This window comes from Rhodanobacter lycopersici, assembly GCF_040812335.1.
Classification (GTDB): Bacteria; Pseudomonadota; Gammaproteobacteria; order Xanthomonadales; family Rhodanobacteraceae; genus Rhodanobacter_A; species Rhodanobacter_A lycopersici.
Genome location: NZ_JBFOHK010000001.1, coordinates 1,056,527 through 1,281,662, shown reverse-complemented (window position 1 = coordinate 1,281,662; position 225,136 = coordinate 1,056,527). Strand labels below are relative to the sequence as shown.

Annotated in this window: 201 protein-coding genes and 2 riboswitches (2 of these 203 cut by a window edge); of the genes, 116 read left to right on the top strand and 85 right to left on the bottom strand. The window is 66.8% G+C overall.

All coding sequences use genetic code 11. From position 1 onward, the window contains the following. Positions 1-3,493, top strand: partial view of a YhdP family protein gene (locus tag ABQJ54_RS05785; RefSeq protein ID WP_367853317.1) — the 3' portion only. The gene continues 491 nt to the left of window position 1, outside the view; 3,493 of the gene's 3,984 nt are visible here — the last part of the coding sequence; the start codon falls outside the window, past its left edge; its stop codon occupies positions 3,491-3,493. 69 nt (positions 3,494-3,562) lie between these two features. Beyond that, the gene (tldD, locus tag ABQJ54_RS05780) at positions 3,563-5,002 is read left to right on the top strand and encodes a metalloprotease TldD (RefSeq protein WP_367853316.1); all 1,440 of its coding nucleotides are present in this window, start codon (positions 3,563-3,565) and stop codon (positions 5,000-5,002) included. Positions 5,003-5,106: 104 nt separating this feature from the next. On the opposite strand, the gene ABQJ54_RS05775 is transcribed toward tldD, so the two are convergent. From ABQJ54_RS05775 to ABQJ54_RS05765, 3 genes are all read right to left on the bottom strand, one after another. Further along, positions 5,107-5,301 carry a hypothetical protein gene (locus ABQJ54_RS05775; RefSeq protein ID WP_367853315.1) on the bottom strand — a complete coding sequence of 65 codons (195 nt, stop codon included), beginning with the start codon at positions 5,299-5,301 and terminating at the stop codon, positions 5,107-5,109. Positions 5,302-5,394: 93 nt separating this feature from the next. Continuing rightward, a complete protein-coding gene (locus ABQJ54_RS05770; protein WP_367853314.1) occupies positions 5,395-5,823 on the bottom strand; it encodes a hypothetical protein in 429 nt (142 codons plus the stop codon). Positions 5,824-5,935: 112 nt separating this feature from the next. Further along, positions 5,936-6,520 (bottom strand): HNH endonuclease, encoded by a 585-nt coding sequence (locus ABQJ54_RS05765; RefSeq protein WP_367853313.1) that lies wholly within the window; start codon positions 6,518-6,520, stop codon positions 5,936-5,938. A 1,210-nt stretch (positions 6,521-7,730) separates the two neighbouring features. Between ABQJ54_RS05765 and ribH the strand changes: the two genes are divergently transcribed. Genes ribH through ABQJ54_RS05750 form a run of 3 tightly spaced genes read left to right on the top strand, consistent with a single transcriptional unit; the run spans position 7,731 to position 9,177 of the window. Further along, positions 7,731-8,192: a 6,7-dimethyl-8-ribityllumazine synthase gene (gene ribH / locus ABQJ54_RS05760; RefSeq protein ID WP_367853312.1), complete on the top strand. Its 462-nt coding sequence runs from the start codon at positions 7,731-7,733 to the stop codon at positions 8,190-8,192. Beyond that, a complete protein-coding gene (gene nusB / locus ABQJ54_RS05755; RefSeq protein WP_367853311.1) occupies positions 8,192-8,638 on the top strand; it encodes a transcription antitermination factor NusB in 447 nt (148 codons plus the stop codon). The genes ribH and nusB overlap by 1 nt, the downstream gene beginning before the upstream one ends. Beyond that, positions 8,638-9,177: a GNAT family N-acetyltransferase gene (locus ABQJ54_RS05750; RefSeq protein WP_367853310.1), complete on the top strand. Its 540-nt coding sequence runs from the start codon at positions 8,638-8,640 to the stop codon at positions 9,175-9,177. The genes nusB and ABQJ54_RS05750 overlap by 1 nt, the downstream gene beginning before the upstream one ends. Position 9,178: 1 nt before the next feature. Here the strand turns inward: ABQJ54_RS05750 and ABQJ54_RS05745 are convergent, their stop codons facing one another. After that, positions 9,179-9,640, bottom strand: a complete 462-nt coding sequence (locus ABQJ54_RS05745; protein WP_367853309.1) for a nuclear transport factor 2 family protein — start codon at positions 9,638-9,640, stop codon at positions 9,179-9,181. Between the two features lie 134 nt (positions 9,641-9,774). Here ABQJ54_RS05745 and thiL point away from each other — a divergent pair, with 134 nt between their 5' ends. Together thiL and ABQJ54_RS05735 are read left to right on the top strand one after the other, a co-directional pair. Further along, positions 9,775-10,743 (top strand): thiamine-phosphate kinase, encoded by a 969-nt coding sequence (gene thiL, locus ABQJ54_RS05740; RefSeq protein ID WP_367853308.1) that lies wholly within the window; start codon positions 9,775-9,777, stop codon positions 10,741-10,743. Further along, positions 10,740-11,249: a phosphatidylglycerophosphatase A family protein gene (locus tag ABQJ54_RS05735; protein ID WP_367853307.1), complete on the top strand. Its 510-nt coding sequence runs from the start codon at positions 10,740-10,742 to the stop codon at positions 11,247-11,249. The genes thiL and ABQJ54_RS05735 overlap by 4 nt, the downstream gene beginning before the upstream one ends. Before the next feature lie 6 nt (positions 11,250-11,255). Here the strand turns inward: ABQJ54_RS05735 and ABQJ54_RS05730 are convergent, their stop codons facing one another. Then, positions 11,256-12,200, bottom strand: a complete 945-nt coding sequence (locus ABQJ54_RS05730) for an NAD(P)H-binding protein (RefSeq protein ID WP_367853306.1) — start codon at positions 12,198-12,200, stop codon at positions 11,256-11,258. A 104-nt stretch (positions 12,201-12,304) separates the two neighbouring features. Here ABQJ54_RS05730 and ABQJ54_RS05725 point away from each other — a divergent pair, with 104 nt between their 5' ends. Next, entirely contained in the window at positions 12,305-13,213 is a 909-nt protein-coding gene (locus ABQJ54_RS05725) for a LysR family transcriptional regulator (RefSeq protein WP_367853305.1), read from the top strand. Between the two features lie 7 nt (positions 13,214-13,220). Here ABQJ54_RS05725 and ABQJ54_RS05720 read toward each other — a convergent pair whose 3' ends face one another. Next, complete coding sequence (locus ABQJ54_RS05720) at positions 13,221-14,711, bottom strand: alpha-L-fucosidase (protein ID WP_367853304.1); 1,491 nt, start codon at positions 14,709-14,711, stop codon at positions 13,221-13,223. 203 nt (positions 14,712-14,914) lie between these two features. Between ABQJ54_RS05720 and ABQJ54_RS05715 the strand changes: the two genes are divergently transcribed. The 3 genes from ABQJ54_RS05715 (at position 14,915) to ABQJ54_RS05705 (ending at position 16,908) form a co-directional block, all read left to right on the top strand. Then, positions 14,915-15,883: a potassium channel beta subunit family protein gene (locus ABQJ54_RS05715; RefSeq protein WP_367853303.1), complete on the top strand. Its 969-nt coding sequence runs from the start codon at positions 14,915-14,917 to the stop codon at positions 15,881-15,883. 92 nt (positions 15,884-15,975) lie between these two features. Continuing rightward, positions 15,976-16,197: a hemin uptake protein HemP gene (gene hemP / locus ABQJ54_RS05710; RefSeq protein WP_367853302.1), complete on the top strand. Its 222-nt coding sequence runs from the start codon at positions 15,976-15,978 to the stop codon at positions 16,195-16,197. A 150-nt stretch (positions 16,198-16,347) separates the two neighbouring features. Then, a complete protein-coding gene (locus ABQJ54_RS05705) occupies positions 16,348-16,908 on the top strand; it encodes a hypothetical protein (RefSeq protein WP_367853301.1) in 561 nt (186 codons plus the stop codon). On the opposite strand, the gene ABQJ54_RS05700 is transcribed toward ABQJ54_RS05705, so the two are convergent. From ABQJ54_RS05700 to ABQJ54_RS05690, 3 genes are read right to left on the bottom strand one after another with little or no spacing between them, the layout of a single operon-like run. Beyond that, entirely contained in the window at positions 16,905-18,989 is a 2,085-nt protein-coding gene (locus ABQJ54_RS05700; protein WP_367853300.1) for an oxidoreductase, read from the bottom strand. The genes ABQJ54_RS05705 and ABQJ54_RS05700 overlap by 4 nt on opposite strands. Next, positions 18,986-20,326: an amino acid permease gene (locus tag ABQJ54_RS05695; protein ID WP_367853299.1), complete on the bottom strand. Its 1,341-nt coding sequence runs from the start codon at positions 20,324-20,326 to the stop codon at positions 18,986-18,988. The genes ABQJ54_RS05700 and ABQJ54_RS05695 overlap by 4 nt, the downstream gene beginning before the upstream one ends. Further along, on the bottom strand, positions 20,323-21,393 hold the full coding sequence (locus ABQJ54_RS05690; RefSeq protein ID WP_367853298.1) for an aromatic ring-hydroxylating oxygenase subunit alpha: 1,071 nt from the start codon (positions 21,391-21,393) through the stop codon (positions 20,323-20,325). The genes ABQJ54_RS05695 and ABQJ54_RS05690 overlap by 4 nt, the downstream gene beginning before the upstream one ends. A 271-nt stretch (positions 21,394-21,664) precedes the next feature. On the opposite strand from ABQJ54_RS05690, the gene ABQJ54_RS05685 reads away from it, so the two are divergent. The 34 genes from ABQJ54_RS05685 to ABQJ54_RS05520 all read left to right on the top strand — a co-directional run bounded on the left by ABQJ54_RS05685 (position 21,665) and on the right by ABQJ54_RS05520 (position 66,378). Continuing rightward, positions 21,665-22,936 (top strand): efflux RND transporter periplasmic adaptor subunit, encoded by a 1,272-nt coding sequence (locus ABQJ54_RS05685; RefSeq protein ID WP_367853297.1) that lies wholly within the window; start codon positions 21,665-21,667, stop codon positions 22,934-22,936. 230 nt (positions 22,937-23,166) lie between these two features. After that, positions 23,167-23,892 (top strand): ABC transporter ATP-binding protein, encoded by a 726-nt coding sequence (locus ABQJ54_RS05680; protein WP_367853296.1) that lies wholly within the window; start codon positions 23,167-23,169, stop codon positions 23,890-23,892. A 38-nt stretch (positions 23,893-23,930) separates the two neighbouring features. Next, on the top strand, positions 23,931-25,277 hold the full coding sequence (locus ABQJ54_RS05675) for a TolC family outer membrane protein (protein WP_367853295.1): 1,347 nt from the start codon (positions 23,931-23,933) through the stop codon (positions 25,275-25,277). Positions 25,278-25,443: 166 nt separating this feature from the next. Beyond that, a complete protein-coding gene (locus ABQJ54_RS05670; RefSeq protein ID WP_367853294.1) occupies positions 25,444-26,757 on the top strand; it encodes an ABC transporter permease in 1,314 nt (437 codons plus the stop codon). Between the two features lie 10 nt (positions 26,758-26,767). Beyond that, entirely contained in the window at positions 26,768-28,006 is a 1,239-nt protein-coding gene (locus tag ABQJ54_RS05665) for an ABC transporter permease (protein ID WP_367853293.1), read from the top strand. A gap of 206 nt (positions 28,007-28,212) precedes the next feature. Further along, a complete protein-coding gene (locus ABQJ54_RS05660) occupies positions 28,213-29,529 on the top strand; it encodes an ABC transporter permease (RefSeq protein ID WP_367853292.1) in 1,317 nt (438 codons plus the stop codon). Positions 29,530-29,539: 10 nt separating this feature from the next. Then, positions 29,540-30,799 (top strand): ABC transporter permease, encoded by a 1,260-nt coding sequence (locus tag ABQJ54_RS05655; RefSeq protein ID WP_367853291.1) that lies wholly within the window; start codon positions 29,540-29,542, stop codon positions 30,797-30,799. Between the two features lie 166 nt (positions 30,800-30,965). Then, positions 30,966-32,294, top strand: a complete 1,329-nt coding sequence (locus tag ABQJ54_RS05650) for an ABC transporter permease (RefSeq protein WP_367853290.1) — start codon at positions 30,966-30,968, stop codon at positions 32,292-32,294. An 11-nt stretch (positions 32,295-32,305) separates the two neighbouring features. Further along, positions 32,306-33,514: an ABC transporter permease gene (locus ABQJ54_RS05645; protein ID WP_367853289.1), complete on the top strand. Its 1,209-nt coding sequence runs from the start codon at positions 32,306-32,308 to the stop codon at positions 33,512-33,514. Positions 33,515-33,719: 205 nt separating this feature from the next. After that, positions 33,720-35,030 (top strand): ABC transporter permease, encoded by a 1,311-nt coding sequence (locus ABQJ54_RS05640; RefSeq protein ID WP_367853288.1) that lies wholly within the window; start codon positions 33,720-33,722, stop codon positions 35,028-35,030. Continuing rightward, the gene (locus tag ABQJ54_RS05635; RefSeq protein ID WP_367853287.1) at positions 35,027-36,241 is read left to right on the top strand and encodes an ABC transporter permease; all 1,215 of its coding nucleotides are present in this window, start codon (positions 35,027-35,029) and stop codon (positions 36,239-36,241) included. The genes ABQJ54_RS05640 and ABQJ54_RS05635 overlap by 4 nt, the downstream gene beginning before the upstream one ends. Before the next feature lie 89 nt (positions 36,242-36,330). After that, positions 36,331-37,623: an ABC transporter permease gene (locus ABQJ54_RS05630; RefSeq protein ID WP_367853286.1), complete on the top strand. Its 1,293-nt coding sequence runs from the start codon at positions 36,331-36,333 to the stop codon at positions 37,621-37,623. Between the two features lie 10 nt (positions 37,624-37,633). Beyond that, the gene (locus ABQJ54_RS05625; RefSeq protein ID WP_367853285.1) at positions 37,634-38,857 is read left to right on the top strand and encodes an ABC transporter permease; all 1,224 of its coding nucleotides are present in this window, start codon (positions 37,634-37,636) and stop codon (positions 38,855-38,857) included. Positions 38,858-38,920: 63 nt separating this feature from the next. Beyond that, complete coding sequence (locus tag ABQJ54_RS05620) at positions 38,921-40,228, top strand: ABC transporter permease (protein WP_367853284.1); 1,308 nt, start codon at positions 38,921-38,923, stop codon at positions 40,226-40,228. 1 nt (position 40,229) lies between these two features. Beyond that, positions 40,230-41,462 carry an ABC transporter permease gene (locus ABQJ54_RS05615; RefSeq protein WP_367853283.1) on the top strand — a complete coding sequence of 411 codons (1,233 nt, stop codon included), beginning with the start codon at positions 40,230-40,232 and terminating at the stop codon, positions 41,460-41,462. Positions 41,463-41,583: 121 nt separating this feature from the next. Continuing rightward, positions 41,584-42,891, top strand: coding sequence for an ABC transporter permease (locus tag ABQJ54_RS05610; protein ID WP_367853282.1), 1,308 nt, complete (start codon positions 41,584-41,586; stop codon positions 42,889-42,891). 10 nt (positions 42,892-42,901) lie between these two features. Then, positions 42,902-44,107 (top strand): ABC transporter permease, encoded by a 1,206-nt coding sequence (locus tag ABQJ54_RS05605; RefSeq protein ID WP_367853281.1) that lies wholly within the window; start codon positions 42,902-42,904, stop codon positions 44,105-44,107. 143 nt (positions 44,108-44,250) lie between these two features. Further along, positions 44,251-45,561 carry an ABC transporter permease gene (locus tag ABQJ54_RS05600; RefSeq protein ID WP_367853280.1) on the top strand — a complete coding sequence of 437 codons (1,311 nt, stop codon included), beginning with the start codon at positions 44,251-44,253 and terminating at the stop codon, positions 45,559-45,561. Positions 45,562-45,703: 142 nt separating this feature from the next. Then, positions 45,704-46,936 (top strand): ABC transporter permease, encoded by a 1,233-nt coding sequence (locus ABQJ54_RS05595; RefSeq protein WP_367853279.1) that lies wholly within the window; start codon positions 45,704-45,706, stop codon positions 46,934-46,936. A gap of 99 nt (positions 46,937-47,035) precedes the next feature. Beyond that, positions 47,036-48,346 (top strand): ABC transporter permease, encoded by a 1,311-nt coding sequence (locus tag ABQJ54_RS05590; RefSeq protein WP_367853278.1) that lies wholly within the window; start codon positions 47,036-47,038, stop codon positions 48,344-48,346. A 63-nt stretch (positions 48,347-48,409) separates the two neighbouring features. Beyond that, on the top strand, positions 48,410-49,594 hold the full coding sequence (locus ABQJ54_RS05585; protein ID WP_367853277.1) for an ABC transporter permease: 1,185 nt from the start codon (positions 48,410-48,412) through the stop codon (positions 49,592-49,594). An 89-nt stretch (positions 49,595-49,683) separates the two neighbouring features. After that, complete coding sequence (locus ABQJ54_RS05580; RefSeq protein WP_367853276.1) at positions 49,684-51,012, top strand: ABC transporter permease; 1,329 nt, start codon at positions 49,684-49,686, stop codon at positions 51,010-51,012. A gap of 10 nt (positions 51,013-51,022) precedes the next feature. After that, positions 51,023-52,225: an ABC transporter permease gene (locus tag ABQJ54_RS05575; protein ID WP_367853275.1), complete on the top strand. Its 1,203-nt coding sequence runs from the start codon at positions 51,023-51,025 to the stop codon at positions 52,223-52,225. Positions 52,226-52,436: 211 nt separating this feature from the next. Continuing rightward, the gene (locus tag ABQJ54_RS05570) at positions 52,437-53,756 is read left to right on the top strand and encodes an ABC transporter permease (protein ID WP_367853274.1); all 1,320 of its coding nucleotides are present in this window, start codon (positions 52,437-52,439) and stop codon (positions 53,754-53,756) included. Positions 53,757-53,766: 10 nt separating this feature from the next. Beyond that, complete coding sequence (locus ABQJ54_RS05565) at positions 53,767-55,005, top strand: ABC transporter permease (protein ID WP_367853273.1); 1,239 nt, start codon at positions 53,767-53,769, stop codon at positions 55,003-55,005. Positions 55,006-55,137: 132 nt separating this feature from the next. Then, a complete protein-coding gene (locus ABQJ54_RS05560; protein WP_367853272.1) occupies positions 55,138-56,445 on the top strand; it encodes an ABC transporter permease in 1,308 nt (435 codons plus the stop codon). 11 nt (positions 56,446-56,456) lie between these two features. After that, positions 56,457-57,683 (top strand): FtsX-like permease family protein, encoded by a 1,227-nt coding sequence (locus ABQJ54_RS05555; protein WP_367853271.1) that lies wholly within the window; start codon positions 56,457-56,459, stop codon positions 57,681-57,683. A 185-nt stretch (positions 57,684-57,868) separates the two neighbouring features. Further along, positions 57,869-59,191 (top strand): ABC transporter permease, encoded by a 1,323-nt coding sequence (locus ABQJ54_RS05550; protein WP_367853270.1) that lies wholly within the window; start codon positions 57,869-57,871, stop codon positions 59,189-59,191. A 10-nt stretch (positions 59,192-59,201) separates the two neighbouring features. Continuing rightward, positions 59,202-60,446, top strand: coding sequence for an ABC transporter permease (locus ABQJ54_RS05545; RefSeq protein ID WP_367853269.1), 1,245 nt, complete (start codon positions 59,202-59,204; stop codon positions 60,444-60,446). A 104-nt stretch (positions 60,447-60,550) separates the two neighbouring features. Next, positions 60,551-61,894, top strand: coding sequence for an ABC transporter permease (locus tag ABQJ54_RS05540; RefSeq protein WP_367853268.1), 1,344 nt, complete (start codon positions 60,551-60,553; stop codon positions 61,892-61,894). A 10-nt stretch (positions 61,895-61,904) separates the two neighbouring features. After that, complete coding sequence (locus ABQJ54_RS05535) at positions 61,905-63,137, top strand: ABC transporter permease (RefSeq protein ID WP_367853267.1); 1,233 nt, start codon at positions 61,905-61,907, stop codon at positions 63,135-63,137. A gap of 88 nt (positions 63,138-63,225) precedes the next feature. Further along, positions 63,226-64,566, top strand: coding sequence for a sigma-54-dependent transcriptional regulator (locus ABQJ54_RS05530; protein ID WP_367853266.1), 1,341 nt, complete (start codon positions 63,226-63,228; stop codon positions 64,564-64,566). A gap of 75 nt (positions 64,567-64,641) precedes the next feature. Next, positions 64,642-64,974, top strand: coding sequence for a hypothetical protein (locus ABQJ54_RS05525; RefSeq protein WP_367853265.1), 333 nt, complete (start codon positions 64,642-64,644; stop codon positions 64,972-64,974). Between the two features lie 18 nt (positions 64,975-64,992). After that, positions 64,993-66,378, top strand: a complete 1,386-nt coding sequence (locus ABQJ54_RS05520; protein ID WP_367853264.1) for a sensor histidine kinase — start codon at positions 64,993-64,995, stop codon at positions 66,376-66,378. Between the two features lie 174 nt (positions 66,379-66,552). Here ABQJ54_RS05520 and ABQJ54_RS05515 read toward each other — a convergent pair whose 3' ends face one another. Further along, positions 66,553-67,941: an alkaline phosphatase family protein gene (locus tag ABQJ54_RS05515; protein ID WP_367853263.1), complete on the bottom strand. Its 1,389-nt coding sequence runs from the start codon at positions 67,939-67,941 to the stop codon at positions 66,553-66,555. Between the two features lie 92 nt (positions 67,942-68,033). Continuing rightward, a complete protein-coding gene (locus tag ABQJ54_RS05510; RefSeq protein WP_367853262.1) occupies positions 68,034-69,560 on the bottom strand; it encodes a glycoside hydrolase family 30 protein in 1,527 nt (508 codons plus the stop codon). A 483-nt stretch (positions 69,561-70,043) separates the two neighbouring features. Between ABQJ54_RS05510 and ABQJ54_RS05505 the strand changes: the two genes are divergently transcribed. The 4 genes from ABQJ54_RS05505 (at position 70,044) to ABQJ54_RS05490 (ending at position 73,218) form a co-directional block, all read left to right on the top strand. Further along, the gene (locus ABQJ54_RS05505; protein ID WP_367853261.1) at positions 70,044-70,988 is read left to right on the top strand and encodes an SPFH domain-containing protein; all 945 of its coding nucleotides are present in this window, start codon (positions 70,044-70,046) and stop codon (positions 70,986-70,988) included. Between the two features lie 112 nt (positions 70,989-71,100). After that, positions 71,101-71,481 carry an endonuclease domain-containing protein gene (locus tag ABQJ54_RS05500; RefSeq protein ID WP_367853260.1) on the top strand — a complete coding sequence of 127 codons (381 nt, stop codon included), beginning with the start codon at positions 71,101-71,103 and terminating at the stop codon, positions 71,479-71,481. Between the two features lie 13 nt (positions 71,482-71,494). Next, positions 71,495-71,944 carry an NfeD family protein gene (locus ABQJ54_RS05495; protein WP_367853259.1) on the top strand — a complete coding sequence of 150 codons (450 nt, stop codon included), beginning with the start codon at positions 71,495-71,497 and terminating at the stop codon, positions 71,942-71,944. Next, a complete protein-coding gene (locus ABQJ54_RS05490) occupies positions 71,941-73,218 on the top strand; it encodes a threonine/serine exporter family protein (RefSeq protein ID WP_367853258.1) in 1,278 nt (425 codons plus the stop codon). The genes ABQJ54_RS05495 and ABQJ54_RS05490 overlap by 4 nt, the downstream gene beginning before the upstream one ends. A gap of 150 nt (positions 73,219-73,368) precedes the next feature. Here the strand turns inward: ABQJ54_RS05490 and ABQJ54_RS05485 are convergent, their stop codons facing one another. The 3 genes from ABQJ54_RS05485 to ABQJ54_RS05475 all read right to left on the bottom strand — a co-directional run bounded on the left by ABQJ54_RS05485 (position 73,369) and on the right by ABQJ54_RS05475 (position 76,216). Further along, a complete protein-coding gene (locus tag ABQJ54_RS05485) occupies positions 73,369-73,689 on the bottom strand; it encodes an H-NS histone family protein (protein ID WP_367853257.1) in 321 nt (106 codons plus the stop codon). A 253-nt stretch (positions 73,690-73,942) separates the two neighbouring features. Further along, positions 73,943-75,640, bottom strand: a complete 1,698-nt coding sequence (locus ABQJ54_RS05480) for a proline--tRNA ligase (RefSeq protein ID WP_367853256.1) — start codon at positions 75,638-75,640, stop codon at positions 73,943-73,945. 147 nt (positions 75,641-75,787) lie between these two features. Further along, entirely contained in the window at positions 75,788-76,216 is a 429-nt protein-coding gene (locus ABQJ54_RS05475) for a DUF4124 domain-containing protein (protein ID WP_367853255.1), read from the bottom strand. A 128-nt stretch (positions 76,217-76,344) separates the two neighbouring features. On the opposite strand from ABQJ54_RS05475, the gene ABQJ54_RS05470 reads away from it, so the two are divergent. The 3 genes from ABQJ54_RS05470 to rimI are packed head-to-tail and all read left to right on the top strand — an operon-like array spanning position 76,345 to position 78,106. After that, positions 76,345-77,130 (top strand): CDP-alcohol phosphatidyltransferase family protein, encoded by a 786-nt coding sequence (locus ABQJ54_RS05470; protein ID WP_367853254.1) that lies wholly within the window; start codon positions 76,345-76,347, stop codon positions 77,128-77,130. Then, complete coding sequence (locus tag ABQJ54_RS05465) at positions 77,127-77,618, top strand: hypothetical protein (RefSeq protein WP_367853253.1); 492 nt, start codon at positions 77,127-77,129, stop codon at positions 77,616-77,618. The genes ABQJ54_RS05470 and ABQJ54_RS05465 overlap by 4 nt, the downstream gene beginning before the upstream one ends. 5 nt (positions 77,619-77,623) lie before the next feature. Next, positions 77,624-78,106, top strand: coding sequence for a ribosomal protein S18-alanine N-acetyltransferase (rimI, locus tag ABQJ54_RS05460; RefSeq protein WP_367853252.1), 483 nt, complete (start codon positions 77,624-77,626; stop codon positions 78,104-78,106). A gap of 90 nt (positions 78,107-78,196) precedes the next feature. Here the strand turns inward: rimI and ABQJ54_RS05455 are convergent, their stop codons facing one another. The 4 genes from ABQJ54_RS05455 to pyrF all read right to left on the bottom strand — a co-directional run bounded on the left by ABQJ54_RS05455 (position 78,197) and on the right by pyrF (position 83,128). Then, a complete protein-coding gene (locus tag ABQJ54_RS05455) occupies positions 78,197-81,118 on the bottom strand; it encodes a valine--tRNA ligase (protein WP_367853251.1) in 2,922 nt (973 codons plus the stop codon). Between the two features lie 132 nt (positions 81,119-81,250). Beyond that, positions 81,251-81,667, bottom strand: a complete 417-nt coding sequence (locus ABQJ54_RS05450) for a VOC family protein (RefSeq protein ID WP_367853250.1) — start codon at positions 81,665-81,667, stop codon at positions 81,251-81,253. Between the two features lie 50 nt (positions 81,668-81,717). Further along, the gene (locus ABQJ54_RS05445) at positions 81,718-82,230 is read right to left on the bottom strand and encodes a TrmH family RNA methyltransferase (RefSeq protein WP_367853249.1); all 513 of its coding nucleotides are present in this window, start codon (positions 82,228-82,230) and stop codon (positions 81,718-81,720) included. An 82-nt stretch (positions 82,231-82,312) separates the two neighbouring features. Then, on the bottom strand, positions 82,313-83,128 hold the full coding sequence (pyrF, locus tag ABQJ54_RS05440) for an orotidine-5'-phosphate decarboxylase (RefSeq protein WP_367853248.1): 816 nt from the start codon (positions 83,126-83,128) through the stop codon (positions 82,313-82,315). A gap of 215 nt (positions 83,129-83,343) precedes the next feature. Here pyrF and ABQJ54_RS05435 point away from each other — a divergent pair, with 215 nt between their 5' ends. The 4 genes from ABQJ54_RS05435 (at position 83,344) to ABQJ54_RS05420 (ending at position 93,009) form a co-directional block, all read left to right on the top strand. Beyond that, a complete protein-coding gene (locus tag ABQJ54_RS05435; RefSeq protein WP_367853247.1) occupies positions 83,344-85,593 on the top strand; it encodes a glutaminase family protein in 2,250 nt (749 codons plus the stop codon). 647 nt (positions 85,594-86,240) lie between these two features. After that, positions 86,241-89,438: a TonB-dependent receptor gene (locus ABQJ54_RS05430; protein ID WP_367853246.1), complete on the top strand. Its 3,198-nt coding sequence runs from the start codon at positions 86,241-86,243 to the stop codon at positions 89,436-89,438. A gap of 166 nt (positions 89,439-89,604) precedes the next feature. Continuing rightward, a complete protein-coding gene (locus ABQJ54_RS05425; RefSeq protein ID WP_367853245.1) occupies positions 89,605-91,944 on the top strand; it encodes a GH92 family glycosyl hydrolase in 2,340 nt (779 codons plus the stop codon). 186 nt (positions 91,945-92,130) lie between these two features. Next, positions 92,131-93,009 carry an endonuclease/exonuclease/phosphatase family protein gene (locus ABQJ54_RS05420; RefSeq protein ID WP_367853244.1) on the top strand — a complete coding sequence of 293 codons (879 nt, stop codon included), beginning with the start codon at positions 92,131-92,133 and terminating at the stop codon, positions 93,007-93,009. 175 nt (positions 93,010-93,184) lie between these two features. On the opposite strand, the gene ettA is transcribed toward ABQJ54_RS05420, so the two are convergent. Then, complete coding sequence (ettA, locus tag ABQJ54_RS05415; RefSeq protein WP_367853243.1) at positions 93,185-94,846, bottom strand: energy-dependent translational throttle protein EttA; 1,662 nt, start codon at positions 94,844-94,846, stop codon at positions 93,185-93,187. A 168-nt stretch (positions 94,847-95,014) separates the two neighbouring features. Here ettA and ABQJ54_RS05410 point away from each other — a divergent pair, with 168 nt between their 5' ends. From ABQJ54_RS05410 to ldcA, 8 genes are all read left to right on the top strand, one after another. Beyond that, positions 95,015-96,034: a DUF817 domain-containing protein gene (locus ABQJ54_RS05410; RefSeq protein ID WP_367853242.1), complete on the top strand. Its 1,020-nt coding sequence runs from the start codon at positions 95,015-95,017 to the stop codon at positions 96,032-96,034. After that, the gene (glyA, locus tag ABQJ54_RS05405) at positions 95,938-97,206 is read left to right on the top strand and encodes a serine hydroxymethyltransferase (RefSeq protein ID WP_367853241.1); all 1,269 of its coding nucleotides are present in this window, start codon (positions 95,938-95,940) and stop codon (positions 97,204-97,206) included. Before ABQJ54_RS05410 ends, glyA begins: the two co-directional genes overlap by 97 nt. 9 nt (positions 97,207-97,215) lie before the next feature. Beyond that, entirely contained in the window at positions 97,216-97,746 is a 531-nt protein-coding gene (gene nrdR / locus ABQJ54_RS05400) for a transcriptional regulator NrdR (protein WP_367853240.1), read from the top strand. Positions 97,747-97,940: 194 nt separating this feature from the next. Next, entirely contained in the window at positions 97,941-99,074 is a 1,134-nt protein-coding gene (ribD, locus tag ABQJ54_RS05395) for a bifunctional diaminohydroxyphosphoribosylaminopyrimidine deaminase/5-amino-6-(5-phosphoribosylamino)uracil reductase RibD (RefSeq protein WP_367853239.1), read from the top strand. 98 nt (positions 99,075-99,172) lie between these two features. Further along, a riboswitch (FMN riboswitch) is annotated at positions 99,173-99,352 on the top strand. A 73-nt stretch (positions 99,353-99,425) separates the two neighbouring features. Then, entirely contained in the window at positions 99,426-99,644 is a 219-nt protein-coding gene (locus tag ABQJ54_RS05390) for a hypothetical protein (RefSeq protein ID WP_367853238.1), read from the top strand. Next, on the top strand, positions 99,644-100,285 hold the full coding sequence (locus tag ABQJ54_RS05385) for a riboflavin synthase (RefSeq protein ID WP_367853237.1): 642 nt from the start codon (positions 99,644-99,646) through the stop codon (positions 100,283-100,285). Before ABQJ54_RS05390 ends, ABQJ54_RS05385 begins: the two co-directional genes overlap by 1 nt. Before the next feature lie 184 nt (positions 100,286-100,469). Further along, positions 100,470-101,564, top strand: a complete 1,095-nt coding sequence (ribBA, locus tag ABQJ54_RS05380) for a bifunctional 3,4-dihydroxy-2-butanone-4-phosphate synthase/GTP cyclohydrolase II (protein ID WP_367853572.1) — start codon at positions 100,470-100,472, stop codon at positions 101,562-101,564. Positions 101,565-101,735: 171 nt separating this feature from the next. Then, on the top strand, positions 101,736-102,671 hold the full coding sequence (gene ldcA, locus ABQJ54_RS05375) for a muramoyltetrapeptide carboxypeptidase (RefSeq protein WP_367853236.1): 936 nt from the start codon (positions 101,736-101,738) through the stop codon (positions 102,669-102,671). Positions 102,672-102,744: 73 nt separating this feature from the next. Here ldcA and coaE read toward each other — a convergent pair whose 3' ends face one another. The 4 genes from coaE to pilB form a co-directional block, all read right to left on the bottom strand. After that, the gene (gene coaE, locus ABQJ54_RS05370; RefSeq protein ID WP_367853235.1) at positions 102,745-103,365 is read right to left on the bottom strand and encodes a dephospho-CoA kinase; all 621 of its coding nucleotides are present in this window, start codon (positions 103,363-103,365) and stop codon (positions 102,745-102,747) included. Continuing rightward, positions 103,362-104,219 carry a prepilin peptidase gene (locus tag ABQJ54_RS05365; protein WP_367853234.1) on the bottom strand — a complete coding sequence of 286 codons (858 nt, stop codon included), beginning with the start codon at positions 104,217-104,219 and terminating at the stop codon, positions 103,362-103,364. Before ABQJ54_RS05365 ends, coaE begins: the two co-directional genes overlap by 4 nt. A gap of 159 nt (positions 104,220-104,378) precedes the next feature. Then, positions 104,379-105,650 (bottom strand): type II secretion system F family protein, encoded by a 1,272-nt coding sequence (locus ABQJ54_RS05360; protein WP_367853233.1) that lies wholly within the window; start codon positions 105,648-105,650, stop codon positions 104,379-104,381. A gap of 206 nt (positions 105,651-105,856) precedes the next feature. Continuing rightward, positions 105,857-107,578, bottom strand: a complete 1,722-nt coding sequence (gene pilB, locus ABQJ54_RS05355; protein WP_367853232.1) for a type IV-A pilus assembly ATPase PilB — start codon at positions 107,576-107,578, stop codon at positions 105,857-105,859. Positions 107,579-107,715: 137 nt separating this feature from the next. Here pilB and ABQJ54_RS05350 point away from each other — a divergent pair, with 137 nt between their 5' ends. The 4 genes from ABQJ54_RS05350 to galE are packed head-to-tail and all read left to right on the top strand — an operon-like array spanning position 107,716 to position 111,537. Continuing rightward, positions 107,716-108,570 (top strand): glycosyltransferase family 2 protein, encoded by an 855-nt coding sequence (locus tag ABQJ54_RS05350; RefSeq protein WP_367853231.1) that lies wholly within the window; start codon positions 107,716-107,718, stop codon positions 108,568-108,570. Then, complete coding sequence (locus ABQJ54_RS05345) at positions 108,563-109,798, top strand: glycosyltransferase family 4 protein (protein ID WP_367853230.1); 1,236 nt, start codon at positions 108,563-108,565, stop codon at positions 109,796-109,798. The genes ABQJ54_RS05350 and ABQJ54_RS05345 overlap by 8 nt, the downstream gene beginning before the upstream one ends. Continuing rightward, positions 109,786-110,538, top strand: a complete 753-nt coding sequence (locus tag ABQJ54_RS05340; RefSeq protein ID WP_367853229.1) for a class I SAM-dependent methyltransferase — start codon at positions 109,786-109,788, stop codon at positions 110,536-110,538. The genes ABQJ54_RS05345 and ABQJ54_RS05340 overlap by 13 nt, the downstream gene beginning before the upstream one ends. Before the next feature lie 9 nt (positions 110,539-110,547). Continuing rightward, on the top strand, positions 110,548-111,537 hold the full coding sequence (gene galE / locus ABQJ54_RS05335) for a UDP-glucose 4-epimerase GalE (RefSeq protein ID WP_367853228.1): 990 nt from the start codon (positions 110,548-110,550) through the stop codon (positions 111,535-111,537). Positions 111,538-111,545: 8 nt separating this feature from the next. Here the strand turns inward: galE and ABQJ54_RS05330 are convergent, their stop codons facing one another. The 13 genes from ABQJ54_RS05330 to ABQJ54_RS05270 form a co-directional block, all read right to left on the bottom strand. After that, on the bottom strand, positions 111,546-112,667 hold the full coding sequence (locus tag ABQJ54_RS05330; protein ID WP_367853227.1) for a glycosyltransferase family 4 protein: 1,122 nt from the start codon (positions 112,665-112,667) through the stop codon (positions 111,546-111,548). 34 nt (positions 112,668-112,701) lie between these two features. Then, positions 112,702-113,856: a UDP-galactopyranose mutase gene (gene glf / locus ABQJ54_RS05325; protein WP_437343322.1), complete on the bottom strand. Its 1,155-nt coding sequence runs from the start codon at positions 113,854-113,856 to the stop codon at positions 112,702-112,704. Further along, positions 113,856-114,890: a glycosyltransferase family 2 protein gene (locus ABQJ54_RS05320; protein WP_367853225.1), complete on the bottom strand. Its 1,035-nt coding sequence runs from the start codon at positions 114,888-114,890 to the stop codon at positions 113,856-113,858. Before ABQJ54_RS05320 ends, glf begins: the two co-directional genes overlap by 1 nt. 12 nt (positions 114,891-114,902) lie before the next feature. Continuing rightward, positions 114,903-115,676: an FkbM family methyltransferase gene (locus ABQJ54_RS05315; protein WP_367853224.1), complete on the bottom strand. Its 774-nt coding sequence runs from the start codon at positions 115,674-115,676 to the stop codon at positions 114,903-114,905. A gap of 72 nt (positions 115,677-115,748) precedes the next feature. After that, positions 115,749-116,708 carry a glycosyltransferase family 2 protein gene (locus ABQJ54_RS05310; RefSeq protein ID WP_367853223.1) on the bottom strand — a complete coding sequence of 320 codons (960 nt, stop codon included), beginning with the start codon at positions 116,706-116,708 and terminating at the stop codon, positions 115,749-115,751. Further along, positions 116,708-117,982, bottom strand: coding sequence for a CDP-glycerol glycerophosphotransferase family protein (locus ABQJ54_RS05305; protein ID WP_367853222.1), 1,275 nt, complete (start codon positions 117,980-117,982; stop codon positions 116,708-116,710). Before ABQJ54_RS05305 ends, ABQJ54_RS05310 begins: the two co-directional genes overlap by 1 nt. Then, positions 117,969-119,360 carry a 2-C-methyl-D-erythritol 4-phosphate cytidylyltransferase gene (gene ispD, locus ABQJ54_RS05300; protein ID WP_367853221.1) on the bottom strand — a complete coding sequence of 464 codons (1,392 nt, stop codon included), beginning with the start codon at positions 119,358-119,360 and terminating at the stop codon, positions 117,969-117,971. The genes ABQJ54_RS05305 and ispD overlap by 14 nt, the downstream gene beginning before the upstream one ends. Further along, entirely contained in the window at positions 119,357-120,097 is a 741-nt protein-coding gene (locus ABQJ54_RS05295) for an FkbM family methyltransferase (RefSeq protein ID WP_367853220.1), read from the bottom strand. The genes ispD and ABQJ54_RS05295 overlap by 4 nt, the downstream gene beginning before the upstream one ends. Before the next feature lie 58 nt (positions 120,098-120,155). Next, positions 120,156-121,904 (bottom strand): ABC transporter ATP-binding protein, encoded by a 1,749-nt coding sequence (locus ABQJ54_RS05290; protein ID WP_367853219.1) that lies wholly within the window; start codon positions 121,902-121,904, stop codon positions 120,156-120,158. A gap of 122 nt (positions 121,905-122,026) precedes the next feature. Beyond that, entirely contained in the window at positions 122,027-124,069 is a 2,043-nt protein-coding gene (locus tag ABQJ54_RS05285; protein ID WP_367853218.1) for a tetratricopeptide repeat protein, read from the bottom strand. Next, on the bottom strand, positions 124,045-126,087 hold the full coding sequence (locus ABQJ54_RS05280; protein ID WP_367853217.1) for a tetratricopeptide repeat protein: 2,043 nt from the start codon (positions 126,085-126,087) through the stop codon (positions 124,045-124,047). Before ABQJ54_RS05280 ends, ABQJ54_RS05285 begins: the two co-directional genes overlap by 25 nt. Before the next feature lie 245 nt (positions 126,088-126,332). Then, a complete protein-coding gene (locus ABQJ54_RS05275; RefSeq protein ID WP_367853216.1) occupies positions 126,333-126,800 on the bottom strand; it encodes a pilin in 468 nt (155 codons plus the stop codon). Between the two features lie 328 nt (positions 126,801-127,128). After that, positions 127,129-127,569: a pilin gene (locus tag ABQJ54_RS05270; RefSeq protein ID WP_367853215.1), complete on the bottom strand. Its 441-nt coding sequence runs from the start codon at positions 127,567-127,569 to the stop codon at positions 127,129-127,131. 149 nt (positions 127,570-127,718) lie between these two features. Here ABQJ54_RS05270 and ABQJ54_RS05265 point away from each other — a divergent pair, with 149 nt between their 5' ends. Beyond that, positions 127,719-129,863, top strand: a complete 2,145-nt coding sequence (locus tag ABQJ54_RS05265; RefSeq protein ID WP_367853214.1) for a dipeptidyl-peptidase 5 — start codon at positions 127,719-127,721, stop codon at positions 129,861-129,863. Between the two features lie 220 nt (positions 129,864-130,083). Continuing rightward, the gene (locus ABQJ54_RS05260) at positions 130,084-130,575 is read left to right on the top strand and encodes an REP-associated tyrosine transposase (protein WP_367853213.1); all 492 of its coding nucleotides are present in this window, start codon (positions 130,084-130,086) and stop codon (positions 130,573-130,575) included. 64 nt (positions 130,576-130,639) lie between these two features. Here ABQJ54_RS05260 and ABQJ54_RS05255 read toward each other — a convergent pair whose 3' ends face one another. Next, positions 130,640-131,608 carry a magnesium and cobalt transport protein CorA gene (locus ABQJ54_RS05255; protein ID WP_367853212.1) on the bottom strand — a complete coding sequence of 323 codons (969 nt, stop codon included), beginning with the start codon at positions 131,606-131,608 and terminating at the stop codon, positions 130,640-130,642. 202 nt (positions 131,609-131,810) lie between these two features. Here ABQJ54_RS05255 and ABQJ54_RS05250 point away from each other — a divergent pair, with 202 nt between their 5' ends. Beyond that, on the top strand, positions 131,811-133,844 hold the full coding sequence (locus tag ABQJ54_RS05250) for an acyltransferase family protein (RefSeq protein WP_367853211.1): 2,034 nt from the start codon (positions 131,811-131,813) through the stop codon (positions 133,842-133,844). Positions 133,845-133,855: 11 nt separating this feature from the next. Here the strand turns inward: ABQJ54_RS05250 and ABQJ54_RS05245 are convergent, their stop codons facing one another. The 5 genes from ABQJ54_RS05245 to miaB form a co-directional block, all read right to left on the bottom strand. Beyond that, positions 133,856-135,067, bottom strand: a complete 1,212-nt coding sequence (locus ABQJ54_RS05245; protein ID WP_367853210.1) for a lipoprotein N-acyltransferase Lnb domain-containing protein — start codon at positions 135,065-135,067, stop codon at positions 133,856-133,858. A 95-nt stretch (positions 135,068-135,162) separates the two neighbouring features. Further along, entirely contained in the window at positions 135,163-136,011 is an 849-nt protein-coding gene (locus ABQJ54_RS05240; protein ID WP_367853209.1) for a CorC family transporter, read from the bottom strand. Positions 136,012-136,191: 180 nt separating this feature from the next. Then, positions 136,192-136,713 carry an rRNA maturation RNase YbeY gene (gene ybeY, locus ABQJ54_RS05235; RefSeq protein ID WP_367853208.1) on the bottom strand — a complete coding sequence of 174 codons (522 nt, stop codon included), beginning with the start codon at positions 136,711-136,713 and terminating at the stop codon, positions 136,192-136,194. Continuing rightward, positions 136,710-137,693, bottom strand: a complete 984-nt coding sequence (locus tag ABQJ54_RS05230) for a PhoH family protein (protein ID WP_367853207.1) — start codon at positions 137,691-137,693, stop codon at positions 136,710-136,712. Before ABQJ54_RS05230 ends, ybeY begins: the two co-directional genes overlap by 4 nt. A gap of 132 nt (positions 137,694-137,825) precedes the next feature. Then, positions 137,826-139,184: a tRNA (N6-isopentenyl adenosine(37)-C2)-methylthiotransferase MiaB gene (gene miaB / locus ABQJ54_RS05225; protein WP_367853206.1), complete on the bottom strand. Its 1,359-nt coding sequence runs from the start codon at positions 139,182-139,184 to the stop codon at positions 137,826-137,828. Between the two features lie 191 nt (positions 139,185-139,375). Between miaB and ABQJ54_RS05220 the strand changes: the two genes are divergently transcribed. Further along, positions 139,376-140,482 carry a lytic transglycosylase domain-containing protein gene (locus ABQJ54_RS05220; RefSeq protein ID WP_367853205.1) on the top strand — a complete coding sequence of 369 codons (1,107 nt, stop codon included), beginning with the start codon at positions 139,376-139,378 and terminating at the stop codon, positions 140,480-140,482. Positions 140,483-140,553: 71 nt separating this feature from the next. Here the strand turns inward: ABQJ54_RS05220 and ABQJ54_RS05215 are convergent, their stop codons facing one another. After that, on the bottom strand, positions 140,554-141,723 hold the full coding sequence (locus ABQJ54_RS05215) for a S1C family serine protease (RefSeq protein WP_367853204.1): 1,170 nt from the start codon (positions 141,721-141,723) through the stop codon (positions 140,554-140,556). Positions 141,724-141,911: 188 nt separating this feature from the next. Here ABQJ54_RS05215 and petA point away from each other — a divergent pair, with 188 nt between their 5' ends. The 5 genes from petA to ABQJ54_RS05190 all read left to right on the top strand — a co-directional run bounded on the left by petA (position 141,912) and on the right by ABQJ54_RS05190 (position 145,696). Further along, positions 141,912-142,517 carry a ubiquinol-cytochrome c reductase iron-sulfur subunit gene (gene petA / locus ABQJ54_RS05210; protein ID WP_367853203.1) on the top strand — a complete coding sequence of 202 codons (606 nt, stop codon included), beginning with the start codon at positions 141,912-141,914 and terminating at the stop codon, positions 142,515-142,517. Next, on the top strand, positions 142,517-143,809 hold the full coding sequence (locus tag ABQJ54_RS05205; protein ID WP_367853202.1) for a cytochrome b: 1,293 nt from the start codon (positions 142,517-142,519) through the stop codon (positions 143,807-143,809). The genes petA and ABQJ54_RS05205 overlap by 1 nt, the downstream gene beginning before the upstream one ends. Positions 143,810-143,822: 13 nt before the next feature. Next, positions 143,823-144,554, top strand: a complete 732-nt coding sequence (locus ABQJ54_RS05200; RefSeq protein WP_367853201.1) for a cytochrome c1 — start codon at positions 143,823-143,825, stop codon at positions 144,552-144,554. A gap of 75 nt (positions 144,555-144,629) precedes the next feature. After that, positions 144,630-145,253, top strand: coding sequence for a glutathione S-transferase N-terminal domain-containing protein (locus tag ABQJ54_RS05195; protein WP_367853200.1), 624 nt, complete (start codon positions 144,630-144,632; stop codon positions 145,251-145,253). Then, the gene (locus ABQJ54_RS05190; protein ID WP_367853199.1) at positions 145,253-145,696 is read left to right on the top strand and encodes a ClpXP protease specificity-enhancing factor; all 444 of its coding nucleotides are present in this window, start codon (positions 145,253-145,255) and stop codon (positions 145,694-145,696) included. Before ABQJ54_RS05195 ends, ABQJ54_RS05190 begins: the two co-directional genes overlap by 1 nt. Before the next feature lie 36 nt (positions 145,697-145,732). Here ABQJ54_RS05190 and ABQJ54_RS05185 read toward each other — a convergent pair whose 3' ends face one another. From ABQJ54_RS05185 to ABQJ54_RS05170, 4 genes are all read right to left on the bottom strand, one after another. Continuing rightward, positions 145,733-146,200 (bottom strand): DUF3301 domain-containing protein, encoded by a 468-nt coding sequence (locus tag ABQJ54_RS05185; protein ID WP_367853198.1) that lies wholly within the window; start codon positions 146,198-146,200, stop codon positions 145,733-145,735. A 103-nt stretch (positions 146,201-146,303) separates the two neighbouring features. Then, entirely contained in the window at positions 146,304-147,173 is an 870-nt protein-coding gene (gene nadC, locus ABQJ54_RS05180; protein ID WP_367853197.1) for a carboxylating nicotinate-nucleotide diphosphorylase, read from the bottom strand. Next, complete coding sequence (locus ABQJ54_RS05175) at positions 147,170-149,449, bottom strand: DUF1631 domain-containing protein (RefSeq protein ID WP_367853196.1); 2,280 nt, start codon at positions 149,447-149,449, stop codon at positions 147,170-147,172. Before ABQJ54_RS05175 ends, nadC begins: the two co-directional genes overlap by 4 nt. Positions 149,450-149,532: 83 nt before the next feature. Beyond that, positions 149,533-149,805: a Trm112 family protein gene (locus ABQJ54_RS05170; protein ID WP_367853195.1), complete on the bottom strand. Its 273-nt coding sequence runs from the start codon at positions 149,803-149,805 to the stop codon at positions 149,533-149,535. A gap of 61 nt (positions 149,806-149,866) precedes the next feature. Between ABQJ54_RS05170 and purE the strand changes: the two genes are divergently transcribed. Continuing rightward, a complete protein-coding gene (gene purE / locus ABQJ54_RS05165) occupies positions 149,867-150,370 on the top strand; it encodes a 5-(carboxyamino)imidazole ribonucleotide mutase (protein WP_367853194.1) in 504 nt (167 codons plus the stop codon). Beyond that, positions 150,367-151,527, top strand: a complete 1,161-nt coding sequence (locus ABQJ54_RS05160) for a 5-(carboxyamino)imidazole ribonucleotide synthase (RefSeq protein WP_367853193.1) — start codon at positions 150,367-150,369, stop codon at positions 151,525-151,527. The genes purE and ABQJ54_RS05160 overlap by 4 nt, the downstream gene beginning before the upstream one ends. A 339-nt stretch (positions 151,528-151,866) precedes the next feature. On the opposite strand, the gene tsf is transcribed toward ABQJ54_RS05160, so the two are convergent. The 3 genes from tsf to ABQJ54_RS05145 all read right to left on the bottom strand — a co-directional run bounded on the left by tsf (position 151,867) and on the right by ABQJ54_RS05145 (position 154,026). Then, positions 151,867-152,745: a translation elongation factor Ts gene (gene tsf / locus ABQJ54_RS05155; protein WP_367853192.1), complete on the bottom strand. Its 879-nt coding sequence runs from the start codon at positions 152,743-152,745 to the stop codon at positions 151,867-151,869. A gap of 96 nt (positions 152,746-152,841) precedes the next feature. Continuing rightward, positions 152,842-153,714: a 30S ribosomal protein S2 gene (gene rpsB / locus ABQJ54_RS05150; RefSeq protein WP_367853191.1), complete on the bottom strand. Its 873-nt coding sequence runs from the start codon at positions 153,712-153,714 to the stop codon at positions 152,842-152,844. Between the two features lie 168 nt (positions 153,715-153,882). Continuing rightward, positions 153,883-154,026, bottom strand: coding sequence for a hypothetical protein (locus ABQJ54_RS05145; RefSeq protein WP_367853190.1), 144 nt, complete (start codon positions 154,024-154,026; stop codon positions 153,883-153,885). 13 nt (positions 154,027-154,039) lie between these two features. Between ABQJ54_RS05145 and map the strand changes: the two genes are divergently transcribed. Both map and glnD read left to right on the top strand, forming a co-directional pair. Then, complete coding sequence (gene map / locus ABQJ54_RS05140; RefSeq protein ID WP_367853189.1) at positions 154,040-154,804, top strand: type I methionyl aminopeptidase; 765 nt, start codon at positions 154,040-154,042, stop codon at positions 154,802-154,804. Positions 154,805-154,939: 135 nt separating this feature from the next. After that, positions 154,940-157,570 carry a [protein-PII] uridylyltransferase gene (glnD, locus tag ABQJ54_RS05135; RefSeq protein ID WP_367853188.1) on the top strand — a complete coding sequence of 877 codons (2,631 nt, stop codon included), beginning with the start codon at positions 154,940-154,942 and terminating at the stop codon, positions 157,568-157,570. A 39-nt stretch (positions 157,571-157,609) separates the two neighbouring features. Here the strand turns inward: glnD and ABQJ54_RS05130 are convergent, their stop codons facing one another. Both ABQJ54_RS05130 and ABQJ54_RS05125 read right to left on the bottom strand, forming a co-directional pair. Then, a complete protein-coding gene (locus ABQJ54_RS05130; protein ID WP_367853187.1) occupies positions 157,610-158,737 on the bottom strand; it encodes an HD-GYP domain-containing protein in 1,128 nt (375 codons plus the stop codon). 116 nt (positions 158,738-158,853) lie between these two features. Then, positions 158,854-162,021 (bottom strand): ligand-binding sensor domain-containing diguanylate cyclase, encoded by a 3,168-nt coding sequence (locus ABQJ54_RS05125; protein ID WP_367853186.1) that lies wholly within the window; start codon positions 162,019-162,021, stop codon positions 158,854-158,856. A 338-nt stretch (positions 162,022-162,359) separates the two neighbouring features. Here ABQJ54_RS05125 and ABQJ54_RS05120 point away from each other — a divergent pair, with 338 nt between their 5' ends. From ABQJ54_RS05120 to ABQJ54_RS05085, 8 genes are all read left to right on the top strand, one after another. Next, a complete protein-coding gene (locus ABQJ54_RS05120) occupies positions 162,360-162,842 on the top strand; it encodes a PepSY domain-containing protein (protein WP_367853185.1) in 483 nt (160 codons plus the stop codon). A gap of 139 nt (positions 162,843-162,981) precedes the next feature. Beyond that, positions 162,982-163,806 carry a 2,3,4,5-tetrahydropyridine-2,6-dicarboxylate N-succinyltransferase gene (dapD, locus tag ABQJ54_RS05115; protein WP_367853184.1) on the top strand — a complete coding sequence of 275 codons (825 nt, stop codon included), beginning with the start codon at positions 162,982-162,984 and terminating at the stop codon, positions 163,804-163,806. Positions 163,807-163,885: 79 nt separating this feature from the next. After that, positions 163,886-164,239, top strand: coding sequence for a Spx/MgsR family RNA polymerase-binding regulatory protein (locus tag ABQJ54_RS05110; RefSeq protein ID WP_367853571.1), 354 nt, complete (start codon positions 163,886-163,888; stop codon positions 164,237-164,239). Positions 164,240-164,242: 3 nt separating this feature from the next. Then, positions 164,243-164,740, top strand: a complete 498-nt coding sequence (locus tag ABQJ54_RS05105; protein ID WP_367853183.1) for a DUF2165 family protein — start codon at positions 164,243-164,245, stop codon at positions 164,738-164,740. Between the two features lie 4 nt (positions 164,741-164,744). Then, positions 164,745-165,809 (top strand): VIT1/CCC1 transporter family protein, encoded by a 1,065-nt coding sequence (locus ABQJ54_RS05100; RefSeq protein ID WP_367853182.1) that lies wholly within the window; start codon positions 164,745-164,747, stop codon positions 165,807-165,809. 51 nt (positions 165,810-165,860) lie between these two features. Continuing rightward, complete coding sequence (gene dapE / locus ABQJ54_RS05095; RefSeq protein ID WP_367853181.1) at positions 165,861-167,048, top strand: succinyl-diaminopimelate desuccinylase; 1,188 nt, start codon at positions 165,861-165,863, stop codon at positions 167,046-167,048. A 17-nt stretch (positions 167,049-167,065) separates the two neighbouring features. Beyond that, positions 167,066-167,698, top strand: coding sequence for an MAPEG family protein (locus tag ABQJ54_RS05090; RefSeq protein WP_367853180.1), 633 nt, complete (start codon positions 167,066-167,068; stop codon positions 167,696-167,698). A 62-nt stretch (positions 167,699-167,760) separates the two neighbouring features. Next, positions 167,761-169,137, top strand: coding sequence for an MBL fold metallo-hydrolase (locus ABQJ54_RS05085; RefSeq protein WP_367853179.1), 1,377 nt, complete (start codon positions 167,761-167,763; stop codon positions 169,135-169,137). A gap of 5 nt (positions 169,138-169,142) precedes the next feature. Here ABQJ54_RS05085 and ABQJ54_RS05080 read toward each other — a convergent pair whose 3' ends face one another. Then, on the bottom strand, positions 169,143-169,973 hold the full coding sequence (locus tag ABQJ54_RS05080) for an AraC family transcriptional regulator (protein ID WP_367853178.1): 831 nt from the start codon (positions 169,971-169,973) through the stop codon (positions 169,143-169,145). Between the two features lie 92 nt (positions 169,974-170,065). Between ABQJ54_RS05080 and ABQJ54_RS05075 the strand changes: the two genes are divergently transcribed. After that, positions 170,066-170,452 carry a DUF3224 domain-containing protein gene (locus tag ABQJ54_RS05075; RefSeq protein ID WP_367853177.1) on the top strand — a complete coding sequence of 129 codons (387 nt, stop codon included), beginning with the start codon at positions 170,066-170,068 and terminating at the stop codon, positions 170,450-170,452. Between the two features lie 105 nt (positions 170,453-170,557). Continuing rightward, a complete protein-coding gene (locus tag ABQJ54_RS05070) occupies positions 170,558-171,238 on the top strand; it encodes a hypothetical protein (RefSeq protein ID WP_367853176.1) in 681 nt (226 codons plus the stop codon). Between the two features lie 24 nt (positions 171,239-171,262). Here ABQJ54_RS05070 and ABQJ54_RS05065 read toward each other — a convergent pair whose 3' ends face one another. Continuing rightward, positions 171,263-173,674, bottom strand: coding sequence for a penicillin acylase family protein (locus tag ABQJ54_RS05065; protein ID WP_367853174.1), 2,412 nt, complete (start codon positions 173,672-173,674; stop codon positions 171,263-171,265). Next, positions 173,671-174,474: a phosphodiester glycosidase family protein gene (locus ABQJ54_RS05060; protein ID WP_367853570.1), complete on the bottom strand. Its 804-nt coding sequence runs from the start codon at positions 174,472-174,474 to the stop codon at positions 173,671-173,673. Before ABQJ54_RS05060 ends, ABQJ54_RS05065 begins: the two co-directional genes overlap by 4 nt. Before the next feature lie 115 nt (positions 174,475-174,589). Between ABQJ54_RS05060 and ABQJ54_RS05055 the strand changes: the two genes are divergently transcribed. Further along, on the top strand, positions 174,590-175,078 hold the full coding sequence (locus ABQJ54_RS05055) for an NUDIX hydrolase (RefSeq protein ID WP_367853173.1): 489 nt from the start codon (positions 174,590-174,592) through the stop codon (positions 175,076-175,078). Between the two features lie 23 nt (positions 175,079-175,101). Next, on the top strand, positions 175,102-175,494 hold the full coding sequence (locus ABQJ54_RS05050; RefSeq protein ID WP_437343317.1) for an NUDIX hydrolase: 393 nt from the start codon (positions 175,102-175,104) through the stop codon (positions 175,492-175,494). Here ABQJ54_RS05050 and ABQJ54_RS05045 read toward each other — a convergent pair. After that, the gene (locus ABQJ54_RS05045) at positions 175,491-175,721 is read right to left on the bottom strand and encodes a helix-turn-helix domain-containing protein (RefSeq protein ID WP_367853171.1); all 231 of its coding nucleotides are present in this window, start codon (positions 175,719-175,721) and stop codon (positions 175,491-175,493) included. The two genes, ABQJ54_RS05050 and ABQJ54_RS05045, sit on opposite strands and share 4 nt — an antisense overlap. Before the next feature lie 7 nt (positions 175,722-175,728). Continuing rightward, positions 175,729-176,244, bottom strand: coding sequence for a DUF2975 domain-containing protein (locus tag ABQJ54_RS05040; protein WP_367853170.1), 516 nt, complete (start codon positions 176,242-176,244; stop codon positions 175,729-175,731). Positions 176,245-176,296: 52 nt separating this feature from the next. Between ABQJ54_RS05040 and ABQJ54_RS05035 the strand changes: the two genes are divergently transcribed. Beyond that, the gene (locus ABQJ54_RS05035) at positions 176,297-177,670 is read left to right on the top strand and encodes an aspartyl protease family protein (protein WP_367853169.1); all 1,374 of its coding nucleotides are present in this window, start codon (positions 176,297-176,299) and stop codon (positions 177,668-177,670) included. 84 nt (positions 177,671-177,754) lie between these two features. Here ABQJ54_RS05035 and ABQJ54_RS05030 read toward each other — a convergent pair whose 3' ends face one another. The 4 genes from ABQJ54_RS05030 to parC all read right to left on the bottom strand — a co-directional run bounded on the left by ABQJ54_RS05030 (position 177,755) and on the right by parC (position 181,671). After that, on the bottom strand, positions 177,755-178,531 hold the full coding sequence (locus ABQJ54_RS05030) for a lipoate--protein ligase family protein (RefSeq protein WP_367853168.1): 777 nt from the start codon (positions 178,529-178,531) through the stop codon (positions 177,755-177,757). After that, positions 178,528-178,818, bottom strand: a complete 291-nt coding sequence (gene lplB / locus ABQJ54_RS05025) for a lipoate-protein ligase small subunit (protein WP_367853167.1) — start codon at positions 178,816-178,818, stop codon at positions 178,528-178,530. Before lplB ends, ABQJ54_RS05030 begins: the two co-directional genes overlap by 4 nt. A 67-nt stretch (positions 178,819-178,885) precedes the next feature. Then, complete coding sequence (locus ABQJ54_RS05020) at positions 178,886-179,326, bottom strand: hypothetical protein (protein WP_367853166.1); 441 nt, start codon at positions 179,324-179,326, stop codon at positions 178,886-178,888. A 107-nt stretch (positions 179,327-179,433) separates the two neighbouring features. Continuing rightward, positions 179,434-181,671: a DNA topoisomerase IV subunit A gene (gene parC, locus ABQJ54_RS05015; RefSeq protein WP_367853165.1), complete on the bottom strand. Its 2,238-nt coding sequence runs from the start codon at positions 181,669-181,671 to the stop codon at positions 179,434-179,436. 119 nt (positions 181,672-181,790) lie between these two features. On the opposite strand from parC, the gene ABQJ54_RS05010 reads away from it, so the two are divergent. After that, complete coding sequence (locus tag ABQJ54_RS05010) at positions 181,791-182,303, top strand: hypothetical protein (RefSeq protein ID WP_367853164.1); 513 nt, start codon at positions 181,791-181,793, stop codon at positions 182,301-182,303. 115 nt (positions 182,304-182,418) lie between these two features. On the opposite strand, the gene cfa is transcribed toward ABQJ54_RS05010, so the two are convergent. The 12 genes from cfa to ABQJ54_RS04950 all read right to left on the bottom strand — a co-directional run bounded on the left by cfa (position 182,419) and on the right by ABQJ54_RS04950 (position 192,553). Then, positions 182,419-183,537 (bottom strand): cyclopropane fatty acyl phospholipid synthase, encoded by a 1,119-nt coding sequence (cfa, locus tag ABQJ54_RS05005; RefSeq protein WP_367853163.1) that lies wholly within the window; start codon positions 183,535-183,537, stop codon positions 182,419-182,421. Next, positions 183,534-183,881, bottom strand: coding sequence for a DUF190 domain-containing protein (locus ABQJ54_RS05000; protein ID WP_367853162.1), 348 nt, complete (start codon positions 183,879-183,881; stop codon positions 183,534-183,536). The genes cfa and ABQJ54_RS05000 overlap by 4 nt, the downstream gene beginning before the upstream one ends. A 16-nt stretch (positions 183,882-183,897) precedes the next feature. Continuing rightward, a complete protein-coding gene (gene crcB, locus ABQJ54_RS04995; protein ID WP_367853161.1) occupies positions 183,898-184,299 on the bottom strand; it encodes a fluoride efflux transporter CrcB in 402 nt (133 codons plus the stop codon). Positions 184,300-184,353: 54 nt separating this feature from the next. Further along, complete coding sequence (gene crcB / locus ABQJ54_RS04990; protein ID WP_437343316.1) at positions 184,354-184,746, bottom strand: fluoride efflux transporter CrcB; 393 nt, start codon at positions 184,744-184,746, stop codon at positions 184,354-184,356. Positions 184,747-184,803: 57 nt separating this feature from the next. After that, positions 184,804-184,894, bottom strand: a riboswitch (Fluoride riboswitch). Between the two features lie 31 nt (positions 184,895-184,925). Next, the gene (locus ABQJ54_RS04985) at positions 184,926-186,032 is read right to left on the bottom strand and encodes a T6SS phospholipase effector Tle1-like catalytic domain-containing protein (RefSeq protein ID WP_367853159.1); all 1,107 of its coding nucleotides are present in this window, start codon (positions 186,030-186,032) and stop codon (positions 184,926-184,928) included. Between the two features lie 257 nt (positions 186,033-186,289). Beyond that, positions 186,290-188,071, bottom strand: a complete 1,782-nt coding sequence (locus tag ABQJ54_RS04980) for a DUF885 domain-containing protein (RefSeq protein WP_367853158.1) — start codon at positions 188,069-188,071, stop codon at positions 186,290-186,292. Positions 188,072-188,227: 156 nt separating this feature from the next. Beyond that, positions 188,228-189,307, bottom strand: a complete 1,080-nt coding sequence (locus tag ABQJ54_RS04975; RefSeq protein WP_367853157.1) for a glycosyltransferase family 9 protein — start codon at positions 189,305-189,307, stop codon at positions 188,228-188,230. Between the two features lie 31 nt (positions 189,308-189,338). After that, positions 189,339-189,851, bottom strand: coding sequence for a hypothetical protein (locus tag ABQJ54_RS04970; RefSeq protein WP_367853156.1), 513 nt, complete (start codon positions 189,849-189,851; stop codon positions 189,339-189,341). A gap of 170 nt (positions 189,852-190,021) precedes the next feature. After that, positions 190,022-190,297, bottom strand: coding sequence for a cell division topological specificity factor MinE (gene minE, locus ABQJ54_RS04965; RefSeq protein WP_367853155.1), 276 nt, complete (start codon positions 190,295-190,297; stop codon positions 190,022-190,024). A 4-nt stretch (positions 190,298-190,301) separates the two neighbouring features. Then, positions 190,302-191,117, bottom strand: coding sequence for a septum site-determining protein MinD (minD, locus tag ABQJ54_RS04960; RefSeq protein ID WP_367853154.1), 816 nt, complete (start codon positions 191,115-191,117; stop codon positions 190,302-190,304). Between the two features lie 54 nt (positions 191,118-191,171). After that, a complete protein-coding gene (gene minC / locus ABQJ54_RS04955; protein ID WP_367853153.1) occupies positions 191,172-191,936 on the bottom strand; it encodes a septum site-determining protein MinC in 765 nt (254 codons plus the stop codon). Beyond that, positions 191,933-192,553, bottom strand: a complete 621-nt coding sequence (locus tag ABQJ54_RS04950; RefSeq protein WP_367853152.1) for a GNAT family N-acetyltransferase — start codon at positions 192,551-192,553, stop codon at positions 191,933-191,935. Before ABQJ54_RS04950 ends, minC begins: the two co-directional genes overlap by 4 nt. Positions 192,554-192,746: 193 nt before the next feature. On the opposite strand from ABQJ54_RS04950, the gene ABQJ54_RS04945 reads away from it, so the two are divergent. The 7 genes from ABQJ54_RS04945 to ABQJ54_RS04915 all read left to right on the top strand — a co-directional run bounded on the left by ABQJ54_RS04945 (position 192,747) and on the right by ABQJ54_RS04915 (position 201,040). After that, positions 192,747-193,967 (top strand): sensor histidine kinase, encoded by a 1,221-nt coding sequence (locus tag ABQJ54_RS04945; RefSeq protein ID WP_367853151.1) that lies wholly within the window; start codon positions 192,747-192,749, stop codon positions 193,965-193,967. Positions 193,968-194,088: 121 nt separating this feature from the next. Then, a complete protein-coding gene (locus ABQJ54_RS04940) occupies positions 194,089-194,730 on the top strand; it encodes a response regulator (RefSeq protein ID WP_367853150.1) in 642 nt (213 codons plus the stop codon). A 298-nt stretch (positions 194,731-195,028) separates the two neighbouring features. Beyond that, positions 195,029-196,384 (top strand): SRPBCC family protein, encoded by a 1,356-nt coding sequence (locus ABQJ54_RS04935; RefSeq protein WP_367853149.1) that lies wholly within the window; start codon positions 195,029-195,031, stop codon positions 196,382-196,384. Positions 196,385-196,510: 126 nt separating this feature from the next. After that, the gene (locus tag ABQJ54_RS04930; RefSeq protein ID WP_367853148.1) at positions 196,511-197,446 is read left to right on the top strand and encodes an ABC transporter ATP-binding protein; all 936 of its coding nucleotides are present in this window, start codon (positions 196,511-196,513) and stop codon (positions 197,444-197,446) included. Then, a complete protein-coding gene (locus tag ABQJ54_RS04925) occupies positions 197,443-198,177 on the top strand; it encodes an ABC transporter permease subunit (protein ID WP_367853147.1) in 735 nt (244 codons plus the stop codon). Before ABQJ54_RS04930 ends, ABQJ54_RS04925 begins: the two co-directional genes overlap by 4 nt. A gap of 3 nt (positions 198,178-198,180) precedes the next feature. Continuing rightward, the gene (locus tag ABQJ54_RS04920; RefSeq protein WP_367853146.1) at positions 198,181-200,100 is read left to right on the top strand and encodes a GldG family protein; all 1,920 of its coding nucleotides are present in this window, start codon (positions 198,181-198,183) and stop codon (positions 200,098-200,100) included. Between the two features lie 82 nt (positions 200,101-200,182). Then, positions 200,183-201,040, top strand: coding sequence for a cytochrome c oxidase assembly protein (locus ABQJ54_RS04915; RefSeq protein ID WP_367853569.1), 858 nt, complete (start codon positions 200,183-200,185; stop codon positions 201,038-201,040). Between the two features lie 128 nt (positions 201,041-201,168). On the opposite strand, the gene ABQJ54_RS04910 is transcribed toward ABQJ54_RS04915, so the two are convergent. Together ABQJ54_RS04910 and ABQJ54_RS04905 are read right to left on the bottom strand one after the other, a co-directional pair. Continuing rightward, positions 201,169-201,621, bottom strand: a complete 453-nt coding sequence (locus tag ABQJ54_RS04910; RefSeq protein WP_367853145.1) for a copper chaperone PCu(A)C — start codon at positions 201,619-201,621, stop codon at positions 201,169-201,171. Next, positions 201,618-202,232 carry an SCO family protein gene (locus ABQJ54_RS04905; protein ID WP_367853144.1) on the bottom strand — a complete coding sequence of 205 codons (615 nt, stop codon included), beginning with the start codon at positions 202,230-202,232 and terminating at the stop codon, positions 201,618-201,620. The genes ABQJ54_RS04910 and ABQJ54_RS04905 overlap by 4 nt, the downstream gene beginning before the upstream one ends. Positions 202,233-202,311: 79 nt before the next feature. Here ABQJ54_RS04905 and ABQJ54_RS04900 point away from each other — a divergent pair, with 79 nt between their 5' ends. The 4 genes from ABQJ54_RS04900 to ABQJ54_RS04885 all read left to right on the top strand — a co-directional run bounded on the left by ABQJ54_RS04900 (position 202,312) and on the right by ABQJ54_RS04885 (position 206,017). Continuing rightward, complete coding sequence (locus ABQJ54_RS04900) at positions 202,312-202,683, top strand: DUF423 domain-containing protein (protein WP_367853143.1); 372 nt, start codon at positions 202,312-202,314, stop codon at positions 202,681-202,683. 42 nt (positions 202,684-202,725) lie between these two features. Next, positions 202,726-203,001: a hypothetical protein gene (locus ABQJ54_RS04895; protein ID WP_367853142.1), complete on the top strand. Its 276-nt coding sequence runs from the start codon at positions 202,726-202,728 to the stop codon at positions 202,999-203,001. A 99-nt stretch (positions 203,002-203,100) separates the two neighbouring features. Beyond that, complete coding sequence (purT, locus tag ABQJ54_RS04890; RefSeq protein ID WP_367853141.1) at positions 203,101-204,282, top strand: formate-dependent phosphoribosylglycinamide formyltransferase; 1,182 nt, start codon at positions 203,101-203,103, stop codon at positions 204,280-204,282. Between the two features lie 226 nt (positions 204,283-204,508). Beyond that, positions 204,509-206,017, top strand: coding sequence for an FMN-binding glutamate synthase family protein (locus ABQJ54_RS04885; RefSeq protein ID WP_367853140.1), 1,509 nt, complete (start codon positions 204,509-204,511; stop codon positions 206,015-206,017). Positions 206,018-206,099: 82 nt separating this feature from the next. Here ABQJ54_RS04885 and ABQJ54_RS04880 read toward each other — a convergent pair whose 3' ends face one another. The 8 genes from ABQJ54_RS04880 to ABQJ54_RS04845 form a co-directional block, all read right to left on the bottom strand. Then, the gene (locus ABQJ54_RS04880; RefSeq protein WP_367853139.1) at positions 206,100-206,804 is read right to left on the bottom strand and encodes an arginyltransferase; all 705 of its coding nucleotides are present in this window, start codon (positions 206,802-206,804) and stop codon (positions 206,100-206,102) included. A gap of 76 nt (positions 206,805-206,880) precedes the next feature. Beyond that, positions 206,881-207,273 (bottom strand): hypothetical protein, encoded by a 393-nt coding sequence (locus ABQJ54_RS04875; RefSeq protein WP_367853138.1) that lies wholly within the window; start codon positions 207,271-207,273, stop codon positions 206,881-206,883. 12 nt (positions 207,274-207,285) lie between these two features. After that, positions 207,286-208,152, bottom strand: coding sequence for an acyl-CoA thioesterase (locus ABQJ54_RS04870; RefSeq protein ID WP_367853137.1), 867 nt, complete (start codon positions 208,150-208,152; stop codon positions 207,286-207,288). Between the two features lie 54 nt (positions 208,153-208,206). Next, positions 208,207-209,247: a saccharopine dehydrogenase NADP-binding domain-containing protein gene (locus tag ABQJ54_RS04865; protein WP_367853136.1), complete on the bottom strand. Its 1,041-nt coding sequence runs from the start codon at positions 209,245-209,247 to the stop codon at positions 208,207-208,209. Beyond that, positions 209,244-210,281: an alpha/beta fold hydrolase gene (locus tag ABQJ54_RS04860; RefSeq protein WP_367853135.1), complete on the bottom strand. Its 1,038-nt coding sequence runs from the start codon at positions 210,279-210,281 to the stop codon at positions 209,244-209,246. Before ABQJ54_RS04860 ends, ABQJ54_RS04865 begins: the two co-directional genes overlap by 4 nt. Further along, positions 210,278-210,415 carry a hypothetical protein gene (locus ABQJ54_RS04855; RefSeq protein ID WP_367853134.1) on the bottom strand — a complete coding sequence of 46 codons (138 nt, stop codon included), beginning with the start codon at positions 210,413-210,415 and terminating at the stop codon, positions 210,278-210,280. Before ABQJ54_RS04855 ends, ABQJ54_RS04860 begins: the two co-directional genes overlap by 4 nt. 84 nt (positions 210,416-210,499) lie before the next feature. Then, on the bottom strand, positions 210,500-211,336 hold the full coding sequence (locus ABQJ54_RS04850) for a helix-turn-helix transcriptional regulator (protein ID WP_367853133.1): 837 nt from the start codon (positions 211,334-211,336) through the stop codon (positions 210,500-210,502). 29 nt (positions 211,337-211,365) lie between these two features. Beyond that, positions 211,366-211,923 carry an N-acetylmuramoyl-L-alanine amidase gene (locus tag ABQJ54_RS04845; protein WP_367853132.1) on the bottom strand — a complete coding sequence of 186 codons (558 nt, stop codon included), beginning with the start codon at positions 211,921-211,923 and terminating at the stop codon, positions 211,366-211,368. A 63-nt stretch (positions 211,924-211,986) separates the two neighbouring features. Here ABQJ54_RS04845 and ABQJ54_RS04840 point away from each other — a divergent pair, with 63 nt between their 5' ends. The 3 genes from ABQJ54_RS04840 to ABQJ54_RS04830 all read left to right on the top strand — a co-directional run bounded on the left by ABQJ54_RS04840 (position 211,987) and on the right by ABQJ54_RS04830 (position 215,128). Then, positions 211,987-212,505 (top strand): alpha/beta fold hydrolase, encoded by a 519-nt coding sequence (locus tag ABQJ54_RS04840; protein ID WP_367853131.1) that lies wholly within the window; start codon positions 211,987-211,989, stop codon positions 212,503-212,505. Next, complete coding sequence (rlmKL, locus tag ABQJ54_RS04835) at positions 212,502-214,688, top strand: bifunctional 23S rRNA (guanine(2069)-N(7))-methyltransferase RlmK/23S rRNA (guanine(2445)-N(2))-methyltransferase RlmL (protein WP_367853130.1); 2,187 nt, start codon at positions 212,502-212,504, stop codon at positions 214,686-214,688. The genes ABQJ54_RS04840 and rlmKL overlap by 4 nt, the downstream gene beginning before the upstream one ends. A gap of 65 nt (positions 214,689-214,753) precedes the next feature. Beyond that, positions 214,754-215,128, top strand: a complete 375-nt coding sequence (locus ABQJ54_RS04830; protein ID WP_367853129.1) for a hypothetical protein — start codon at positions 214,754-214,756, stop codon at positions 215,126-215,128. A gap of 123 nt (positions 215,129-215,251) precedes the next feature. Here ABQJ54_RS04830 and ABQJ54_RS04825 read toward each other — a convergent pair whose 3' ends face one another. Then, complete coding sequence (locus ABQJ54_RS04825; protein WP_367853128.1) at positions 215,252-215,701, bottom strand: DUF6491 family protein; 450 nt, start codon at positions 215,699-215,701, stop codon at positions 215,252-215,254. 197 nt (positions 215,702-215,898) lie between these two features. Further along, positions 215,899-217,392, bottom strand: a complete 1,494-nt coding sequence (locus ABQJ54_RS04820) for a S10 family peptidase (protein WP_437343321.1) — start codon at positions 217,390-217,392, stop codon at positions 215,899-215,901. A 332-nt stretch (positions 217,393-217,724) separates the two neighbouring features. Between ABQJ54_RS04820 and ABQJ54_RS04815 the strand changes: the two genes are divergently transcribed. From ABQJ54_RS04815 to ABQJ54_RS04785, 7 genes are all read left to right on the top strand, one after another. Next, positions 217,725-219,383: a tetratricopeptide repeat-containing diguanylate cyclase gene (locus ABQJ54_RS04815; RefSeq protein ID WP_367853126.1), complete on the top strand. Its 1,659-nt coding sequence runs from the start codon at positions 217,725-217,727 to the stop codon at positions 219,381-219,383. A gap of 65 nt (positions 219,384-219,448) precedes the next feature. After that, entirely contained in the window at positions 219,449-220,300 is an 852-nt protein-coding gene (locus ABQJ54_RS04810; protein WP_367853125.1) for an SAM-dependent methyltransferase, read from the top strand. A 132-nt stretch (positions 220,301-220,432) separates the two neighbouring features. Further along, on the top strand, positions 220,433-220,726 hold the full coding sequence (locus ABQJ54_RS04805; protein WP_367853124.1) for a hypothetical protein: 294 nt from the start codon (positions 220,433-220,435) through the stop codon (positions 220,724-220,726). 11 nt (positions 220,727-220,737) lie between these two features. Then, a complete protein-coding gene (locus ABQJ54_RS04800) occupies positions 220,738-222,510 on the top strand; it encodes a tetratricopeptide repeat-containing diguanylate cyclase (protein WP_367853123.1) in 1,773 nt (590 codons plus the stop codon). A gap of 171 nt (positions 222,511-222,681) precedes the next feature. Further along, positions 222,682-223,518 (top strand): SAM-dependent methyltransferase, encoded by an 837-nt coding sequence (locus ABQJ54_RS04795; RefSeq protein WP_367853122.1) that lies wholly within the window; start codon positions 222,682-222,684, stop codon positions 223,516-223,518. A gap of 56 nt (positions 223,519-223,574) precedes the next feature. Continuing rightward, positions 223,575-223,886: a hypothetical protein gene (locus ABQJ54_RS04790; RefSeq protein WP_367853121.1), complete on the top strand. Its 312-nt coding sequence runs from the start codon at positions 223,575-223,577 to the stop codon at positions 223,884-223,886. 113 nt (positions 223,887-223,999) lie between these two features. Next, a protein-coding gene (locus tag ABQJ54_RS04785; RefSeq protein WP_367853120.1) for a diguanylate cyclase crosses the window boundary here: on the top strand, positions 224,000-225,136 show its 5' portion. The gene runs 528 nt beyond the window's last position; the window shows 1,137 of its 1,665 coding nt (coding positions 1-1,137); its start codon is at positions 224,000-224,002; its stop codon lies off the right edge, out of view.

The window sequence follows — 225,136 nt, the reverse complement described above, 5'->3', positions numbered from 1 at the left end:
GCTGAACATCACCGACGCGGCCAGCGGCAAGCACTACAGCCTGATCGCCGACCAGCTGCGGCTGAGCCGGCAGGGCAGCCATATCCGGGTGGGCGCGCTGCTGCGCCGCGAAGGGGTGTCGGGCGTGGTGCGCGGCGCGGGACGCTTTCGCGACGATGGCAGCAGCGGGCGGCTGTGGCTGTCCGGCCAGCAGGTCGATCTGGCGGCACTGCTGGCTGGCGTGGACCTGGGCGGCTATGCCGTGCAGGGAGGGCGTGGCGACGTGGCCGCGTGGCTGGACTGGAAGCAGGGCAGGGTGGTGCGCAATTTCACCCGCCTCGACCTCGATGGCCTGCGCATCGCCGGGGCGAACGGCCAGGTCGAGGTGCCCGCGCTGCGTGGCGAGGCCGAGCTCAGCCGCAGTGCCGACGGTTACGAGCTGCGCTGGGCCGGCGACGACCAGGGTGCGCTCGCGGTCTGGCTGCACCATCCCGGTACGCCGCAGTTCGCCGTGCAGGCGGCGGCGCGCGACCTGCAACTGGCGCCGCTGTTGCCGTGGCTTGGCCTGGTGCCGAAGCTGCCGCCCGCGCTGGCGACGTGGCTGGGTGAGGGGCGCCCGCACGGCAAGCTGGATAACGTGGCGCTGGCCTGGGCGCAGGCCGGCGGCCTCGAGCGGATGGCCGCCACGTTCAGTGACCTGGGCATCGATCCGGCCGGCAAGCTGCCCGGCGTGGACGGCCTCGCCGGCACCTTGCGCGGCGACGGCGAGGCGGTGTCGCTGGACCTGCCCGCGCAGGCCGCCACGGTGCGCGCGCCGCATACCTTCCGCCAGCCGTTCGTGATGTCGAAGCTGGCCGGTACGCTGGCGTTCTGGCACGCGGACGGCGACTGGCATCTGGGCATCGATCCGCTGGACTTCGAGGGCCAGGGCTATGGTGGCCAGCTGCGCGGCGAGATCGACCTGCACGACGCCGGCGGCCCGCCATTCCTCGATCTGTATGCCGACCTGGCCCATGGCGAGGTCACCGCCGCCAAGCTGTTCTGGCCGGTCAGCGTGATGCCGCCGTCTGCGGTGGAATGGCTGGATCGCGCACTGGTGAGCGGCGACATCAACCATGGCGAGGTGCTGGTGCGCGGCGACCTCAAGGACTGGCCGTTCCACCACAATGAGGGTCGCTTCGAGGCGCGCGCCGAGATCAGCAACCTGGCCTTCCGCTACGCGTCGGACTGGCCTGAGGCCACCGGCATCCATGCCATCGCCAGCTTCATCAACAGCGGCATGCTGGTGCAGGCCGACGGCGGGTCTTCGCTGGGCGTGAAGGCGGACAAGGTGGTGGCACTGATCCCCGAGTTCTCCAATGGCACGCTCGACCTCAACGTCGACGGCACCGGCAGTGGCGCCAACCTGCTCGGCTTCGTGCTGAAGAGCCCGATCGCCAGCCGGCAGGCCGACCAGCTGTCCAGGCTGAAGCTGGGCGGCAACGGCAGCTTCGATTTCCATCTCTCGCTGCCGCTGGGTGCACCGGAAAACTTCATCCTCGCCGGCAATGCCCAGTTGCAGGGCGTGGATGTGAGCGAGGCGGACTGGAACCTCAAGCTGGACCAGCTCAGCGGCCCGGCCACCTTCGACGGCCGCGGCTTCCACGCCGGTCCGTTGAGCGGCACCGCCCATGGCCAGCCGTCCACCCTGGACCTGGCGATCGCCGGCGCCACCGGCGACCCTGCCACGGTGCTGGCGGCCACGCTCAGCGGCAACTACAGCCTCGCCGACCTCACCGAGGGTTACCCCGCGCTGGACTGGCTCGATCCGCTGGGCAGCGGGCGCAGCCCCTTCAACATCGGCTTCAGCCTCACCGAGCCGGCAGGCGGCGGGGCGCTGGTGCAGACCCTGACCATGGACTCCACCCTGGTCGGCATGACGCTGGACGTGCCGGTGCCGCTGAAGAAGCCCGCCGACGCCAGCCTCCCGTTGCACCTCGTGCTGACCCTGCCGCTGCAAGGTGCCGACCTCAAGGTGGCGCTCGGCGAGGAGGCACGCGGTCACCTGCGTCTGGCCGCCGCCGACAAGCCGCTGGCCGGCACGCTGGCGTTCGGTGCGCAGATGCCGACGGAGCTGCCGGCGCAGGGGCTGCGCATCCGTGGCCACGCGGCGAAGCTGGATGTCACCGGCTGGGTGCAGCAGGCGATCGCGCTGGCCGCGGGCGGCAATGGCGCTGCGGGCAATCCGGGCGGCACGGGCAGCACAGGCAACGCGAACAACACGGACAACACGGACAACGGCCCCACGCTGGAAAGCGTGGACGTGGGCACCGATCACGCCGAATGGTTCGGTCGTCCGCTCGGTGCGATGACCCTGCAGGCCACGCCCGCAGTCGACAACCTGCAGGTGGACGTCAACGGTCCGGCGATGGCAGGGCGCTTCAACGTGCCCACCAGGGAGCTGGACAAGCGCGGCATCACCGTGCGCCTCACCCACCTGCACTGGCCGGGCAACCCGCCTGCGCCTGCCGGCAAGGCGGCCGCCAGCCAGCCGGAGGAGAATCCCGCGAACACCGGCATCAACCCTGCCGCGCTGCCGCCGTTCCACCTGTGGGTGGGCGAGCTGAGTTTCGGTGACGCGAAGCTGGGCGAGGCGCGGTTGGAGACCTGGCCCACCGCGCAGGGCATGCACATCGACCAGTTGCGCGCGCTGTCGCCCAGCGTGCAGATCACCGGCAACGGTGACTGGAACGGCACGCCCACCGACAGCCACACCCGCATGCGCATCAACTTCGCCGCCGACGACCTTGGCAGGATGCTCACCGCGTTCGGCTACACCGGCCTCGTCAACGGCGGCAAGACGGAAGACCGGCTGGACGCCAGCTGGCCCGGCGCGCCTTCCGCCTTCAGCCTCGCCAACGCCACCGGCACGCTGGCCATCGACGTCAGCGATGGCCGCATTCCCGAGGTGGCGCCGGGCGTGGGGCGGTTGTTCGGCCTCATCTCGCTGGCCGAACTGCCGCGCCGCCTGACGCTGGACTTCGGCGACGTGTTCGGCAAGGGCCTGGGCTTCGATTCGATCAAGGGCGATTTCCAGCTCGCCGACGGCAACGCCACCACCAGCAACCTGGCCATCAAGGGGCCGGCGGTGCAGATCAGCATCAGCGGCCGCACCGGCCTGCGCGCCAAGGACTACGACCAGTACGTGCAGGCGACCCCGCACATCGGCAACAGCCTGCCGGTGATCGGGGCCGTGGTGGGCGGCCCGGTGGGCGCTGCCGCCGGCCTCGCCGTGCAGGGCCTGCTGGGCAAAGGCCTGAACAAGCTCGTCAGCACGCGTTATCGCTACCACGTCACTGGCAGTTGGGACAAACCGGTGATGACCCTGGTGGAGAAGAACGAAGTGCCGGCGGCTTCCGCCACGATCACCAAGCCGCCCTTGCTGCCCGCCACGTCGTCGTCCAGCCCGGTCATCACAATGCCGCTGCGCGAGCTGCCGGTACTGCCTGCCTCGGCTTCCTCGACGGAGCATTGAGCGCGCCGGCTTTGATTTCGAGGGGTTCGCCCCCATCCTTTCCCGTCCAGACCCCAAGAACGACGACGCATGGATTCCCCGATTGCCCAGGCCCAGAACCGGTTGCTGACCCCCGGCGGACTCGCCACCGGCGACCTCGAGCGCGTGTTTTCGCAGCTGATGGGGCCGTCCATCGACGCGGCCGACCTCTACTTCCAGCATTCGCGCAGCGAGTCGTGGACGCTGGAGGAGGGCATCGTCAAGGACGGCAGCCACTCGATCGAGCAGGGCGTGGGCGTGCGCGCGATCTCCGGCGAGAAGACCGGCTTCGCCTATTCCGACGAGATCGTGCTGCCGCAGTTGCTGGAAGCCTCGAAAGCCGCGCGCGCGATCGCGCAGGATGGCCGCGGCGCCGGCCAGCCGCTGGCGCTGGGCAACACGCGGCAGCTGTATCCCGCGATCGACCCGGTGGAAAGCCTGCCCAACCCCGACAAGATCGCCCTGCTGCGCGAGGTGGATGCCTACGCGCGCTCGCGCGACCCGCGCATCACCCAGGTCATCGTGAGCATCGCCGCCACCATCGACACCGTGCTGATCGCCGCCTCCGACGGCACGCTGGCCGCCGACGTACGCCCGCTGGTGCGCCTCAACGTGCAGGTGATCGCCGAGGCCAATGGCCGCCGCGAGCAGGGCTATGCCGGCGGCGGCGGCCGTTACGGCTATCGCGAGCTGATCGAGAACGGCCGCGCGCTGGCCTTCGCCGACGAGGCGGTGCGCCAGGCGCTGGTAAACCTCGATTCCGTCGACGCGCCTGCGGGCCAGATGACGGTGGTGCTCGGCCCCGGCTGGCCCGGCGTGCTGCTGCACGAGGCGATCGGCCACGGCCTGGAAGGCGACTTCAACCGCAAGGGCAGCTCCGCCTTCGCCGGCCGGCTGGGCCAGCGCGTGGCCGCGCCCGGCGTCACCGTGGTCGACGACGGCACGCTGCCCGGCCGCCGCGGTTCGCTCAGCGTGGACGACGAAGGCACGCCGACGAACTGCACCGTGCTGATCGAGGACGGCATCCTCAAGGGCTACATGCAGGACAAGCTCAACGCGCGCCTGATGGGCATGGCGCCCACCGGCAACGGCCGCCGCGAATCCTTCACCGCGTTGCCGATGCCGCGCATGACCAACACCTACATGCGCAGCGGCAGCCATGATCCGGAGGAAATCATCCGCTCGGTGAAGAAGGGCCTCTACGCGCCCAACTTCGGCGGCGGCCAGGTCGACATCACCAACGGCAAGTTCGTGTTCTCCGCCAGCGAGGCCTACCTGATCGAGGACGGCAAGATCACCGCCCCGGTGAAAGGCGCCACCCTGATCGGCAGCGGCCCCGACGTGCTCACCCGCGTCTCCATGATCGGCAACGACATGAAGCTGGACGAGGGCGTAGGCGTCTGCGGCAAGGACGGCCAGAGCGTGCCGGTAGGGGTAGGTCAGCCCACGCTGAAGATCGACGCGATGACGGTGGGCGGGACCGCGGCGTAACGCTTGAAGCAAGTGGCCGCTGCCGCAGTGAGTGGCAGCTTGCCGCGGCGTGCCGAGCGGTCCGCTTGACCGGACAGTCAGGCTGCGAATACCTCCGAAACAGCCTACGGCAGATGCTGTTTTGCCGCGTCGCGCGTACTTCTGGCTGTTCTCACCTGGGTTTGAAACGTCGCTACTGCAGTTTGCTGTTCTGCAGGATCCTTTGCGCTTCCGTAAGACTGGGCAAAAACCAGATAGATTTTGCCGAACATCTCCTCGAACCCATCGTCGACAAGCTGAAGTTCTGTTTTCGCAGTCATGGGTTGTTCCTCGTTGGTGACGCAAGAATCGAGGTCCGGCGCTGGAGTCGGGCGGTGCCGGGGTGCGCCGGGCTGCGCGCCTTGGACGAATTGCTAGGCGCTTGTCTGTTCAATCCCGTATCGCATTGCCTCCACAAGGACATCGACATCTATATTTCTTAGTGTCCTGAACTTGATGCAATACCCTGTCACGCTTGCCTGGCCGATTTTTTTTCCATATTTCTCGGCCAGGTACTTCTTGTCTTTTATTCCCATGATGTAGACGGAGATTCCTGCCGTGTTTGCGCTGGTGCCGATCTGATAGAACTCCCTGGTTTTCCCATCGGCATAGCTTAAAGTCTGCACTCCATAACCTATATTGGGGTTGGACACCACCCGGCCGCTCTCGTCCCTGCCATCAAGGAACCACAATTTGCAGCCCGGCATCATTCCCAGAATGATGTCGTGAAGCGCTTGCATGTCACTTCGCTTTGGCTCTGGCTGAGCAGCGATATGGTCTTTGATTTGGTTGTGCACGTTCATATGAAGGTCTGCTGCTTGATCACTTGCCTGCAGAATCCGAGCGCTTGACGCCAGAAATCAGCGGCGCGACCCGCGTAGCGGGTTGACGTCCACTGGATTGAGTTGTTAGCCATCATTTGCTTGGATACGCGGCTGGAATAAAGAGTCCGCAGGCGTTGCACGCCACGCCACACTGACTTTCGTCAATATCCATTATTCCAATATCACAACCTGGGCACGGCTGACCGGACATTTGACACGGAGAACCCGACACGAACGGCGGCTTCTCAACATTTACAACCGCCGATGCGATGGCATGAACGTTTGTACTGTTAATCTGGCCAATAAGTATGGAAAAGTACGATTGCAAAATATCCTTAATGTGCTCCAGTTCAGACGACCTTTCGGTTTGCCTTGCAAGTAGCGCGTCAAGCTTTTCCTCCAACACGCTAAATTGTGGATCTACATCGCGAGACTGAACTGAGACTTGTCCGTACCACCAGTCACGCATTTCGCGAATTTCTTTTTGCTTTATGGGGTTATCACCAAAATCAGAATGACACTTTGCGCACAAAGGAGCAGCATTGTCCAATGTATCTGATCCGCCGCTAGCTTGAGGAGCTATATGATGAATCTCGACTCCGATTGCTTGGCACCGGCAACACCGAAAGGCGGCCATGTGCTTCACCTTGAGCTTCAGATGTTCAGAAAATGGCATGAGTAAACTCAGATAGCTAACGTTGGAGTTAAGCACCGGCGAAGCCGTCCGCCTTGAACGAAATGTTAGGAGCCTGCCTGTTGCCCGACCGATAGCGAGGGTGGAACAACGGTGAGTGCACCATTGCCGTGTGACTAGATAAAGAGAGCAAGAAGCTGGCAAAGAAAGCTGATAGCAATGAGGGCCATGCCAGCGGTTTTAATACGATCGCGCCTTGTCCCTTTGGCTGCAATTTCTGCGAGGATTTTTCCGCCGGCGTCTGGATAGAAAGGGAGGCCTGGGCCTGCTTGCCTACCCACATACCAAAAAATGGTGGCCCCGGCGAACCCCGCAGCTAGCCCAGAAGCATTAAGTAAACCGGAGCAGGTCATAGCGGTCTCCTAGCGCTGGAGTTAAGCGGCGCGCGGTACACGCATCCGCTTGGACGAGATGTTAGGTCTGCTTAGTTCACGCATTGAGTGACCGTCCCGTGTCCGGTTGGCTCGAAACAACCGCTGAACGCGCTGGCGCATTGGTTGCCCTTGGAGGACTCTACACACTCGCTCTGACAGTCGCGTGAGCTTTTACAAGTTTTGCCACCGTCGGTGGTTTGGAGCAAGCAATACTTTGTGACGTTTTGTGGCCCGGCGAAGATCCATTCACCACCCCGAGCCACGCACGCGGCCTCCGTCTTCGGCAAGGGGAGTTTTTTGACCGATACTTCGCCTGCAGAAACGCAAGCACAGAGCATGCAACTGAGCAGAAGGAGCAGCTTGCCAAATCTCATGTCTCCACACCTAACTCAAATTCGGTTGTTGAATGAAGCCTAATCCCGCAGCCTAACCCGACAAATCGTGCTGGGGCTGCTGGGAACTTCCCATGCAAATCAACGAATTCTCCTGGTCGCGCCGTCCATGCCTGCAGTCTGATCCTGCAACCTTTCCCGGAGGTGGTGCCCTTGCGGCGATCGTCTCACCCGGGGCTGGCCCCGGCAAGCAGAGACATATGTGCGAGCGCGTTGATGGTCTTGGCACGGTGTAGTGGATTGTGGCGACCCACCCATGGCTTGCACGGGGGGCGCTCCCCGGGCTCTCGCCCTGCGCACTCTGGTAGTGGCGGTTGTGGATGCGGCGATGCCGCTGGTTTCCCGCAGGCCTCAAGCGGGTAGAGCGCCAAGCCTGTAAAATGCTCGCCTCGCATGGGCGCCGGCCCGTCAAGGATTGTTGCTGACATGAAGACCATCGAAGGCGATTTCGCCACGCCCAAGGGCCGTTTTGCCATCGTCGCGGGCCGTTTCAACGGTTTCGTCGTGGAACCGCTGGTGGCCGGTGCGCGTGATGCGCTGCTGCGCCATGGCGTGAAGGACGACGCGGTCGACCTGGTCCGCGTGCCGGGCGCGTGGGAGATCGCGCTGGCCGCGCACAAGCTGGCGACCTCGGGCAAGTACGCGGCGGTGATCGCGCTGGGTGCGGTGATCCGCGGTTCCACGCCGCACTTCGACTACGTGGCCGGCGAATGCGCCAAGGGCCTGGCCAGGGCCGCGCTGGATTCGGGCGTGCCGGTGGCGTTCGGCGTGCTGACCACCGACAGCATCGAGCAGGCGATCGAGCGCTCCGGCACCAAGGCCGGCAACAAGGGCGCCGACGCGGCCATCGCCGCGCTGGAGATGGTCAACCTGTACGGCCAGCTGTGATGCACGCGCGTCCCGAAGGGATTGATTTGGCTGCGCGCTCGCGCGCCCGCCGCCGTGCGTTGCAGGCGCTGTACGCCTGGCAGCTTTCCGGCAGCCACATGAACGCGGTGATCGAGCAGTTTCGCCACGAGCAGGACATGGAAGTGGCCGACCTCGACTACTTCGAGGACCTGCTGCACGGCGTGGAGCAGCATGTCGCCGAACTCGACGCTTCGCTGCGCCCGTACCTCGACCGCGAGGTGGCCGAGGTCGATCCGATCGAGCGCGCCGCGCTGCGCCTCGCCGCCTACGAACTGAAGCACCGTCCCGACGTGCCGTACCGCGTGGTGATCAACGAGGCGATCGAAGTCACCAAGCGCTTCGGCGCCGACCACGGCCACAGTTACGTCAACGGTGTGCTGGACAAGCTGGCCGCCGAACTGCGCGCGGTCGAAAAGCGCGGCTGATGGACGCCGGCGCCCGGGCGGAAGAACGGGTGCCGGTGCTGGAAACCGCGCGCTTGCGCCTGCGCGCCCACCGTCCCGAAGACCATGCCGGCTGCACCGCGCTGTGGGCCGATCCGGCGGTGGTGCGCTATATCGGCGGCCGCCCGTTCACTGCCGAGGAAACCTGGCGCCGCATGCTGGCCTCGCGCGGGCTGTGGGGCATGCTCGGCTACGGTTATTGGGCCGTCGAGGAAAAGGCCAGCGGGCGCTACGTCGGCGATATCGGCTTTGGCGACTTCCGCCGCGAGATCGAGCCCTCGTTGGTGGACATGCTGGAGTTCGGCTGGGTGCTGTCGCCCGAAGTGCATGGCCGCGGCTATGCGAGCGAGGCGGTCGCCGCGGCCACCGTCTGGGCCGACGTACACCTGCCTGGCATGCGGGCGGTGTGCCTGATCAACGAGGACAACGCCGCCTCCATCCGCGTGGCCGCGAAGGCCGGTTTCCGCGAATGGCAACGCACCACCTACCACGGCGAACCGGCGCTGGTGTTCACGCGCTGATTCACTGCGCCGGGCAGTCGCGGCTGTTGTCGGCGATGCCGCTGATCAGCCAGCGTCCATCCACCCGCGCCAGGTTGAACACGTCGGTGCCGCAGTGGTGCGGCTTGCCGTCGAGCAGGAAGACGTAGGGCGCCCACACCACGGCGAGGTCGTCGTCGACGCGCACCTGCGGGTCGTGGATGCGTTCCTCGATGCGTGCCTTGCCCGGCTTCACGTGGTCGATGAAGTCGCCCAGCGCGAGCTGTTCCGGCTTGCCGTGGCGCATCAGCGTGGCCATGCCCGCGGGCAGCACCTGCGCGCGCATGCCGGCCTGGTCGTAGCGCGACATCGCCGTGAAGAAGGACTGGACTGGCGCCAGCACGGCCGCGTCGCCGGTTGCGGATGGCATTGGCGCAGCCAGCGCAGGCGCGGCGGCGAGGAGGGCGAGCGAAAGGACGGCGGGGCGGAAACGGGTGCAGCGCATGGCAGCAAGCTCCGGCAGGGAAACGGCGCCAGCCTCGCACGCATCCGGCTCCGGCGCATGCGCCGCAGGTCATAGGCTTGCGTCGCGCGCGCGCGGATGCTCTGCTCTGTGGCCGTCCCTGCCGCAGGACCGCCATGGAATTCCGCCTGATCGACCGCATCCGCGAGCGCACCGCGCAGGAGCGCGAGGACGTGCGCCTGGGCATCGGCGACGACGCCGCACTGTTGGCCGTGCCCACGGGGCAGGAGCTGGCAGTGGCGATCGACACCCTGGTCGAGGGCGTGCATTTCCCGGCAGGCACCGCGCCGGCCGACATCGGCTGGAAGGCGCTGGCGGTGAATCTGTCCGATCTTGCCGCGATGGGCGCCACACCGGCATGGGCGCTGCTGGCGCTGACCCTGCCACAGCCCGATGCGGCTTTCGTCGACGGCCTGGCCGACGGCTTCGCGCAACTGGCGGGGCAGCACCGGCTGGCCCTGGTGGGTGGCGACACCACGCGTGGCCCGCTCACGCTCAGCGTGGCCGTGCACGGCTTCGTGCCGCCAGGGCAGGCACTGACGCGCGCCGGCGCACGCGTGGGCGACGCGGTGCTGGTCACCGGCACGCTGGGCGATGCGGCGGCGGGTCTGCGCTGCCTGCAGGCGCCGATGCAGATGGACGTCCGGACGTCCATGCGCGACGTGCTGGTCGGTCGCCTGAATCGCCCCGTGCCGCGCCTGTCGGCGGGACTGGCGCTGCGCGGGCGCGCCAGCGCCTGCCTCGACGTGTCCGACGGCCTGCTCGCCGACCTCGGCCATCTGTGTGCGGCCAGCGGCGTGGGTGCGGAGATCGACGCCGCCCTGTTGCCGCGTTCGCCTGCGCTGCTGGGCCTGTTCGACGAAGTGGCCGCGCGCGACTTCGCGCTGGCCGGCGGCGACGACTACGAGCTGTGCTTTACCGTGTCCGCCGCGCGCGTGGCCGGGGTGCAGGCCGACCTGGCGCGGCTGGGCTGCGGCGCCACGCGCATCGGCCGCATCGTGGCGGGCGAGGGCGTGCGCGTGCGCGACGCGGGCGGCGGCTGGCTGGAACCCGGGCGCGCGGGCTGGGATCATTTCGCCGCATGAACGCTCCCGTTGAACGCAAGACGCTCACCGCCGCGCAACGCCGCGCGCTGCTCGCCACACCCGCGGGCTGGATCGCCTGCGGCCTCGGCTCCGGCCTCGCGCCGGTGGCGCAGGGCACGTTCGGTTCGCTGGCGGCGATCCTGCCGTGGCTGCTGCTGCGCGAGCTGTCGCTGCCGCTCAACCTGCTGGCCATCGTGCTGGGCTTCGTGCTGGGCGTGTGGGCCTGCGAGATGGCCGGCCGCGCGCTGGGCGTGGACGATCACCGCGCGCTGGTGTGGGACGAGTTCGTTGGCCAGTGGATCGCGCTGCTGCCCGCGCTGCTCGCGCCGTGGTGGGCGATCGTTCTCGGCTTCGCGCTGTTCCGCCTGTTCGACGTGTGGAAGCCGTGGCCGATCCGCGAGTTCGACCGCCGCCTCAAGGGAGGGCTGGGCGTAATGGTGGACGACGTGATCGCCGGCGTGTTCGCCGCGGTGGTGCTGGCAATCGCACTGCCCTTCCTCCACTGAGATGTTTCACGCCACGCAGCCGAAGCTGCGCAGGGTGGCTTCGACAGCCTGGTCCAGCGGGGTGTGCGGCTCCTCGCCCAGCCACACCAGCAGCCGGCGATTGTCGAGCTGCAGCGGCTCGCTCCACAGGTAGCGCATCTCGCGCAGTTCGCGCAGCATCACCACGAACGGTGCAGCCAGCCATGTCAGCCACCACGGGAAGGCGCGCAGCGGCAGCGTGGCGTTGCCGGTAGTGCGACGCACCGCGGCGAGCAGGGCAGTGTCGTCCATCAGATGGCCGGCGAAATGGAAGCGGGCGAAGCGCTCCAGTTCGCCCTCGCGTTCCAGCAGTCGCGCCACCGTTTCGCCCACGTCGGGCAGATAGGCCCAGGCGTGGGGCAGGTCGTGGCGCCCCGGGTACAGCAAGGTGCGTGCAGGGCGACCCGGCCTGATCATCGCCGCGAACCAGTTGTTGCCCGCGCGCGGCCCGAAGAAGTCGCCGCAGCGCAGGACCAGGCTGCGCACGTCGGTAGCTTCGGCCAGTTGTTGTTCCATCGCCACGCGGATCGCGCCCTTGCGGGTCAGCGGTCGCTGAGGATCGTCCTCGGCAAGCAGGGGAAAGGCATCGGGACCGTAGTTGTAGACCGTGCCGGGCAGCACCAGCCGCGCCGCGTTGGCGCGGGCTGCGGCAAGGCTGTGGTCCAGCATCGGCAGCACCAGCTTGTCCCAGTCGCGGTAGCCCGGCGGGTTCACTGCGTGGACGAGCACGTCCACGCCTTCGGCGGCCTGCGCCACGTCGGCGGCGTGCATCGCGTCGCCTTCGCGCCAGTCGATGCGCGGGTCGAGACCGGGGCGGGCGGCGTTGCGCACCAGCGCGCGCACCGTCCAGCCGCGCCGCAGCAGGGCCGCGGCGATCTCGCCGCCCGCGCCGCCGGTGGCGCCGAGGATCAGGGCTGTCTTCGATGTGTTCATGGCCGTACTCCAGACTAGGTCGGAATCGATGGGTGGAGCCAGCTTGGCGCGGGGCGCCATATTTGAAAATTGCCTGGCTTCGAACATCTGCTATAAATAAATGCATGGATAGCGACGAGCCCGGCTGGGATCTCTATCGTTCCTTCCTCGCGGTGGCGGACGCAGGCAGCCTGTCCGCGGCGGCGCGCATGCTGGGCATGACCCAGCCCAGCCTGGGGCGGCACGTGCGGCAGCTGGAAACGACGCTGGGCGTGGCCCTGTTCACGCGTTCGCCGCAGGGACTGCGGTTGACCGAGCTGGGCGCCGAACTGGCCGAACATGCGCGCGGCATGGCTGCCGCGTCGTCCGCGCTGCGGCGCGCGGCGTCGGGCAGCCGGCAGGAGGTGCGCGGCGTGGTGCGCATCACCTGCAGCGAGGTGATCGGCGGTGAGGTGTTGCCCGCCATGCTGGCCGGATTGCGCCGGCAGCAGCCGGGTATCGTGGTCGAGCTTTCGCTGTCCGACGCGACCGAGGACCTGCTGCGCAAGGACGCCGACATTGCCGTGCGCATGCTGCGGCCGAGCCAGGCTGCGCTGGTGGCGCGGCGCGTGGGCGGCATCGGGCTGGGGCTGTACGCACACCGGCGTTACCTGAAGGAGCGCGGCACGCCGCGCACACTGGCCGATCTGCACCAGCACGCGCTGATCGGTTTCGATCGCGAGACGCCCGCCTTGCGTGCGATGCGCGGCCGCGTGCCGGGCGGCGAGGTGTATGCGCGCGAGCATTTCGCATTGCGCACCGACAGCGGCCTGGCGCAGCTGGCTGCACTGCGCGCCGGTTACGGCATCGGCGCATGCCAGCGCGCGCTTGCCCGGCGCGCGCGCCAGCTGGTGCCGGTGTTGCCCGGGGCGTTCGGGCTGGACCTGGACACCTGGCTGGTGATGCACGAGGACCAGCGTGCAAACCGCCGCGTGCGGCTGGTCTACGACTATCTGTTCGAGGCGCTGGCGGCCTACGTGGCGGAAGGCGCCTGAGGCAGGATCACTTCTCGTTGTGCCCCGGCCCGTAGCGGCGATCCGGGCCGCGGTACGCCGCGACGTAGTCGAGCTTCGGCGCGTCGTAGCCGAATTCCAGCGTCAGCCGCAGCTTGCTGGCGCGCACCGGGTCCGTGCGTACGAGCTTCTTGTGGCCGATCGTGGTGCCCCAGGTGAGCGGCCGCCACGCGCCGCCGTCCCAGCGTTCCACACGATAGTTGGCGATGTTCTGGCCGAGGGCGATCGCTTCGCCAAGTTCCAGCGTGTCGAACTCGATCTCGCGAGGCAGTTCGAATTCCAGCCAGCCGTCGCGGGCGGCGGGTGCGGCGCTCCAGTAGGTATCCGGATCGGTGTCGAGCACCTTGGCCGGGAGATGCGATGCATCGCTGCCGCTGGCGTGCACATTGGCGCCCTGCAGCAGGTTGGTGGCGAACAGTGCCGTGCGCTTTGCGGTGAAACCCTGCAGCGAGGCGATGTCCTCGGGGTCGAACAGGCCATCGCGGTTCGGCGGCACGTTGAGCAGCAGCTTGCTGTTGCGGCCCACCGAGCTGAAGTACAGATCCATCAGTCCGTCCGGCGTGCGCACCTGGTCGTTCTGCTCGGGGTGCCAGAACCAGCCGGGCCGGATCGACACGTCCGATTCGCCGGGGCGCCACACGCTGCCGTGCGGGTCGCCGTGGCCGAGCAGGTCGCCCGCCCACGGGCGGTCGTAGCCGGGGTAGGGCACGCTGGCCGGGTCGATGCTGGACCAGCAGGTTTCGCCGGCCACGCCTTTCTCGTCGCCGATCCAGCGCACGTCGGGGCCGGCGTCGGAGAACATCACCGCATCGGGTTGCAGCCTGCGCACGGTGGCGTGGATGCGCGGCCAGTCGTAGGCCTGCTTGCGGCCGTTCGGGCCTTCGCCGTTGGCGCCGTCGAACCACACTTCCACGATCTTGCCGTAGTTGCTGAGCAGCTCGGTGAGCTGGGCGATGTAGTAGTCGTTGTAGGCCTCGCCGCTGCCGTAGACCTTGGCGTTGCGGTCCCATGGCGACAGGTACAGGCCGGCGCCCAGGCCTGCGGCGCGGCAGGCATCGGTGAATTCGCGCACCACATCGCCGTGGCCGTTCTTCCACGGGCTGCTTTTCACCGAGTGCTGCGTGGTGGCGGTGGGCCACAGGCAGAAGCCGTCGTGGTGCTTGGCGGTGAGGATCATGCTGCGGAAACCGGCCTGCTTCGCCGTGCGCGCCCATTGCCGCGCGTCCAGCTTGCGCGGGTTGAAGATCGCCGGCGACTCGGTGCCGTCGCCCCATTCCTTGCCGGTGAAGGTGTTCACCGTGAGGTGCACGAACATCGCCAGTTCGTCGCGTTGCCAGCGCAATTGCTGCGGCGTGGGGCGTGGTCGCGGCCCGGTGGCGACAGGCGTGGGCGCGGCGTCGGCATGGCCGACGCGGGTCAGGCCGAGCGCGCCCAGCGAGGCGGCAGCGGAGCCGGCGAGCAGGAAACGGCGACGATCCATAGGACGAGCCTCTGCGGGTGGATGCCGTGACGTCAGGCCAGGCCACTATATTCAAATATGATGCAGTTGTTCAAATATGATTCATGGCGTGGCCATGGATCGCGCAACGCGGACGCGCAAGGCTTGCATAGGCCCGATGCGTCGACGCAGCATGCAGAAGGATCGGTCCACACCGATCGTCCCGCCTGCTGATGGAGCTACCCATGCAATACCGCCGCCTCGGCCGTTCCGGCCTGCCGCTTTCCGTCCTTTCCTTCGGCGCCTGGGCCACGTTCGGCAAGAGCGTGGGGCGCTCGCTGGCGCGCGACATGCTGGCGCTGGCCTGGGACCATGGGGTGAATTTCTTCGACAATGCCGAGACCTATGGCAGCGGCGTGGCCGAGTCGCTGATGGGTGACGTGCTGGCCGACCTGCGCCTTCCGCGCGACGGCTGGTGCGTGTCCAGCAAGGTGTTCTTCGGCGCCTGCGATCATCCGAAGCCGACCCAGCGCGGGCTGTCGCGCAAGCATGTGATCGAGGCCTGCCACCAGGCGTTGCAGCGTCTGCGCGTGGATTACCTGGATCTCTATTTCTGCCATCGCCCCGATCCGGACACGCCGATCGCGGAGACCGTGGCGGCGATGGATCTGCTGGTGCGCCAGGGCAAGGTGCTGTACTGGGGCACCAGCGAGTGGTCCGCCGAGGCGATCCGCGAAGCGCACCGCGTGGCGGAGGCAAACCATCTGACGGCGCCGGCGATGGAACAACCGCAGTACAACCTGCTGCACCGCGAGCGGGTCGAGGTGGAATATGCGCCGCTCTACAAGGACTTTGGCATGGGCACCACGATCTGGTCGCCGCTGGCCTCGGGCCTGCTCAGCGGCAAGTACGACGACGGCGTGCCTGCCGATTCGCGGCTGGCGCATCCCGACTATGCGTGGCTGCACGACAAGGTGCTCGGCGAGCATGGCGAGCGCGTGGCGAAGGTGCGCCAGCTGCGGCCGCTCGCCGATGAGCTGGGTTGCAGCACCGCCCAGTTGGCGATCGCCTGGTGCCTGGCCAATCCGCACGTGTCCACGGTGATGCTGGGCGCGAGCCGGCTGGAACAGCTGGAACACAACCTCGGCGCGCTGGAGGTGCTGCCGAAGCTGGACGAGGCGACGTGCCGGCGCATCGCGCAGGCGGTGGCCTAGAACCTGTTCATGGGTGGCGCCTGTCGCGGCGATTGACAGATTAATGAGAATCATTATCATCAAGTCCGCCTGAACCCATCGCGGAGTCGTCCATGTCGATCGCCACCCCCATGAGTCTGCCGGCCGCCGCCAACCGGCTTGCCCGCCCGTTGCCGCATCTCCCGCTGCGCTCCGCCGCCGCGGTGACGGAGCCCGTGCGCCGCATCAGCAGCCAGTCGCTGCTGGAGGGCGAGCGCGAACTGGTGATCCAGCACCAGGGCAACGAATACCATCTGCGGCTTACCCGCAACGACAAGTTGATTCTTACCAAGTAAGGCTTGGAGCAACGCTCCGTGCGGGGCGACTCAACGCAAGCCCTATACCCTCTCCCCCAGCCCTCTCCCGCGAGCGGGAGAGGGGAGCCAGATCATCGCCAGCACAGCGCATCGTCGCGCCCGCGCCAGCCAGCCACGACGGAGACCGCAATGTTCGGTTGGCTGGCTACCCATCTTGCCCATGTCTGTCCACGTGCCGTCGGCGTCGAAGTGGAGCGCCGCTGGCTGCGGATCACGCCGCGGTTGCTTGCGCATCGTTTGCCGGCCGCGGGGCCCGTGCTGTACCTGCCGTGCGCGGTGCCGGCACCGGCGGATGCGGTCACCGGCCTGCTGGCGGGATGCCGCGAGCTGGCGCCTTTGCTGTGCGTGCGCTGGCTGGTCGCCGCCTGCGCGATCGGCAGCGATGGCCCGTACGAATGGCTGGAGTGCCGCGCCCGCGATGGTCGCCTGTGCGCCCGCCTGCATCTGCTGCCGGACAGCGACTACCTCGGCTGGGATGCTTTGCTCGCGGCAGGCATGCCGGTGCATGCCGCGTGCAGGCAACGCCGCGGCGACGAACGCGTCGCGGCGGCGCAGCTGCTGGATTTCCGCTGCCGCCGGCTGGCCGGGCTGGAGGTGCTGGAGGCGTTGCCTGCGGTGGGAGTCTCCGCGCTGGGCGGCGGGATCGCACGCGGCATCGCGCGGGCCGAAGGGCTGGCCCTGGGCTGCTAACCGCGCGGGCGGCGCAGGTCGTCGGCGTCGGCGGTGTGGAAATGCCGTTTGAACGCGACCTCGCCGCTGGCCGGTTCCTGCAGTTCGCGCGCGTAGCGGTGGCCGGCGTAGACCGCGTGCGCGATCAGGCCCGGCGCCTCGGCGTCGCCGATGCAGCGCAGCGTGCGGATGCCGGCATCGGTCCACTCCGCCTCGCGTTGCCGCAGCTGCTGGTACAGCGCATCGTCGGGCAGGCGGGCGGTGACGGTGACCACGGCGTCGCAGGCCAGCTCGTGCTGCCGATGGGTCCAGACGTCCTCGACGGTGAGTGTGGTGCCGGCGTAGCCGACGATGTCGTGCGACACCATTGCCTCGATGCCGAGTTCGGCCATGCGCTTGCGCACATGCCGGTAGTCCAGCGTATTCAGCGTCCACGGCGCGAGGCTGTCCTCGGGCGTGAGGTGGATCACTTCGCAGCCATGCTGGTGCAGCAGTTCGGCGGCGACGCTGGCGTGGTAATAGCCGTCGTCGTCGTACACCACCACGCGGCCTTGCGGCAGGCGGCCGTCCATCAGGTCATCTGGTGTGTAGATCCGAGCGCCGTCGACGAAGCCGGGGATCGCGAAGCCATGGCTGCGGCCATAGCCGTCGCGGTGCCAGTGGCAGCCGGTGGCCAGCACCACGTGCTCGGCGCCGAAGTCGAGCACGTCCTGCGCACTCAAGGCCGAATCGAGATAGACGGCTATATTCGCAAGCTTGTTGATCTGGCCCACGCGCCAGTCGCGCACGCGCGCCCATTCGGCCAGTCCGGGCAAGCGCGACTCGCGGCTGACGCGGCCGCCGAGTTCGCGGCGCGCCTCGGCCACGCTGACGTCGAAGCCGCGCTGGCCCAGCGCGCGTGCGGCTTCCAGTCCGGCGGGACCGGCGCCGATCACCAGCACACGCGCCGGCGTGCGCGCCGGGGCGATGCGTTCCGGGTGCCAGCCCTTGCGCCATTCCTCGCCCATGGTCGGGTTCTGCGTGCAGCGGATCGGCGAGATGGTCATGTCGCCGGAGACGCAGACGTTGCAGCCGATGCATTCGCGGATGTCGTCGACGCGGCCTTCTTCGATCTTGCGCGGCAGGAACGGGTCGGCGATCGACGGGCGCGCGCAGCCGATCAGGTCCAGCACGCCGCGCCTGAGCTGCGACACCATGGTGTCGGGCGAGGTGAAGCGACCCACGCCCACCACCGGCTTGCTGGTGGTCTTCTTGACGAAATCGATGAAGGGCTCCTGCGCACCCTCGGCGGCGAAGCGCGAAGGCACCGAGTCGTTGTACCAGGCGGCGAGGTTCACGTCCCAGAGGTCGGGCAGCTCGGCCAGCATGCCGACGATGTCCTGCGCCTCGGCCAGCTCCACGCCGCCCGGCCCGAGCCCTTCCTCGACGGCGAAGCGCAGCGCCACCGCGCAGCGGTCGCCCACTGCCTCCTTCGTGTCCTGCAGCACCTCGCGCAGCAGGCGCACGCGGTTCTCCAGTGGGCCGCCGTATTCGTCGCCGCGCTGGTTGCGCCGGCGCTGCAGGAAGTGCATTGCCAACGACAAGTCATGCGCCGCGTAGACGTAGATGATGTCCATGCCCGCGCGCTTGCCGCGGATTGCCGCCTCGCGATGCCAGCGCCGGTATTCGCGGATGTCGTGCAGGGTCATCGCGCGCGCCTGGTGCGGATAGCCGTACTTGGTCGGCTGCGGCGAAGGCGCGATCAGCACCTCGCGCGAATACAGGTTCGATGCAGTGGGGCCGTTGTGGGTCAGCTCCAGCGCGGCCAGCGCGCCGTGCGCGTGCACCTTGTCGCACATCAGCGCCAGCGCGGGGATGTCGCGGTCGTCCCACAGCCGCGCCTCGACGTAGGGCGTGAGGTCGCCGCTGGGATGGATCTCGCATTCCTCGGTGGAGACCACCGCCCAGCCGCCCTCGGCCTTCACCTCGCGCATCGCCGCGTGCGCCAGCGGCATCGCATGGCCCATGCCGTTGCAGTGCGGCACCTGGAAGAAACGGTTCTTCGCCGTGACCGGGCCGATCCGCACCGGTTCGAACAGGATGTCGTAGCGCGGATCCCTCATTCCGACATGGCCCCGACGGCGCTGCGGCGACGCAGGCGCGACAGCGCATACAGTGGCACGCCCACCGCGAGCAGTCCCAGCGCGCACAGGAACGGTTCGCGGCCCGCGCCGACGAAGGCGAACACCACGAACAGCACGCAGGCGGTCGCGACCACCAGTGTCCGGCGCGTGGCGCAGGCGGCGTGGCGTCGGCGCCACAGCATGCCCAGCGCCAGCGCACAGCCGAGATACAGCGGCAGGGTGGCGGCCGTCCCCAGCAGGGTGAGGAAGGTGAACGCCGCGACCAGCGTCTTGCTGTAGCTCATGGCGACCAGGGTCGTGGCCAGCAGGCCGGTGACCAGCAGCGCCAGCACCGGCGTGCCGTGGCGGTTGGTGCGCGCCAGCACCGCGGGCAGCACGCCGTTGCCGGCCATCGTGCAGGTCAGCTCACCCACCAGCAGGGTCCAGCCGTTGAGCGCGCCCAGTCCGCTGATCGCCACGAACAGCGCCAGCCAGCGCCCGGAGCCGGCGACGGCGTAGCGGTCCATCACCAGTGCGAACGGCGCGCTGGCCTCCGCCAGTTCGTGCTGGCGGATCAGCAGCAGCGGTATCGCCGAGACGACGATGTAGATCGCCGCGGTGAGGATGGTGCCGGCCATGGTGGAACGCGGGATGGTGCGCGCCGGGTCGTCCACGCGCGCCGCCGGCACGCTGGCCGACTCGATGCCGATCATCGCGAACAGGGCGATCGTCGAGGCAGCGGTCACGCCACCCAGGGTGAGCGGGGTGGTGGGCAGTTGCGCGGTGTACGTGGCGGGCGCGGTCAGCAGCAGCCAGCCGCCCAGCAGCGCGATCGCCAGCATCGGCAGCAGCTTCAGCGCCGTGGTGAGGATCTGCATGCCGCCGCCGGTGCGCACGCCGCACAGGTTGATCGCCACGAACGCCCACAGCAGGCCCTGCGCGAACCACATCGGCGGCAGCGCGCCCAGCGGCGGGAACACCACCACCAGGTAACCGACCACGCCCGTCGCCAGCGCGGAGTTGGTGATCCACACCGACACCCAGTACGTCCACAGTGCCAGGTACGCCGGCAGTTCCCCCAAAGTGCGGTGGATGTAGCCGTAAGGGCCGCCGGCATCGGGGAGGGCCCGGGCCAGTTGCGCGAACACGCGGGCCAGCATCAGGCAGCCGGCCAGCACGATGACCCAGCCGATCAGCGCGTTGAAGCCGTAAGGCGCCAGCGAGGCGGGCAGCACGAAGATGCCCATGCCGATCACGTTGCCGATCACCAGCGCGGTGCAGGTCCAGAAGCCAATCTTGCGTCCGCCGTGCACAGGTGCCGCTACGTCGCCGCTCATGCGGATTCCCCGGCGGCGCCGGCGTAGGCTGCGCGCAGCAGGTTCTGGAAATGCCAGACGCCGCTCTCGCGTTTCGGGTTCAAGCGGCCGGGTACGTAATGGCCGGAGGCCAGGCCCTGCTGCACCGCCTCGCAGATCGCGATGTCCTCGTGCTGCACCTCGTCGCTGAAACCCTGGTCGGCGGCGATGCGCGCCTGCGCGCCCTCGTCCTGCGCGTAGTAATAGTCGAACACCACGCGGCAGCGGCCCGGCCCCAGCGGCAGGATGCGGTTGGTCTGCATGCGCCCCGGCATGATGTTGAGCATCACGTTGGGGTAGACGAAGTAGTAATACGCCTGGCCGTCACCATAGATTCCGCTGCTGTCGCGCAGCGGCGAGGACTGCAGCGAATGCCACGCGAACAGCTCGGTGTCGTAGGCGCGGTAGTCCAGCACCCGCGACAGGCCCGGGTGCACGTGCGGCAGGTGGTAGCCCTCGAGGAAGTTGTCGACGTAGACCTTCCAGTTGCAATCGACGTCGTAGGTGTCGCGGCGCAGGTAGCGCATCGCCGCCAGTTCGATCGGCGCGATGCGCTCGGCGATGCCGCCGTAGACCTCGTCGAACGCCGGCACCTCGTCGCTCAAGGCGACGAACACCAGGCCCTGCCATTCGTGCACGCGCAGCGGCGGCAGGCGGATGTCCGCGATCTTGAAATCGCAGGCGTCCTGCATCTCCGGTGCGCTGCGCAGCTGTCCTTCCAACGTGTAGGTCCAGCCGTGGTACTTGCAGTGCAGGGCGCGGATGCCTTTGCCGTCGCACAGCGCCAGCGGTCCGGCGCGGTGGCGGCAGACGTTGGGAAAGGCGCGCAGCACACCGTCCTGCCCGCGCACCAGCAGCACAGGCACTCCGGCGACCTGCTCCACCGCGTGGTCACCCGGCTCGGCGAGCTGTCCCTGCTGGGCCACCAGCTGCCAGCTGCGTGCGAACACCGCGCGCTGCTCCATCGCCAGCATCGCATCGCCGAAGTAGTAGCGGGCTGCCAGGGCATGCGCGCGGTTGAGTTCCTCGACCATGGTGTCGTTGGGCATAAGTCAGTCTTGCGGCTCCCCGGGCGGACGGTTGCGGCATGCGGCCAGGTTGGCGCATGGCGTCGCGGCAGTGTATGCCACGATGTCGTGGCGGTGTCCGCGCTTGCCGTGGCCTTGTCCGGTGTCCGCCCAGTGTCCGCGGACACCGGTCTTCCAAAACGTGGCGGCTGCAAATCACGGAAATTACACGTCTTTTTCCGGGGTGTCGCGTTGGCACGCAGATTGCTGAGCAGAGAGCGGGGCCGCACTGTCCGCGGTCAGGGAACGCACGATGATTCGCGATACTTCCGCTCAAGACCGCATCGTCGAGGTCAAGCCCAACCGCAAGCGCCGCATGATGTACATCGGCGGCGGCGTGGCCTTGCTGGTGGTGCTGGGGCTCCTCATGCCGGGCATCCTCCGCCTGTTTTCCGCCGACGCCTCGGTGAGCGCGTCGCGGCTGGCCTTCGCCACCGTCGAGCGCGGGCTGTTCGTGCGCGACATCGCCGCCGAGGGCAAGGTGGTGGCGGCGAACAGCCCCACGCTCTATGCCACCTACGGTGGCGCGGCGGTGCTGAAGGTGCGCGCCGGCGACGCGGTCAAGAAGGGCCAGGTGCTGGCCGTGATCGACAGTCCCGAGCTGCACAACAAGCTGGCGCAGGAGCAGTCCAAGGCCGACGCGATGCAGGTGGACTACCTGCAGGCGCAGGTGGATGCGCGTACCAAGCGCGGCGCCTTGCAGAAGGACTACGACAACGCGCAGATCGACGCGAAGAGCGCCGCCAACAACCTTGACCGCGAGCAGAAGGCCTACGCCGCCGGCGCCTCCACCGGAGTCGCGGTCGACAAGGCCAAGGACGACCTGGAGAAGGCGCAGATCGCCCTGGCGCACGCCAAGGCCGATCTCGGCATGAGCAACGACAGCCTGAACTTCAACATCCAGGCGAAGAAGCTGGCGCACGACAACCAGATGCTGGTGGTGCAGGACCTGCAGCGCCAGGTGGACGACCTCAACGTGAAGTCGCCGGTGGACGGCCAGGTCGGCCAGCTGTTCATCGCGCCGGTGGCCACCGTGGCCAAGGACGCCCAGCTGCTCAGCGTGATCGACCTTACCGCGCTGGAAGTGGAGGTGAAGGTGCCCGAGAGCTTCGCCCGCGACCTGGCGATCGGCATGACCGGCGAGATCAGCGGCAACGGCAACACCTGGAAGGGCCTGGTCAGCGCGATCTCGCCCGAAGTGGTGAACGGTGAAGTGGCCGCCCGCGTGCGCTTCGAGGGCACCACACCCAAGCAGCTGCGCCAGAACCAGCGCCTGTCCGTGCGCATCCTGCTCGACAAGCGCGACAACGTGCTCACCGTGCAGCGCGGCTCCTTCGTCGACGAATCCGGCGGCAGCTACGCCTACGTGGTCAGGGATGGCATTGCCACCAAGACGCCGATCCGCGTGGGCACCAGCAGCATCGACAAGGTGGAGATCCTGCAGGGCCTGAAGGAAGGCGACCGCATCGTGATCTCCGGCACCGACAGCTTCAAGGGCGCGCAGCGCGTCGCGATTAGCAGGTAAGGGGTTTCCCTCTCCCATTGGGAGAGGGTGCCCGACCTGCAGGCGCAGGATGCGCCTGCGGAACAGCGAGGCTGGCCCCGTAGGGGCGAGCGACAGGGATGTCGCGAGTAAGGGCGGGAGAGGGTACGGGGCTTGCGTGGATCGTTTCGCAAGCATCGCACCCTCACCCCAACCCCTCTCCCGACGGGAGAGGGACTTCAAAGATCCACCACCACCGAGGAACGTGAACCATGCTCAAGATGACCCACCTGTCCAAGGTCTACCGCACCGAAGTGGTGGAGACCTACGCGCTGCGCGACTTCAACATCGACGTGAAGGAAGGCGAGTTCGTCGCCGTCACCGGTCCGTCCGGTTCGGGCAAGACCACCTTCCTCACCATCGCGGGTCTGCTGGAAACCTTCACCGGCGGCGAGTACCACCTCGACGGCATCGAGGTGAGCCAGTTGAACGACAACGCGCGCTCGAAGATCCGCAACGAGAAGATCGGCTTCATCTTCCAAGCGTTCAACCTGATCCCCGACCTCAACGTGTTCGACAACGTCGAAGTGCCGCTGCGCTACCGCGGCATGAAGGCGCCCGAGCGCAAGCAGCGCATCATGGACGCGCTGGAACGCGTGGGCCTGGCCTCGCGCTTCAAGCACTACCCGGCCGAGCTCTCCGGCGGCCAGCAGCAGCGTGTGGCGATCGCCCGCGCGCTGGCCGGTTCGCCGCGCCTGCTGCTCGCCGACGAACCCACCGGCAACCTGGATACGCAGATGGCCCGCGGCGTGCTGGAGCTGCTGGAGGAGATCCACCGCGACGGCGCCACCATCGTGATGGTGACCCACGATCCCGAGCTGGCCGCGCGCGCGCAGCGCAACGTGCACATCATCGACGGCCAGGTGGTCGACCTGTCGGTGGACCCGCGCTTCCATGCCAGCGTGTCCGCCGCACGCGGCAACGCCAATCCGGCCTGAAGCGCCCGTAGACCATCAGCCTGCTGCGAGTCCAGTCCATGCGTTTGAAGCTGCTGCCCGTGCTGCTCCTGCTCGCCGTCGCCCCCGTCGTGGGGCACGGCGAAGACCTGATGGATGCCTATCGGCAGTCCATCGCCAACGATCCGGTGCTGGCCACCGCCGACGCGCAGCGGCTGATGGTGGCCGAAGGCGTGCCGATAGCCCGTTCGGCGCTGCTGCCGCAGTTGTCCGCCGGATTGGAGCTGGACCAGATCCACAGCGGTGGCAGCACCCAGACCACCGACAGCAACGGCAACATCGTCGACACCGGAGGCGGCGGCCACGTGCGTGACCGCAACCTCGTCGGCAACCTCAGCCAGCCGATCCTCGACCTGTCCGCCATCGCCAACCTGCGCGCGGCGCATGCGTCCGACGATGCACAGGAGCAGACCTACCAGGCCGCGTTGCAGAACCTCTACGTGCGCGTGGCCAGTGCCTACTTCGGCGTGTTGCAGGCGCAGGACATGCTGGACATCGACCGTTCCTACGAGGAAGCCTACAAGTCGGAGTACGACCAGACCTCCGCGCGTTTCAAGAACGGCCTGTCGATGGAGGCGGACGTCAATCAGTCCAAGGCGCTTTATCTGTACATCAAGGGAATACGCATCAGCGCGGAGGACAACCTCAAGGATGCGCGCCGTGCGTTGCAACAGATCACCGGCAAGCCGGTCGGCACGCTGAAGAAGCTGCGCGACGACCTGCCCATGCAGGGGCCGCAGCCGGACGACGAGCAGGCCTGGGTGGACGCAGCGCTGAAGACCAATCCCACCGTGCTCGCCGCGCGCTACGCCGTGAGCAGCGACGAGCACAAGGTGACGGCGGCGCGCGCCGGCCACCTGCCCACGCTCACCGCCGGTGTGGGCTACAACAAGTTCGGCCAGTGGTCGAACGCGATGCCGGGTACGGCCGCCTACGGACCGGCCACTACCACGGTGGGCCTCACGCTCAACATCCCGCTGTTCAGCGGCGGCCTCACCCATGCGCAAGTGAAGCAGGCGCTCTATCAGCGCGATGCCGACCAGGGCGTGCTGGAAAGCCAGCGCCGCCAGGCTGCGCGTGACGCCGCCAACTATTTCAACCTGGTGAAGGACGGCATCGAGCAGGTGAACAGCGGGCGCGAGTCGGTGGACGCGGCGCAGAAATCGCTGGCCTCGATGCGCGCGGGCTACACCATCGGCACGCAATCGATGACCAGCGTGGTGATCGCCATCCAGTACCTGGCCGATTCGCAGAGCCAGTACGCCGCGGCCAAGTACCAGTTCATCCTCGACAAGCTGCTGCTCAAGCAGGCCGCCGGCACCATCGACATGCACGACCTGGAAGCGGTCAACGGGCTGCTGCAATGAGCGCTCTCATCTCCGGGACGGCGCGTGCTTTTTCCCCTCTCCCTGCGGGGGAGGGTGCCCAACGGGCGGGAGAGGGTACGGGCGGAGCGCGGTGCCGCGCTTTGGTCGAACCCTCGCCCCAACCCCTCTCCCGAAGGGAGAGGGGCCCGAGTGTGGAGGGCTGAAGATGCTCACCTACTACTTCCAGCTCGGCCTGCGCAGCCTTCGCCGCAATCCCGCGCTCACTGCGCTGATGGTGATGGCGATCGGCTTCGGCGTGGCCGCGTCGATGACCACGTACTCCGTGTTCCGCGCGGTGTCGGGCAACCCGATCCCGGACAAGTCGGCGCAGCTGTTCACGCCGCAGGTGGATGCCTGGGGCCCGCAACAAAACCTGAAGGGCGGCGAGCCGGCGGAGGCACTGGATTACATCGACGCGATGGCGCTGATGCGGGCGCACGAGGCGAAGCGCCAGACATTGCTGTATCCGGTGAAAGTATCGGTGATGCCAGAAGGCGATCACGATATGCCCCTCGCCGCGAATGGCTATGCCGTCTACAGCGACTTTTTTCCAATGTTCGATGTGCCGTTCGAGTACGGCGATGGCTGGGGCGCACAGGACGACCAGACGCACAGTGCCGAGGTGGTGATCAGCGAGCGGCTCAACCAGAAATTGTTTGGTGGTGCCAACAGCGTGGGACGAACGATCAATTTCGGCGGCCATGACTATCGTGTCGTTGGCATCGCCAGTCACTGGAACCCGCACCCGCGCTTCTACGACTTGTTCGATACCGACTATTTCGCCGACGAACCGGATTTCTACATGCCGTTCACTCGTGCGCTTGACCTGCAGATGCGCACCGCCGGGCGAAACAGTTGTCGGGGCAAGCTCACTTTCACGACTTGGCAGGACTATTTGCAGAGCAACTGCGTGTGGATCATGCCTTGGGTTGAATTGGGCAGTGCAACCGAGGCCGCGCGTTACCGTCGCTTCCTTGAGAACTACGCAGCCGACCAGCAGCGGGCTGGCCGCTTCGATTGGGCACCCAATGTTCGCCTGCGCGATGTGATGCAGTGGCTCGACCACGAGCAAGTGGTTCCGCCGGAGAGCCGCATCTCGCTCGCGGTGGCTCTTGGTTTCTTCCTGATCTGCCTGGTCAACACCATCGGCCTGCTGCTGGCGAAATTCATGCGGCGTGCTGGCGAGATCGGCGTACGCCGCGCCCTGGGCGCGACGCGCGGCGAGATCTATGCGCAATACCTGGTCGAGGCCGGCACGGTGGGTTTGGCCGGCGGCGTGCTGGGACTGCTGTTCACCGCGCTGGGCGTGTCTGGTGTGGGCGTGCTGTTCCCGCCGGAAATCGCGAAGCTGGCCAGACTCGACCCGTCGCTGGTGGCGCTCACGTTTGCCGTGGCCATCGCCGCCACCGTGATGGCGGCGTTCTATCCGGCATGGCGCGCGGCGCACGTGCAGCCGGCCTGGCAGTTGAAATCGAGCTGAGGAGCAAGCCATGAACATCCAGATCAGGCCCATCCTCGTCGCGTTGCGCCGGCACAAGGCGGGCACCCTGCTGATCGCGCTGCAGATCGCGTTGACGCTGGCCATCGTGTGCAACGCGCTGTTCATCATTCATCAACGCTTGGCACATTTGTCCGAATCCAGTGGCGTTGATGAAGCCGACGTGTTCGTGATCTATAACCAGTGGGCCGGGAACATGTCCCCGCAGCAGATCGACGCACAGATGCAGGCGGACATGGTTGCGTTGCGACAACTGCCTGGGGTGAGCGATGCCTCGCCCAGCAATGGCTATCCGCTCCAGGGAAGCGGCTGGGACAATTACGTCATGATGACGCCCGAGCAGGTCAAGATGACCACCGACTCGGCGGTATACCTGGGCGATGAGCACCTGCTCGATACCTTGGGTACGCGGCTGATCGCGGGGCGCAATTTTCGCCCGGACGAAGTCGCCGCCATGGGCCCCCAGGAGATGATCACTCCGCCGGTGGTCATTGTGACCAAGACGCTGGCCGACCGGCTGTTCCCTGATGGCTCGGCGCTGGGCAAGTCCTTTTATTCGATGGGCACGGTTCCGACCACGATCATTGGTATCGTCGACGAACTGCATCGACAGGGCACGGATCTGTGGAACAAGCCTTATGCCGGCCAGTCGTTGATCTGGCCAATGCGTTTGGACAATCCATACGGCATCAATTACATCGTGCGCGCCAAGCCGGGCCAGCTTGCCGCGGCGATGCGCGAGGCACCCAAGGCGCTGTTCGCACTGAACAGAATGCGCATCATCGATCCCAAGGACGGCATCCAGGACTACGCCACCATCCGTCACAAGGCCTACGAGAGTGACCGTGGCATGGCCATCCTGATGGGCATCATCTGCGTGGTGCTTTTGGCGATCACCGCCGCCGGCATCGTGGGCCTCACCAGCTTCTGGGTAGGCCAGCGCCGCAAGCAGATCGGCGTGCGCCGCGCGCTGGGTGCCAAGCAGCGCGACATCCTCGCGTACTTTCTTACCGAAAACTTCCTGATCAGCGCTGCCGGCGTGGCGTTGGGCACCGTGCTGGCCATGGTTTTCAACTTGTGGACGATGACCCGTTTCGCGATGGATCACATGTCGATGGCCTACATAGGCACCGGTGTGCTCGCGTTGCTGCTGCTGGGGCAGGGCGCCGTGCTGGCGCCGGCGCTGCGCGCCTCGCGCGTGTCGCCGGTGGAGGCGACGCGCAGCGTGTGAGTTTCCCTTCTCCCTTTGGGAGACAAATCGGCAGGAGTGCCGATTTGCACGGCGAAAGCCGGCCGAGGGCGAGGCACATGGATGTGCCGAATGAAGGAGCCCGAAGGGCGGATGAGGATTCGGGCGGAGCGGGGCATTCCGCTCCGCCCGAGCCCTCATCCCAACCCCCTCCCGACGGGAGAGGGGCATGACAACGGAGAGACGAAATGTTCGCCTATTACCTGGATCTGGCACTGCGCAGCCTGAAACGCAGCCCGGGCCTCACTATGCTGATGGTGCTGGCCATCGGTTTCGGCGTGGCCGCATCAATGACCTCGTGGTCGGTGTTCCGTGCCGTGTCGGGCGATCCGATCCCGTGGAAATCCTCGCAACTGTTCGTGCCGCAGATCGACAACTGGGGGCCGAACGGGCGCAACGCCAACGGCGATCCGCCGAACGCGATGGATTACACCGACGCGACGGCACTGATGCGCGACCATCGCGCCAAGCTGCAGTCCGCGATGTACCAGATCTCGCCCTCCGTCGTGCCCGCGGAGGCCACCAAGCATCCGATCAACGTCAGCGGCCATGCGGTATACGGCGAGTTCTTCCCGATGCTGGACGTGCCGTTCCTGTACGGCAGTGGCTGGAGCGCCAACGACGACACCAACCGCGCCCAGGTGGTGGTGATCAGCAGCAAGCTCAACCAGAAGCTGTTCGGCGGCGCCAACAGCGTGGGCAAGAGCGTCAACATCGAGAGCCGCGACTATCGCGTGGTCGGCGTGCTGGACAACTGGAACCCCCAGCCGCGTTTCTACGACGTGGTCAACTCGGGCGGTTTCGACAGCGGCACGGAGGATGTGTTCCTGCCGTTCCAGACCGCCATCCAGGCCAATATCCCGAACGACGGCAACACCAATTGCAACGCGACGCCCAAGGAATCCGGCTTTGTCGGCCTGCAGCATTCCGAGTGCATATGGATCGCCTACATGGCCGAGCTGGACGACGCGGCGGCGGTGACCACCTACCGCGACTACCTGCAGGGCTATGCACACGAACAGCAGCAGGCCGGCCGCTTCGGCTGGGCGCCGAACAACCGCCTGCGCAACCTGCCGGCATGGCTGGACAACCAGCAGGTGGTGCCCAGCGACACCAAGGTCTCGCTGCTGGTGGCGCTGGGCCTGCTGCTGGTGTGCCTGGTCAACACCGTCGGCTTGCTGCTGGCGAAGTTCCTGCGCCGCAGCGCCGAGATCGGCGTGCGCCGCGCGCTCGGTGCGCCGCGCAAGGCGATCTACCTGCAGTTTCTCACCGAGGCCGGCATGGTCGGCGTGGCCGGCGGCGTGCTGGGGCTGCTGCTCACCTGCGCGGGCGTGGCCAGCGTGGGCTGGGTGATGCCCAAGGACATCGCCACGTTGGCGCGGCTGGACGTCTCGCTGCTGGTGCTCACCCTGCTCGTGGCCGTGGCCGCCACGATGCTGGCCGGGCTGTACCCCACTTACCGTGCCTCGCGCGTGCAGCCCGCGTGGCAGCTGAAGAGCAATTGAGGAGCGCGCCATGAAACTGCATCCCATGATCTCGGCATTGCGCAAGCACAAGGCCGGCGTGGTGCTGATCGCGCTGCAGATCGCGCTGACCCTGGCGATCGTCTGCAATGCGATCTTCATCATCGGCCAGCGCATCGACCGGGTGAACCGCCCGACCGGGCTGGACGAGGGCAACCTGTTCCTGGTCACCCAGCAATGGGTGGGCGCGCCCAGTGCAGACACGCCCGACGGCGTGGCCAAGCTCGACGCCATGCAGAAGGAGGACCTCGCCGCACTGCGCAACCTGCCTGGCGTGGCCTCGGTGACGCCGACCAACTCGATCCCGTTGCTCAATTCCTCCTGGAACGGGGCCGTTTCGACCAAGCCGAACACCAACTTCACCGACAAAGGCAGCAACGTCCGTACCACGTACTACTTCACCGACGAGAACGCGCTGTCCACCTTCGGCCTGCGCCTGGTGGCGGGCCGGAACTTCACTACGACCGACGTGCAGAATCACGGTTTCCGCGACCAGTTCACGGACCCGGTCGTGATCGTCACCCAGGCGCTGGCGGACAAGCTGTTCCCGCAGGGCGGAGCCGTGGGCAAGGCCATCTACGTGGACGGCAGCGGCTCGCCCACCACCATCGTGGGCGTGGTGGCGCGCCTGCAGGTACCCGGCAGCGGCACCTGGACCAACAACTTCGCCTGGAACTCCACCATGGTGCCGGTGCGGCTGGACGCGAATTTTTCGCGCTACGCGGTGCGCACCAGGCCGGGCCAGCTGGATGCGACGATGCGCGCGGCGGCGCCCACGTTGTACAAGGTGAATCCGTTGCGCGTGCTCGACGACGACAGCGTGACGTCGTTCGGCGACATCCGCGCCAAGGCCTATCGCGCCGACGTGGGCATGGCGATCCTGATGGGCGTGATCTGCCTCGTCCTGCTCAGCGTCACTGCCGCGGGCATCGTGGGCCTCACCAGCTTCTGGGTCGGCCAGCGCCACCGCCAGATCGGCGTGCGCCGCGCGCTGGGCGCGCGCAAGGTCGACATCCTGCACTACTTCCAGGTGGAGAACCTGTTGATCGCCGGCAGCGGTGCGGTGATCGGCATCGCCATGGCCGTGTGCCTCAACCTGGCGTTGATGCGTTACTACGAGATGGACCGCCTGCCGGTGGTCTACACCCTGATCGGCGTGGTGGCGGTGCTGGTGCTGGGCCAGTGCGCGGTGTTCGTACCCGCGCGGCGCGCCTCCAACGTGCCGCCGGTGACGGCCACGCGCGCGGCGTGAGGGTTTTCCCTCCCCTTCGGGGGAGGGTTTCGCTTTGCTCCCCTCTCCCGCTTGCGGGAGAGGGGCCGGGGGAGAGGGTACGGGCTGGCCGTGATGCCAAGGCGCCCTCTCCCCCAACCCCTCCCCCGCAAGCGGGAAAGGGGAGTGATAAACAAGGAGTCTCGGGATGTTCGGCTATTACCTCGACCTCGCACTGCGCAGCCTGAAGCGCAACCGCGTGCTTACCGCGCTGATGGTGCTGGCGATCGCGGTGGGCATTGGCGCCAGCATGACCACGCTGACGGTGATGCACGTCCTGTCCGGCGATCCGTTGCCGGGCAGGAGCGCGCATCTCTACTACCCGCAGGTGGATCCGACACCCGACAATTCCTATTACGGGCATCACAAATACCCGCTGCCGATGATGGACGACCGCTCGGCGGTGGACCTGTGGAACGCGCATCCCGCCGACCGTCAGGCGCTGGTGGTGGACAGCGCGGTGAAGGTGCGTTCTCCCGACTCCACCCTGCCGCCGTTGATGCTTGGGATGACTTCAACCACGGCGGATTTCTTCCCGATGTTCGGCGTGCCTTTTGAATATGGTGGTGCGTGGACGCCTGCCGACGATGTGGGCCGTGCGCGTGTGGCGGTGATTTCGTCCGACCTCAACGCCAAGCTGTTCGGCGGCAGGGACAGCGTGGGCAAGACCTTGCGCCTGAAGGACAGCGATGTGCGCATCGTCGGCGTGTTGAAGCCGTGGCGGCCCACGCCGCGCTTCTACAGTGTCGCGGGCGGCATCGGTGCAAACGGGCAAGGGGCTGATCCCTACGCCAAGCCGGAGGACGTGTTCACGCCGTACTTCTCCGGGCTTGAAATCAACAATGGCAATTTCCAGCAATACACCTGCTGGGGCAATCCACCTGCGCCCGGTCATCTGGAAAATTCGCCCTGCGTGTGGGTATCGCTGTGGGTGGAGCTGGACAGCGCGGCGAAGGTGGCGGCCTATCGCGACTTCATCGCCAATTACGCGCAGCAGCAGAAGGCGCTGGGTCGCTTCCAGCAGACCGACACGCGCATGCTGGATCTGATGGGCTGGCTGGATGCCGAGCATGTGATCCCCAGCGATGCGCAATTGCAAATGTGGCTGGCGTTCGCCTTCCTCGCCATCTGTCTGTTCAACACGGTGGGCCTGCTGCTGGCGAAGTTCCTGCGTCGCGGCGGTGAGATCGGCGTGCGCCGTGCGCTGGGCGCTTCGCATCGCGCGGTGTTTGCGCAATGCCTAACCGAAGCGGGGTTGATCGGTTTCATTGGCGGCGTCGGCGGCTGGCTGCTGACGCTGGTGGGCCTGTGGCTGGTGCGCCGGCAACAGACGCCGTATTCCGATCTGGTGCACATGGACACGGCGATGTTCGTCACGACCTTTGTGCTGGCGATTGCGGTGAGTTTGCTCGCGGGCACGTTGCCCGCGCTGCGCGCCAGCCGCATTGCCCCGGCTTTGCAACTCAAGACGCTGTGAGGACGCCTGCCATGCACATCCGCCCCATCCTCGTGGCGCTGCGCAAGCACAAGCTCGCCACTTTCCTCATCGCCATGGAAATCGCGCTGGCCTGCGCGGTGCTGTGCAACGCGGTGTTCATCATCGCGAACCGCCTCTCCGCCATGCATATCGTCACTGGCGTGGACGAAGCCTCGCTCGGCGAAATCGTCGTCACGGGCTTCGACCCGAAAGAGGCGAGTGACTTGAACGCGCGCATGATCGCCGGCCTCGCTGCGATCCCGGGCGTCGAATCCGTCCACGCGATCTCTTCCGTGCCATTTGGCCCGCAGGCGGGTACGGCTGGCGTCACGCTGGATCACAAGAACTACGGCACCGTGATCGATTACTACATGGGCGATCCGGGCACGATCAAGGCGCTGGGCCTGCAACTGGTTGCCGGTTCCATGCCCGATACCGATGACTATCAGGCCATACCCGACAAGGCCTGGCTGCCGCCTTCCGCACGCGTGCTGGTGAGTCGTGCCCTGGCGGATCAGCTGTGGCCGGGCGAGAGTCCGCTGGGCAAGATGTTCTGGACGGGGCCATACCAGTACCGCGTGATCGGTGTGGTGGCGAACTTCATGGGTGCGGGTGCGAACGGCGGCGGCAGGGCGGAATGGTCGGCGTTCGTACCTGCGCTACCCGGTGGGACGTTGGCCGGTACCTACCTGATCCGCGCGAACCCGCAGGATCTGGAGCGCGTGATGACCGAAGCACGCAATGCGGTGGCGACCATCGCGCCGCACGTGGTGCTGGATCGCGAGAACAGCCAATCGATACCCGTCTTGCGTTCGGCAAACTTCGCCACCGATCGCGCGATGGCCGGCATGCTCATCGGCGTGATCGTGGCGCTGCTGGGCGTCACCGCGCTGGGCATCGTGGGCCTGGCCAGCTTCTGGGTGGCGCAGCGGCGCAAGCAGATCGGCATCCGCCGTGCGATCGGTGCCACGCGTGGCGACATCCTGCGCTATTTCCAGACCGAGAACTTCCTGATCGTCACGCTGGGCATTGCCATCGGCATGCTGCTGGCCTTCGTGCTGAATGCGGCGCTGATGAAGTTCTACGAATTGCCGCACCTGCCGCTGTACTACCTGCCGGTGGGGGCCCTGGCGCTGTGGGGACTGGGGCAACTCGCCGTGCTCGGCCCCGCGCTGCGCGCGGCGGCGGTGCCGCCGGTGGTGGCCACGCGAAGCGTGTGACAGCGGGTCTCCCCTCTCCCATTCATGGGAGAGGGGCGGGGGAGAGGGTACGCGGTGTTGCCGTGACGCCAAGACACCCTCGCCCCCCAACCCCTCTCCCGCAAGCGGGCGAGGGGGAGCAAGGCATGGCCTCTCCCGCAGGCGGGAGAGGGGAGTGGTGGTTGGCCTCTCCCGCGTGGGGGAGGAGACGGTCAAGGGAGAGGAAATGTTCGGTTACTACCTGGAACTCGCATTGCGCAGCCTCAGGCGCCACAAGGTGCTGGCGGCGCTGATGATGCTGGCGATCGCGCTGGGCATCGGCGCCTCGGTCACCATGCTGGCGGTGCTGCACAACCTGTCGGGCAATCCGCTGCCGGGGCGCAGCGACGTGCTGTTCCACCCGCAGGTGGACCCGCGGCCGGCCGACTTGCCGGGCGCGAAGGACGAGCCGCCGGACGACCTGACCTACATCGATGCTGCGAATCTCTACCAGCTCGGCATCGCGCCGCGCCGCGCGGTGATGAGCAGCAACTGGCTGCCGGTGGGCAAGGATGCGCCGGACAGTCCGCTGGCGATGTACACCGACCGCGCCACCACCGCCGACTTTTTCGCGATGTTCGGCGTGCCCTTCCTCTACGGCTCCGCCTGGTCGGCGCAGGACGACGCGAACCATACGCAGGTTGTGGTGCTGTCGCGGGCGATGAACCAGAAGCTGTTCGGCGGCGAGAACAGCGTGGGCAAGACCCTGCTGATCGCCACCAAGACCTTCCGCGTGGCAGGCGTGGTCGACGACTGGAACCCGCAACCGCGTTTCTACGATTTGAACGGCGGGGCCTTCGGCAAGAGCGAGCAGATGTACCTGCCATTCTTCACCTGGCTGGACCTGCCGCAGGATTACGGCTACGGCCCGATGGACTGCTGGGGCAACGACCCGAACGCGGGTACGCACGATCCCAAGGCGCCGCAATGCACCTGGGCGCAGTTCTGGGTACAACTGGATACGACGGCGCAGGTGGCGGATTACCGCGCTGCGCTCACGCAATACAGCGCGCAGCAGCATCAACTGGGCCGCTTCCAGCGTGCGCCGAACGTGCGCCTGCGCGGCCTGCTCGACTGGCTGGACTACAAGCACGTGATCCCGGTGACGGTGCGCATGCAGACCTGGATCGCCTTCGGCGTGCTGCTGATCTGCATGGTCAACACCGTGGGCCTGATGGTGGCGAAGTTCCTGCGCAAGTCGGGCGAGATCGGCGTGCGCCGCGCGCTGGGCGCCTCGCGCCGCGACGTGTTCACGCAATGCCTGGTGGAGGCCGGCGTGGTGGGCGTGGCCGGCGGGTTACTCGGCCTGCCGCTGGCCTGGCTGGGCCTGTGGATGGTGCGGCAGCAGCCGGTGAGTTTTGCCGCGTCCGCGCATTTCGATCCCTCCATGCTGGGCGTGGCACTGGCGCTGGCGGTGCTGTCGGCGCTGGCTGCCGGGATATGGCCCGCCCTGCGCGCGTCGCGCGTGGCTCCCGCCCTGCAGGTGAAGTCGCTATGAGAATCCACCGGCAGATACGCCCCATCCTCGCCGCGCTGCGCAGCCACAAGACCGCGGTGATCCTGCTGGTGCTGGAGATCGCGCTGACCATGGCCGTGCTCGGCAACCTGGTCTTTATCGTCTACGGCACCATCCGGCGTTCGCACGTGCCCACCGGCGTGGCGGAGAGCCAGATCGGGCTGATCCAGAGTATCGGCGTCATTGGCCAGGACAGCCGCGGGTCGCTTGCCGGCGACCTCGCCGCGTTGCGCGGCACGCCGGGCGTGGCGACAGCGGCCTACGGCGGTCCGCCGCTGTGGTACGCGAGCACCTCGCCGGTATTCCTCGACCCGGACCGTTCGCACGCGGTTGCCCAGGCCTACGAGTTCGAGGGCAGCCAGGGGTTGAGCGATACGCTGGGCGTGCGCATCGTCGAGGGGCGGAATTTCACGTCCGAGGAACTGCCCGATGCCAGCCAGTGGGGGCAGATCAAGGAGCTGCCCGTGCTGATCACGCAAGCCCTGGCATCGAAGCTTTTCCCGGACGGCCATGCGCTGGGAAAGATGCTCTACGACGGCACCACCGCCGAGCGCGTGGTAGGCGTCATCGATCATCTGCGCGGCGAGCTCACCGGGCGAAGCTCCGACGACTATTCGGTGGTGATCGAGTACCAGGTGGGGCCGCAGGACATGGGCGGCGGCTTCATGATCCGCGCACGCGACTCCAGACAGTTGCCACGGGTGCTGCAGGCCGCCGCCGCCGCCTTGCAAAAAGCCAACCCAGGCCACGTGCAAAGCAAGCTGTACACCATGGCCGAGCTGCGCGAAAACTACTTCAAGAGCGACCTCGCAGCCGGCCGCATGCTGGTGGCGATCATGCTGATCCTGCTGGTGGTCACCGCGCTGGGCGTGAGCGGGCTGGCCAGCTTCTGGGTGCAGCAGCGCAGGAGGCAGATCGGCATGCGGCGCGCGCTGGGGGCCACCCGCGGCGACATCCTGCACTACTTCCAGGCTGAGAACTTCCTGATCGTCAGTGGTGGCGTGTTGCTGGGCATGCTGTTCGCCTATGCGCTGAACCTGTTCCTGATGCACCGCTTCGAGCTGGCCCACCTGCCGGGGCATTACCTGCTGATCGGTGCGGTCGCGTTGTGGGTACTCGGCCAGCTTGCCGTGCTTGGGCCTGCATTGCGTGCGGCGGCGGTGCCGCCGGTGGTGGCGACGCGCAGCGTGTGAATGCTCAGCTCCCCTCTCCTGCTTGCGGGAGAGGGGAGTGATGTGAGGCCTCTCCGCAAGGAGGGGGAAGATCAATGAAGGAGTGCGGCATGTTTGGCTATTACTTCGATCTCGCCCTGCGCAGCCTCAAGCGCAACAAGGTGCTCACGGCGCTGATGGTGTTGACCATCGCGCTGGGCATCGGCACCAGCATGACCACGTTGACGGTGATGCACGTGCTGTCGGGCGACCCGATCCCGCAGAAGAGCGCGCAGTTGTTCCGCGTGCGCATGAACGTGGTTCCCGACGACCATTTCCAGGTTCGCCACGACGTGCCCGACAATCTCACCCGGCGTGATGCCGAGGCCCTGCTGCGCGATGCGCGAGGTGCCCGTCAAGCAGCCATGTCCGCTGGCGGAGTGGTGGTTACGCCGGCGCAGGGTGATCCGTTGAGAGTGCCGGCGCGCTACACCGGCGCCGACTTCTTTCCCATGTTCGGCGTACCGCTGCGTTACGGTCACGCATGGAGCCGCAGCGACGATGCCAGCCGCGCACGCATCGCCGTGATTTCCAGCGAGTTGAACGAGCAACTGTTCGGTGGCAAGGACAGCGTCGGCCAGACTTTGCTGGTGGGCAACCAGTCGCTGCAGATCGTCGGTGTGCTGGGCGAATGGGACATGAACCCGCGCTTCTACGACATGAGCAATGGCACCTTCGGCGACAGCGAGCAGGTATTCATGCCGCTGTCCACCGCGCTGGACATGAAGCTTTCCACCAGCGGCAGCATAAGCTGCTGGAGCAACGCCCCCGACTCGCTTGCCGCGGACGCGCCTTGTCTGTGGCTTCAGTACTGGGTGGAGCTGGACACGCCCGCCGAGGTGTCGGCCTACCGCCAATACCTCGGCAACTACATCGCCCTGCAACAGCAGGCGGGTCGCTTCCATCACTCCGGCTCCCCCCAGTTGCAGGACGTGATGCAATGGCTGGACTTCAAGGGCGTGGTGCCCTCCGACGTGCGCCTGCAGATGTGGCTGGCGCTGGGCTTCCTCGGCATCTGCCTGCTCAACACCGTGGGCCTGCTGCTGGCGAAGTTCCTGCGTCGCAGCAGCGAGCTTGGCGTGCGCCGCGCGCTGGGCGCATCGCGGCGCGCGATTTTCCTGCAATGCCTGATCGAGGCCGGCGTGGTGGGCCTGGTCGGCGGCATGTTCGGGCTGGCGCTGGCCGGCCTTGGCATGCTGCTGGTGCGCCACCAGCCCACCGACTACGCGGCGTTCATCCACATGGATCTGCGCATGCTGCTGAGCACGTTCGTGCTGGCCCTGGCGAGCAGCCTGCTGGCCGGCCTGCTGCCTGCATGGCGGGCAATGCAGGTGGCGCCCGCCGTCGCAATCAAGTCGAATTAGGGGAGCGCCCATGCACTTTCGCCATATCCTCAGCGCGCTTGGCCGCCACCGCATCGCGGTGTGCCTGCTGGTGCTGGAAATCGCCTTCTCCTGCGCGGTGGTCTGCAACGCGCTGTTCCTGATCGGCACGCGGCTGGAGCGCATGCACCGGCCCAGCGGCGCCGATGAAGCGCATATTGTGCAAGTGCGCGTGGGCAGCATCGCGTCCGGCTTGGCCGAGGCGACCATGGCGCAGACGCGCACCGACCTCGCCGCGCTGCGTGCCATCCCCGGTGTGGCCGATGTGTCCATCGTCAATCAGACCCTGTTCGGCAACTCGTTCAACGGCACTGGCGTCGGTCTCACCGATGCACCCAATGCGCCGACCACCACGGTGACTCAATACCTCGGCAACGCGCAACTGGCCGGCACGCTGGGCCTGAAGCTGGTCGATGGGCGCTGGTTCAAGCCGGACGAATTCGTCAGCGACGAACAACTGGAAGGCGAGGGTGCCACCGTGCCGGTCATCATCACCCGCGCAATGGCCGAGCATTTCTTTCCGGGGCAATCGGCGGCAGGCAAGGTGATCTATGCCTTCGGCACCAACCGCGTCGTGGGCGTGGTGGATCGGCTGGTGCAACCGCGGGATTACGGGCCAGCGGAGTCCTACGAATACGCCATGCTGTTCCCGGTGAACTTGTCGTACGCGCAAGGCACCTATCTGTTGCGCGTGAAGGACGCGTCGCAACGCGATGCGGTAATCCGAGCTGCTCTGCAGGCGTTGAAAACCGACGGCCCGCTGCGACTGATCTCGTCCAAGTACGCCAACACGCTGGAAGCCGCGCGCGACGAGTACTACCGCAACGACCGCGCAATGGCGTGGATGCTGGTGGGCGTGTGCCTGCTGCTGCTGATCGTCACCGCGGTCGGCATCGGTGGCCTGGCCAGTTTCTGGGTGGCGCAGCGTCGCCGGCAGATCGGCATCCGTCGCGCCATCGGGGCGATGCGCAGCGACATCCTGCGCTACTTCCAGACCGAGAACTTCCTGATTGCCACGCTCGGCATCGTGCTGGGCATGGTGCTGGCCTATGGCCTCAATCTGCTGCTGATGCTGCATTACGAACTGGGGCGCCTGCCGGGCTGGTACTTCCCGGTGGGTGCCGTGACGCTGTGGATCATCGGCCAGCTTGCCGTGCTTGGCCCCGCGCTGCGCGCGTCGAACGTGCCACCGGTGGTGGCGACGCGCAGCGTGTGAGCTTTCGTTTTATTCCCTCTCCCGCCAGCGGGAGAGGGGAGTGCAAAACCTGGGAGCGACGACATGTTCGGCTATTACCTCGATCTGGCCCTGCGCAGCCTCAGGCGCAACAAGGCGCTCACCGCGCTGATGGTGCTGGCGATCGCGCTGGGCATCGGCGCGTCGATGACCACGCTCACCGTGCTGCACGTGCTGTCGGGCGATCCGTTGCCGGGGCGCAGCGACACGCTGTACTACCCGCAGATCGACCCGCGCGACGGCCTGGGTTACCTGCCCGGCAAGACGGAGCCGATGGACCAGGTGACCTGGGTCGACGGCATGAACCTGCTGCAGGCGAAGCGCGCGGACCGGCAGGCGCTGATGACCGGCGGCAGCGTGGCGGTGCAGCCGGACAACTCCACACTCGATCCGTTCTACGAGGTTGCGCGCTACACCACGAACGGTTTCTTCCCGATGTTCGGCGTGCCGTTCGAGTACGGCCATGCCTGGGATGCGGCGGACGACGAGGCGCATGCCCGCGTCGCCGTGATCAGCAGCCGGTTCAACACCCGGCTGTTCGGCGGTGGCGACAGCACCGGCAAGACGCTGCGGCTGGATGGCGTGGCCTTCCGCATCGTCGGCGTGGTCGGCGACTGGAACCCCAACCCGAATTTCTACGATCTGAACCGCAAGAGCTACGACGAGAACGAGGGTGTGTTCGTGCCGCTGTCGACCTCGCAGGACCTGGGCATGTCCCATGACGGCAGCGTCAACTGCTGGGGCAACGGCGGCGGCGGGAACACCCCCGACCACAACTCGCCCTGCGTGTGGCTGCAGTTCTGGGTCCAACTGGACAGTCCGGCGAAGGCGGCCGCGTACAAGGACTTCCTCGTCCATTACTCGCAGGAGCAGAAGGCGCTGGGACGCTTCCAGCGACCGCCGAACGTGCAACTGCGCAACGTGATGCAGTGGCTGGACTACAACCAGGTCGTGCCCGACGACGTGCGCCTGCAGGCCGGGTTGGCGTTCGGCTTCCTGCTGGTGTGCCTGGTGAACACCGTGGGCCTGATGCTGGCGAAATTCCTGCGCCGCGCGGGCGAGCTGAGCGTGCGCCGTGCGCTTGGCGCCTCGCGGCGCGCCCTGTTCGCGCAACTGCTGGTGGAGTCCGGTGTGGTCGGCCTGGTCGGTGGCATCGGCGGCCTGCTGCTCGCGCTGGCCGGCTTGTGGCTGGTGCGTCGGCAGCCGGCGGAATACGCGGCACTGGCGCACATCGACCCCGCGATGCTGCTCGACACCTTCGTGCTGGCGCTGGCCGCAAGTCTGCTGGCCGGCCTGCTGCCTGCGTGGCGCGCCTGCCAGGTGGCGCCTGCCCTCCAATTGAAGAGCAATTGACATGGAACTGCGACCGATACTCTCGACGTTGCGCCGGCACAAGACCACCGCGTGGCTGCTGGTCCTGGAGATCGCGTTGACCTGCGCCATCGTGTGCAACGCGGTGTTCCTGATCGGCCAGCGGCTTGAGCGCATGAACCTGCCCAGCGGCATCGCCGAACACGAGCTGGTGCAGATCAAGCTTGGCCATATCGGCAAGAGCCCGGATGCCATGGCGCAGTCGCTGACCGACCTGGCCGCGCTGCGGCAGATCCCCGGCGCGAAGCAGGTGGCGGTGATCAACCAGCTGCCCTTCAGCGACGGCGGATCGTCGAACAGCGGCATCAGGTTGAGCCAGGAACAGCAGCAGGACACGCTCGAGGCCACGACGTATTACGGCGAAGGCGTACTGTCCACGCTGGGGGTGCGCTTGCTGGAAGGGCGCGACTTCCAGCACGACGAATACGCCGATTTCGAGACCGTCATCGCCGATCTGCACAATGGCGACCTGAAGGACCTGCCTTCGACCATCATCGTCACCCAGGCGTTGGCCAAGCGGTTGTGGCCGGGCAAGGACGCGCTTGGCCAGACGATCTACGTCGGCAAGGGCCTGCCGTTCCGGGTCATTGGCGTGGTGGCCGGTCTGGCGCGGCCGAACAACCTGGGCCAGGGCGTGGAATACAGCACGGTGTGGCCGATACGCATGACCGTGGCTGATGGCTCCGGCTATGTCATTCGCACCGCGCCGCAGGATCGCGACGCCGTGCTCAAGGCTGCCGTGGCCACGCTCAAGCAGCTCGACCCCAACCGCGTGGTGCTGGTGAAGCGCACCTACGACGAGGCGCGCCATGCGTTCTTCGCGAACGACCGCGCGATGGCCGGCATCCTGGTCGGTGTGATCGTGGCCCTGCTCACGGTCACCGTGCTGGGCATCGTCGGCCTGGCCAGCTTCTGGGTGGGGCAGCGCCGCCGCACCATCGGCGTGCGCCGCGCGCTTGGCGCCACCCGCGGCGACATCCTGCGCTACTTCCAGACCGAGAACTTCCTGCTCGCCACGTTCGGCATCGTGCTGGGCATGGCGCTGGCCTACGGCATCAACCTGTTCCTGATGATGCATTACGAACTGCCGCGGCTGCCGGGCATCTATTTCCCGGTCGGCGCGCTGGTGCTGTGGATCATCGGCCAGCTCGCCGTGCTCGGCCCCGCGCTGCGCGCCGCGGCGGTGCCGCCGGTGGTGGCGACGCGCTCGGTGTGACGAACGGGGAATCTGTAGGAGCGGCTTCAGCCGCGATGCTCTTGTACGGCATTACGAAAGGGCAAGAAGCATCGCGGCTGAAGCCGCTCCTACAAAACGGCGGCATTGGGGAGGGGACGTGATGTTTGGTTACTATCTCGATCTGGCGATACGCAGCCTGCGGCGGCACAAGGTGCTCACCACGCTGATGGTGCTGGCGCTGGCGCTGGGCATTGGCGCCACGATCACCACGCTGACGGTGCTGCGGCTGCTGTCCGGCGATCCGCTGCCTGAGAAGAGCGCGCAGCTGTTCTATCCGCAGGTGGATCCCTATCCCGCGGATCAGCCCTTTTCGCGCAGCGGCAAGCGGCTGCCGTTCCTGATGAGCTATGTCGATGCGATGAACCTGCTGCATGCCGGCAAGGCACGGCGGCAGACCGCGGTGGCGTTGTCGCAGGTCAAGGTGGCGCCGAAGACGCAGGAGGGCAAGCCGTTCTATGCGGACGGCGTGATGACCACGGCGGACTTCTTCCCGATGTTCGACGCGCCGTTCCAGTACGGCGCGGGCTGGAGCGCGGCCGACGACGACAGCCGTGCGCAGGTCGTGGTGATCGCCAGCTTCCTCAACGACAAGCTGTTCGGCGGCACGGACAGCGTGGGCCGGATGATCCGCATCGAGGACCACGACTTCCGCATCATCGGCGTGCTCAAGCCCTGGGCGCCGCAGCCGCGTTTCTACGCCCTGCACCTGGGCAGCCGCGATTACGGCAAGGGCGAGGGGGTGTTCATGCCGCTGCTGGGCGCGCGCGCCGACTGTATCGGGCCGAGCACGATGATGTCCTATGGCCCCGGTTCCAGCATGGAGCATCTGGAAACCTCGCCGGCGATCTGGCTGGGCGTGTGGGTGGAGCTGCCCGATGCTTCCGCGGTTTCGGCCTACCGGCTGTTCCTCGCCAACTACGCGCGGCAGCAAGTGGCGCTGGGGCGTTTCCAGAAATCCCGCACGGCCCTGTCGGGGTTGATGCAGTGGCTGCGCAGCGAGCACGTGGTGCCGGACGATGCGCGCCTGCAGACCGGGCTGGCGTTCGGCTTCCTGCTGATCTGCGTGGTGAACACGGTGGGCCTGCTGCTGGCGAAATGCCTGCGCCGTTCGCGCGAGATCGGCGTGCGCCGCGCGCTGGGCGCCTCGCGCGGCGCGATCTTCGCCCAGTTCATGGTCGAGGCCGCCATCGTGGGCGTGGCCGGTGGCGTGCTGGGGCTGGTCTTTGCCGAGCTGGGGCTATGGGGCATCCGCCACCAGCCGGCACAGTACGCCGGCCTCGCCCACCTGGACCTGCCGATGTTCCTGTTCACCTTCGTGGTGGCGCTGGTGGCCAGCCTGGTCGCCGGCTTGCTGCCCGCCTGGCGCGCCTGCGTGGTGGCGCCCGCCCCGCAGCTCAAGGCCAGTTGAGGAGATGAATATGGAAGTCCGTCCGATACTCGCCAGCCTGCGCAAGCACCGCATCCCGGCCACGCTGATCGTGCTGGAGATCGCGCTGGCCTGCGCCGTGCTGTGCAACGCGGTGTTCATGATCGGCCAGCGCATGGCCGATATCCACTGGCCGAACGCGATCGACGAGCAGGGTCTCACCGTGATCACCGTGAACGGTGCCGATCCCAAGCTTGCCGCCAGCGACATCCCGCGCGACCTCGCCGCCCTGCGCGGCGTCGCCGGGGTAACGGCTGTGGCCGCCGCGACCAGCATGCCGCTGGACCAGAACCCCGCGCTGTCGGACTTCACCACGACGCCGGACGGCAAGACCACGGTGAACACCTCGATCTATTTCCTCGGCAGCGGCGGCGAGCAGGCGATGGGCCTGCGCCTGCTGCAAGGGCGTTTCTTCAACGCCGACGAGTACGCCGACAGCGGCTTCAAGGACTTCAACTCCACCGGCCACGTCATGCTGGTCACGCAGAGCGACGCGCAGCGCTTGTGGCCGGGGCAGAGCGCCCTGGGCAAGACCCTCTACACCAATGACCTGAGCTGGACGGTGGTCGGCGTGGTGGCGGACGTGCTGGCGCAGGACCCGAAGTTCAGCGGGCCGGGCGGCCGCTATTCCAGCGTGTTCTTCCCGCTGCACCCGGACGGAGCGATGGGCGATTACCTGCTGCGCAGTGCGCCGCAGGACCGCACGCGCGTCCTGCGCGAGGCGATGCAGATACTGGGTCGGCTGGAACCGGGCGCGGTGGTGCAGGGCGCGACCTACGCCGGCATGCGCGGCGACTATTTCGCCAACACCCGCAGCATGGCGTGGATGCTGCTGCTGGTGTGCGTGGTGATGCTGGCGGTGACCGCGTTCGGCATCGTCGGCCTCACCAGCTTCTGGGTCGGCCAGCGACGCCGGCAGATCGGCATCCGCCGCGCGGTGGGCGCCACCCGCAGCCACATCCTGCAGTACTTCCAGACCGAGAACTTCCTGCTCGGTACAGCCGGCGTGGTACTGGGCATGGTGCTGGCCTTCGGCATCAACCTGTACCTGATGCAGCGTTACGAGATCGCGCGCATGCCCTGGTATTACCTGCCGGTCAGCGCGATCGCGCTGTGGGTGCTGGGCCAGCTCGCCGTGCTCGGCCCCGCGCTGCGCGCGGCGGCGGTGCCGCCGGTGGTGGCGACGCGCTCGGTGTGATTTCCCCCTCCCCCTCCGGGGGAGGGGGCCCGCGAGGGCGGGAGAGGGTACGGGCGGAGCGAGGCGTCGCGCGCTGGCCGAACCCTCTCCCCCAACCCCTCTCCCGCAAGCGGGAGAGGGGAGTTCAATCAAGGAGGGACGGAATGTTCGGCTACTACCTCGACCTGGCCCTGCGCAGCTTGAAACGCACGCCCATCCTCACCGGCCTGATGGTGCTGGCGATCGGCCTGGGCATCGGCGCATCGATGACCATGCTCACGGTGCTGCATGTGATGACCGACGATCCGCTGCCGGGGCGCAGCGCGCAGCTGTACACGCCGCACCTCGATCCCTTGCCGCTGGACCACAAGCGGCGCGGCGACAGCCCCGACCCCACCGACGACATGACCTGGCCCGATGCGATGGCGCTGCTAAAAGCGCATCGCGCCGTGCGGCAGGCGGCGATGGCGGGCGGCTCACTGCTGCTGCGTCCGGCGCGCGCGGACTTGCGGCCGTTCTACGTAGCGGGGCGCTATGCGACGGCGGATTTCTTCGCGCTGTTCGGCGTGCCGTTCGAGCGCGGCAGCGGCTGGAGTGCGGCGGACGACGTGGCCGGCGCGCAAGTGGTGGTGCTGAGCGACACGTTGGCGCGCAAGTTGTTCGGCGCGGCCGATGCGGTGGGCCAGACGGTGCACCTGGGCGAACACGACTTCCGCGTGGTTGGCGTTACTGCCGACTGGGCGCCGAAGCCGCTGTTCTATGCCGACCAGACCGGCACCCAATACAGCGACGCCGACTTGTTCTTCCTGCCTTTGTCGGTGGCGGTAGCCCAGGACTTGCAGACCAGCGGCAATCGATCCGGCTGGGTCCATGGTGACGATAACTCGCTGACCAGCGCCAACATGACCTGGCTGCAGTACTGGGCGCAACTGGACACGCCGGCGCAAGTCGCGGCGTATCGCCAATACCTGGTGGATTACTCCGCGCAGCAGAAGGCGCTGGGTCGCTACCAGCGGCCGCCCACCAACGCGAAGCTGTACGGCCTGATGGGCTGGCTGGCGCACGAAAACCTGGTGCCCGACGACGTGGACCTGCAACTGTGGCTGGCGCTGGGTTTCCTGTTCGTGTGCATGGTCAACATCGTGGCGCTGCTGCTGGCGAAGTTCCTGCGTCGCACTGGCGAGATCAGCGTGCGCCGTGCGCTGGGTGCCAGGCGGCGCGACATCTTCGTGCAGCTCGGTATCGAGTCGGCGCTGATCGGCGTGGCCGGCGGCGCGCTGGGCCTGGCGATCGCGCAACTCGGCCTGTGGAGCATCCGCCAGCGCCCGGACGACTACGCGAAGCTGGCGCAGATGGACGTGCCGATGCTGTTGGGCACACTGGCGCTGGCCGTCGCCGCCAGCGTGCTGGCCGGCCTGCTGCCGGCATGGCGTGCTTGCCGGGTGGCGCCGGCGTTGCAGCTGAAGACGACGTGATGGCGCGGCGCATTCCGACTCCTCATGTCCGTCATCCCGGCGCAGGCCGGGATCCAGTGACGCCCACGCCTGCCCAGGCCATGCCGTCACCGGGTTCCGGCCTGCGCCGGAACGACGGCTCAAGCGCACCACGAGGTTGACCATGCAGATCCGACCGATCCTTTCCACCCTGCATCACCACAAGCTCACCGCCGTGCTGTTGACCCTGCAGGTGGCCTTCACCTGCGCCATCGTCTGCAACGTGGCCTTCATGGTGGCCCAGCGCGTGCAACGCATCAGCGTGCCCACCGGCATCGCCGAGAACGAGCTGTCGGCGATCCACAGCAGAGGCATCGAAAAAGGCGAAAATGTGCAGGCGCGGCATGTGGCCGATCTGACGGCCCTGCGCGCGATTCCCGGGGTGCGTTCCGCGGTGGCGGTCAGTTATTCGCTGCCGCTGAACCAGAGCGAGTCGTCGAGCGGCATCTGCCCCAGCAAGCAGGCGCTGGACCGGGCGATGCAGCGCAATTCGATCGATGGCAGCGGCTGCGTGCAACCTGCCTCGTACGACGGTACGCCGGGCCTGATCGCCACGCTGGGCCTGCATCTCGTGGCGGGGCGCGATTTCCTGCCGGACGAGTACGTGAGCAAGGGCAAGCCCGCAGTGGCGATCGTCACGCGCGCGTTGGCGGAGAAACTGTATCCGGGGCAACCGGCGCTGGGGCAGAGCATGTACGACGGCGACAACTTCATCCGCATCGTCGGCATCGTGGATACCCTGCTGCGGCCGGCCTTGGACAAGCCCGGCGTGGACGGCGACAGCATGATCTGGCCGCAGCGCCCCGACGACTCCAGTGTCACCTATGTGCTGCGCAGCGCGCCGCAGGATCGCCAGCGTGTGCTCAAGGCCGCGGAGGCCGCGCTGCTCCAGGCCAGCCCCAACCGCATCATCGATCCCAAGCAGATGCAGACCTACACGCAGATCCGCCGCACCTATTTCCAGCGCGACACCACCATGATCGGTTTGCTCATCGCCTCGGCGCTTGGCCTGCTGTTCGTCACCGCGCTGGGCATTGCGGGCCTGGCGAATTTCTGGGTGCAGCAGCGCACGCGCAGCATCGGCATCCGCCGCGCCATCGGCGCCACCCGCGCCGACGTGCTGCGCTACTTCCAGACCGAGAACTTCCTGATCGTCAGCGCCGGCATCGTGCTGGGGGTACTTCTGGCAGTGACGCTGAACCTGCTGTTGATGACGCACTACGAACTGCCGCGCCTGCCGCTGTGGTACCTGCCGATCGGTGCACTGGTGCTGTGGGTGCTGGGCCAGTTGTCGGTGCTGTCGCCGGCGCTTCGCGCTTCGCGCGTGCCGCCGGTGGTGGCTACTCGGTCGGTGTAGGAGCGCACCCTGTGCGCGATTGCTTTTGGTTTCGATCAAGCGCCAGAGCATTCGCGCACAGGGTGCACTCCTACAGGACACGAAATGAAGGAGTGACGGATGTTCGGTTATTACCTCGACCTGGCCCTGCGCAGCCTCAGGCGCACGCCGATCCTCACCGGCCTGATGGTGCTGGCAATCGGCCTGGGCATCGGTGCGTCGATGACCATGCTCACGGTACTGCATGTGATGACGGACGATCCGATGCCGGAGCGCAGCGCGCAGCTGTATGTGCCGCATCTCAATCCGTTGCCGCTCAAGGGCAACTTTTTCGCCAATGGTCATGACCCCTCCGACCACCTCACCTGGCCGGATGCGATGGCCTTGCTCAAGGCGCATCGTGCCCGGCGGCAGGCGGCGATGGCGGCAGGTTACTTGCTGGTACGCCCGGTGGCTGCGGGTTTGCGAACGTTCTATGTGAGTGGTCGCTACGCCACGGCGGATTTCTTCGCCATGTTCGGCGTGCCATTTGAGCGCGGCAGCAGCTGGAGCGCGGCTGACGACGCGGCCAGTGCGCACGTGGTGGTACTGGCCGATTCGCTCGCGCGCAGGCTATTCGGCAGCGCCGATGCCATCGGCAAGATGGTCAGGCTTGGCGAGAACGATTTTCGCGTGATCGGTGTCACCACCGACTGGCAACCGTCACCGCTGTTCTATGCCGACAGCAGGGCCAAGAGGTACAGCGATCGCGACCTGTTCTTTCTGCCGCTTTCCACGGCAGTGGATTTGAATTTGAACACCGACGGCAGCGCGGACAGTTGGGGAAAAACGCCCAATGGCGACATGCGCAGCGCAACCACTGCATGGTTGCAGTTCTGGGTGCAACTCGACACGCCCATGCAGGCGGCTGCGTACAAGCAGTTCCTGGTCGACTACTCCGCGCAGCAGAAATCGCTGGGCCGATTCCAGCGGCCGGCAACCAACGCCAAGTTGTACAGCCTGATGGGCTGGCTGGCGCACGAAAACCTCGTGCCTGGCGACGTGCGCCTGCAAATGTGGCTGGCGCTGGGTTTCCTGCTCGTGTGCATAGTGAATGTCGTGGCCTTGCTGCTGGCGAAGTTCCTGCGCCGCAGCGGCGAGATCAGCGTGCGCCGCGCCTTGGGTGCGCGGCGGCGTGACATCTTCGTGCAGTTCGGCATCGAGTCGGCAGTCATTGGCGTGGCCGGCGGCGTGCTTGGCGTGCTGATCGCGGAACTCGGACTGTGGAGTGTGCGGCATCGACCCGATGACTACGCCCACATTGCGCACATGGATGCCTCGATGCTGCTGGTGACGTTGGCGTTTGCGGTTTTCGCCAGCACGATGGCTGGCCTGCTTCCCGCGTGGCGGGCCTGCCGCTTGGCGCCCGTGCTGCAACTCAAGACGCTTTGAAAGGAGGCCGCCATGCAGCTCCGACCGATTCTTTCCACCCTGCGCCACCACAAACTCACGGCCATGCTGCTGACGCTGCAGGTGGCGCTTACCTGCGCCATCGTTTGCAACGTGGCTTTCATGATCGCCAACCGCATCGCGGATGTTTCGATGCCTACAGGCATTGCTGAAAGCGGGCTGTCAACGATCCAGAGCATCGGCACCGACACCAAGCAGAACGCGCAGGCATTGCACGAAACCGACCTCGCGGCATTGCGTGCGATTCCCGGCGTGGAATCCGCCGTGGCGGTGAGCAGTGCGTTGCCGTTGAACCGTAACGACTCGTTTGGCCCCGCGTGCCCCAGTCAGCAGGTGTTCGATCAGGCGATGCGCACGTCGTCGTTGTTCAAGGGGGGCGATTGCCCGTTGTCCAGTTTTTACGATGGTACGCCCGGCCTGCTCCGCACGCTGGGGCTGCAACTGGTGGCGGGGCGTGATTTCCTTCCGGGGGAATACACGGCAAAAAGCAATCCGTCCGTCGCGATCATCAGTCGCGAGCTGGCCGACAGGCTTTATCCGGAACAGGATGCACTCGGCAAGGTGATGATCCTGGGCGGCAATGCCTTGCAGGTGGTTGGTGTTGTCGCCACCTTGGCGCGTCCGGAGTTGCATGGCATGGGGGATGGCTACATGAGCGTTATCACGCCGCAGTTGCCAGACAGCACCAGCGAAATCTATGTGCTACGCAGCGCACCGGGTGATCGCGATCGCATCTTGAAGGCAGCGGAGGCAGCGCTGTTCAGGGTTGATCCCACACGCGTCATCGACCCGGATCAAGTGCAAACCTACTCACAGATTCGCGACGCCTATTTCCAGCGCGACACCACCATGATCGGCCTGCTGATCGCCTCGGCGCTGGGCCTGCTGTTCGTCACCGCGCTGGGCATCGCGGGGCTGGCGAACTTCTGGGTGCAGCAGCGCACGCGCTCCATCGGCATACGTCGTGCGATAGGAGCGACGCGCGGCGACATCCTGCACTACTTCCAGGCCGAGAACTTCCTGATCGTCACGGCCGGTGTCGTGCTGGGCGTCCTGCTGGCGATCGGCCTGAACCTGCTGCTGATGACGCACTACGAATTGCGGCGCCTGCCGCTGTGGTACCTGCCGATCGGCGCGGCGGTGCTATGGGCGCTGGGCCAGCTGTCCGTGCTGTCGCCGGCGCTGCGCGCCACACAGGTGCCGCCGGTGGTGGCGACGCGCAGCGTGTGAGCTTTTGCTCCCCTCTCCACAAGTGAGAGAAGGGAGTGATGTGGCCTCTCCCGCTTGCGGGAGGGGAGAGTCCAACAAGGAGGCATGGAATGTTCGGCTACTACCTTGATCTCGCGCTGCGCAGCCTCAGGCGGAGCAAGGCGCTTGCCGCCATGATGGTGATGGCGTTGGCTGTGGGCATCGGTGCCAGCATGACCACGCTGACGGTGGCGCATCTGCTGTCGGGCGATCCGGTGCCGGAACACAGCGCGACGCTCTATCACCCGCAGTTGAATCCCACGATGCCGCCGCGACTGGTTCACGAGCCGACCAGTGCGATGGATTACCGCTCCGCGATGGACCTGTGGAGCGCGCATCGTGCCGACCGCCAGACGCTGGTCGCGGGCAGCCCGGTGAAGGTGCAGGTGGAAGGTTCGGGCGAGCCGCCGTTGCCGCGGCAGATGTTGCTCACCACCAGCGACTTTTTCCCGATGTTCGATGTGCCGTTCCGTTATGGCGGCCCGTGGGCATCGACGGACGAGGAGTCGCATGCACGGGTGGCGGTGATCTCGTCCGCGCTCAACGATCGGCTGTTCGGCGGAGCGGACAGCGTGGGCCGGAGCCTTCGCCTGCGCGACAGCGACGTGCGCATCGTGGGCGTACTGGCGCCGTGGCGGCCCGCGCCGCGCTTCTACGACATCTGGAATGGACGCTACCGGCACGGCGACACCGAGAGTTTCTACAACGATCCGGAAGACATCTACGCGCCTCTTGCCACCGGCCTGGACATCTTCGCGGGGCAGACGCCCGTCATGCCCGTGCATTTCTGCTGGGACATGGGCGCGGACGGGAAGTCCATGCAAACCGACCCATGCGCATGGCTTTCCCTCTGGGTGCAGCTTTCCAGCCCGGCCAAGGTCCGGAACTACGCCGGGTTCCTGAAGGGATATGCACAGCAGCAGAAACGGCAGGGCCGCTACACCAGCGACCAGACGCGCCTGCAAAGCCTGATGCAGTGGCTGGAATGGAACCGGGTGGTTCCCGGCACCGTGCGCATGCAAGCCTGGATGGCGCAGGCCTTCCTGCTGATCTGTCTGGTCAACACGGTGGGACTGCTGCTGACTAGGTTTCTGCGCCGCTCCGGCGAGATCGGCGTGCGGCGCGCGATGGGTGCCAGCCGCTGCGCCGTGTTCACGCAGTGTCTGGTGGAGGCGGCCCTGATCGGCCTGCTCGGCGGCGTGGGCGGCTGGCTGCTGACCCTGCTGGGGCTGTGGATGGTGCGCCAGCAGCCGGTGGCCTATGCCGACCTGGCGCATCTGGACCTGCCCATGTTCTTCGGCACCTTCGCGATGTCGGTCGCCGCCAGCCTGCTGGCGGGCGTGCTGCCGGCCCTGCGCGCCAGCCGCGTGCCGATCGGTTTCCAGTTGAAGACGCTTTGAGGAGATGGCCATGCCCATTCGCCCCATCCTTCGCGCACTGCGCCATCACCGCTTCACGACCGCATTGATCGTGCTGGAGATCGCGCTGGCCTGCGCCGTGCTGTGCAACGCCTGCTTCATCGTGGCCGGGAAATGGAGCCTGATGCATATCCGCAGCGGCATCGACGAACCTGCGCTTGCGGTGGTCACCCTCGACAATTTCGATCGCCAGCGCGCGGACGACCTCAATGCGCGCGTGGTGGACGGCTTGCGCAGGATCGACGGTGTGCAGTCGGTCGACCTGATCAGCGGACTGCCTTTCCTGGGTGCCGGAGGGGAAAGCACCTCGCCGGATCGCGAGGGGAAGCTCGGTTCGTACTCCACCAGCTTCTATTTCGGCGACGCGGGTACCTTGGCCACGCTCGGCGTCGAATTGACGGCCGGGCGATTGCCGCGGGACAGCGACGTCGTACCGGACGACGCCACCATCGTGCAGTCGGTGATCACCCGGTCGCTGGCGGATCGCCTGTGGCCGCACGCCGACCCGCTGGGCAAGGTTCTCTGGTGTTGCCACGGAAGCGGCGGCTTCCGGGTGATCGGCGTGGCGCGGGAGCTGATCCAGGACATGCCACGCGACGACGCCTCGGTGGGCAATGCGATCTTCACCCCGCAACGCTCCGGCCCCATGCTGGCCGGCCAGTACCTGCTGCGCGCCGATCCGGCACGGGTGAGCGAGGTGCTGCGCAAGGCACGCGCCGCGATGGCCACGCTGGCGCCGGATGCCACGGTGGACGACGAGCACACCGGCACTCTCGGCGACTTGCGCCATCGCCATTTTCGGTCGGACCGGGCCACGGCCGACATGCTGATGGGCACGATGGCGGCGCTGCTGGCGATCACCGCATTGGGCATCGTCGGACTCACCGGCTACTGGGTGCAGCAACGGCGCAAGCAGATCGGCATCCGGCGCGCCATCGGCGCCACGCGACGCGACATCCTTCGTCACTTCCAGATCGAGAACTTCCTCATCGTCGGCATGGGCATCGCACTGGGCGTGCTGCTCGCCTACGCGTTCGACGTGGCGCTGATGAAGTTCTACGAGCTGCCGCACCTGCCTCCGGCGTACCTTCTCGTGGGTGCCGTGGTGTTGTGGCTGCTCGGCCAGCTCGCCGTGCTCGGTCCCGCGCTGCGCGCGGCGGCGGTGCCGCCGGTGGTGGCAACGAGGTCGGTCTGATTTTCCCCTCCCCCTTCCGGGGAGGGTGCCTGAGAGGGCGGGAGAGGGTACGGGCGGAGCGAGGCGTCGCGCGCTGGCTGTGGACCCTCTTCCCCAACTCCTCTCCCGCAAGCGGGAGAGGGGAGCGAGACGTGGCCTTTTCCGCAATCGGGAGAGGAGAGCAAGGCATGGCCTCTCCCGCTTGCGGGGAGTTCAATCTGGGAGGGATGGAATGTTCGATTACTACCTGCGCCTGGCCCTGCGCCGCTGCCGGCAGAGCGTGCCGATGGTGTTGCTGCTGGTGCTGACCATGGCCATCGGCATCGCTGCGTGCATGACGGCGACGACCATTTTCCGTGCGCTGTCCGGCGCGCCGGTGCCGGGCGTCAGCCCGTACCTTTACGTGGCGACGATGGACGCACGCGAGGCGGTGGACAAGGACAATCCCGACTACAAGCGGCCGGACAGCCTGCTCAAGCTGGCCGATGCCAAGGCCCTGGTGGACGCGCATCGCGCCGTGCAGCAGGTGGCGGTCGCGCAGAGCCTCACGCCATTGAGCGACCCGGACGGCAAGAAGTCCGAACAGGCGTATGGCCTGATGGCTTATGGGCCGGTGGTGCAGACTCTTGGAGTGTCGCTGCGCCATGGGCGCCCGTGGACCGAGGCCGAACAGGCCGCGAACGCGCCGGTGCTGGTGATCGACGCACACATGGCGCAGAAGCTGTTCGGCACCGAGGACGCCGTCGGCCGCAGCATCATGCTGGGGCAGCGCAGTTTCCGCGTGATCGGGGTATCTGCGCCGTGGAAGCCGCGCGTGCAGATCTTCAATCTGGCCCAGAACGGCGGCAGCGTGATGGGCCAGGACGAGAACTTCTTCGTGCCGGCGCAGGCCGCGCTGGACGCGGGCGTGGGGCCCTTCATCGCGGGCGAGTGCGGCAAGGATGCGCCGGTGGTCAGCTTCCAGTCGGCGGCGGTGGCGCAGTGCCGCTGGATGGAAACCTGGGTGCGGCTGGACACGCCGGCGCAGGTGGGCGACTACGGCCGGTTCCTCGCCGGCTATGCGGATGCCCAGCACGACGCGGGACGTTTCGTCTATCCGCCGCAGGCGAAGCTGTATGGCACGCAGGCGTGGATGACCTTGAACCATGTGGTGCCGGACGACGTGCACCTCAACCTGATGCTGGCGGGCGGGTTTCTGCTGCTGTGCCTGGTCAATGTGGCTGGCCTGCTGGCCGCGCGCTTCCTGCGCCGGCAGGGCGACGTGGCGATCCGCCGCGCGCTGGGCGCGTCGAAGCGCGACGTGTTCGTGCAGCACCTGGTGGAAACCGGGTTGCTGGGCCTGATCGGTGGCGTGCTGGCGCTGCCGCTGACCTGGCTGGGCCTGTGGATCGTGCGCATGCAGCCGGTGAGTTACGCGGACGCCGCCCGTTTCAGCCCCGGCGTGTTCGCGATCCTGTTCGCGCTCTCGGTGGGCGTGGGCCTGCTGGTCGGTATCCTGCCGGCGTGGCGCGTGTGCCGACAGCCGCCGGCGTTGCAGATCAAGATCGCGTAAGGGGGCTGCCATGCGACACATCATCAAGCCACTGTTCCGCCACCGCATGATGCCGCTGCTGGTTGTGCTGCAGGTGGCGCTGGCCTGCGCCATCGCGTGCAACGCGCTGTTCCTGCTGCAGCAGAAACTGGTGCCCATCGTGACGCCGGATGGCGTGGGGAATCCGGATCGCCTGGTCGTGGCATGGAACATCGCGCCGCGCGGCCAGCCCTGGCCGAGCAGCCGGCTCAACCAGGTCGTGTCGGAGCTGCGCGCCATCCCCGGCGTGACCTCGGCCAGCGTGGCCGGCAGCTTCCCGATGGAAACCATGGCGCAGATGAACGGCAACGTCTTGGGGGAGGGCGCCCATCCGGCCAGGGCCAGCGCCGCGGTCTACATCGGTACCCATCTGCGCGACACGCTGGGCCTGAAGCTGGTGGCGGGGCGCGATTTCAGTGCCACCGAGGAAGCCGTGGCTTACAAAAACATCGGTCTCGACGCGAGCGGGCCGGTGATCATCACGCGCGCGCTGGCGGATCGCCTGTTCCCCGGTGGCGATGCCCTGGGCCACGTGGTGCGCATCGGCGACCAGCCCGATGCGGGACAGCGCACGGTGATCGGCGTGGTCGAGCACCTGATGCGCAACAAGTTCGGCCAGGACGACCGCGAGGACATCGACTACAGCCTGCTGTTCCCCGGCATCCCGTCGAACTGGCCGGTGCCGATATTCGCGGTGCGGTCGCGTTCGGCCGCGGAAGCGGACAGCGTGCTCAAGGCGGTCAAGGCCACGATCACGCGCGAACTCGGTCCCGACATGATCCAGGGCATGGATCCCACCTACGAGTCGTACGGCAGCCTGCGTGACCACATGCTGGCGCAATCGAAGGCTGCGGTATGGCTGCTGTCCGGCGTCAGCCTGATCGTGCTGCTGGTGACCGTGGTCGGCATCATGGGCCTGACCAGCTACTGGGTGCAGCAGCGCACACGGCAGATCGGCATCCGCCGCGCACTGGGCGCACGGCGTGCCAACATCCTGCGCGACGTGCAACTGGAGAACCTGCTCGTGGTGGGGGCCGGCATCCTGCTCGGCATGGTGCTGGCCTACGCGATCAACCTGTGGCTGATGCATCACTATGAACTGACGCGGCTGCCGTGGACCTACCTGCCGTATGGCGCGGCGCTGATGTTGCTGCTCGGCCAGTTCGCCGTGCTGTCGCCCGCGCTGCGTGCATCGCGGGTGCCGCCGGTGGTGGCGACGCGCAGCGTGTGAGGGTTCCTTGGGGCAACGGGCGAAGGTGTTGAAAGGGTGGGCGGGGATCCGGATGGAACGGGACGTTCCTCTTGGGCCGGATCCCCGCCCGACCCCCTTCCGCGGAAGGGATTGCAACAGGGGAGCGTTTGAATGTTCGGCTATTACCTGGATCTGGCCCTGCGCAGCCTGAAGCGCAACAAGATGCTCACCGCGCTGATGGTGCTGGCCATTGCGCTGGGCATCGGTGCGAGCATGACGATGATCACGGTGCTGCACGTGATGACGGCGGATCCGATACCGGGGCGCAGCGGGCAGTTGTTCTATCCGCAGGTCGATCCGCGCCCCATGGACAGCGACAACACGACACCCGATCCGCCGGATCAACTGACGTGGATCGATGCGATGAATCTGTTGCATGCGGGCAACGGCGTGCATCAGGCGGCGATGACGGGTGGGCGGGTGACCGTGGTGCCGCCGCAGGGCGCATCGCATGCCTTTTTCGTCCCGGCGCGTTCCACCACGGCCGATTTCTTCACCATGTTCGACGTGCCGTTCGTGGATGGTGGTGGATGGACCGCGAACGACGACGAGCGGCGTTCACATGTGGCAGTGATTTCGCGCGACCTCGCCGACAAGCTCTACGGCACGCCGCATGCGGTGGGCCGGACCTTGCAACTGGGCAAGTACGACTTCCGCATCGTTGGGGTGATCGATCCCTGGAACCCGTCGCCGCATTTCTACGATCTCGGGATGGGCAATTACACCAGCGAGCCGGAACAGGTGTTCCTGTCGCTGCAGACGGGGCTGGATCTGAAGCTGAGCGGGGCCAACAGCATGAGTTGCTGGGGAAAATTTCCGATCGACGGCGATTTGCGCAAGGCGAGCAGTTGCGTCTGGATGGACTTCTGGGTGCAGCTGGACACGCCGCAGCAAGTGGTGGCTTATCGCGAGTTCCTCGTCAATTATTCGGAACAGCAGAAAGCCCTGGGGCGCTTTGTGCGGCCGCCGAACACGCGCTTGCGCGACGTGATGGCGTGGTTGGACTACAACCACGTGGTGCCGGGCAGCGTGCAACTGCAAACCCTGCTGGCGCTGGGCTTCCTGCTGGTATGCCTGGTCAATACGGTGGCGATGCTGCTGGTGAAGTTCCTGCGCCGGGGCGGCGAACTCTCCGTGCGCCGTGCCATGGGTGCATCGAAGCGCTCGGTATTCGCACAACTGCTGGTGGAAGCGGCGCTGGTGGGCGTGGCCGGCGGTGCGCTGGGCCTGTTGCTGGCCATCTTCGGCCTGTGGATCGTGCGTCAGCAGCCGGTGCCGTATGCCGCGCTGGCGCACATGGATGGTGCGATGCTCGGCGCCACCTTCGTGCTGGCGGTGTGCGCCACCTTGCTGGCGGCCTTGTTCCCGGCGTGGCGCGCCTGCCGCATCGTGCCGGCCCGTTTGCTGAAGACGCAATAAGGATATCGCGCATGCATCCCATCGTTTCCGCACTGAAGCATCACAAGACCACCGTCGTGCTGGTGGCGCTGGAGATCGCGCTGACCTGCGCCATCGTCACCAACGCGCTGTTCCTGATCGGCGACCGCCTGGCGGCCATGCGCATGCCTACCGGCGTCGCCGACAACGAACTGGTATGGGCGCGAGTCAGTGGCCTCGACCTGGGCGGAGCCGCAGCCAGCCGCGATCCGGCCGACCTGGCCACCGCCGACCTGGCCGCCTTGCGTGGCTTGCCCGGCGTCGAATCGGCGGCGATGGCCAACACGCTGCCGCTTACCAACAACTACTGGAGCATGGGTGTCTTTCGCCGCCCCGGCGACGAGAAGAGCGGACTCGACAACGTGGTCGAATACCTGGGCTCGCCCGGCATGCTGCGCACGCTGGGCATCAGGCTTTCGGCGGGGCGCGATTTCCTGCCGCAGGAGTATGCCGACTACAACCCGTTCAAGGACCAGCCGCCGCCGACGGTCGCCATTGTCACGCGCACCTTGGCCGGGCAGTTGTGGCCGGGCGAGAACCCATTGGGGAAAACCTTCTGGCTGGACAGCGACGGCAAGCATGCCGTACAGGTGGTTGGCGTGGTGGGCCACCTGCTCAACCCGAGCATCAACAAAGACCAGGGGGTGGATCGCAGCCTGATCCTGCCGGTGACACGGGTGCCGGGTGGCGTGTACGTGCTGCGCGTGCGACCGGACGCGCGGGGTACAGTCAAGCGTGACCTGCCCGGCGTGCTCACCCGCATCGATCCCGCACGCATTGTCACCGACGACCACATCTACGCCGACACGGTTTCGGACTACTACCATGGTGACCGCGCCATGATCTGGGTATTGGTGGTGGTCACCGGCTGCCTGCTGGCACTGACCGCGCTGGGCGTGGTGGGCCTGTCCAGCTTCTGGGTGCAGCAGCGCACGCGCAGCATCGGCATCCGCCGCGCGATCGGCGCCACGCGGCACGACATCCTGCGCTACTTCCAGGTGGAGAACCTGCTGATCGTCGGCGCGGGCATCGTGCTCGGCTCGCTCGGTGCGGTGGGGCTCAACCTGTGGCTGATGAAGCATTACGAACTGGCGCACATGCCGCTGACGTGGCTCGGCTCGGGCGCCGTCGTGCTGTGGCTGCTCGGCCAGCTCGCCGTGCTTGGTCCCGCGCTGCGCGCGGCGGCGGTGCCGCCGGTGGTGGCGACACGATCGGTGTGAGCTTTCCCTCTCCCTTTGGACGCGGAGCAGGGCCATGGATGGCCCTGCTTTGAGGAGCAAGGAAGAGAGGGGCTCGTGAGGGCGGGAGAGGGTTCGCCAGCGCGCATCATCACGCTCTGCCCGTACCCTCTCCCCCGGCCCCTCTCCCGCAAGCGGGAGAGGGGAGTTCAGGCAAGGGGAAGTGGATGTTCGGCTACTACCTGGAAATCGCCGTGCGCAGCCTGCGCCGCAGCGCGGGGCTCACCCTGCTGATGGTGCTTGCCGTCGGCTTTGGCGTGGGGGCGTCGATGACGACTTATGCGGTATTCCGCGCGGTATCGGGAGACCCGATCCCATGGAAGTCGTCCAGCCTGTTCGTGCCGCAGATCGACGCATGGGGGCTGGCCGGACGCACCGGGGATGGCGAGCCGCAGGATGCCCTGGCCTACACCGATGCGGTGGCCTTGATGCGCGATCATCGCGCCACGCGACAATCGGCGATCTATGCCGTGGCACCCTCGGTACTGCCCACGGACGCCAGCCGTACGCCGATTCCGTTGGACGGCTTCGCGGTGTATGGCGAGTTTTTCCCGATGCTGGATGTCCCGTTTGAATACGGTAGCGGCTGGGGCGCGGGGGACGATGCGCGCGGCACGCCCGTGGTCGTGATTGGCGATGCGATCAACCGCAGGCTGTTCGGCGGGGTGGACAGCGTGGGCAGCACGGTAAGCATCGGCGGCAGGGACTACCGCGTGGTCGGCGTGATGAGGCCCTGGAACCCGCAGCCGGTGTTCTTCGACGTGGTGGATACCGGCGGGTTCGGTGGCGATGGCCCCGACCTGTTTCTGCCTTTCCAGGCGGCCATCGCGGCAGGCATGGAGAACGCCGGAAGCACCAACTGCCCGAAGGGCAGGATGCCGGGTGCGCCGGGTTTTGCCGGCCTGCAGTCGTCCGCCTGCACCTGGATCGCCTACATGGCCGAACTGGACGATCCGGCGGCGGTGCGGCGTTACCGGCAGTACCTCGACGGCTATGCGCGCGAACAGCAGCGGCTGGGTCGCTTCGGCTGGGCGCCCAACAACCGGCTGCGTGACCTGCGGGCGTGGCTGGATCACGAACACGTCGTGCCTGACGACGCGAAGGTGTCGATGCTGGTGGCCCTGGGCCTGCTGCTGGTGTGCCTGCTCAACACGGTGGGGCTGTTGCTGACGAAGTTCCTGCGGCGCAGCGGCGAGATCGGCGTGCGCCGCGCATTGGGGGCGTCGCGCAGCGCGATCTGCATGCAGTTCCTTGCCGAGGCCGCAGTGATAGGCGTGGCCGGTGGAATGCTCGGCCTGCTGCTGACGGGAGTGGGCGTGCTTGCTACCGGCCAGGTGCTGCCCATGTACCTGGCCGGCCTGGCGCATGTGGACGCGAGCCTGCTGTTGCTCACCGTGCTGGTGGCAGTGCTGGCGACCGTGCTGGCCGGCTTGTATCCGGCGATGCGGGCATCGCGCGTGCAGCCCGCATGGCAGCTGAAAACGCAATGAGGGGAGCACGATGAGACTCCACCCGATCCTCGCCGCCCTGCGGCGGCACAAGACCGGCGTCGCGCTGATCGCGTTGCAGATCGCGCTCACCCTGGCGATCGTCTGCAACGCGATCTTCATCATCGGCCAGCGCATCGCGCGGATGGATCGCCCGACCGGCGTGGCGGAGGAAGGCCTGATCCGCATTTCGCAGCAATGGCTGGACGCACCGGCAGGCGATGATGCTGCCGCCGTCGAACAACTGGACGCCATGCAGCGCACCGATCTCGCCGTGCTGCGCGACCTGCCGGATGTGCAGGAGGTTGCCGCCTCCACCAGCATGCCGCTGCAGGGCATGATCTGGAGCGGCTATCTCACGCTTGCACCGCAGTCGACGGGGCCGGACGTGCAGGCGGCCTACTACTACGGCGACGAGCACCTGCGCAGCACGCTGGGTCTGCGGCTGGTCGCGGGGCGCGACTTCACGGCCGACGAGATCCGGCACCACGCCATCCGCAGCACGGCCGTCTCGCCCGTGGTCATCGTGAGCCAGCCGGTGGCCGATGCGCTGTTTCCACGTGGCGATGCACTGGGCAAGACGATCTACCAGGACGGCAAGCCGGCGGCCATCGTGGGCATCGTGCAACGATTGCAGACGCCGACGCTGTCGAAGTGGGGCGGTGGCTGGTCCTACAACTCGGTGCTGGAACCGGTGCGCCTGGACGACGCCACGGCCAGCTATGCGGTGCGCGCAAAACCGGGCCGCGGGCAGGCGGCGATGCGCGAGGCGCGCAAGGCTCTGCTCGCGGTCGATCCGATGCGCCTGATGCCGGACAGCTGGGGCATCCAGCCGTTCTCCGAGATCCGTGCCAAGGTCTATCGCGCCGACCGCGGCATGGCGATGCTGATGGGGGCGATCAGCCTGATCCTGCTCTGCGTCACCGCCGCCGGCATCGTGGGTCTCACCAGTTTCTGGGTGGGGCAGCGGCGCAAGCAGATTGGCGTGCGTCGTGCACTGGGAGCGCGCAAGCTCGACGTCCTGCGCCATTTCCTGCTCGAGAACCTGTTCATCGCGGGCATCGGGGCGACGCTGGGACTGCTGCTGGCGGTCGGCCTCAACATCTGGCTGATGCGCCATTACGCATTGGATCGACTGCCCATGGCTTATGTGCTGGTTGGCATGGCTGCGATGCTGCTGCTGGGGCAGGCCGCGGCCTATGTGCCGGCGCGGCGGGCATCCCGCGTACCGCCGGTGGTGGCGACGCGCAGCGTGTGAGCTTTGCCTGTTCCCCTTTGGCAGGGGGGAGGGTGGTCGAAAAATTACATGTGTAATATGTTTGCCTGGCGCGTGGGTGGAGGCGCCTCGCAAACGGAGGGGACATGCTTCGCTACAGCTTCGAACTGGCCGTGCATGGCTTGCGGCGCTTTCCGAAAAGCACCGTGCTGGTGGTGCTGACGGCTGCGCTGGGCCTGGCGGCGTGCATGACCACGCTGACGCTGCTGCACGTGCTGTCGGCCGATCCATTGCCTGGGCGCAGCCAGAACCTGTACCTGGCATGGGTGGATACGGTGCTGGCGAAGCCGTCGAATGCCGGCGCCGATGCCATGGCCTTGAATGGAATCAAGACCCACAACTACCACGACATCAAGCTGGCCGATGCGCAGGCCTTGCTGTCGGCGCATCGCGCGGTGCGGCAGGCCGTGGTGGCCGACATGATCGCGGACGAAGTGTCGGACGACGGCCGGCATGCGCAGAGCCAGCAAGTCATCCTGGCGACGACCTCCGACTTCATTCCGATGTTCGGCGTGGCGTTGCGCTACGGTCGTGATTGGACGGGCGCCGAGGACATCGCCCGCACGCCAGTGGCGGTGATCGACACCGACCTGGCGCAAAAGCTGTTCGGCACGCCCGATGTGGTGGGGCGCAGCGTCAGGCTGGAGCACACGCTGTTCCGTGTGGTGGGCGTGATCCAGCCCTATGCCCCGCAGCCGCATTTCTACGCCTTGAGCGGTGGCGCCTACAGCAGCGATGACGGAGAAAAGCTCTACGTGCCTTATACCGCCGCGCTGGATGCGGGATTGGCTCCCTTTGCGTCGGATGGATGCGATGCTTCGTTCAAGTGGGACATCAACACCGACATTGATCCCGCGCATTGCGCCGCGCTGGGTCTGTGGGTGCAGCTCGACACGCCACAACAGGTGTCGGCCTACCGCACGTATCTGCAGAACTATGTGGAGCAGCAGAAGGAACTGGGTGGTTTCGGCAAGCCGCCGCGCGCGCAGCTGACCGGCGTGGCCGACTGGCTGCAGCAGAACGACGTGGTGCCCGACAGCGCGCGCCTGAACGTGTGGCTGGCCGGTTCGTTTCTGCTGTTGTGCATGGTCAACGTGGCCGGGTTGCTGTCGGCACGCTTCCTGCGCCGCAGCGGCGATGTCGGCATCCGCCGGGCGCTGGGTGCGCCGCGCCGCGCGGTGTTCCTGCAACACGTGCTGGAGTCGGGCCTGGCATGTCTGGTGGGCGGCGCGCTGGCCTTGCCGCTGACGTTGCTGGGCCTGTGGATACTGCGTCAGCAGAGCAACGATTTCTCCGGACTGGCGCATCTCGACCCGACGATGTTCGGGGCGCTGTTCGCGCTGGCGCTGGCCGTGGGCGTGCTGGTGGGGCTGTTGCCGGCATGGCGGATGTCGCGGGTCGAGCCGGGCCTGCAGGTCAAGGGCGAATAAGGGGTTTGCCATGTCCATCCGGATTCACTTTTCCAGCCTACGCCGGCACAGCCTGATGCCTTTGCTGGTGCTGCTGCAGGTGGCACTGGCCTGCGCCATCCTGTGCAACGTGCTGTTCCTCGCCTGGCAGCAGATGGAGCCCATGCTGGCGCCCAGCGGCGTGGACGGGGCCAACCTGATCCTGGTCGACGGGCTGGACGCATCCGACCGTGCCTGGACGGCGGCGGAAGTGCAGGCCGGTACCGAGGCGTTGCGGGAGGTTCCGGGCGTGCGCGCGGTCAGTGCGTCCAACAGCCTGCCGATGATCCGTGGCCTGATGTTCGCGTGGGCGTATCAGGGGCCAACCGGTGCCAAGGTGGGCATGAACGCTTATGTGGGGTACGACCTGTTCGATACCCTCGGGCTTCAGTTGGTGAGTGGCCGGAACTTCCTGTCCGACGAGTATCGGGACTTCGGCAGCAACCAGGGCAACGGTGTGTTGGAACCGGTGATCATCACGCAATCACTTGCGCGGCAACTGTTCGGCGATGCCCAGCCGTTGGGGAAAGTGCTGCACATACCTGGCGACACGAAGGACCCGGGGGCCGTGGTGGTGGGCGTGGTCCGGCATCTGCTGCGCAACCAGATCGGCATGGCCACGAACGGGCGGGCGGACAACACCGTCTTGCTACCGATTCGTGTTGCCGCGTCATCGTGGCTGTGCTACGCGGTGCGGGTCGATCCGGCGCTGCGCGAAGTGGCGCTGCGCGGTGTGCGCAAGGCCATCAGGAACCAGTTCGGCGCCCTGTTGCCGGTGGACTCGACGCCGAAGGCGGAGTTCTATGCCACACGGCGTACCGAGGTATTCAAGAGCCGCCGCGCCACGCTGGGGTTGTTCGCCGGCGTGGCGCTGACCGTGGTGGTGGTCACCGTGATCGGCATCATGGGCCTCACCGGCTTCTGGGTGCAGAAGCGCACGCGGCAGATCGGCATCCGCCGTGCCCTGGGCGCGCGGCGCATCGACATCCTGCGCTACTTCCTCGCCGAGAACGCATTGATCGTGAGTGTTGGCGTGGCGCTGGGCATGGCCCTGGCCTACTTTGGCAACGCCTGGCTGATGCGCTATTACGAGCTGCCGCACCTGCCGTGGACCTGGCTGCCGCTGGGCGCCGTGCTGATGCTGCTGCTCGGCCAGCTTGCCGTGCTGTCGCCCGCGCTGCGCGCGGCGCAGGTGCCGCCGGTGGTGGCGACGCGGTCGGTGTGATCCGGACAACTTTTCCTATGCATAGGTCGATCGTCATGGCAACCTTTTCCGCGGGAGCGGCATCCATGTCCGCATGTGCAGAAGACGAATGCGTACCGTACTGATCATCGACGACAACCCGTCCGTGGGCGAGGCGCTGTCGCTGCTGCTGTCGCTGCACGACATCCGCCCGCTGGTGGCGCTGAACCAGGCCGAGGGACTGGCCGCGCTGGAGCGTGAACGGGTGGATGTGGTGATCCAGGACATGAACTTCACCGCCGACACCACCTCGGGCGAAGAGGGCGTGGAGCTGTTCCGCGCGGTCCGCGAGCAGCACCCCGACCTGCCGGTGATCCTGCTCACCGCGTGGACGCACCTGGAGACCGCGGTGGAGCTGGTGAAGGCCGGCGCCGCCGACTATCTCGCCAAGCCCTGGGACGACAACAAGCTGCTGGCCACGGTGGAGAACCTGCTGGAACTCTCCGAATCCACCCGCGAGGTGAGCCGCGCCCGGCGCGAACGCCGCCGTCGCCGCGAGGTGCTGGAGAGCACCTACGAGCTGGATGGCCTGGTGTTCGCTTCCGAGGCGATGGCGCGCACGCTGGATCTGGCCTGCCAGGTGGCGCGCGCCGAGGTGCCCATCCTGATCACCGGGCCGAACGGCGCGGGCAAGGAGCGCATCGCGGCGATCGTGCACGCGAACTCGCTGGTGAAGAAAGGCCCGTTCGTGGCGGTGAATTGCGGTGCGCTGCCGGGCGAACTGATCGAGGCCGAGCTGTTCGGCGCCGATGCCGGCGCCTATACCGGCGCGAACAAGGCGCGCGAGGGCCGCTTCGAGCTGGCCGACGGCGGCACGCTGTTCCTCGACGAGATCGGCAACCTGCCGCTGCCGGGCCAGATGAAGCTGCTGCGCGTGCTGGAAACCGGCCAGTTCGAGCGGCTGGGCTCGGGCAAGACGCGGCAGGCCAAGGTGCGCGTATTGAGCGCGACCAACGCCGACCTCAAGGCGATGATCCGCGCCGGCACGTTTCGCGAGGATCTGTACTACCGCCTCAACGTGATCGAGGTGAACCTGCCGCCACTGTCCGAGCGCACGGACGACGTGCTGCCGCTGGCCGAGCACTTCCTCGCCGACCGCGCCACGCTGGGCGATGCGGCGCGCGAGGCGCTGCTGGCCTATCCGTGGCCGGGCAACGTGCGCGAGCTGAAGAACGCGATCGAGCGCGCCGCGCTGTTGGCTGGCGGCAAGCCGATCACGCCGGAGCTCCTGAACCTGCCGCAGGTCGCCCCGGTGGCCGCGCGCAATCTCGACGAACCCAGCCGCGAGGCGGTGGAGGGCGCGCTGCACCAGGCCGAGGGCGTGGTGAGCCGCGCCGCGCAAGCGCTGGGCCTGTCGCGTCAGGCCCTGTACCGTCGCATGGAGCGTTATGGACTGACGGCATCGGCGTGACTGATGTCGCTTGCGGGCGTCGTGGCGGCATGGAAAGCTGCCGCAACATTCGCGCTTCTTCGCCCGGAGACTCCCATGCGCATCCGAAACCTGGTTTCCCTGCCGCTGTGCCTGCTGGCCGTCGCGGCCGTGGCGCAGACGGCCCCGCCTGCCACCCGGCAGGATGACCAGTGGAGCAGGCCCGCGGCCGCCGCCACCACCGGGCACGGCTACGCCTTGCCGGGCAACGACGCGACGACGAAACCCTCGCCATTCAAGTTCAAGAGCGAGCGCAAGACATGGGAACCGGAGCCGCCGCCTCCGCGCGCCAATGACCAGGACGCGGTGATGGGCACCGAACGCCCCTGGCAGAACGGCCAGCCACCGGTGAGTTGCGCGCAGACGCCGCACGACCCCTCATGCCGTTGAGACATTGAGCAGGCTCTTATGTGGCGCCGCCTGAATTCGCTGCAATTCCGATTGACCCTGCTGCTTGCGGTGGCCGCGGTGGCTGGTGCGCTGGTCTACGTGGGCATGACCCAGTGGCCGTTGCCACAGCTGCTCGACTGGCTGCACAAGGATCTGTCGGTGTCGATCCGCAAACCGGCGCAGCTGGGCATCTACGGCGGTCTCGTGGTCAGCGCACTGGTGCTGTTGCCGCTGGCGTGGTGGCTGGCGTACCTGGTGATGGCGCCGGTGAGCCGTCTGCTGCGCGCGCTGGAAGGCGCGGTGGCGAGCTACCGCGACGGCGATTTCAGCTTCTCCATCGCCGCCAACCGGCGCGATGAGCTGGGTGAGCTGATCCGCATGCACAATGCGCTGGGCCAGACCCTGCGCGAGCAGCGCCAGCACCTGGTGCAGCGCGAGCTGCTGCTGGAGACGGTGGTGCAGAACACGCCAGTGGCGCTGGTGCTCACCGACGGCAACGGCCGCGTGGCCTATTCCAACATCGCCTCGCGCCACCTGTTCAACGAGGGCAAGAGCCTCAACGGATTGGACTTCGCCACGCTGCTGGCGGAAGCGCCCGAAGCGTTGTCACGCGCGGTGGAAAGTGGCGAGGACGCGTTGCTCAGCGTGGAGATGGATGGCAGCGAGGAGACCTTCCACCTGTCGCAACGCGCATTCCGCCTGCAGGGCCGCCCGCACCGGCTGCACCTGTTCCGGCGCATGACGCGCGAGCTGTCGCGGCAGGAGGTGGCGACCTGGAAGCGGGTGATCCGGGTGATCAGCCACGAGCTCAACAACTCGCTGGCGCCGATTTCCTCGCTGGCGCATTCCGGCGCCGAGCTGGCGCGCCGCGGCGACCTGGAGCGCCTGCCCGGGGTGTTCGCCACCATCAGCGGGCGGGCCAAGCACCTGCACGGCTTCATCGCCGGCTATGCCAGCTTCGCCAAGCTGCCGGCGCCGCAGCCGCAAGCAGTGGAGTGGGAGCCGTTCCTGGCTTCGTTGGCGCTGCATTGCCATTACCGGCTCGCTGCGCCGGCGCCCGCGCATCCCGGCCGTTTCGATCCGGTGCAGATCGAGCAGGTGCTGATCAACCTGATCAAGAACGCGCACGAGTCCGGCAGCGCGGAGGACGAGGTCAGCCTGGTCATCCTCGACGCCGGCAGCGAGCTGCGCATCGAGGTGGCCGACCGCGGCCCCGGCATGAGCGAAACGGTATTGGCGCAGGCGTTGCTGCCGTTCTATTCCACCAAGCGCTCCGGCACCGGCCTCGGCCTGGCGCTGGCCCGCGAGATCGCCGAGGCTCACGGCGGACGGGTGCTGCTCGCCAACCGCGAGGGCGGCGGCCTGCGCGTGAGCTTGCGACTGCCGCAGTCCGGTGCGCGATAGCGCTCTTGCAGAGTCTGTTCAATATCTCCAATCCCGTCTCTCCCATTGGCGGGAGAGGGGCTGTTCCATCGCAAGGTGCAAGCGGTTTCGGACACCTGCCGGCGCCTGGAACCGCTCTGTCGGCACCCATGTCCTCCAATGGGGGCACGCAGACGAGGGCTCGCGAACAGACGCTCAGTGCTTCGCGTCGGCGTCGCGGTCGGCGGCCAGGATATTCGTCAGCGGCCTGCCCTGGATGTCGCCCATCGACAGGTGCAGCAGCCGCGCGATGGTGGGCGCGATGTCGACGTTGGGGAAGGACGGGATCTCGCCCACGGGCCGGATGCCGCGGCCCGCGGCGACGAAGATGGCCTGCATCAGCGGATCGGTATTCGGATAGCCGTGTGCGCCGCGCTCGGGCGTGGCGGTGATGAAGTCGTTGCCGCCGCCCTTGTTGTCGTCGAAAGCGTAGTCGGCGGCGGCGTAAAGCAGCAGGTCGGGCGCCTGGTCGGTCTGCGCCGGCGTGGGCCAGCCCTGTTGCGCGGCTTCCGCCGGAGTGAGTGCGGCAGCGATGCCGGGTTGGCCGGTGAAGAGGCCTTTCAATTGCCGGATCGACGCCGCGTCGGCGTGTTTCTGGTAGACCAGCGCGTAGCCGCCTTCGGGAATGCTGTAGCTGGGATGTCTGGCCGCGGCGTCTTGCAGCCCGGCCTGCCTCAGCAGTACGTCGGCGTGCAGCCAGTGGTGCAGGCTGCGCTGGCCGTGGTCGGAGACGACCAGGAAGGTGGTGCGGTCCAGATCGCCGGCGGCGCGCACGGCGTCGATGACTTCCTGCACGCGGTCGTCGAGGAAGGCGATGGTGTTGCGGCCGGCGTCGTTGCCGTAGCCGGCCTCGTGCTCGATGCTGTCCAGCGACAGCAGGTGCAGCAACAGCAGGTCGGGATGATGCTTGCGGATGATGTCGACGGCGGCGCGGGTGTAGACCAGGTCGCGCCACGCCTGGGAGGAGGCATCGTGGAAATGCGCGACCTCGTCGCGGCTCACCACGCCCTGGTCGATCAGGTCCCTGGCGATGGGGCCGTCCGGATCGGGGTTCTCGAAGAACGACCAGTCGATGCCGCGCGCATCCTTGATCGCCACCCAGTCCACCTCGGCCGTGACGAGGCCGGCCTTGTGCGCCACGTCGTAGATCGTGGGCACCGCGACCAGTCGCGACTTGGGCACCCACATCTCGATGTGCGGCGGCGTGCTGCCGCGCTGGCCCACGACCAGTCCGTTGACCAGCACGTGATGCCGGCTGGCGTCGACGCCGGTGACCATCGCGGTGTGGTTGGGCCAGGTGATGGTGGGATTGATCGGCGTCATGGAGGCGGCATACGCGCCGCGCCGCATCAGCGCCTTGAGCGTGAATGCGGGCAGCAGCGGGTCATGCAGGCTCTTCGCGCCGAACGCGTCCAGGCTGATCACGACGACCTTGGGGCGCGATGCGTCCGCGGGCGTCTGCGCGTGCAAGGGCAGCGTGCCGGTGCCGGCCAGCAGCGCCGCTGCAAGCATGGCGTGGCGAAGCAGGGCGGAAACCTGGCGCATCGTTCATCCCCTCGGGAAGCGTGACGCGGGTACGGAAGCTATGCCCGCTGCGCCCATCGTGGGCACAGCGGGGCGCCATCGCAAGCCGCGATTCATTGATCGTCCGTGTCCGTTGCATCCTCGTCGCCGTGTCCGGGCTGCCACACGAAGGTGGCCACGCTCTGTGCCGGCAGCGCGTACTGGAAATGCACGTCGCCCTGGTCCACCGCGATGTGATGCGCGTCTGCGCCGCTGTTCACCACCACCAGCACCACCGAGCCGTCGTCGGCATTCTGGAAGGCCACGTTGGCGATGTCCTTGGTGTTGGCGCTGGACCACACCCGCGTCGCGCCGGGCAGGGCGAAACGGCTGTAATGCGCGAACGCGTAGTACTCGTCGTTGCGCGTTATCGCGCCGGTGCGCGAATCGATGATGACCATGCCCTTGCAGTTGTCGCAGCCGCCGGCGTGCGGGCCGTGGTCCTGGTCGAGCGCGAGGTTCCAGTACACCACGCCACGCGCCCAGTTGCGCAGCCCGCCCAGCAGCAGATCGCGCGCGAACCAGAGCAGTTCGCCGTTCCTGGCGGACTCCCAGTCGCCGCCGGAGCATTCGGTGATGTAGGTGTCCTTGTGCGGGTGGGCCCGGTGTACCTGGCTCTGCGCTGCGGGATCGCCGCGATAGCAGTGCCAGGCGATGCCGGCGATGTACGGGGCGGCCGTCGGATCGGCGAGCACGGCCAGCGGTTGCTCCGGCTCGTCCCAGTTGTGGTCCCAGCCGAGGATGATGGGTCTCGTCCGGCGCCGTGCCAGCGCGGGGCCGAGGTACTGGCCGATGATGCGTGCACGTGCGTCGGCGGGCATTTCCATGCCCGGATAGGTCTGCGGCAAGAAGCCCGGTTCGTTCTGCACGGTCAGCGCGAAGATCGGGATGCCGTAGCGGCGGTAGGTATCCACGTACCTGACGAGGTAATCCGCATACGTACTTTCGTACTGTCCGAGCAGGGCGCCGCCGATCAGGTTGGCGCTGCTCTTCATCCATGCCGGTGCGCTCCACGGCGTGGCGACGACAAGCAGGTCCGGGTTGATCGACAGCACTTCCTGCATCACCGGAATCACGTCCTGCTGATTGGCGGCGACGTTGAAGTGTTCCAGTTGCGGGTCGGTCTGGCCTGCGGGCATGTCGTCGAGCGTGTAGTGCTGCGGCGAGAAATCCGAGGCGCCGATGGTCAGCCGCGTCATGTTGAGGTTCAGCCCCGGCGGCGGCCCGAACATCTCGCGCAGCAGGGATTCGCGTTGCGCGGCATTGAGCGTGTTCTCGATCAGCGATGCCGACGAGTCGGTCAGCGCGGCGCCGAAGCCCGTCAGCGTCTGGTAGCGCTTGCCGAGGTCGACAGTGATATCGGCAGGGGTGGACGGCGTCGTGTCCAGCGGGATGTCGGGCTGTCGCGCCAGCTGAAGGCGGCGGTCGGCGGTGGAAAGCCACAGCCGCACCGTGGGCGGCGGTGGCTGGATCAGGGATACCAATGCAGCTTCCACCGGCTCGTGGCGGCGCGATGCCCACTGGGCGACCAGGACGAACAGGCTGAGCAAGGCGACGGCGGTGGCTGCCGCCCAACCGGGGATGCCCCGAGGCTCAGCCACGGCACGCGCCGTGCCGGGCGCGGGTACCGCGGTGGGGTGGCAGTGGCTCCATGCTCATGGCGTACCTGGGCCCGGGCAGGCGGCGGCTTGCGTCGCGCCGAACGGCGCGTCCATGCGCACGGGGTTCGTATCGTGGCCGGCCCGGGCGCCTGTCGCCCGCGGATGGCTCCCCGCCGTGGCCGTGGCGGCGATGTCCCCATCACCGGCCGTGGCCGGTGCCATGCAAACGAACCCCAACCATCGTGTACGAGCCATCGGGTGCCTCGATTTCCTGCAGAACGCGTGCAGCTTCGCACACGTCATACCTGCTCCGCTGTGCGCTTTTCGTCGACGTCGACGATCCGTGTTGGCGGACTCGGCGCATGGGCAGGATTGTACGTTGCGCATCCGGTGACCTGCCGGGCAACGATCCGCCGGAGACCGGGTCGTTGCCTGTGTGCTCGCCTATACTGCGGCTCTCAACGGGGAAATGGAGGGTGGGTCATGGGACAGCTTCTTGCCTTGGTCATCGTGGTGCTGGTGGTCGTCACGCTGCTCAAGATGGTGCGCATCGTGCCGCAGGGTTACGAGTGGACGGTGGAGACCTTCGGCAAATACACGCGCACGCTCACCCCCGGCTTGCACCTGCTGATCCCGGTCTACCAGTCGGTCGGGCGCAAGATGAACATGATGGAGCAGGTGCTGGACGTGCCCTCGCAGGACGTCATCACCAAGGACAACGCGGTGGTGCGCGTGGACGGCGTGGTGTTCTACCAGGTGCTGGACGCGGCCAAGGCGGCCTACGAGGTGGCCCAGCTGGAACAGGCCACGCTGGCGCTGATCATGACCAACATCCGCACCGTGCTCGGTTCGCTGGACCTCGACGAGAGCCTGAGCCAGCGCGATGCGATCAACGCCAAGCTGCTGCGCGTGGTGGACGAGGCCACCCACCCGTGGGGCGTCAAGGTCAACCGCATCGAGATCAAGGACATCGCACCGCCGCGTGACCTGGTGGACGCGATGGCGCGGCAGATGAAGGCCGAGCGCGAGAAGCGCGCCAACATCCTCGACGCCGAGGGCTTCCGCCAGGCGGCGATCCTCAAGGCCGAGGGCGAGAAGCAGTCGGTGATCCTCGCCGCCGAAGGCGAGAAGGAAGCCGCGTTCCGCGCCGCCGAGGCGCGCGAGCGCACTGCCGCGGCCGAGGCCAAGGCCACCACCATGGTGTCGGAGGCGATCGCCAGCGGCAACGTCAACGCGCTGAACTACTTCGTGGCCAACAACTACGTCGATGCATTGAAGGCGATGGCCGCCTCGCCGAACCAGAAGATGCTGCTCTTGCCCATCGAGGCCACCGGCGTGATCGGTGCCATGGCCGGCATTGCCGAGCTGGCCAAGGAATCGCTGGGCCAGCAGCAGGCGGCTGCCAAGGCCGTGCCGCCGCCGCGCTGACGCTTTGCTCCCCTCTCCCGCTTGCGGACGCGGGGAAGGGCCATGGATGGCCCTGCTCTGAGGAGCGAGGAAGAGGGGTTGGGGGAGAGGGGGCTTTTCACGGAGGATGAGGATGACCAACCTGGATCACGCCAAGTCCATGCGCTCGGCCCTGACACCCGCCGAGCAGCATCTCTGGTACCACCTGCGTGCCCATCGCTTCCGCGGCCTCAAGTTCAAGCGCCAGAGACCGCTCGGCCCATATATCGTCGATTTCGTCTGCATGGAGCATGGGTTGGTGATCGAACTCGACGGCAGCCAGCATGGCGATCAAGTCGCCTATGATCGCGGTCGTGATGCATGGCTGGCGGAGCAGTGGCTGACCGTGCTGCGCTTCTGGAATCACGACGTGATGGATCGGACGGAAAGCGTGCTGGAGCGGATCAGGCAGTTCGTGGAGGCCGCGCCCTCTCCCCCAACCCCTCTCCCGCAAGCGGGAGAGGGGAGCCAATAGCCAGGATTTTCAAATGCTCGGACAGATCGCAACGCATTACCTGTGGTGGATCCTCGCCCTGCTGCTGATCGCGGGCGAGGTGATGGTGCCCGGCTATTTCCTGCTGTGGATCGGCATCGCCGCCGCGGCGATGGGCGTGCTGCTGTGGGCGCTTCCCGGCATGGGACTGCTGCTGCAGGCGGTGCTGTTCGCCGTGCTGGCGCTGGCTGCCTGCCTGGCCTATGCGCGTTGGCTGCGACCGCGGATCGAGCGCCGGGCGCCGGGCGGCGAACGGCTGAACCGCCGCGCCGAACAGATGATCGGCCAGCGCTACGAACTGGTCGAGGCCATCGTCAACGGTCGCGGCAAGGTACGCGTGGGCGACGGCCAGTGGCTGGTCAGTGGGCCGGACTTGCCGCTGGGCAGCACGGTGGAGGTGGTGGCGGTGGACGGCACCACGCTCAAGGTGCGCGCCGCCACATGAGCACGCCGGTCGCGGGCGTGCAGCCCCTCGTCACCACGGCGTTGAACACGCGCATCGCCTTCCTGCTGGAGCTGGCGCGGCGACTGCACCAGTACGGCACCTCGGCGCCGCGGCTGGAGATGGCGGTCGATCTTTCGGCGCGCCGGCTGGGCCTGCAGGCCGACGTGTGGTCCAGCCCCACCGCGATCATCATCTCCTTCTCCGACCTGGGCCAGGGCGACGAGGGCGTGGCGCAGACCACCCAGGTGATGCGGCTGGCCCCCGGCGACGTGAACCTGGCGCGCCTGTGCGAGGCGGACGAGATCGCCGATCGGGTAATCGCGGGCGAGCTGGAGCTGCGCGAGGGGTTCCGGCTGCTGCGTGCGCTGGGCGCGCCGGATACGCGCAGGGCGAAGATCAATACCGTCGCCAGCTACGGCTTGTCCGCAGCCAGCATCGCGGCATTGTTCCTGCACAGCTCCTGGGTGGATCTGGTGGTGGCGGGCGTAGTCGGCGTGTTGATCGGCGGCATCACCATCCTCTCCGCCACGCGGCCGCGCCTGGCGGTGGCCAGCGACGCGATCAGCGCGATCGTGGCGACCGCGGTGGCGATCCTGGTCAGCGCGTTCGTGGTGCCGCTGGCGATCAAGTCGGTGGTGCTGGCGGCGCTGATCATCCTGGTGCCGGGCATGTCGCTCACCACCGCGGTGCGCGAGGTGTCCAGCGGGCACCTGGTGTCCGGCATGGCGCGCCTGGGGGGCGCCACGGCGACCTTGCTCAAGCTCGTCTTCGGCACGGTGGCGGCCACCGAGGTCTGCGCCGCGTTCGGCATCCATGCGCGCGATTTCGCGCTGCCGCCGTTGCCGGGCTGGACCGACTGGCCGGCTCTGCTGGTGGCGGCAGTGGCGTTCGCGATGCTGTTCCGTGCGGCGCGGCGTGACTGGCCGGCGGTGATCGTGGCGGTGATCGCCGGCTACCTCGCCACGCGCTGGGGCGGCGAGTTCTCCGGGCGACTGCCCAGCGCGCCGTTCGGCGTGTTTGTCGGTGGCTTCCTGGTCAGCGCGCTGGCCAATCTCTACGCACGGGTGCGGCAGCGGCCCGGCGCGGTGATCCGCGAGCCGGGCATCCTGCTGCTGGTGCCGGGCAGCGTGGGTTTCCGCAGCGTGTCCTTTCTGCTGGAGCGCGATACCAGCCTGGGCATGGACACGGCCCTGCTGCTGCTCACCCTGCTGGTGTCGCTGGTGGCGGGCCTGCTGTTCGGCGAATTGCTGGTATCGCCGCGCCGTTCCCTGTGATCAGTCGCTTGTCGAATTCCGGACGGGCTTGAACAAAAAACGCCGACCAAAGGCCGGCGTTTTTTATGGGCATGCACTTGTGAGAAGTGCGGCCAAGGATGGCCGCCCGTTTGACCCTCGCGATCATGGATGATCGCAAGGTAAAGCAAATCAGATCAGCAGATCCTTTTCCTTCTTGCCAGCCTTCAGGGCTTCATTGAACCAGCGCGGACGCTTGCCGCGGCCGGACCAGGTCTGCTCGGCATTCGCCGGATTGCGGTACTTCGGGGCCACCGTGCCGCCGCTGCGGCGCTTGCCGCGGGTGCCGCCGAAAATGTCGTCGAAGCTGTAGCCCTCGGCCTTGATCAGCGCATGGATCTTTTCGCGCAGTTTGACCACTTTTTCCTTGCGCAATTCGTGCTGGCGCGACTGCGCCTTGTTGATCAGGTCATTGAGCTGGTTGTGGTTGAGGTTCTTGATATCGATGGCCATCGGGAGCTCCCGTAACGATGAGAATTATGTACGGCCCGGATGCGTGCATGGCTGGCGGCATTACCGGTGCGGTCGCCATTCTTACCCAAATGGCTTGCGCTTGCAAAGCGCCGGGTTTCACCAAAACCATTATCAGTGACCGGCATTCGCATTTGCATTGCGCAAAATAATGGCGCGACATGACGTTTTGCTCATGAAATGAAAACAAACGGCCGCGCATGGCGGCCGTTTGTCGTTGCATTTGAAACCGATTTCAGCCGAGCATGGCCAATAGCTCGTCGCGCGTCACGGCCCGGCTTTCCGCCTCGTGGCGGGCGCGATATTCCAGCGTGCCGGCGGCGAGGCCGCGCTCGCTGACCACCACCCGGTGCGGGATGCCGATCAGTTCCATGTCGGCGAACATCGCGCCGGGACGCAGGCCGCGGTCGTCGAGCACGGTCTCGATGCCGCGCGCCGAGAGCTCCTCGTACAGCGACCCGGCGGCGGCGGCAATCTCGGGGTTGCCCTTGGGATTGATCACGCACACCGCCATGCGCCACGGCGCCATCGTCTCTGGCCACACGATGCCGGCCTGGTCGTGGCATTGCTCGATGGCGGCCGCCACGATGCGGCTGATGCCGACGCCGTAGCAGCCCATCAGCATCACCTGGGCCTTGCCCTGGTCGTCCAGCACGGTGGCGCCCAGCGCCTCGGCATACTTGGGACCGAGCTGGAACACATGGCCCACCTCGATGCCGCGGGCCAGGTGCAGCGTGCCCTTGCCGTCAGGCGAGGGGTCGCCCTCGACCACCTGGCGGATGTCCTCGACGCGGGTGATGCGTGCGTCACGCTCCCAGTTGGCGCCGGTGTGGTGGGTGCCGTCCTGGTTGCCGCCGCAGACGAAATCGGCCAGCACCGCTGCACTGCGATCCACGATCACCGGGATCGAGTCGGGCAGGCCTGCCGGCCCGATGAAGCCGGGGTGGGTGCCGGTGGCGGCGAGGATTTCCTCCTCGCCGGCGAGTGTGAATTCATCGGGCAATTCCGCCAGCTTGCCGGCCTTGATTTCGTTGAGTTCATGGTCGCCGCGCAGACACAGCGCCACCAGGCCATCACGGCCTTTCACGAGCAGGGTTTTCATGCATTGCGCCGGCGACACCTTGAGGAAGGCGCTGACTTCCTCGATGGTTTTCTGGCTGGGCGTGTCCACGCGCCTCAATTCGGCGGCGGGGGCGGGGCGTTGCGCATTCGGCGCGATGGCCTCGGCCTTTTCGATATTCGCCGCGTAATCGGAACCATCGGAAAACGCGATGGCATCCTCGCCTGAATCGGCCAGCACCTGGAATTCGTGGCTGGCATTGCCGCCGATCGCGCCGGTGTCGGCCTGCACCGCGCGGAATTTCAGGCCGAGCCGGGTGAAAATACGTGCGTAGGCGTCATACATCGCCTGATAGGTGGCGGCCAGCGAATCCTGCGTGAGATGGAAGGAATAGGCGTCCTTCATCAGGAATTCGCGCGCGCGCATCACGCCGAAACGGGGGCGGATCTCGTCGCGGAACTTGGTCTGGATCTGGTAGAAATTGACCGGCAGCTGCTTGTAGCTGTTGAGTTCGTTGCGGGCGTAATCGGTGATTACTTCCTCGGCGGTGGGCGCGTAGCAGAATTCCTGCTCCTTGCGATCCTTGATCTTCAGCAGCTGCGGGCCGAATTTCGCCCAGCGGGCGGTTTCTTCCCACAGCTCTTTCGGCTGGATCGTGGGCATCAGCATTTCGATGGCGCCGGTGCGGTTCATTTCCTCGCGCACCACGTTTTCCACCTTGCGCAGCACGCGCAGGCCCAGCGGCGACCAGGTGTAGAGGCCGGAGGCGAGCTTGCGGATCATGCCGGCACGCAGCATCAGCTGGTGGCTGACGATCTCGGCGTCGGCGGGCACTTCCTTGACGGTGGCCAGATGGAATTGGCTGAGGCGCATGCAGGCGGGTTCCGGCGTTGAAAGAGCCGGATTATAGCGGCGCGGAACCGTCTTGACGGTTCCGTCAATAGGCACTGCTTGCAGGAATGGCAGGCGATCCGTGCGCCGGCTGAAACCGTGCGCCGCAAAAAAACCAGCCCGGCGTATTCACTGCCCTGCGCAGTACTGCTGGTACTGCGCGTTGGCGGTATCCACCTGCTGTTTGCGCTGGGAGGCATCAAGCAGCACGGGCTTGCCGCCCTGCTGCATCACCACCGGGCCGCCGCCCTGCAGGGCGGTGAGGTTGGATTTCAGCGTGGCGCACAGCTTGGTGCGATTGGCCGGGGTGTCGGTCATCGGCATCGGGGCCGGGTTGTCGGCTGGCGCGGGGGTGTCGTCGGTGGCTGGCTGCGGCGCCGGCGCATCGCCGGATTCCACGCCGCTGGCCAGCTTCACCTGCTGGTAGCGGGTGCCCTCGGGGGGCGCGGACTGCGAGTAATGCACCGTGCCCTTGGCATCTGTCCACTTGTAGATCTGCTGGGCGACAGCCAGCGGGGCAACCAGCAGCAGCGCCACGACGATCAGCGAACGGGACATGGAATTCTCCGGAAGCTTGGTTGGCGGGGCTCCCCACCCCGTTACAGGTGCACTAGTAGAACTCCCGCGCCGCCCGGACTCAAGCAGATGATGGTTTACACTGCGCGCATCCTGTCACGGATTGATCCATGAGCGACTCCCTGCCCGTACGCCCGCCCCGGCATCGCGGCATCTACCTGCTGCCGAACCTGTTCACCACCGGGGCCATGTTCGCCGGCTTCTACGCGATCATCGCCAGTATCGACGGCCGTTTCGGCGACGCGGCGGTGGCGGTGTTCATCGCTGCGCTGCTGGACGGCATGGACGGCCGGGTGGCACGGCTCACCGGCACGCAGAGCGAGTTCGGCGTGCAGTACGACTCGCTGTCGGACCTGGTGAGCTTCGGGCTGGCGCCGGCGCTGGTGATGTACACGTGGTCGCTGTCCACGCTGCGCGATCTGGGCCCGCTGTGGGGCAAGCTGGGTTGGGCCGCCGCCTTCATCTACGCCGCCTGCGCCGCGCTGCGGCTGGCGCGCTTCAACACCCAGGTGGGCGTGGCCGACAAGCGCTACTTCCAGGGCCTGGCCAGTCCGGCTGCGGCAGCGGTATGCATGTCCTTCGTGTGGAGCATGGACAAGTGGGAGATTCCGGGCGCCGAGCTGTGCTTCATCACGCCCTGGATCGCGGTGGTCGCCGGCCTGCTGATGGTCAGCCGCTTCCGCTATTTCAGCTTCAAGTCGCTGCCGCTGGGCGATCGCCAGCACGTGCCTTTCGTGTGGATCGTGGCGGCACTGCTGATCCTTGTGCTGCTCTACCTCGATCCGCCGCGCGTGCTGCTGGCCGGCTTCACGGTCTATCTGCTCTCCGGGCCGGTGTTGACCCTGTGGGGGCTGGCTGCGCACCGTCGTCGTGGACGGCGCGGGGGCGTGGCGTGAACGCGCAGGCTGCCGCGCCCGCGGGCGCTTCGCATCGTGCCCGCGTGCTGCAGGCATTGGGCCTGACGTCGTGGCGGTGCCGGCAGGCGGCGACAGGCGGCACGCTGCAGCCGACAGATGATGAACCGTTGCCGGCCACCGCCAACGCTGACTGCGTGGTGCTGCTGCCGATGGCGTGCGGCACGCGCGAACTGGATCTGCTGGGCCGCGCGCTGAACTGCGCCGGAGCCGCGCTGGCGCGAGCCGGGCGCGTGCGGGTGCAGCCCGGTGCGGCGGAGATCGCGGTGCCGCAGGCGCGCGCCTACCTGGCTTGCGGCGAGGCGCAGGCGCATGCGTTGGGACGCAGCTTGCCGATGCAGGTCACCGCGCAGGCGCAGATCGTGCTGGTGGACGAACCGCTCCGCCTGCTGGGCGACGCCGCCGCCAAGCGGCGGCTGTGGATCGCCCTGCGCACCTTGCGCCGCAGCCTGGCCGCGGCGGGGCACTGAACGCCATGGTCGCGGTGGCCCGACCGGCCAGCCACATGCGCCTGATGCGCATGGACGACCTGGATGCGGTCGTGGCGATGGAGCAGGCTTCCTACGACTTCCCGTGGACGCGCGGCATATTCGCCGACTGCATCAAGGCGGGGCATCCGTGCTGGGTGCTGTGCATCGACGAGGAAGTGGCCGGCTACGGCATCCTGTCGGTGGGCGCGGGCGAGGCACACGTGCTCAATATCTGCATCGCCGATGCGTACCGTGGCCGGGGGCTGGGCCGACACCTGCTGGGCCGCCTGCTGGACGTATCGCGCTGGAGCGGCGCGCAGCGCGTGTTCCTGGAGGTACGGCCCTCGAATCCGTTGGCGAAGGCGTTGTATGAATCGGTGGGCTTTCGCGAGATCGGCCGCAGGCCGCGCTACTACCCGGCGAAGGACGGGCGTGAGGACGCGATCGTGATGGCGCTCGATATGGCCGCAGGCAATATCGAGAAATAGGCGAGGGCGCTTTTGCTTGCTGCATTGAGGGCAAAAGCGCCCTCTCCCCCCGACCCCTCTCCCGCAAGCGGGAGAGGGGAGAAAAGCCGCTCAGCTTCCTAGCTTCGCCGCTTGCTCGCGCATTGCCGCGAGCTGGGTGTTCCAGTCGACGATGCGCTGGCGCTCCTGCGCCACCACCTCGGCCGGTGCATTGGCCACGAAGTTCGCGTTGCCCAGCTTGCCCTCGCACTTCTTGATCTCGCCTTCGACCCGGGCGATTTCCTTGGCGAGGCGCGCCTGCTCGGCGCCGAGATCGATCAGCCCGGCCAGCGGGATCAGCACGCGCAGCGAACCGACCACGGCGGCCGCGGCTGCCGGCTCCGCGGTGCCTGGCTCGATCCATTGCGGCGCCTCGGTGCGGGCGAGGAAGGCGATCTGCGCGGCGAATTTCGTGGCGCGCGTGCGATCCGTGGTCTCGCCGCCGGCAAGCAGCAGCGGGATGGTCTTGCCCGGCGCGATGTTCATTTCCGAGCGGATCCTGCGGATGCCTGAGAGTACGGCCTTGAACCACTCGATCTCGGCGGTCGCCGCGTCGTCGCCGGGGAAGTCCGCGGCGTGCGGATACGGTCGCGCGTACACGCTGGATTCGGCGCGGCCCAGGCGCGGCGCCACCTCCTGGTAGATCTCTTCGGTGATGAACGGAATCACCGGGTGCAGTGCGCGCAGCACGGCTTCCAGCACCATCAGCAGCGTGTGGCGCGTGGACGCCGCCGCGGCCGCGTCGTCGCCGTTGAGTGCCGGCTTCGACAACTCCAGGAACCAGTCGCAATACTCGTTCCACACGAATTCGTACAGCGCCTGCGCCAGATGGTCGAAGCGGTACGAGGTGAAGTGCTGTTCCACTTCCGCCAGCGTCTGCCCGAGGCGGGTGAGGATCCAGCGTTCTGCTTCGGTTGCGGGAACCGAGCCCCTCTCCCCCCGGGAGAGGGGTTGGGGTGAGGGTTCGGTCGTGCCGGAAGATTGTGCTCCACCCGAACCCTCTCCCGGCGCATCCGCGCCACCCTCTCCCGGAGGGAGAGGGGAGACGTTCATCAGTACGAAGCGCGCGGCATTCCACAGCTTGTTGCAGAACGCCTTGTAGCCCTCGGCGCGCTTCAGGTCGAAGTTGATGGTGCGGCTGTAGCTGGCCAGCGCGGCGAAGGTGAAGCGCAGCGCGTCGGTGCCGATCGCCTTGATGCCTTCGGGGTATTCCTTGCGGATGCGCTTTTCCACCTTCTCGCGCACCTGCGGGATCAGCAGCGACCTGGTGGACTTCGCCACCAGCGGCTCCAGCTCGATGCCGTCGATCAGGTCCAGCGGGTCCAGCGTGTTGCCCTTGGACTTGGACATCTTCTGGCCTTCGGCGTCGCGCACGATGGCGTTGATGTACACCTCGCGGAACGGCACCTGGCCGGTGAAGTACCTGGTCGCCATCACCATGCGCGCGACCCAGAAGAAGATGATGTCGAAGCCGGTGACCAGCACCGCGCTGGGTAGGTAGATGCGGTCGTGCGACCAGTCGGCGACGACGTTGCCGTCCGCGTCCTTCACCGGGCCGTCCAGCGGCCAGCCCAGGGTGGAGAACGGCCACAGCGCGGAGGAGAACCACGTGTCGAGCACGTCCTCGTCCTGCTTCAGCGCGCCCACCGGCACGACGGTGGCATGCGTGCGCGCGTCCGCTTCGTCCTCGCCCACGAAGATGTGGCCGGCCTCGTCGTACCACGCCGGGATGCGATGCCCCCACCAGAGCTGGCGGCTGATGCACCAGTCCTGGATGTTGTCCAGCCACTGCGTGTAGGTGGTGCTCCAGTTCTCCGGCACGAACCTGATCTCGCCCGAGCGCACGGCGTCGAGCGCCGGCTCGGTGATCGCCTTGCGGCCACCCGGGCGGCCATCCTCCTGCACATCCGAGGTGAGATCGACGAACCACTGGTCGGTGAGCATAGGCTCGATCACCGCGTCCGAGCGCTGGCTCACCGGCACCTGCAGTTTGTGCGCCTTGGTCTCGACCAGCAGGCCGGCGGCTTCGAGGTCGGCGAGCACGCGTTTGCGCGCGTCGTAGCGGTCGAGGCCGCGATAGGTTTCCGGCGCGTTGTCGTTGACCTTGGCGTCCAGCGTGAAGATGGTGATCGGCGCAAGCTTGTGGCGCTGGCCGATGGCGTAGTCGTTGAAGTCGTGTGCCGGCGTGATCTTCACGCAGCCGGTGCCGAATTCGCGGTCCACGTAGTCGTCGGCGATCACCGGGATCTCGCGGCCGCTCAGCGGCAGCTTCAGCGTCTTGCCGACCAGGTGCGCGTAGCGCTCGTCCTCCGGATGCACGGCCACGGCGACGTCGCCCAGCATCGTTTCCGGTCGCGTGGTGGCGACCACCAGCGACTCGCCGCTGCCGGCGACCGGATAGCGGATGGACCACATGTGGCCGTCGCGCTCCACGTTGTTCACCTCGAGGTCGGAGACGGCGGTGCCCAGCACCGGGTCCCAGTTCACCAGCCGGTTGCCGCGGTAGATCAGGCCGGCGCGGTACCACTCCACGAACACCTTGCGCACGGCGGCGGAGAGCCCTTCGTCCATGGTGAAGCGCTCGCGCGACCAGTCGGCGGCGGCACCGATGCGGCGCATCTGGTTGGTGATGGTGGAGCCGGATTCCTCCTTCCACTGCCACACGCGCTCCACGAACGGCTCGCGGCCGAGGTCATGGCGCGTCTTGCCTTCGGCGGCGAGCTGGTTCTCCACGATCTTCTGGGTGGCGATGCCCGCGTGGTCGGTGCCCACCTGCCACAGCACGTTCATGCCGCGCATGCGCTGGTAGCGCACCAGCATGTCCATCACGGTCTGCTGGAAGGCATGGCCCATGTGCAGGGTGCCGGTGACGTTCGGCGGCGGCAGCAGGATGCAGTAGGGCTCGCCCTGGCCCGACGGCTTGAACGCGCCGCTGGCTTCCCAGCGTGCGTACCACGTCGACTCGATCTGGGCGGGTTCGAAGCTCTTTTCCATGGGGGCTCGCGATGGCGCGCACCGGTCGGGTGCGTAATCTGGCGTCAAAGCCTTGAATTGTACGGGGCAGGGGCAGGGCTGACAAAACGCCGATGCCGCCGGCAGCCCTGCCGCCAGGCGGCCACGGGTGGCTCAGGGTTCGACCAGTTCGCCGCCCCAGCTGGCGGGATCCGCATCGGCGACGGTCTGCGTGAACGTCCACAGGTGGCCGCCGGGGTCCAGCGCCGAATACTGGCGCTCGCCATAGGGCCAGCTGGCCGGTTCGCGGACGATGCGTGCTCCCGCGGCAGCGGCTTGCACGTGGTGCGCATCGGCATCCCCCACCCGCACCATCACGGATTGCCGCGGCAGCTGTTCGCCGCTTTCCGGGCCGGCATCGGTGACCACCATAGCGCCATCGCCGTAGACGAGCTGGATGCGGTGATCGCCGATGCGCAGCCTGGGGCGGAACCCGAACGCCCGGCACAGCCAGTCGGCGGCCTCGTGCACGTCGGCGTAGCCGAGCACGGGGATGATGGTGGCGTCCGGGATGGAACGATTGATGCGCATGAACGGAACTCCATGCAGCCGGCGGGTCTGGCGCTCTTGCCCTCCGGGGATCATCCCAGCTTGCGCGTGATGACGTAAGTGGCAATGGCACAGGCGTTGGCCACGTTCATCGACGAGTTGTTGCCCAGCATCGGGATGTGCACGGTGGCGTCCGAGGCGTCCAGCAGCGGCTGGCAGACGCCGGTGCTCTCGTTGCCGAGGACCAGGCAGATACGGTCGCCGGGTGCGACGGGGAGCTCGGCGAGGTCGATGCTGGTTGAGCTGATTTCGAGGCTGACGATGCGGTAGCCGGCTTGCTTCAACGCCGCCACGACCGGCAGCGGATCGCCGGCATGGACGAAGGGCACGCGCTGCTCGGTGGTGCGTGCGGCTTTGCGCGCCTTCGGGTGTGCCGGCGTGCAGGAGCGTCCGGTGAGGTAGATCTTCTCCATACCCAGCGCATCGGCGAGACGGAACAGGCTGCCTACGTTCGCGGGCCGTTGGACATCGTGCGCGAGCAGGCAGAGCGCGTGCTTCGCGGGCGCGGGCTGGTGTGCGTGGTGGTCGAGCTGGGTGTTGGGCATGACATGGGGGCGGGTCGCGGCTGAAGCCGCTCCTACGGGCATGGCGTCGTAGGAGCGGCTTCAGCCGCGACCCGCACGGCGATCAGGGGCGATGGCGGTTGACGGTGTCGCGCAGTTCCTGCGCGGCCATCCGCGCGGCCTGGGCGAAATCCTCGCCGCTGCCGGCATAGAGGATGGCGCGCGAGGAGCTGATCATCAGGCCCGCGCCGTCAGCGGCGAGGCCGTGCTGCAGCACGGCCTCCACGTCGCCGCCCTGGGCGCCGATGCCGGGCACCAGCAGGGGCATGTTACCCACCACGTCGCGCACCTGGCCCAGTTCCTCCGGCCAGGTGGCACCGGTGACCAGGGCACAGTTGCCGTTGGCGTTCCAGTTGCGTGAGATGGTCTCGGCCACGCGCAGGTAGAGCGGCACGCCGCCGCAGTCCAGCGCCTGGAAGTCGGCGCCGCCGGGGTTGGAGGTGCGGCAGAGCAGGATCACGCCCTTGTCGGTACGGTCGAGGAAGGGTTGTGCCGAGTCGCGGCCGAGGTAGGGGTTGAGCGTCACTGCGTCGGCGCGGTAGCGCTCGAAGGCCTCGCTGGCGTAGTGCTGCGCGGTGCTGCCGATGTCGCCGCGCTTGGCGTCGAGGATTACCGGCACGCCGGGGTGCTTGTCGTGGATGTGCGCGATCAGCCGCTCCAGCGCATCCTCGGCGCGCAGCGCGGCGAAGTGGGCGATCTGTGGCTTGAACGCGCAGGCGAGATCCGCGGTGGCGTCGACGATGGCGGCGCAGAACGCGAACACCGCATCGGCTGTACCGCGCAGGTGTGCCGGGAATCTCGCCGGTTCCGGATCGAGGCCCACGCAGACCAGCGTGCCGTGCTCGTGCCAGCGCTGCTGCAAGGTGTCGTGGAAGCGCATGGCGCGTGCCTCGGGCAAGGAAGTGGCTGCGTAGTTTAAGCGAAGCGCAGCGGGCACGCGGTATGGCGAACGGGTTGGCAGGATCGTGCCGATGGACATGTTTGGCCTTCCATTTGTGCCTGATCGGACCTAAGGTCCCAAGGGATATGCCGGATCCATCGGGACATTCCCCGCATCTTTCGTCGATCGCGACGTACCTGATCAAGGGTTTCACCATGTCGAAAAAATGCACGCCTTCCGCCGACGCTGTCACCGTCGTCGACCCTTCGCGCCGCAACGTCCTGCGGCTCTCGGGCATCGCCGGCCTGGCACTCGCCGGTTCGGCATTGCTGCCCGCCGAGGCAAAGGCCGAGACAGGTGCGGCATCCGTCGAACCGGTGGCGGCCGGGGCCGGCGTTGCTGCGCAGGCCGCCATGGCGACGCCGATCCGTCCGCCGGCCGTGCCCCTGGCGGTGCGCCAGCCCTATCTGAGCACCTGGTTGCCGGCAAGCTTGCTGCCCGGCAACGCGCCGCAGTTCTGGCAGGGCAGTTCCACGGGGATGGTGGGCCTGGTCCGCATCGACGGCGAGGCCTGGCTGTTCATGGGCGACGGCAAGATCGTCCAGGCCATTCCCGACGGCAACCACGGCAAGCAGGGCACGGTCGAGGACTTCCCGCGCGCCATGCGGCAGACCGCGCTGCGAGTCACGGCGACGCGGTCGTGCTTCACCCTGCAGGGTGGCGGGATCGAGCTGTCGGTGGATTTTCTTTCGCCGGTGGAGCCGGGCGACAGCCGCCGCCAGTCCATTCCGATGAGCTACGTCCGCGTGTCGGCGCGAAGCATGGATGGCGCATCGCATGCCGTGCAGGTCTACATGGAGATCACCGGCGACTGGGCCAGTGGCGATGCCGCGCAGGAGGTGGTGGTCGCGTGCGGCGATTCGCCGGCCGCCCGCACCTGGACGCTGGCGCTCGCCAAGCCGCAGCCGCTGGCGGAGCTGCACGAGTTCGCGGCCTGGGGCCGGGTACTGTGGTCGACGCCGGCGCGCGACGGTGTCAGCCTGCAGGCGGGCGACCGGCTGAAGCTGCGTGCGCAGTTCGTCGAACACGGTTCGCTCGACGGCGGCAACGAGGCGACGCGCAGCACGGTCAAGGCGCTGCCGGCATTGGCGCTGGCGGTCGATCTCGGCCATTGCGGTGCTTCCGCGATTGCTGCGGATTTCGTGGTCGGCCAGGTGCGCGAGCAGTGCATCAATTACCTGGGTCGGCCACTGCGTGCGCTGTGGACGAAGCATTTCGGCGACTGGAAGGCGATGCTGGATTTTTTCCACGGCGATGCCGCGGCGGCGCGCCAGCGGGCCGATGCGCTGGATGCTCGCGTCAGCCGCGACGCGCGTGCCGCCGGCGGGGAACGCTACGAGGGCCTGTGCGTACTGTCGTTGCGGCAGGCCTACGCCGGCACCGAGCTGGTGCTGGGGCCGGACGGTGCGCCGTGGGCGTTCCTGAAGGAGATTTCCAGCGACGGCAACGTGTCCACCGTGGACGTGCTTTACCCGGCCTCGCCCGTCTGGATGTACCTCGATCCCGATTACCTGCGCATGCTGCTGCTGCCCCTGCTCGACTATGCCGGGCAGGGCGGATGGCCGAAGCCCTATGCCGAGCACGACCTCGGCTCCGCCTATCCGCAGGCGACCGGTCACAACGATGGCAAGGAAGAGGACATGCCGGTGGAGGAGAGCGGCGATATGCTGATCATGATCGCCGCCTGGCTGCGCTGCGCGCCGCGTGCCGATGCGCAGGCCTTCGCCAGCCGCCATTACCCGCTGCTGAAAAAGTGGGCGCAATACCTGGAACAGAACCTGCCCGATCCGGGCTTCCAGAACCAGACTGACGACTTCGCCGGCTCGATCGCGCACAGCGTCAACCTGGCGCTGAAAGGCATCGTGGCCTTGGCCGCGATGGGACAGGTGGCCGGGCTCGCCGGCCATGCCGACGATGCAGCGCACTACCGCGACCGGGCACGCAAGGACATGACGCACTGGGTTGCGCGTGCGAAGGATCCGCAAGCCCCGCACCTGGACCTGACCTATCACGATGCCGGCGGGCAGGGCACGTGGGGGACGCTCTACAACGGCTTTGCGGACACCGTGCTGGGCACGGGCCTGATTCCGGCGGAAATCCGTGCCATGCAGGCGGCCTGGTACCGGCAGCAGTGCAATGCCTTCGGGCTTCCGCTGCAGGTGCCGCACAGCTATGCCAAGTCGGACTGGGCGCTGTTCACGGCGGCCTGGCTGGCCGACCAGCCGGTGGCGCAGGAGTTGATCGATCGCGTCTATGCCTACGCCGACGGCACGCCCGACCGCGTACCGTTCTGCGATCTCTACAGCACCGTCACCGGTGCTCGTGTCGCTTTCCAGGCACGCCCCGTGCAGGGCGGCATCTTCGCGCCCCTGGCCGTCCGGAGCATGCAGGAGCCTGTTCGTTAGCCCGACCCGACGGTCATGACTAGGCAGGCCGAAGAGCCAGGTCTGCCTGCGCATATTCCTGCTTCATCACCCCGTCGTGGGGCTGCGGGTCGCAGGACCTGTCGACCGGCCGCGACACTTTTTTGCGTCGCAGCGTGACATATCGGATCCGGGGTGTAGTTTGCAGCTGGGGTCTTAAGATCGATCCAAGTAAAATGTGATCCAAATCGCATTTGTTGTACGGGGGTTGGAACGGCTTCGGCCGCGTGGCGATCGGGTAGGGGGCTGCCCAAGACGCCATGGTCCTCTGACTGACGGGTTGATGGGGCTTGAGGGATGCAACCACTGGAAGCCATCGGCATTTCCGCGATGACATGCCTGCCTGCAGCAGGCGTGCGCTGGCTGGTGAGCGGTATTCCTGTCCTGGCAGTTTCCGTGGCGACTTGCCGTTTCGGCGGCATTCGATCCGGGCAATCGCGCTAACGCATTCGGGGTTTTGAGATGTCGGTCGATGACGAACGACAGACCCACTGGTTGGCGAGAATTTGGATCGATTTAATTCGATGGAGGGAGCAACAACCACATCAATCAAGCATCCGGATTCATGCGATCGAACGGGGTGTCCTGCACCGATTCCAGAAGAACGCACTTCAACGGAGATACTGAAGATGACCTACTTGCCACATGTCTTTGCCCGCAAGCCGCTGTATGCCGCGCTCGCCGCGGCAAGCCTGTCGTTTGGTGGCCTCGGAATGCCCGCAGTTGCCTCTGCCGCGCAGACGGCGACGCTTGCCGCGACCGCGACGTCACCGCCGGCGCAGACATCCGACAGCACAACGGCAAAGACGGCAGGCAAGAAAAAGAACGACAAGAACGAAAAGCCCGTCGTCCTGCAGGGCATGGTCGTCACGGGTTACCGCCAGTCGATCGACGAGAACCTGCAGGAGAAGCGCAACGCCAACGAGATCGTTGAAGTCGTCAACGCGCAGAACATCGCGCAGTTCCCCGCGCAGAACATCGCCGATGCCCTGCAGTTCGTCCCCGGCGTGGTGATCAGCCGCAGCGACGGCGAAGGCAAGAACATCAGCATCCGCGGCCTGGCGCCGGAGCTCACGCTGACCGAGCTCAACGGCAACTACGTCGCCTCCGCCGATACCTCGAGCGGGCTGGACCGTTCGTTCAACTATCAGCTGCTGCCGGCCAACATGTTCTCCAGCGTCAAGCTCTACAAGAGCCAGATGGCCTCGCTGGACGAGGGCGGCATCGGCGGCGTGGTGGAGACCCACACACGCAAGCCGCTGGACATGAAGTCCAACGACGGCTTCATTTCCGTCAACGGCACCGGTGCGGACAACAACGCCAAGCTCAACCAACAGGTTTCCGGTCTGTATTCCTGGCACAACAGCGACAGCACCTTCGGCGTGCTGGTGGGCGGCGCGTACAACAAGCGGCAGGAAACCGAATACACCTCCACCGCCTCGAACTGGTACTGGTGGGCCAACAACTACGGCACCCAGCCGCCGGTGAGCGTCGGCGGCAACCAGTTCGGCAGCTTCGTGGAGCCCAACATTCCCGAATGGGGCAACGTCCCGCCGGGCGGCATCGTCGACCAGGGCGGCCGCGCCTATTCGGGGTACTGGATGCCGCAGCAGTTCAGCACCAGCCAGACGCAGCTGAACCTGAAGAACAAGGCCGCCCAGCTCACCTTGCAGTTCAAGCCCAGCGACCGTTTCCAGATGACGGCCAACTACTTCCGTTTCCAGCTGGACCGCAACCAGATCACCAACACGCTGGAAATTCCCGAGTGGAACCTGCCCACCGACACCTATGCGAACCAGCAGGGCAACCTGCTGGCGCCCAACGGGCTTAGGTTCGACCCGTCCGGCACGATCGTCACCGGCGCCAATTACCGTTTGCCGGCGGCGGGCACGGGATGCAACTCGTTGACCAATCCGGTCACCGGCGCGCAGCGCCAGCCGGTGGATGTCTGCTCCACGCAGACGCCGTGGCTCAATGGCAACTACTCCGTCGAAAAGGCGACGTCGCAGACCGCCAACATCGAGGGTGAATGGAATACCGGTGGCATCCTCAGCGGTACCTTCAACCTCGGCCGCACCTGGGCAACCGGTGGCCCGTCGGTGGAGTTCGGCGTGGCGGCCAAGCCGCGCAACTTCGTCAACGGGCAGTGGGTGGACGGTGCCCAGTACAGCCAGTGGACGCTGAGCGGCACGCCGGGCATCTCGGCTTCGACGGACACGCTGCAGAACATGCTGGCCGGCGAAGGGCAGGTGGATCTGGGTTCCACCGGTTCCGGCTTCATCAACACCGCGACGTCGCAGAACGTCGCCCAGGCCGATTTCACGCTGGATTTCGACAAGGGCTGGCTGTCGTCGGTGCAGTTCGGCGCCAAGTACCGCTACAACACCGCCTACCAGCAGAGTGGCCAGTTGCGCTGGTACTGCCCTGGCACGGATCAGCAGTTCCAGAGCTGCGACCCCAATGCCGGCGACCTGCAACCGAGCCTGCTGCTGCCGTATGAGCTGACCACCAACACGCTGGCATACCACGACAACATCTTCCCGGGGATCAACTTCCCGGCGTACTACAACTACCTCAACCAGACCTACAATCCCGCCACGTACATGGATCCCGACAATCAGGCGAAGGTGCGCGAGTCGATTTCGGCGGCCTACGTGCAGGTGAATTTCGACACCGACACCCTGCACGGCAACTTCGGCATGCGCTACGTGGACACCCTGCAGGACGTGACCACCGCCGACCAGGTCACCACGTACTACGCGGACTACTACCACGGCCCGGATGGTTCCATCCTGATCTGTCCGGCCAGCGGTGTGAACTCCGCTGGCGGGCCGTGCGCTCCCGGCGATTTCGAATATCTCCCTCAGCAGTGCGCATCGGCTGCGGACGGAGCGGCCGGGAAGTGCTCGTACTACGAGGCCTACACCCTCAACACTCAGCGCCGGCGCTACCGGAACTTCCTGCCCAGCTTCAACCTGGTGTGGAACTTCGCCGACAGCTTCGATTTGCGCGTCGCCGCCAACCGCGCCATGGCGCGCGCCAACTATGGCGATCTGGCCCAGCTGGGCAGCCTCAACGACTACCTCCCGACCTATTACAGTGATCGCAGCCAGTTCGGCTCGCCGCTGCCCGGCTGGTATGGCAGCGGCGCCGACAACAACCTGCAGCCTTTCATCGCCACCCAGTACGACGCGGCGGTGGAGTGGTACTACGCGCCGGAGTCGGTGCTGGGCTTCGACCTGTTCTACAAGACGGTGAAGAACTTCGTGGTGCCGGTCCAGGTGAACAACTTCACGGTGGACGTGGGCGGCACGCCGACGCTGTTCGCGCAGTACAGCACCAATGCCAACGGGCAGTCCGGTGTTTCCAAGGGCATCGAGCTGTACACGCAGCACACCTGGTCGTCGGGCTTCGGCGTCATTGCGAACTACACGCTCAACAAGACCAACTCGACGGCGGTTTCCATCGGCGACACGCGCATCGGCAGCGCCTCGCTGATCGGCAGCGCCAAATACGCGGGGAACCTCTCGCTGTTCTATCAAAAGAACGGCCTGCTGCTGCGTGCGTCGTCCAACTGGACGGGCCGCGTGATGGATGGGTTGGCCGCGGGCCTTCCCGAGTACACGGCGCCGTACAACGAGGTCGACCTGAACGGCCAGTACCAGATCGACAAACACCTGATGGTCACGGCGTCGATCCTCAACCTGACACGGTCCACGACGCGCTCCTACCTGGGCAGCGACACGGCCGACCGGTTGAACACCCTCGAATACGACGGACGCCAGTATTACCTGGGCCTCACCTACAAGTTCGGGGTAGGCGACTGAGACTAGGAGCAAGGCCGGCCCGGGGATGCATTGGATCGACCAGTGCATCTCCGGTCGCCTGGCCTCGCAGGGTACGCAATTCCAACTCCGCGCCGGAGCAACCATGCCCATGTCCAGTGCACGTCCAGACAGCCGTGTTTCGCCGATCCGGCGTCGTTCCGGAGCCATGACGGTCGCCTTGGCGATCGTCGTGCTGGGAGGCGGAACAGGCTACGCCCGCGACGGCGGCGTGCCGCAGCGGGCGATGCAGGCCGTGGATGAAGCCAATCCGCTGGTAGGCACCGCGCCGCTGGACCGGCAGTCGCTGATAGGCAATGCGCCGCCGCCTGGCGAGCCGCTGTATTCGGGCATGACGTCGCCGGGTGCGAGTCTGCCGCAAAGCTCGACCGAGGCGACGCCGGTCAACCTCAATGTGGATCTCAGCTATCCCTCCGGCGTCGGCATGTCCTACTACTACCCCAATCCGACGATGATCGGTTTCACCGGCGGCGGCTCGACCTATGGGGGGCAGGCATCGCCGATGATCATGCCGGTGGTGGGCGACTGGACCGTGCCACCCGACTATGCGCAGTCGTACTACGACAAGGCGAGCGAGAAGGCGTCGCCGGGCTACTACGCGGTCGATCTCGCCACGTTCCACACCCGGGTCGAGCTCACGGCGACGCAGCGCACCAGCCTGATGCGCTTTACCTTTCCGGCGAGCCATCGGTCGAACGTCATCATCAACCTGCGCCGCCCCGGCGGCGACGTGGAGGTGGTCGGCGACCACACCATTCGCGGCGTCATAACGGGCGGGCACCCGGAACGCGATTCGGACGGTCCCTGGTTCGTCGCCGAGTTTTCGCGGCCGTTCGCCGGATTCGGCACCTTCCGCGCGAACCATGACCACGAGGGCTACGGTATCGGCGACGCGGACGTGCAGCAGGACCGGCGCACGGTGTCCGGCAGTTACGCCGGCGCTTACGTCACCTTCGACACCAGCGCCGGCGAGCAGGTGCTGGTGAAGATCGCCCACGGCCACAGTGCCGAGGAAGCCGAGCAGCGGCTGCGCGACGAGGAACCAGACTGGAATTTCGAGCGCGTGCACGCCAAGGCGCGCGCGGCGTGGGCGCAATTGCTCGATCGCGTCGAAGTCACCGGCGGTACGCCAAAGCAGCGCATGCTGTTCTACTCGACGCTGTACCACTCCTTCGCCAGCCCGCGGCTGCTTGCGCGCAAGGGCGAGCGCTTCACGGATGCCCGTGGCCAGGTGCAGGTCGCCGACTACGACCACTACGGGCCGGTGCCGTTCTGGGATACCGGTCGCAACCAGATCGTGCTGCTGATGCTGCTCGAACCGAAGGTGGTGCAGGACATCATGCGCTCGGAGCTCGACCGGGCGCGCGAACGCGGCTACATGGACACCTCGTTCCACGGCGACCACGCCGTGTTCCTCTACGACGGCGCATGGCAGCGCGGGATTCCGTTCGACTATGCCGCCGCCTATGCGTATCTGCGCAAGAACGCGACCGATCCCAATGGACCGCGCGGTTACCTCGCCGAATACGTGCAGAACGGCTGGATCTCCGACATCGTGCCGCCGGGCAATCCCAGCCCGCCCTATGCCGGCGGCAAGGCGGGCGTCGCCACCACGCTCGAATACGCCTGGGACGATCATGCATTGGCCGACGTCGCGCGCCGGCTCGGCAAGAAGGACGACGCGCAGGTGTTCCTGCGCCGCGCAGCGAACTACCGCAACGTGTTCGACCCGTCGGTCGGCTTCATGCGCGGCAAGACCGCGGACGGCAAGTGGATCGCGCCGTTCGACCCGGGCGAGCCCTACTACAACTTCATGATGAAGGAGGCCTCGGGCTGGTCCACGCTGTGGCTGGTGCCGCACGACGTTCAAGGCCTGATCGACCTGCTCGGCGGACGCGCCGCGTTCAACGCCAAGCTCGACGCGTTCTTCTCCACGCCCTACACGGCCAAGGGCGTCTGCCGCGACTGCACCGGGCTGATCGGCGAGTACGTGCAGGGCAACCAGCCCGACCAGCAGGCAGCCTACCTGTACGCCTGGAGCGGCCAGCCCTGGAAAACGCAGGCCCTGGTGCGCCGCATCCTCGCCGAGATGTACGGCAGCGACGCCAGCGGCTATGCCTTCCCCGGCATGGACGACCAGGGATCGACCTCGTCGTGGTACGTGCTCAGCGCGATGGGCTTCTACCCGGTCGATCCCTCCAGCCCCGACTACATCCTGGGCAGCCCGATCTTCGACCGGGTGCGCCTGCACATGGGCAACGGCAAGGTGCTCGAGATCGTCGCACGCAACAACTCGGCGCAGAACAAGTACATCCAGTCCGCGACGCTCAACGGCAAGCCATGGCACAAACCCTGGTTCAGCCATGCGGACATCGCCAACGGCGCCACGCTGGTGTTGACGATGGGGCCCGAGCCGAACAAGGCCTGGGGTGCCGATCCGGCCGATGCGCCGCCGTCGATGTCGGCGCACGAGCGTGATCGCCAGTGAGCGGCCGAAGGATCGGGAACAAGGATGAGCGGCGCCGGTCCCTGACGGGCGCGCACCATTTCACCCCATGACCGCAGGCACGCAGCGAAACGTTGATCGGGTTACGGCATGCCTGGCCACACATGCCGCGATATCCGGCACGGCCCCTGGTTTCCATGTCATCCGTTTCTCCGGAGGAGTTGCACCATGCGTCTGCTGCCACGCCTTTTCCTGATTTCCGTGCTTGCGCTCGTCGCCGGTATGGCCAGCGCCACCGGCGCACACGACCTTCGCGTCATGACCTTCAACGTGCGCTACGGCGAGGCGGACGACGGCATCAACGCCTGGCCGCATCGCCGCGACCTGATGGTCCAGGTCATCCAGAAGGAACACCCCGACATCCTGGGTACGCAGGAACTGCTCTCGCCACAGGGCGACTACCTGCAGCAGCACCTGCCCGGCTACACCTGGTTCGGCATGGGCCGCAACGGCAACGAGATCAACGAGAACGACAACGAGCACATGGGCGTCTTCTACGACAAGGCACGCCTGAAAGTGCTCGAGTCCGGCAACTTCTGGTTCTCGGATACGCCGGACAAGCCGGGCAGCAGGAGCTTCGGCCAGCCGCTGCCGCGCATGGTCACCTGGGCGAAATTCCAGGACCGGCGCAGCGGCAGGCAGTTCTACTACTACGACACGCACTTCCCCTACCAGGACGGCAAGAAGGCCGAGGCGATCCGCGAGCGCTGCGCCGCGGAAATCAGGCAGCGCCTGGCGCGGCTGCCCGCGGCGCTGCCCTTCGTCCTGACCGGCGACTTCAACACCACCCCGGACAGCAAGACGCATGCCTCACTGACCCAGGTCCTGCACGATGCACGTGAGTCGGCGCCGCGGCATGAGGGGCCGGAAGGCACCTTCCACGGATTCACCGGCCATGCGACCGATCGCATCGACTGGATCCTCTACCGTGGCGTGAAAGCCGACGACGTGCGCACGATCACGACGCACGACGGCAAGGTCTACCCGTCGGACCATTTCCCCGTGGTCGCCGATTTCAGCTGGTCGGGGAGGGCGCCATCGCGCTGACTTGTATCCAGCGTGCCCGGAAACCACGTAGGAGCGCACCCTGTGCGCGAAGGCTCTTGGTTTCGATCAGGTACCAAGAGCCATCGCGCACAGGGTGCGCTCCTACAAAAGCGGTTGTTGCGTCCTGGCCATGACGCAGGGACGGCCTGGATCGGCCGGCCCCTGCCACGGTCGATCAGGCCAGCTTCTTGTACTTCACGCGATGCGGCCTGGCGGCTTCGTCGCCCAGGCGGCGCTTCTTGTCGGCCTCGTACTCGTTGTAGTTGCCGGGGAAGAACTCCACGTGGGAGTCGCCCTCGAACGCGATGATGTGGGTGGCGATGCGGTCGAGGAACCAGCGGTCGTGCGAGATCACCATCGCGCAGCCGGGGAATTCCAGCATCGCGTCTTCCAGCGCGCGCAGGGTTTCCACGTCGAGGTCGTTGGACGGTTCGTCGAGCAGCAGCACGTTGCCGCCCTGCAGCAGGGTCTTGGCCAGGTGCAGGCGGCCGCGTTCGCCGCCGGAGAGGTTGCCGACAATCTTCTGCTGGTCGGTGCCCTTGAAGTTGAAGCGGCCGATGTAGGCGCGCGACTGGATCTCGAAGCTGCCGATGGTGAGGATGTCCAGGCCGCCGGAGATTTCCTGCCACACGTTGTTCTTGTCGTCGAGCATGCCGCGCGACTGGTCGACGTAGGCCAGCTGCACCGTGTGGCCCAGCTTCACCTCGCCGGAGTCAGGCTGCTCCTTGCCCATGATCATCTTCATCAACGTGGACTTGCCCGCGCCGTTGGGACCGATCACACCCACGATGGCGCCCGGCGGGATCTTGAAGCTGAGGTCGTCGATCAGCAGGCGGTCGCCGAAGGCCTTGGTGACGTTCTTGAACTCGATCACCTCCTGGCCCAGGCGCTCGCCCGGCGGGATGAAGATCTCGTTGGTCTCGTTGCGGCGCTGGTAGTCGACCGAGTTCAGCTCCTCGAAGCGCTTCAGGCGCGCCTTGCCCTTGGACTGGCGGCCCTTGGCGGCCGAGCGCACCCACTCCAGCTCCTTCTCGATCGCCTTCTGGCGCGACTTCTCCTGGTTGGCTTCCTGCTTCAGGCGCGCGTCCTTCTGCTCCAGCCACTCGGTGTAGTTGCCCTTCCACGGGATGCCGCGGCCGCGGTCGAGTTCGAGGATCCACTCGGCGGCGTTGTCGAGGAAGTAGCGGTCATGGGTGACCGCCACCACGGTGCCGGGGTAGTCGTGCAGGAACTGTTCCAGCCAGTCCACCGACTCGGCGTCGAGATGGTTGGTGGGTTCGTCCAGCAGCAGCATGTCGGGTTTGGACAGCAGCAGGCGGCACAGCGCCACGCGACGCTTCTCGCCGCCCGAGAGCGGGCCGATCTTGGCGTCCCACGGCGGCAGGCGCAGCGCGTCGGCGGCCACTTCCAGCTGGCGTTCCAGCGCGTGGGCGTCGTTGGCGGCCAGGATGCCCTCCAGCTTCTCCTGCTCCTTGGCCAGTGCGTCGAAGTCGGCGCCTTCCTCGGCGTAGGCGGCGTAGACCTCTTCCAGGCGCTTCTGCGCGTCGAGGATCACGGACACGCCTTCTTCCACCGCCTCGCGCACGGTCTTCCCGGGATCGAGTTCCGGCTCCTGCGCCAGGTAGCCCACCTTGATGCCCGCCTGCGGGCGCGCCTCGCCCTGGAAGTCGGTATCCACGCCGGCCATGATCTTCAGCACCGTGGACTTGCCCGCACCGTTCAGGCCCAGCAGGCCGATCTTGGCGCCGGGGAAAAAGCTCAGCGAGATGTCCTTGATGATCTGGCGCTTCGGGGGGACGATCTTGCTGACCCCGTTCATGGTGTAGATGTATTGCATGCGTGCTCCTGAAGGCGATCCGCAAGCCGCAGCAGCGGCCGGGCACAGGTAAGGGAATCAAAGACCGCCAATTATCGCCGATAGGGCCTTTCCCCGCCATGGCGGGCGCCCGCAAGCGCCAGACGCCGCGCCCAGGCTGTGCCGTCTCGGGGGGCGACGGAGCAGGGTATGGATGGATCGATGGCAGGGCCGGCGGTCGCGATCATGCGGCTGGATCGGCGGTTTGGACGCTGGGCGCGAACCCGCGGCCGCGTAGCAGCGGGCGCATACGAATTCCTCTGCTTCGGGCTCAAGCAGGCTGCGGCCTGCCTGTTCGGTGGCCTGATGGTGGCCTTGCTGCTGGCCAGCTGGCGCTGGTATCCGCGTGATGCGTGGCTGGCGCGCTACGACTTCCTGACGCTGGCCGCCCTGGCGATCCAGGGTGTCCTGCTGGCTACGAAACTGGAGAGCCGCGAGGAGGCGAGGGTGATCCTGCTGTTCCACGCCGTGGGCACGGCGATGGAGCTGTTCAAGACCGCGGTGGGTTCGTGGAGCTACCCGGAACCCTCGCTGCTGCGGCTGGGCGGCGTGCCGCTGTTCACCGGCTTCATGTACGCGGCGGTCGGCAGCTATATCGCCCGTGCCTGGCGCCTGTTCGACTTCCGTTTCACCCGGCATCCGCCTTTCGCCGCGACCGTGGCGCTGGCTGCGGCGATCTACCTCAATTTCTTCACCCACCACTTCCTGCCGGACGTGCGGCCGGTGCTGTTCGTGGCGGTGGCGTGGCTGTTCGGGCCGTGCCGGATCCACTTCCGCATCCGCCGCGTGCACCGGCGCATGCCGCTGCTGCTGGGCTTCGTGCTGGTGGCGTTGTTCATCTGGCTGGCGGAGAACGTGGGCACCTTCAGCCATGCGTGGTTGTATCCGGCGCAGCGGCATGGCTGGCACATGGTGCCGTTCGGCAAGCTGGGAGCCTGGCTGTTGCTGATGATCATCAGCTACGTGATGGTGTCCGCCCTGCACCGTCGCCATCCGGCGGGCAGTGGCTGCAACCTCCCGGCGGCGTTACAATTTCACGATTCATCCCCGCATGCTCACCCGCAGAGGCCCGAATGTTCCCGAAGGACTGCACGATCGCCGGTTACGATCCCGAACTGGCCCAGGCCATCGCCGACGAAGGGCGGCGCCAGGAAGACCACGTCGAGCTGATCGCCTCGGAGAACTACGCCAGCCCGCGGGTGATGGAAGCGCAGGGCTCCAAGCTCACCAACAAGTATGCGGAAGGCTATCCGGGCAAGCGCTATTACGGCGGCTGCGAGTACGTGGACGTGGCCGAGAAGCTGGCCATCGACCGCGTGAAGCAGCTGTTCGGCGCCGACTACGCCAACGTGCAGCCGCACTCCGGCTCGCAGGCCAACCAGGCGGTGTATTTCGCGCTGTTGCAGCCGGGCGACACCATCCTCGGCATGAGCCTGGCGCACGGCGGCCATCTCACTCACGGCGCCAAGGTCAACCTCAGCGGCAAGATCCTCAACGCCGTGCAGTACGGCGTGGACGCCAACGGCATCGTCGACATGGACGAGGTCGAGCGTCTCGCCGTCGAGCACAAGCCGAAAATGATCGTGGCGGGCTTCAGCGCCTACTCGCAGGTGATGGACTGGGCGCGCTTCCGCGCCATCGCCGACAAGGTCGGCGCCTGGCTGTTCGTGGACATGGCCCACGTCGCTGGCCTCATCGCTGCAGGCGTGTACCCCAGCCCGCTGCCGCACGCACACGTGGTCACCTCCACCACCCACAAGACCCTGCGCGGCCCGCGCGGCGGCATCATCGTCGCCAGCAAGCAGGGCATGGGCGAGGCGAGCGAAGAGATCGAGAAGAAGCTGCAGTCGATCGTCTTCCCCGGCATCCAGGGTGGCCCGCTGATGCACGTGATCGCCGCCAAGGCGGTCGCCTTCAAGGAAGCGCTGGAACCGGCCTTCAAGGACTACCAGGCGCAGGTGGTGAAGAACGCCAAGGCGATGGCCAGGACCATCATCGAGCGCGGCTACAAGATCGTCTCCGGCGGCACCGAGAACCACCTGATGCTGATCGACATGATCGGCAAGGGCGTTACCGGCAAGGACGCGGAGGCCGCGCTGGGCAAGGCGCACATCACGGTCAACAAGAACGCCGTGCCGAACGACCCGCAGAAGCCCTTCGTCACCTCCGGCCTGCGCGTGGGCACGCCCGCGGTCACCACCCGCGGCTACCAGGAGGCCGACTGCGCGGATCTCGCCAACTGGATCTGCGACGTGCTCGACGCGCCGAGCGACGAGGCGGTGATCGCCGCCGTGCGCGCCAAGGTCGAGGCGCAGTGCAAGAAGTACCCGGTGTACGGCTGACCTGCCGGCGTGCACTGCCCCTTCTGTCAGCACGAAGACACCCGCGTGATCGACTCGCGGCTCACGGAGGACGGCGCCACCGTGCGCCGCCGTCGCGAGTGCCCCGCCTGCGGCGAGCGCTTCAACACCTTTGAAACGGCGGAACTCAAGCTGCCGGCGATCGTGAAGAGTGGCGAACGGCGTGAGGCCTTCGACGAACGCAAGCTCAGGGTGAGCTTCGAGCGCGCGCTGCAGAAGCGGCCGGTGGCCAGCCACGATGTGGACAGCTCGGTACGGGAGATCGTCAATGACCTCCGCCGCAGCGGCGAGCGCGAGGTGCCGTCGCGCCAGGTGGGCGAGCTGGTGATGCGCGAGCTGAAGAAGCTCGACCAGGTGGCCTACGTGCGCTTCGCCTCGGTCTACCGCAAGTTCGAGGACGTGCAGGCCTTCCTCGAGGAAATCGCGCGGCTGGAGCACGATCTGCCCGAGCTGGAGAAGCTGCAGCTCTCGCTGCTGGGTGGTGGCGAAGGCGCGGAGTCGCGCCGCCCCCGCAAGGGCTGAACGCGCCTTCCCCCTCTCCCCTCCGGGACGCGGGGAAGGGCCATGGATGGCCCTGTTTTGAGGAGCGAGGAAGAGGGCTGGGGCGAGGGGTCAATCTTGCCTCGACCGGCATTCGAAGCGCACTCCGATGCGACACTATCGCCAGCCCTGTCCCCTCACCTCAGTCCTCCCCCGGAGGGGAGAGGAAGACAAGCATGACCTTCAACGCCTTCGATCATCTGCACATGGCGCATGCCCTGCGTCTGGCCGAACGCGGCCTGTTCACCACCCAACCCAACCCGCGGGTGGGCTGCGTGATCGCGCACGGCGACGAAGTGGTGGGCAGCGGCTGGCACCGGCACGCCGGCGAGCCGCATGCCGAAGTGTTCGCCTTGCGCGAGGCTGGCGAACGCGCCCGTGGCGCCACCGTCTACGCGACGCTGGAGCCTTGTGCCCACCACGGCCGCACGCCGCCCTGCGCGGACGCGCTGGTCGCCGCCGGCGTGGCGCGCGTGGTGGTCGCGGCGGAAGACCCGTTCCCGCAGGTGGCCGGTCGCGGCCTCGGAAAGCTGCGTGCCGCCGGCATCGCCGTGGACACCGGCCTGCTGCGCGACGAAGCGCGCGAACTCAACGTCGGTTTTTTCAGCCGCCTCGAGCGTGGCCGTCCCTTCGTGCGGGTGAAGCTGGCGATGAGCCTGGACGGCCGTACCGCGTTGGCCAGCGGAGAATCGAAATGGATCACCGGCGAGGCTGCCCGTGCCGACGTGCAGCGTTGGCGCGCGCGTTCGAGCGCCATCCTCACCGGCAGCGGCACCGTGCTGGCGGACGACCCGCGCCTCACTGTGCGGTTGGGTGAGGGAAGGGACCGTGCGGAAGCCCTCCACGTTGCAGGGGAAGGCTGCGTTGCCCCTTTGCGCGTAATCCTCGACCGCCAGCTGCGCACGCCTGCCGGCAGCCACGTGCTGGACGGTACTGTCACCACGCTGCTGCTGCACGGTGCGGAAGCGATCGCGGCCGGCGAACACTTCGCCTGCGTCGAACGCGTCGTGGCGGCCGAGCGCGACGGCGCGCTCGATCTTCCCGCCGTGCTCGCCCTGCTGGCCGAGCGCGGCTGCAACGAGCTGCACGTGGAGGCCGGCCCCACGCTGTGCGGTGCACTGTTTGCTGCCGGTCTGGCCGACGAGCTGCTGCTGTACGTTGCCCCGGTGCTGCTGGGCGACGCGGCGCGCCCCTTGCTGGCGCTGCCGCCGCTGGCGGACATGGCTTCGCGCTGGCGCCTGCGCCTGTGCGACCAGCGCATGCTGGGGCAAGACTTGCGCCTGCGCCTGCGCCCGAGCCCGATCCATTGACCTGGCGTCGCCCTGGATGGACACCGCGTTTCGCCGGCGGCCAAGGCCGGTGTCGGCGAAGGTGCTAGACTGCGCCCGCCGGTTCCACCGGCACTGCACGACGTCTTCAGGGCGGGGTGAAATTCCCCACCGGCGGTAGGTGTCCAGGAGGACACGAGCCCGCGAGCGCCTTTGCCGCACGGCGAAGGGTCAGCAGATCCGGTCCGATGCCGGAGCCGACGGTCAGGTCTCCCCGGTTCGCCGGGGGCGGCTCACAGTCCGGATGAAAGAAGACGGTTCGACGCGTGGCCATGCCGCGCGGCGGCCTCATGCCTTGGGGCGTTCTCGCTACCACCATGCGGAGAACGTTTCATGATCGCCATCAATGCAAGCAAGACGATTGGGAGCCTGGTCGGCAGAAGCCGTCCGGGCTGCAAAGCCCGCCAGGCGGTCCATGTTTCCGCCGCTTCCTGGCCGATAGCGATGGCTGTGGGCCGGCGAATCGTCGAAAACCGGTCCTCGCTCGGCGAGCTTTTCGCCTCGAACGCTTCAACCGTCCAGGCTCCCAGCTCCCGCCGGGAGGTGCGCTGATGTTCACCGGCATCATCCAGTCCGTAGGCCGCATCGCGCGGCTCGAACCCCGCGGCGGCGATCTGCGCCTGCATGTCGACACCGCCGATCTCGATCTTGCCGACGTGCAGCTGGGCGACTCGATCGCCGTGTCCGGCGTGTGCCTCACGGCGGTGACGCTGGAGGCGCGCGGATTCGCCGCCGACGTTTCCAACGAGACGCTCTCGCTCACCACCCTGGGCAAGCTCAAGGCAGGCGACGCGGTGAACCTGGAGAAAGCCTTGCGCCTCGCCGATCGCCTGGGCGGACACCTGGTCTCCGGCCATGTCGACGGCCTGGGCAAGGTGGTCTCGGTAATCCCCGATGCGCGTTCGCAACGCTGGATCTTCGAAGTGCCGGCGAACCTGGCGCGCTACATCGCCGCCAAGGGCTCGGTGTGCATCGACGGCACCAGCCTCACCGTCAACGAAGTCGCCGGCAACCGCTTCGGCGTGAACCTGATCCCGCACACCGTCGAGCGCACGACCTTCCACGCGAAGCGCGCGGGCGATGCGGTGAACATCGAGGTGGACGTGATCGCGCGCTACGTCGAGCGGCTGATCGGCAACGGCGAGGCGCCGAAACTCGACGAGGCCTTTCTCAAGCAGCACGGCTTCGCCTGACATGGAGCCCCTCCCCCTTTGGACGCGGGGAAGGGCCATGGATGGCCCTGCCTTGAGGAGCGAGGAGGAGGGGATGGGGTGAGGGTTCGGGCAGGGCGCCATGCTCCGCTCCGCCCTAACCCTCATCCGCCCCTTCGGGGCACCTTCTCCCAAAAGGAGAAGGAAACCTTTGATGGACATACCCATGAGCTTCAACACCATTCCCGAGATCCTCGACGACATCCGCGCCGGCCGCATGGTCGTGATCCTCGACGACGAGGATCGCGAGAACGAGGGCGACATCGTGATGGCCGCGCAGATGGTGCGGCCGGAGGACGTGAACTTCATGGTGCGCGAGGCGCGCGGCCTGCTGTGCCTGACGCTCACCGAGCAGCGCACGCGCCAACTCGGCCTGCGCCCGATGGTCAGCGACAATACCTCGCCCTACCACACCAACTTCACCGTCTCGATCGAGGCGGCCGAGGGCGTCACCACCGGCATCTCGGCGCACGACCGCGCGCGCACCATCCAGGTGGCGGTGAAGAGCGATGCCAAGCCGCAGGACCTCTCCCAGCCCGGCCACATCTTCCCGCTCACTGCACAGCCGGGCGGCGTGCTCACCCGCGCCGGCCATACCGAGGCAGGTTGCGACCTCGCCGCGCTGGCGGGGCTGGAGCCGGCGGCGGTGCTGATCGAGATCCTGCACGAAGACGGCTCGATGGCGCGTCGCCCCGAGCTGGAGGTGTTCGCGCAGAAGCATGGTTTGAAGATCGGCACCATCGCCGACCTGATCCGCTACCGGCTGGAAACCGAGAAGACAGTCCAGCGCGTGCACGAGGAGGATGTCGAGACCGAGTTCGGTCCGTTCCGGCTGATGGCTTACCGCGATGCGATCCGCCGCGGCCTGCACTACGCACTGGTGCGCGGCAGGGTGGACGACGGTGCGCCGGTGCTCAGTCGCGTGCACGTGCGCAACACCTTGTCCGACGTGCTGCACCTCAAGCGCGACGACCTCGGCCTCACCGTCACCAGCGCGCTGCGTCGCATCGCCGACGAGGACCGTGGCGTGCTGCTGGTGCTCTCCGGCGAGGACACGCCCGAGGCGCTGCTGGCCCGGCTCAAGGGTCAGCCCGCAACGCTGGCGCCGGAGGATGCGCAGCAGCAGGAGTGGCGTCAGCTCGGCCTCGGTGCGCAGATGCTGGCCGATCTGGGTGTGCACAAGCTGCGCGTGCTGGGCACGCCGCGCAAGCTGGTGGGCCTGGCCGGCTTCGGCCTGGAAGTCGTCGAATACGTGTCGTGACATCGCAGGACCGACCGTAGGAGCGGCTTCAGCCGCGACCGGTCGCAAATCGCGGCTGAAGCCGCTCCTACGCCGTTCTACGCCGCTCCCGCGGCCTGTTTTTGCCATGCCCGGGACTGGCGTTGCACGCATAATCCGGGTATCTGCTCCCGTCGATGGCACCCACGACCCATGACCCGCATCCGCCTGATCGCCCTCTCCGGCTACCCGCACGATCGCGCCGCGATGACCCGCGGCGTGGCCCGTCTGCACGAGGCCGGCTGCATGGTGGATGCTCTGGACGTGCTGGAGCGCACGGAGCTGCGTTACGCCGGCAGTGATGCCGAGCGGGCGGCCGACCTCAATGCGCTCGCCACGCTGGACGAGTTGCCCGATGTCGCGCTGGCGGTTCGTGGCGGCTACGGCGCCACGCGGCTGCTGGAACACCTGCATTACGACGCGCTGCGTGAGCGCCTGGGCGGAGCCGGAGCCGTGCTGGTGGGCCACAGCGATTTCACCGCGATCCAGCTGGCGCTGCATGCGAAAAGCGGTCTGGTCACGTTCGGCGGCCCCATGCTGGGCCCCGATTTCGGCGCCGAGCACCCGAGTGCGCTGACGGTGCCGCATTTCTGGCGCACCGTGCGCGCGGCGCAGGGCAGTGCGGAGTGGACCAGCAGCGGCGAACAGGCTGTGGATCTCGAAGGCCCGCTGTGGGGTGGCAATCTGGCGATGCTGTGCAGCCTGCTTGGCACGCCGTATTTCCCGCGCATCGATGGCGGCATCCTGTTCGTGGAGGACGTGGGTGAGCCGTCGTTCCGCATCGAGCGCTTGCTGTACCAGTTGCACCTGTCCGGCGTGCTGGGACGACAGCGCGCGCTGATCCTCGGCAACTTCACCGATTGCCGGAACAGCATCTACGACAACGGCTACGGGCTGGCCGAGGGTTTTGCGCAGATTCGTCGCGTGGCTGGCATACCGGTGCTGGACGGCTTGCCGTTTGGCCACGTGCCGGACAAGTTCACCTTGCCGTTCGGTGTGCCGGCGCGACTGCGCGTGGAAGGCGGCAAGGCACGGCTGGATTTCGCCGGCTATCCGCACTTGCCCGATACGCCCACATTACCCTTGTAGACGCGGCGTAGGAGCGGCGTAGGAGCGGCTTCAGCCGCGATTCCATGCACACGGGTCGCGGCTGAAGCCGCTCCTACCGGTCTGCGGCCAGCGCCAGGTAGCGCCGATGCAGCACCAGTACCGCCGCGTCCAGCGTAGCCTCGTCGCCGCTGTTGTCGATTACGTCGTGGGCCAGCGCCAGCCGTTCTTCGCGGCGTGCCTGCTGCGCCAGCATGCGCCGGGCCAGTGCCTCGTCGATGGCGTCGCGGGCGATCAGCCGGGCCAGCTGCTGCTCCACCGGGGCATCGACCAGCAACACGCGGTCGATCCAGCGATAGTGTCCGATGTTCTCGGCCAGCAGCGGGATCGCCAGCAGGCAGTAGGGCGCGGTGTCGGCCAGGGCGCGTTCGTGCAGCCAGTGGCGCACGCGGGGATGGATGATGCCTTCCAGCATTTGCCGCGCTGCCGGATCGGCGAACACGCGGCGACGCATCGCCGGGCGGTCCAGCCGGCCATCGGCATCCAGCACCTCGTTGCCGAAAGCGGCGACCACGGCGGCCAGGCCCTCGCTGCCCGGTGCGACCACTTCACGCGCGGCCACGTCGGCGTCGTGCACCGGCACGCCCAATGCAGCGAAGCGATGCGTCACCGCACTCTTGCCGGTGGCGATGCCGCCGGTGAGGGCGACGACGTAGCTGCGTGTTGCGACGCTCACCGCAGCCCGGTCAGCTGCAGGTAGGTATGCAGCAAAGTGTCGCCGGCCACGAACCACACCCAGCCGGCCATGGCGATGAACGGGCCGAACGGCATCGGCACGCCGCGCTCGTGCCGGCGCAGCGCGATCAGGCTGCCGCCTACCAGGGCGCCGATCAGCGAGGAGAGCAGGATGACCGGCAGCAGTGCCAGCGGCCCCATCCAGGCACCCAGCGCGGCCAGCAGCTTGAAGTCGCCATGGCCCATGCCTTCCTTGCCGGTGAGCAGCTTGAACAGCCAGTACACGCTCCACAGGCTCAGATAGCCGATCGCCGCCCCGACGATGGCGGATGGCGCGGCGACGAACATGGGCTTCAGCGCCAGTAGCAGGCCCAGCCACAGCAGCGGCAGGGTGAGCTGGTCGGGCAGCAGCTGGGTGCGGAAGTCGATGCCGGAGAGTGCGATCAGTATCCAGGTCAGCACGAGCCCGGCCAGCGCCGGCCAGGTCGGACCGAGCTTCCACACCACGATGGCGCTCAGCACGCCGCTCAGCAGTTCCACCAGCGGGTACTGGATCGAAATCCCCGCCTTGCAGTAGCGGCAGCGCCCGCCCAGCAGCAGCCAGCCGAACAGCGGAATGTTGTCCGCGGCCGACAGCGGATGCTTGCAGTGTGGGCAATGCGAACGTTCGCGCACGATGCCGGGCGGCAGGGCTTCATCCCTGGCATCCAGCTCCAGTACATCGCGTGCCTCGCGCCGCCATTCGGCGGCCATGCGCTCGGGCAGGCGCAGGATCACCACGTTGAGGAAACTGCCCACCAGCAGGCCGAGCACGGCGGCAAGGGCGATCCAGGCGGTCAGGGGCAGGTCGGGCATGCGCGGGCTTGATATGCGCCGAGGCGCGGGTCGAAGGCAAAGCTTACGGTGTCGTGTGCAGGAGCGCACCTTGTACGCGAAGGCTCTTGGCCTGATACCGCCCAGAGGGATTCGCGCATAGGGTGCGCTCCTGCACCGGCAGGTTGCAGGAAGGGTGGTTTAGAACGTACCAGCCAGTTTGAAGATCGGCAGATACAGCGCGATCACCATGCCGCCGACCACCACGCCGAGGATCACCATGATCATGGGTTCGAGCAGGGTGGAGAGGGTATCGACCGCGTTCTCGACCTCTTCCTCGTAGAACTCGGCGACCTTGAACAGCATGCTGTCCAGTGCACCGGATTCCTCGCCGATGGCGGTCATCTGCACCACCATGTTCGGGAACAGCCCGGTCTGCTTCATGGCCAGCTGCAGCTGGTGGCCCACCGAGATGTCGTCGCGCATCTGCTTCACGGCATCGCCATAGACCACACTGCCGGTAGCGCCGGAGACCGAGTCCAGCGCATCCACCAGCGGCACGCCGGCATGGAAGGTCACGCCGAGGGTACGGGCGAAGCGGGCGATCGCCGACTCGCGCATGATCTTGCCGAACACCGGCAGCTTCAGGGTCACGCGATCCAGGAAATGGGCGAACTTCACCGAGCGGCGCTTGCCCGCCACCAGGCCCACCACGCTGCCGATGATGACGAGCAGGATCAGCCACCACCAGCTCTTCATGAAATCCGAGGCGGCAACCACGAACTGGGTGGGTGCAGGCAGGGCGGCACCGGCGTTCTTGAAGGTGTCCGCGAACACCGGCACCACGAACAGCAGCATGATCATGCTGACCAGGAAGGCCACGGCGACCACCATGATCGGGTAGAACAGTGCCTTCTTGATCTTCTTCTTCAGCGCCTCGGTGCGCTCCTTGTAGGTGGCCACGGTGTCCAGCACCGTATCCAGCACACCGGAAGACTCGCCGGCACGCACCAGGTTGCGGTACAGCTCGTCGAACTGCACGGGATAACGGCCCAGCGCCTCATACAGCGACTGGCCACCCTCCAAACCCTGTTTCACGTCCAGCAGCATGTTCTTGAAGCGGACGTTCTTCTGGCCGTCGGCGATGATGTCGAAGGACTGCACCATCGGCACGCCCGAGGTCATCATGGTGGCGATCTGGCGGCTGAACACCGCCACGTCGCGCGGCTTGACCGAACTGCCGGCGGAGCCGAACAGCGGCTTGGCACGTTCGCGCACCGTCTGCGGGTTCATGCCCTGGCGGCGCAGTTCAGCCTTCACCAGCGAAGCGTTCTTCGCCGGCATGTCGCCTTTCATGCGCTTGCCGCGCTTGTCCAGCGCCACCCACTCGTACACGGTGAGCTTGCTGACCGCAGCGCGCTCGGCACCGAGCGCGCGCGCATCCTTCTTGGCAGTTGCGGAAGCCGTGGCCATGCGCTGTCCCCCTGGTGGTGCGTTCCGGCGAGCCCTTCAGGCCGCGGAGCCGTTCTGATACCGAAGCTTACGTCATTTTTCTGCCGTGAAACCGTGGCGGCGGCCACAGCTGGCGTAGCAGGACTACCGGAGCGCCACAGGAGCAGCTTCAGCCGCGATTCCCAGGCACCGCACCATCGCGGCTGAAGCCGCTCCTGCGGCGGCGATCAATCCTTGGTCACCCGGTCGATCTCGGTGAGGCTGGTGAGACCCTGCTTCACCTTGAGCAGGGCCGAGGCACGCAGATCGTTGATGCCGGCGGCCCTGGCCGCCTCGGCGATCTGCAGTGCGTTGCCGCCCTGCAGGATGATCTTCTGGATCTCCTCCAGCATCGGCATCACCTGGTAGATGCCCACGCGGCCCTTGTAGCCCTCGTTGCATTCGTCGCAGCCTACCGCTTCGTAGAGGGTGAACCCCTCGTCGATGTCGGCTTGGCTGAAGCCGGCGGCCAGCAGCAGCTGCGGTGGCAACTGTTGTGGCTTCTTGCAGCTGTGCAGGCGGCGTGCCAGGCGCTGGGCGATGATCAGGGTGACCGAGGAGGTGATGTTGTACGGCGCGATGCCCATGTTCATCAGGCGCGCCACGGTCTGTGCCGCGTCGTTGGTATGCAGGGTGGACAGCACCATGTGGCCGGTCTGCGCGGCCTTGATCGCGATCTCGGCGGTTTCCAGGTCGCGGATCTCGCCCACCATGATCACGTCCGGATCCTGGCGCAGGAATGAGCGCAGGGCGCTGGCGAAAGTCATGCCGCGCTTGGCGTTCTGCTGCACCTGGTTGATGCCTTCGACGCGGATTTCCACCGGGTCTTCCACCGTGGAGATGTTTCGTTCGGCGGTATTCAGCATGTTCAGGCCGGTATACAACGACACCGTCTTGCCCGAGCCGGTGGGGCCAGTGACCAGCACCATGCCATAGGGTTTGTGGATGGCGTCCACGTAGAGCTTCTGCTGGTTCGGTTCGTAGCCCAGCTTCTCGATGCCGATCTTCGCCGCCGAGCCGTCCAGGATACGCAGCACGATCTTCTCGCCGAACAGCGTGGGCAGGGTGCTGACGCGGAAGTCCACCGCGCGGTTCTTGCTCAGGTTGAGCTTGATGCGGCCATCCTGCGGCACGCGTTTCTCGGCGATGTCCAACTGCGCCATTACCTTCAGGCGAGAGGCCATGCGATTGGCCAGCTTCAGCGGTGGACTGGCCACGGCACGCAGCATGCCGTCCATGCGAAGGCGTACGCGGTACTGGGTCTCGAATGGTTCGAAGTGGATGTCCGAGGCACCGCGCTTGATCGCATCGACCAGGACCTTGTTGACGAACTTCACCACGGGGGCGTCGTCGTTGGCGGTGGCGTCGATGCCGCCCGGCCCTTCCTCGATGTCGCCACCTTCGGTGTCCAACCCATCCAGCTCGTCACCGCCCATGTCGGGCATCACGTCGTGCATGCTGCTGAGCGCGACGTCGATCGCACGGTTGAGCTGGCTGCGCTCGACCAGGATAGGTTCCACCATGCAGTTGGAGTGGAACTTGATCTCCTCCAGCGCATCCAGCTGCATGGGGTCGGCGATGCCCACGAACAGGCGCTTGCCGCGCCGGAACAACGGCAGCGCACGATGCTTGGTCAGCAGCGCCTCGCTGATCAGGTTGACCGGAAGCTGGGCGGGACTCATTGCCGCCACGTCCAGCATCGGCATGCCGAACTCCAGCGAGGACAGACGCAGCAGGCGCAGGCCGTCCACCAGGTTCTGGTCCAGCAGCCACGAGGCCAGGGTGGTGCGTTGCTGGGTGCTCTCCAACACGGCGCGACGCGCATCGGCCTCCGGCAGCAACCCTTCGGCGACCAGCCGGCGCGCAAGTCCCGTCAATCCCACGAGTGGCGTTTGCGTTACAGATGACATGAAATGGCGGTCCCGAACCCCTTCTGGCGCCGAATCTACCCCAGTCCGCCCCGCAGGTCATCCATGCGACGGGACCGAGGCCGCAGTCGTGACGCCTGCTTCACGTTATGATTCCCCTGACCCGGGGGAGCCGACCGTTGAGCCGCCTTAGCATCATCCTGCCAGCCAAGAACGAAGCCCCCGCACTCGCCGACCTGTTGCCGCGACTGCGTGCCGCTCATCCGGAAGCCGAGATCATCGTGGTGGATGACGGCTCCACCGACGACACCTGCCGGATCTGTGCTGATGCCGGCGTCGTCTGTCTCAGCTCGCCGTATTCGATGGGCAATGGTGCGGCGATCAAGCGCGGCGCCCGTGCCGCCGCCGGCGAAGTGCTGGTGTTCATGGATGGCGACGGCCAGCACGACCCGGCCGATGTAGCGCGCCTGCTGGCGAAACTCGGTGAAGGCTACGACATGGCGGTGGGTGCGCGCGACTGGGGCAGCCAGGCTGGCGTGGGGCGTGGCGTCGCCAATACCCTCTACAACTGGTTGGCCACCCGCATGACCGGTCACGAGGTCGCCGACCTCACCTCCGGATTCCGCGCGGTGCGGGCAGACAAGTTCCGCGAGTTCCTGTACCTGTTGCCCAACGGCTTCAGCTACCCCACCACCAGTACCATGGCGTTCTTCCGCAGTGCCTATCCGGTGGCTTACGTGCCGATCAAGGCGGCGCAGCGGGTGGGCAAGAGCCATATCAAGCCGATCAAAGACGGCGTGCGCTTCCTGTTGATCATCTTCAAGATCGCCACGCTGTATTCGCCGCTGAAGTTGTTCGTGCCGACGAGCGTGGTGTTTTTTTTGCTGGGCTGCGTGAATTACACATGGACTTTCATGCATGAGGGTCGCCTGACGAACGGCAGCACGCTGCTCTGGAGTGCGGCGGTGATCGTGTTTCTGATTGGCCTGGTGTCCGAGCAGATCACGGCGTTGACGTATCGTCGCGATGTCTGATTTGCCAAGGTTGCGCATCCTGCTGGTCACCCGCAACCTCCCCCCACTTGTGGGTGGCATGGAACGGCTCAACTGGCACATGGCCGATGAGCTTTCACGTCATGCCGAAGTGCGGATCGTAGGCCCTGCCGGCTCTGCGGCCACCACACCGGCAGCCGTGGCGGTTGACGAGGTTCCGCTCAGGCCATTGTGGAAGTTCCTGATCCATGCACAGGGGCGAGCCTGGCGCACGGCGCGTGCATGGAAACCCGACGTGGTGCTGGCCGGCAGCGGACTTACCGCTCCTGCGGCATGGCTTGCGGCGCGTGCGAGTGGTGCGCGGGCGGCGGTCTACGTGCACGGACTGGATCTTGTCGTGCGTCATCCGGTCTATCGTTGCCTGTGGCGGCCCGCCTTGCGCCACATGGATCGCGTGATCGCCAATAGCCGTCCCACGGCGGCACTGGCACAAGGCATCGGCGTGAAGCCTGGGCGCATCGGCATCGTGTGTCCGGGCGTGGATTTGCCCGCCGATGCCACGACCCGCGCGCGTGATGCCACGAAGACTGAAGAGCCTTTCAGCACACAGGCAATTGACAGGAAAATAAGTGTTGCAGATTTCCGGCAACACCACGGCCTCGGCAACCGTCCCTTGCTGCTCTCGGTAGGTCGTCTGTCCACCCGCAAGGGGCTGCGCGAGTTCGTTGTCGAGGCGTTGCCGCGCATCGTTGCCGTTTATCCAGATGTCCTGCTGCTGGTGGTGGGTGATGCGCCCAGGGATGCGTTGCACGCACAAGCACAGACACCGCAGAGTATCCAGGCTGCGGCCGAGCAGATGGGGGTGGCGAAAAACCTTCGTTTTCTCGGCGCCGTCACTGATTCCCAGCTTGACTCGGCCTACCGGGCGGCCGACGTGCATGTATTCCCCGTGCGTGATATCCCAGGTGACCCGGAAGGGTTTGGCATGGTGGCGGTGGAAGCGGCTGCCCATGGTCTGCCCACCGTGGCGTTTGCTTCCGGTGGCGTAGTCGATGCGGTGGCCGAGGGTGAATCGGGTTATTTGATCGTCGGTGGCGACTACGCCGGGTTTGCCCACGCCGTGCTGCGCATGCTGGCTGAAACCACTTTGCTGCGGAAAAGCAGCGAGGCATTTGCGCGGCGCTTTGCCTGGAGCGAATTTGGGCAGAAGGTCGCTGCGTTGCTGACGCTCGATGGCTCGACCACTGCCGCGACAGGATGTTCGATGTGACCGTTGCTGCACCAGTCCGCCGGCCCCACGCCATACTCGACTTGGCTTCACGGAGTGCCAAGGCGCTCAAGATCGAGCGATTGCTGGATTTAGCCAACAGGTCGCAACCCATGCATCTGCTGGAAATCGGCACTGGCTCCGGTGGCATTGCGTGCCACTTCGCCGGCCACGGCGTCCTGCGGTGTCAAGTCGTTGCGGTGGATGTCGTGGACAACCGTCGCGTGAGCGACGGATACGATTTCCATCTTGTGCAAGGGGTGGTATTGCCGTTTGCGGATGCCAGCTTCGACGTGGTCATCAGTAATCATGTCATCGAACATGTCGGTGATGCCGGGGCGCAGGCGCACCACCTCTCTGAAATACGTCGTGTGATGAAGCCTGGTGGTGTTGGTTATCTTGCGGTACCCAATCGCTGGATGCTCACCGAGCCGCATTACCATTTGATGTTTCTGAGCTGGTGGCCGCATGGCTGGCGCACACCTTACCTGCGACTTATGCGCAAGGGGGAGTTTTACGACTGTGAACCGCTGGAAAAGCGCCAGCTTGAGCACATGTTGGACAGCGCCGGGTTCGGTTACAGCAACCTGTGTATCGAGGCCATGCGAGAAACGCTTGCCATCGAACGGCCACAAGCGATGATCACACGCGTACTGAGCAGGGTGCCTGATGGCTTGCTGAAGCCGCTGCGGGGGCTCATTCCCACATTGATCTACCGTCTGCAGCTGCAGGCTGGTCGCTGAGCAAGGTCCGTGGGCAGGACATCACATATCCTCGTCTGCGGCGGCGCCGGCTACATCGGTTCGCACCTGGTCCGCCATCTGCTCGAGCGCGGCCATCGCGTCACCGTATTCGACAACCTGTCGACCGGCCATCGTGCGGCAGTCGGAAACGCGGACTTTGCCGAAGGGGATCTGCTTGATTCCGCGGCGCTCGGGCGGGTTTTCGCCAGGGCGCCGGTGGATGCCGTGGTGCATTTCGCCGCGTTGTCGATCGTGGCCGATTCGGTCCGTGACCCGGAGCGTTATCGGCGCAACAACGTGGACGGCACCGTCAACCTGGTGCGGGCCATGCGGCAGGCCGGTGTGAGGCGTCTGGTGTTCTCCTCCTCGGCAGCGGTGTACGGCAACGCGCCAGGGGAATGGATCGACGAAGAAGCTCCGAAGCAACCGATCAACCCCTATGGCGCCAGCAAGGCCATGGCCGAGGATGCACTCGCCGATGCCTGTCGCGACGGTGGGCTGGCGGTGGCTTCGCTCCGCTATTTCAATGCCGCCGGCGCGCACCCGTCGGGGATGATCGGCGAATCGCACCAGCCGGAGACGCACCTGATCCCCAATGTGCTGCGGATTGCCGCCGGCGCCGATGCCGGACCCGTGCAGATCTTCGGTCGCGACTATCCGACGGCCGACGGAACCTGCATCCGCGATTACGTGCACGTGGACGATCTGGCCGATGCCCATCGTCGCGCGCTGGCGTGGCTCGAAGGCCGGGACGGATTCCATCCGTTCAATCTGGGTAGCGGCAGGGGCTTCAGCGTGCTTGAGGTGCTGGAAGCGGCATGCCGGGTGGCCGGTCGGCCGATCCGCAGCATCGATGCGCCGCGCCGGTCGGGCGATCCCCATCGCCTGGTGGCTTCGATCACGCGCGCTGAGCAGATGCTCGGCTGGCTGCCTCTATGCAGTGATCTGGACACCATGCTCGAGACCGCATGGAGATGGCACCGCGCTCCGCGGTTCTGAGCACGAACCTAGGAGGCTCGTGCCGTCAATCCTGCCAGCATGGGTTCCACCCTCCGGATGATCGTGGTCCAGTCGGCTACCTCGACGCCGGCCGGCTTGCGTGCAGCCAACTGGCAAGCGACGGCGCGCGCCAGGTCGCTGGCATTCCCGGCCTGGTAGAGCGCTTGCGGGGTGCCGGCCAGCAGGGCGGGCATGGCTCCGACATCGGAGGCGACCACGGGCAGGCCGCAGGCAAACATCTCGTAGGCCTTCTGCGGAAAGCAGTATCGCCCGAATAGCGTGTCGCGCAGGTAGATCACGCCAAGGTCGAGGGCCTGGAACAGCGTTGCCGTGTCCCGGTGCGGCAGCATGCCGAGGTAATGGACGCGCGGGCCGACAGGGGGCGGCAGGCCGGGATCGGCCGGGCCCGCCAATACCAAGTGCGCATCAGGCATCGCGGCAGCCAGCGTTTGCCACGCGTCGTACAACTCCCCGATGCCGCGGTTCGCGAGCAGGCCACCGGCCGTGCCGATCAGTGTGGCCTGTTCGGGCAAGCCCAGCACTTCGCGCGCTGCCGCGCGTTCGCCGGGCCGGAACACCGACACGTCCACCGTGCTTGGCATCGGCACCACGGTGCCTTGGGCGCGATAAGTTTCGCGCACCAGCGTGGCCAGCGCGTCGCTGGTGGTCGTCACCATGCCGGCAAGGCGCGTGGCCCGGCGCAATGCCGGCACGAAGCCGGGGATGCGCGCCTGGCCGAAGCCTTCGAAGTTGTCGTACAGATCCACGGCGTACGGCAGGCGGAGCTTGCCCGCCAGCCAGGCCGTGAGCGCGACGTGGGGGATGTCCGATGCGCCGACCACAAGATCCGGCTGCAAGCTTCGTAACTGGCGAAGCAAGCGGAACGGGTAGGCAACTGCCCGCAAGGGCGCGGTGGCTGTGCCCAGCGCTCGTGCATGCCACGTCAGCCGGCCAGGTGCGGCCGCATGGATCGAACTCCCTTCGGCGCCGGATCGATAGTCCAGGCAGAAACCGTGTACTTCGTGACCGAGCCGGGCCAGCTGGAACGGAAATTCGTAGAGGCGCCCATAGCGGTCGTCGATGACGTCCTTGCCCATGTAGCGGCGCTTGCAGAGGAAGGCGATCCGCATCGGGCGATCCAGTTCCGTAGTCTTTGTCGACGGGTCAACGCAAGGTATCGATCAAGGTGCGTGCCGCAACCAATGCTGCCCCCACCACCTGATCCATATTGTAGTAGCGGTACTGCGCCAGCCGCCCCACGAAGGTGACGTCCGGCTCGGTCCTGGCGAGTGCCTCGTAGCGCTTGAACAGTGCTTCGTTCTCTTCGCGCGGGACCGGATAGTACGGGTCGCCCTCGGCTTGCGGATATTCGCGCACGATCGACGTGCCGGTGTGTTGCTGCCCGGTCAGGTGCTTGAACTCGGTGATGCGCGTATAGGCGTGATCGTTGGGGTAGTTGATCGTGCCCGTTTCCTGGTATTGCGCTACGTCGGGCAGGTATTCGTGCTCGAAACGCAGCGAGCGATAGGGCAGGTGCCCGAAGCGGTAGCCGAAGTAAGCGTCTATGGGGCCGGTATAGACGGTGTGGTCGCGCTCGATGCGATGGCGCACGTCGTCGAAATCCACGCCCAGCTCCACCGTGATGTTTGGATGGTCGAGCATCGCCTCGAACATCCTGGTGTAGCCGTGCAGCGGCATGGCCTGGAAGGCGTCGGTGAAATAGCGGTCGTCGGTGTTGGTGCGCACCGGGATGCGTGCGGCCACGCCGGCCTTCAGTTCGGACGGTTCCAGCCCCCACTGCTTGCGTGTGTAGTTGAGGAAGAACTTCTCGTACAGGTCGCGGCCGACGGAGTTGAGCACCACGTCCTCGCTGGTCCGCACCGGTTCGCGCGGCTCGCGCACCCGTTCGAAGAACGCGGCTGCACCGGCTTCGTCCAGGTCGAGCCCATAGAGCTGGTTCAACGTGTCGCGATTGATGGGGAACGGATATGGCCTGCCATCTACCACGCCGCGTACTCGATGTTCGTACGGACGCCATTCGGTGAAGCGTGACAGCCACTGGAAGATGCGCTCGCCGTTGGTGTGGAAGATGTGCGGTCCGTAGCGATGCACCAGTACACCGTAGGCGTCGCGTTCATCGTAGGCGTTGCCGGCGATGTGCGGGCGCTTATCGATCACGCGCACGCGGTGGCCGGCCTCGGCCAGTTCGCGAGCGGTCACGCTGCCGGCGAAGCCGGCACCGACGATAAGAGCGGTGTTTTGTGGCGAGAGTGTTGGCACAGTTTGTTCGCTGGTTTGCGGGGTGTTGAAGAACAACATCACGCACTAAGCCCGAAGCGGCGCAGGACTTCGAAGGTCTGCGAGCCGTAATCAAGACGCAAGGCTGCCAGCACGGCCAGATCCAGATCCCCGCTTGCCTGCTTGCCGAGCAGACCATGCAGCGGTGAACCGCGATATCTGCGCCACATTGTCCAGCCTTGGGGTGCCGCGCGGACTGCTGCTCGCGTCCATTGCGAGGCTATGACGCGTTTTGTGTCGGGATGGTCGAAACGGTCGAGCAATTTCAGCAGCCATGCTTCGATCAGATCTAGGTCGTCAATCGAGACGATTGACTGCGGGGCACGAACAAGGTTGTGGGCACGCTGCTCTTCGACGGATGCATTGATGCCTTGCGCTCGAAGCGCTTCGATACGGATACGGCAGGTGACTTCCTCCATCTGCGCCCGTCGTGCGCGAGTTGCCTGCTGCTTGTGGCGACGATAGCGCAACAGAACTTCGGGGAGATTCGCGAGGCGGAATCGCGCAAGTGCACGCACGAACAGATCGTAGTCTTCGGCCAAATTGTAATTCTTGCGGTAGCCGAAGGCTTCAAACACCTCGCGCTTCGCCATGATTGTTGGGTGGCAAATAGTGTTCTGAAATAGCATTGCTCCACGCAGTTCGTCGGCGCCGCAGCACCAGCGCACAGTGCGTGCGATACCGTCGCCGAATTCCTGGAACCAGGTGCCGCACAGCTCCGCGTTGCCGGCTTCGATGAACCGCAGTTGCCGTTCAAAACGATGCGGCAGGCAGACGTCGTCGCCATCCATTCGTGCGATGTAATCGCCGCGCGCGGTACGCAGCATAGTGTTGAGTGCGTGTACGATGCCGCGGTTCGCGGGCTCGCCCATCGCGACGATGCGCGCGTCCTCGGCGGCGGACTTGCGGATGATTTCCCTAGAGTTATCGGTGCTGCCGTCGTCGTAGACAAGAATTTCGAGGTCGCGATGTGTTTGGGCGCGCACACTGTCGATTGCGACCTGCAACCATAGTGCAGCGTTGTGGCATGGGATCAGAACGGAGATTAGCGGCACGGTCGTGGATGGTTACTGTGGGCGGCAAACCAGGGTCAGTTCGCGACTGGTTGCCTTAATGTCGAAGCCGCGCGTCGCGTCAGCAAAAAGATGTTCGACGCCGGGACGGATGTTTTCATGCAGTTCGATGACGATGTTGTCGACCAGTTCGATCCACTCTGCTGCGTCCTGCAGCACTTCATGTTCGGCGCCTTCGATGTCCATTTTCAGCAACGAGACATGGCCGATACCTTGTTCGTGGACAAGTGTCGAGACGCGCCAGCCGGGGATGTTTGTGTCAACGCGGCCGTCGCTGGTGGTGACTTGGAAGGCCCAGCTTTCTGCTTCGCTGGATGCGATGGCGACGTTTTCGTCCTTATTCCAGAGTGCGCCACGTAGGCAATGCACAGTCGGATACGCGGATGTATTGGCTTGCAGAAGGCGGAAGTTGGACAGGTCAGGTTCGATCGCGAAGATCTTTGCTTCCGGATGACGTTGAGCAAGGAAAACACTAGTCAGGCCAATGTTGGCGCCGGCGTCGATGATGGCCGCCATCGGTCCATGAATGCCGTCAGTGATGGCGTATTCGGCTTCGACGAAGACCTGGCGAAATACGGAAACGTCAGTGGTGTTGAGGCGTAGGTACAGCGGGTGCCTGGCCCATTTTTTGGAAACGGGTACGAGCCTTTCCCGATTCGTGAGGATGCAGTGCAATGCGTGCAGCATGCCGATAGTACCGAAGATGCGCCAATAGAGCGCGAGGCCGCGAAGGCTCTTCAAAGGACGAGTTAGGTAGTGGAAATTCATTGGACTATTACTTGCGTCCTATCAAAGGAGATCAACCATTAACCGATTTATCGATTGATGCTCGAATTATCATCAGAATAATCGGGTAACGGTCAATTTTCGCTTGAAATAAAGCAGTGTGACATAGAGGGGTGTCGCCTGCCGTTGCAGCCAACGTAGCGGCCCGGGTGGGGAAGAGACGTCAGCGATGGCGGCCTTGGTGATGCGCAGCCCAGATGGCCAATTCCTGATGCGCTGGGTAGTAATCCGTTGGCATGCGAAGTGGAATATACGGTAGGAGATATTTTGCCAGTAGAGAGCCCTTGTCTGCTTGTACATGGCAACGGCTTTTACGATGGCTGTCGCGATTTCTTCGATATCCTTTGGGCGAGGTGTTGCCAGAATACTCGTTGGATGCTGTCGGTAGCCGACCAAGGCGCGTCCGATGCTGATCGTCTTCCTACTGTTCCAGTGGTGCCAAGGAGTGGTCGCCGTGTCTTCAAAGCGAGCGCCCTCTGGGAACGGATGTGACCGTACAGTGGAGGTTCGGTAGACTCTTGCCCATGCGTAACATTGAAATATGGCTGCGAAGTCGTCTGGATTTGCTGTGGTCGTTGTACCGGTCGCGGCGCTGGCAATCTTAAGCGGGCCGAGTGCGTGGCCTTCACGATTGGTAATGATTGCGTCATATTCGATCAGGTCCGGGCACTCGGATATCAATGGCAATACGGTGGAAAGATAGTCCGGCAGCCAGATATCGTCGGCATCCAGAAAGGTCACATAATCGGTGGTAACGAAGTCGAGGCCATTGTTGCGTGCAGTGCTCGGGCCGGCATTTTTCTGGGTTATGATACGAACGATATTCGTGTGGCCACGGATAGCTGTGGTTGCCACTTTCAGGGTGTTGTCGGTAGCGCCATCGATAACGATAATGACGTTTACATTTTCCATGCATTCTGGCTGCTTCAAAATCGACGCAATACATTCGCCAATGTAAGCGGCGGCATTGTAAGCGGGAATGATAACGCTCAATAATTTGGAGTCGACAGTCATTATGTATCCGGAATCCATCGTTCTCTGCGCATGAAATCTATTATTGTCTCGACAGAAGATTCTTGGGAGATGTCATCAAAAGCAACACATTTTAACTTGGTCCGTGCGTCCCGATAAGTATCATGCATCAGCTCTATCTCAAGCTGTTTGAGTAATGACGGCCACGATGATGCTTTGGCTCCGGGCGTCATGCGTTCCGGGTCGAACTGAAATTGCCGCTCATTGTCTAAGTCGCAGTTTCCTTCGATAATCAGAAAAAGCACGGGTTTATCCAGATGCAGATAATCCATGTAAATCGACGAATGATCGGTAATTAGAGCGTTTGACATAGACATCAATGGATACAGGTCGGAGTTAGGATCGCACAAATGTAGATGCCGGCCCTGTATGCACCCTGCATTCTTGTCGAAAGGGTGCAGTTTGAATACCATCTCGACTTTATTTTCGTTGCACCATGCATCTATTGCGGCTGAGGTTTCGGGGTCGAGAGATATGGCAGAGCTTCCCGAGTCGCGAAATGTTGGGGTAATCAGTACCATGCGCTTATTGTCGGGGATCCAGTTCTGGATTTTCGAAGAAATAACTGGGTCGACGTTCAGATGGACTGCGTCGTGGATATTTACTGGGATTCTTTCGAAGATGTTACGCGGATATCCGCAAACAAGAGAGTGGCGACTCAAGAATGCTTTCTTGAATACTTTGTCCCGATAAAAAGTTGAGGGTGAGATGAAAGCATCATAGATGGGCAGGCGGCCTGTCACGAAGGCTGTGACTAAGTGACCCCAGAATCGCAGGGTGCATCCCGGTCTTTTCGATTTCTGTGCTATATGCCGCCATAGATCGAGTTCGATTCGTTTGTAACCTATGCCGTGCCATAGTTGGATGAGTTTCGCGCCGAGAAGAAAATAGGAGCGCCCATGGCGTGTCCAGTCCACCGAGTCTACTATGACCGTTCCGGCGCGAAGCAAAAGCCAAATGCTGCTTCGTGTTGGGAAGCGCACTACTTCGTAGTCGGTGTTTGCGAGCAGGTTCACCACATCTTCGCGTTCGGTCACAAACGCGACTCGTACATGTGGTTTCAAAATTACTGTCGCGCTCAAGAAGAAATACTTGGCATTGTCAAGAAATTTGCCGTCTTCACGGCCAATGACGATCACCCAGTCGCGTCTTCTGGGTATTAACAGAAGTGGAGAGAAAGCGATCCAGCAGCATGCTGCCTTGAGGATTGTTGCCAAGTTAGTTATTGAGCGGCTGGCGCGATCAACGGCGAACATCAACGACCTCGCCAGTGGCTTCCGAAAGCATCACTTCGAGCGTGGCTTGCGCAACAGTATCGGGATCAAGTAATTCCGAAAGGGATTCATTTCCGAAGTTTTCGGTGCGCATTGGCGTGGCGGTGCGTTCCGGATTGATGGCATTGATGCGCACGCCGAAGGGCAGAAATTCTTGCGCCAGTCCTTGCATGAGATTGACTACAGCCGCTTTTGTCGCCGAATAGATTGCCGAGCGGGCGCGTCCACGCGTATACGAACTCGATGTGAACAGAGAGATGCTGCCACCGTTCCGGTGCATGACTTCAAACGCTTCTCGAGCCACAATAATGCTGCCGCGTAAGTTCGTGGCAAGCTGTTCGTCGATCACGTCATATCCTTGCCCGGCAAGAAGGCCTGTGCGCAGTATCCCGGCAGTATTGGCGACGAGGTCTATACGCCCATGCTCATACATGGCTTCCACCAGAGCTTTGCGCACGTTTTGAACATCAGTGATATCAGTGCCCGTACTGCGTGACAGGGGAATGACCTGCGCCCCGGCAGCACGTGCGATGGTTGTGATACTCTGCCCTATGCCGCGGCTGGCTCCGAAAACGATCAATACCTTGTCATGCAGGGCATCAGTCAACAGGTGTCCAGACATTGGCCTTGTGCGCAATTGAAAGAGGCGGTCGGCAAGATATATGTCGGAAGGATATGTCACCTTGATGTTGTTGACATCGCCTGCCACTACATGAACCTTGTCCAGGCCATAATGCAGAATGAGGCCGCAATCGTCCGTCACTTTTATACTGTCATCAGTTGATGCCAATGCATGGGCTTTGCGCAAAAGACCGGCACGAAACGCCTGTGGTGTTTGACCCAGGCGTAGGCGTGACCTGTCAGGGATTTCGACTATCGATTCATCATCTGCTAAGCGAATGATAGTGTCCGGTGAGGGGATGCCCGTATCCACCGCATCGTGTACGTCGAGCGCGTCTACGCAGCGATCGATGGTTTCCCGGTCAAGCAATGGACGGACGGCATCATGTACCAGAACCTTGTGGTCATCTCCTGTGATCGCAACGATGCCGGATGCAGAGCTCGCCCGACGCGTTGCGCCGCCGATTACGATGCGCGTGACCTTGCGGTATCCGGCATTGTTGACGATAGCTTCGGTCAGAGCGAGGCTGTCGGCGGAGACAACGATGATGATTTCGTCGATTCGCACATGCTGTTCGAAGACATCTATCGTGTGCTCCAGCACCGTCTTGCCGGCAAGCTTGAGAAACTGCTTTGGAGTTTCCGAACGAAAGCGTGTGCCTGTGCCGGAGGCCAGGACTATGGCGATGCATGGGACATTTTTTTGTGTCGAATCGGTCATGATCTTTTGAGTTGTCATTTCTTTCCACGAAACAAAAAAATGCCATCTGCTTGAAGCAACTCTCCTGTTGAGTAGTCCATGAATCCGGGTTCTATTCCGACTAGGTCAAATCCGAAACTCTCAAGCATGCAGCATGTTTCCGTGAAGTTCGTTTGGTCCGAATAGAGCGGTCGGAAGGACAGCTCCAGTTGGATCAGCTTCATGCGCTGGAGGCACGCTTTCGCACCATGCAATACGCGATTCTCGTAACCTTGCACGTCCAGCTTAAGCCATATGTTTCTTGCATCCCCGGAAATTTCTTCGAAGACATTGTCCAGTGTGCTGACATGGATCTTCTCGCTTGCGATATAACGCGAATTGGGTGCGAATTTCTCGTGTGTTGACAACATGGGCAAGATGAAGCTACTTATTGAGTTCTCGGAAATGTGAAGTTCAACGTCCTCCTCGCTGTCGCCGAGTCCTGAATGAAGCGCTACCCAGTTACCATCCGACCGGGCGGTGGTGTTCAATTCTCGAAATGCATGAGCCATTGGTTCGAAGGAAACAATCGAACCTCTATATCCAAGATTGCGGAGCGATTTTCCGTACTGTCCAGTGTTGGCGCCAACATCGATCACAAGGTCGATGGAGTGAAATTCCATAAGGCGCTGTCGACGATCCAAAGGCATCAGCAACCGTTTGCGCTTCGTCAACGTATATCCGAATGCGCGAAGCATCCTGGTGGCCAGCTTGTCTAAGGTGGTTGGTAACAACATGATAATTCGTCTAGTGAAGGTGTCCTAATACGGGCAATGATTGTGGGCATTTCGCCAGTTATTTGGTTGCGTTGGTAGTACGCAGGAATTCAGGATGACCCTGGCTCACTTCAAATATTTGCTGGCAATGTCGCAAGGAGGCCTTCTTGTGTGCTATCACGATAATTGTCTTTTTACTCGACAAGTTGAGGATGGCTCCGTTCACTGTTTCCTCGGTTTGTGCATCCAGCGCGCTGGTCGCCTCGTCGAAGAAGAGTACCGGCGCGTTGCGATACAACGCCCGCGCAATGCCGACACGCTGGCGCTGTCCACCGGAGAGGCGGATGCCGCGGTCGCCAATGGCCGTATCGTAGCCCTGCGGCAACTCCCCAACCACGAATTCGTGGATTTGCGCCGCACGCGCAGCACCCTCCACTGCTTGCATGTCGATTCTGTCGCGGGGCACGCCGAAGGCGATGTTCTCGGCCACGCTGGCGTCAGCCAGGAAGATGTGTTGCGGCACATAGCCGATGGCGCGCTGCCAGGCGGCGACGTTGCCGGTATCGATTTCCGTGCCATCGACGCTGAGCATGCCGGCCTCGGGCCGCAGTAACCCCAGCAGCAGATCCATCAGCGTGCTCTTGCCGGCGCCGCTCCTGCCCACGATGCCGACGCTGGTATTGGCGGGGATGACCAGGTCGAAGCCGTCGAAGACGGGCTTTTCCGGCGCGGACGGGTAGGCATAGCGCACACCTTGCAACCGGATTTCCCTTTGCGGAGCAAGTACGGATGTCCCGGTCACTTCCTGTTCCACGGCCAGGGTCAGGTCGTGATGGATGGATTGCAGCGCCGCCGACGAAACTCGCAGCTTGGCAAAACCGCGGTACATGATCTGCGCGGCGGGGAGCATGCGGTAGGCCGCAAAGCCATACAGGCCCAGCGCAGGCAGCACGTGGGCGATGTCGTTCGAACGCAGCAGCAGGGTGAGTGCGACCACAATCAACATGCTGTATCCGGTGGCTTCCACTAGGTAAAGCGGTGATTGGCTCAGTGTGTCGTTGGCGGCCATGTGGCGCGAGAACAGGCGAGAGGCGCCCTCGAACTGCCTCTGGTAGGCCGCTGCCGAATGGGTGATCTTCACGTCCTTGATGCCGCCCAGCGCCTCGTTGCAGGCCAGGTAGCGCTGGCCGTTGGCGGTTTGCCGCTCCTTGCCGATATGCGCCAGTCGCTTGCGCACCAGCCCGTAGATGGTGCCGTACAGCAGGGACAGTACGGCAACGATGCATATGGCGGTCAGCGGGTCGTAGCAGAAGATCAGCAGCGTCATCGCCAGCACTACGGCGCCTTGCGCGATCAGTTGCGAAAGCGGCTGGATCAGTTCGAACAGCAACTGGTCGACCTCCGAAAGCACGTTCTTGCCGAGGACCGAAGCATTGCGGGTCAGGAAGAACTCGTAGGGCTGGTGCAGGTAGCGCGACAGCAGGCGTGCGCTGATGGAATGCCGCTCCAGATGGACGAAGCGGTTCAGCAGGTGCAGGGTCACAGTCTTGAAGACCGAGGAGCTGATGACGAGCGTGATCGAGGCAAGCCCCAGGGCCAGGATGAAGCCACGCGAGTCATGGAAGCCGAATCGCTGGTAGACGGCATGCAGTAGCGGATTGTCGTGGATGATCGCGGGCCGGCCCAGTACCGAGAGGAAGGGCATGATGGAAATCACGCCCAAGGTTTCCGCCATGGCCATCAGGATGACCAGCACCAGCATCCAGACGGCTTTGCGTCTTTCCGAAGGGGTGAAAACGGTCCAGATTTTCTTGAGGTCGGCGATCATTCAAAGGGAGCAGAGTGCGAGTCGGGCCTGGCGTTTCGTGCCCTTTCGGGCGTGGCATGTTGCCTTGTGGCGGCGGGTTTCTCCATATACGCGCTTTCTTCGTTCGCGACCACGGCTGTGGCTCATGGGTTCGTCTTGGGGCTGGGTTGCGACGGCGTGCTGAAAAGGTTCTGCAGGTTTTCCAGCGTGCTGTCTAGGCTCCCCCCGATGTTCAGGCGTTGCAGTTGCCGGTATTCCGCTTGGGCTTCGGCCGTCTTGCCGGCAGCCACCAGCATGCGTATCACGGTGATGTGGTAGGCCGGCTCGTTGGGGGATGCTGCCACGGCAGCCTCCGCCATGCGCAGTCCCAAGGGATAGTCTTGCAGCACATTCCATGCATAGTCGCCATACATGGCGAGTAACCGCGCACTGGGGTGGGGGTGTGACAGGGCCGCCAGGAAAGCCTGGACCATGCGGTCTTTGGGCAGTTCACATTCGCCGTCGCGCTGGCATTGGGTCAGCGCGGCCAGTGAGCTGCCGTCCTGTACGCCGGGCGGACGTAGCTTGAGCTTGGCGATCATGGTGTCCCACCACTCGGCTTTCAGCGGCCGGTGCAGGCGGGCATTGAGGAAGATCAGCGCCTGTTGCGGCAGGATGGACGACTCGGGGAACCGCATGGCGCGTTCAAGCGGTGCATACGCCATTTGTGTGAATGGCGATGCCGGATCGTAATGCGAGTAGATGATGTAGGTGCGCCCAAGTTCGTACTGGGCGCGCGGCGAAAGGGGGGCGCGTGCCGCCAGCGCCTGCGCGAGAGTCAGGGGCGAGCTCCAGGCCAGTGCTGTGATCGCTGTCATGATGGCCCAGAAGGCGATCAGCCCAGCGAGCACGGCACGCCGCAACCGGGGGAGTGGCAAACCCATGTCGAGCTGATTGACTGCGCTTGCCGATGGCGTGGAAGCTCCATCGGACGTGGCGAGTGAGCCGCGAGGAGCCGCCAGGAACGGCACAACGGCCAGTAGGACGCCGAAGCTGGCGAAGTAGTTGCGATGCTCGTACACCAGTTCCAGCGGAAGAATGGTGCCGGTCAACAGGTGGCAACCGAGGTACAGGGCAATGCCCAGCGACAGCAGGGGCAGGCGCCGCCGGAAACGGAACATGCAGAAGATCAGTGCGATTATCGCGACGATGCTCGGCAGCGTGGTCCATGGGTGGAACAGACCGGTCGAGGTCCGCACATCGTCGTGGTAGAAGGACAGGGCATGCGCGGTGGGCAGCAGCGTCCAGACGATGTAATCCGTCACGATGCGCGCCTCGGTCAGCAACCGCGTGCCCAGGGTGAAGTCGCGCGTGGCCCAGTAGCCCGGACTTAGCACCTGCGGCAGCAGCCAGGCCAGGCCGGCAACCATGGGAATCACGAGCGTGATCGCGAACAGGCCAAGGATGCGCTTGTCGGTGCGTGGCGCATCCCCGTCGGTACGGCGGGGCCGGAATATCACCCATTCGACGGCAGCGGCATAGAGCGGAAGCATGACTGCCGTTTCCTTGGCCAGTACGCCTACACCGGTGGCGACGACCAGGCTGGCGGTGGCCAGCACGAACCCGCCACTTGCGTGACGCAGCATGCGTTGGCGGCCGCATACATAGCCGAGCAGGCCCGCCAGCACGAACAGGTTGGCGAGGCTTTCCATGCGCTGGACGACATAGAGCACGCCGGTCAGGTTGATCGGCAGCAGCATCCAGCCGGCGGCGATCAGTGCAGCGACCGTGCCTGCACGACGGGCTTCAGCCGCGTCATCTGCAAGCTTGCCGTTTGTCGTGACTGAAGGCGGCCCCCCCTTTCTTGCAGCGGCGAGCAGCATGCGCGCAAGCAGGAACACCAGCGCCCCATTCAGCAGGTGGATGACGAGGTTGGTCAGTTTCCAGCCGAACGGATTCAAGCCGCCGGCAAGGTAATTGACAGCAAAGCTGAGCGAGGCAAGCGGCCGTTTGAACTCGCTGGATGGCGAGGATAGCGCGGCGCTGACCAGCGACGGGATGCTGGCATCATGTGGTTGCACCCCCTGGTTGTCGACGATGTTGGGGTAGTCATCGAACAGCCAGCCGCCGTACAGGCCGGGCCAGTACACGATGGCCGTGATAGCCAGACCCGCCAGCAGGATCAGTTTGTGCAATGAGAGGCGCATGGGCTGGGCGTCGACGTGCGAGGTGTGGCGTTGGCGTGGTTCGACATGGTCGCTTCAGTCAGTTCCTGTTTCAGGTGGGCCAGCTCGTGTGGCCAGTAACGCTGGCGGGACAAGACCCACTCATGGACCATCGCCATGCCGAAGCTTGGTGGCATGGCGTTGCCCTGCACCTGTTCGTAATGGTCCAGCATCCGGAGGCCCAACGATGGATGGCCGTACGAGCCCAGCGTGGCGGCGGCTTCAAGCGCCATGCCGGGTCGCACGTGCTGGTCGAGTGCCCGCATGAAGTCCGACAGTGCCAGATCGGGCTGGTGCATGGTCAGGGCGGTAAGGCCCTTCAGGTAAATCAGGTCCTGTTGCATGCCCGCACTCTTGAGGTTCGGGTTCTGCAGGCCGGCGTCGATCAGCGTGAGCAGGGTTTCCGGAGTCAGGCCGGGGCATCGGCCTTCGGAGGCGACGGGCAGCATGCGTTCGTACCAGTGGGCGATCAGCGCACCGACATCGGCGGTGCTGCGCATGGAGGTCAGTGCGATCTCCATGTCCCCCGGGCGGAGTCCTTCGCCGGCCATGCATCGTGCACCGATCAGGTTGAAGGTCAGCTGGGTCTGGCTCGGCTCGGTGGCAAGCAGTTTCTGGAGACGGGCCGCGGCCGCTTGCGGATGACCGTGGCCCATTTCGACCTCGGCCGCATTGGCCTGCGCGCGCGGGGAGTCCGGGTTGATGTGCGCCCATATCAGCGCCTGGGTTCGCACGTTGCCCCAGACCTGGGCGCGCGCATGGGTCATGCCGGCCAGCAACAGCGGAATGACCGCCAGCAGCATGATCTTGGCCAGGCGCAGAGTCCTCAAGTCGGCCAGCCACAGGCCCAGCGGCCAGAACATCAGCAAGGCCGGGATGTAGTTGCGATGTTCGAAATAAAGCTCCAGCGGAATGGAACTGGATTCCAGCGACTGGCCGGCGAAGTAGAACAGCAGGGCCAATGCAAGTGCGGGGTGCCTGCGCCGCTGCCACCAGGCGCCGCCGATCAGTGCCAGCACGGCAAGCAGGCAGGGAAGGGTGGAGGCGGGGTGCAGCCAGGATGTCGAGACGGCGAACTGGTCGTTGAACAGGCCGCTAGTGAAGGGGCGGGGAATCCATAGCAGTTTCAGGTAGTCCACCAGCACCCTGGGTTCGGTCAGCAGGCGCTGGCCGATGCTCCACGGGCGGGCGCCCGCGTGACCACCATGGATCGACCCGAGCACACCCTTCCATGCCAGATAGCCAAGAATGGCGAATGCGGGTACCGCGCAGAAGAGCGCCACGATGACCCGGTTCGTGCGTTGCGACGCAAGGCTCTGCATGACGTGACGCGGCATGAGCACAAGCAGCTCGATCAGCAGCGCATACATGGGGAGCAGCGCGCCGTTGGCCTTCGCCAGGGTGCCCAGCAGCGTGAATCCGCCAAGGCCGGCGATCATCCATGCTGGCCCGGATTTCAGGTGGCCATCGCGCAGACACGCCCGACCGTGCAGCCACAGCAACAGTCCCGCCAGCACGCAGGTGGCAGGCAGCATGGCTTCGCGCTGCACGATGTAAAGCGTGGTGGAGAGCAGCAGCGGATGGAGCAGCCACGCGCCACAGCCAAACCACGCAGCGATCCGCGCCCGACGCGCATCCACGTCCAGCAGCATGCCGAGCCTGACCAGCAAGGCATACAGCAGCAGGCCGTTGCACAGGTGCAGAATCACGTTGGTGAGCTTGAACGGATACGGGCTGGCCGGCCAGTTGCGCGCGTCGATCAGGAAAGTGAGCAGGGTCAGCGGCCGGCCGGTGGGATCGGCCATGCCGGAGGTGATGTAGCGCCAGAACGTGGCCCAGTGTGTCACCGGGCCGCTTGCGCCGATCGCAGGCAGGTTGGCGAAGTCGTCGAACAGGAAGCCGCCGGACAGGCCCGGGTGGTACACCCACCATGTCAGCGTCAGGATCGCGAGAAGAGCCAGTGCGGGCCAGATCCAAGACGCGCTCAGCGACGCTTGCATCCAGGTGTGTCTCGGTGGGGCGGTGTGTTTGTGCGAGGCGGATGCAGGGTTGATGTGATTCAAGGCTGGCTTCCCGCGAAATCGCACATGATGGCAGTCGTCTATCGCCGTACATGGCGGATTGACGCATTGTCGCAAATTGCAACAGAGGGCGTCGCCGGGCGAGTGCCTCGGGTGTCCACATGCGGCGCAAAAAGAAGGGCCGCGCAAGGCGGCCCTTCAAAGTGTTACTGCAGCTGCGTGGATCAACCGCCGCGGCAGCTCGTCGGCAGGTACTGTGAGGGGACGGTGGTGGTGCCGTTCGCGCAATTCCAATGGATGCTGCCGCCGCCGGTCACAGGCGAGAAGGCAAGGATCTTGGTGTTGATGGCGGCGTTGGCTCCATACGTGCCCGTGTCGGAGAAAGTGGCTTCGATGACACCGTTGGCTGCCACGTTCACCGACGCTACGTACTTACCGGTGATGCTGCTCTCCGAGGCGACGCCAACGGCAGAGTTGTTCGACGCGGCCGACAGGCCCGACAAGATGCCCTTGTTGCTGTAGTACTCGGCCACCGCGGTCTGCGCCGCGCCGGCCAGTGTCGCGCCTTCCGACACCTGGGCGCGGATCAGGTAGTTCTGGTAGGCCGGCACGGCGATGGCGGCCAGGATCGCGATGATCGCCACGACGATCATCAGTTCGATCAGGGTAAAGCCCTTCTGTACGGTCTTCATGGTAGTTCCTCTCGAGAGTTGACTAGCGCAACGTTGCCCCCTGGGTTCCGGGCCCCGATCCCCCTAGGCGGGCTCGAAACCTCAAACGTCTTGGTCTGGAACGACCAGGAAGCCGGCTGTTTCGAAGCATCATGCGTGCCACGACAGCCGCGTACATGTTCCCACATCTGGATGGATTGGGTGTTGTGCATGGTGTCACGAAAGCAGGTAATACATGGGGCGCAGGTGTGCGGCGTGTCATTTCACGATTAGGTGGGGAACGTTCGATCCTGATCGTTTGCGACAGTTTGTGACAAAAAAAGTCAGTGCATGCGACCTGCGGGGGCATTTATTTGCGGCAGGTCGAAGGCAGGTATTGGCCTGGCACCGTGGAATGGGTGCTGCAGTTCCATGCGATGCTTCCATTGCTGGTCACGGGAGACAGCACCAACATGGAGCTGTTTATGGCGGTGTTGGCCTTTGGGCCGGCATAGGAGACTTCGATCCGGCCGGTGGATACGTTCACCTGGGACACGTAGTCGCCGTTGATCGAGGTGGCGGAGGGCAGGCCGGCCGTCGGGTTGCTCGTGGGGAATGTCCCTTTGTTCGCCACGAAATCCCATACAGCCGTTTCGGCACCCGATGCCAGGCTCATACCCTCGGACACTTGTGCCCGGATCAGGTAGTTCTGGTACGCCGGTACCGCGATGGCGGCCAGGATGGCGATGATCGCGACCACGATCATCAACTCAATGAGGGTAAAGCCGGACGACTGGCGGCGGTGCGACATGGTGGATCCCCCTGGTGGATGCACCGGATCAGGCAGTTTTCGTACCAAGGCTGCCGTTGGAATGTGATTGCCTGCACGGTTGGCGATGACTTGCGTCGTGGCGGACGGGTGCTTACCTTGCCCCATTGCTAATCACTCTGGGGAAAACCATGAAACGAGCCCTGACGGTCGCACTGCTGCTGGCGCTGGCAACCTCGCCCGCACTGGCGGCCGACACTGACACGGTGGCGCCGGTCGATACCGCGATCACGCTGGAACATGCGCCGCATCCGTTCAATGTGCGCGACCTGGTGATGATGCAGCGGGTGAGCGATCCGCAGTTGTCGCCGGACGGACGCTACGCGGCGTTCGGGCTGCGTAGTACGGACTATGCGGCGAACAAGGGCGTCAACGCGATTGCGGTGCTGGACCTGTCGCACGACGGCCAGCCGGTGACCGTGGTCGCGAAAGGAGCTTCCTCGCCGCGCTGGGCGCCGGACGGCAAGAGCCTCTACTACGTGGCGCCGGTCGGTGGCGTGGCGCAGTTGTGGCGAGTGGATTTTGTGGCAGGCAAGAGCGGTCTCGATCTGGCCGACCACAAGCCGCCGGTGCAGGTGAGCCACGGCGTGCTGGACATCCAGGAGTACAAGCTCGCGCCGGGCGGCAAGAGCGTGCTGCTTGCCTACGCGGTGTTCACCGATTGCGGCACGCTGGCCTGCACCAAGGCGAAGCAGGACCGGCGTGCGGAGGACAAGGCCACCGGCACGATCTACAAGAAGCTGTTCGTGCGGCACTGGGACACCTGGTCCGATGGCACGCGCAACCAGCTCTACCTTGGACGTTTCGGCGCGAATGGCCTGTTGCCGGCAGAGCCGACGCTGCTCTCGCGCGGCATCGACGGCGACATTCCCAGCAAGCCCTTCGGCGACGACAGCGAGTTCGCGTTCTCGCCCGACGGCAGGACGGTGTACTTCGACGTGCGCATCGCGGGCCACAGCGAGCCATGGTCGACCAACTTCGACATCTACAAGGTGCCGAGCGACGGCTCTGCCGCACCGGTGAACCTCACCGCCGAAAACAAGGCGTGGGATGCCTACCCGGTGCCGTCGCCGGACGGCAGGACGCTGTACTACCTCGCGATGAAGGTGCCGGGCTTCGAGGCGGACCGCTTCGGCATCATGGCGCTGGATCTGGCCACCGGCGCGAAGCATGAAGTCGATCCGCAATGGGATCGTTCGCCGGGCGGCATGGGCATTTCCGCCGACGGCAAGACGCTCTACGTCACCGCCGACGACGAGGGCCAGCATCCGCTGTTCGCGGTGGACACGGCCAACGGCAAGGTGCGGCAACTGGTCGGCGACGGCGAGGTGGACGGCTATTCGCTGGCCGGCTCGCGGTTGCTGCTGGCGCGCAACGACCTCAAGCATCCCACCGACCTCTACACCGTGAGTGCCAGCGGCAAGGATCTCAGGCAGGTTACCCATTACAACGCCGCTCTGCTGAAGAATGCACACGAAGGCGACTTCGAGTTCTTCACCTTCAAGGGCTGGCACAACGAGCCCGTGCAGGGCTATGTGGTGAAGCCGGCCGACTACCGGCCGGGCAGGAAATACCCGGTGGCCTTCATCATCCACGGCGGCCCGCAGGGTGCGATGACCAACAGCTGGAGCTACCGCTGGAACCCGCAAACCTACGCGGGGCAGGGCTTCGCGGTGGTGACGATCAACTTCCACGGCTCCACCGGCTACGGCCAGAAGTTCACCGATTCCATCTCGGGCGACTGGGGCGGCAAGCCACTGGAGGACCTGAAGCTCGGCTGGCAGGCCGCGCTGGACAAGTACAGCTTCCTCGACGGCAACCGTGCCTGCGCGCTGGGTGCCAGCTATGGCGGCTTCATGACCTACTGGATCGCCGGGATATGGAACCAGCCGTGGAAGTGCCTCGTCGACCACGACGGCGTGTTCGACTCGCGCATGATGTATTACGCCACCGAGGAGCTGTGGTTCGAGGAACACGAGAACGGCGGCCCGCAGTTCGAAGTGCCGGCCAACTACGAGAAGTTCAACCCGCTCGACCACGTCAAGGACTGGCGCGTGCCGATGCTGGTGGTGCATTCGGGCCACGACTTCCGCATCCCGCTCAGCCAGGGCCTGGGTGCATTCACCGCGCTGCAGCGCCGCGGCATCCCCAGCGAATTCCTCACCTTCCCCGACGAGAGCCACTGGGTGCTCAAGCCGCACAACAGCGTGCTGTGGCACGACACGGTGAATGCGTGGCTGAAGCAATGGACGGCGGAGCCGGAAACGCAGAAATAGGAGCGGACGTAGGAGCGGCTTCAGCCGCGATACTGTCAATGGAACGGCAGCCACAGGCTGCCGTTCCGTTGACAGGGTTGGGCTGCATGGCGTGTGATCGCGGCTGAAGCCGCTCCTACGGCGGCGTGGTCATGACCTACACGCCGCATCGCTTTTATCCGATACGACGTCATCATCGCGTCCATGGTGTGGCAGCGCATCCGTCGATCACCATGTCGGCATGCCTCGCATTTGCAACCCCGCCCAACATCGCCTGCGTGTCGGCCGTTGCTCGTTGCCCGGCCAAGTCTATCTGCTCACCACGGTCACCCATCAGCGCCGGCCGGTATTCGTTGACACCGAGCTCGCACGTCTTGCGGCGCGTTGTATCGGGGACGCCGGACTGTGGGCCGCGGGCCGCTGCCTGTGCTGGGTGCTGATGCCGGATCATTGGCACGGCTTGGTCGAACTGGGCGAAGGCGACGATCTCGCGCGTGTCATGCAGCGGTTCAAGGGCGTGCTTTCGCGGCGGATTGGACAGCAGATTCGCCTTGCTGGGCCGCTGTGGATGCATGGCTATCACGACCATGCATTGCGCCGCGATGAGGATCTTGCAGCGGCAGCGCGCTATGTCATTGCCAACCCGGTACGGGCTGGTTTGGCCGCCTGTCCATTGGATTGGCCGTATTGGGATGCGTGGTTCGTCGGCGACGGTCCAGATTGCCTGTTGTAGGAGCGGCTTCAGCCGCGATCACCGCGATGGCTATCGCGGCTGAAGCCGCTCCTACGGGCCGTTCCTACAGCCACTTCGCCCGCTTCAGCGCGAGATAGATGCCGCCCACCACGCAGGCCACCACACCGATGACGACCGGGTAGCTCCAGGATTCCGCGAGCTCGGGCATGTGGGTGAAGTTCATGCCGTACCAGCTGGTGATGAGAGTAGGGGCGGCGAGCATCGCCGCCCAGCCGGCGAGTTTCTTCATCACCTCGTTCTGGCCGAAGGTGACCAGCGACAGGTTCACGCTGATCGCGGCGGTGAGCATCTCGCGCATCGCGCTGATCGAGTCGTTGACGCGCGTCACGTGGTCGTGCACATCACGAAAGTAGGCCCGCAGTTCGTCTGGGATCAGCTGCGGATGCAGCCGCACCAGCTGGCTGATCACGTCCTGCAGCGGCGACACCGCGAGGCGCAGCGTCATCAGGTCGCGCTGCATGTCGTACAACCGGCGCACGGTGTCGCGGTTGAAGCTGGCGGCGAAGATATCCTGTTCCAGCTCCTGCAACTCTTCGCGGAAGTCGCGCACGATCGGCAGCAGGTTGTCGACGATGAAATCCAGCACGCTGTACAGGCCATAGCTCGGCCCCAGCGACAAGAGGTCTGGCGTGTGCTCGCAGCTGCGTCGCGCGGGCGCGTAGGAGAGCGAGGCGCCGTGGCGCACGGTGACCAGATAGCGTGCACCGAGGAAGATGTGCGTTTCGCCGAACGCGATGTGGCCGCCGTCCAGTTGGGCAGTCTGCACCACGATGAACAGCGAGTTGCCGTAGGCCTCGATCTTGGTGCGCTGGTGCGCGCTCTGCGCGTCCTCGATCGCGAGATCATGCAGGTCGAACTCCTCCTGCAGCCTCAGCAGCAGCGCCTCGTCCGGTTCGTGCAGGCCCACCCAGACGAAGGTGTCCGGCTCCTTGAGCACGTCGCTGATCGCGTCGATGCCCACGTCACCGATACGTTTGCCGTCGTTGCGGTAGGCGACGCAGTTGACCACCATGGCAGTGTCGGCTGGAGCGGTTGTGTCGTGTGTGGATATGGGCATGCCTGCATGATGCCGCCGCGGTGAGCATTGGGGCAATGCCGAGATCGTGGGCCGGCAACCCGCATGTCGTTCTCAATTCATGCATGGATGGGTCCGGTGACGATCATGACCCTGTACCATCGCCGCACTCGCATTCGTGGCGGCAGGGGCGCGACAGATGAAGGGACACGAATACCGGCTGGGTTACCGGGCCGACCTGGAAGGCTTGCGTGCCGTGGCGATCCTGCTCGTCGTGGCGGTGCATGCGGGCGTACCGTGGCTGCGCGGCGGTTTCGTCGGTGTAGACGTGTTCTTCGTGCTGTCCGGCTTCCTGATCACCGGCTTGCTGGTGCAAGAGGTGTCGGGAACGGGGCGGCTGCGTTTCGCGGAGTTCTACGTGCGCCGCCTGCGCCGGCTGATGCCGGCATTGTTGCTGATGCTTTTGGTGGTTGGGGTGCTTGCGGCATTGCTGCTGGCTCCGGCGGAGCAGCGAGAGCAATCATCTGCGGCTGCGATGGCAGCGCTGTGGTTGAGCAATGTCCATTTCGCATTCGCCCGACTGGATTATTTCGCGCCGGGCACCGAGACAAACCTTTTCCTGCACACCTGGTCGCTGGGTGTGGAGGAACAGTTCTATCTGATTTGGCCGGCGCTGCTGGTGTGGCTGCTTGGGCACGACGGCGAGCGTGGTATTGCGCGATTGAAGGTTGGCATGCTGGCAGTGTTGCTCGCCAGTCTGGCAACCTGCGTGCTGCTGACGTACAAAGCGCCGCAGCTGGCGTTCTACATGATGCCGATGCGCGCGTGGCAATTTGCTGCCGGGGCGCTGGTCTGGCTGTTCTTCAAGGCGCCGAAGGCGCCAACGGACTCATCACTGGGCAGAAACCGCCCCGGATGGCTGCATGCGGCCGGATGGTTGGGGCTGGTGCTGATTGCATTGGCGGGGACGCTGTTCAGTGCCTACATTCCATATCCTGGTGCCTACGCTTTGCTGCCGACCCTGGGTGCGGCTGGTGTCGTTGCCGCGGGTTGCGTGGCGACGCAGCCAACAGGCGTGTCACGCCTGCTGTCATGGCGCCCCTTGCAATGGATCGGCGGAATCTCCTATTCGTGGTATCTGTGGCATTGGCCGATCCTGCTTCTCGGTCATGCGGTCACGGGCTCGGATGCACCGATATATCGTGCGTGCTGGGTGTTGCTGTCGCTATCGCTTGCCTGCCTTTCCTGCGCGTGCATCGAGTCGCCGATCCGCAATCGGCAGGAATGGCTGGCGCGTCCGCGCATGGCGATATTCGGCGCACTGGCGCTGATGCTGGTGGCCAACAGCCTGTGTTTGCGTTGGTACAACCAAGCCGACGAGCGGATGAAGTCACCTGCCATGCAGCGGTACGTCATGGCGCACGGCGACGCGCCGGTGATCTACGGCATGGGTTGCGACGACTGGTATGCCAGTGATCGCGTGCGTATCTGCGCTTTCGGTCCGGCCAACGCGCCACATACGGCCGTGTTGATGGGTGACAGCCATGCCGGACAATGGTTTCCGGCAGTCGCCAAGGCATTCGATCGGCCGGGCTGGCGTCTGCTGGTACTCACCAAGTCGGCTTGTCCGATGGTGGACGAGCCGTTCTTCTACGCTCGCATCGGCAAGGAATACATGGTGTGCACGACATGGCGCGCGCACGCGCTGGAGAAGGTTGTTGCGCTTAAGCCGGATGTGCTGCTGCTGGGTAGCGCCGAATACGACTTCACGAGAGAGCAGTGGATCGATGGTACGGCCAGGGTGCTTGCCGCGTTGAGTCCGGCTACGGGTCACATCTACATCTTGCGTGACACGCCGCTTCTGCCTTTCGACGGGCCGAATTGTCTGGCTGGACATGAGGGGCGTCCGGCATGGCTGGGCCGGCAGCATGCTTGCACCGCTCCAGCGGTCGATCCAAGGGCAGAGCAGGTATATCGGTGGTTGGAACAGGCGGCCGCACGTTTCACCAATGTCAGCACACTGGATCTGGACCCGCAGGTTTGCCCCGGCGGGACGTGTTCGGCAGAGCGGGGAGGCCTGGTGGTTTTCCGGGACTCGCAGCACCTCACTGGCAGCTTTGCCGCCTCGATCGGATCGGTGCTTGCGCAGAAGCTAGGTATCGGCGGCGAGCACGCAACAGGCACGAATGGCAGTGGTGGCGTGCTGCTGAGAGCGCGCACCGCTACACATTGACGTACCCCTTTTCAGACATGCGCCAGCTGCCGCTGACTCCACGCCAGCGCCAACCACACCGGCAAGGCAAACAGGATCCACGGCTGATTCTGTTGCACGGTGCCAGGCAGCAGGTGCAACAGCGCGGCGACGAGCGCGGCGGCGAGTTGCAGGACCAGCGTGGCGTTGGCAAGGCGCGAAGGCGCGAGGCCGCGACGTGCACGCCACACGGCGCGCAACAGCAGGAAGGCGAGTGGGCTGAACAGCAGCAGGTTCGCATTGTTCCAGGCGGAGTGGTGGCTGGTCAGCGTCCACAGCACCAGCAGCAGCAGGCCGACGAGTCCGGCGACGATGAGGTAGAGCGCGGCGAGCAGGGCGTGGATGAGCCGCGCACGACGCGTGGTCATCGCGAGCACGCCGGCGAACACGAGCCCGGCTGCCCCCAGCGGCAGGCGCAGGTCCGGTGCCTGCGCAGGCGGTACGGGCAGCCGGTTGGGTGAGAGCAGCTGTTCGTCCTGCACCAGCGGCTGTGTGCCGCCGTGGCCGTCGGGTACGCGTATGTCACGCAGGTGGGTCTGCAGTTCGTAGGGCAGGAAGCTTTCGCTCCAGGCCGTCATCGGCTGGTCGGCATAGGGGCCGAGGCCGAGGTCGAGCAGCAGCATCAGCCAGGGCTGTGCGCTCATCAGGCGGTCGGTCTGCTGGCGGTAGGTCATGCCGCCGGCCTGCGCGGCGAGGCGCGTCTTGATGATGCCGCCGAGTGCCTTGTCCAGCGCGTCGCGCACGCGGGTGGTGCAGTTGTCGACGTAGTAGTCGTAGTTGTAGCCGGCGTTTTCGGGGCGCAGGTTCCAGAACAGGAAGTCGCGCAGCGCGGCGGTCTGTTCCGGCGCGAGGGCGAGGTGCTGGCGGGTGATCGAGCGGCCCACCTGGACGTAGTAGCCCTCCTCGTCGCCGGTGGGTTCGGCATCCATCAGGTAGTGCATGCGGCCGCGCGCGAAATTGAGGAAGAAGTTCTTCTCGTTGAAGTCGAACACGCCGTAGTTGAAGTTCACCGCCTCGCCGCTGACGGTGTCGCGCAGTTCCAGCGCGTCGTGGCCGAAGCGCTCCCAGTAGACGTCGCCCGGGCCGTAGGTGACCAGCGAGACTTCGAGGTTCGCGCCGGGGGCGTTGGCGACGCTGGCGCGGGCCGGGCCGATGACCAGCAGAAGCAGGGCGAGCAGGGAAAGCAGCTTGGCGAGAGAGGGCATGGTTGTCCGTATTGTAGGAGCGCACCCTGTGCGCGATTGCCCTTGGCTTTGATCAGATGCCAGGGCAGTCGCGCACAGGGTGCGCTCCTACAGGGTCAGGCTTCGCGGCGGCGCGTCACACGGAATTGCTGCACGCGGCGATCGTCGGCCTCGGTGACATGGAACAGGAATTCGCCGGCGCCGGCTTCCTCGCCCGCTTCGGGCAGGTGGCCGAATTCGGCGGTGATCAGGCCGCCGATGGTGTCGAACTCCTCGTCGGGGAATGTCGCGCCCACTTCCTCGTTGAAATCCTCGATGGGGGTGAGCGCGCTGATCAGCCACGAGCCGTCGGCCTGCGCGTGGATCAGTGCGGGCTCTTCCTCGTCGTCGTGCTCGTCGTCGATCTCGCCGACGATCTGTTCCAGCACGTCCTCGATGGTGATCAGGCCGGCTACGCCGCCGTATTCGTCCACCACCGTCGCCATGTGGTTGCGGCTGCGGCGGAACTCGGCCAGCAGCACGTTGAGGCGCATCGATTCGGGGATCAGCACCGCGGGACGCAGGATCGCGCGGATGTCGAAGTCGGCGCCGTTGCCGAAAAACTTCAGCAGGTCCTTGGCCAGCAGCACGCCGAGGATGTCGTCCTTGTCCTCGCCGTGGACGGGGAAGCGCGAATGGCCGGATTCGACCACGGCGGCGAGGATGTCCTGGAGCGGTGCGTCGGCGGCGATCATCACGATCTGCACGCGCGGCACCATCACGTCGTCCACGCTCAGCTCGGTGACCTTGAGGGCACCTTCCAGCATGGGCAGGGTGTCGGCGCCGAGCAGGCCGTTGACCTGGGCGGTGCGCAGCTCGTCGATCAGTTCCGCGCGATTGCGCGGCTCGCCGGAAAACAGGTGGCCCAGTCGATCCCACCAGGTGCGATGGGCCGGGCCGCTGGTACTGCCGGGGTCGTCGTTCATTACTCGATGTGCAACTGCCCGGAGCCGGGCGGAAACACGAGTCTAGCGGAAAATCCGTGACAATTCAGGGCGTAGGAGCGGCGTAGGAGCGGCGTAGGAGCGGCTTCAGCCGCGATTCCCCAGCCGGTCGGGCTGAAGCCGCTCCTACGGCATCGGCGCGTGGGGAGCGCCGGCGCGCGGTCATGCGTAGGGATCGGCGATGCCCAGCCCGGCGAGAATGCGCGTCTCCAGCGCCTCCATCACCTCGGCTTCCGCCTCCACGAGGTGGTCGTAGCCGAGCAGGTGCAGGGTGCCGTGGACGGTGAGATGGGCCCAGTGGTCGCGCGCGCGCTTGCCTTGTTCGGCGGCTTCGCGCGCCACCACGGGGGCGCAGATCACCATGTCGCCGATCAGCGGCAATTCGAGGTCCGGCGGCAGCCCGGCCTCGAAGGAGAGCACGTTGGTGGCGTAGTCCTTGCCGCGGTAGTCGCGGTTGAGCGCGCGGCCCTCGTCGGCGCCGACGATGCGGATGGACAGTTCCGCCGGCTTGCGCCGCTTCGCGCCACGCAGCGCAGCCTCCACCCAGCGCCGGAAACTCGCGGCCGAGGGAATGCCTGCGCGCGGCACGGCGTAGCCAAGGTGGACGGTCGTGTTCGACGGTAGGAGCGGCTTCAGCCGCGATTGGGTGCCGGTCGCGGCTGAAGCCGCTCCTACGCGCTTCATTTGGCGTCCTCGTCCTTCTGCTCGAAGGCCTCGTAGGCGCGCACGATCTTCGCCACCAGCGGATGCCGCACCACGTCGCGCGAGGTGAAGAAGGTGAAGCTGATGCCGTCCACGCCGCGCAGCACCTCCACTGCGTGACGCAGGCCGGAGCGCACGTTGCGCGGCAGGTCGACTTGGCTGACGTCGCCGGTGATCACCGCCACCGAGCCGAAGCCGATGCGGGTGAGGAACATCTTCATCTGCTCGACGGTGGTGTTCTGCGCCTCGTCGAGGATCACGTAGGAATCGTTGAGCGTGCGGCCGCGCATGTAGGCCAGCGGGGCGATCTCGATCACGTTGCGCTCGATCAGCTTGGCCACCTTCTCGAAGCCGAGCATCTCGTACAGCGCGTCGTACAGCGGGCGCAGGTAAGGGTCGACCTTCTGCGTGAGATCGCCCGGCAGGAAGCCCAGCTTTTCGCCGGCCTCGACGGCAGGACGCACCAGCAGCAGGCGCTGCACGCGGTTCGCTTCCAGCGCCTCCACCGCGCTGGCGACGGCGAGGTAGGTCTTGCCGGTTCCGGCCGGACCCACGCCGAAGCTGATGTCGTGGCGCGCGATGGCGTGCAGGTAGCGCGCCTGGTTGGGGCCGCGGCCCTTGATCACGCCGCGCTTCACCTTGATGGCGACGTCCTGCGCGCCTTCGCCCGCATCGTCGGCCAGTGCGTCCACGCCGGACTCGGCCAGGTGCAGGTTGATCTTCGCGCCGTTCAGGGTTTCGTTCTCGGTGACGGCGTACAGCGCGCGCAGCACCTTCTCGGTGGTCCGCACGGAGGCTTCCTCGCCGATCGCCTTGAACAGGTTGCCGCGGTGGTCGATCTCCACGCCCAGGCGCAGTTCGATCTGGCGCAAATGCTCGTCGAACGGCCCGCACAGGCTGGCAAGCCGGGCGTTGTCTTCCGGATCGAGGGCGAAATCGCGTTCGTTGAGGCCTGGGGTCATGCTTTTTGGCTTCCTCTCCCCTCCGGGGAGAGGATTGAGGTGAGGGGATGGTCTTGCGAAAAGCTTGTGGGGCGTGTGGCCAGATTGGCCCCTCGCCCCGGCCCTCTCCCCGGAGGGGAGAGGGAGTAACGCTCAGGCTGCTTCTTCGGCCAGCGCATGCACGCGCCCGCGCAGCGAGTTGGTCATGGCATCGGTGATCAGCACGTCGACGAAGCGGCCGATCATGCGTGCGTCGCCTGGGAAGTTCACGTAGCGCATGTTCTCGGTGCGGCCGGCGAGTTCATGCGGGTTCTTGGTGCTCGGCTTCTCCACCAGCACGCGCTGCACGGTGCCGACCATCGCCTCGTTGATGGCCTTCGCCTTGGCGTTGATCGCGGCCTGCAGGCGCTCCAGCCGCTGGTGCTTCACCGCCATCGGCGTGTCATCGGCGAGGCTGGCCGCGGGGGTGCCGGGGCGTGCGGAAAAGATGAAGGAGAAGCTCTGGTCGAAGCCCACGTCCTCGATCAGCTGCATGGTCTTGCCGAAATCCTCGTCGGTCTCGCCGGGGAAGCCCACGATGAAGTCCGAGCTGATGCAGATGTCCGGGCGCACGGCGCGCAGCTTGCGGATCTTCTGCTTGAACTCCAGCGCGGTGTAGCCGCGCTTCATCGCCGCGAGGATGCGGTCCGAGCCGGCCTGCACCGGCAGGTGCAGGAAGTTGGCGAGCTTGGGCACGCTGGCGTAGGCCTCGACCAGCGAGTCGGAGAACTCCAGCGGATGCGAGGTGGTGAAGCGGATGCGGCCGATGCCCTCGATCTGCGCGATGGCGTGGATCAGCACGGCGAGGTCGGCGATGCCGCCGTCGTGCATCGGGCCGCGGTAGGCGTTGACGTTCTGGCCCAGCAGATTCACCTCGCGCACGCCCTGTCCGGCGAGCTGCGCCACTTCCACCAACACGTCGTCGAACGGACGGCTGATCTCGGTGCCGCGGGTATAGGGCACCACGCAGTAGCTGCAGTACTTGGAGCAGCCTTCCATGATCGAGACGAAGGCGGTGGGACCCTCGGCGCGCGGCTCGGGCAGCTTGTCGAACTTCTCGATCTCGGGGAAGGAGATGTCCACCTGCGGCTGGTGCGTGGCGCGGTTCGCCTCGATCAGCTCGGGCAGGCGGTGCAGGGTCTGCGGGCCGAACACCAGGTCCACGAACGGCGCGCGCTTGATGATGGCCTCGCCTTCCTGGCTGGCCACGCAGCCGCCCACGCCGATCAGCACCGGCTTGCCGCCCTGCTTGAATTCCCTCCAGCGGCCGAGCTGGCTGAACACCTTCTCCTGCGCCTTCTCGCGGATCGAGCAGGTGTTGATCAGGATCACGTCCGCCTCGGACTCGTCCTGGGTCAGCTCCAGGCCGTGCGACGCCTTGAGCACGTCGGCCATCTTGGCCGAGTCGTACTCGTTCATCTGGCAGCCGTGGGTCTTGATGAAGAGCTTTTGGGGAGCTGGCTTGCCGCTCATGGGTCGGGGTACCGTGGTTGCTCGGGCGCGGCGGGTGGCGCCGAACCGTGCAGTTTACGCCGGCCAGTCGCCGGCTGCCAGCAAGCGGGCCTGACGGATCAGGCACTTGGGGGAGTTTTACGGGCGGACACAGCGCACGAAACGGCGCGATCGCTCTTGGCGCGGGAGTCCTGCAGCGGCACACTGCGGCCATGTCCGACGCCGTACGCCACAGGGGGAGTGCCGGCCGGCTCGCTGCAGGCTCCCCGTCATCCAGCACGATCCCGCGGCGGATCGCACTGGGCTGCGTCCTGCTGGCGGGGGTGCTGTGGTGGCCCATGGCGCACGCGGGTGATCTGTATCGCTGCAGCGGCGCCCAGGGCGAGGTGGTATTCACCGGCAGTACCGCGGGCTATCACACCTGCCGCAAGCTTGGCAGCTATGGCGCGCCGGCGCGTCATGCGTCCAGGGCCTCGCTGCAGCATGTGCAGGGGGCGGTGGTGGGCACCAGGCTGCAAGCCGATGCCGGCGTGGCTTCGCTGACAGCCGTGCGCGGCAGCGTGCTGAGCACGGCGAAACTGCCGCCGGCCGATGACCCGTTGCCGCCGGCCTCGGTGGTTCCGGCGGCCCTGCGCGGGCACTGGACTTACCAGCAGTCGAGCGGCGGCGCGGGTGCGCTGCCCGACATGCCCGCCGCCGCGGCGCCGGGCGACCGTGTGCTGCGTGGCGCGGTGTACCGCATCGTGCGTGCCGATGGCGGCGTGGAGTACACCAACATTCGGCCGGCCGGCCGCAACGCGCACGCGGCGACAATGCTGTTCAGCTACATCGCCACCTGCTTCGCCTGCAACCTGCACTCGACCATCCATTGGGGCAGCGTGCCACTCAACCTCGATGCCTACGCCGAAGCGATCCGCTCGGCGAGCGTGGAGTACGGCGTGGACGAGGCCTTCCTGCGCGCGATCATCCACGCCGAGAGTGCGTTCAATCCGCGTGCGCTGTCGCTCAAGGGCGCGCAGGGGCTGATGCAGCTGATGCCGGGCACCGCCAACGACATGGGCGTGCTGGATGCGTTCGACACCGGCCAGAACATCCGCGGCGGCGCGCGCTACCTGAGTCTGCTGCTGCATGACTTCGGCGGCAACGAACACCTGGCCGCCGCGGCCTACAACGCCGGCCCCGGCGCGGTGCAGCGCTACAACGGTGTGCCGCCGTATGCGGAGACCCAGGTCTACGTGCAGCGCGTGGACACCTTGCGCAAGCGCTACGAGGCGGCGTTGCATCCACCACTGGCGGCGGTAAGGCCGGGGTTGGGTTGAACCGGGGTGATGCGGGGGCGTAGGAGCGGATTCAGCCGCGACCGGCAGACGAATCGCGGCTGAAGCCGCTCCTACGGGGTGCTCTCGGGCGTCGCGGCTTCCATGCTCATCGGCGGACGCTCGGTGAGCGTGGCCGAGGTGTGGAACGGGCTGCCGTTGCGCAGGCCGGAGAGTTCCACCGTGGTGCCGGGCTTGATCGCCGACTCGCGCCGGCGCAGGTCGGACGGATCGCGGATGTCGTCGTCGCCGATGCGCAGCAGGATGTCGTGCGGCTGGATGCCGGCCTGCGCGGCAGGGCTGCCGGGATACACGTCGGTGACCAGGGCGCCACGCGCCGCCGCGGGCAGGCCGCTGTTGGCGGCCACCGGCACGAAGGTGTAGTCCGCGCCCAGCCAGCCGCGCACCACGTGGCCGGTGGCGACGATCTGGTCAAGCACCTTCTTGGCGGTGCCCGCCGGGATCGCGAAGCCGATGCCCTCGGCGTTGGCGGCCTTGCCGATCAGCAGGGTATTGATGCCCACCAGCCTGCCGTCGGCGTTGACCAGCGCGCCGCCGGAGTTGCCGAGGTTGATCGCCGCGTCGGTCTGGATGAAGTCCTCGGCGCTGGATCCGTTCAACTGGCGGCCCACCGCGCTGACGATGCCCATCGTCACGGTCTGGTTGAGGCCCAGCGGGTTGCCGATCGCCAACACCACGTCGCCGGGGCGAGGCTTCTGTTCGGCGAGCCGGATCACCGGCAGGTTGCCGGCGTCGATCTTCAGCACGGCGAGGTCGGTCTCCTCGTCCGAGCCGACCACGGTGGCCTTGGCCACGCGGCCGTCGTACAGCAGCACCTGGATGTCGGTGGCGTGCGCGATCACGTGGTAGTTGGTGAGTACGTAGCCCTGCGCGCTGACGATCACGCCCGAGCCCAGGGTCTGCTCGCGGCGCGCATAGGTGGTGAGGGTGCCGCCGAGCAGTTGCTGCAGGATGGGGTTGTCGTACATCTTGATCGCCCGCTCGTTGACGATCTTGTTGGCGTAGATGTTCACCACCGATGGTGCCGCGACGGCGACCGCCCCGGCATAGGAGGCCGGCGCGGCGATGCCCGGCGCGCTCGCGTCCGGCGTGGCGGGCAGCCCCAGCCGCACGCGCAGGCGCTCGCCGCTGCCTGGCCAGAACAGGCCGATCACGAACGCCGCCGCGAGGCCGATGACGACACAGCGGGCGAGGAAGGCGAGCGTGCCGGCGGCATGTTTCATGTCGTGCTGCAATCCGTGACGGGCGGGCGGACGGTAGGGTAGGCTGGCGACGGCAGGGAGCGTCGATACGCCGCGGCACTTTTATTGTACGGTGCAGGGGCTGACGCTAGACTAACGCGATTTTTAGGGGTTCCAAATCATTGATGGGGCGAGAGCCCTTCCTGACGCATCAAGTACCGGAGAGCCTGATGGCGAACGAAGTCGTCGATCATGGCCGCCGCCGGTTTCTCACAGCCGCCACGTCAGTGGTCGGCGGCGTGGGAATCGTCTCGGCGGCCGTGCCCTTCATCAAGTCGTGGGAACCCAGCGCGCGAGCCAAGGCCGCCGGAGCACCGGTCACCCAATCCCTCAAGAAGATCGAACCCGGCCAGCAGTTGATCGTCGGCTGGCGCAGCCTGCCGGTATTCATCGTCAACCGCACGCCGGCGCAGCTGGCGGCCCTGCCGAAGCAGGATCCGCGCCTCGTCGACCCCAAGTCCGATGGCGCCTCCGCCGCCCAGCAACCGAAGTACGCACAGAACGAGACGCGCTCGATCAAGCCCGAATGGCTGGTGATGGTCGGCATCTGCACCCACCTGGGCTGCGTGCCGAACTACGTGGGCGAGATGAAGCCCGAGCCGTTCGACCCGAACTGGCAGGGCGGCTACTACTGTCCCTGCCACCACTCGCGCTACGACATGGCCGGCCGCGTGTACCAGGGTGTGCCGGCGCCGAAGAACATGCAGATCCCGCCGTATCACTTCATTGACGACACGACCGTGCAGATCGGCGTGGATCCGAAGGGGGCCGCGTGATGGCGAACGCATTCACTCGCTGGTTCGACGAGCGCGCGCCGGGCCTTGCGCCCGTGTACCGCAAGCACATGACCGAGTATTACGCGCCGAAGAACTTCAACCTCTGGTACTACTTCGGCTCGCTGGCGCTGCTGGTTCTGGTCAACCAGATCGTCACCGGCATCTTCCTCACGATGAACTACAACCCGAGCGCGGCCGGCGCCTTCGACTCGGTGCAGTACATCATGCGCGACGTGGAGTGGGGCTGGCTGATCCGCTACATGCATTCCACCGGCGCATCGCTGTTCTTCGTGGTGGTGTTCCTGCACATGTTCCGCGGCATCATGTACGGCTCGTACAAGAAGCCGCGCGAGCTGGTCTGGCTGCTCGGCATGCTGATCTTCCTGGTGCTGATGGCCGAGGCCTTCATGGGCTACGTGCTGCCGTGGGGCAACATGTCGTTCTGGGGCGCCAAGGTGATCGTGTCGCTGTTCGGCACCATCCCGGTGATCGGCAGCCACCTGGTCGAGTGGATCATGGGCGACTACCTGCCCGCCGACGCCACGCTGAACCGCTTCTTCGCGCTGCACGTGATCGCGTTGCCGATCGTGCTGCTGTTGCTGGTGGTGCTGCACTTGGCCGCGCTGCACGAGGTGGGTTCGAACAACCCCGACGGTGTCGACGTCAAGCATGGCCCGAAGGGCAACCGCTGGAGCCCGAACGCACCGGCCGACGGCATCCCGTTCCACCCGTACTACACGGTGAAGGACCTGGCCGGGGTGGGCTTCTTCCTGATCGTGGCGGCCTTCATCATCTTCTTCGCACCGACCTTCGGCGGCTGGTTCCTCGAGCACGACAACTCGATCGCCGCGAACAACCTGGTCACTCCGGCGGAGATCAAGCCGGTGTGGTACTTCACCCCGTTCTACGCGATCGTGCGCATGATCCCGTCGTTCGCCGGCACCGCCGTGTGGGGCGTGCTGGCGATGTTCGGCGCGATCGCGGTGCTGTTCCTGCTGCCGTGGCTCGACCGCGGCAAGGTCAAGTCGATCCGCTACCGCGGCACCGGCTACAAGGTGGCGCTGGCGCTGTTCGTGATCGCGTTCTTCGGCCTCGGCTCGGTGGGCGCGGGCATCACCGCGGAAGTGATCCCGGCCTGGTTCGGCAATGTCGACCTGACGGTCTGGGAGAACGCGTTCGGCCGCCTGATGACGCTGATCTACTTCGGCTTCTTCGCGTTCCTGTGGGCCTACACACATTTCGGCTGGGAAAAGACCAAGCCGGTTCCGGATCGGGTGACGATGCATGACTAAGCCGACGCTCTTGATGAAACGGATCCTTCCCGCGGTCGCGCTGACCCTGGGCCTGCTGCTCGCCGGCCAGCCGGCGGCACGGGCCGAGGGCGACGGGCAGCTGATGGCGTCGGGCTCCAACGTGCGCGACCAGGCTTCGCTGCAGCGTGGTGCCAGGCTGTTCTTCAATTACTGCGTGGGCTGCCATTCGCTGAAGTACATGCGCTACTCGCGCATCGCCGACGATCTCGGGCTCACCGAGCAGCAGGTGATGCAGAACCTCAACTTCACCGGCGCCAGGTTCGACGACCCGGTGATCTCGCACATGCCGGCGGAGGACGCGACGAAGTGGTTCGGCAAGGATCCGCCGGACCTGTCGCTGGAAGTGAGTGCGAAGACCGCCGACTGGGTCTACACCTACCTCAATACCTTCTACCTCGATCCGAAGAGCCCGATCGGCTGGAACAACACCACCCTGCCGAACGCGGCCATGCCGTTCCCGCTGTGGGAGCTGCAGGGCCAGCAGACCGCGGTGATGAAGCCCGGCACCGACGAGGTGGAGAAGCTCGAACTGGCCCACCCCGGTAAGCTGACCCCGGCGCAGTACCAGCAGGCGACGCGTGACCTGGTGAATTTCCTGGAGTACGTTTCGGAACCGGCGGCCCTGCAGCGGCACCATTACGGTGTCTGGGTGGTGCTGTTCCTGGCGTTGTTCACCCTGCTGGCCTACTTCCTCAAGAAGGAATACTGGAAAGACGTCCACTGACTCCGGGAGAAACACCCATCGGATGCGGCGGCCCCGGCTGCCGCATCCGTGCAACCGCAACAGGGAATACCGCGCATGGTTCCAAGCGCCCGCTCGCGTACCGCACTCACCCTCTACACCACGGCCGACGACATCCAGTGTCACCGTGCCCGTCTGGTGCTGGCCGCCAAGGGCGTCAGCTACGAGCGGGTGCTGGTGGATCCGGGCAAGCCGCCGGAAGACCTGCTCGATCTCAACCCTTACGGCAGCACGCCGACCCTGGTCGACCGCGACCTTACCCTGTACGACGCCAGCGTGGTGTGCGAGTACCTGGATGAGCGCTATCCGCATCCCCCGCTGATGCCGATCGACCCGCTTTCCCGCGCACGGCTGCGCGTGGCCGCGGTGCGCATCGAGAAGGACTGGCTGGCCGAGGTGGACACCATCCGCGCCGGTGGCCGCAGCGCCGAGCCGGCGCGCAAGCGCCTGCGCGCCCACCTGCTGGCCGCGCTGCCGCTGTTCAAGGCTGCCAAGTTCTTCCTCAATCCCGAAATGAGCCTGGCCGACTGCCTGGTGGCGCCGGTGGTGTGGCGGCTGCCGTGGCTGGGCGTGGACCTGGGCCGCGAGGGCAAGCCGATCGTCGACTATGGCGAGCGGCTCTTCCACAGCCAGGGTTTTGCGCGCAGCATGACCGAGCAAGAAAAGGCCATGCGACCCTGATGAGTGACGTGACCCACCCGATGACCTCCAACCGCCCGTACCTGCTGCGGGCAATCTACGACTGGATCAGCGACAACGGCCTGACCCCGTACCTCCTCATCGACGCCACCGGCGAGGGCGTGCGCGTGCCGCCGCAGGTGATCAAGAACGGCCAGGTGGTGCTGAACATCGCGATGCGCGCGGTGGCGAATCTGGAGCTGGGCAACGACTGGGTCGGTTTCTCCGCGCGCTTCTCCGGCGTCAGTCACGTGGTGCGCATTCCCGTCGGCTCGGTGCTCGCGTTGTACGCCCAGGAAAACGGGCAGGGCATGATGTTCCCGGCCGAGGAGGAGGGTGGCGACACGCCACCGCCGCCGGCGCCCGACGAGCCGCCTCCCGGGCAGGGTGGCAATGGCGACGACAAGCCGAAGCGCGGCGCCCCGTTCCTGCGGGTCATCAAGTAGGAGCGGCTTTGGCCGCGATACGCTTCGTCCTTATCCCTAGTGCAACGTATCGCCGCCGGAACGCCGACGCGGCCGCAGCGGTATCACGTTGCCGCCGGGCGCGGGTTCGTCATGGTGATCGGCCGCCGGCTCGGCCGGCGCGTGTCGCGGCTCCATGTCGGCGATCCGGTCCTGTGCCAGGGATTCCGATGGGGTGAGCACCACCGTAGGCAGCCGCAGTTCGCTCAGCATGCTGCCCCGCATCCACAGCGAGCCCTGCTCGCGGTCGGCGCCGTCGATGCTCACCTCGAAACCGTAGCAGCGTTCCAGCCGGCGCCGGCCGGCCACGCGACGCAGGCGCAGCGCGCGCAGGCCCACGGTTTCGTCCAGCAGCTGCAGGCCGTAGCGCGCGCACTGCAGCCGTGCTTCGGTGGTCGCGTGTTCGCGCGCCGCGCTCAGCTTCAGCCACAGCCCGATCACCGCGATCAGCGCCAGCAGTACCAAGAGGTCGTTGACGTTGCCCATCCTCGCAGTGTGTGGGCGGGGTGAGCGGTGCGCAAGCCGTTGGAGCGGCTTCAGCCGCGATGGCCATGCTGCAGGATGAGGAACATCGCGGCTGAAGCCGCTCCTACGGAGACCTCCGGTCCAGGCGCAGGCGCAGCGAAAGATCGACCGCGTGGACGTGCTTGGTCAATGCGCCCACCGAGATGTAGTCGACGCCGGTGCGGGCGTACTCGCCGATGGTGCCGAGGTCGACATTGCCAGACACCTCCAGCGGCACGCGTCCGGCGGTGAGCTGCACGGCCTCGCGCATCAGCGGCACGTCGAAATTGTCGAGCATGATGCGGTCCACGCCAGCGGCGAGTGCCTGCTGCAGCTCGTCGAGGTTCTCCACCTCGACCTCGAGCAGCAGGGCGGGATGCAGGCGGCGTGCCGCCGCCACCGCTGGCGCGATGCCGCCGGCGGCGATGATGTGGTTCTCCTTGACCAGGATCGCGTCGTACAGGCCGATGCGGTGATTGTGGCCACCGCCGCAGCGCACCGCGTACTTCTGCGCCAGGCGCAGACCAGGCAAGGTCTTGCGGGTGTCGAGCACGCGCGTGCCGGTGCCGGCCACCGCGGCCACGTAGGTGGCTGCGGCGGTGGCGGTGGCGGACAGCAGCTGCAGGAAGTTCAGCGCCGAGCGTTCGGCGCTCACCAGCGAGCGGGCATGGCCGGCCAGCCGGCAGATCACCGTGCCGGGCGCCACGCGTTCGCCGTCGCGCACCTGCCAGGCTATGCGTACGGCCGGGTCCATGCGGCGGAAGCAGGCATCGAACCACGGCGCGCCGGCGATCACCGCGTCGTCGCGGCAGGTGAGCACGGCCTCGGCCACGGCGCCGGCCGGCAGCAGTTCGGCGGTGGCGTCACCGTTGCCGAGATCCTCGGCAAAGGCGCGTTCCACATCGCCGGCAATCAGTTCGGTATCCGGCGGGTCGAACGGGAGCCTGGAATTCATTCGATGTCTGCGTTGGGATCGGCTGTGCCGGGCTGGCGCAGGCGGCTGACGATGGCGCTCATCGCGCGATCGAACAGCGCACTGGTGGCCAGCACCTGGGCATGGCCGCCGGCCAGCAGCACGGCCAGTTCCTGCGGCGCATAGTCGGCTACCTTCAGGCCGCGCCGGTTGACGAACAGATAGCGGCCGCTCATCGGGCTGATCCACGACAGCTTGGCGCGCACCATCGGCTCGTCGGGCAGCTGGAATTCCAGCCAGATACCGGGCTGCAGCGCCTCCACCTGCTGCCACTCGGCGCTGTCGGTGGCGACGGGCACGCTCTCTCCAGGCAGCTCGTCCGCTTCCTCGGCATGCTGCTCGACGATGGGCAGGATGCTTTCCGGTATCGCGGCGACGGCGCTGGCGGCCGGCGCAGCATCGCGCGCCGGTTCGCCCAGTTGCTGACCGTACCAGTCGCGCAGCTGTGCCAGCAGGCGCTCGATGTCCTGCGGCTGGAAGGCCACGTTGGCCAGGCCCTGGCGCAGTGAGCGCTCGATGCCGGGCAGCAGGTGGCGCAACTGCTGGCGCGCGGCGGTGTCCTGCACCGGCCGCGTGCTGACGATGAAGTCGTCCACGAAACGCAGCCCATCGTGGAACTCGGCCGAATCCTCGCCCTGGCGCAGCAGCACCAGCACCAGGTGGTTGGCCCAGGCGCGCGCGAGGACCTCGTGCACCAGCGGCGGCAGCTTGCGACCGTCGATGCGGTCGACGATTTCGCGGGCGGCGCGGCGGCGCGCCTGCTCCAGCTTTTCGCGGCCGCGGGTGGATTCGGCCACGCGCTGCTCGGCCAGTTCGGAGCGGCGCCGGTTGAGCTCGTGGAACTGCTGCAGGTCCAGCAGCAGGCGTTCGAAGATGCCGAGATCGTCGTCGAACTCGTGCAGCAGCAGGTCGACGATGTTCTTGACCTTGTCGTGCAGGCGACCGTCGCGGTCGGATTCCGGCGACCAGCCCTTGGCCTGCTCGGCCAAGGCGTCGAGCAGGCGGCGTGCCGGGTGCTGGCGGTGGGCGAACAGCTTGCGGTCGAGGATCGCCGCCTTGAGGTAGGGGATCTGCAGCCGCGCCAGCATCACTTGCATCTCGGCCGGCAGGGTCTGGTCGTCGAGGATGAACTCGAACAGCATGCCGACCAGATCGATGGTGTCCTCGTCGATGCTGGTGACGTGACTGGGGCGGGCGCCGCGCAACGCGCCAAGCTGGCCCAGCAGCTGCTCCTTGAGCTGTGTCACCATGTCGCGCTCGAGGCTGCCGACCGAGGCGGCCATGGACGGGGCGGCGGGCATGGCACCGGCCGCCAGCTGGGTCTGCAACAGGCTGAGGGCGCCGAGCAGCTCGTTGGTGGAGGGAGGCGGACCACCGGCATCGCCGGCTCGTGGGAGCGGGGCCGGGCTGTTGCCACGCCGTGCAACGAAAAGGCTATGCAAGGTCTGCAGCAGTTCGGTCGCAGCGGGATCGGCGAGTTCGTCCATTCCTGCGCCGGCCGCGGCGGCGCCACCGGCCTGTGCCACCGCCTGGGTGCTGCCGTGGGCGGCGCCGGCACCGCGTGGTGCCACCGGGCGCAGCTGCGGCAGCACGCCGGCGCGGGCCAGCTCGGCATTGGCCTCGGCGTACAGGTCTTCCAGCGTGGAAAGCACGTAGCGATCGAACAGCTTGTAGATGAGCAGCTTGACGCGCATGTCCGCGCCCAGCTCCTTCAGTGCCTGGCGGAAGGCTTGCGACAACGCCGCCGGAGCGACCGGATTGCCGGCTTCGTCGATCTTGCGGCCGCCGCAGATCACCGAGAGGCGCTGGTTGATGGCGAACAGGTCGCGCGCCAGCCGGCTCTCGTGCTTGCTGCTCATGCTGGTGATCGCCAGCGATTCCTCCAGCTCGGCATCGGCCACCAGCGACAGTTCGGCCATCGCCGGCGCAGGCGCCGAGGCAGTCGGTGCGGCGCGCCCGGTCAGCACGCCCAGTTCCCGGTTGACCGTGGCGAGGAAGCTGCGTTCGATCGCCGGACGGCGCTTGCGCACCTCGCGCATGCCGTCGAAATAGTGCGTCTGGGTGGCGTTGTTCTCGGCCTTCTCGGCGAGGTCGAACAGCGCGTCGTCCACGTGCTCGAACAGGTTGCCCAGGCATTGCTGCAGGCGCTTGCCGGCGATGCCGCGCACGGCGTTGAGCAGCTCGCCCACGCGCTCGCCCGTGGTGTCGAGGCGTGGGGCCAGGGGCACGATCTTGGGTGGTTCGAAGGCTTCGTTCATGGCCACACCGGAGATTGTCGTTGGCGCTGCGGCGTCCTGCGGGCGAATCGCCGATCCGTCGGCGAGGGTTCGGGGCGTGGGGGTCAGGGAGCAGTCGGGAAATCGTTCAACTGGGTCGCGCCGATGCCTTCCTCGGGCAGCATCACGGGGATGCCGTCATCGACACGGTAGATCAGCTTGCGGTCGGTGGTGATCAGGCCTTCATCAATGCGTTCGCGTACGGGATTGCCGGCCGTCGTGACCACGCCGCCGGCCGTGATGGCGCCATTGAGTGCATCCATCTCGGCGCGACTCAGCAGGCGCACCGGCGTCTTGTTCACCGGGCAGCACAGGATGTCGAGCAGGCGCTTGTCCATGGAGTGAAATCGTTGCGGGTCCGGAAAGCCCGTACAATAACCACTTTTGGGCGGTCGGACCATGACAGCAACGACGGAAACGCCACGGGTGGGCGTGGTAATGGGGTCGCGTTCGGACTGGGAAACCATGGAGCATGCTGCCGGGGTGCTGACCGAACTGGGCGTGCCGCACGAGGTGCAGGTAGTGTCCGCCCACCGCACGCCGGACCTGTTGTTCCGCTACGCCGAACAGGCGGTCGGGCGCGGCATCCAGGTGATCGTCGCCGGCGCCGGCGGGGCCGCCCATCTGCCGGGCATGCTGGCGGCCAAGACCCGGTTGCCGGTGTTCGGGGTGCCGGTGCAATCCAGGGCCCTGAACGGCATGGATTCCCTGCTTTCGATCGCGCAGATGCCGGCCGGCATCCCGGTGGGCACGTTGGCGATCGGCCGGGCCGGCGCGGTGAATGCCGGCTTGCTCGCGGCGGCGGTACTGGCACTGCACGACCCCCGCGTGGCCCAGGCACTGGAACACTGGCGGGCGAAACAGACCCAGGCCGTGCTCGACCAGCCGGACCCGCGCGTATGAGCGCCTCGCGGCAACCGGTGCTCGGCATCCTGGGCGGCGGCCAGCTGGCGCGCATGCTGGCGCTGGCGGCCGCGCCGCTGGGCGTGAATGCCCTGGTGGTGGACAGTGCCGCCGACGCCTGCGCCGGCCAGGTGGCGCCGCTGGTCAAGGCCGACTGGACCGACTACGCCGCGCTGGAAGATTTCGCGCGCAAGGTCGACGTGGTCACCTTCGATTTCGAGAACGTGCCGGCCGAGACCGCGCAGTGGCTGGCCGAGCGCGTGGCGGTGTTCCCGAACCCGCGGGCGCTGGCGGTGGCGCAGGACCGCCTCGCCGAGAAGACCCTGTTCCGCGAATGCGGGCTGGCGACGCCCGAGTTCATGGCGGTGGACGACCGCGCCGGCCTCGATCGCGCACTGGCCGTGGTGGGGGCGCCGGCGATCCTCAAGACGCGCCGGCTCGGCTACGACGGCAAGGGCCAGTTCCGCCTGAAGACGATGGCCGATGCCGATGCGGCCTGGGCCGCGCTGGGCGCGCAGGCCGCGAAGCACGGCCTGATCCTGGAAGCCTTCGTGCCGTTCCAGCGCGAGCTGTCGGTGCTGGCCGTGCGCGGCCGCGGCGGCGATTTCCGCACCTGGCCGCTGACCCGCAACTGGCACGTGGACGGCGTGTTGTCGATGAGCCTGGCGCCGGCGCCCGACATCGACACGTTGCAGCCGCGTGCCACCGAGTTGGCGCGTACGCTGGCCGAACGGCTGGACTATGTGGGCGTGTTCGCGCTGGAGCTGTTCGTGCAGGAGGGCGAATTGCTGGGCAACGAGATGGCGCCGCGCGTGCACAACTCCGGCCACTGGACCATCGAGGGCGCGCACACCAGCCAGTTCGAGAACCACGTGCGCGCCGTGCTCGGCCTGCCGCTGGGCGACACCGGCGCGCGCGGACTGTCGGCGATGTTCAACTGGATCGGCGAGCTGCCCGGCCCGGCGCCGGTGCTGCGCGGGGTCGATGCGCACTGGCACGACTACGGCAAGCCGGCGCGCGCCGGGCGCAAGGTGGGGCATGCCACGGTTTGCGCGCCGGATGCGGCGACGCTGGCACAGCGGCTGGAAGCGCTGGGCAAGGCGCTGGGTCGCGAAGCGCAGGTGGCGCCGACGGTGGAAGCGCTGCGCCGCGGGTGAGGTATGCGCCCATGGATGGGCGCACGCGAATCAGGCCCTGCGGGCCTGATTCGGCGGAGCTTGGCTCGCAACGCGAGCCAAGCGAGCCGGAAAAGGGCAGGAGCCCTTTTCCGGCATCAGGCAAGGCGCTCCTGCTCTCGATGCATGGATACGAAAAAGCCGCGGAGGACCGCGGCTTTTTCTTGCCTTGCGTTTGGAAGGCCAAAGCAAGAGCGTTCGTGCCTGATGGTCAAAAAAGGGGCTCCTGCCCCTTTTTTGACTCGCCTGATTCGCAGGGCGAATCAGGCTCCGCTTCGCGTGCGCCCGTCCATGGGCGCGAGGAGCGCGCGAGCGCGCTCCTCAGACCTGCATGGCCTTGGCGACTTCGGCCAGGTAATCTTCCTGCACCTTCTCGATGCCTTCGCCCACGGCCAGGCGCACCACGGCGGCGACGTCGGCGCCTTCCTTCTTCAGCGCGTCGCCCACGGTGACGTTGGTGTCCAGCACGTAGGGCTGGCCGACCAGGGTGACCTCGGAGACGATCTTGTTGATCTTGCCCGCGACGATCTTCTCCAGGATCTCGGCCGGCTTGGCCTTTTCCTTGTCCGACATCGCGGCCAGCGCGATGTCCTTTTCCTTGGCGATGAAGTCGGCGGGGACGTCCTCGGCCTTCACGTAGGGCGGGTTCATCGCTGCCACGTGCATCGCGATGCCCTTGGCCAGCTCCTCGGAGCCGCCCTTGATCGCCACCAGCACGCCGATGCGGCCGCCGTGGATGTAGCTGCCGATGGTGCCGTCGCTCTCGACGAGGGCCAGGCGGCGCACTTCGATCTTCTCGCCGATGGTGGCGACCAGCGCCTTGGCGCCTTCCTCGACGCTGGCGACGCCCGGGTAGGCGGCGGCGTTCAGCGCGGCCACGTCGGTGGCGCCGGACTTCAGCGCGATCTCGGCGACCGCGTCGCTGAACTTCACGAAGTCGGGGTTCTTGGTGACGAAGTCGGTCTCGCAGTTGACCTCGACCAGCACGGCCTTGCCGCCGGCCTGGGCGGCGGCGATGCGACCTTCGGCGGCCACGCGGCCGGCCTTCTTGTCGGCCTTGGCGAGGCCGGATTTGCGCAGCCACTCCATCGCGACCTCGATGTCGCCGTTGTTCTCGACCAGCGCCTTCTTGCATTCCATCATGCCGGCGCCGGAACGCTCACGCAGTTCCTTGACCAGTTGGGCGGTGATATTGCTCATCGATATTCCTCGAATGCTTGTGGCGTCGTGGCGGTTCGCGCCCCGACGCCGGGATGGCTTGTCGTTGCGGTGGCGGTTGCCCGCCACCGTATCGGCTTACTTGGCGTCGCGCGGAGCGCGGCCTTCGCGGCCACCTTCACGGCGCGGCGCGCCATTGCCCTTGCGCGGGGCGGCATCGCGGCGCGGCGCGGACGGCTTGCGCTCGCTGCGCTCGGCCTTGGCGACCGGGTTGCCTTCCTCGTCCAGCTCGACGAACTCGTCGGCGTCGCCCTGGGCGGCGGCCGGCGCGGCGGCCTTGCCTTCCAGGATCGAGTCGGCGGCGGCGCGGGCGTACAGCTGGATCGCGCGGATCGCGTCGTCGTTGCCGGGGATCGCGTAGTCCACCAGCTCCGGGTTGTAGTTGGTGTCGACCACCGCCACCACCGGGATGCCCAGCTTGCGGGCTTCCTGCACGGCGATGTCCTCGTGGCCGATGTCGATCACGAACAGCGCGTCGGGCAGGCGGTTCATGTTCTTGATGCCGCCCAGCGAGTTCTCGAGCTTCTCGCGCTCGCGGCGGCGGGCCAGCACTTCGTGCTTGACCAGCTTGTCGAAGCTGCCGTCGGTCTCGGCGGCTTCCAGCTCCTTCAGGCGACCCACCGACTGCTTCACGGTGCGGAAGTTGGTGAGCATGCCGCCCAGCCAGCGCGCGGTGACGAAGGGCATGCCGGCGCGGGTGGCCTCGTCGATCAGCGCCTCGCGGGCGGAGCGCTTGGTGCCCACGAACAGGATGGTGCCGCGCTTCTGCGCCAGGCCCGACAGGAAGTTCATCGCGTCGGTGAACAGCGGCAGGGTCTTCTCGAGGTTGATGATGTGGATCTTGCCGCGGGCGCCGAAGATGTACGGGGCCATCTTCGGATTCCAGTAACGGGTCTGGTGACCGAAATGCACGCCGGCTTCGAGCATTTCGCGCATGGTGACTTGAGCCATGGTGTAACTCCTTGCATTGGGCCTTTTGGTGTGGCCCGGGGGTTGGGACCTCCACGCATCCCCGGCTTCGACCGCAGGGCCTCCTTTCAATGGCGGAGACGGCTGCGGCACCCCGAAGACGGTGCCGATGCGTGTGTGGCGTTGGTTTGGGCTTGTACCGCGGCGCGGTTACAATCCCGTTTCGCCTTGCGGTGCGCGCCTGTCGAACGAGTCGATGACGGTCTGCAAAACTGCGAGATTGTAGCCGGTACGCCGGCGCGGCGGCAAGTTGCCTGCGGATGCCGTATTGATCGGCGGGGTCGGCGTCGCCATCTGGATTCCCGACATGGCCATCACACTGAAATCCCCCCAGGACCTCGAAGGCATGCGCGTGGCCGGCCAGCTGGCCGCCGAAGTGCTGGCCATGCTCAAGGAACACGTCAGGCCCGGCGTCACCACCGAGGAACTGGACCGGCTGGCCTGGGAGCACATCGTCAACGTGCAGAAGGCGGTGCCGGCCAACGTGGGCTACCACGGTTTTCCGAAGACGCTGTGCACCTCGGTCAACCACGTGATCTGCCACGGCATCCCCAGCCCCGGCAAGGTGCTCAAGGACGGCGACATCGTCAACCTCGACGTCACCGTCATCAAGGACGGCTGGCACGGCGACACCAGCCGCATGTACTTCGTGGGCACGCCGTCGGTGCTGGCGAAGCGGCTGGTCGAGACCACCCATGAGGCGATGATGCGCGGCATCCGCGCGGTGCGCCCCGGCGCCACCCTGGGCGACGTGGGTCACGCGATCCAGCAGCATGCCGAGGCGGCCGGTTTCTCCGTGGTGCGCGAGTACTGCGGCCACGGCATCGGCAAGGTCTACCACGACGAACCGCAGGTGCTGCACTACGGCAAGCCCGGCACCGGCGTGGAACTGAGGGAAGGCATGACCTTCACCGTCGAGCCGATGATCAACGCCGGCAAGCCGCAGACCAAGCAGCTGCCCGACGGCTGGACCGTGGTCACCAAGGACCACTCGCTCTCCGCGCAGTGGGAGCACACCATCGCGGTGACCGCCGACGGCTTCGAGATCCTCACGCCCTGGCCGGATGCGTAGGAGCGCACCCTGTGCGCGAATGGCTCTGCTCTTTGATCAGAGCGAAAGCCAATCGCGCACAGGGTGCGCTCCTACGGGTGAGGCCGGCTGGCGTGGCAGACTGACGTTTCCTTCCTGCCGCACCGAATCCTGCTGATGAGCGTTGCGCTTCCTTCCCTGCCACGCCTGCCGCCGGTGGTGCCGCGCTCGGGCGTGTCGAGCGATGCAAGGCGCGCGTTGCGGCAGCTGCTGGACGACGTGGACCGCGCGCTGGCCAATGCGTTTCGCGATGGCGCCGACGTCAGCGCCTTGGCACGACGGCGCGGCGAGGCGGTGGCACGCATCGTGGTGCACGTGTGGACGGCCTGCCTCGGCGAGGTGACGGGCGCGGCGTTGTTCGCGGTGGGCGGCTTCGGCCGCGGCCTGCTGTTCCCGCATTCCGACGTGGACCTGCTGGTGCTGGCCGAGCGGCCCGAGCCGGCGCGCCTGCGCGCGCTGGAGCAGTGCTTCACCACGCTGTGGGACGTGGGCCTGAAGGTGGGGCATGCCGTGCGCGAGCCGGCGCAGTGCCGTGCGCTGGCCGCCGCGGACGCCAGCGTGTTCACCAGCCTGCTCGATGCGCGCCGGCTGGCCGGCGACGCGGCCATGGATGCTGCCTTGCGCGCCATCGTGGACGATCCGGCGCTGTGGCCGCCGCGCGACTACCTCGCCGCGCGCCTGGCCGAGCGCGATGCCCGGCACGCGCGTCACAACGACACCTCCAGCAACCTCGAACCCAACCTCAAGGATGGCCCCGGCGGGCTGCGCACGCTGGATTCGCTGCGCTGGCTGGGGCGCCGGCTGGCGCATGCCGGCGGCCTCGAGGCGATGCAGGACGCGGGCCTGCTCGACCCGGCCGAGCGCGCCAGCCTGTGCGAAGCCGAGACCACGCTGCGCCGCTACCGCTGGGCGCTGCATCTGGAGGCGGGCCGGCCGGAGGAGCGCCTGCTGTTCGACTACCAGCGCGCGCTGGCCGGCCGGCTGGGTTTCGAGGACGAGCACGAGAAGAATCTCGGCGTCGAGCAGTTCATGCAGGGCTATTACCGTGCGGCCAGCCAGGTGGAGCGGTTGGGCGTGCAGATCGCCGAGCGCTTCGTCGAACTGCTGGAACCGCCGGGCGAGGCGAGGCCCGTGGGCGAGGACTTCGTGCGCCATGGCACGCGGCTGTCGGCGCGCGACCCCGAGCTGTTCGTGCGGCGGCCGGCGGCGCTGGTGGAAGCCTTCATCGCGCGGCTGGACGAGCCGGGCCTGATCGGCTTCAGCGCCGACACCATGCGGCGCATCCACCAGGCTACCGCACAGCACGATGGCAAGCTGGCCGACGATCCCGACGTGCTGGCTGCCTTCCTGCGCCTGCTGCGGCGTGGCGCGCCGGCGGTGGACGCGCTGTGGCGGATGAACCGGCACGGCCTGCTTGCCGCGATCCTGCCCGCGTTCGGCCAGGTGTTCGGGCGCATGCAGTACGACCTGTTCCACGTCTACACGGTGGACGAACACACGCTGCGCGTGCTGCGCCAGATGGCACGCTTCGCCGATCCCGCGGCGCGCCGCGAATTTCCCGTCGCCTGCGACGTCTGGGCCAGCCTGGGCCAGCCTGAATTGATGCTGCTGGCCGGCATGTTCCACGACATCGCCAAGGGCCGCGGCGGCGATCATTCCGTGCTGGGCGAGGATGATGCGCGCGTGTTCTGCGCCAGGCTTGGCCTGCCTGCGGCCGATGGCGAGCGCGTGGCGTGGCTGGTGCGCTGGCATCTGCTGATGAGCACCACCGCACAGCGACAGGACATCACCGATCCCGATGTGGTGCGCCGCTTCGCCGACATCGTGGGTGACCGCGAGCGGCTGGGCCGGCTCTACCTGCTCACCGTGGCCGACATCATCGGCACCAGCCCGAAGCTGTGGAACGGCTGGAAGGACCGCTTGCTGGCCGACCTGTTCGCGGCGGCGAGGCAGGCGCTGCGCAGCGATACGCGACCCGGGCACGATGCCGCGGCGCGCATCGATGCCTGCCGTGCGCAGGCACTGATCCTGCTGCAGGACGAGGGTGTCGCCGCGGAAGCGGCCGAGCGCGCCTGGAGCGCGTTCCCCGCCTCCAGCTTCCTGCGCCATCGTCCCGAGCAGATCGCCTGGCAGACCGCGGCGATCGTGCGTGCCGACGGCGCGTGGCCGCTGGTCGCCGTGCATCCGCTGTCGGTACGCGGCAGCACCGAGCTGTTCGTCTGCACGCCCGATCGCGACGGCCTGTTCGCCAGCGTCACCGCGATGCTGGACCGGTTGCATTTCTCGGTGGTGGAGGCACGCATCCTCGGCTCTACCGCCGGCATGGCGATGGACACCTTCCTGCTGCTGGAGGCGGACGGCCAGCAGCCGGCCAGCGCGGTGCGTGCGGAGGAGCTGCGCCAGCGCATGCATCGCGCCCTGGCGCAGGGCGGCCAGATCCTGCCGCCGCGGCGCAACATGTCGCGCCAGCTGAAGCATTTCCAGATGCCGCCGCGCATCGACTTCCGCCAGGCCGACGGGCGCACCCGCATGGCGCTGGTGTGCAGCGATCGCCCCGGCCTGCTGGCGGCCGTGGCGCAGGTGCTGGTGGCCTGCGAGGTGCGCGTGCACGATGCCCGCATCGCCACCTTCGGCGAACGGGTGGAGGACTTCTTCCAGCTCAGCGACCGCCGTGATGCGCCGCTGGACGAGGCGTTGCAGGAGCGGCTGCGCCAGTCGCTGCTGGCGCGGCTGGAGCAGGGCGCCTAGCCGCATTCCGCGGTGTGTTCCTGCGTCCGGAAGGGGGCGTCAGTCTGCCGCGTCGCTGCCCCACAGGGCTTCCATGCTGACCTTGAGGCCCAGTGTCGACAGGTCCACCACTTCGGCGATGGCGTGCGTTTCCACATCTCCGCGCCGCCGGATCGGCGAGCGCAGGCGCAGGCCGTCGTGCGTGGTGAGCGAAGCCACGATCGGCTGGTGCCCGACGGGCCGACGCTGGACCACCACCGCGATCGAGCCGTTGCGCAGGCGCACGCCGCTGCCGGGCGGGTAGATGCCGAGCGTCTTGATGAATACCTGGGCCAGGTGCTCGTCCAGCGCCGCCCCCTCGTTGAGAAACAGCCAGCGCAGCGCCTGCGTGGGTTGCAGCGGCGGCCGGCAATCGCGAGCGGAGACGCGGGCGCAATAGACGTCGGCCAGGGCCAGCAGGCGTGCCGCCTGGCCGATCTCCGCACCGCGCTTGCCGCAGGGGTAGCCGCTGCCGTCGATGCGTTCGTGGTGGTCGTGCACGGCGTCGAGCCAGGTGGTGCTGGTGACGCCATGCCCGCGCAGGTGGCTCACGCCGAGCTGGCAGTGCGCACGCACTGCTGCGTGCTGCGCATCGGACAGCGGGCCTTCGCATGCGACCAGGGTGTCGTGCAGGTCGAACATGCCGATGTTCATGGTCAGCGCGGCGGAGACGATGCCCGCCAGCTCGCCGGCATCGAACGCCAGTGCGGCGCCGGCGAGCTGGCAGGCGATCGCTGCATTCACTGCGTGGCGGCTGCTGTAGGGGCCGGCGGTGCACAGCAGCATGCTGGCCAGTGCCACGTCGGGGTTGACCCGGCAGGCCTCGCACACGTGTTCGGCGATGCCCGCCAGCGTGCCCGGGAAATCGACCGGCGCCGGATCGGCCAGCAGGGCCTGCAATTCCCGCCGCGCGCCCAGCAGCCGCGCCAGCGGCGATGGCACCGGCACTGGCGTCAGGGGCGGCAAGGGACCACGGCATTCCTCCTCGGAGCCGTAGAACAGTCCGTGCTGCAGCAGCGTTTCCCGTTGCGCCTCGCTGCCGATCACCTGGCCCAGGCATAGCAGCAGGTTGCCCCTGGCATCGTAGGCGTTGAAGCGCATGGGGCGGCCGACGGTCAGCTCGGTCGTGTCGATCGGACGCCGTGGCATCGCTCCCCCTCTTGTGGTTCCCGTCCGTTCGCCGGGTGTGTGGCCCGGCGGCGCCGGACGCGGCCGGGGCTGACCCGTGCGTGCGACCCGGCGGCGATGTTCTGGCAGCCGTCCACTCAGGCCTCCATGGTTTCGGAGCAGGCCCACGAGGCCCGCACGGGCAGCCGCCCCGGTTCAGGCATGCGGGCGAGTGCCTCGCGCAGTAGATCGACCACATTGCCTGCCAGTGGCGATGCCATCGGCGCCACGCCTGCCCAGGCGTTGCGGCCCTGCCGCTTGGCCGCGTACAGGCATTCGTCGGCGATGTTCACCACCTGCTCCCAGTGGAGCCGATCCGGTTCGCTGGCGAAGAACGGATAGCTGGCGAAACCGATCGAGCAGGTGAGGTGCAGGTGCTGGCCGTTGTCGAGGTCGAAGCGGTGGCTTTCCACCGCGGCGCGGATGCGCTCCGCGAACTGCGGGCCGGCGTCCGACGGGGCGAACCGGGCCACGATCAGGAACTCCTCTCCACCCCGGCGCACGGGGGTGTCGGACTCGCGCGCGACCGACAGCAGCACGTCGCGGAACTGCAGCAGCACACGGTCGCCGGCGGCATGGCCGTGGGCGTCGTTGATCTCCTTGAAGTGGTCGATGTCCACCATCAGGAACAACAGGGGCGCTTGCGATGGATGGCCGGGGGCGTGTGCCGCCGTGTCGAGGCTATACCGGCGCGCAATGGCCAGGTCGTGTTCGATGTGGTCGTTGAGGTAACGCCGGTTCTTCAGGCCGGTGAGCGGGTCGGTGATGATCTGCTGGGCAAGTGCCCCGTTGGCCTGCTGCAGTGCCTGGTTGGCGCGAGCCAGCTCGGCGGTACGCTGCGCCACCAGCGTGGCCAGTGCCCGGTTGCGCCGGCTCAGCGTGGCCGAGCGCCAGCGCAGGAACAGGCCCAGCGCAAGCACGCCCGAAACGACCCAGAGCAGCCAGGCCCAGACCGTGCGGTACCACGGCGGCAGGACGCGGAAGCCGAACGTGGCCTCCCCGCCTTCGTGTCCATACACGTCGAGTGCGCGCACCCGGAAACGGTAATTGCCCTCGGGAAGGTTGGTGTAGTCGCGGTAGGTGTCGCCGCTCCAGCGCGACCAGCCGCGATCGATGCCCTGCAGCAGCACCTGGAAGCGGTTGGCCGCGAAATTGTCGTAACTCGGTGCGGCGAACTCGAAACGCAGCGCATTCTGGGTGTAGGGAATCCGCAGCTTGCTTCCCGGCGGGGCGCCGGCGAACAGCACCTGGCCGTCGTGCGCGATCACCTCGCGCAGCAACGCGTGGAACTGCGCATCCCGTGGCACGGCGTGCATGGGGCGGTAGCGGAACAGGCCCTTGTCGCTGCCTATCCACATGGTGCCATCGGCATCGTCCTGGAATGTGGACGCGCCGATTCCGGCGATCGGCTGCAGCGGCGTGACCTCCCAGCGCCAGCCGGCGCCGCTGCGGGTGGCGCGGCCGGTTTCCTTGGTCCCATAGGCTCCGGCGGCGTACATCCAGATCTCGCCGCGCTGATCCTGGTACAGGGCGTCCACTTGCCTCGGGCCGCCGGGGAACAGTCCGGTGAACGCGGGGTCCGGGACGAAGTGTCCGGCCGCGCCATCGAACCGGTAGATGCCCTGGCTGGTGATGAAACGCGTCTTGCCGCCGATCATGACGACCTGGCTCTGTCCATCCGGCAGGCCGGCGTCGAGATGATCGACCCGGACGACAGCCTTTGCATCGCGCGGCCCCTGCCAGTCCGGCGGCAGGCTCAGACGGATCACGCCACGGGTCCACAGGCTCAGCCACAGGCGGCCCTCGGCGTCCTGCTTGATGGAGCGCACCTCTTCCTGGACGCCGGCGATGCGGCCCTCGTCGATCCAGTGGCCGTTCTCCCGGCGCAGCGTGCCGATGCCGTCCTGGTAGCCCACGAATACGCGCGCGGGGTCCCGGGTGGAACGGAGCAGGGAATCGGCCGACACCGAGTGCGTGCCGCGCCGGGTATCGAGCAGTTGCCGCGGTTCGCCGCCGGCGATGGCGAACACGCCCTCGTTGCTGGCGACGAGCAGTTGGTCGTCGACCGGGGCGAAGCTCCAGGTCTGCCCTGGCACCTGCGGGATCTGTTCGAAGCGGGCGTTGCTGCCGCCCACCAGGCGGAACAGGCCCTCGGTGGTGCCCGCGTAGAGGATGCCCGCATGACGCTGCACGGCCAGCACCGAGCCCTGCAGTCCGCTGCGTTCGCCGAAGTGCGTCAGTGGCGAGTCGACATTGATGCGCGAGACGCCGTTGCCGGTGGCGACCCAGAGGCCATGCTGGCGATCCTGGAACAGCGCCAGCATCACGTTGGTGGACAGGCCGCTGGCGCGCGTCAGGGAACGCAGCAGATGGCCCTGTGCATCGAGCAGGAACAAGCCGCCGCGCAGCGTGGCCACGGCGAGCCGACCATCGGCCAGCCAGATCGCGCCGTACAGCGCGCCTTGCCGGATCGCTGCGTCGGCCGCGGTGGGCCAGGGCCGAAACGTGTCGCCATGGCGGATGAACCAGCCCTGCGTGCGCGTACCCACCAGCAGGTCGCCAGGCCGCGCGGCTGGCCCGTGCCGGGGCAGCAGCGCATAGATCTTCTCGGTGGCGAACCGTTCGCTGCCCGGAACCAGGTCAAGCCGGTCGTCGACCAGTTGCATCAGGCCCCGGCCCACTTCGCGCACATACAGCGAGCCGTCGACCAGGAAACTGGTGTGGAAGGACGTTTGCGGCTTCCACACGTCCATCGCGCCGTTGCGGTAGCGGAACAGCTGCGTCGTGGTGGCGAAGAACACGCCATCGGCAGTGGCATGAATGGCCCACACGTCGGCGAAATGGCGTTCGGCGGGCGGGATCCGGTCCAGCAGCGAGACGAAGACCAGCTGGCCGGAAGCATCCGGCTCGAGATAGCCCAGGTTGCCCACCGTACCCACGTAAATGCGACCGTCGGCACCCAGCGCCAGCGAACGCACTGCCGCGTGCTCGGGCACCGGAATGCGTCGCCAGCGCGAGCCGTCGAAGCTCAACACGCCGTCCTCGACGTTGCCCACATAGATCACGCCCTGCCGATCCTGCGCCACCGACCAGTTCTGCGTCGCGCCGCTGTATTCGCCGGGATCGAAATTGCGGATGAAGGGCAGGCCCGCCTCGTTCGGTGCCGCCGCTGCGGTGGCCGACGCGGGCATGGCCAGGGCCAGCCCGGCCACCAGCCAGCACACGGCAAGCGCCAGCACATGGACCGGGCGCTGGCGGCGTTTCATCTGCTTGTCTACGGCGGCGGCCCTCTCACCCATCTCACTCCCTGGACGGCAGGTCATGGCGGGATGTCCTGTCGGCCGGCAAGAAAGAGTCTTGCCGCAGCCGGTATCGGCCATGGAATGCAAAGCTTGAGCAGGGCGGAGCGATGACCCGGCGGCACGTTTCGGCATGCCGGCACGGAGATGTGCCGAAAGGAAACGGGAACCTGTTCGTTGTCTCCCCGGCGTGGCTACGGGGAGACGGTGAACGGGCCCGGATGCCTCTGATGCCGGCTGGGCCGCTTTTCGTCGGCGGCGCGATCTGATTAAATGATATCTATTCTCATTTGCTGGATTTTTCCATGTCATTGGCTCATCGCTTCCTCAAGGGCTGCCGCCTGGTGCATCTCTATCTCGGCGTGTTCAGCGCACCGGCCCTGCTGTTTTTCGCGGTCACCGGAGGGTTGCAGACCTTCAGCCTGCATGAGACGACGCGCGGCAGCAGCTATGCGCCGCCCAAGTGGCTGGCGGTGGCGGCACAGCTGCACAAGAAGCAGACCATGGACGTGCCGTCGCACAAATTGCGCCCCCCTGCGAACCCGGCGACGGAGCGAGCCGTCGATGCGGTGCCTGCGGCGGCGATGCGCCCGGCCGTCGACGCGGCCAGGCCGAAGGGCAGGAATCCGCTGCCACTGAAGGTCTTCACTGCGCTCATCGCGTTGTCGCTGGCCTTGTCGACTCTTACCGGTCTGTACATGGCCTGGCGGTACTCGCGCCATGCGGGGCGCATCGTCGCCGTCTTCCTTGCCGGCATCGCCGTGCCGATCCTGCTCGCGCTGGCCTGACCTGCCCCCGGTGACCCGTGATGCCGGTGCGCCGTGTGCAACCGGTGGCGGCGGTTTGCAACGCCAGGCGGTTTCCCCGCACGGCCCGGGCGGGCACAATGGCGGTGCTCCCCACGACTGATTTGGACGTCCATTCGCCATGCAAAGCATCGAATCCCTGATCGACGACGCCTTCGAGCGCCGCAACGAGCTGACCCAGGCCGAGGTCGAGACCCACCTGCGCCCCGCGCTGGGCCAGGTGCTCGACCTGCTCGAATCCGGCGAGCGCCGCGTGGCCGAGCCGGACGGGCAGGGCGGCTGGCAGGTCAACCAGTGGCTGAAGAAGGCGGTGCTGCTGTACTTCCGCATCAATGGCAACCGCGTGGTCGACGGCGGCCCGGCGCTGGCCTTCGACAAGGTGCCGCTGCGCTTTGCCCCCGGCAACGATGCGGAACTGCAGGACCTCGGTGCGCGCGTGGTGCCCGGCGCACTGGTGCGCCGCGGCGCGCACATCGCGAAGGACGCGGTGCTGATGCCCAGCTACGTGAACATCGGCGCGTACGTCGGCGCGGGAACGATGGTGGACACCTGGGCCACGGTGGGCTCCTGCGCACAGATCGGCGCGGGCGTGCACCTCTCCGGCGGCGTCGGCATCGGCGGCGTGCTGGAACCGCTGCAGGCCAATCCCACCATCATCGAGGACCACTGTTTCATCGGCGCGCGTTCGGAAGTGGTCGAGGGCGTGGTGGTGGAGAAGGGCAGCGTGATCGGCATGGGCGTATTCCTCGGCCAGTCCACGCGCATCTACAACCGCGCCACCGGCGAAATCAGCTATGGTCGCGTGCCGGCCGGCAGCGTGGTGGTGGCCGGCAACCTGCCCGCGAAGGACGGCTCGCACAGCCTGTACGCTGCGATCATCGTGAAGCAGGTGGACGAGAAGACGCGCGGCAAGACTTCGATCAACGAATTGCTGCGAGCCTGGTAGGAGCCCACCCTGTGGGCGATCCATCCTGCCGCAACCTCCATCGCGCACAGGGTGCGCTCCTACGGAAAATTTCATGACCATGGCGACCCTCTACGGCCTCCCCACCTGCGACACCTGCCGCAAGGCGCGCAACTGGCTGGACCGCTTCGAGGTGCCGTACACGTTCGTGGACTACCGCGCCAGCCCGGTGCCGGCGGCCACGCTGAAGGCGTGGGCGCAGCAGCTCGGCGGCTGGGAGGCGCTGATCAACAAGTCCTCCACCACCTGGCGCAACCTGCTGCCGCAGCGCAAGAACCCCGGCACCGATCCGGAGTGGACGCTGCTGCTGAAGGAATACCCGGCGCTGATCCGTCGCCCGGTGGTGCTGCAGGAGGACGGCAGCGTCAGCGTGGGCTTCAGCGACAACGGCTTCAAGAAGCTGTTCGGTCGCTGACGGATGATCGTGCGTCTGTGCAAGGTCGCGGTGCTGGCGGCGATCGCGTTGTGGATCGCGCTGGTCGCCTTCGGCAACCTCGGCGACTACGGCAGCAACTGGCCGTTCGTGCAGCACGTGCTGGCGATGGACACGGTCTTCCCCGGCGCGCACATCCGCTACCGCGCCATCCATTCGCCGCTGCTGCAGCATGCTGCGTACGCCCTGATCATCGCGGTCGAGGTGCTGGCTGCCGTGCTGTGCTGGTTGGGGGTGTGGAAGCTGTGGCATGCACGGCGAGGCACGGCCGCGGCGTTCCGGCGCGCCAAGCGCGTCGCCGTGCTGGGTCTGGTCACCGGCGTGCTGCTGTGGCTGGGCGGCTTCGTGGCGATCGGCGGCGAGTGGTTCGGCATGTGGATGTCCAGCCAGTGGAACGGCATCGAAAGCGCATTCCGCTTCGCCATCGTGCTGCTGGCGATGCTGGTATGGCTGGGCCAGCACGACGACGAACTGGACGGCTGAGGCCATGGGCGACCACCGCGCTCGCCGTTACCGCATCAACCTGCGCATCGAGCGCGACAACGCCGCGCTGTACGCGCGGTTGGCCGAACTCGCCACTGATCCGCGGCTGGCGCACGCGTACCGGCGCATCGCCGAGGGCGAGCGGAGCAACGCCGCGTTCTGGGAGTCGCGCCTGCGCGGGCAGGGTGCGGCGGTGCCGCCGCCGCGCACCGGCCTGCGCGTACGCGCGCTGGGCTGGTTCGCGCGGGCCTTCGGCACCGAATTCGTGATGCCCACCGTGGTGCGGCTGGAACACGCCGACCACGATGCGACGCCGGTGGACCGCAGCGGCCATCGCGACCATTTCCTGCCGCCGCATGCGCGCGTCGCGCGCGGCCACAGCCATCGCGCGCAGAGCGGCAACACGCTGCGCGCCGCCGTGCTGGGCGCCAACGACGGCCTGGTCTCCAATGTCAGCCTGGTGATGGGCATGGCCGGCGCCGCCGCCAGCGACCGCGCCGTGCTGCTGGCCGGCCTGGCCGGCCTGGTCGCCGGCGCCTGTTCGATGGCGCTGGGCGAGTGGCTCAGCGTGAACAGCTCGCGCGAGTTTTACCAGGCGCAGATCACCGAGCGCGCGGAGCGCCTTGCGGTGGCGCCGGAGGACGGCGTGAGCCACATCGCCGGCATCTATCGCGAGAAAGGGCTGGGCCGCGCCGAGGCCGAACACCTGGCCGAACACCTCACCGGGACGCCACGCGCCGCGCTGGATACCGTGGTGCGCGAGGACCTTGGCGTCGATCCCTCCGAGCTGGGCGGCTCGGCGTGGAGCGCGGCGCTGTCCTCGTTCTGCCTGTTCGCGTTCGGCGCCGCGTTTCCGGTGGCGCCATACCTGTTCCTGCATGGACATGCCGCGCTGCTCGGCAGCGCCGTCGCCGCCGCGGCGGGACTGGCGCTGATCGGCACCGGTACCTCGCTGTTCACCGGGCGCGGCATGCTGTTCTCGATCACGCGGCAGTTCGCGATCACCGTGGCCGCGGCGGCGATCACCTACGGTGTGGGGCATCTGCTCGGCGCGGTGATCGCCGGCTGAGCGGCAGCGCGCTGCTATGCTGCGGCATCGCCTTGCCGCCGATCCGCCACCATGTCCGATGTGCTCGATCTTGCCTGCGAACTGATCCGTCGCCGTTCGGTGACGCCGGACGACGCAGGTTGTCAGGCACTGCTGGCCGAACGGCTGCGGCGCGCGGGTTTCCGCATCGAGCATCTGCGTCACGGCGAGGTGGACAACCTCTGGGCTGTGCACGGCGACGGCGTGCCCACCCTGGCTTTCCTCGGCCATACCGACGTGGTGCCCAGCGGTCCGGAAGCCGTCTGGCACAGTCCGCCATTCGAGCCGGTCGTTCGCCTTTGCGATCATCCTGATCGCGAGAATCAAAAAGCGGCCATCCATGACCGCACTCTTCATCTATACGGTCGCGGCGCCGCCGACATGAAGGGTGCGGTGGCGGCGATGGCAGTGGCGCTGGAACGTTTCGTGGCGGCGCATCCACGGCACGACGGCCGTGTGGCGCTGCTGCTCACCAGCGACGAGGAAGGCCCGGCCAACCTCGACGGCGTGCGCAAGGTGGCCGAAGGTTTCCGCGCACGCGGCGAGCGCATCGACTGGTGCGTGGTGGGCGAGCCCTCGGCGAAGGCCACGCTGGGCGACCTGATCCGCGTGGGGCGTCGCGGTTCCCTCTCCGGCACGCTCGTCGTGCGCGGCGTGCAAGGACACGTGGCCTATCCGGAGAAGGCGCTGAACCCGATCCACGCCTTCGCGCCCGCGCTGGCCGCGCTGGCCGCCGAGCGCTGGGACGAAGGCAATGCGGATTTCCCGCCCACCTCGTTCCAGGTTTCCAACCTCAATGCGGGCACCGGCGCCAACAACGTGATCCCGGGCGAGCTCACCGCGCTGATCAATTTCCGCTACTGCACCGCCAGCCGCGCCGAAGACCTGCGTGCGCGTACCGAGGCGATCCTGCGCCGGCACGGACTGGATTTCGTGCTGGAGTGGAACCTGTCCGGCGAACCCTTCCTCACGCCGCCGGGCGGCAGGTTGCGCGACGCGGTGGTGGGCGTGTGCCGCGATCTGCGCGGCATGGAGCCGGAGCAGAGCACCGGTGGCGGCACCTCGGATGGCCGCTTCATCGCGCCGCTGGGCGCCGAGGTGGTGGAGCTGGGGCCGGTCAACGCCACCATCCACAAGGTGGACGAATGCGTGGACGTGGCCGAACTCGAACGCCTGCCGGCCCTGTACGAGGCGATCTGCGAGCGTCTGCTCGCAAGCTGACGCAACGGAGGTGACGCATGGCCGATGCCGCTCCAGCTCAGCAAGCGCAAAACGTCGCCGCGCAGCGGCGCGCGTTGATGACCGGTGTGCTGGTCGCGCTGCCGCTGGCGTTGGCCGCGTGGGGTGCGCTGTACGCATGGCTGCCGCCGCTGGCGGGCATGGATTCGATGGGGAATCGGCTGGCGTTCGCGCTCAAGTGCTGTTGCGTCGCAGTGCTGCTGTGCCTGTTCATGGGCATCGAGGCGGTGGCGCACCAGCGCCTCGGTTCCGCGGCGATCGATCCACTGCAGGGCGCCGAGTCGCCGCGCCTGGAGGTGGATCTTCGCTGCCTGCAGAACACGCTGGAACAACTGCTGTTGTTCGTCCCGGGCCTGCTGGGGCTGGCGCTGTATTGCGCCGATGGCCGGGCGATGCGCGCGGTGGCCGCCACCACGGTGGTGTGGATCGTGGCGCGCTACGTGTTCTGGATCGGCTATCACAAGGCGCCGCGCTACCGTGCGCCTGGCCTGGTCGGCATGCTGCAGAGCGCGCTGGTGCTGCTGTATGTATGCGGCCGTTTCGGCCACGAACTGGCCGGGTTGCCGGGCACGCTGATACTGCTGGCGCTGTGCGCCGCGATCGAGGCGCGGCTGGTCTGGCTCGCCCGCTGAGTCGGCGGCACCGCTGCGGGCGCGGAAAATCCGGAAATCACGTGTCTTGATGGAGGCAAACCATGCGTATCGAATTCCACGGCGCGGCAGGCGGCGAGGTCACCGGCTCCTGCCACCTCATCGAGGCGGCGGGCAAGCGCATCCTGCTCGACTGCGGCATGGTGCAGGGCGGCCGCGACGCGGACGCGCGCAACAACGAGCCGTTCGCGTTCGATCCCGCTTCCATCGATGCGCTGGTGGTCAGCCACGCGCACATCGACCACATCGGCCGCGTGCCGTTGCTGGTCAAGCGCGGCTTCAAGGGGCCGGTCTACGCGCAGGCGGCCACCTGCGACCTGTTTCCCATCATGTTGCTGGACGCCGCCTCGCTGTCCGAGCACAACGCCGAGCGCGAGAACCGCGGGCACGCGCCGGGTGAGCCGGACATCGCGCCGCTCTACACCGCTGCCGACGTCACCGCCGCGCAACGGCAATTGCGCCCGCTGGCCTACGAGGCGGACACGGAAATCCTGCCCGGCGTGACCGTGCGCCTGCACGAGGCCGGGCACATCCTTGGCTCGGCGATGATCGAGCTGCGCGCGGACGGCCGTTCGATGCTGTTCACCGGCGACGTCGGCATGCGCGGCACGCCCATCCTGCGCGACCCGGCATCGCCGCCGCGCACCGACCTGATCCTGATGGAATCCACCTACGGCGACCGCAACCACAAGGACCGCGCCGCCACCGTGGCCGAGCTGGGGCAGATCCTCGCCGCGGCACGTGCGGACGGCGGCAACGTGGTGATCCCGGCGTTCGCGGTGGGACGCAGCCAGGAGCTGCTGTACTGGTTCGCCGAACACTTCGAGGACTGGAACCTCGCGAAGTGGACGATCTTCCTCGACAGCCCGATGGCGGCCAAGGTGACGGCGGTCTACGACCACCACGAGGAACTGTTCGACGCCGATGCCGTGAAGGTCTGGCAAGGCCGCATCAAGCCGTTCAAGCTGCCGAACCTGCGCGTCAATGCGGGCGTGGACGACAGCAAGGCGATCAACCGCATCCACGGCGGCGCCATCATCATCGCCGGCTCCGGCATGGCCAACGGCGGGCGCGTGCGCCATCACCTGGCGAACAATCTCGGCAATGCGCACAACCACGTGATCTTCGTGGGCTACCAGGCCGCCGGCACGCTGGGGCGCCTGCTGGTCAACGGCGTGCCGCACGTGCACCTGTTCGGCAACGACATCACGGTACGTGCGCGGATCCACACCGTGGGCGGCCTGTCCGCCCACGCCGACCAGCAGGGGCTGCTCGACTGGTACGGCGGCAGTCCCAACCACCCGCCTGTGGCGCTGGCGCATGGCGAGAATCCGGCGCGGGAAGCTCTGGCGGCGGTGCTGAAGCAACGCTACGGTGTCGCCGTGACCCTGTCGCAACCCGGCATGCAGATTGAGGTCTGAGCGTTTCAGCGTGTGCTTTCGCGCCGCGCGTAATCGGCCGGCGCGCAGCCGACCAGGCGGCGGAAGTCGCGGATGAAATGGGCCTGATCGTAGTAGCCGAGCGCCAGCGCCAGCTCGGCCCAGGCCAGTTCGCGACCCGCCTGCAGCTGCGCCACCGCCTCGTGCAGGCGATAGCGTGCGATCACCCACTTCGGGCTGGCGCCCACGTAGTCGCGGAACAGCCGCTGCAGCGCGCGCAGGCCCATGCCCGCGCGCTCGGCCAGTTGTTCGGCGCGCAGCAGCTCGCGATCGCTCGCCGCTTGCGCGACCAGTGCGCGCGCCCGGGCCGCGAGCGGGTCATGCGGCGGAACCCCTGCCAGCAGCAATGGTTCGACCAGCGCCACCATCGCGGCGATGTCCGGGCAGGCCGGCATGGCGGGTACGATCGTGTCGATGCCGGCACCGAGCACTTCGCGCGCCGGTCGCGAGCGGTTCGCCAGCGCCGCCACCGGGCCCCGCAGGAAGGCATGGAATCCGCCGGTCGCGAACTTCACCCCGAACACGGTTTCGCGACCCTCCAGCACGCGGCGATAACGGCCGTCGTGCACACCCCACACGCGTGCCTCGCCACGCTCGATCACCAGGTGCACGTTCGGATGCGGCAGCGTTTCCTGCAGCTGCGGCGGGCGGCCGCGCAGATCCCAGCGCACGCACCAGTAATGCTCGACGCAGGTGGCCAGCGCCGGCACGGGCGCCTCCCGCGCGTGCTCGAACACGCCGTCGCCCAGGTTCGCGCGCAACACGCCGCGTGGCGCGCCGGTGGCGGCTGGCAGAGGGTGTCGCGTTTTTCCAATCATCGGGAAACCGGTGGTGCTGGAATGCGCAGGCGGCGATCATCGCAGAGGTGGCACCATGGCACGACCGTGCCCATCCACGAGGAGACACATCCATGCAAGCCAGCGGCACGTTCACGGTGAAACTGGAACCGCAGTCGCCCGCCCACGCCGACAGCGGCCTGGGCCGCATGAGCCTGGACAAGCAGTTCAGCGGCGACCTCGAGGCGCACAGTCTTGGCGAGATGCTGGCCTACCGCAGCGCGGTGGACGGCTCGGCCGGCTACGTGGCGATGGAGCGCGTGGTCGGCGCGCTGCACGGCTGGCGCGGCGCGTTCGTGCTGCAGCACTCGGGCACGATGGATCGCGGCGCATCCGCGCTGGTGGTGAGTGTGGTGCCGGATTCGGGCACGGAGGAGCTCGCCGGGCTCACCGGCACGCTGGCGATCCACATCGATGCGCAGGGCGGACACTCGTACTCGTTCGAGTATTCGCTGGGCTGACGCCGGCGACGCGGCGATCCGGCGTCGGCATGTAACGTCCCGCGCTCCTGCGGCGAAAGGACAGGGCGATTCCCATCCTGTTTCCATCCAACGGAGGCCACGCCCGTGCAAACCCACCATCCCCGCCGCGGGAAGTTCCTGCTTGCCGCCCTGTTTTCCGCGACCGCCGCGACGGCCCTCGCCGCCGCGGCGACGGAGCGGCCAGTCCATGTCCGCGGCACGATCACCCAGGTGGGTGCCAGCGGCTTCACTGTGCAGACCGGCGACGGTCCGCGCACGATCGCCATCACCGGCGGCACGCGCATTGCCGGCGTGGTTCCGGCCACGCTCGGCGGGATCGAGCCCGGGTCGTTCATCGGTTCGGCCAACGTGCCGGAGGGCGGAACCGCACGCGCGCTGGAGGTGGTGGTGTTTCCGCCAGCGATGAAGGGAACGGGGCTGGGGGATTACCCCTGGGACCTGCCGGCCGGTGGAAGCCGGGTGCCGACCGCGATGACCAACGGCAGCGTCACGCAGGTGAGCCGTGGACCTGCCATGCCGTCGGCGATGACGAACGGTACGGTAAAGGCCGTGGCCGGTCACGGGGATGTCCGGCTGGTGGTCGACTACGGCAAGGGCGAAAAGACGATCGAGGTGCCGGCGGGTACGCCGGTGGTGACGTTCAAGCCGGCTGACCGGCGCGCCCTCGTCGCGGGGGCGCATGTCTTCGTGGCGGGCAAGCCGGGCGGTACGGTGATGGCCGAGGTGGTGGCCGTCGGCCTCGATGGCACCGTGCCGCCGATGTGATGCCGCCGGGCCGGCGCGGCGATCTTACGGTGCCACCGGTTCCAGCATGAGCGTGTGCTGCGCGGGGCCGGGCAGCAGCGGGGTGGGGCGGCCGTGCACCCAGTCCTCGTGGCCGGCGCCGTACCAGGGCGACAGCGGGTTGTCGCTCTGGCCGCCGGGCATTTCCAGGATGCCTTGCGCCTCGTGGCCGGGTGACACGGCCAGGCGTTCGGAGGCGCCGAAAGCGGGGTGCGCCACGCGCGGCATGTTGTCGTCGCCGGGCAGCTCATCGTCCGGCATGTCGAGGAAGTGCTTCACGAAGCCGGGCAGTGCGCGAGACAGTGGATGCTCGATCTCGGCGTGGTTGATCTCGCCCCAGCTGCGCGCGGCCAGTCCACCGGGTTGCCGCCCCAGCGTGTCGCTCACCCGGCGCGCGGCATCGAGAACCAGCGCCTGCCAGTTGGCGTATTCCGGATCGAGCAGGTTCCCCGGCTGGCGCTGTACCAGCATCCATACCGCGGCCTCCGGGTCGCCGAGGCCGGGCCAGGCGAAGTCCGGATATTTGGCCTTGACGCGGCTGGCGAACGGCGCCAGCACCGCGTCGTGCACCTCGCTGCGGAACGCGCGCACCAGACGGTAATCCACGCTGTCGGGATCGGCGCGGTTGCGCCAGCCGGCGGTGAGTTCGCGCAGCTGGCGCAGCGCCGGGTCACGCGTGCCGGCCAGGGTGTCCTGCAGCAGGCGCTGCCAGCGAGTGAGGAAGACCGCGCGATCGTCGAGCTGGATGTCGAGCAGGTTGCCGGGCGTGAAATCCGCGTGGGCGAACAGGTCGTCGCGGATCTGCCGCGCCCGTGCGCCGAGGTCGTGGCCGCCGCCGCCGAGCAGGGCCAGGGCAGCACCGCCCACGGTGCGATTGTTCGCCGTCCACAGCCGGCCGTCGGCAGGGTCGAGCAGGCGTGGGTACTGCGCAGGCGCCACCCAGCCGGTCCAGCCGCTGCCGGGCTGCGACCAGTCGGCGGGCAGCAGCGGGTCCTGGCCGTTGCGCAACGGGATGCCGTTGCCGGCGATGGTCCAGCCGATATGGCCGGCACTGTCGGCTACCAGGATGTTCTGTGGCGGCATGCCGAACGTGGGTGCGAGATCCAGCGCGGCCGCTGCGCTGGCGGCGTGTTCCAGCTGTATCAGGTCGAGGTTGTAGGCGCGCGGCTGCTGGGCGATCCAGGCCAGCGCCAGCGGCGTACCGTCGGTGTCCTTCGCCATGATCGGGCCCCAGCGCGTGTCCTCCACCTGCAACGTGCGCGGCGCGGCGCCCCTCACGCGGATGATCTCCTCGTGCGTCTGCAGCAGCGCCCAGCCGTCGGGCACCTTGTAACGCGAGGGATCATGCGGATCGCGCCGCACGCGCACCCAGTCCATCCAGTCGCCGTAGCTGTTGGTGAAACCCCAGGCGACCTGGCCGTTGGAGCCCACGACCATCGCCGGCGTGCCGGGCAGGCTCACCCCGACCACATCGCGCTCGCCGTGCGGGGCGGTCGGGTCGGGATAGCGCAGGCGGGTGCGGAACCAGATGTCGGGCACGCGCAGCGCCAGGTGCATGTCGTTCGCCAGCATCGCCGCGCCCGTGCCGGTGAGTGCGCCGGCCACGGCGAAGCTGTTGCTGCCGGGACGACGCGCGTCGTGGCTGGGCGCGAGCACGGCTGCGAGGTCGGCGACCGGCTTCGTCGCGGGCAGGGTGCGCAGGTCGAAGGTGCCGGCATCGGGCGGCACCGGCTGCGGCGACAGCGGGCCTTGGAGCGGCGCCTCCCATTCGGGATCGGGCGCGAGCAGGAAATCCACCAGCGGGCCGGGCAGCGCCGCGCGCATTTCGGCGATGCGCAGCTCGCGCGTGTTGCGGCCGTCGTGGTTGAGGTCGAGGTACATCGCCGCGACCACCAGCAGCGTATCCTCCGAACGCCACGGCCTGGGCTTCGTGCGCAGCAGCAGATATTCCCAGGGCCGCACGCGCAGTGCGGCGAGGCCGGCGTTGACGCCGTCGCGGTAACGGTCGAGTTCCTGCCGCTGGGCCGGCGGCAGCTGCGCATAGGCCGCCTCGGCCACTGCGCGCAGGCGGTGGCGGCGATGGTCGAGATCGGTAGCCAGGGCCGCCGGGCCGAACAGTCCGGCCAGCTCGCCCGCGGCGACGCGGCGTGTCAGGTCCATCTCGAAGTAGCGCTCCTGCGCGTGCACGTAGCCCAGTGCGAAGTTGAGATCGCCGCGGCTCTTGCCGGTGAGCGTGACCGTGCCCAGCGCGTCGCGCTGGATCTCGACCGGTGCATGCACGCCGCCCGTCGCCACGTGGCCGTCCAGCCGGGCGCGGCTGCCTGCGAGCAGGTACCAGCCGGTGCCGGATGCGCCCAGCAGCAGGATGGCCACCAGGAGCAGCAGGATGCGCCACCAGCGAAAGCGGCGCACCCTCATTGCGGCACGAACACGGCGAAGATGCCCGCGTAGGGCTTGACCAGGAAGGCCGGTGCGCCGGCGTAGCCCTCGCCGTTGACGAAGATCTGCGAGATGCTGCCGTCCAGGTACAGCGCATCGCGGCACCCCAGTTTGTCGCGGAACAGTCGCGCGAAGCCGTGGAAATTCACCGGCACCTCGCTCACCGCGAACACCACTTCGTCGGGCGTCTTCGCGCAGACGCCGCTGCGCCATTTCAGGCTGCCCGAATCGTCCACGAACCGCGGGTTGAGCTGGCCGGCTATCACCAGCATCGGGCCGGATTGCGTGGCCCAGCGCACCGGCTTGCCGTCGGCCTTGAACTCGGCGCTGGTGCGCACCGCGGCGTGGCCGTCGGGATAGATTGCGAACACGCCGTTCGGCAGCAGCGAAAAGTTGCCCGAGGCGGGATTGCCGTGCGCCATGTTCAGCGGCACCAGGGTCTTGCCGTTCTCCACGTACAGGCCCAGCGGCGCACTCTGGTGGTCGTAGATGCCGGCATTGGTGGCGAACAGCAGACGCTGGCCGTGCGCCTCGCCCCATTGCTGCAGGGTCTCGATGTCGCCATAGGCGTCGCCGCTGGCCGGGTCGCGCCAGTGCAGGCTGAGCGGATCGTGCTTCAGGTCCAGCGTCACCACGCGGTAGTTCTGGCCATCGAAGCTCAGCTCGCGGCTGTTTGGTGCGCGGGCGGACGCACTGCAGCCGGCCACGCCCGCCAGCAGCGCCAGCAGCGGCAGCCGGCGCCAGCGATGGATGCGGGCGATCGAGGAGGGGCGGGGCATCATGCGCATTCGTCGATGGTCGCCGCCCGGCACGGGTTGGCGCAAGTCCGTGGCCGGGGTGCCGGCAGGCCGGTGCAAAGCCGCTAGAATGGCCGCTTTCCGCGGTCGTTCTACCATGCCTTACACCCCCATCGTCGCCACGCTCGGCTACGTGCTCTCGCCCGACCGCACGCAGGTGCTGATGATCCACCGCAACACGCGACCCGACGACCAGCACCTGGGCAAGTACAACGGCCTGGGCGGCAAGATGGAGCCGGGCGAGGACATCGCCGCCTGCATGCGCCGCGAGATCCGCGAGGAAGCCGGCATCGAGTGCCTGTCGATGCAGCTGCGCGGGACGCTGAACTGGCCGGGCTTCGGCAAGCAGGGCGAGGACTGGCTGGGCTTCATCTTCCTGATCGACCGCTACGAGGGCACGCCGCTGGCGCGCAATCCAGAAGGCACGCTGGAATGGGTGGCGCGCGAGCGGCTGATGGAACTGCCGATGTGGGAGGGCGACCGCCACTTCCTGCCGCTGGTGTTCGACCACGACCCGCGCCCGTTCCACGGCGTGATGCCGTACAAGGACGGGCGCATGCAGTCGTGGTCGTACAGCCGGCTGTGAACGGGGTGCCGCGCATCCGCATCGTGGCTGCGGTGATTCGCGACCAGGCAGGTCGCACCCTGCTGGTACGCAAGCATGGCGCCACGGTGTTCCAGCAGCCCGGCGGCAAGCGTGATCCCGATGACGCGGACGATCTCACCACGCTCGCACGCGAACTGCGCGAGGAACTGGGCTGCATGCTGGTGCCCGGTTCGGCGTGTTTCCTCTGCCATGCCAGCGCACCGGCCGCGAACGAGTACGGCCATGTGGTGGAGGCCGATGTCTACGCCGTCGAAGTGGCCGGCGAGCCGCGCGTGCAGGCGGAGATCGCCGAACTGCGCTGGGTCGACCCTGCCGCGCCCGACGTGCCGGTGGCGCGGCTGAGCCTGGAACACATCCTGCCTTTGCCTTGGCTCCGGGCCCGCTTTCCGGCCTAGTCGCCGCCTTTTCCCGGTTCGTCGTCGGGCACCCAGGCAAGCAGGTCGCCGGGCTGGCATTGCAGGAATTCGCAGATCTTCCCCAGCGTCTCGAAGCGCACGCCGCGCACGTGCCCGGACTTGAGCAGCGACAGGTTGGATTCGGTGATGCCGACGAAGCGGGCCAGGTCGCGCGAGCGGGCCTTGCGCAGCGCGAGCATCACATCGAGTCGGACGATGATGGCCATCGGCGCCTCACACGATGGAGCGGCTGTCGTCTTCGAGGCGTGCCGCCTCGTCGAACAACCGGGCTACGAGAAAGAACACCGCCGTGAGCAGCAGCGCCAGCAGGTCGCCGCCGTCGAACGCCAGGCTGGCGGCATGCCGGCCGGCCTGCCAGGCCGCGGCGAGGGTGGCGAGGCACGGCAGCACGACGCGCAACGCGGCGGCCAGCGCCAGCAGGCCCGCGAAGCGGCGGAAGTGGCGTGTCGCCGCGGGCGCGAACAGCGCGTGCTCGCGCACCTGCCCCAGCATGCGCGCCAGTTCGACCAGGGCGGCGGCGCTGACCAGGGCCAGCACCAGCGCGATGCCCGCGGCCCAGGCGCGGGGCAGGCCGTCGCTGGACAGGGTGGTGGCGACCGGCGTCGCGGCGTCTGGCGGCGCCAGCACGCCGATCGCGGTGACCAGCACGCAGGCAACCGCCCCCACCCAGGCGGCAATGCGCAGGACGCGGGCGGTCTTGACGATGTCTTTATTTGCTGTTGATCGCATAATATTTTCTGTAATACGATAAATTATGTTCACGAGACAGGATGAATCTAGCATGTCGTACCGGGTCGTTCGACCGTGGCGCTGCCGCGGGATGGGGTTTGTCGCCGGGCTGCTGCTGTCGCTCGGTGGCGGCGCAAGCTGCATCGCGGCGCAGGCATCGGCACCACCGTTGCGCGCCGCCACCGTGGAGGCGATGCTGGCGGCGCCCGGGCAGGAAATCTTCACGCTGCGCGCCGCCTTGCCGCGGATCGACATCCCTTCGCTGGCGCTGCTGGCCCGCGCACGCATCGCGGTGGCGCGACTGGACGCTGCGGAAGCCTCGCAGCTGGTGGACCGGTTCCTCGCCGGCAAACCACGGAGTCCGCGGCAGCGCGCCATCGCCTGGGAGATCGCCACCGACGCCGCATTCGCTGACGGCGATTACGCGCGGGCGGCCAAGGCGGCGCAACAGCTGCAGGCCGCGTTGGCGGCATCCGGTGCCGATGCGGCGAAGCGGGCCGATGCCGCGCAGACCGCCATGATGGCGATACAGCTGGCCGCACTGCCGGTGCAACGGCTGGTCGCATACCAGCCGCATGCGGAGCCGGTGCACAAGGACAAGGTGGGTCTGCCACGGGCGACGGCGAACATCGACGGTCGGGCGCAGGAGGCGGTGCTGGACACCGGCGCCAATCTCTCGGTGGTGTCGCTGTCGACCGCACGCCGGCTGGGCCTGCATCTGCAGCAGGGCGGCGCCAGCGTGGGCAGCTCCAGCCGCGATGCGGTGGCGGTGCGGCTGGGTCTGGCCGACACCGTGCGCTTCGCCGGGCTGACCCTGCACAACGTGGCCTTCCTGGTGCTGGACGACGCGCAACTGGCCATGCCGGTGCCGGGCGGCTACCGGATCGACGCCATACTCGGTTTTCCCGTGCTGCGGGCCCTGCAGCGTTTCCGCATCACCGCCGCCGGTCGGCTGGAGCCGTCGCTGTCGACGCCCGGCCCGTCGGATGCCGGGACGGAGAATCTGCTGATGGCCGGCAACGACATGTTCGTGCGGGCGGAGGTCGGCGGCGTGCCGGTCGCGATGCACCTGGACAGCGGCGCGGCGAGTTCGGCGCTGTCGGCGGCCTTTGCGCGGCGTCACGCGGACTTGCTGAGGGGCTTGTCGTCGCGCCGTGCGCATGTGGCGGGCGCCGGCGGTGCGGTGGAACGGCGCACGGTGATCTGGCCCGGCGCGCACGTGCGCGTGGGCGACCGCGAGACGACGTTGGCCGGGCTGGACGTGGAACTGGCCGATGGCACGGGCGCCTCGCCGAACGTGCTCGGCGAGGATGTGCTGGGTGCATTCGACTGGTGGTCGGTCGACTTCGGGAGGATGCGGCTGGCGCTCGGGCCGCCCAGGGCGAAGACCGGGCATCCGGCTGTGGTGTCGACCGCAGCGCCTTGATGTTGATGCAGGTTGGCGTGCGTGTCGCATCGAGCGGTTGCTTTCTCTTTCTCCGGCAGGCTCGGGAGAGAGCGGGCAACGGCGTCAGGGCACGTCGCCGATCCAGGCCGCGCTGCCGAACTTGTCGCGCACCAGTGCCTGCGCCAGCGCCAGCTCACTCTCGCGCAAGTGGTCGTCGGCGAGCCCGTGCAGGCGACGGAAGGTGGCCAGCATGCGTCCGGCGACGGCCGCGCGCGGCAGGCCGGTCTGGCTGCGCAGCGGATCGACGCGCTTGGCGGCACTGGCCGTGCCCTTGTCGGAGAGCTTCTCGCGTCCGATGCGCAGCACGTCCAGCATCTTCGCCGAGTCGATGTCGTAGGCCATGGTGACGTGGTGCAGCAGCGCGCCGTTGCGGCGGGTCTGCGCGGCACCGCCGATCTTGCCCGCGGCGGAGGCGATGTCGTTGAGCGGCTGGTACCAGGCCTCGATACCCAGTTCGCGCAGTGCCTCCAGCACCCAGGCGTCCATCAGCGCGTAGGACTCCTGGAAGCTCAGTCCCTCGACCATCGACAGCGGTGCGTAGACCGAATAGGTGATGGTGTTGCCCGGCTCGATGAACATCGCGCCGCCGCCGGAGATGCGCCGCACCACCTCGATGCCGCGGCGCCGCGCGGCATCGCCATCCACCTCGTTGCGCAACGACTGGAAACGGCCGATCACCACGGCAGGCGCGGCCCATTCCCACAGCCGCAGCGTGGGTGGGCGGCGGCCAGCGCCGACTTCCGCCAGCAGCGCCTCGTCCAGCGCCATGTGCAGCAGCGGCGCCTGCGGTGCGGCATGGACCAGTTGCCAGTCGTGGTCGCGCCAGTCGCTGCGGCTCATCCGGCCTCCCCTTCCTGCAGCGCGCGGCGCAGTGCCACGACGATGGCTTCGCTGGAGATGCCGTACATCGTGGTATCCGTGGGCAGGGCGTCGTCGATGGCGGCGACGAGCGCGCTGTCGGCGGCGTCGGCCGGCCGGCCTTCCAGGGCGGCGTTGATGGCCGGCAGCGCCGCGTCCGGTTCCAGGAAGAAGTCGCCGCTCAGCCGTACGCCGGCGAACCGGCCGTCGTGCAGCGCGAGGTCGACCACCACCAGCTTGCCGCCGGGCATCTTGTATTCGCCGTGCATTGCCTGCGCGCATCCATGGCGTCCGGCCGGGCCGGAACGGAAGCGGTGATTCTAACGCGGTGAGGCGTTACCAGCCGCGGCCGTGGAAGTTGCCCTGGCCCACGCCGATCGAGAAGCTGACGCCGCCGCTGGGGTGGTCGCAGTCGCCGAGGTTCTTGGTGACGCTGACCGAGCCGGTCTGGTAGTTGCCGCTCATGTGGTTGCCGGCCATCACGCCCATGCCCACGCTGCCGTGCATCTGCGCCTGGTTGTAGGTGGAGTCGTCGCAGCGCTGTGCGCTGGCGGTGTGCTCGTCCGCAGCGCTCGTGCTGCCGCTGGTGTCACCGTAATACACGCCGGGCACGCTGCTGCTGGCGGGTTTGGACGTGCTTGAGGCATGGGCGGGCAGGTCGGAGGGCGGCAGGTCGTTCTGCGGCGGAAGCTTGAGGTTGAGCGACTGGCCGGAAGTCTGGGCCAGGGCCGCGGTGGCCAGCAGGCTGGCGGTGAGTGCGATGACTAGCCGTTTCATGGGGCGATGCTCCGGGAGATGGCGTGTACAACGCGCGACGCCGCGCCGCGGTGGACACGCCATGGGCTTGGACGGCTGGTCGCGGCCGGAAGTTCCGGCCTGCTCCGTCAGCCCGTGGTCTCGATCCGCTCCACCCGGCGCAGGCCGCGCGGCAGCAGGCCGCCGCGGCTGGCGCGGTTGCCGCCGTACTCGACCAGGTCCGCCCATTTCAGGGTGAGCTTGCGCGCACCGGCGTACATCGTGACCTCGCCCTTGCCTTCGGCGACCACGGCGACACCGGCCACGCGCTCGCCTTCCGCGAGCTGCTTCTTCGGTACCTCGATCAGCTTGTTGCCCTTGCCCTTGTCCAGTTCCGGCAGCTCGGCCACCGAGAACATCAGCAGGTGGCCTTCGGTGGTGACTACCACGATGCGGTCGCGTGCCGGATCGGCGCTGGCCTGCGGCGCCAGCACCTTCGCGCCGTCGCTCAGCGAGATGATCTGCTTGCCGGCCTTGTTGCGGCCGGTGAGCGCCTCGAAGCGGGTGACGAAGCCGTAGCCGAAATCGGTGGCGAGGATCAGCCGGGTGTCATTGTCGCCGGCGACCAGCGCGTCGAAGCTGGCGCCTGCGGGCGGGGTGAAGCGGCCGGTGAGCGGGTCGCCGTTGCCGCGCGCGGAGGGCAGGCTATGCGCTGGCGTGGAGTAGCTGCGGCCGGTGGAATCGATCACCGCCACCTGCTGGGTAGTGCGCGCCCTGGCGACGGCGAGCAGGCCGTCGCCTTCGCGGTAGCTCAGGCCCTCGGCGTCGATGTCGTGGCCCTTGGCGGCGCGGATCCAGCCCTTCTGGCTCAGCACCACGGTGACCGGCTCGCTGGCCACCAGCGCGCTCTCGTCCAGCGCCTGCGCGGCCTCGCGTTCGACCAGCGGCGAACGGCGCGCGTCGCCGTACTTCTCGGCGTCGGCGCGCAGTTCTTCCTTGATCAGGCCCTTGAGCTTGGCCGGCGATTTCAGCAGCACGTTGATGCGGGCGCGCTCCTCTTCCAGCTGGTCGCGCTCGGCGTTGATCTTCATCTCTTCCAGCCGCGCCAGCTGGCGCAGGCGGGTTTCGAGGATGTAGTCGGTCTGTTCCTCGCTGAGGCCGAAGCGCGCCATCAGCACGGCCTTCGGCTCCTCCTCGGTGCGGATGATGCGGATCACCTCGTCCAGGTTGAGATAGGCGATGCGCAGGCCTTCCAGCAGGTGCAGGCGGCGCTCCACCTTGGCGAGGCGGTGGTTGAGCCGGCGCGTGACCGTGCTGGTGCGGAAGGCCAGCCATTCGGTGAGGATCTTCCGGAGATCCTTCACCTGCGGCCGGCCGTCCAGGCCGATCATGTTGAGGTTGACGCGGAAGCTCTTTTCCAGGTCCGTGGTGGCGAACAGGTGCGGCATCAGCTCGTCGGCATCGACGCGGCTGGAGCGCGGCACCAGCACCAGCCGGATCGGGTTCTCATGGTCGGATTCGTCGCGCAGGTCCTCGATCATCGGCAGCTTCTTCGCGCGCATCTGCGCGGCGATCTGCTCCAGGATCTTCGACGGGCTGACCTGGTGCGGCAGCGCGGTGATCACGATGTTGGCTTCCTCGCGCACGTATACCGCGCGGGCGCGCACCGAGCCGGTGCCGTTCTGGTACATCGCCAGCAGTTCGCTGCGCGAGGTGATGATCTCCGCTTCGGTGGGGTAGTCCGGCCCCTTCACGTGCTCGCAGAGATCCGCCACCGTGGCCTCGGGTTCGTCCAGCAGGCGGATGCAGGCGGTGACGAGCTCGCGCAGGTTGTGCGGCGGGATGTCGGTGGCCATGCCCACCGCGATGCCCATCGAGCCGTTGAGCAGCACGTGCGGCACGCGCGCGGGCAGCCACGAGGGTTCTTCCAGCGTGCCGTCGAAGTTCGGCACCCAGTCCACCGTGCCCTGGCCCAGCTCGCCCAGCAGCGCCTCGGCGATCGGGCTGAGCTTGGACTCGGTGTAGCGCATCGCCGCGAAGCTCTTCGGATCGTCCGGCGAGCCGAAGTTGCCCTGGCCGTCCACCAGCGGGTAGCGGTAGGAGAACGGCTGCGCCATCAGCACCATCGCCTCGTAGCACGAGGTGTCGCCGTGCGGATGGAACTTGCCGATCACGTCGCCGATGGTGCGGGCGGATTTCTTCGGCTTCGCACTGGCGGCGAGTCCCAGCTCGCTCATCGCGTACACGATGCGTCGCTGCACCGGCTTCAGGCCGTCGCCCACGAAGGGCAGGGCGCGGTCCAGCACCACGTACATCGAATAGTCGAGGTAGGCGCGCTCGGCGTATTCCTTGAGCGGGATCTGTTCGTAATTGGCTTGCAGGTTCATGCGCTGGCTTCGATCGGGGGATGCGCGGCGGGGCGCGCAGCCGGCCGATGGTGCCAGATGGGGAGCCGGTTAGGCTAGAATGAGAATGGCCGAAAATGGCTGCAATCCGGGCGGGACCGATGCCTTATCCACGCACTATCGCGGTTCTGGCCTGCGTCCTGCTGGCAGGTTGCGCATCGATCGTCGACAGGCACCCGAAGATCGCCTATGCCGACAAGCGGCATCCGCTGGCGGATACGGCGATCTTCTCCTGCGTGGATACTCCCGACTTTACCTGCGGGATCGTCCGGGTCGACGACAGGAGCACCTGGAATCATTACAACGGCGGCAAAAGGGTGTGGGTGCGGGTCCTGCCCGGGGAGCACCGGATCGGCGTGATCGCTTCCGACGGCAAGGTCGTCAATTGGCTTTCGTTCGATGCGCAGGACGTGCAGCCGGGTCACGCCTACAGCATCGAGATTGCCGAAGCGCCAGCGCCGGTCGTGGCGCCCGACCCGCGCGGCGGCAAGCAGCACAGCGTCGTTGCCGCGAGCCTGAGTGCTTCATACAGGGATCTGGGCAAGATGGATTCCTACACCATCCGCCTCGGCCGGCAGACCGTCCATGTCACGGAACTCACGGCCAGTTTCTGAGGCCGGTCCGGATGGCGATTCCGGCCTGGCCAGTCGGGTTTGCGCGTAGGCAGGTTCGGCCAGGTGCATTGCGCCAACCGTGGCGAATACCCTGCCGGATTGCGGCGGGGCGCGATCAGCGCGGCACGCGGTAGCCGCCCGGCACGCCGTCGGGGCTCAGGGTGAGCTGCCAGAGCTGGTCGCGGCGGCTGCGGAATACCGCGGCGGAGGCCCCGAGGTAGTAGTGCCACATGCGCTGGAAGCGCTCGTCGTAGCGTTGCGACAGCTCCGGCCACGCGGCGTCGAAGTTGGCGCGCCAGGCCATCAGGGTGCGGTCGTAGTCGGGGCCGAAGTTGTGCCAGTCCTCGACCACGAACAGGTTCTCCATTGCGTCGGCGACCTGGCTCATCGCCGGGATCATCGAGTTGGGGAAGATGTATTTCTCGATCCACGGGTCGGGTTGCGCGGGCGTGCCGTTGCTGCCGATGCAGTGGAGCACGGAGAGGCCGCCGGGCTTCAGGCAGCGGCGCACGGTCTCGAAGTAGGCGCGGTAGTTCTTGCCGCCCACGTGCTCGAACATGCCGATGGAATACACGGCGTCGAACGGTTCGTCGATCTCGTGGTAGTCCTGCAGACGGACCTCGACCGGCAGGCCCCGGCACAGCTCGCGGGCGAATCCGGCCTGTTGCTCGGACACGGTGATGCCTACGCCGCTGACGCCGTATTTCTCCGCGGCATATTTCAGCGCCTCGCCCCAGCCGCAGCCGATGTCGAGCACGCGCTGGCCGGGCTTGAGTTGCAGCTTGCGGCAGACCAGGTCGAGCTTGGCCTCCTGCGCGTCGTCCAGGTTGCCGGCCTGCGCCCAGTAGCCGCAGGAGTACACCAGCCGCTTGCCCAGCATGGCGTGGAACAGGTCGTTGCCGAGGTCGTAATGCGCCTTGCCGATCTCGAACGCGTGTTCGCCGCGTTGCAGGTTGACGAAGCGCGCCTTGAGGTGGGCGATCACGGTGTCCAGCGTGCGGAGGTGTTCGTCCACGTGCGAACCAAGCAGGCGGGCGAAAAAGCCGGGCAGGTCGTCCACGTCCCACCAGCCGTCCATGTAGGCCTCGCCGAGGCCCAGCGAGCCATGTGCGAACACGCGCGCGTAGATGCGCTCGTCGTGCACGTGGATGTCGGTGGGTGCGCCGCCGTCGATATGCACGCCGGCAAGATCCAGCAGGTCGGCGGCGCGCTGCTTCAATGAATCCTGGCTCATCGGTTTTCCTCGTTGCCCAGCACCCCGAAACGCGCCGGCACGCGTGAATAGACCAGGGCCGCGCCGGCGGCGCGCACCTGTTGCAGCAAGGCCTCGACCTCGCTTTCGCGCAGCAGGAATTCCACCACCACCGGCAGATCGTCGGCGAGTTCGAAGAAGGCCTCCTCGTGCAGCACGCCGTGGCGGCCGAAGCCGGCGATGGCGCGGAATACCGAGCCGCCGCCGAGCTTCTGCTCTTTCGCCAGTTCCAGCAGCCACTCGGAGACCAGCAGGCCGTCGTGGCGTGCGTGCATGTGCATGTAGAAGCGCAGCTGCACACCGTCGATCAGGGTTTCCGGGGTCATTTCCGTCTCCTTCGAATCAATGGGCCGTCGTGGAACGGTGCAGGATGCTTCGGACGAGGAAGATGCCGAACAGGGTGAGGGACAAGGTGCCGAAGAGGTGGGCTGCCACGTGCAGACCAAACCACATGTATTGTCCACGCAGGATCAAGGTGTTGGCTTCCGCCGAAAAGGTGGAGAAGGTGGTCAGGCCGCCAAGGAAGCCGGTTGCCGCAAACAGGCGTACTGCTTGCGGCAAGGTCTGGAAACGCTCGAACACGCCCATCAGGCAACCCATGAGCAAGCCGCCGATGAGGTTGGCGGCGAGCGTGCCGGGCGGCAGGTTGGGGAAAAGGTGGTTGAGCAGCACGGCCAGAATCCAGCGCAACCAGCAACCCAGCAAGCCGCCCAGCCCCACGGCGAGGAATCCGGAGAAATTCACGGCGCCGTCTCCCGTCGGGTGCTTCGGTGATTCGATGTGCCTGGCATGGGCATGTCAGTGCAGCACGCCGCGGACGAGGACGATGCCGAGCATGGTCAGGGCAAGCGTGCCGGCGAGGTGAGCCAGCACGTGGATGAAGGTCCACAGCGTCTGCCGGCGCAGCAGCAGGGTGTTGGCTTCGGCGGAGAAGGTGGAGAAAGTGGTCAGGCCGCCGAGGAAGCCGGTGGTGGCGAACAGCTGTACGGCCTGCGGTATGGCCGGGAAATGGCTGAACACGGCCATCACCAGACCCATGACGATGCCGCCGACCAGGTTGGCCGCCAGGGTGCCCAGCGGCAAAGTCGGGAATACCGGGTTCAACAGCATGCCGAGTATCCAGCGCAGCCAGCAGCCCAGCATGCCGCCCAGGCCCACGGCAACGAATCCAGCAAAACTCACGTCGGGCATCTCCTGTCTGCATGGCGATGGTTCGCGGCGACAGGCACGCCTGCGCCGCCGGAATCCGGTGGTGCAGGCATCATCAGCTTCGGTGCATTCGCACTGGAGCGGTTCGTCCCACGCTGGGAACGGGAGGTATGCCATCTCCCTCATGAACCGGCATGCTAGCCGATGCGGCGGGGCGGCGGTCAAGCGACGCCGGGCGGCGCGGCGATCACGTCGTCGCGCAGCGCCCGCGCCAGTGTCGGCGAGAGGTAGCCGGCAACGAGCCTGGCGTGCCGCCACACCGATTCGTCCACGGTTTCGTTGACGCCGTTGCCGATCACCCGGTCGAACGGCGGCCTGAACGTCTTGTAGATGCCGAGCATGAATTCGGCATAGGAGTCGCGCGGCACGCCCGCAGCGGCATCCGGGGGCGGCACGTAGACTTCGTTGCAGGCCAGCCCCGCCGCCATCGCCTTGTGCTGCAGCCAGGCCAGCGGCAGGTCCGGCAGCGGATCGGGGTGGTGGCCGGTCGCGTCGTGGCCGTTGCCGCCGCCCACGTCGGCGTGCGATCCCACGAACCAGCGCTGCTCCACCTCGATCTGCTCCGGCTTCTTCGCGGTGGGCGATTCGCCGGGGGCGAGCGTGGCGGGGTTGCGCATCCATTTGCACGGCGCGAAGGCGGCCCGGTGCTCGTCCAGCGCCAGCGCCTGGTAGGCGTGCTTGACGATGCGGCTGAGGTCGGTGTCGTGGAACCGGTAATGCGCACGGGCGAACGGGAACCAGGCGGCGGTGTATGGGATGCCCAGCGCGCCCACGGTGTCCCACACGCCGATGAAATGGATGTCCGTCTCCAGCGAGTGCGTGGCGCGCCAGGTCATCGCGGCGTCGTCGCCTGGCTTGATCGCGGTGTCGCGGTAGAAAGCGTAGGCCATCGCGACGGCGGCGCTGGTGATGACAGCGTTGCCGTCACGGCGCAGCAGGCCGCACTTGCGGAGCAGTCCGCCGAGGCTGCGCGCGGCGTAGGCGCCGCGGCTGAAGCCGAACAGCCAGATCTCGTCGCCGGGACGCCATTGCCCGCACAGCCAGCGGTAGCCGTCTTTCACGTTGCCGGACAGGCCGTAGCCGAACGCACCGCCCAGCAGGTAGGCCAGGCCCGGCACCTCACCCACGCCGGTAACGTAGTGGACGAGCTGCTCGATGCCAGCCGCGTCGCTCGGTGCGATCAGCCGGCGCAGGCGCTCCACGTTGGTGTTCGACTCGGGCCTGCTCCAGGTGCCGTCGATCAGTACGACCAGCCTGCGCTTGCTCATGTCGTCCTCCCTGGGAGCCTGTCGGGCTTTGATTGGCCAGCCTGCGAATCCGGCTGCGTGATCCATATTTCCGCCATTTCTTGCCCCATGGAACCACCGTGGTGCGGCGAATTGTCGAAAATCTGTCCTTACACAACCGGATTCTCGCCTCGACCATCAAAGCCCGACAGGCTCCTGGTGGCACGCGGCCGCGTCCGTCGAAACGACGTATCACCTGATGGTCAGCACCGACAACGCGGTGTGGATGACGTGCCGTGTCACAGCACCGGCGAGTCGTCGTGCAGCATCGCCTTGCGCACGATCGCGATCGGCGCGAAGCCCTGCTGCATGAATGCGTCGTGGAAGCGTTCCAGGTTGAAGTTCTTGCCCTGCTTCGCTGCCAGGTCGGTGCGCAGCTTGAGGATCTCCAGCTTGCCCAGCGTGTAGTAGAGGTAGGTGGGATCGGAAGTGCCGCGCTTGGTTTCCACCTCGCCCACGGCGCGCGACTGGTAGCCTTCCTTGACGAAGAAATCCACCGCCTCCGCCATCGTCATCTGGCCGGTGTGCAGCTTGATGCCGACGACGAAGCGCGCGTTGCGCAGCAGGGCATCCTGCAGCTGGCCCAGCCGCAGCAGCAGTTGCTGGCGGCGGTCGTGCGGGTAGAGGAACTGCGCCAGTCCCTCGTCCAGCATCATCTGCTCGCAGTAGTGCGCCCAGCCTTCCACGTTGGTGTTCGCGCCCAGCAGCTTGCGCACGCGGTCGTGCAGGTGGTGCATCCACAGGAACTGCACGTAATGGCCAGGATAGGCCTCGTGCGTGGCCACGCTGTTGATCACCGGATAGCTGAACTGCGCCATGAATTCGTCGGTGTGCTGCCTGTCCCACGACGGGTCGGGCAGGGTGACGTTGAGGTAGGCCTCCTTCGCCACCGTCTCGTACGGCCCGGGTGTGTCCATCGAGGCAAAGGTGGTGGCGCGCATGAAGGGCGGCGTTTCCTCCACGGTGGGCAGCACGTCCGAGGGAATGGTGATGATGTGCTGCTGCCGGATGAAGGCCACCAGCTTGCCGAGGCTGTCGTGGAACACGGTCAGCAGCTTGTCCGGCGCCGGGTGGTCGGCGGCCAGTTCGGCCAGCACCTGCTGCGGTGTCTTCGTCGGATCGAGCTCATGCGCCACCTTGGCGAACTGCTGCTGGTTCGCGCGCATGTTCGCCATGTCGATCGCGATCAGCTGGTCCAGCGGCAGGGTGACCATCTCGTCGTACTTCAGCTTGTCGCGGAAGGCCTGGGCGCCGATGCGGAAGTCGCCGTGCGAGCGCGGCAGCAGGTCGCTCTTCAGCCAGGCCTGGTAATCCCGCAGCGCCTTGATCACCGCGCCGTTGCTGGCGGCGAACTGCTTCTTGAGATCCGCGTCGGTGACGTCGGCGAACGCGGACGGCACGTCATGCTGGAAGAAGCTCACCAGGCCGGGCAGCTGTTCCAGCGCGATCTGCGTGTAGATCTCCGGCGGGTTGTCGAGGTTCCTGCGCGCATCGGCCAGCACGGCGGGCATCTGCTTCTCGCGGGCGATCAGGGCGCGCAGGCGCGTCTCCGGCGACGCGAACTTGCGCTCCATCAGGGTGAACGCGCTGCTGGTGATGCCGCTGGAATAACTGTCGGGATTCTTCTGCCACGGCCGGATCGTCTCCAGCGTGAGCAGGGTGCTGCGGATGTTGTTGAGTACCAGGTCGCGGTCGCCCTGCACGTATTCGCTCAGGGTTTTCGGGTCCACCGCGGCAACGCGCGCCTCCCACTGTTTCAGCGCCTTGATGCTGGTGTCGACGCCGGCGCGCGAGTAGTCCTCCAGCTTGCCATCCCAGGCATGCAGGCCGTCGGTGGTGGCGGTACTCGGATTGGCGGGGAAGTAGTAGTCGTCGAAATAATGGTCGGCCAGCTGCGCGAAGGCCTGGTCGGCGGGCGCTGTCGCGGTGGCGACTGTTGGCGCGGTTTGTGTGGCGAGGGCGGTGCCACCCAGCGGCAGGGCGAGAGCAAAGGCGCAGGTGATCCGTGTGAGCGGCTTCATCGAGAGTTTCCCCGTGGCGTGGTGGGCTATCCGCATGTGGCGGCGCGGCGACACGGGAAGACTAGCGCAGCATGGGGCAGTGTAGGAGCGCACCCTGTGCGCGAATGCTCTGATGCTTCGATCAGAGCCAAAAGCATTCGCGCACAGGGTGCGCTCCTACAGTCGCGCGGCGAGTTCGCGGGCCACTGCTTCGGGCGCGAGGCCGTAGGCGTGGATCACGTGGTTGCTCGGACCGTAGGGGCCCCATTCGTCGGCGCGGGTGGTGGTGAAGATGCCCAGCGTGGGCACGCGCGAGGCGCAGGCCAGGTGCATGATGCCGCAGTCGAGGCTGAGGTAGCCGTCGAGGTTGGCGAGCACGCCGCCAAGCTGGCGCAGGTCGGTGGAAAAGTAGCCGGGGTAGTGCGAGTCGAGCATGGAGCGGCCGGACATCGGTACGATCTCCACCAGCCGGCAGTCCGGGCGCAGCTGCTCCAGCGTCTGCAGCAGCGGATTCCACCAGTCCGTGCCGAGCAGCTTGGGGCCGGTGGCGTTGGCGAACACGCCGATGACCTTGCCGTGCTGTGCGGCGGCCGGTGTCGTGGCCAGCACGCGCTCCAGCACGCGTCGGCCCTGGGCGCGTTCGGCCTCGTCCAGGCGAATGTCCGGCACGGGGTAGTCGGCTTCGGCGATGCCGCCCAGCGCCTGGCGCAACAGGTACACCGGGCGCTGGCCCTTGCTCTGCACGTGCTCGGGCACCTCGATCGCGTGGGTCACGCTGCCGCTCTTCTTCGGCCCGCTGAAACCCAGCGTCCAGGTGGCGCGTGCTTTCAGCAGCAGCAGGCGACCGGTCTGCGACTGCGGGTCGACATCGATCGCCAGGTCGTAATGCGCCTTGCGCATGCCGCGCAGTCCGCGCAGCCACTGGCGCGGATGGCCGAAGCCGTGCGCGGGCAGCTGGAATACCTGGCCGATGCGGTCGTAGTGGCCGTAGAGCTCCCGGCCGACCTGGCTGCGCGTGACGATGTCGATCTGGGCGCCGGGCCAGGTGGCTTCCAGTTCCTGGATCAGCGGCGTCAGCAGCAGCGCGTTGCCCAGCGTGTGGCTGACGTGGCAGACCAGGATGCGATGGATGCCCCGGCGCGGCAGCGGTTCGCCGCTGGGTTGCGCGGGTGTGCCGAACAGCAGGCGCATCAGGCCGCGCGCCACGCGGCGGCGCAGGTGGTCGAGATCGAAGGATTCGTGCGGGGGTCGCGCCACGGCGGGCCTGCGGGGTGAGTGGTCGGGAATGTCAGCCAGTGGCGCGCATCGTAGCGTCGACAGGGGCGGGAAGCGTGCTGTTGGGCGCGAGCAGGCTGCGTTCAATCAACCAGCGCCTCGCGTTCTCGGCGTCCTGCTCGAACCAGGCACGGGTGGAGCCGAGCCGGAAGCTGTAACCCCAGGCGTCCATGTCGGCCATCAGTCGCATGCGGCCCACGCCGGGCAGGGCGTCGGCCAGCACGATCTGCAGGTAGCAGGCGGCGTCCTCTTCCTCGATCGAGTCGGTGGCGTCGGTGTGCACGGCGGCGCGCCGTTCCGGCGGCAGCACGATCAGGTGGCAGGCCTCGTGCAGCAGCGAGTGCACCGGCGTGTCGCCGCGCGCGTAGACCGTGTGGCCGATGATGCCGGCCTCTTCGTCGCCCCAGTAGCTGCCGGGGATCGGTACGCCGTCGTCCACGCCCTGCAGGGCGAGGCCGTAGCGGGCGAGCAGGGATTCGACGGCGGTGGTGTCGATGTCGGCGAGGTGTAATACAGGGCTGGACATTGCGCTCCCTTCCCCCTCCGCGGAGAGGGTTGGGGTGAGGGGTCAGGCTGGCGGGAAGGCCGATCTTTGGAGTGCTTTGAAAGCAAAGAACCTTGCTGCAGCGACAGGTGCGAGACCGTCGTGGCCCCTCACCCCCCAGCCCTCTCCGCGAAGGGGAGGGGAGCAAGGCATCAGGTCGCGGGGTTGGTCGCGGCCTTGCCCTCGGGCAGCGCCACCGACAGCTCCAGCACCTCGTGCCCGCTGTCGCGCTCGACGTTGATGTTGATCGCCTCGAGGTCGACGTGGACGTATTTCTTGATGACCTCGAGCAGCTCGTTGCGCAGCAGCGGCAGGTAATCCGGCGCACCGCGGGTGGAGCGCTCCTGCGCCACGATGATGCGCAGGCGTTCCTTGGCGAGGCCGGCGGTGGGCTCGGGCTTGCGCTTCAGGAAGTCGAGAATGCCCATCGGGTCAGCCTCCGAATACGCGTTGCAGGAAACCTTTCTTCGGCACTTCGAGGAAGCGCAGGGCACGCTCCTCGCCGAGGATGCGGGCCACGGTATCGCTGTAGGCCTGGCCGGCGTGCGAATTCGGATCGAGGATCACCGGCACGCCCGAATTCGAGGCGGCCAGCACCTGTTCCGATTCCGGGATCACGCCTACCACGTTGATGCCGAGGATCTCCTCGACGTCCTTCACGCTGAGCATGTCGCCGCTGGCCACGCGCACCGGGCTGTAGCGGGTCAGCAGCAGGTGCTGCTTGATTGCGCCGTCGCCGCGCTCGGCGCGCCGGGTCTTGCTGGCGAGCAGGCCGAGGATGCGGTCGGAGTCGCGCACGGAGGAGACTTCCGGGTTCACCACCACGACGGCGTGGTCGGCAAAATACATCGCCAGATGCGCGCCCTTCTCGATGCCGGCGGGCGAGTCGCACACGACGTAGTCGAAGCCATCCTCGGACAGGCCGTCGAGCACCTTCTCCACGCCTTCCTGGGTCAGCGCGTCCTTGTCGCGGGTCTGGCTGGCGGCCAGCACGTACAGGTTCTCGTGGCGCTTGTCCTTGATCAGCGACTGCTTCAGCGTGGCTTCGCCGTGCACGACGTTGACGAAGTCGTACACCACGCGGCGCTCGCAGCCCATGATGAGATCGAGATTGCGCAGGCCGACGTCGAAGTCGATCACCGCGACCTTCTTGCCGGCGATCGCCAGGCCGGTGGCGAGCGAGGCGCTGGTCGTGGTCTTGCCGACGCCGCCCTTGCCCGAGGTGACAACAATGATTTCAGCAGTCAAGGAACCATCTCCCGGGAACGTTCTTGTCGTTGTGATTGTTGCAGTCGCGGCCGATCACAGCTTGGCCAGCAGCAGTTTTTCCCCTTCCAGCCAGCATCGCACGGATCGGCCTTCGAGGTCTTTCGGTATCTGTTCGAACACGCGGTAGTGGCCGGCGATGGCCACCAGTTCGGCGCGGAAGTCGTGCACGAAGATGCGCGCATCGGTGTCGCCCTGGGCGCCGGCCATCGCGCGGCCGCGCAGGCCGCCGTAGACGTGGATGTCGCCGTCGGCGATCACCTCGGCGCCGTTGGCGACGGCACCGGTGACCACGAGGTCGCGGTCGCGCGCGTAGACCTGCTGGCCCGAGCGCACAGCGCCGTCGTGGTGCAGCGTGCCTTGCGTCCGTTCTGCAGGTTCGGTCGGTGCCGCTTCGCGTGCCGGCGCCGTCGTGGCGACAGGCTCGGGTGCGACGGGCGGCGCAACGGCACCGCCTGACGGCTCATAGGCGGCGCGGAACTTGGCGATCAGCGGCAGGCCCATGCGCCGGGCCAGCGCCTCGGTCTCGCTGGTGCCGTAGGCCAGGCCCACCGGCAGCATGCCGGCGCTGCGCACGGCTTCCAGCAGCGCATCGACCGCGCCGTCGTCGGGCAGCTTCAGCAGGTGGCTGAGATCCAGTACCACGGCAGCGCGGGAGAACAGCTGCGGCGCGGAGCGCACGCGGCGTTCCAGTTCTTCGCACAGCGCGGCGGCATCCACGCGCTTGATGCGCACGTTGGCAATGCCGACCTGGCCGAAGCGCAGGTCGCAGGCGTCGTCGGTATCCATCTTCGCGTTCACGGGCGGCGCTCCCCGGCGAGGCGGCGCGGGCTGGCGGCGGGCGCCGAATGCAGGCGCTCGGCCAGCCAGGGGAGGTCGGGCAGACCGCCGTGTTCGAGCCAGGTGGTGCACACGTAGGCGTAACTGGGTAGCTCCTTGGCGAGCAGGCTCACCTGGCGCCCCTTCTTCGATCCCATGCGCTGCTGGCCCACTTCCTGGAAGCCATAGGTGCCGTGGAACAGCACGACCACGTCGTCGCGCGGCTCCAGGAACACCTCGCAGGCGAGCAGCGGCACGCGCACCTCGGCGTAGCTGGTGACGTCGCAGTAGAAGATGCGGCCGAGGCCGTGGCGGCGATAGGCGTTGGCGATCACGATGCGATCGATGTACGCGAACGCCGGATAGCGTTCGCTGAACCAGCGATAGTTGGGGCTGTGGTAGTCGCCGCCTTCGCGCAGCGCGATCAGGAAGCCGGCGAGGTGGCCGTCGATCTCGGCCACGCGGAAGTAGTCGGCGCGCTCGAAGAAGTAGCGCAGCTGCGCGGCATCGAGGGCGATGATGGATCGACCGGCGGCGTTGTTGAGGGCCAGCACGGCGTCCAGGTCGTGCTCGCTGACGTCGCGGATGGCGAGGGCCATTCGTTGCTCCGCAGGGATGGAGTGGGCCGAGGCCGGCATGGCCTCGCGACAATGGCGCATTATGGCATGCACCCGCCACCTGCACACCTCGCGCCGCCACATGTAAAGGCTCCGTAAAGCGGTTGCATGCCTTTCGGCAGGGATGACTTCCCGCGCATTGCACGGGCCGGGCGCGTGTCCAATGATGTACGGCATGCCCCAGGTCAATTTCAGCCATATCCGGCTGCTGCGCTATGCCGGACTGTTCACCTACCTGTGCGTGGGTACGCCGCTGCTCACGCACTGGGCGACCGATCGCTTGGTCCTGCTGCATCGCCCGAATTTCGCGTTGCTGCTGTGGTCGCTTTGCTACCTGGTGTTCGGCGTGCTGTATTGGGCGGTCACCTACGACCTCGGCTCGCGGCGCCACCTCGGCTTGCGCCTGCTCGGCCTGATGCTGATGACGCTCGCGTCGCTGGCGATCGGCTGGTACAGCCACAGCGGCCTCACGGCGATGTTCCTGACGGTGATGGCGATGGTATTGCCGTGGCTGCTGCCGTTCTGGCTGGGCGTGCTCTGCATCGTGGTGCAGAACATCTGCCTGGTGGCGGTGTTCACCCGTTTTCCCGAATATCCCACCCTGGCGCTGGCCTTCCTGCAGACCATCATCTACCTGGGCATCTGCGCGCTGGCGTTCATCGCCTCGGTGGTGGCCAGCCAGCAGACCGAGGAGCGCGAAGCGCTGCGCCGGCTCAACTCCGAACTGCGCGCCACCCGCGCACTGCTGGCCGAGTCCAGCCGGCTGGCCGAGCGCATGCGCATCGCGCGCGAGCTGCACGACCTGATCGGCCATCACCTCACCGCGCTGAGCCTCAACCTGGAAGTGGCCAGCCACGTCTGCAACGAGGATGCCGGCGCGCACGTGCGCAAGGCCCAGGCCACGGCCAAGCATCTGCTGGCCGACGTGCGCGAGGCGGTGAGCGAGCTGCGCCAGGACGATGCGATCGATCTCACCCAGGCGCTGCGCAGCCTCACCGAGGGCGTGCCGGGGCTCAAGGTGCACGTCACCATGCCGCCGCGTTTCAGCGTCGAGGATCCGCGCCGTGCACAGGTGTTGTTGCGCTGTGCGCAGGAGATCATCACCAATACCGCGCGGCATGCCGGCGCGCGCAACCTGTGGCTGACCTTCGCCTACGCCGGGCCGAGCCTGCTGGGCCTGCATGCGCGCGACGACGGTCGCGGCGCCACGCAGCCGGAGGCAGGCAACGGCCTGTCCGGCATGCGCGAGCGGCTGGCCGAGTTCGGCGGCAGCATGACGCTGGAGACCGCGCCGGGCGAGGGCTTCGCACTCACCGTACGGTTGCCGCTGGGCGAACAGCAGGAGCTGGCGCATGCGCCCTCGCGCATCGAGCCGCCGGCGCTGAGTGTGCCCTGATGCACAGTACAGGTTCGCGCCGCGCGGTTTCCGCATGCCAGAATGCCCCGGTTCGGATACCGCTTTGTTCCCCTTGTCGTGCGCCGGTGTGCCGGAACGACGACTGCTTCGAGGATCCGCGATGATTTCCGTCTGTCTCGTCGACGACCAGAACCTGGTGCGCCAGGGTGTGCGTTCGCTGCTCGATCTGGCCCAGGACATCCGCGTGGTGGCCGAGTGCGCCGATGGCGCGCAGGCCGTACAGGAGATTCCGCGCGTCAAGCCCGACGTGGTGCTGCTGGACCTGCGCATGCCGAACATGAGCGGACTGGAGGTGCTGCAGGCGCTGTCCGCGCGCAACGAGCTGCCGCCCACCATCATCCTCACCACCTTCGACGACGACCAGCTGGTGCTGCAGGGCCTGAAGGCCGGCGCGCGCGGCTATCTGCTCAAGGATGTTTCGCTGGAGCAGCTGGTGGAGGCGGTGCGTACCGTGGCCGGTGGCGGCTCGCTGGTGGCGCCGATGGTCACCCAGCGCCTGCTGGCCGGGGTGAGCCGCATGCAGAACCAGTTCACCAGCCTGGAGCAGCCCGATCCGCTCACCGAGCGCGAGACCGAAATCCTGCGCCTGCTCTCCGGCGGCTACTCCAACAAGGAGATCGCCAACTCGCTGAAGGTGGCCGAGGGCACGGTGAAGAACCACGTCTCCAACATCCTCTCCAAGCTGGGGGTGCGCGACCGCACCCGGGCCGTGCTGAAGGCGCTGGAGCTGGGCATCGTCTGAGCGCGCCGCGGAGCCGCGCTTCCATGCGCCCGCGGATGCTGCGGCGCAATGTCGGTCGCGGGCCGACAAGCCTGTCGCGACAAGGCCTTGCGGCCGTCCATACGGCTTGCCGGAACCCGATGGCGTTCCGGCGCATGAGCAAGTAACATCCAGTCCTTCGGCATTTGCCGACCCCCGGTCGTCTCCCCGCGATCGAGCCGCTGCCATGGCTCGCGCGACGGCTGGGGCAACACCTGAGTACCGCGTACAGACGCTCGGAGACCTTGGAATGATGCGTGTTCGTGTTCTTGAATTTCTCATGGCGCTGGTCATCGTCATCGCGATCGGCGTGCTGGCCGCGGTGATCATGCCCGGCAGCGGCCACATCGAGCGATCGCTGGTCGTCGGCAAGGACATGCGCCAGGTTTACGACGTGCTGGACAACTTCCACCGCCTGCCCGAATACTCGGTGCTGAACACGTACGACCCGCACGTCAAGTACAACTTCTCCGGCAAGGCCTACGGCCCCGGCGCCGAGGTGAACTGGACCAGCAGCGACCCCAGGGCGGCCAATGGCTCGCTGACCATCGACAGCGCCACTCCGGATTTCAACAAGGTCGACGACACTGCCAAGACCGCGCAGATCGTGTGGGACCTGGACAATGGCTGGAAGGGCTACGACAAGACCTTCACTTTCGCGCTGGAGCGCCAGGGCAGCCGCAACAATCTCACCAACATCACCTGGTCGTATGACGTGAAGTACGGCTGGAACCTGGTGAACCGCTTCGCCAACCTGTACATCCACGGCGATCCCGACTCGTTCATCGAGTTCGGCCTGAACAACCTGCAGAACGTGCTGGCTTCGGTGCCGAACGTCGATTACAAGGACCTGATCCCGTACATCCGCCAGACCGAGCAGGCCCCGGTGTTGCTGGTGCCGGCTTCGATCCAGCGCAAGGACGGCATCGAAGGCCTGGCCGACACCGTCAACAAGGCGGTGGCGCAGATCCAGGCCACGGCGAAGAAGCTGGGCGTGAACGTCACCGGTCCGCGCATCCTCTTCACCACCAACTACGGCGACACCACCTACACCTTCGACGTGGCGATGCCGATCGACTCCAGCTCGCTCAACGTCAACGGCCAGGCCCAGCAGCTCACCGCGCCGACGCCGCCTGCGCTGGACACCAGCGCGCTGGCCGAGGCCAGCACCGCCGCTGCTCCTGCTGCCGCGGACACGCTGAAGCCGGGTGACCACGACAAGTTGGGCCGCCTCGTCGTCGACGGCAATGTGCGCGCCACCCTGGCGTTCGGCGGTCCCGCGCTGGAAGGTGTGTGGAACGGTACTGCCGCCGGCGTGCCGCAGACCCGCGACGAGCTGAAGGCCTATGCGTTGACCCACGGCTACAAGTTCGACGACGTGGTGAACCGCAGCTATGACATCGAGGCCAAGCCCGAGGTGAAGGACGCGCAGGGCAACATCACCAGCTACGCCGAGTACGACGTGTACCTGCCGATCACCAACGCGCCGGACCAGACCCCGGAGCAGGCTGCCGGCATCAAGCAGCCGACGCTGGAAGTGGCAGGCCCGGCTGCCGCTGGTAGTGCCCCGGCCCCTGCTGGCACCGCCCCGGCACCGGCCGGCACCGCCCCGGCACCAGCCGCCAGCAGCCACTGAGCGCCGCTCGCCGTTTCATCAAAAGGCCCTTCCCCGGAAGGGCCTTTTTGTTTTTGTGCTGTCGCGGCTGTGAACCTTCCCGCGCCCTTGCGGTACATTGCAGATGATTTCGCCGCCCGCCCATTCATGATCGAGACCGAACGACTCACCCGCCGCTACGGCCATCTCGTCGCGGTGGATGCGCTGAGCATCCGTGCCGAGCCGGGGCAGGTGCTGGGCCTGCTCGGTCCCAACGGCGCAGGCAAGTCCACCGCCATGCGCATGATCGCCGGCTTCCTCGCACCCAGCTCCGGTACTGCGCGAGTCTGCGGGCACGATGTGCAGCGCGAGCCGCTGGCCGCCCGACGCGCACTGGGTTACCTGCCCGAAGGCGCACCCAGCTACGGCGAGATGACGGTGCGCGAATTCCTGGTGTTCATCGCGCGCATGCGCAAGCTCACCGCCGAGATGGGACGGCGCCGTTTCGACGAAGTGGTGGGCCGGCTGCAACTGGAGGACGTGCTGGAGGCATGCATCGACACGCTTTCCAAGGGCCTGCGGCGGCGCGTGGGGCTGGCTCAGGCGATTCTGCACGATCCGCCAGTGCTGATGCTGGACGAGCCCACCGACGGCCTCGACCCCAACCAGAAGCACGCGGTGCGGCAGCTGATCGATGCGATGGCGCGCGAGCGCACGATCCTGATCTCCACCCACCTGCTGGAGGAAGTGCACGCACTGTGCAACCGCGTGGTGATCGTCGCGCGCGGCCGATTGCTGGCCGACGCCACGCCCGCCGAACTGGAGGCGCGCTCGCGCTACCACGGGGCGGTTTCCTTCAGCGCACCGGGCAGCGGCGTCTCGCAGGAGATGCTGGGACGACTGCCACAGGTGGCGGCGATCGAGGTGGATCCGCTGGACGGGCGCATCACCGTGTTTCCGAAGCCTGGCGTGCGCATTCTGGAGCCGGTGGAACAACTGCTGCGCGAGCAGGGACTGGAAGTTTCCGAGATCCAGCTCGAGCGCGGGCGACTGGACGAAGTGTTCCGCCAGATCACCACCGCGCAGGAAGGGGCGTCGGCATGAGTCCGGTCAATGCAGTGATGCGGCGCGAGCTGCGCAGCTTTTTCGTGACGCCGATGGCCTATGTGTTCCTGGTCATCTTCCTGGTGCTGGCGGGCATCCTCACGTTCTACACGGGTGATTTCTACGAGCGCGGCCAGGCCGACCTGCAGCCGTTCTTCGTGGTGCACCCGTGGCTGTACCTGATCCTGGTACCTGCGGTCACCATGCGCATGTGGGCGGAGGAAGCCAAGGGCGGCACGCTGGAGCTGCTGCTGACCCTGCCGCTGACGTTGTGGCAGGCGATGCTGGGCAAGTTCCTCGCGGCCTGGTTGTTCATCGGGCTGGCGCTGGCGCTGACCTTCCCGATCTGGCTTACCGTGAACTACCTCGGTTCGCCCGACAACGGCGTGATCTTCGCGGGCTACCTTGGCAGCTGGCTGATGGCCGGCAGCTTCGTGGCGATCGGCGCCTGCCTGTCCGCACTCACCCGCAGCCAGGTGGTGGCGTTCGTGCTCACCGCCACGGTATGCGTGCTGCTGATCCTGGCCGGCCAGCCGCAGGTGCTGGACTTCTTCTCCGGCGCATTGCCACGCAGGCTGGTCAACGCGATGGCCTATCTCAGCATGTTGCGCCACTTCGAGGCGATCGCGCGCGGCGTGCTGGACCTGCGCGATCTGGCCTATTTCGTCCTCAGCACGGTGGGCTGGCTGATCGCTGGCGTGCTGCTGCTCGAACTGAAACGGGTGCGTTGAACCATGGGCCGCCTGCACCTGCCCAGCGTGTTCACCACCCGGCTGCGGTTTGGCCGGCGCGCCGCGATCTATGCCGCGCTGGTCCTGCTGATTCTGGTTTTCGTGTCGCTGATCGTGTCGAGCGGGCACTGGTTGCGCGCGCGGCGCATCGATCTCACCGCGGACAGGCTGTACACGCTCTCGCCAGGCACCCTGCAGATCGTCGACCATCTGCAGCGGCCGCTGCGGCTCACGCTGTATTTCTCCGAGCATGCCACGCGCGACCTGCCCAAGCTGCGCAGCTACGAGCAGCGCGTGCGCGACATGCTGCAGGAGATCGCAGCCCGTTCGCACGGTCACGTGCAGTTGCAGGTGGTCGATCCGATACCGTACTCCGACGACGAGGCCAGTGCCGAGGGCGCCGGCCTCACCCCGGCCCCTGGTGGCAGCAACGGCGAGCGGGTGTTCTTCGGCCTCGCCGGCAGCGTGCTGCCGAGCGGCACCGAGGGCGAGGCGGTCGAGGGGACGACGCCCGAGCGCTCACTGGCAATCCCGTTTTTGGACCCGTCGCGCGAGTCGTTCCTGGAATACGACATCACCAAGCTGTTGTACGAGCTCAACCAGTCCAGCAAGCCGCCCATCGGCGTGATCAGCTCGCTGCCGGTGGAAGGCAATCCGGTGCTGGGGCAGCAGCCCTGGGTGGTGATGCAGCAACTGTCCCTGCTGTTCGACGTGAAGGCGATCGACCCGGATCACCTGAAGCAGGTCGGTGCCGGCATCCGCGTGCTGCTGCTGATCCATCCCAAGCACCTGCCGGCGGATGCGCTGTACGCGCTTGACCAGTACGTGCTGCGCGGTGGCCACCTGGTGGTGTTCGTCGATCCGGATGCGGAGCTGGACGGTACGCCGGGCGATCCGGCCACCGGCGCGCTGCCCGACCACAGCTCCGACCTGCCGCGGCTGTTCGCGGCCTGGGGCGTGCGCTACGACCCGCACGAAGTGGTTCTGGATCGTTCGCATGCACTGACCATCGAGTTGAACGGCGCCAATGTCAGCCACCCGGCGATGCTCGGGCTGGATGCGCAATCGCTCAACCACAATGACGTGGTCACCGCGAGCCTGCAGCGCATCGATCTCTCCACCGCCGGCCATTTCGACCTTGCCGCGAACGCGGGGGCAAGGCTGATTCCGCTGCTGCAGAGCGGCCCCGACGCCGAGGTGGTGCCGGTGCAGCGGGTGCTGCAGGCCAGCGACAATCCCTCCCTGCTGCTGCAGGACTACAAGCCGGACGACACCCGCTACGTGTTCGCCGCGCGCCTGCGCGGAACCTTCGCCAGCGCGTTCCCCGAGCGCGCGAACCAGCCCGGTCATCTGGCGCGCTCCGCGGCCGACGACGAAGTGATCCTGGTGGCCGATACCGATCTGCTCAGCGACCGCCTGTGGCTGGAGCCGCAGACCATCCTGGGTCAGATCATGCTGCGGCCGTTCGCGAACAACGGCGAGTTCGTCAGCAACCTGGTGGACAACCTCAGCGGTTCCTCGGCGCTGCTGTCGATCCGCGGCCGTTCCACCTCGCAACGGCCGTTCACCCGCGTGGAGGCGTTGCGCAACGTGGCCGACCAGAAGTTCCTGCAGAAGGAGCAGGAGCTGGAACGCGAACTGGGCGAGACCCGGCAGCGGCTGGATGAGCTGCAGCCAGGCAAGGGCGGCAGCCATGCCGCCAGCATCGGCACCGAGCAGCGGCAGGAAATCGAGCAGTTCCGCCAGCGCCAGTTGGCGATCAACAAGGAGCTGCGCGACGTGCAGCACCAGCTCAATGCCGAGATCGATGCGCTGGGCCTGCGCCTGAAGATGATCAACATCGTGGTGGTGCCCGTACTGGTGGCGCTGCTGGGCCTGTTGTACGGCTGGCGCCGCACCCGGCGCACCCGGCGGCGGCTGTGATGGTGTGGGCGGCAATCCGCCGCAAGGACCGCGTTGCCGCGGGCGTTATGCTGGGCACGATGTGGTGCGCGGATACATCGGGCTGATGGCAACGCTGCTGAAATGGATCGTGCCGTGGGAGTTCTCGTGGGTGTTCCTCGCGAGCTTCCTGGTGGCATGCGTGCTGTACTGGCGCGGCCGCCGGCGGCTGCGCGTGAGCCGCGGCCGCCGCGTGGCGTTCTGGGTCGGCATGGCGATCATCTGGCTCACGCTGCAGACCTATCTGGACTTCTACGCCGAACACGAGTTCTTCGTGCATCGCCTGCAGCAACTCCTGCTGCATCACCTCGCGCCACTGCTGATCTGCGCCTCGTACCCTGCCGGCGTGCTGCGCGCGGGCCTGCCGCGGCGCTGGCGGGTGCGCTGGCTGAAGCCGCTGCGGCGTTCGTGGCCGTGGCGCGTCGTCAGCGGCGTGCTGTTCCAGCCGCTGCTGGCGTCGGTCCTGTTCGTGTTCTTCGTGCTGATCTGGCTGGTGCCGTCGATGCAGACGCTGGCCATGCTGGACTGGCGCGTCTATCGCTTCATGAACTGGACGATGCTGCTCAGCGGCTTCGTCTACTGGTCGCTGGTCCTCGACCACCGGCCGCACCCGCCGGGGCGCATGGGCGCAGGCATGCGCGTGCTGTCGCCCGGCATCACGATGGCGCCGCAGATCCTGGCCGGCGCCATCGTCACGTTCTCGCGTACCGATCTCTACCCGATCTTCGAGATCTGCGGTCGCGCATTCACCTTCAACGTGCTCACCGGACAGATGATCGGCGGCGTGATCACCTGGGTGCCGGCGGCACTGCTGGAATCCATCGGTGGTCTGCTGGCGCTGCGCCAGTGGCTGCGGCTGTCGCGCAGCGGGCGCCTGCCGCGCAAGACCTGGCAGACGGCACGCCGGGCTGCGCTTGATTGAAAGTGCGGCCAAGGATGGCCGCCCGTTTGACTTCGCGACCGGGGACGGTCGCAAGGGTCGAGTATTGAAAAGTGCGGTCAGGGATGACCGCCCGTTTGACTTTCACGATCAGGGACGATCGCAAGGATTCAGTGTGTGTCGTCCACCGCGTTCGCAGGCCGTGCCGTGAAATCCACCGGCAGCGTGCCGCCGTTACCGAACTGCAGCACCACGCGCACCGTATCGCCGGGACGCACCGGCTGCTTCGCGTGCATCAGCATCAGGTGGTAGCCGCCGGGTTGCAGCGCCTGCATGCCGCGGGCGGGAATCGGCAGCGCGTCGACCATCGTCATGCGGTTCATGCCGCCCGCAGCGGAACTTTCGTGCAGCATCGCCTCGCCATAGGCAGGGCTGCTGGCGCCAGTCAGCGAGACGGCCTTGTCGCTGTCGTTGCGGAGAGTGACGTAGGCCCCGGCGGGCAAGCTGCCAGGCAACACGCGGATCCAGGCGTGGCTGGCGGTGACATGCACGACGGGGCCGGCATGTGCGAGGCCGGTGCCGAGCAGGCCGGCGAGCAGCAGGGGCAGGGCGAGGCGGTTCATGCGGATGCTCCCGCGCCGAGCAGCAGGTCGAGGTCGTGCACCAGGTCGTCCTGCGGCGTGCCGGGCGTGGAGAGCACGCGGGCGCGGCCGTTGCGGTCGAACACGTAGATCGCCGAGCTGTGGCTGACCTCGTAGTTGCCGCCCTGGCTGCCCGGCTCGCGGGTGAACGAGGCACGGTAGCGCTTGACCAGGGCCTCGATCGCGCCGGGGCTGCCGGTGAGGCCCACCGCGCGCTTGTCGAAGGCGTTGACGTAGGCGTGCAGCACCTCCGGTGTGTCGCGCGCGGGGTCGACGCTGACGAACAGGATGCGCACGTCGTCGGCCTGCTTGCCCAGCTTCTGCAGCACCACGTGCAGGTGGGCAAGGGTCAGCGGGCAGACGTCGGGGCAGTGCGTGTAGCCGAAGTACAACAGCACCACCTTGCCGCGGTAGTCGGCCGCGCTCACCGGCCTGCCGTTGTCGTTGGTGAGCTGGAACTGCAGGTCCGGCATGTGCCCGCTGATATTGGTGAGCCTGAACGGCAGTGCGTCATGCTGGCAGCCGCCCAGCAGCAGGGCACCGGTCAGCGACAGCAGGAGCAGGGCGAGACGCAGGGGGCGCGGGAACTTCATGCGAGAATCCGTGGATTGCAACCGTCCAAGCATACGCCAGCGGCTCCGCTGCGCGATCGCCTGTTTCCGGAGCCTTGCCATGCTGCGACAAACTGTCCGATCCCATGCCGGCCTGCTTGCCGGCGTCGCCGGCGCCAGTGCGGTGTTGCTCGGCGCATTCGGCGCGCATGCCTTGCGCGGCGTGCTCGATCCCGCCCATCGCGAGTTGTGGCACACGGCAGTGGAATACCACGCATGGCACGCGCTGGCCCTGGTCCTGGCGGTCGGTGTCGGCGCCGGCCGCTGCGCGATCGCGGCGTTCGCGCTCGGCATCGTGCTGTTCAGCGGCAGCCTGTATGCACTGGCCCTCGGCGCGCCGCGCTGGGTGGGCATCGTCACGCCATTCGGCGGCGTGGCCTTCGTGGTGGGCTGGATCGCGCTGGGCTGGTCGCTGCGCCGTCTCCGCGATTGAGCGTGTCATGCCCTTGCCACGCATGGCGCGCACCATGGCGGCATGGATACCGCCGCCCGCAAACGCGCAGACGCCTGGCGCAAGGCCGTGGGCCTGTTCGCCGCCTGCGTGCTGCTGGTACTCGTATCGGTGGATGGCCTGCGCAACCACCTGTCGTCACCCTTGGAGCCGTCGCTCGCCGCGCCTGCGTATGACGCGCTGGTGCATCGTGCCGAGGGGGGCCGTGAGCTGCTGCGGGTGACGAACGCGCAGGATGGTTCGGTGCGCCTCTACGACGCGCGCAACGGTCGCCCGCTGTCCGTCGCGTCTGCCGACTGAGGGCGCGCGGTCCGCGTCGACGCGGGAAAATCCTGCGAAGACGCCGAGGTTGCGCCGGGCCGCCTACAATGTGCTCCCGCCCAACGACGGAGCACGCCCATGAAACCCTTCGGCACGCCCCATTCCGACCATGCCGTGCGCGTGCTGCTGCTGGGTTCCGGCGAGCTCGGCAAGGAACTGGCGATCGAACTGCAGCGTTACGCGGTGGAGGTGATCGCGGTGGACCGCTACGCCGACGCGCCGGCGATGCAGGTGGCGCATCGCAGCCACGTGATCGACATGCTGGACGGCGCCGCGCTGCGCCGCGTGATCGAGGCCGAACACCCCGACCTGGTGGTGCCGGAGATCGAGGCGATCCACACGCCCACCCTGGTGGAGATGGAGCGCGAGGGCCTGCACGTGATCCCTACCGCGCGCGCCGCGTGGCTGACGATGGATCGCGAGGGTATCCGCCGGCTGGCCGCCCAGGAACTGGAACTGCCCACCTCGCCCTACCGCTTCTGCGACAACGAGGCCGATTACCGCCGCGCCGTGGCCGACATCGGCTACCCGTTCGTGATCAAGCCGGTGATGAGTTCCTCGGGCAAAGGCCAGAGCATCGTGCGCGGAGAGTCCGAACTGCAGCATGCCTGGGACTATGCGCAGTCGGGCGGCCGCGCGGGGCAGGGACGCGTGATCGTGGAGGGTTTCGTCGACTTCGACTACGAGATCACCCTGCTCACCGTGCGCCACAAGGACGGCACCAGCTTCTGCGCGCCGATCGGCCATCGCCAGGAGGACGGTGACTACCGCGAGTCGTGGCAGCCGCAGCCGATGAGCGACAAGGCGCTGGCCGAGGCGCAGCGCCAGGCCGCGGCGATGTCGAACGCACTGGGCGGCTGGGGTGTGTTCGGCATGGAGTTCTTCGTCAAGGGCGATGCGGTGATCTTCTCCGAGGTCAGCCCGCGTCCGCACGACACCGGCCTGGTCACCCAGATCTCGCAGGACCTGTCGGAGTTCGCGCTGCATGCGCGGGCGATCCTCGGCCTGCCGGTTCCCGTGATCCGCCAGCTCGGTCCCTCGGCCTCGTGTGCGGTGCTGGTGGAAGGCGAGGGGCGCGCGCCCCGCTACCACGGCGTGGCGGCGGCGCTGGCCGAGCCGGACACCCAGCTGCGCCTGTTCGGCAAGCCCGAGGTGAAGGGGCGCCGGCGCATGGCGGTGACGCTGGCGCGCGACGCCAGCATCGAGACGGCGCGCGCGAAAGCCATGCGCGCAGCCGCACAGTTGCGCGTGGAGCTTTGACGATTTTCGCCCTCTCCCCTTTGGGGAGAGGGCCGGGGTGAGGGGCCGCGCTGGCAAAGTTGTCTTGATCGGAGCGCGCTTCGATCCGTGGGGTTGCAAGCCAGGGCCTCTCGCTTCGATCCTCCTTACCGTATGGGAGAAGAGGAAGGCGCGTTTCGACATTCGCTCGCCACGCGAGCTACGCTCAGCACGAACGGTGTTTCCTCGCAACGCACGGGAGTCGCACATGCAATCGACGGGTTTCGCACGCTGGCTGGTGGTGCTGGTGGAGACGTTCGCAGCGCTGTTCCTGCTGTTGCTGGCGGTGGCCGTGGTGGTGATCGCAGCGGTGTGGGTGGTGGACCGCAACCAGGCCTCCAACGCGGTGCTGCGCAACTTCCCGGTGATCGGCCACTTCCGCTACGGCTTCCTGCGCCTGGGTGAGTTCTTCCGCCAGTACCTGTTCTCCAGCGACCGCGAGGAGCTGCCGTTCAACCGCGCCCAGCGCGTATGGGTGTACCGCGCGGCGAAGAACGCCGAGAACACCAACGCGTTCGGCTCCACCCGCGACCTGCGCGCCGAGGGTGTGCCGTTCTTCGTCAATGCGGCGTTCCCGTCGCTGGGCGATCTCCACGTGGAGCCGAATCCGGTGCGCATCGGCCCCTACGCGCGCGAACCCTACGACCACGCCGCGTTCTTCAACATCTCCGCGATGAGCTTCGGCGCGCTTGGTGCGCCCGCGGTGCGCGCGCTGTCGCATGGTGCGGCCAAGGCCGGGATCTGGATGGATACCGGCGAGGGCGGGTTGGCGCCATATCACCTCGAAGGCGGTTGCGACATCGTGTTCGAGATCGGCACCGCCAAGTACGGCGTACGCACCAGCGACGGCAAGCTCGACGACGGCAAGCTCACGGCGATCTGCGCGCACAGGCAGGTGAAGATGGTCAGCATCAAGCTCGGTCAGGGCGCCAAGCCCGGCATGGGCGGCCTCTTGCCGGCGGCCAAGGTGACACCGGAGATCGCCGAGATCCGCGGTATCCCGGTGGGACAGGATTCGCAGAGCCCGAACCGGCACCTGGACATAGCCAACGTGCCGCAATTGCTGGACGCCATCCACCACATCCGCGAGCTCACCGGCAAGCCCACCGGCTTCAAGGCCGTATTCGGCGACATGACCATGATCGAGCAGCTGTGCGACGAGGTGCACAGGCGCGGCATCGAGAGTGCGCCGGACTTCATCATCGTGGACGGCTCCGAGGGCGGCACCGGCGCCGCGCCGCAGACCCTGATGGAAGGCGTCGGCCTGCCGCTGCACGAGGCGCTGCCCGCGCTGATCGATACGCTGGTGGTCAAGGGCCTGCGTGAGCGCGTCAAGGTGATCTGCTCGGGCAAGCGCATCACCGCCTACGACGTGGCCTGGGCGCTGTCGATGGGCGCCGACTTCGTCAATTCCGCGCGTGGCTTCATGCTGGCGCTGGGCTGCATCCAGTCGCTGCAGTGCAACCGCAACACCTGTCCCACCGGCATCACCACCCAGGACCCGAGGCTGCAGCGCGGCCTGGTGGTCACCGACAAGAGCGAGAAGGTGGCGAACTACGCGCGCAACGTGATGCACGAGGTGGGCATCATCGCCCACAGCTGTGGCGTGGACGACCCGCGCCAGCTCGACCGTACGCATTGCCGCGTGGTCGGCGACGACGGCATCTCGGTACCGCTGGTGAAGCTGTTTCCGTATCCGGAAACACGCAAGGCCTGAATCCGCAGGAGCGCACCCTGTGCGCGATGGTTCTTGCTTCGATCAAGCACCAGAGCCATCGCGCACAGGGTGCGCTCCTACGTCAAGGCATCGTTGCCCAGCCTTCTGCCGTGCGCAACTGCAGCGGCCGGAAGCGCCGCTTGTAATCCATCTTCGGGTGGCCTTCGATCCAGAATCCCAGATACACCCAGGGCAGGTTGCGGCGCCGGGCCAGCGCCACCTGCTGCAGGATCGCGAAGGTACCGAGGCCGCGCGCGCTTTCGCCGGGGTCGAAGAAGGTGTAGACCGCCGACAGGCTGCTGCGGCAGATGTCGGTGACCGCCACGCCGAGCAGGCGCTGGCGCTGGCGGAATTCCAGGAACACGGTGGGGCTCCACGGCGCGGTAAGGAAGCGGCGGAAGTCGCTGGCGTCGGCCTCGTCCATGCCGCCGCCGGGGTGGCGCTGGCGCAGGTAGTTCTCGTACAGCGCATGGCGCTCGGCGTTGTAGCCGGCCTGGCATTCGGTCACGACGAGGTCGGCATTGCGCTTCAGGCAGCGCCGTTGCGAACGGTCCGGCTCGAAGTGCAGCGCATCGATGCGGCACGGCGTGCAGGCATGGCATTCCGGGCAATGCGGAAAATACAGGTGCCCGCCGGCGCGGCGGAAGCCGCGTTCCAGCGCCGGCCCGTACAGCCGGTCCAGCTGCGGGGCGGCCGGATCGATCACCAGGTTCTGCGCCGTGCGCTCGGCGTAGTAGCCGCAAGCGTGCGGCAGGGTCTGGAACAGGCGGACATGTTCGGAGCGCATGGCCCGATTCTAGGCTGGAGTCGCGGCACGCGCACGCTGCGGGGCGCAAGTCTTTGCGGGTGCCTGGAACAGATTCTCAGATCACGTGCAGATAGCGCAGCGTCATCATCGCGATGATGCCCAGTATGGCCAGCATCACGATGCGGCGCACGCGCGCCACCGTGTGCTTGCGCCGGGCCAGTGGCGAAGGATTGCGTGCTTCGGCCAGGTCCTGGCCGTGGCGTATCACCGGCTCGATGCCCAGTTCGCGCAGCAAGGCGCGGGCGCGGGGATAGTCGTCGGCGCGGGCGATCCACACCTGTTCCCAGCTGCTGCGATCGTTGTCCATCTCGCGGTAGCTGAAGCGGCGGTGGCCGGGCTTGCGCCAGTTGGAGCGGTTTTCCACCGTGGCCTCGATGCCGTGCTCGGTCATCAGGGCGATCACGCGGTCGATGTTCTCGGGGCGGGGCGAGGTGTAGATCTGGCGCATGTCGGTACCTGTTTATTCTCCGCGCAGGCGGATCAGGCCTTCCTGCGCGGTGGAGGCCACCAGCCGGCCATCGCGGCTGAAGATCTGCCCGCGCGCCAGGCCGCGGCCACCCTGGGCGGTGGGGCTGTCGAAGGAGTACAGCAGCCACTCGTCCACCCGGAACGGGCGGTGGAACCACAGCGCGTGGTCGAGGCTGGCCATCTGCACGTTGTGCGTGAGGTAGGAAATGCCGTGCGGCAGCGTGGCGGTGCCGATCAGGTGGAAGTCGGAGGCATAGGCCAGCAGGGCGCGGTGCAGGATCGCCGAATCGCTGATCGGCGCGGCGAGCCGGAACCAGATGTGCTGGATCGGCGGCCGCTTCACCGGGTGCATCTCGTCGCGCGGCCACACCAGGCGGAACTCGAACGGACCATCGATGCCCAGCCAGCGCTGCAGCTTCACTGGCAGCTTGGCCAGTTCGTCGGGCGGCAGCGGGCGCATCGGCTCGACGTCTTCCGGCGCGGGCACCTCGGGCATCGCGGTCTGGTGCTCGAAGCCCTTCTCGGGGACCTGGAACGAGATCGAGCCGTTCAGGATGGGCTGGCCGTGCTGGATCGCCAGCACCCGCCGCGAGGAGAACGTACCGCCGTCGCGGGCGCGCTCCACGCTGTAGACGATCGGCGCGTCGATGTCGCCGGCGCGCAGGAAATAGGCATGCAGCGAATGCGCCTCGCGCGAGGGATCGACGGTCTGCTGTGCCGCCGACAGCGCCTGCCCCAGCACCTGCCCGCCGAACACGAAGCGCGTGCCGATGTCGCGGCTCTGGCCACGGAACAGGTTGTCCTCCAGCCGTTCGAGCTGCAGCAGCTCGACCAGTTCGTTGACGTGCTCTTCGCGCATGGCGGGTCCTTGGCGGGGATTCGCCAGTATACCGGGGTGCCCCCGGAGACCGCGTCAGGTGGATGGCCAGGCCATTTCTTTTTCGAATGCCACCGCGACGCCGGCGGCTGCGAGCGCAGCCAGAAAGTCGCGCGCGTCGAACGCCTGCCCGGGGGCCAGCGCTCCGCAGCCACGGACCCGGCCGTCGAGGATGCGCTGCAGCGCCTCGACCAGCAGTGGCGCGGTGACGGCGTAGATATCGAGTCCGCTGGCGGTGGCGCGTCCAGCGTGCCCGCCGCGGCGCACCCGCACGTCGAGCACGAAGCGCTGCGCCGAACGGCCGCTGTCGTCGACCCCGACCGGCGGCGGCGTGGCCGGGTCGCGCAGGTCGTGCAGCGGCGCCAGGTTCATCCACGCATGCAGGTTGCGGCAGGCGAGGTGATGGGGAATCACGACGGCCTCGGTCAAGGTCAGCAGCACGGTTTCCTGTCGCCCGAACGGGGCCGGGAAATCGGTTTCGCGCACCGGCGCGGGTTGGGGCAGGATGCGGGTTTCGTCGTGTTCGATGTAGGTGCGCGGATAGTGGTTGCGGTCGCCGGTGAGGCGGGTGCCGCGCGTGGGATGCCAGCCGTCGAGCGCCACGGCGATGTCCACCGCATCCGCGTCGGTGGCGCCACCGAGCGCGGCGGTGGCCAGCAGATCGGCAAGGCCGCCGTAGAAGGCCATCGCCGGCAGCACGGTCACGCCCGCCGCCCTGGCTTCGGCATCGCGTGCCAGCGTGTCGGCCACGGCGCGCTGTTCCGCCGCCACGTCGAGGTAGTGGATGCGCGCGCGCAGCGCCGCGTCCAGCACGGGCGTGGCGGTGTCGAGGAAGGGGCCGGCGCAATGCAGCACCGCGGCGGTGCCGGCGAAGGCGGCGTCCAGCGCGGCCGCATCGTCGGCGGAAGCCGTGCGCACTTCGACGCCGGTGGCCGCGGCCAGTGCCGCGAGGCCGGACGCATCGCGGCCACAGGCGACCGGCACGAAGCCGCGGCGGAGCAACTCGGCCACCACGAAGCGGCCGGTATGGCCATAGGCGCCGTATACTGCGATGCGGCGGGAAGCTTGCGTCGTCATGCCTGGTCTCCTTGCGTGGTCCACAGTCGGTGGGCTTCCTCGGCGATCACGTCCGGGCGTTCCTCGGGCCAGAACAGCTTGCTGTTCTTCAGGTGGCGCACGCCCAGCGAGTGGCCGAAGGCGCGGTCGAGGAAACCCGCGTTGTCGGCGGAAAAGATCGTGTCGGCATCGCCCCAGACGATGCGCACGGGTGCGCGGGACCGGGCGAGCGCGGGACCGATGCCGGCCAGCGCGTTGCGTTCCAGCGCGACGGCATAGGCATGCGTGCAGTCGCGGCTGCGCCGTGAGGCCAGCAGCGGTGCGAAGTACGTCTCGATGGCTTCGTCGGTGGGGTGGGCGGGGTTGGCGTAGCACATGCCGCCGATGCCGGCGGCCGATCGCGCAAGCGCGTGGTCGTGGCGCCACGTGCCCAGCCAGTCGTCGACGAAGCGCCCCTGCTTCGCCAGCGCGATCACCGGGAGAAGCGCCGGCGGCGGACAGTCCAGCTCGGTGTCGCAATTGGTCAGCAGCAGGCTGCGCACGCGTTCTGGATGATGCGCGAGCAGCAGTTGCGCGATGGCGCCGCCGCTGTCGTTGGCGACCACATCGGCGCGCTCGACGCCGAGCGCGTCGAGCAGGGCGACGAGCATGGCGACTTGCGCCTGCGGCGCGCAGGATTGCCCGTCGGCAACCTCGGTGTAGCCCAGGCCGAGGAAATCGGGTGCGATGCAGCGCCGGTACGCTGCGAGCCGGTCGAGCGCACCGCGCCACTGGAAGCCATTGAGCGGAAAGCCGTGCAGGAACAGCGCCGCCGGTCCGCTGCCGCGTTCGACATGGGCGATGCGGCCGAACGCCGTGTGCGTGTAACGACGCAGGGCGTGGAAGCGGGCCGCATCCATCACCGCCGTGTCCACGTGCCGGGATGGCGACCGGATGCCGCCGGCGTAGCTGCCCGCACACACGCCGGCCAGCGCGCCGGCGGACAGGGCAAGGAAACGGCGCCGGGTGATGCCCGGCGCCGGCCGCATGGCGGATATCGACGTCTCGCCGCTCACGAGCGGACTTCCGCTTCGCGCAGCTTCTGCGCGCATTCCTCGCAGCAGACTTCTACGGTGCGGCCACCGATGGTGACTGCGATGGCGTTGTCGTCGAGCGGGTAGTCGCAGGCGGCACAGGTGGTTTCTTTCATGGCGGGTCTCCGGCAGATGCCCATGATCGGGCAGGCACAGGAGACCACCAGCCGCCGGCGGCGGCTGTCAGGATCTTTAGCGATTCACAGCATGCCGGCGAGTGCGGCCTGGCGGAATTCCGTGGGCGTGCGCCCGTAGGCCTGGCGGAACGCCGAGCTGAAATGACTGTGGCTGGAGAAGCCCAGGTCCTGCGCCAGTGCGGCGACATCCTCGCAGTCGGCGATCAGGTCCAGCGCACGCGCCAGGCGCAAGCGCAGGTGGTAGCGGTACAACGGCATGCCTTCGACCTGCTGGAAAGCCTGGGTGAGGTAGACCGGCGAACCGCCGATCTCCGCCGCGATGTCCGCCAGCGTCCAGCGCCGGGTGAGGTCGCTGGCGAGCAGCAGCTTCACCCGGTCCACCAGCCGCTGTCGTGCACGGGTGGCGCCGGGTGCGTGGGTGGTGCGCGGGCCGAGGCTGCGACCGACCAAGGTCAGGGCGAGGCTTTCGGCTTCCAGCGGCTCGATGCCGCCGTGGCGCAGACTGTGGCGCAGCAGCGCCACCAGCACCTGCGCGCGCTCGTCGATGCGCAGTGCCTGATGGTGGAACACGGGTTGGTCGCGCCGCTGCAACAGCGCGGCGGGCGCGAGCTCGCGCAGCAGTGATTGCGACACCGTCAGCGACAGGCAGGCGTCGCCGCCGGTCGCCGGATGGCTGACCTGGTAGCCCTCGCCGGCATTGAAGAACAGCACGTGGTTGGCGTCGGCCACCGACTGGACGCTGCCGACATGGCGCAGATACAGCCCGCGATAAGGAAACACCAGCTGGGTGGAGGACGCGCACTCCTCGGCGCTGCGATGGCGGCACTCGCCGCGGCAGCACACGTCGTGCACCGCGACGGTGGTCGATTTCAGCAAGGACTGGACCTTGAACTCCGGCATGGGCGCAGGTCGATGGAGGTCGGCGCAGTCTAGCGCAGTCGCTGCAGCCCACTGTCGGGCACGACGGCATCCCACGGGAACAGCGGCCCGGGATCGCGCTTGCGCCATACCTGTCTTGCGGGATCGTCGCTGGCCGGCACCGTCGCGGTGTCGAGATCCTCGTGGCCGGCGATGCAGCGCAGGTTCGGAAACTCCCGCTGCAGCGCCGTCAGCAGCTCGCGCAGCGCGGTGATCTGGGCGGAGGTGTAGGGCTCGTCCATGGCTTGCCGGCGTGAGTCGAACCAGTGCGGGAAGCGGCCGGTGTTCACCAGTTCGATGCCGATGGACTCGGCATTGTGGCCACGCACGTGGTGCGCCACGCGGGTGCCGGGCACGTAGCGGTACACCGCACCGTCGCGGTCGATGTAGTAGTGGCCGCTGTTGCCGGCGCCGCTGTCGTACAGCACCTTTTCGCCGTATTCGCGCGCCGTGGCGAGGTCAGGCAGCTCGGTGCAGTGAATCACCACCAGGGTCACCGCGTCGGTGGGACGTTCGGGCAGTTTCGCCACGTAGGGCAGGGGCTGGTCGTGGATGGCGAGGGGGGGCATGAGCCAAGTCTCGCACGGTGCCCGGTTATCATGGGCGCCCTGCAGCCTGTACCGGAGACCGCCATGCGCGGCCAGATCATCCTTTCGCACGGTTCGGATTCCGGTCCGGGCGCCACCAAGATCAGCGCGCTGGCCGACCGGGCTGAGGCGCTGGGTTGGCGCACCGAGCGCCCCGATTTCCGCGCGGATGATGCCGCGGGCCATGCCGGCGCAGTGGCGCCGCGCGTGGCCCGCCTGCGCACCGCCATCGCGGCCTGCGCAGCGCCGCCGGTGCTGGTGGGTTCCAGCATGGGTGCGTTCGCTTCGGCGCTGGCTTCGCTGGAGGCGCCGGTGGCGGCCCTGTTCCTGCTCGCCACGCCCCCCGCGATTCCAGCTTGCCCGCAGGCACTGGGGCTTCGTGCCGGCGTGCCCACGCTGCTGGTCCATGGCTGGCGCGACGAGCTGTGTCCGGTGGCGGGCGTGCAGGTCTTTGCCGCGCGTCACCGGCTGCCCCTGCTGTTGCTGGACGACGACCATCGTCTGCTGGCCAGCATGGAGATGATCGTCGCGCAGTTCGAGGTACTGCTGGGGGCCTTGGCATGAGCCGCTGGTTCGCCACCTGTCCCAAGGGCCTGGAATACCTGTTGCGCGACGAGCTGGTGGCGCTGGGTGCGCAGGAAGTGCGCGAGGCGCTGGCCGGCGTGCATTTCGAGGGGGCGCTGGAAACCGCCTACCGCGCCTGCCTGTGGTCGCGGCTCGCCAGCCGCATCCTGCTGCCGCTGGCCGAGTTCGACGCGGCGACCGACGATGCCTTGTACGCGGGCGTACAGGCCATCGATTGGTCGCAACACCTCGCCGCCCACGCCACGCTAGCGGTGGATGCGCACACTGCGCTCAGCAAGCTCACGCACAGCCAGTTCATCGCCCAGCGGGTGAAGGACGCGGTGGTCGACCAGTTCCGCCAGCAGGGCGGCACCCGCCCCGGCGTGGATACCGAAGAGCCGGACGTGCGCCTCAACCTGCGCCTGAAGCGTGACCGCGCCACGCTGTCGCTGGATCTTGCCGGTTCGCCCCTGCACCGCCGCGGCTGGCGCGAGCTGCAGGGCGAGGCGCCGCTGAAGGAAAACCTCGCTGCCGCGATGCTGCTGCGCGCGCGCTGGCCCGATATCTATGCGGCTGGCGGCGCCTTGCTCGACCCGATGTGCGGCTCGGGCACCCTGCTGGTCGAGGCCGCGCTGATGGCCGCCGACGTGGCGCCGGGCTGGCGCCGTGACTATTACGGCTTCCTCGGCTGGCAGCAGCACGACCTCGCGCTGTGGCGCAGCCTGCTCGACGAGGCACGGCAGTGTGCCGAAACAGGCCTGAGGCAGCTGCGCAGCTGCTTCTTCGGCAGCGATGCCGATCCGCGCATGGTGCAGACCGCCAAGCGCAACGCGCAGGAGGCGGGCGTGGCCGGCTTCCTCACGCTGGAGAAGCGCGACATGGCGCATGCCGAGCCACCGGCCGGCGTCGAGCGCGGCCTTGTCATCACCAATCCGCCGTACGGTGAACGGTTGGGCGAGCGGGCGCAGATGCCCGCGCTGTACCACGCGCTGGGTGAGCGCCTGCGCACGCGGTTCGCCGGCTGGCGCGCGGCCGTGCTGGCGGGTGACGCGGAGCTCGGCCGCGCGCTGGGCCTGCATGCGGAAAAGAAGTACGCGCTGTACAACGGTGCGCTTGAAACCCAGCTGCTTACCTTCGAGATCCGCACGCGCGATGAAGCTCCACGCGAGCCGAAGCCGCTCTCCCCCGGCGCGCAGATGCTGAAGAACCGGCTGGAGAAGAACCTCAAGCACCTGCGCAAGCGGCTCGCGCGCGAAGGCATCCACTGCTGGCGCGCCTACGACCAGGACCTGCCCGAGTACGCTGCCGCCATCGATGTCTATGCACGCGACGGCGGCGACACCTGGCTGCACGTGCAGGAATACCGCGCGCCGGCCGAGGTGCCGGCCGAAACCACGCGCATCCGCCTGCGCGAGATCGCCCGCGTGGCCGGCGAGGTGTTTGCGGTGCCGCGCGAGCGGATCGCGGTGAAGACCCGCGAGCGCGGCAAGGGCGGTTCCAAGTACGGCCAGTTCGACCAGCGCGGCGAGTTCGTCGAAGTGGCGGAGGGCGGCCTGAAGTTCCTGGTCAACCTCACCGATTACCTCGATACCGGCCTGTTCCTCGACCACCGCCTGGTGCGCGCCACGCTGCGCGAGCTGGCCGCGGGCCGGCGCTTCCTCAACCTGTTCGCCTATACCGCCACCGCCAGCGTGTACGCGGCGGCGGGCGGCGCGCGCGACACCACCAGCGTGGACCTGTCGGCCACCTATCTGGACTGGGCCTCCGGCAATCTCGCGCTGAACGGCTTCACCGGCGCGAAGCACCGGCTGATGCAGGCCGACGCCTTGACCTTCCTGCGCCAGGACCGGGCGCATTACGGCCTGATCTACGTGGACCCGCCCACCTTCTCCAATTCCAAGCGCGCCGAGGACTTCGACGTGCAGCGCGACCACGTGGCGCTGCTGGAAGCCTGCGGCGAGCGGCTGGTCAACGACGGCGTGATCGTGTTTTCCAACAATTTCCGCCGTTTCAAGCTGGACGAGACGGCCCTGGCGGAGCGCTTCGCCATCGAGGACTGGAGCGCGGCCAGCATCCCGTTCGATTTTGCCCGCCGCGCCGACATCCACGGCTGCTGGCTGCTGCGCCATCGCAAGGCTGAAGCGGCGTTCAACCCGTGGAATGAGGCACGCCCCAAAAGGTGAACTCTTCAGTTTGGATTAAGCACCAAAGGCTGAGCATCACACCCGCAGAAACGGAGGTTTTTTTTATGTCCAAGCGCAATGTCGGCAAGTTGATGGCGATCGGTCTGGCCGTGGCCGCTGCGGGTGCGATGCCGCTGAGCGCGTCCGCGCACGGCTGGGGTCATGGTGGCTACCATGGTGGCTACTATCACGGCGGCTACTATCACGGTGGTTACTGGAGCGGTGGTCGCTGGATTGCCGGTGCGGTAGTCACCGGCGCCGTGGCCGGACTGGTGGCAGGGGCGCTGGCGCCTCCGGCGCCGGTCTATTACGCACCGGCACCGACGGTGGTGTATACGCAGCCGGGCACGGTGGTTTACCAGAGCGCACCTTACGTGGTGCCTCAAGGTGCGGTCGTCTACAGCACCCCGCCGACGCGTTACATCGGTCCGGCCAACTGATCGTTGGCTGGTAAGCGTCGCAAAGAGCCCGGCATCTCGCCGGGCTCTTTTTACGTCGGAGGCACGGGCCCGCGGCTTCGGCATTCGGCCATCGCCGCGGGAGCGGGATCGCGCCGGCGAAGCTCAGGGTTTGGTGGGCTGGTTCGCGCCGCTGCCGTTGCGGCCGGCATGTGCGCTGAGCTTGTCGAACTCGGCCTTGTCGATCTTGCGTACCGACTGGATCGGGCAAGGTGGCGGCTGCATCGAGCGTACCGATTCGCCCGCTTCGCCGCAGATACTGAACGGAGCCACCGCCCTGTTCGCCTTGCTGGTCTGGAATCGCAGGGTGGGCGGTCCGTAGCCCAGTTGCGGGCATGATGCCTGCAGCTTCACCAGGAAGCGGTTGGGGCCATTGCGCACGGTGAGCGTGCGCGGGTTCACGACATGCCATTCGTCAATGCGATCGGTGCGCAGGCAATCGGCGACCGGACGCAACGGGGTATAGGCGGGGGTTTTCGGCTTCGTCTGGGCGGGCGCGGCGTTCGCGGCGACTGCGAGCGAGAGCGAGAGCAGACCGGTCAGGGCGGATTTCATGGGAACACCTCATCAGCGGATGTGGTGGATCGCGATGGTGCGTCGAGGCGGCACCGGGCGCCATCATCGATCGGCCGTGTACCACGGGAGGTGAATGGCTTGCGTGCACAGCTTTCTCCCCCGCCCGCAAGCGGGAGAGGGAGAAAGGCGTGCGCCTGTACGATCCCCCGCCTGCGCGGGCGGGGCAACGCCCGGGTTTATTGCACGCCGTACAGCGCCTTGACGTCGTGCAGCAGGTCAGCCTGGCTGGACGGGCGGGCGTAGAACATGTGGCCGCCGGGGTATTCCTTCACCTGCACACGGTCGGGAGCGCCCATCGCCGGCATCTGGTCGACGATCAGCACCGAGGCCATGAACGGGCAGGAGAGGTCGTCCCAGCCATGGGCGATCAGTACGCGCAGGCCCGGATCGTTCGCCACCGCCTCGCGCAGCTGCTTCACCGAGCCCAGGTTGGCGTCCTCGTCGTCGTGCCACAGCCGTCCCACCTCGTAGCTGAGCGCGTTGTAGCGACCGTCGTACTTCCAGCCCACGGTCTGGGTGACGAAGTTCACCATCGCCGTGGTGGTGGGGGCGACGATGCCGTTGAGGATGGGGTCGCCCGAGCGCTGGTGCGGCGCATAGGGGAACGGATCCCATGCGGTGACGTTGGAGTCGTAGCGGCTGCCCAGCTTGCCCTCGGCGCGGTACACCTCGCGCAGGTAGGCCTGGGTTTCCAGCCGGCCGCCGGAGCGCTGCACGAACACCGGGTCGAGGCCAGTGAGTTCGGTCACTTTCCTGATCATCGCGTCCGTGGCGGCCGGGTTGCTGCGGCCCTGCATCAGCGTGTCGGCGTAGGTGGTGCGGGTGTAATCGATGATCGGCTCCATCGCCTGCGCGGTGAGCTTGCCTTCGCGCTCCAGGTGCGCCGCGGCGATCGAAGGCAGCGTGAGCATCCACGGCAGCGGCGAGACGTTCTCGTCGTCCGAGGCGGCCGGGTCGAGGTAGGGCGACAGCAACACCACGCCGTTCATCGCCACGCCGAGCTGGGTCTGCAGATAGTCGGTGATGCGCGGGCCGCGGAAGCCGCCGTAGCTCTCGCCCACCAGGTACTTGCGCGACTCCATGCGGCCGTTCTTCACCAGCCAGTCGTAGACGATGCGCGAGAGGTATTGGATGTCGCTGTCGGTGCTGTAGAAATCCTTGGTGGCCTGCTTGTCGTCCACCAGCGCGCGACTGAAGCCGGTGCCCACCGGGTCGATGAACACCAGGTCGGTGAAGCCCAGCCAGGTGCCGGGGTTGTCGTGCAGCACGGCCGGGTCGGACGGATTGTCGCCCTCCACGCCGAAGTTGACCTTCTTCGGGCCGATCGCGCCGAGGTTGAGGTAGACCGAGGAGGCGCCGGGGCCGCCGTTCAGCGCGAAGGTCACCGGACGGTTCTTGCCGGGCATGGTGTAGGCGGTGAACATCACCTGCGCGATCACCTTGCCTTTCTCATCGCGCACCGGCAACGAACCCACAGTAGCGGTGTACTTCAGCGTGCGGCCGTCCACCGTGGTGGACTGGGAGACGTGCGCGTCAGCGGGAAAGGGCGGCAGGTGGAAGCCGTCGCTGCTGCCCGGTGCTTCCGCCGTGGCCGGCGGCTTCTTGTCGGCGGCCAATGCCGAATGGTGGAATCCGGCCAGCAGCAGGGCTGCCAGCAAGCTCGTCTGCAGCGGCTTGCGCACGGGTCTGTCCTCACGGGGAAAAGCGTTTAGCCTAGCGGTCCAGGGTGTCGCGTGACCGTGCCTGAAGGCATGGGTTGGCCACCGCTGGGGCGGTGACCTTGCGATCCAGCCATGCGATGCTTGCGCGGCTAAGGGGGCGGGCAATGGAGGGTCGCTGCAGCCGAAGGCCGGGTGCGACACGTCGTTGCGCGAGTTCATGGGGGATGGGCATGGCTTGACTATTCGGCGGTATTGGAACGCGGCGCGCATGGGCGAGCCTCGCCGGGTGCCTATGCCTGCAGATCGGCTTTGCCGCGGTACCTGCCGTCGACCCGGATGCCTTGATCAAGCAGATGTATCAGCTGCAAGTTACGGATCACGCGCGATCCTTGCAGGTGCTGGCCCAGCTCAACGACGAAGCTGCCAGCCTGACGCCGGCCCAGCAGTGGCAGAGGCGTTATCTCAATGCCTGGGAGGTCATGTACCAGGGCGACTACGCCAAATCGGAGGCCATGCTCGATGACGTCATTGAGCACTCCGGCGATCAGCATCTGGCGAACCATGCGTCGGCCGTGCTGCTCAGCCAGCTCGGGGCCAGCCGGCATTACACCGAGGCGTTCGAGCTGGCCAATCGCATCGCGGCGCGCCTGCCGCTGGTCACGGACGCCAAGGATCGCCGCCTGCTGCTGTCCAACCTGTCGCAAGTGATGGGGTCCGCCGGCCAGACCGATCTGGCCGTGCACTATGCGCGCATGGCATGGGCGACCGTTCCTGCCGGTGGAAGCCGGTGTTATCCCGCGTCGATACTGGTCGAGGCGCTCTATTACGGCAAAAGGCTCAGATCCGACAGCCCGGAATTGCAGGAAGCCTTGGATGATTGCCCGGCGGCCAAGGCACCGCTCTACAACACCAATCTGCATTTCATGCTCGCCGACCAGCTCCTGCATGAGGGGCAGCCACGCAAGGTGCTTGCCCTACTTGACCGGATCCAGCCCAGCGTCGATGCCAATGGCTATGTTCCCGCCAAGTTGTCGGCGCTGGTGGACAGGGCCACGGCGCTGGCTGCCATGGGCGAGGGCGATGCCGCCAAGCGGCTGGCTTTGGCCGTGATCGCCGAAGGGAAATCGGGCGATACCGACGCGTGGCTGAAAGACGCCTACGAAGCGCTTTACCACGTCGAGAAAAAACAGGGTCACGCGGCTGCCGCGCTCGGGTACTACGAGAAGTTCGCTGCGCTGGACAAGGCCTACCTCGACGACATCAACGCGCGCACGATGGCCTACGAAACGGTGCAACAGCACGTGCTGGCGCAGAAGCTGGAGACGGAAAAGCTGAACCAGCAGAACACCGAGCTGCTGGCGCAGCAGAAGCTGGACGCCAAGACGGCCGAAGCCAACCGGTTGTATCTCCTGCTGCTGCTGCTGGTGCTGGGTTTCGGCGCGCTGTGGATGTTCCGGCTCAAGCGCTCGCAGCTGCGTTTCAAGCGGCTGTCCCACCTCGATGGCCTGACCGCCATCTACAACCGCCAGCACTTCATGGGCGAGGCCGAGCGCGTGTTGCACCAGTTGGAGAAACGGAAGGGCGCGGCCTGCGTCGCGATCATCGATCTCGATCACTTCAAGCGCATCAACGACACCCACGGCCACGCCATGGGCGACCAGGTGCTGTGCCGCATGGTCGCCGCCTGCAAACAGCATCTGCGTCCTGTCGACCTGTTCGGCCGCCTCGGCGGCGAGGAGTTCGGCATCCTGTTGGCGGATTGCGCACGCGAACAGGGCTTGGCGATTGCCGAACGCATCCGAGCAGCCATCGAGGCCGCCGTGGTGGAGCGCGATGGCGCGGCCGTGACGGTTTCCACCAGCATCGGCCTGGCCTTCACTGACCGCGTCGGCCACGACCTGCAACGCCTTTGCACCGGGGCCGATGCCGCGCTGTACCGTGCCAAGCACGAGGGGCGAAACCGCGTGGTGACTGGAATCGGGGATCTCGTGACGGCCTGACGCACCCACGCGATGCGCTGGAGGGCGACCCGCCAGTGGGCAGGGGAGTTCGCTATGATCGCCAGATGACCACCACCAGCCTCCCTTCCTTGAGCGTTCCCGGCCGGGGCTGCCTCGCCTGCGTAGGCCTGGGCATGACACTCGGCTCCCATCTCACTCCATTGGCACGCAGCCATATCGAGAAGGCAGACGTGGTGTTTGCAGCTCTTTCGAATTACATCGTGGAAGAGTGGCTCAAACGCATGCATCCGGACGTGCGCAGCCTGCAACCCTACTATGCCGAGGGAAAACCACGCATAAAAACCTACCGCGAGTGGGTGGCTCTGATGATGGCCGAGCTGCGCACTGGCAAACGTGTCTGCGGCGTGTTCTACGGCCATCCTGGCGTCTTCGCCTGGTCACCGAACAAGGCCATCGAGCAGGCCCGCGCGGAGGGTTACGAGGCACACATGGAGCCGGGCATCTCTGCCGAGGACTGCCTTTACGCCGATCTCGGCATCGACCCCGGACGCTACGGTTGCCAGCACTTCGAGGCCGGCCACCTGCTGTACTACCAGCGGCGGATCGATCCGGCGGGTTACCTGGTGCTGTGGCAGGTGGGGTCGATAGGCAATCGTTCAGTGGGGCATTTCGAGGCCGGTCCGGCCTACCGGCAACTGCTGGTGGAACGGTTGGAGCAGGACTACCCGCCGGGCCACGAGGTCATCATCTATCGTGGTGCCATCTTGCCGATCGAGCGCCCGCGCATCCGCCGCGTCGCGTTGCGTGATTTGGCCGAAGTACCGCTGACGGCAGAGGAAACCATGGTGCTGCCGCCGGCTGAACCGCTGGAGCTCAATTCCGCCTTCAAGGCGCGGTTGGATGTGCTGGACAAGGCCGACGTACGGGATAAAAGGCAAACTGATAGCATCGCTTAATGCGATGGGCGCCATTTGGGTACTGTGGCAGCGCGTCAATAATCTGCTTGCAGGGGCACCAGATGTGATTCACGAGGCATGCTGAAAGGCAGGCCATCAAGCCGTTACGCAACAATCACAGGGGGAAAAGATATGTCGGACACGATTGAACTGCTGGAAGCCATTGGTCGTGATGCGTCGCTTCGTCACGCATCGGTAGCGGATCTCACAAGGGTGCTGGAGCGGGTACAGGCGAATACGTCCCTCAAGGCGGCCGTGGCGCTGGGCGACAGTACCAGGTTGTCCCAGGAATTCGGGGGCAAGCCCACGGATCCGCCCCCCACCCAGCAATGCCCTCCAGGGGAAGAGGACGAAGAGCAGGAGGACGAAGGGGTGAAGCTGCAGGCTTCGGCTCCCGGTTACTCCGACGGGTTGCGTCAGCAATAGGCGTAGTCGCCGTGTATCGGCTGTCGAGTCGCATCTGGCTATGGTCAGCACTGCTGATCATGGCCTTTTGTTTACTTGTGCCGCCGGTTTGTGCCTCCACTATCGCAAACCCGGGCCAATTCCTCGACCTGGCAGAGAGCTTGCGCACGAGCGACCATCCACGCTTCGTTCAGATGTTGGCGCAGATTCATCGCGAAGAACCCCAGCTCGCACCGACAGAGCTTTGGCACCTGCGTTATCTGGATGCCTGGGAAACCATGTACGAGGGAAACTACACCAAGTCGGCGACCCAGCTTCGCGAGGTTATCGATCATTCCGGTGTGGCAATTCTGGCGACCAAGGCATCCGCGTTGCTCTTGAGCAATCTGGGCATCAATCGACACTACAAGGAAGCGTTTGAACTGGCCAACAGGCTGACCAAGGAACTGCCCGGAGTCAGGGATCCGGCCGCGCGCTTCACTTCGCTGTATTTCCTGTCGATGACGATGACCTCCGCAGGCCAGACGGACCTTGCCATCCAGTATGCGCGCATGATGGGAGACGCCCTTCCTGCGAGTGAGACGCTATGCAAACCGTTCACCCTCCAGGTCGACGCCCTGGACAAGAGCCGCCGGCTGAATTCATCCAGTCCTGAATTGCAACGTGCCATCACCGCCTGTGTCGCTGCTCGGCAGCCGGTCTTCGCCAACTCCTTGCGGCTTATTCAAGTTGGCGTCTACCTGCGCGAAGAGCAGCCGCGCAAGGCGTTGGCGCTGCTCGACCGGATTGCCCAAGAGATCCACCACAGCGGCTATGAACCCCACATTCTGTGGTGGCAGATGAATGAGGCAAATGCCTACGCCATACTGGGTAATGACAATGAGGCCAGGAAGGCTGCCCTTGCGGTGCTGGCGATGAGCCACCCCGAGGACAAAAATTGGGCGTTGTCGGAAACCTACAAGATCCTCTATCAAATCGAGAAGAAACGGGGGCATGCCGCTGCCGCGCTCAAGTACTACGAGCAGTTCACCGCACTGGACAAGGCTTATCTCGATGATGTCAACGCGCGCGCGATGGCCTACGAAACAGTGCAACAGCATGTGCTGGCGCAGAAGCTGGAGACGGAAAGGTTGAGCCAGCAAAATGCGCTGCTGCGCATGCGGCAGACGCTGGACGCCAAAAAGGCGGAAGCCAGCCGCTTGTACTTGGCGTTGCTGCTGATGGCGCTGGCCTTCGCCGTGCTCTGGATGTTCCGGCTCAAACGCTCGCAACTCCGCTTCAAGAAACTCTCCCACCTGGATGGCCTGACCGAGATCTTCAATCGCCAGCATTTCATGGGTGAGGTCGAGCGTACGCTACGCCTGCTGGAACGACGTGCTGGTGCCGCCTGTCTGGTTTTCATCGATCTGGACCACTTCAAGCACATCAACGATGCCTACGGCCACGCCATGGGCGATGAGGTGCTGCGCGAAGTGGTGATGGCCAGCAAGCAACACCTGCGCCCCGTGGACTTGTTCGGGCGGTTGGGCGGCGAGGAGTTTGGCATTCTGCTGGTCGAGTGCACGCGTGGACAGGGCATGGCGATCGCCGACCGCATCCGCCTTGCAGTCGAGGCGACGGTGGTGGAGTGCGAAGGGGTCGCCATTGCGATCTCCACCAGCGTGGGCCTGGCCTTCACCGACGCCTACGGCCACGATCTGCAGCGCTTGTGCCGTGAGGCTGACGCCGCGCTGTACCGTGCCAAGCGTGGCGGTCGCAACCGCGTGGTGGCCGATATCGAGGGCAGCATCCCCGCCGAGGCTTGAGGCGCTGCAACGGCCACACGGCCGCACGCTCGCCTGCGCATGCGGCAGACGCAGGACGCCAAGGTGGCCGAGCCGAACCGGCTGTACCTCCGCCCTGCTGCTTAATGGCGCTGCTCTGGGTGTGCCCCTCCAGCCTCCTGCGGACAGGGCTGGGTTCGCTATGATCGCCACATGAGCGACACCATCCCGTTTCCCTCGAACGTTCCCGGCCGAGGCCGCCTCGCCTGCGTAGGCCTGGGCATGACACTCGGCTCCCATCTCACCCCGCTGGCACGCAGCCACATCGCGCAGGCAGACGTGGTGTTCGCCGCGCTTTCCGACGCCATCGCGGAGGAGTGGCTGAAGAGCATGCATCCTGACGTGCGCAGCCTGCAGCCCTACTATGCCGAGGGCAAGCCGCGCATGCGGACCTACCGCGAATGGGTGGCGCTGATGATGGCCGAGCTGCGCGCCGGCAAGCGGGTCTGCGGCGTGTTCTACGGCCACCCGGGCATCTTCGCGTGGTCGCCGCACAAGGTGATCGAACAGGCCCGCGCGGAAGGCTACGAGGCGCACATGGAGCCAGGTATCTCCGCCGAGGACTGTCTCTACGCCGACCTGGGCTTCGACCCTGGTCGCTACGGCTGCCAGCACTTCGAGGCCAGCCAACTGCTGTACTGCGAGCGGCGCATCGACCCCGCCGGTTATCTGGTGCTGTGGCAGGTGGGGGTGGTCGGCAACCGCTCCGTGGGGCGTTTGGACACCGGACCGGCCTACCGTGCGCTGCTGGTGGAGCGGTTGGGGCAGGACTACCCGCCGGACCACGAGGTCATCATCTACCGCGGTGCCACCCTGCCCATCGAACGACCGCGTATCAGGCGCATCATCTTGCGCGAGCTGGCCGAGGTGTCGTTGACGGCCGAGGAAACCGTGGTGTTGCCGCCTGCAGTGACCTTGCAACCGAACCGTGCCATGCTGGAGCGGCTGCAGGTACTGGATGCGAAGGGGCAGGGAGTGGCTGCAGTCTGAAGTGGGGCGGTGTGGCGCGACAGCGTCGACCGGACGCGCGAAAGCGGGGGGACAACATGACCGATACGATCAAGCTGCTGGTGGCCATCGGCAGCGATGCCTCGTTGCGCTACGCATCGCCTGACGAGCTGAAGTGCGTGCTGGAGCAGGCGCAAGCGAGTGTCGAGCTCACGCTGGCGGTGGAGTTGGGTAACGGGGCACCGCTGCGCGTGGAGCTGTGCATACAGCAGGTGGAGCAGGTGCCCCAGATGCACGCGCCAGGCCAGGGCGGCGAAGAAGAAGAGGCCGACGTTCCGCCGCCGGAGCAGCCCAAGCCTGACCGTCCCTCGCCTCCCCCCACCAAGCGGGGTCGATCACGCCGGGGCTGACGGGCGTAGCCATGCGCCGCTGGTCATGCAGCTTGCAGCGATATATCACTTGGGCTGCCCTTGCATGCTGCCTGGGTTGGCATGCCAGCCATGCCGCCACGCCCAATGCCGACTTGGGTGCCATCCTCGAGCAGGCCGATGCGCTGCAAGACACGGATCATGCGCGGTCCATGCCGCTATTAGCTCTGCTCAACCGGGAGGCTGCCCGGTTGACGCCGGATCAGCAATGGCACCTGCGTTATCTCGATGCATGGGAGGCCATGTACGAAAGCGATTATCCGAAGTCGGAAGCGCTGTTCCGGGACATCATGCGGCATGCCGGCAATCCGGCCTGGGCGGATCGAGCTTCGGCCTTGCTGTTGTGGCAACTCGTGGTCACCCGGCGTTACCCCGAGGCATTCGAACTGGCCGATCGCCTCGCGGCACGCTTGCCACAGGCCACGGATGCCAAGGCTCGCTTTGCAATGCTGTTGAATCTCTCGGTATCGCTGGCTGTGGCTGGCCAGCCTGATTTGGCTGTGCGGTATGCGCGCATGGCGCTGGCGGAGGCTCCCGCGGGCAAGGGTTCGTGCTATTCGGCCGACAGTCTGGTGGTGGCGCTTTCCAGCGGGCATCGGCTCACGTTCGACAGCCCGGAGCTGCAGCAAGCCATCCATGCCTGCGCGGCGGCCAAGTTGCCGGTGTTCAGTACCGATTTGCAGCTCACCGTTGGCGACCTGTACTTGTATGAGGGGAAGCCGCGCAAGGCGCTGGCACTGCTCGACCAGATCGCGTCCGCCATCGACGCCGACGGCTATATCCCCAACAAACTGGAGGCCATGGTGCAGCGTGCACGGGCACTGGCCGCCATCGGAGACGATGACGCCGCCCGCAAGGCGGCCCTGGCTGTCGTCGCCATGCAGGCCACTGGCGATTGGCCGAGGGATGCCTACGAACTGCTTTACCGCATCGAGAAGAAGCAGGGCCACGCTTCCGCAGCGCTCGACAACTACGAAAAGTACGTCGTGCTGGACAATGCCTATCTCGATGACGTCAATGTGCGCACGGTAGCCTATGAGACGGTGCAACAGCACGTGCTGTTGCAGAAGTTGCAGACGGAAAGCCTGAGCCGGCAGAACGCGCTGCTGCGCATGCGGCAGCAGCTGGACGCCAAGACGGCCGAGACGAACCGGCTATACCTTGCCCTGCTGCTGATGGCGCTGGCTTCCGCCGCGGTCTGGATGTTCCGGCTCAAGCGTTCGCAACTCCGC

What these genes read in the sequence shown, in the direction of transcription:
- tldD (WP_367853316.1), top strand. Translation starts at nt 3,563, where the DNA reads ATGGATTCCCCGATTGCCCAGGCCCAGAACCGGTTGCTGACCCCCGGC.
- ABQJ54_RS05775 (WP_367853315.1), bottom strand. Translation starts at nt 5,301, where the DNA reads ATGACTGCGAAAACAGAACTTCAGCTTGTCGACGATGGGTTCGAGGAG.
- ABQJ54_RS05770 (WP_367853314.1), bottom strand. Translation starts at nt 5,823, where the DNA reads ATGAACGTGCACAACCAAATCAAAGACCATATCGCTGCTCAGCCAGAG.
- ABQJ54_RS05765 (WP_367853313.1), bottom strand. Translation starts at nt 6,520, where the DNA reads ATGCCATTTTCTGAACATCTGAAGCTCAAGGTGAAGCACATGGCCGCC.
- ribH (WP_367853312.1), top strand. Translation starts at nt 7,731, where the DNA reads ATGAAGACCATCGAAGGCGATTTCGCCACGCCCAAGGGCCGTTTTGCC.
- nusB (WP_367853311.1), top strand. Translation starts at nt 8,192, where the DNA reads ATGCACGCGCGTCCCGAAGGGATTGATTTGGCTGCGCGCTCGCGCGCC.
- ABQJ54_RS05750 (WP_367853310.1), top strand. Translation starts at nt 8,638, where the DNA reads ATGGACGCCGGCGCCCGGGCGGAAGAACGGGTGCCGGTGCTGGAAACC.
- ABQJ54_RS05745 (WP_367853309.1), bottom strand. Translation starts at nt 9,640, where the DNA reads ATGCGCTGCACCCGTTTCCGCCCCGCCGTCCTTTCGCTCGCCCTCCTC.
- thiL (WP_367853308.1), top strand. Translation starts at nt 9,775, where the DNA reads ATGGAATTCCGCCTGATCGACCGCATCCGCGAGCGCACCGCGCAGGAG.
- ABQJ54_RS05735 (WP_367853307.1), top strand. Translation starts at nt 10,740, where the DNA reads ATGAACGCTCCCGTTGAACGCAAGACGCTCACCGCCGCGCAACGCCGC.
- ABQJ54_RS05730 (WP_367853306.1), bottom strand. Translation starts at nt 12,200, where the DNA reads ATGAACACATCGAAGACAGCCCTGATCCTCGGCGCCACCGGCGGCGCG.
- ABQJ54_RS05725 (WP_367853305.1), top strand. Translation starts at nt 12,305, where the DNA reads ATGGATAGCGACGAGCCCGGCTGGGATCTCTATCGTTCCTTCCTCGCG.
- ABQJ54_RS05720 (WP_367853304.1), bottom strand. Translation starts at nt 14,711, where the DNA reads ATGGATCGTCGCCGTTTCCTGCTCGCCGGCTCCGCTGCCGCCTCGCTG.
- ABQJ54_RS05715 (WP_367853303.1), top strand. Translation starts at nt 14,915, where the DNA reads ATGCAATACCGCCGCCTCGGCCGTTCCGGCCTGCCGCTTTCCGTCCTT.
- hemP (WP_367853302.1), top strand. Translation starts at nt 15,976, where the DNA reads ATGTCGATCGCCACCCCCATGAGTCTGCCGGCCGCCGCCAACCGGCTT.
- ABQJ54_RS05705 (WP_367853301.1), top strand. Translation starts at nt 16,348, where the DNA reads ATGTTCGGTTGGCTGGCTACCCATCTTGCCCATGTCTGTCCACGTGCC.
- ABQJ54_RS05700 (WP_367853300.1), bottom strand. Translation starts at nt 18,989, where the DNA reads ATGAGGGATCCGCGCTACGACATCCTGTTCGAACCGGTGCGGATCGGC.
- ABQJ54_RS05695 (WP_367853299.1), bottom strand. Translation starts at nt 20,326, where the DNA reads ATGAGCGGCGACGTAGCGGCACCTGTGCACGGCGGACGCAAGATTGGC.
- ABQJ54_RS05690 (WP_367853298.1), bottom strand. Translation starts at nt 21,393, where the DNA reads ATGCCCAACGACACCATGGTCGAGGAACTCAACCGCGCGCATGCCCTG.
- ABQJ54_RS05685 (WP_367853297.1), top strand. Translation starts at nt 21,665, where the DNA reads ATGATTCGCGATACTTCCGCTCAAGACCGCATCGTCGAGGTCAAGCCC.
- ABQJ54_RS05680 (WP_367853296.1), top strand. Translation starts at nt 23,167, where the DNA reads ATGCTCAAGATGACCCACCTGTCCAAGGTCTACCGCACCGAAGTGGTG.
- ABQJ54_RS05675 (WP_367853295.1), top strand. Translation starts at nt 23,931, where the DNA reads ATGCGTTTGAAGCTGCTGCCCGTGCTGCTCCTGCTCGCCGTCGCCCCC.
- ABQJ54_RS05670 (WP_367853294.1), top strand. Translation starts at nt 25,444, where the DNA reads ATGCTCACCTACTACTTCCAGCTCGGCCTGCGCAGCCTTCGCCGCAAT.
- ABQJ54_RS05665 (WP_367853293.1), top strand. Translation starts at nt 26,768, where the DNA reads ATGAACATCCAGATCAGGCCCATCCTCGTCGCGTTGCGCCGGCACAAG.
- ABQJ54_RS05660 (WP_367853292.1), top strand. Translation starts at nt 28,213, where the DNA reads ATGTTCGCCTATTACCTGGATCTGGCACTGCGCAGCCTGAAACGCAGC.
- ABQJ54_RS05655 (WP_367853291.1), top strand. Translation starts at nt 29,540, where the DNA reads ATGAAACTGCATCCCATGATCTCGGCATTGCGCAAGCACAAGGCCGGC.
- ABQJ54_RS05650 (WP_367853290.1), top strand. Translation starts at nt 30,966, where the DNA reads ATGTTCGGCTATTACCTCGACCTCGCACTGCGCAGCCTGAAGCGCAAC.
- ABQJ54_RS05645 (WP_367853289.1), top strand. Translation starts at nt 32,306, where the DNA reads ATGCACATCCGCCCCATCCTCGTGGCGCTGCGCAAGCACAAGCTCGCC.
- ABQJ54_RS05640 (WP_367853288.1), top strand. Translation starts at nt 33,720, where the DNA reads ATGTTCGGTTACTACCTGGAACTCGCATTGCGCAGCCTCAGGCGCCAC.
- ABQJ54_RS05635 (WP_367853287.1), top strand. Translation starts at nt 35,027, where the DNA reads ATGAGAATCCACCGGCAGATACGCCCCATCCTCGCCGCGCTGCGCAGC.
- ABQJ54_RS05630 (WP_367853286.1), top strand. Translation starts at nt 36,331, where the DNA reads ATGTTTGGCTATTACTTCGATCTCGCCCTGCGCAGCCTCAAGCGCAAC.
- ABQJ54_RS05625 (WP_367853285.1), top strand. Translation starts at nt 37,634, where the DNA reads ATGCACTTTCGCCATATCCTCAGCGCGCTTGGCCGCCACCGCATCGCG.
- ABQJ54_RS05620 (WP_367853284.1), top strand. Translation starts at nt 38,921, where the DNA reads ATGTTCGGCTATTACCTCGATCTGGCCCTGCGCAGCCTCAGGCGCAAC.
- ABQJ54_RS05615 (WP_367853283.1), top strand. Translation starts at nt 40,230, where the DNA reads ATGGAACTGCGACCGATACTCTCGACGTTGCGCCGGCACAAGACCACC.
- ABQJ54_RS05610 (WP_367853282.1), top strand. Translation starts at nt 41,584, where the DNA reads ATGTTTGGTTACTATCTCGATCTGGCGATACGCAGCCTGCGGCGGCAC.
- ABQJ54_RS05605 (WP_367853281.1), top strand. Translation starts at nt 42,902, where the DNA reads ATGGAAGTCCGTCCGATACTCGCCAGCCTGCGCAAGCACCGCATCCCG.
- ABQJ54_RS05600 (WP_367853280.1), top strand. Translation starts at nt 44,251, where the DNA reads ATGTTCGGCTACTACCTCGACCTGGCCCTGCGCAGCTTGAAACGCACG.
- ABQJ54_RS05595 (WP_367853279.1), top strand. Translation starts at nt 45,704, where the DNA reads ATGCAGATCCGACCGATCCTTTCCACCCTGCATCACCACAAGCTCACC.
- ABQJ54_RS05590 (WP_367853278.1), top strand. Translation starts at nt 47,036, where the DNA reads ATGTTCGGTTATTACCTCGACCTGGCCCTGCGCAGCCTCAGGCGCACG.
- ABQJ54_RS05585 (WP_367853277.1), top strand. Translation starts at nt 48,410, where the DNA reads ATGCTGCTGACGCTGCAGGTGGCGCTTACCTGCGCCATCGTTTGCAAC.
- ABQJ54_RS05580 (WP_367853276.1), top strand. Translation starts at nt 49,684, where the DNA reads ATGTTCGGCTACTACCTTGATCTCGCGCTGCGCAGCCTCAGGCGGAGC.
- ABQJ54_RS05575 (WP_367853275.1), top strand. Translation starts at nt 51,023, where the DNA reads ATGCCCATTCGCCCCATCCTTCGCGCACTGCGCCATCACCGCTTCACG.
- ABQJ54_RS05570 (WP_367853274.1), top strand. Translation starts at nt 52,437, where the DNA reads ATGTTCGATTACTACCTGCGCCTGGCCCTGCGCCGCTGCCGGCAGAGC.
- ABQJ54_RS05565 (WP_367853273.1), top strand. Translation starts at nt 53,767, where the DNA reads ATGCGACACATCATCAAGCCACTGTTCCGCCACCGCATGATGCCGCTG.
- ABQJ54_RS05560 (WP_367853272.1), top strand. Translation starts at nt 55,138, where the DNA reads ATGTTCGGCTATTACCTGGATCTGGCCCTGCGCAGCCTGAAGCGCAAC.
- ABQJ54_RS05555 (WP_367853271.1), top strand. Translation starts at nt 56,457, where the DNA reads ATGCATCCCATCGTTTCCGCACTGAAGCATCACAAGACCACCGTCGTG.
- ABQJ54_RS05550 (WP_367853270.1), top strand. Translation starts at nt 57,869, where the DNA reads ATGTTCGGCTACTACCTGGAAATCGCCGTGCGCAGCCTGCGCCGCAGC.
- ABQJ54_RS05545 (WP_367853269.1), top strand. Translation starts at nt 59,202, where the DNA reads ATGAGACTCCACCCGATCCTCGCCGCCCTGCGGCGGCACAAGACCGGC.
- ABQJ54_RS05540 (WP_367853268.1), top strand. Translation starts at nt 60,551, where the DNA reads ATGCTTCGCTACAGCTTCGAACTGGCCGTGCATGGCTTGCGGCGCTTT.
- ABQJ54_RS05535 (WP_367853267.1), top strand. Translation starts at nt 61,905, where the DNA reads ATGTCCATCCGGATTCACTTTTCCAGCCTACGCCGGCACAGCCTGATG.
- ABQJ54_RS05530 (WP_367853266.1), top strand. Translation starts at nt 63,226, where the DNA reads ATGCGTACCGTACTGATCATCGACGACAACCCGTCCGTGGGCGAGGCG.
- ABQJ54_RS05525 (WP_367853265.1), top strand. Translation starts at nt 64,642, where the DNA reads ATGCGCATCCGAAACCTGGTTTCCCTGCCGCTGTGCCTGCTGGCCGTC.
- ABQJ54_RS05520 (WP_367853264.1), top strand. Translation starts at nt 64,993, where the DNA reads ATGTGGCGCCGCCTGAATTCGCTGCAATTCCGATTGACCCTGCTGCTT.
- ABQJ54_RS05515 (WP_367853263.1), bottom strand. Translation starts at nt 67,941, where the DNA reads ATGCGCCAGGTTTCCGCCCTGCTTCGCCACGCCATGCTTGCAGCGGCG.
- ABQJ54_RS05505 (WP_367853261.1), top strand. Translation starts at nt 70,044, where the DNA reads ATGGGACAGCTTCTTGCCTTGGTCATCGTGGTGCTGGTGGTCGTCACG.
- ABQJ54_RS05500 (WP_367853260.1), top strand. Translation starts at nt 71,101, where the DNA reads ATGACCAACCTGGATCACGCCAAGTCCATGCGCTCGGCCCTGACACCC.
- ABQJ54_RS05495 (WP_367853259.1), top strand. Translation starts at nt 71,495, where the DNA reads ATGCTCGGACAGATCGCAACGCATTACCTGTGGTGGATCCTCGCCCTG.
- ABQJ54_RS05490 (WP_367853258.1), top strand. Translation starts at nt 71,941, where the DNA reads ATGAGCACGCCGGTCGCGGGCGTGCAGCCCCTCGTCACCACGGCGTTG.
- ABQJ54_RS05485 (WP_367853257.1), bottom strand. Translation starts at nt 73,689, where the DNA reads ATGGCCATCGATATCAAGAACCTCAACCACAACCAGCTCAATGACCTG.
- ABQJ54_RS05480 (WP_367853256.1), bottom strand. Translation starts at nt 75,640, where the DNA reads ATGCGCCTCAGCCAATTCCATCTGGCCACCGTCAAGGAAGTGCCCGCC.
- ABQJ54_RS05475 (WP_367853255.1), bottom strand. Translation starts at nt 76,216, where the DNA reads ATGTCCCGTTCGCTGATCGTCGTGGCGCTGCTGCTGGTTGCCCCGCTG.
- ABQJ54_RS05470 (WP_367853254.1), top strand. Translation starts at nt 76,345, where the DNA reads ATGAGCGACTCCCTGCCCGTACGCCCGCCCCGGCATCGCGGCATCTAC.
- rimI (WP_367853252.1), top strand. Translation starts at nt 77,624, where the DNA reads ATGGTCGCGGTGGCCCGACCGGCCAGCCACATGCGCCTGATGCGCATG.
- ABQJ54_RS05455 (WP_367853251.1), bottom strand. Translation starts at nt 81,118, where the DNA reads ATGGAAAAGAGCTTCGAACCCGCCCAGATCGAGTCGACGTGGTACGCA.
- ABQJ54_RS05450 (WP_367853250.1), bottom strand. Translation starts at nt 81,667, where the DNA reads ATGCGCATCAATCGTTCCATCCCGGACGCCACCATCATCCCCGTGCTC.
- ABQJ54_RS05445 (WP_367853249.1), bottom strand. Translation starts at nt 82,230, where the DNA reads ATGCCCAACACCCAGCTCGACCACCACGCACACCAGCCCGCGCCCGCG.
- pyrF (WP_367853248.1), bottom strand. Translation starts at nt 83,128, where the DNA reads ATGCGCTTCCACGACACCTTGCAGCAGCGCTGGCACGAGCACGGCACG.
- ABQJ54_RS05435 (WP_367853247.1), top strand. Translation starts at nt 83,344, where the DNA reads ATGTCGAAAAAATGCACGCCTTCCGCCGACGCTGTCACCGTCGTCGAC.
- ABQJ54_RS05430 (WP_367853246.1), top strand. Translation starts at nt 86,241, where the DNA reads ATGACCTACTTGCCACATGTCTTTGCCCGCAAGCCGCTGTATGCCGCG.
- ABQJ54_RS05425 (WP_367853245.1), top strand. Translation starts at nt 89,605, where the DNA reads ATGACGGTCGCCTTGGCGATCGTCGTGCTGGGAGGCGGAACAGGCTAC.
- ABQJ54_RS05420 (WP_367853244.1), top strand. Translation starts at nt 92,131, where the DNA reads ATGCGTCTGCTGCCACGCCTTTTCCTGATTTCCGTGCTTGCGCTCGTC.
- ettA (WP_367853243.1), bottom strand. Translation starts at nt 94,846, where the DNA reads ATGCAATACATCTACACCATGAACGGGGTCAGCAAGATCGTCCCCCCG.
- ABQJ54_RS05410 (WP_367853242.1), top strand. Translation starts at nt 95,015, where the DNA reads ATGGATGGATCGATGGCAGGGCCGGCGGTCGCGATCATGCGGCTGGAT.
- glyA (WP_367853241.1), top strand. Translation starts at nt 95,938, where the DNA reads ATGTTCCCGAAGGACTGCACGATCGCCGGTTACGATCCCGAACTGGCC.
- ribD (WP_367853239.1), top strand. Translation starts at nt 97,941, where the DNA reads ATGACCTTCAACGCCTTCGATCATCTGCACATGGCGCATGCCCTGCGT.
- ABQJ54_RS05390 (WP_367853238.1), top strand. Translation starts at nt 99,426, where the DNA reads ATGATCGCCATCAATGCAAGCAAGACGATTGGGAGCCTGGTCGGCAGA.
- ABQJ54_RS05385 (WP_367853237.1), top strand. Translation starts at nt 99,644, where the DNA reads ATGTTCACCGGCATCATCCAGTCCGTAGGCCGCATCGCGCGGCTCGAA.
- ribBA (WP_367853572.1), top strand. Translation starts at nt 100,470, where the DNA reads ATGAGCTTCAACACCATTCCCGAGATCCTCGACGACATCCGCGCCGGC.
- ldcA (WP_367853236.1), top strand. Translation starts at nt 101,736, where the DNA reads ATGACCCGCATCCGCCTGATCGCCCTCTCCGGCTACCCGCACGATCGC.
- ABQJ54_RS05365 (WP_367853234.1), bottom strand. Translation starts at nt 104,219, where the DNA reads ATGCCCGACCTGCCCCTGACCGCCTGGATCGCCCTTGCCGCCGTGCTC.
- ABQJ54_RS05360 (WP_367853233.1), bottom strand. Translation starts at nt 105,650, where the DNA reads ATGGCCACGGCTTCCGCAACTGCCAAGAAGGATGCGCGCGCGCTCGGT.
- pilB (WP_367853232.1), bottom strand. Translation starts at nt 107,578, where the DNA reads ATGTCATCTGTAACGCAAACGCCACTCGTGGGATTGACGGGACTTGCG.
- ABQJ54_RS05345 (WP_367853230.1), top strand. Translation starts at nt 108,563, where the DNA reads ATGTCTGATTTGCCAAGGTTGCGCATCCTGCTGGTCACCCGCAACCTC.
- ABQJ54_RS05340 (WP_367853229.1), top strand. Translation starts at nt 109,786, where the DNA reads ATGTTCGATGTGACCGTTGCTGCACCAGTCCGCCGGCCCCACGCCATA.
- ABQJ54_RS05330 (WP_367853227.1), bottom strand. Translation starts at nt 112,667, where the DNA reads ATGCGGATCGCCTTCCTCTGCAAGCGCCGCTACATGGGCAAGGACGTC.
- glf (WP_437343322.1), bottom strand. Translation starts at nt 113,856, where the DNA reads ATGTTGTTCTTCAACACCCCGCAAACCAGCGAACAAACTGTGCCAACA.
- ABQJ54_RS05315 (WP_367853224.1), bottom strand. Translation starts at nt 115,676, where the DNA reads ATGAATTTCCACTACCTAACTCGTCCTTTGAAGAGCCTTCGCGGCCTC.
- ABQJ54_RS05310 (WP_367853223.1), bottom strand. Translation starts at nt 116,708, where the DNA reads ATGACTGTCGACTCCAAATTATTGAGCGTTATCATTCCCGCTTACAAT.
- ABQJ54_RS05305 (WP_367853222.1), bottom strand. Translation starts at nt 117,982, where the DNA reads ATGTTCGCCGTTGATCGCGCCAGCCGCTCAATAACTAACTTGGCAACA.
- ispD (WP_367853221.1), bottom strand. Translation starts at nt 119,360, where the DNA reads ATGACAACTCAAAAGATCATGACCGATTCGACACAAAAAAATGTCCCA.
- ABQJ54_RS05295 (WP_367853220.1), bottom strand. Translation starts at nt 120,097, where the DNA reads ATGTTGTTACCAACCACCTTAGACAAGCTGGCCACCAGGATGCTTCGC.
- ABQJ54_RS05290 (WP_367853219.1), bottom strand. Translation starts at nt 121,904, where the DNA reads ATGATCGCCGACCTCAAGAAAATCTGGACCGTTTTCACCCCTTCGGAA.
- ABQJ54_RS05285 (WP_367853218.1), bottom strand. Translation starts at nt 124,069, where the DNA reads ATGCGCCTCTCATTGCACAAACTGATCCTGCTGGCGGGTCTGGCTATC.
- ABQJ54_RS05280 (WP_367853217.1), bottom strand. Translation starts at nt 126,087, where the DNA reads ATGCAAGCGTCGCTGAGCGCGTCTTGGATCTGGCCCGCACTGGCTCTT.
- ABQJ54_RS05275 (WP_367853216.1), bottom strand. Translation starts at nt 126,800, where the DNA reads ATGAAGACCGTACAGAAGGGCTTTACCCTGATCGAACTGATGATCGTC.
- ABQJ54_RS05270 (WP_367853215.1), bottom strand. Translation starts at nt 127,569, where the DNA reads ATGTCGCACCGCCGCCAGTCGTCCGGCTTTACCCTCATTGAGTTGATG.
- ABQJ54_RS05265 (WP_367853214.1), top strand. Translation starts at nt 127,719, where the DNA reads ATGAAACGAGCCCTGACGGTCGCACTGCTGCTGGCGCTGGCAACCTCG.
- ABQJ54_RS05260 (WP_367853213.1), top strand. Translation starts at nt 130,084, where the DNA reads ATGCCTCGCATTTGCAACCCCGCCCAACATCGCCTGCGTGTCGGCCGT.
- ABQJ54_RS05255 (WP_367853212.1), bottom strand. Translation starts at nt 131,608, where the DNA reads ATGGTGGTCAACTGCGTCGCCTACCGCAACGACGGCAAACGTATCGGT.
- ABQJ54_RS05250 (WP_367853211.1), top strand. Translation starts at nt 131,811, where the DNA reads ATGAAGGGACACGAATACCGGCTGGGTTACCGGGCCGACCTGGAAGGC.
- ABQJ54_RS05245 (WP_367853210.1), bottom strand. Translation starts at nt 135,067, where the DNA reads ATGCCCTCTCTCGCCAAGCTGCTTTCCCTGCTCGCCCTGCTTCTGCTG.
- ABQJ54_RS05240 (WP_367853209.1), bottom strand. Translation starts at nt 136,011, where the DNA reads ATGAACGACGACCCCGGCAGTACCAGCGGCCCGGCCCATCGCACCTGG.
- ybeY (WP_367853208.1), bottom strand. Translation starts at nt 136,713, where the DNA reads ATGAAGCGCGTAGGAGCGGCTTCAGCCGCGACCGGCACCCAATCGCGG.
- ABQJ54_RS05230 (WP_367853207.1), bottom strand. Translation starts at nt 137,693, where the DNA reads ATGACCCCAGGCCTCAACGAACGCGATTTCGCCCTCGATCCGGAAGAC.
- miaB (WP_367853206.1), bottom strand. Translation starts at nt 139,184, where the DNA reads ATGAGCGGCAAGCCAGCTCCCCAAAAGCTCTTCATCAAGACCCACGGC.
- ABQJ54_RS05220 (WP_367853205.1), top strand. Translation starts at nt 139,376, where the DNA reads ATGTCCGACGCCGTACGCCACAGGGGGAGTGCCGGCCGGCTCGCTGCA.
- ABQJ54_RS05215 (WP_367853204.1), bottom strand. Translation starts at nt 141,723, where the DNA reads ATGAAACATGCCGCCGGCACGCTCGCCTTCCTCGCCCGCTGTGTCGTC.
- petA (WP_367853203.1), top strand. Translation starts at nt 141,912, where the DNA reads ATGGCGAACGAAGTCGTCGATCATGGCCGCCGCCGGTTTCTCACAGCC.
- ABQJ54_RS05205 (WP_367853202.1), top strand. Translation starts at nt 142,517, where the DNA reads ATGGCGAACGCATTCACTCGCTGGTTCGACGAGCGCGCGCCGGGCCTT.
- ABQJ54_RS05200 (WP_367853201.1), top strand. Translation starts at nt 143,823, where the DNA reads ATGAAACGGATCCTTCCCGCGGTCGCGCTGACCCTGGGCCTGCTGCTC.
- ABQJ54_RS05195 (WP_367853200.1), top strand. Translation starts at nt 144,630, where the DNA reads ATGGTTCCAAGCGCCCGCTCGCGTACCGCACTCACCCTCTACACCACG.
- ABQJ54_RS05190 (WP_367853199.1), top strand. Translation starts at nt 145,253, where the DNA reads ATGAGTGACGTGACCCACCCGATGACCTCCAACCGCCCGTACCTGCTG.
- ABQJ54_RS05185 (WP_367853198.1), bottom strand. Translation starts at nt 146,200, where the DNA reads ATGGGCAACGTCAACGACCTCTTGGTACTGCTGGCGCTGATCGCGGTG.
- nadC (WP_367853197.1), bottom strand. Translation starts at nt 147,173, where the DNA reads ATGAATTCCAGGCTCCCGTTCGACCCGCCGGATACCGAACTGATTGCC.
- ABQJ54_RS05175 (WP_367853196.1), bottom strand. Translation starts at nt 149,449, where the DNA reads ATGAACGAAGCCTTCGAACCACCCAAGATCGTGCCCCTGGCCCCACGC.
- ABQJ54_RS05170 (WP_367853195.1), bottom strand. Translation starts at nt 149,805, where the DNA reads ATGGACAAGCGCCTGCTCGACATCCTGTGCTGCCCGGTGAACAAGACG.
- purE (WP_367853194.1), top strand. Translation starts at nt 149,867, where the DNA reads ATGACAGCAACGACGGAAACGCCACGGGTGGGCGTGGTAATGGGGTCG.
- ABQJ54_RS05160 (WP_367853193.1), top strand. Translation starts at nt 150,367, where the DNA reads ATGAGCGCCTCGCGGCAACCGGTGCTCGGCATCCTGGGCGGCGGCCAG.
- tsf (WP_367853192.1), bottom strand. Translation starts at nt 152,745, where the DNA reads ATGAGCAATATCACCGCCCAACTGGTCAAGGAACTGCGTGAGCGTTCC.
- rpsB (WP_367853191.1), bottom strand. Translation starts at nt 153,714, where the DNA reads ATGGCTCAAGTCACCATGCGCGAAATGCTCGAAGCCGGCGTGCATTTC.
- ABQJ54_RS05145 (WP_367853190.1), bottom strand. Translation starts at nt 154,026, where the DNA reads ATGGCGACGCCGACCCCGCCGATCAATACGGCATCCGCAGGCAACTTG.
- map (WP_367853189.1), top strand. Translation starts at nt 154,040, where the DNA reads ATGGCCATCACACTGAAATCCCCCCAGGACCTCGAAGGCATGCGCGTG.
- glnD (WP_367853188.1), top strand. Translation starts at nt 154,940, where the DNA reads ATGAGCGTTGCGCTTCCTTCCCTGCCACGCCTGCCGCCGGTGGTGCCG.
- ABQJ54_RS05130 (WP_367853187.1), bottom strand. Translation starts at nt 158,737, where the DNA reads ATGCCACGGCGTCCGATCGACACGACCGAGCTGACCGTCGGCCGCCCC.
- ABQJ54_RS05125 (WP_367853186.1), bottom strand. Translation starts at nt 162,021, where the DNA reads ATGAAACGCCGCCAGCGCCCGGTCCATGTGCTGGCGCTTGCCGTGTGC.
- ABQJ54_RS05120 (WP_367853185.1), top strand. Translation starts at nt 162,360, where the DNA reads ATGTCATTGGCTCATCGCTTCCTCAAGGGCTGCCGCCTGGTGCATCTC.
- dapD (WP_367853184.1), top strand. Translation starts at nt 162,982, where the DNA reads ATGCAAAGCATCGAATCCCTGATCGACGACGCCTTCGAGCGCCGCAAC.
- ABQJ54_RS05110 (WP_367853571.1), top strand. Translation starts at nt 163,886, where the DNA reads ATGGCGACCCTCTACGGCCTCCCCACCTGCGACACCTGCCGCAAGGCG.
- ABQJ54_RS05105 (WP_367853183.1), top strand. Translation starts at nt 164,243, where the DNA reads ATGATCGTGCGTCTGTGCAAGGTCGCGGTGCTGGCGGCGATCGCGTTG.
- ABQJ54_RS05100 (WP_367853182.1), top strand. Translation starts at nt 164,745, where the DNA reads ATGGGCGACCACCGCGCTCGCCGTTACCGCATCAACCTGCGCATCGAG.
- dapE (WP_367853181.1), top strand. Translation starts at nt 165,861, where the DNA reads ATGTCCGATGTGCTCGATCTTGCCTGCGAACTGATCCGTCGCCGTTCG.
- ABQJ54_RS05090 (WP_367853180.1), top strand. Translation starts at nt 167,066, where the DNA reads ATGGCCGATGCCGCTCCAGCTCAGCAAGCGCAAAACGTCGCCGCGCAG.
- ABQJ54_RS05085 (WP_367853179.1), top strand. Translation starts at nt 167,761, where the DNA reads ATGCGTATCGAATTCCACGGCGCGGCAGGCGGCGAGGTCACCGGCTCC.
- ABQJ54_RS05080 (WP_367853178.1), bottom strand. Translation starts at nt 169,973, where the DNA reads ATGATTGGAAAAACGCGACACCCTCTGCCAGCCGCCACCGGCGCGCCA.
- ABQJ54_RS05075 (WP_367853177.1), top strand. Translation starts at nt 170,066, where the DNA reads ATGCAAGCCAGCGGCACGTTCACGGTGAAACTGGAACCGCAGTCGCCC.
- ABQJ54_RS05065 (WP_367853174.1), bottom strand. Translation starts at nt 173,674, where the DNA reads ATGAGGGTGCGCCGCTTTCGCTGGTGGCGCATCCTGCTGCTCCTGGTG.
- ABQJ54_RS05060 (WP_367853570.1), bottom strand. Translation starts at nt 174,474, where the DNA reads ATGCCCCGCCCCTCCTCGATCGCCCGCATCCATCGCTGGCGCCGGCTG.
- ABQJ54_RS05055 (WP_367853173.1), top strand. Translation starts at nt 174,590, where the DNA reads ATGCCTTACACCCCCATCGTCGCCACGCTCGGCTACGTGCTCTCGCCC.
- ABQJ54_RS05045 (WP_367853171.1), bottom strand. Translation starts at nt 175,721, where the DNA reads ATGGCCATCATCGTCCGACTCGATGTGATGCTCGCGCTGCGCAAGGCC.
- ABQJ54_RS05040 (WP_367853170.1), bottom strand. Translation starts at nt 176,244, where the DNA reads ATGCGATCAACAGCAAATAAAGACATCGTCAAGACCGCCCGCGTCCTG.
- ABQJ54_RS05035 (WP_367853169.1), top strand. Translation starts at nt 176,297, where the DNA reads ATGTCGTACCGGGTCGTTCGACCGTGGCGCTGCCGCGGGATGGGGTTT.
- ABQJ54_RS05030 (WP_367853168.1), bottom strand. Translation starts at nt 178,531, where the DNA reads ATGAGCCGCAGCGACTGGCGCGACCACGACTGGCAACTGGTCCATGCC.
- lplB (WP_367853167.1), bottom strand. Translation starts at nt 178,818, where the DNA reads ATGCACGGCGAATACAAGATGCCCGGCGGCAAGCTGGTGGTGGTCGAC.
- ABQJ54_RS05020 (WP_367853166.1), bottom strand. Translation starts at nt 179,326, where the DNA reads ATGAAACGGCTAGTCATCGCACTCACCGCCAGCCTGCTGGCCACCGCG.
- parC (WP_367853165.1), bottom strand. Translation starts at nt 181,671, where the DNA reads ATGAACCTGCAAGCCAATTACGAACAGATCCCGCTCAAGGAATACGCC.
- ABQJ54_RS05010 (WP_367853164.1), top strand. Translation starts at nt 181,791, where the DNA reads ATGCCTTATCCACGCACTATCGCGGTTCTGGCCTGCGTCCTGCTGGCA.
- cfa (WP_367853163.1), bottom strand. Translation starts at nt 183,537, where the DNA reads ATGAGCCAGGATTCATTGAAGCAGCGCGCCGCCGACCTGCTGGATCTT.
- ABQJ54_RS05000 (WP_367853162.1), bottom strand. Translation starts at nt 183,881, where the DNA reads ATGACCCCGGAAACCCTGATCGACGGTGTGCAGCTGCGCTTCTACATG.
- crcB (WP_437343316.1), bottom strand. Translation starts at nt 184,746, where the DNA reads ATGCCCGACGTGAGTTTTGCTGGATTCGTTGCCGTGGGCCTGGGCGGC.
- ABQJ54_RS04985 (WP_367853159.1), bottom strand. Translation starts at nt 186,032, where the DNA reads ATGAGCAAGCGCAGGCTGGTCGTACTGATCGACGGCACCTGGAGCAGG.
- ABQJ54_RS04980 (WP_367853158.1), bottom strand. Translation starts at nt 188,071, where the DNA reads ATGAAGCCGCTCACACGGATCACCTGCGCCTTTGCTCTCGCCCTGCCG.
- ABQJ54_RS04970 (WP_367853156.1), bottom strand. Translation starts at nt 189,851, where the DNA reads ATGTCCAGCCCTGTATTACACCTCGCCGACATCGACACCACCGCCGTC.
- minE (WP_367853155.1), bottom strand. Translation starts at nt 190,297, where the DNA reads ATGGGCATTCTCGACTTCCTGAAGCGCAAGCCCGAGCCCACCGCCGGC.
- ABQJ54_RS04950 (WP_367853152.1), bottom strand. Translation starts at nt 192,553, where the DNA reads ATGGCCCTCGCCATCCGCGACGTCAGCGAGCACGACCTGGACGCCGTG.
- ABQJ54_RS04945 (WP_367853151.1), top strand. Translation starts at nt 192,747, where the DNA reads ATGCCCCAGGTCAATTTCAGCCATATCCGGCTGCTGCGCTATGCCGGA.
- ABQJ54_RS04940 (WP_367853150.1), top strand. Translation starts at nt 194,089, where the DNA reads ATGATTTCCGTCTGTCTCGTCGACGACCAGAACCTGGTGCGCCAGGGT.
- ABQJ54_RS04935 (WP_367853149.1), top strand. Translation starts at nt 195,029, where the DNA reads ATGGCGCTGGTCATCGTCATCGCGATCGGCGTGCTGGCCGCGGTGATC.
- ABQJ54_RS04930 (WP_367853148.1), top strand. Translation starts at nt 196,511, where the DNA reads ATGATCGAGACCGAACGACTCACCCGCCGCTACGGCCATCTCGTCGCG.
- ABQJ54_RS04925 (WP_367853147.1), top strand. Translation starts at nt 197,443, where the DNA reads ATGAGTCCGGTCAATGCAGTGATGCGGCGCGAGCTGCGCAGCTTTTTC.
- ABQJ54_RS04920 (WP_367853146.1), top strand. Translation starts at nt 198,181, where the DNA reads ATGGGCCGCCTGCACCTGCCCAGCGTGTTCACCACCCGGCTGCGGTTT.
- ABQJ54_RS04910 (WP_367853145.1), bottom strand. Translation starts at nt 201,621, where the DNA reads ATGAACCGCCTCGCCCTGCCCCTGCTGCTCGCCGGCCTGCTCGGCACC.
- ABQJ54_RS04905 (WP_367853144.1), bottom strand. Translation starts at nt 202,232, where the DNA reads ATGAAGTTCCCGCGCCCCCTGCGTCTCGCCCTGCTCCTGCTGTCGCTG.
- ABQJ54_RS04900 (WP_367853143.1), top strand. Translation starts at nt 202,312, where the DNA reads ATGCTGCGACAAACTGTCCGATCCCATGCCGGCCTGCTTGCCGGCGTC.
- ABQJ54_RS04895 (WP_367853142.1), top strand. Translation starts at nt 202,726, where the DNA reads ATGGATACCGCCGCCCGCAAACGCGCAGACGCCTGGCGCAAGGCCGTG.
- purT (WP_367853141.1), top strand. Translation starts at nt 203,101, where the DNA reads ATGAAACCCTTCGGCACGCCCCATTCCGACCATGCCGTGCGCGTGCTG.
- ABQJ54_RS04885 (WP_367853140.1), top strand. Translation starts at nt 204,509, where the DNA reads ATGCAATCGACGGGTTTCGCACGCTGGCTGGTGGTGCTGGTGGAGACG.
- ABQJ54_RS04880 (WP_367853139.1), bottom strand. Translation starts at nt 206,804, where the DNA reads ATGCGCTCCGAACATGTCCGCCTGTTCCAGACCCTGCCGCACGCTTGC.
- ABQJ54_RS04875 (WP_367853138.1), bottom strand. Translation starts at nt 207,273, where the DNA reads ATGCGCCAGATCTACACCTCGCCCCGCCCCGAGAACATCGACCGCGTG.
- ABQJ54_RS04870 (WP_367853137.1), bottom strand. Translation starts at nt 208,152, where the DNA reads ATGCGCGAAGAGCACGTCAACGAACTGGTCGAGCTGCTGCAGCTCGAA.
- ABQJ54_RS04865 (WP_367853136.1), bottom strand. Translation starts at nt 209,247, where the DNA reads ATGACGACGCAAGCTTCCCGCCGCATCGCAGTATACGGCGCCTATGGC.
- ABQJ54_RS04855 (WP_367853134.1), bottom strand. Translation starts at nt 210,415, where the DNA reads ATGAAAGAAACCACCTGTGCCGCCTGCGACTACCCGCTCGACGACAAC.
- ABQJ54_RS04850 (WP_367853133.1), bottom strand. Translation starts at nt 211,336, where the DNA reads ATGCCGGAGTTCAAGGTCCAGTCCTTGCTGAAATCGACCACCGTCGCG.
- ABQJ54_RS04845 (WP_367853132.1), bottom strand. Translation starts at nt 211,923, where the DNA reads ATGCCCCCCCTCGCCATCCACGACCAGCCCCTGCCCTACGTGGCGAAA.
- ABQJ54_RS04840 (WP_367853131.1), top strand. Translation starts at nt 211,987, where the DNA reads ATGCGCGGCCAGATCATCCTTTCGCACGGTTCGGATTCCGGTCCGGGC.
- rlmKL (WP_367853130.1), top strand. Translation starts at nt 212,502, where the DNA reads ATGAGCCGCTGGTTCGCCACCTGTCCCAAGGGCCTGGAATACCTGTTG.
- ABQJ54_RS04830 (WP_367853129.1), top strand. Translation starts at nt 214,754, where the DNA reads ATGTCCAAGCGCAATGTCGGCAAGTTGATGGCGATCGGTCTGGCCGTG.
- ABQJ54_RS04825 (WP_367853128.1), bottom strand. Translation starts at nt 215,701, where the DNA reads ATGAAATCCGCCCTGACCGGTCTGCTCTCGCTCTCGCTCGCAGTCGCC.
- ABQJ54_RS04810 (WP_367853125.1), top strand. Translation starts at nt 219,449, where the DNA reads ATGACCACCACCAGCCTCCCTTCCTTGAGCGTTCCCGGCCGGGGCTGC.
- ABQJ54_RS04805 (WP_367853124.1), top strand. Translation starts at nt 220,433, where the DNA reads ATGTCGGACACGATTGAACTGCTGGAAGCCATTGGTCGTGATGCGTCG.
- ABQJ54_RS04795 (WP_367853122.1), top strand. Translation starts at nt 222,682, where the DNA reads ATGAGCGACACCATCCCGTTTCCCTCGAACGTTCCCGGCCGAGGCCGC.
- ABQJ54_RS04790 (WP_367853121.1), top strand. Translation starts at nt 223,575, where the DNA reads ATGACCGATACGATCAAGCTGCTGGTGGCCATCGGCAGCGATGCCTCG.